Origin of the sequence: Rhizobium sp. NPDC090279 (assembly GCF_044769665.1) — a bacterium.
In the GTDB taxonomy this organism is placed as follows: Bacteria; Pseudomonadota; Alphaproteobacteria; order Rhizobiales; family Rhizobiaceae; genus Rhizobium.
In genome coordinates this window covers 113426-341448 of sequence record NZ_JBIVYI010000001.1, presented here as the reverse complement: position 1 = coordinate 341448, position 228023 = coordinate 113426, and the positions used below count along the sequence as shown (strand labels likewise).

Annotated in this window: 209 protein-coding genes, 3 pseudogenes and 2 riboswitches (1 of these 214 cut by a window edge); of the genes and pseudogenes, 136 read left to right on the top strand and 76 right to left on the bottom strand. The window is 60.6% G+C overall.

Translation table 11 applies throughout. The features are described 5' to 3' along the window. From ACIQWP_RS01600 to ACIQWP_RS01590, 3 genes are all read left to right on the top strand, one after another. Positions 1-652 carry the 3' portion of a carbohydrate ABC transporter permease gene (locus ACIQWP_RS01600; protein ID WP_402781322.1) on the top strand. 203 nt of this gene lie to the left of the window's left edge, so only the last 652 of its 855 coding nucleotides appear in the window; its start codon lies off the left edge, out of view; the stop codon is at positions 650-652. A 30-nt stretch (positions 653-682) separates the two neighbouring features. Next, positions 683-1750 (top strand): ABC transporter ATP-binding protein, encoded by a 1068-nt coding sequence (locus ACIQWP_RS01595; protein WP_402781319.1) that lies wholly within the window; start codon positions 683-685, stop codon positions 1748-1750. Between the two features lie 139 nt (positions 1751-1889). Continuing rightward, positions 1890-2582 (top strand): class I SAM-dependent methyltransferase, encoded by a 693-nt coding sequence (locus tag ACIQWP_RS01590; protein ID WP_402781316.1) that lies wholly within the window; start codon positions 1890-1892, stop codon positions 2580-2582. Here ACIQWP_RS01590 and ACIQWP_RS01585 read toward each other — a convergent pair. The 8 genes from ACIQWP_RS01585 to ACIQWP_RS01550 form a co-directional block, all read right to left on the bottom strand. Then, positions 2563-3360: an ABC transporter ATP-binding protein gene (locus ACIQWP_RS01585; protein ID WP_402781312.1), complete on the bottom strand. Its 798-nt coding sequence runs from the start codon at positions 3358-3360 to the stop codon at positions 2563-2565. The two genes, ACIQWP_RS01590 and ACIQWP_RS01585, sit on opposite strands and share 20 nt — an antisense overlap. Positions 3361-3367: 7 nt before the next feature. Then, positions 3368-4360 carry a FecCD family ABC transporter permease gene (locus ACIQWP_RS01580; protein ID WP_402782700.1) on the bottom strand — a complete coding sequence of 331 codons (993 nt, stop codon included), beginning with the start codon at positions 4358-4360 and terminating at the stop codon, positions 3368-3370. A 38-nt stretch (positions 4361-4398) separates the two neighbouring features. Continuing rightward, positions 4399-5403 (bottom strand): FecCD family ABC transporter permease, encoded by a 1005-nt coding sequence (locus ACIQWP_RS01575; protein ID WP_402781309.1) that lies wholly within the window; start codon positions 5401-5403, stop codon positions 4399-4401. 21 nt (positions 5404-5424) lie between these two features. Next, positions 5425-6393, bottom strand: coding sequence for an ABC transporter substrate-binding protein (locus ACIQWP_RS01570; RefSeq protein ID WP_402781306.1), 969 nt, complete (start codon positions 6391-6393; stop codon positions 5425-5427). Positions 6394-6485: 92 nt separating this feature from the next. Further along, positions 6486-7769, bottom strand: coding sequence for an ABC transporter permease (locus tag ACIQWP_RS01565; RefSeq protein WP_402781303.1), 1284 nt, complete (start codon positions 7767-7769; stop codon positions 6486-6488). Beyond that, positions 7766-8452, bottom strand: coding sequence for an ABC transporter ATP-binding protein (locus ACIQWP_RS01560; protein ID WP_402781300.1), 687 nt, complete (start codon positions 8450-8452; stop codon positions 7766-7768). The genes ACIQWP_RS01565 and ACIQWP_RS01560 overlap by 4 nt, the downstream gene beginning before the upstream one ends. A 5-nt stretch (positions 8453-8457) precedes the next feature. Then, on the bottom strand, positions 8458-8922 hold the full coding sequence (locus ACIQWP_RS01555) for a hypothetical protein (RefSeq protein ID WP_402781297.1): 465 nt from the start codon (positions 8920-8922) through the stop codon (positions 8458-8460). A 77-nt stretch (positions 8923-8999) separates the two neighbouring features. After that, a complete protein-coding gene (locus ACIQWP_RS01550; RefSeq protein ID WP_402781294.1) occupies positions 9000-10754 on the bottom strand; it encodes an alkaline phosphatase in 1755 nt (584 codons plus the stop codon). A 325-nt stretch (positions 10755-11079) separates the two neighbouring features. Between ACIQWP_RS01550 and ACIQWP_RS01545 the strand changes: the two genes are divergently transcribed. The 9 genes from ACIQWP_RS01545 (at position 11080) to ACIQWP_RS01505 (ending at position 18890) form a co-directional block, all read left to right on the top strand. After that, complete coding sequence (locus ACIQWP_RS01545) at positions 11080-11574, top strand: Lrp/AsnC family transcriptional regulator (RefSeq protein WP_402781291.1); 495 nt, start codon at positions 11080-11082, stop codon at positions 11572-11574. 175 nt (positions 11575-11749) lie between these two features. Beyond that, on the top strand, positions 11750-12466 hold the full coding sequence (locus ACIQWP_RS01540; RefSeq protein WP_402781288.1) for an SAM-dependent methyltransferase: 717 nt from the start codon (positions 11750-11752) through the stop codon (positions 12464-12466). 173 nt (positions 12467-12639) lie between these two features. After that, complete coding sequence (locus ACIQWP_RS01535; protein ID WP_402781285.1) at positions 12640-13623, top strand: TerC family protein; 984 nt, start codon at positions 12640-12642, stop codon at positions 13621-13623. 72 nt (positions 13624-13695) lie between these two features. Beyond that, complete coding sequence (locus ACIQWP_RS01530; protein ID WP_402781282.1) at positions 13696-14007, top strand: hypothetical protein; 312 nt, start codon at positions 13696-13698, stop codon at positions 14005-14007. Positions 14008-14055: 48 nt separating this feature from the next. After that, the gene (locus tag ACIQWP_RS01525) at positions 14056-14685 is read left to right on the top strand and encodes an exopolysaccharide biosynthesis protein (RefSeq protein ID WP_402781279.1); all 630 of its coding nucleotides are present in this window, start codon (positions 14056-14058) and stop codon (positions 14683-14685) included. A 179-nt stretch (positions 14686-14864) separates the two neighbouring features. Continuing rightward, positions 14865-15581 (top strand): hypothetical protein, encoded by a 717-nt coding sequence (locus ACIQWP_RS01520; protein ID WP_402781276.1) that lies wholly within the window; start codon positions 14865-14867, stop codon positions 15579-15581. A 102-nt stretch (positions 15582-15683) separates the two neighbouring features. Then, a complete protein-coding gene (locus ACIQWP_RS01515) occupies positions 15684-17012 on the top strand; it encodes a flagellar hook protein FlgE (RefSeq protein WP_402781273.1) in 1329 nt (442 codons plus the stop codon). A gap of 150 nt (positions 17013-17162) precedes the next feature. After that, positions 17163-17582 (top strand): GFA family protein, encoded by a 420-nt coding sequence (locus ACIQWP_RS01510; RefSeq protein ID WP_402781270.1) that lies wholly within the window; start codon positions 17163-17165, stop codon positions 17580-17582. Positions 17583-17882: 300 nt separating this feature from the next. Continuing rightward, positions 17883-18890 (top strand): hypothetical protein, encoded by a 1008-nt coding sequence (locus tag ACIQWP_RS01505; RefSeq protein WP_402781267.1) that lies wholly within the window; start codon positions 17883-17885, stop codon positions 18888-18890. A gap of 497 nt (positions 18891-19387) precedes the next feature. Here ACIQWP_RS01505 and repC read toward each other — a convergent pair whose 3' ends face one another. The 4 genes from repC to ACIQWP_RS01485 all read right to left on the bottom strand — a co-directional run bounded on the left by repC (position 19388) and on the right by ACIQWP_RS01485 (position 24062). Continuing rightward, complete coding sequence (gene repC / locus ACIQWP_RS01500; protein WP_402781264.1) at positions 19388-20701, bottom strand: plasmid replication protein RepC; 1314 nt, start codon at positions 20699-20701, stop codon at positions 19388-19390. A gap of 156 nt (positions 20702-20857) precedes the next feature. Then, on the bottom strand, positions 20858-21859 hold the full coding sequence (gene repB / locus ACIQWP_RS01495; protein WP_402781261.1) for a plasmid partitioning protein RepB: 1002 nt from the start codon (positions 21857-21859) through the stop codon (positions 20858-20860). Positions 21860-21863: 4 nt separating this feature from the next. Beyond that, positions 21864-23057: a plasmid partitioning protein RepA gene (gene repA, locus ACIQWP_RS01490; protein ID WP_402781258.1), complete on the bottom strand. Its 1194-nt coding sequence runs from the start codon at positions 23055-23057 to the stop codon at positions 21864-21866. Between the two features lie 528 nt (positions 23058-23585). Next, positions 23586-24062 (bottom strand): ProQ/FINO family protein, encoded by a 477-nt coding sequence (locus tag ACIQWP_RS01485; RefSeq protein WP_402781255.1) that lies wholly within the window; start codon positions 24060-24062, stop codon positions 23586-23588. Between the two features lie 825 nt (positions 24063-24887). Here ACIQWP_RS01485 and ACIQWP_RS01480 point away from each other — a divergent pair. Together ACIQWP_RS01480 and ACIQWP_RS01475 are read left to right on the top strand one after the other, a co-directional pair. Beyond that, a complete protein-coding gene (locus ACIQWP_RS01480) occupies positions 24888-25424 on the top strand; it encodes a hypothetical protein (RefSeq protein WP_402781252.1) in 537 nt (178 codons plus the stop codon). A 401-nt stretch (positions 25425-25825) separates the two neighbouring features. Beyond that, positions 25826-26041, top strand: a complete 216-nt coding sequence (locus ACIQWP_RS01475; protein WP_402782742.1) for a hypothetical protein — start codon at positions 25826-25828, stop codon at positions 26039-26041. Here ACIQWP_RS01475 and ACIQWP_RS01470 read toward each other — a convergent pair. From ACIQWP_RS01470 to ACIQWP_RS01450, 5 genes and pseudogenes are all read right to left on the bottom strand, one after another. Then, positions 26011-26183, bottom strand: a pseudogene (locus ACIQWP_RS01470) (IS6 family transposase); the annotation flags it as partial. The gene ACIQWP_RS01475 and the pseudogene ACIQWP_RS01470 overlap by 31 nt on opposite strands. A gap of 429 nt (positions 26184-26612) precedes the next feature. Next, complete coding sequence (locus ACIQWP_RS01465; RefSeq protein ID WP_402781249.1) at positions 26613-27299, bottom strand: DUF4405 domain-containing protein; 687 nt, start codon at positions 27297-27299, stop codon at positions 26613-26615. 4 nt (positions 27300-27303) lie between these two features. Next, a complete protein-coding gene (locus tag ACIQWP_RS01460; protein ID WP_402781246.1) occupies positions 27304-27789 on the bottom strand; it encodes a cytochrome P460 family protein in 486 nt (161 codons plus the stop codon). 86 nt (positions 27790-27875) lie between these two features. After that, the gene (locus ACIQWP_RS01455) at positions 27876-28937 is read right to left on the bottom strand and encodes an alpha/beta hydrolase (RefSeq protein ID WP_402782698.1); all 1062 of its coding nucleotides are present in this window, start codon (positions 28935-28937) and stop codon (positions 27876-27878) included. A 321-nt stretch (positions 28938-29258) separates the two neighbouring features. Next, positions 29259-30152 carry a LysR family transcriptional regulator gene (locus ACIQWP_RS01450; protein WP_402781243.1) on the bottom strand — a complete coding sequence of 298 codons (894 nt, stop codon included), beginning with the start codon at positions 30150-30152 and terminating at the stop codon, positions 29259-29261. Between the two features lie 208 nt (positions 30153-30360). Between ACIQWP_RS01450 and ACIQWP_RS01445 the strand changes: the two genes are divergently transcribed. Continuing rightward, positions 30361-31101, top strand: coding sequence for an SDR family oxidoreductase (locus ACIQWP_RS01445; RefSeq protein WP_402781240.1), 741 nt, complete (start codon positions 30361-30363; stop codon positions 31099-31101). Positions 31102-31239: 138 nt separating this feature from the next. After that, positions 31240-32442, top strand: coding sequence for a carboxymuconolactone decarboxylase family protein (locus ACIQWP_RS01440; protein WP_402781237.1), 1203 nt, complete (start codon positions 31240-31242; stop codon positions 32440-32442). Between the two features lie 22 nt (positions 32443-32464). On the opposite strand, the pseudogene ACIQWP_RS01435 reads toward ACIQWP_RS01440, so the two are convergent. Continuing rightward, positions 32465-33046, bottom strand: a pseudogene (locus ACIQWP_RS01435) (glycine betaine ABC transporter substrate-binding protein); the annotation flags it as partial. A 17-nt stretch (positions 33047-33063) separates the two neighbouring features. Beyond that, positions 33064-33519, bottom strand: a complete 456-nt coding sequence (locus ACIQWP_RS01430; RefSeq protein ID WP_402781234.1) for a hypothetical protein — start codon at positions 33517-33519, stop codon at positions 33064-33066. Positions 33520-33832: 313 nt separating this feature from the next. On the opposite strand from ACIQWP_RS01430, the gene ACIQWP_RS01425 reads away from it, so the two are divergent. The 9 genes from ACIQWP_RS01425 to ACIQWP_RS01385 all read left to right on the top strand — a co-directional run bounded on the left by ACIQWP_RS01425 (position 33833) and on the right by ACIQWP_RS01385 (position 43033). Further along, on the top strand, positions 33833-34576 hold the full coding sequence (locus tag ACIQWP_RS01425; RefSeq protein WP_402782696.1) for a response regulator: 744 nt from the start codon (positions 33833-33835) through the stop codon (positions 34574-34576). Positions 34577-34698: 122 nt separating this feature from the next. Beyond that, on the top strand, positions 34699-35910 hold the full coding sequence (locus ACIQWP_RS01420) for an ATP-binding protein (RefSeq protein ID WP_402781231.1): 1212 nt from the start codon (positions 34699-34701) through the stop codon (positions 35908-35910). A 70-nt stretch (positions 35911-35980) separates the two neighbouring features. Further along, positions 35981-36631: a DUF3313 domain-containing protein gene (locus ACIQWP_RS01415; RefSeq protein ID WP_402781228.1), complete on the top strand. Its 651-nt coding sequence runs from the start codon at positions 35981-35983 to the stop codon at positions 36629-36631. A 253-nt stretch (positions 36632-36884) separates the two neighbouring features. Next, entirely contained in the window at positions 36885-37310 is a 426-nt protein-coding gene (locus ACIQWP_RS01410; protein ID WP_402781225.1) for a DoxX family protein, read from the top strand. A gap of 233 nt (positions 37311-37543) precedes the next feature. Further along, the gene (locus tag ACIQWP_RS01405; protein WP_402781222.1) at positions 37544-37996 is read left to right on the top strand and encodes a DUF4946 domain-containing protein; all 453 of its coding nucleotides are present in this window, start codon (positions 37544-37546) and stop codon (positions 37994-37996) included. A 542-nt stretch (positions 37997-38538) separates the two neighbouring features. Further along, the gene (locus tag ACIQWP_RS01400) at positions 38539-39417 is read left to right on the top strand and encodes a GGDEF domain-containing protein (protein ID WP_402781219.1); all 879 of its coding nucleotides are present in this window, start codon (positions 38539-38541) and stop codon (positions 39415-39417) included. Between the two features lie 380 nt (positions 39418-39797). Beyond that, complete coding sequence (locus ACIQWP_RS01395) at positions 39798-41159, top strand: chloride channel protein (protein ID WP_402781216.1); 1362 nt, start codon at positions 39798-39800, stop codon at positions 41157-41159. Between the two features lie 85 nt (positions 41160-41244). Further along, complete coding sequence (locus tag ACIQWP_RS01390; protein WP_402781213.1) at positions 41245-41946, top strand: GntR family transcriptional regulator; 702 nt, start codon at positions 41245-41247, stop codon at positions 41944-41946. Between the two features lie 124 nt (positions 41947-42070). Beyond that, on the top strand, positions 42071-43033 hold the full coding sequence (locus tag ACIQWP_RS01385) for a dihydrodipicolinate synthase family protein (RefSeq protein WP_402781210.1): 963 nt from the start codon (positions 42071-42073) through the stop codon (positions 43031-43033). A gap of 95 nt (positions 43034-43128) precedes the next feature. Here ACIQWP_RS01385 and ACIQWP_RS01380 read toward each other — a convergent pair whose 3' ends face one another. Then, complete coding sequence (locus tag ACIQWP_RS01380; protein ID WP_402781207.1) at positions 43129-44166, bottom strand: Ldh family oxidoreductase; 1038 nt, start codon at positions 44164-44166, stop codon at positions 43129-43131. 366 nt (positions 44167-44532) lie between these two features. On the opposite strand from ACIQWP_RS01380, the gene ACIQWP_RS01375 reads away from it, so the two are divergent. The 6 genes from ACIQWP_RS01375 to ACIQWP_RS01350 all read left to right on the top strand — a co-directional run bounded on the left by ACIQWP_RS01375 (position 44533) and on the right by ACIQWP_RS01350 (position 50456). Beyond that, positions 44533-45339 carry a transporter substrate-binding domain-containing protein gene (locus ACIQWP_RS01375; RefSeq protein WP_402781204.1) on the top strand — a complete coding sequence of 269 codons (807 nt, stop codon included), beginning with the start codon at positions 44533-44535 and terminating at the stop codon, positions 45337-45339. Between the two features lie 69 nt (positions 45340-45408). After that, positions 45409-46074, top strand: a complete 666-nt coding sequence (locus tag ACIQWP_RS01370) for an amino acid ABC transporter permease (RefSeq protein WP_402781201.1) — start codon at positions 45409-45411, stop codon at positions 46072-46074. Positions 46075-46085: 11 nt separating this feature from the next. Then, positions 46086-46739: an amino acid ABC transporter permease gene (locus ACIQWP_RS01365; protein ID WP_402781198.1), complete on the top strand. Its 654-nt coding sequence runs from the start codon at positions 46086-46088 to the stop codon at positions 46737-46739. Beyond that, positions 46732-47454: an amino acid ABC transporter ATP-binding protein gene (locus ACIQWP_RS01360; RefSeq protein ID WP_402781195.1), complete on the top strand. Its 723-nt coding sequence runs from the start codon at positions 46732-46734 to the stop codon at positions 47452-47454. The genes ACIQWP_RS01365 and ACIQWP_RS01360 overlap by 8 nt, the downstream gene beginning before the upstream one ends. Further along, complete coding sequence (locus ACIQWP_RS01355) at positions 47454-48695, top strand: NAD(P)/FAD-dependent oxidoreductase (protein WP_402781192.1); 1242 nt, start codon at positions 47454-47456, stop codon at positions 48693-48695. Before ACIQWP_RS01360 ends, ACIQWP_RS01355 begins: the two co-directional genes overlap by 1 nt. 72 nt (positions 48696-48767) lie before the next feature. Next, a complete protein-coding gene (locus tag ACIQWP_RS01350; RefSeq protein WP_402781189.1) occupies positions 48768-50456 on the top strand; it encodes an aconitase X in 1689 nt (562 codons plus the stop codon). Between the two features lie 96 nt (positions 50457-50552). Here ACIQWP_RS01350 and ACIQWP_RS01345 read toward each other — a convergent pair whose 3' ends face one another. Continuing rightward, positions 50553-51581, bottom strand: a complete 1029-nt coding sequence (locus ACIQWP_RS01345) for a proline racemase family protein (RefSeq protein ID WP_402781187.1) — start codon at positions 51579-51581, stop codon at positions 50553-50555. A gap of 238 nt (positions 51582-51819) precedes the next feature. Between ACIQWP_RS01345 and ACIQWP_RS01340 the strand changes: the two genes are divergently transcribed. Next, positions 51820-52494 (top strand): GntR family transcriptional regulator, encoded by a 675-nt coding sequence (locus ACIQWP_RS01340; RefSeq protein ID WP_402781184.1) that lies wholly within the window; start codon positions 51820-51822, stop codon positions 52492-52494. A 37-nt stretch (positions 52495-52531) separates the two neighbouring features. Here ACIQWP_RS01340 and ACIQWP_RS01335 read toward each other — a convergent pair whose 3' ends face one another. From ACIQWP_RS01335 to ACIQWP_RS01315, 5 genes are all read right to left on the bottom strand, one after another. Continuing rightward, a complete protein-coding gene (locus ACIQWP_RS01335; RefSeq protein WP_402781181.1) occupies positions 52532-53293 on the bottom strand; it encodes an SDR family NAD(P)-dependent oxidoreductase in 762 nt (253 codons plus the stop codon). Positions 53294-53306: 13 nt separating this feature from the next. After that, entirely contained in the window at positions 53307-54119 is an 813-nt protein-coding gene (locus ACIQWP_RS01330; protein WP_402781178.1) for an ABC transporter permease, read from the bottom strand. Next, a complete protein-coding gene (locus ACIQWP_RS01325; RefSeq protein WP_402781175.1) occupies positions 54119-54985 on the bottom strand; it encodes an ABC transporter permease in 867 nt (288 codons plus the stop codon). Before ACIQWP_RS01325 ends, ACIQWP_RS01330 begins: the two co-directional genes overlap by 1 nt. Before the next feature lie 84 nt (positions 54986-55069). Further along, entirely contained in the window at positions 55070-56233 is a 1164-nt protein-coding gene (locus tag ACIQWP_RS01320) for a PotD/PotF family extracellular solute-binding protein (RefSeq protein WP_402781172.1), read from the bottom strand. 20 nt (positions 56234-56253) lie between these two features. Continuing rightward, positions 56254-57345 carry an ABC transporter ATP-binding protein gene (locus ACIQWP_RS01315; protein WP_402781169.1) on the bottom strand — a complete coding sequence of 364 codons (1092 nt, stop codon included), beginning with the start codon at positions 57343-57345 and terminating at the stop codon, positions 56254-56256. Positions 57346-57532: 187 nt separating this feature from the next. On the opposite strand from ACIQWP_RS01315, the gene ACIQWP_RS01310 reads away from it, so the two are divergent. After that, the gene (locus ACIQWP_RS01310) at positions 57533-58345 is read left to right on the top strand and encodes a LuxR C-terminal-related transcriptional regulator (protein ID WP_402781166.1); all 813 of its coding nucleotides are present in this window, start codon (positions 57533-57535) and stop codon (positions 58343-58345) included. Positions 58346-58357: 12 nt separating this feature from the next. Here the strand turns inward: ACIQWP_RS01310 and ACIQWP_RS01305 are convergent, their stop codons facing one another. Together ACIQWP_RS01305 and ACIQWP_RS01300 are read right to left on the bottom strand one after the other, a co-directional pair. Beyond that, entirely contained in the window at positions 58358-58642 is a 285-nt protein-coding gene (locus tag ACIQWP_RS01305; protein WP_402781163.1) for a hypothetical protein, read from the bottom strand. After that, on the bottom strand, positions 58642-59439 hold the full coding sequence (locus ACIQWP_RS01300) for a DUF899 domain-containing protein (protein WP_402781160.1): 798 nt from the start codon (positions 59437-59439) through the stop codon (positions 58642-58644). The genes ACIQWP_RS01305 and ACIQWP_RS01300 overlap by 1 nt, the downstream gene beginning before the upstream one ends. 119 nt (positions 59440-59558) lie before the next feature. Here ACIQWP_RS01300 and ACIQWP_RS01295 point away from each other — a divergent pair, with 119 nt between their 5' ends. The 4 genes from ACIQWP_RS01295 to ACIQWP_RS01280 all read left to right on the top strand — a co-directional run bounded on the left by ACIQWP_RS01295 (position 59559) and on the right by ACIQWP_RS01280 (position 62689). Then, positions 59559-60779 (top strand): helix-turn-helix domain-containing protein, encoded by a 1221-nt coding sequence (locus tag ACIQWP_RS01295; RefSeq protein WP_402781157.1) that lies wholly within the window; start codon positions 59559-59561, stop codon positions 60777-60779. A 48-nt stretch (positions 60780-60827) separates the two neighbouring features. Continuing rightward, complete coding sequence (locus ACIQWP_RS01290; RefSeq protein ID WP_402781154.1) at positions 60828-61460, top strand: glutamine cyclotransferase; 633 nt, start codon at positions 60828-60830, stop codon at positions 61458-61460. Positions 61461-61608: 148 nt separating this feature from the next. Then, positions 61609-62202, top strand: a complete 594-nt coding sequence (locus ACIQWP_RS01285) for a nucleotidyltransferase domain-containing protein (protein WP_402781151.1) — start codon at positions 61609-61611, stop codon at positions 62200-62202. A 205-nt stretch (positions 62203-62407) separates the two neighbouring features. Beyond that, entirely contained in the window at positions 62408-62689 is a 282-nt protein-coding gene (locus tag ACIQWP_RS01280) for a hypothetical protein (RefSeq protein WP_402781148.1), read from the top strand. Between the two features lie 52 nt (positions 62690-62741). Here ACIQWP_RS01280 and ACIQWP_RS01275 read toward each other — a convergent pair whose 3' ends face one another. From ACIQWP_RS01275 to ACIQWP_RS01265, 3 genes are all read right to left on the bottom strand, one after another. After that, positions 62742-63989, bottom strand: a complete 1248-nt coding sequence (locus tag ACIQWP_RS01275) for an oxalate decarboxylase family bicupin (RefSeq protein WP_402781145.1) — start codon at positions 63987-63989, stop codon at positions 62742-62744. Between the two features lie 543 nt (positions 63990-64532). Beyond that, positions 64533-64901 (bottom strand): response regulator transcription factor, encoded by a 369-nt coding sequence (locus tag ACIQWP_RS01270; protein ID WP_402781142.1) that lies wholly within the window; start codon positions 64899-64901, stop codon positions 64533-64535. 363 nt (positions 64902-65264) lie between these two features. Continuing rightward, a complete protein-coding gene (locus tag ACIQWP_RS01265) occupies positions 65265-66590 on the bottom strand; it encodes an MFS transporter (protein WP_402781139.1) in 1326 nt (441 codons plus the stop codon). Between the two features lie 401 nt (positions 66591-66991). On the opposite strand from ACIQWP_RS01265, the gene ACIQWP_RS01260 reads away from it, so the two are divergent. Both ACIQWP_RS01260 and ACIQWP_RS01255 read left to right on the top strand, forming a co-directional pair. Beyond that, positions 66992-68698 (top strand): sensor histidine kinase, encoded by a 1707-nt coding sequence (locus ACIQWP_RS01260; protein ID WP_402781136.1) that lies wholly within the window; start codon positions 66992-66994, stop codon positions 68696-68698. Next, positions 68695-69999 (top strand): sigma-54-dependent transcriptional regulator, encoded by a 1305-nt coding sequence (locus tag ACIQWP_RS01255; protein WP_402781133.1) that lies wholly within the window; start codon positions 68695-68697, stop codon positions 69997-69999. Before ACIQWP_RS01260 ends, ACIQWP_RS01255 begins: the two co-directional genes overlap by 4 nt. 118 nt (positions 70000-70117) lie before the next feature. Here the strand turns inward: ACIQWP_RS01255 and ACIQWP_RS01250 are convergent, their stop codons facing one another. The 3 genes from ACIQWP_RS01250 to ACIQWP_RS01240 all read right to left on the bottom strand — a co-directional run bounded on the left by ACIQWP_RS01250 (position 70118) and on the right by ACIQWP_RS01240 (position 73978). After that, positions 70118-70507: a hypothetical protein gene (locus ACIQWP_RS01250; RefSeq protein ID WP_402782694.1), complete on the bottom strand. Its 390-nt coding sequence runs from the start codon at positions 70505-70507 to the stop codon at positions 70118-70120. Positions 70508-71165: 658 nt separating this feature from the next. Further along, positions 71166-72761 carry a DHA2 family efflux MFS transporter permease subunit gene (locus ACIQWP_RS01245; protein ID WP_402781130.1) on the bottom strand — a complete coding sequence of 532 codons (1596 nt, stop codon included), beginning with the start codon at positions 72759-72761 and terminating at the stop codon, positions 71166-71168. A gap of 17 nt (positions 72762-72778) precedes the next feature. After that, entirely contained in the window at positions 72779-73978 is a 1200-nt protein-coding gene (locus ACIQWP_RS01240) for an HlyD family secretion protein (RefSeq protein WP_402781127.1), read from the bottom strand. A 123-nt stretch (positions 73979-74101) separates the two neighbouring features. Between ACIQWP_RS01240 and ACIQWP_RS01235 the strand changes: the two genes are divergently transcribed. Continuing rightward, complete coding sequence (locus ACIQWP_RS01235) at positions 74102-74752, top strand: TetR/AcrR family transcriptional regulator (RefSeq protein ID WP_402781124.1); 651 nt, start codon at positions 74102-74104, stop codon at positions 74750-74752. 111 nt (positions 74753-74863) lie between these two features. Here ACIQWP_RS01235 and copC read toward each other — a convergent pair whose 3' ends face one another. From copC to ACIQWP_RS01210, 5 genes are all read right to left on the bottom strand, one after another. After that, positions 74864-75232, bottom strand: coding sequence for a copper homeostasis periplasmic binding protein CopC (copC, locus tag ACIQWP_RS01230; protein WP_402781121.1), 369 nt, complete (start codon positions 75230-75232; stop codon positions 74864-74866). 136 nt (positions 75233-75368) lie between these two features. Next, the gene (locus ACIQWP_RS01225) at positions 75369-75965 is read right to left on the bottom strand and encodes an SCO family protein (protein ID WP_402781115.1); all 597 of its coding nucleotides are present in this window, start codon (positions 75963-75965) and stop codon (positions 75369-75371) included. Beyond that, on the bottom strand, positions 75955-76434 hold the full coding sequence (locus tag ACIQWP_RS01220; protein WP_402781112.1) for a copper chaperone PCu(A)C: 480 nt from the start codon (positions 76432-76434) through the stop codon (positions 75955-75957). Before ACIQWP_RS01220 ends, ACIQWP_RS01225 begins: the two co-directional genes overlap by 11 nt. A 61-nt stretch (positions 76435-76495) precedes the next feature. Further along, entirely contained in the window at positions 76496-77869 is a 1374-nt protein-coding gene (locus ACIQWP_RS01215) for a PepSY-associated TM helix domain-containing protein (protein ID WP_402781109.1), read from the bottom strand. Positions 77870-78096: 227 nt separating this feature from the next. Further along, on the bottom strand, positions 78097-78501 hold the full coding sequence (locus ACIQWP_RS01210) for a hypothetical protein (protein ID WP_402781106.1): 405 nt from the start codon (positions 78499-78501) through the stop codon (positions 78097-78099). A gap of 598 nt (positions 78502-79099) precedes the next feature. Here ACIQWP_RS01210 and ACIQWP_RS01205 point away from each other — a divergent pair. The 6 genes from ACIQWP_RS01205 to metE all read left to right on the top strand — a co-directional run bounded on the left by ACIQWP_RS01205 (position 79100) and on the right by metE (position 87026). Then, positions 79100-80194, top strand: coding sequence for a GGDEF domain-containing protein (locus tag ACIQWP_RS01205; protein ID WP_402781103.1), 1095 nt, complete (start codon positions 79100-79102; stop codon positions 80192-80194). A gap of 80 nt (positions 80195-80274) precedes the next feature. After that, positions 80275-80530: riboswitch (cobalamin riboswitch) on the top strand. Between the two features lie 163 nt (positions 80531-80693). Then, the gene (locus tag ACIQWP_RS01200; RefSeq protein ID WP_402781100.1) at positions 80694-81710 is read left to right on the top strand and encodes an ABC transporter substrate-binding protein; all 1017 of its coding nucleotides are present in this window, start codon (positions 80694-80696) and stop codon (positions 81708-81710) included. Between the two features lie 4 nt (positions 81711-81714). Further along, complete coding sequence (locus tag ACIQWP_RS01195) at positions 81715-82752, top strand: FecCD family ABC transporter permease (protein ID WP_402781097.1); 1038 nt, start codon at positions 81715-81717, stop codon at positions 82750-82752. After that, positions 82749-83513 (top strand): ABC transporter ATP-binding protein, encoded by a 765-nt coding sequence (locus ACIQWP_RS01190; RefSeq protein WP_402781094.1) that lies wholly within the window; start codon positions 82749-82751, stop codon positions 83511-83513. Before ACIQWP_RS01195 ends, ACIQWP_RS01190 begins: the two co-directional genes overlap by 4 nt. A gap of 4 nt (positions 83514-83517) precedes the next feature. Continuing rightward, entirely contained in the window at positions 83518-84297 is a 780-nt protein-coding gene (locus ACIQWP_RS01185; RefSeq protein WP_402782692.1) for a class I SAM-dependent methyltransferase, read from the top strand. 54 nt (positions 84298-84351) lie between these two features. Beyond that, positions 84352-84567, top strand: a riboswitch (cobalamin riboswitch). A gap of 92 nt (positions 84568-84659) precedes the next feature. Continuing rightward, positions 84660-87026: a 5-methyltetrahydropteroyltriglutamate--homocysteine S-methyltransferase gene (gene metE, locus ACIQWP_RS01180; RefSeq protein WP_402781091.1), complete on the top strand. Its 2367-nt coding sequence runs from the start codon at positions 84660-84662 to the stop codon at positions 87024-87026. A gap of 63 nt (positions 87027-87089) precedes the next feature. Here metE and ACIQWP_RS01175 read toward each other — a convergent pair whose 3' ends face one another. Next, positions 87090-87992: a LysR family transcriptional regulator gene (locus ACIQWP_RS01175; RefSeq protein WP_402781088.1), complete on the bottom strand. Its 903-nt coding sequence runs from the start codon at positions 87990-87992 to the stop codon at positions 87090-87092. Positions 87993-88169: 177 nt separating this feature from the next. Here ACIQWP_RS01175 and ACIQWP_RS01170 point away from each other — a divergent pair, with 177 nt between their 5' ends. Together ACIQWP_RS01170 and ACIQWP_RS01165 are read left to right on the top strand one after the other, a co-directional pair. Continuing rightward, positions 88170-88895, top strand: a complete 726-nt coding sequence (locus tag ACIQWP_RS01170) for an SDR family NAD(P)-dependent oxidoreductase (RefSeq protein ID WP_402781085.1) — start codon at positions 88170-88172, stop codon at positions 88893-88895. After that, positions 88889-89377 (top strand): RidA family protein, encoded by a 489-nt coding sequence (locus tag ACIQWP_RS01165; protein ID WP_402781082.1) that lies wholly within the window; start codon positions 88889-88891, stop codon positions 89375-89377. Before ACIQWP_RS01170 ends, ACIQWP_RS01165 begins: the two co-directional genes overlap by 7 nt. 54 nt (positions 89378-89431) lie before the next feature. On the opposite strand, the gene ACIQWP_RS01160 is transcribed toward ACIQWP_RS01165, so the two are convergent. The 4 genes from ACIQWP_RS01160 to ACIQWP_RS01145 are packed head-to-tail and all read right to left on the bottom strand — an operon-like array spanning position 89432 to position 94487. Further along, complete coding sequence (locus ACIQWP_RS01160) at positions 89432-90553, bottom strand: ABC transporter permease (RefSeq protein WP_402781079.1); 1122 nt, start codon at positions 90551-90553, stop codon at positions 89432-89434. Between the two features lie 2 nt (positions 90554-90555). Then, positions 90556-91707: an ABC transporter permease gene (locus ACIQWP_RS01155; protein ID WP_402781076.1), complete on the bottom strand. Its 1152-nt coding sequence runs from the start codon at positions 91705-91707 to the stop codon at positions 90556-90558. Next, on the bottom strand, positions 91704-93464 hold the full coding sequence (locus tag ACIQWP_RS01150; RefSeq protein WP_402781073.1) for an ATP-binding cassette domain-containing protein: 1761 nt from the start codon (positions 93462-93464) through the stop codon (positions 91704-91706). Before ACIQWP_RS01150 ends, ACIQWP_RS01155 begins: the two co-directional genes overlap by 4 nt. Before the next feature lie 12 nt (positions 93465-93476). Then, a complete protein-coding gene (locus ACIQWP_RS01145) occupies positions 93477-94487 on the bottom strand; it encodes an efflux RND transporter periplasmic adaptor subunit (protein WP_402781070.1) in 1011 nt (336 codons plus the stop codon). Between the two features lie 132 nt (positions 94488-94619). On the opposite strand from ACIQWP_RS01145, the gene ACIQWP_RS01140 reads away from it, so the two are divergent. Then, on the top strand, positions 94620-95318 hold the full coding sequence (locus tag ACIQWP_RS01140) for a TetR/AcrR family transcriptional regulator (protein ID WP_402781067.1): 699 nt from the start codon (positions 94620-94622) through the stop codon (positions 95316-95318). Positions 95319-95350: 32 nt separating this feature from the next. Here the strand turns inward: ACIQWP_RS01140 and ACIQWP_RS01135 are convergent, their stop codons facing one another. Continuing rightward, complete coding sequence (locus ACIQWP_RS01135; protein ID WP_402781064.1) at positions 95351-96685, bottom strand: DUF882 domain-containing protein; 1335 nt, start codon at positions 96683-96685, stop codon at positions 95351-95353. Between the two features lie 436 nt (positions 96686-97121). Here ACIQWP_RS01135 and ACIQWP_RS01130 point away from each other — a divergent pair, with 436 nt between their 5' ends. The 10 genes from ACIQWP_RS01130 (at position 97122) to ACIQWP_RS01085 (ending at position 110379) form a co-directional block, all read left to right on the top strand. Further along, positions 97122-99689, top strand: a complete 2568-nt coding sequence (locus ACIQWP_RS01130; RefSeq protein WP_402781061.1) for a LuxR C-terminal-related transcriptional regulator — start codon at positions 97122-97124, stop codon at positions 99687-99689. 98 nt (positions 99690-99787) lie between these two features. Beyond that, on the top strand, positions 99788-101482 hold the full coding sequence (locus ACIQWP_RS01125) for a hydantoinase B/oxoprolinase family protein (protein WP_402781058.1): 1695 nt from the start codon (positions 99788-99790) through the stop codon (positions 101480-101482). Then, complete coding sequence (locus tag ACIQWP_RS01120; RefSeq protein ID WP_402781055.1) at positions 101479-103542, top strand: hydantoinase/oxoprolinase family protein; 2064 nt, start codon at positions 101479-101481, stop codon at positions 103540-103542. Before ACIQWP_RS01125 ends, ACIQWP_RS01120 begins: the two co-directional genes overlap by 4 nt. Before the next feature lies 1 nt (position 103543). After that, entirely contained in the window at positions 103544-104641 is a 1098-nt protein-coding gene (locus tag ACIQWP_RS01115; protein WP_402781052.1) for an ABC transporter ATP-binding protein, read from the top strand. A 52-nt stretch (positions 104642-104693) separates the two neighbouring features. Then, positions 104694-105866: a PotD/PotF family extracellular solute-binding protein gene (locus ACIQWP_RS01110; protein ID WP_402781049.1), complete on the top strand. Its 1173-nt coding sequence runs from the start codon at positions 104694-104696 to the stop codon at positions 105864-105866. A gap of 92 nt (positions 105867-105958) precedes the next feature. After that, positions 105959-106813, top strand: coding sequence for an ABC transporter permease (locus tag ACIQWP_RS01105; RefSeq protein ID WP_402781046.1), 855 nt, complete (start codon positions 105959-105961; stop codon positions 106811-106813). Beyond that, positions 106810-107610, top strand: a complete 801-nt coding sequence (locus tag ACIQWP_RS01100; protein WP_402781043.1) for an ABC transporter permease — start codon at positions 106810-106812, stop codon at positions 107608-107610. Before ACIQWP_RS01105 ends, ACIQWP_RS01100 begins: the two co-directional genes overlap by 4 nt. Positions 107611-107683: 73 nt before the next feature. After that, complete coding sequence (locus ACIQWP_RS01095) at positions 107684-107893, top strand: hypothetical protein (RefSeq protein ID WP_402781040.1); 210 nt, start codon at positions 107684-107686, stop codon at positions 107891-107893. A gap of 327 nt (positions 107894-108220) precedes the next feature. Further along, a complete protein-coding gene (locus tag ACIQWP_RS01090) occupies positions 108221-108643 on the top strand; it encodes a TadE/TadG family type IV pilus assembly protein (protein WP_402781037.1) in 423 nt (140 codons plus the stop codon). Continuing rightward, a complete protein-coding gene (locus ACIQWP_RS01085) occupies positions 108643-110379 on the top strand; it encodes a pilus assembly protein TadG-related protein (protein ID WP_402781034.1) in 1737 nt (578 codons plus the stop codon). Before ACIQWP_RS01090 ends, ACIQWP_RS01085 begins: the two co-directional genes overlap by 1 nt. Before the next feature lie 20 nt (positions 110380-110399). Here the strand turns inward: ACIQWP_RS01085 and ACIQWP_RS01080 are convergent, their stop codons facing one another. Further along, a complete protein-coding gene (locus ACIQWP_RS01080) occupies positions 110400-111308 on the bottom strand; it encodes a LysR family transcriptional regulator (RefSeq protein ID WP_402781031.1) in 909 nt (302 codons plus the stop codon). A 259-nt stretch (positions 111309-111567) separates the two neighbouring features. Here ACIQWP_RS01080 and ACIQWP_RS01075 point away from each other — a divergent pair, with 259 nt between their 5' ends. Genes ACIQWP_RS01075 through ACIQWP_RS01055 form a run of 5 tightly spaced genes read left to right on the top strand, consistent with a single transcriptional unit; the run spans position 111568 to position 115821 of the window. After that, positions 111568-112374 carry a 5-oxoprolinase subunit PxpA gene (locus tag ACIQWP_RS01075; protein ID WP_402781028.1) on the top strand — a complete coding sequence of 269 codons (807 nt, stop codon included), beginning with the start codon at positions 111568-111570 and terminating at the stop codon, positions 112372-112374. Beyond that, positions 112361-112603 (top strand): acetyl-CoA carboxylase, encoded by a 243-nt coding sequence (locus tag ACIQWP_RS01070; protein WP_402781025.1) that lies wholly within the window; start codon positions 112361-112363, stop codon positions 112601-112603. The genes ACIQWP_RS01075 and ACIQWP_RS01070 overlap by 14 nt, the downstream gene beginning before the upstream one ends. After that, on the top strand, positions 112600-113985 hold the full coding sequence (locus ACIQWP_RS01065; protein ID WP_402781022.1) for an acetyl-CoA carboxylase biotin carboxylase subunit: 1386 nt from the start codon (positions 112600-112602) through the stop codon (positions 113983-113985). Before ACIQWP_RS01070 ends, ACIQWP_RS01065 begins: the two co-directional genes overlap by 4 nt. Then, positions 113985-114860, top strand: coding sequence for an allophanate hydrolase subunit 1 (locus tag ACIQWP_RS01060; protein WP_402781019.1), 876 nt, complete (start codon positions 113985-113987; stop codon positions 114858-114860). The genes ACIQWP_RS01065 and ACIQWP_RS01060 overlap by 1 nt, the downstream gene beginning before the upstream one ends. After that, on the top strand, positions 114850-115821 hold the full coding sequence (locus tag ACIQWP_RS01055; protein WP_402781016.1) for a biotin-dependent carboxyltransferase family protein: 972 nt from the start codon (positions 114850-114852) through the stop codon (positions 115819-115821). The genes ACIQWP_RS01060 and ACIQWP_RS01055 overlap by 11 nt, the downstream gene beginning before the upstream one ends. A 75-nt stretch (positions 115822-115896) precedes the next feature. Here the strand turns inward: ACIQWP_RS01055 and ACIQWP_RS01050 are convergent, their stop codons facing one another. After that, positions 115897-116907 (bottom strand): GntR family transcriptional regulator, encoded by a 1011-nt coding sequence (locus ACIQWP_RS01050; protein WP_402781014.1) that lies wholly within the window; start codon positions 116905-116907, stop codon positions 115897-115899. A gap of 540 nt (positions 116908-117447) precedes the next feature. Here ACIQWP_RS01050 and ACIQWP_RS01045 point away from each other — a divergent pair. From ACIQWP_RS01045 to ACIQWP_RS00990, 12 genes are all read left to right on the top strand, one after another. After that, a complete protein-coding gene (locus tag ACIQWP_RS01045) occupies positions 117448-118521 on the top strand; it encodes an ABC transporter ATP-binding protein (RefSeq protein WP_402781011.1) in 1074 nt (357 codons plus the stop codon). 48 nt (positions 118522-118569) lie between these two features. Continuing rightward, complete coding sequence (locus tag ACIQWP_RS01040; RefSeq protein ID WP_402781008.1) at positions 118570-119469, top strand: ABC transporter permease; 900 nt, start codon at positions 118570-118572, stop codon at positions 119467-119469. 2 nt (positions 119470-119471) lie between these two features. Beyond that, the gene (locus ACIQWP_RS01035) at positions 119472-120317 is read left to right on the top strand and encodes an ABC transporter permease (RefSeq protein WP_402781005.1); all 846 of its coding nucleotides are present in this window, start codon (positions 119472-119474) and stop codon (positions 120315-120317) included. Beyond that, a complete protein-coding gene (locus ACIQWP_RS01030; protein ID WP_402782690.1) occupies positions 120317-121057 on the top strand; it encodes an SDR family NAD(P)-dependent oxidoreductase in 741 nt (246 codons plus the stop codon). The genes ACIQWP_RS01035 and ACIQWP_RS01030 overlap by 1 nt, the downstream gene beginning before the upstream one ends. A 13-nt stretch (positions 121058-121070) precedes the next feature. After that, complete coding sequence (locus ACIQWP_RS01025; RefSeq protein WP_402781002.1) at positions 121071-121838, top strand: SDR family NAD(P)-dependent oxidoreductase; 768 nt, start codon at positions 121071-121073, stop codon at positions 121836-121838. A 90-nt stretch (positions 121839-121928) separates the two neighbouring features. Beyond that, a complete protein-coding gene (locus ACIQWP_RS01020) occupies positions 121929-123161 on the top strand; it encodes a PotD/PotF family extracellular solute-binding protein (RefSeq protein ID WP_402780999.1) in 1233 nt (410 codons plus the stop codon). 84 nt (positions 123162-123245) lie between these two features. Continuing rightward, positions 123246-124349 (top strand): ABC transporter ATP-binding protein, encoded by a 1104-nt coding sequence (locus ACIQWP_RS01015; protein ID WP_402780996.1) that lies wholly within the window; start codon positions 123246-123248, stop codon positions 124347-124349. Between the two features lie 32 nt (positions 124350-124381). Further along, positions 124382-125263: a polysaccharide deacetylase gene (locus ACIQWP_RS01010; RefSeq protein WP_402780993.1), complete on the top strand. Its 882-nt coding sequence runs from the start codon at positions 124382-124384 to the stop codon at positions 125261-125263. A 48-nt stretch (positions 125264-125311) separates the two neighbouring features. Beyond that, positions 125312-125644, top strand: coding sequence for a hypothetical protein (locus tag ACIQWP_RS01005; protein WP_402780990.1), 333 nt, complete (start codon positions 125312-125314; stop codon positions 125642-125644). Beyond that, positions 125634-126698, top strand: coding sequence for a CobW family GTP-binding protein (locus ACIQWP_RS01000; RefSeq protein ID WP_402780987.1), 1065 nt, complete (start codon positions 125634-125636; stop codon positions 126696-126698). Before ACIQWP_RS01005 ends, ACIQWP_RS01000 begins: the two co-directional genes overlap by 11 nt. A 16-nt stretch (positions 126699-126714) precedes the next feature. Beyond that, entirely contained in the window at positions 126715-127953 is a 1239-nt protein-coding gene (locus ACIQWP_RS00995; RefSeq protein WP_402780984.1) for a PotD/PotF family extracellular solute-binding protein, read from the top strand. After that, a complete protein-coding gene (locus ACIQWP_RS00990) occupies positions 127950-129314 on the top strand; it encodes an amidase (protein WP_402780981.1) in 1365 nt (454 codons plus the stop codon). The genes ACIQWP_RS00995 and ACIQWP_RS00990 overlap by 4 nt, the downstream gene beginning before the upstream one ends. Positions 129315-129392: 78 nt before the next feature. Here ACIQWP_RS00990 and ACIQWP_RS00985 read toward each other — a convergent pair whose 3' ends face one another. Beyond that, positions 129393-130718, bottom strand: coding sequence for an MFS transporter (locus tag ACIQWP_RS00985; RefSeq protein ID WP_402780978.1), 1326 nt, complete (start codon positions 130716-130718; stop codon positions 129393-129395). Between the two features lie 372 nt (positions 130719-131090). Then, the gene (locus ACIQWP_RS00980) at positions 131091-131591 is read right to left on the bottom strand and encodes a MarR family winged helix-turn-helix transcriptional regulator (protein ID WP_402780975.1); all 501 of its coding nucleotides are present in this window, start codon (positions 131589-131591) and stop codon (positions 131091-131093) included. A gap of 84 nt (positions 131592-131675) precedes the next feature. Here ACIQWP_RS00980 and ACIQWP_RS00975 point away from each other — a divergent pair, with 84 nt between their 5' ends. Genes ACIQWP_RS00975 through ACIQWP_RS00955 form a run of 5 tightly spaced genes read left to right on the top strand, consistent with a single transcriptional unit; the run spans position 131676 to position 136720 of the window. Continuing rightward, the gene (locus ACIQWP_RS00975) at positions 131676-132656 is read left to right on the top strand and encodes an ABC transporter substrate-binding protein (protein ID WP_402780972.1); all 981 of its coding nucleotides are present in this window, start codon (positions 131676-131678) and stop codon (positions 132654-132656) included. Positions 132657-132708: 52 nt separating this feature from the next. After that, positions 132709-133509, top strand: a complete 801-nt coding sequence (locus ACIQWP_RS00970; RefSeq protein ID WP_402780969.1) for an ABC transporter ATP-binding protein — start codon at positions 132709-132711, stop codon at positions 133507-133509. Positions 133510-133511: 2 nt separating this feature from the next. Then, a complete protein-coding gene (locus tag ACIQWP_RS00965) occupies positions 133512-134291 on the top strand; it encodes an ABC transporter permease (RefSeq protein WP_402782688.1) in 780 nt (259 codons plus the stop codon). After that, positions 134288-135061 (top strand): ABC transporter permease, encoded by a 774-nt coding sequence (locus tag ACIQWP_RS00960; RefSeq protein ID WP_402780966.1) that lies wholly within the window; start codon positions 134288-134290, stop codon positions 135059-135061. The genes ACIQWP_RS00965 and ACIQWP_RS00960 overlap by 4 nt, the downstream gene beginning before the upstream one ends. Positions 135062-135064: 3 nt before the next feature. Beyond that, on the top strand, positions 135065-136720 hold the full coding sequence (locus ACIQWP_RS00955; RefSeq protein WP_402780963.1) for an alkaline phosphatase family protein: 1656 nt from the start codon (positions 135065-135067) through the stop codon (positions 136718-136720). A gap of 51 nt (positions 136721-136771) precedes the next feature. Here the strand turns inward: ACIQWP_RS00955 and ACIQWP_RS00950 are convergent, their stop codons facing one another. Genes ACIQWP_RS00950 through ACIQWP_RS00940 form a run of 3 tightly spaced genes read right to left on the bottom strand, consistent with a single transcriptional unit; the run spans position 136772 to position 141274 of the window. Beyond that, positions 136772-137962 carry an aromatic amino acid transaminase gene (locus ACIQWP_RS00950; RefSeq protein ID WP_402780960.1) on the bottom strand — a complete coding sequence of 397 codons (1191 nt, stop codon included), beginning with the start codon at positions 137960-137962 and terminating at the stop codon, positions 136772-136774. Positions 137963-137978: 16 nt separating this feature from the next. Next, positions 137979-139193: a dihydrolipoamide acetyltransferase family protein gene (locus tag ACIQWP_RS00945; protein ID WP_402780957.1), complete on the bottom strand. Its 1215-nt coding sequence runs from the start codon at positions 139191-139193 to the stop codon at positions 137979-137981. Between the two features lie 2 nt (positions 139194-139195). After that, entirely contained in the window at positions 139196-141274 is a 2079-nt protein-coding gene (locus ACIQWP_RS00940) for a transketolase C-terminal domain-containing protein (protein ID WP_402780954.1), read from the bottom strand. 119 nt (positions 141275-141393) lie between these two features. Here ACIQWP_RS00940 and ACIQWP_RS00935 point away from each other — a divergent pair, with 119 nt between their 5' ends. The 11 genes from ACIQWP_RS00935 to ACIQWP_RS00885 all read left to right on the top strand — a co-directional run bounded on the left by ACIQWP_RS00935 (position 141394) and on the right by ACIQWP_RS00885 (position 150935). Continuing rightward, positions 141394-141873, top strand: coding sequence for an Lrp/AsnC family transcriptional regulator (locus ACIQWP_RS00935; RefSeq protein WP_402780951.1), 480 nt, complete (start codon positions 141394-141396; stop codon positions 141871-141873). 85 nt (positions 141874-141958) lie between these two features. Further along, positions 141959-142849: a phenylacetic acid degradation operon negative regulatory protein PaaX gene (gene paaX / locus ACIQWP_RS00930; RefSeq protein WP_402780948.1), complete on the top strand. Its 891-nt coding sequence runs from the start codon at positions 141959-141961 to the stop codon at positions 142847-142849. Positions 142850-143146: 297 nt separating this feature from the next. Next, a complete protein-coding gene (gene paaA, locus ACIQWP_RS00925) occupies positions 143147-144154 on the top strand; it encodes a 1,2-phenylacetyl-CoA epoxidase subunit PaaA (RefSeq protein ID WP_402780945.1) in 1008 nt (335 codons plus the stop codon). 30 nt (positions 144155-144184) lie between these two features. Then, positions 144185-144469 (top strand): 1,2-phenylacetyl-CoA epoxidase subunit PaaB, encoded by a 285-nt coding sequence (gene paaB / locus ACIQWP_RS00920; RefSeq protein WP_069061017.1) that lies wholly within the window; start codon positions 144185-144187, stop codon positions 144467-144469. Further along, entirely contained in the window at positions 144469-145251 is a 783-nt protein-coding gene (gene paaC / locus ACIQWP_RS00915; RefSeq protein ID WP_402780942.1) for a 1,2-phenylacetyl-CoA epoxidase subunit PaaC, read from the top strand. Before paaB ends, paaC begins: the two co-directional genes overlap by 1 nt. Before the next feature lie 9 nt (positions 145252-145260). Next, positions 145261-145785, top strand: coding sequence for a 1,2-phenylacetyl-CoA epoxidase subunit PaaD (paaD, locus tag ACIQWP_RS00910; protein WP_402780939.1), 525 nt, complete (start codon positions 145261-145263; stop codon positions 145783-145785). Positions 145786-145810: 25 nt separating this feature from the next. Beyond that, positions 145811-146887 (top strand): 1,2-phenylacetyl-CoA epoxidase subunit PaaE, encoded by a 1077-nt coding sequence (gene paaE, locus ACIQWP_RS00905; protein WP_402780936.1) that lies wholly within the window; start codon positions 145811-145813, stop codon positions 146885-146887. 29 nt (positions 146888-146916) lie between these two features. Continuing rightward, positions 146917-147672 carry a Phenylacetic acid catabolic protein gene (locus ACIQWP_RS00900; RefSeq protein WP_402780933.1) on the top strand — a complete coding sequence of 252 codons (756 nt, stop codon included), beginning with the start codon at positions 146917-146919 and terminating at the stop codon, positions 147670-147672. A 67-nt stretch (positions 147673-147739) separates the two neighbouring features. Continuing rightward, positions 147740-149797, top strand: a complete 2058-nt coding sequence (gene paaZ, locus ACIQWP_RS00895; RefSeq protein WP_402780930.1) for a phenylacetic acid degradation bifunctional protein PaaZ — start codon at positions 147740-147742, stop codon at positions 149795-149797. A gap of 4 nt (positions 149798-149801) precedes the next feature. After that, a complete protein-coding gene (locus tag ACIQWP_RS00890) occupies positions 149802-150320 on the top strand; it encodes an acyl-CoA thioesterase (protein ID WP_402780927.1) in 519 nt (172 codons plus the stop codon). Next, positions 150321-150935 carry a phenylacetic acid degradation protein PaaY gene (locus ACIQWP_RS00885; protein ID WP_402780924.1) on the top strand — a complete coding sequence of 205 codons (615 nt, stop codon included), beginning with the start codon at positions 150321-150323 and terminating at the stop codon, positions 150933-150935. A 20-nt stretch (positions 150936-150955) separates the two neighbouring features. Here the strand turns inward: ACIQWP_RS00885 and ACIQWP_RS00880 are convergent, their stop codons facing one another. The 4 genes from ACIQWP_RS00880 to paaG all read right to left on the bottom strand — a co-directional run bounded on the left by ACIQWP_RS00880 (position 150956) and on the right by paaG (position 154238). After that, the gene (locus ACIQWP_RS00880; protein ID WP_402780921.1) at positions 150956-151552 is read right to left on the bottom strand and encodes a TetR/AcrR family transcriptional regulator; all 597 of its coding nucleotides are present in this window, start codon (positions 151550-151552) and stop codon (positions 150956-150958) included. 102 nt (positions 151553-151654) lie between these two features. Further along, entirely contained in the window at positions 151655-152965 is a 1311-nt protein-coding gene (gene paaK, locus ACIQWP_RS00875; RefSeq protein WP_402780918.1) for a phenylacetate--CoA ligase PaaK, read from the bottom strand. A gap of 44 nt (positions 152966-153009) precedes the next feature. Next, complete coding sequence (paaI, locus tag ACIQWP_RS00870; RefSeq protein WP_402780915.1) at positions 153010-153453, bottom strand: hydroxyphenylacetyl-CoA thioesterase PaaI; 444 nt, start codon at positions 153451-153453, stop codon at positions 153010-153012. Continuing rightward, the gene (paaG, locus tag ACIQWP_RS00865; protein WP_402780912.1) at positions 153450-154238 is read right to left on the bottom strand and encodes a 2-(1,2-epoxy-1,2-dihydrophenyl)acetyl-CoA isomerase PaaG; all 789 of its coding nucleotides are present in this window, start codon (positions 154236-154238) and stop codon (positions 153450-153452) included. Before paaG ends, paaI begins: the two co-directional genes overlap by 4 nt. A gap of 98 nt (positions 154239-154336) precedes the next feature. Between paaG and paaN the strand changes: the two are divergent. The 3 genes and pseudogenes from paaN to ACIQWP_RS00850 all read left to right on the top strand — a co-directional run bounded on the left by paaN (position 154337) and on the right by ACIQWP_RS00850 (position 158933). Then, positions 154337-155996, top strand: a pseudogene (paaN, locus tag ACIQWP_RS00860) (phenylacetic acid degradation protein PaaN). Between the two features lie 49 nt (positions 155997-156045). Further along, on the top strand, positions 156046-158097 hold the full coding sequence (locus ACIQWP_RS00855; RefSeq protein ID WP_402780908.1) for a 3-hydroxyacyl-CoA dehydrogenase NAD-binding domain-containing protein: 2052 nt from the start codon (positions 156046-156048) through the stop codon (positions 158095-158097). Between the two features lie 176 nt (positions 158098-158273). Further along, complete coding sequence (locus tag ACIQWP_RS00850; RefSeq protein WP_402780905.1) at positions 158274-158933, top strand: acyl-homoserine-lactone synthase; 660 nt, start codon at positions 158274-158276, stop codon at positions 158931-158933. On the opposite strand, the gene ACIQWP_RS00845 is transcribed toward ACIQWP_RS00850, so the two are convergent. Further along, positions 158923-159624 (bottom strand): LuxR family transcriptional regulator, encoded by a 702-nt coding sequence (locus tag ACIQWP_RS00845; protein ID WP_402780902.1) that lies wholly within the window; start codon positions 159622-159624, stop codon positions 158923-158925. The genes ACIQWP_RS00850 and ACIQWP_RS00845 overlap by 11 nt on opposite strands. 753 nt (positions 159625-160377) lie before the next feature. Between ACIQWP_RS00845 and ACIQWP_RS00840 the strand changes: the two genes are divergently transcribed. The 14 genes from ACIQWP_RS00840 (at position 160378) to ACIQWP_RS00775 (ending at position 172852) form a co-directional block, all read left to right on the top strand. Next, the gene (locus ACIQWP_RS00840; RefSeq protein ID WP_402780899.1) at positions 160378-160821 is read left to right on the top strand and encodes a hypothetical protein; all 444 of its coding nucleotides are present in this window, start codon (positions 160378-160380) and stop codon (positions 160819-160821) included. Continuing rightward, positions 160818-161246, top strand: coding sequence for a hypothetical protein (locus tag ACIQWP_RS00835; RefSeq protein WP_402780896.1), 429 nt, complete (start codon positions 160818-160820; stop codon positions 161244-161246). The genes ACIQWP_RS00840 and ACIQWP_RS00835 overlap by 4 nt, the downstream gene beginning before the upstream one ends. A 16-nt stretch (positions 161247-161262) precedes the next feature. Further along, complete coding sequence (locus ACIQWP_RS00830) at positions 161263-161862, top strand: TetR/AcrR family transcriptional regulator (protein ID WP_402780893.1); 600 nt, start codon at positions 161263-161265, stop codon at positions 161860-161862. 353 nt (positions 161863-162215) lie between these two features. Continuing rightward, on the top strand, positions 162216-163247 hold the full coding sequence (locus ACIQWP_RS00825) for a 2-aminoethylphosphonate ABC transporter substrate-binding protein (protein WP_402780891.1): 1032 nt from the start codon (positions 162216-162218) through the stop codon (positions 163245-163247). Beyond that, the gene (locus ACIQWP_RS00820; protein WP_402780888.1) at positions 163247-164389 is read left to right on the top strand and encodes an ABC transporter ATP-binding protein; all 1143 of its coding nucleotides are present in this window, start codon (positions 163247-163249) and stop codon (positions 164387-164389) included. Before ACIQWP_RS00825 ends, ACIQWP_RS00820 begins: the two co-directional genes overlap by 1 nt. Continuing rightward, positions 164382-165251 carry a 2-aminoethylphosphonate ABC transporter permease subunit gene (locus ACIQWP_RS00815; protein WP_402780885.1) on the top strand — a complete coding sequence of 290 codons (870 nt, stop codon included), beginning with the start codon at positions 164382-164384 and terminating at the stop codon, positions 165249-165251. The genes ACIQWP_RS00820 and ACIQWP_RS00815 overlap by 8 nt, the downstream gene beginning before the upstream one ends. Then, positions 165235-166032, top strand: a complete 798-nt coding sequence (locus tag ACIQWP_RS00810) for an ABC transporter permease subunit (protein ID WP_402780882.1) — start codon at positions 165235-165237, stop codon at positions 166030-166032. The genes ACIQWP_RS00815 and ACIQWP_RS00810 overlap by 17 nt, the downstream gene beginning before the upstream one ends. Positions 166033-166137: 105 nt before the next feature. Beyond that, complete coding sequence (locus ACIQWP_RS00805; protein ID WP_402780879.1) at positions 166138-167040, top strand: LysR family transcriptional regulator; 903 nt, start codon at positions 166138-166140, stop codon at positions 167038-167040. Between the two features lie 124 nt (positions 167041-167164). Further along, positions 167165-168310 (top strand): TIGR03364 family FAD-dependent oxidoreductase, encoded by a 1146-nt coding sequence (locus ACIQWP_RS00800; RefSeq protein ID WP_402780876.1) that lies wholly within the window; start codon positions 167165-167167, stop codon positions 168308-168310. A 5-nt stretch (positions 168311-168315) separates the two neighbouring features. After that, positions 168316-169119: a phosphonoacetaldehyde hydrolase gene (gene phnX, locus ACIQWP_RS00795; protein WP_402780873.1), complete on the top strand. Its 804-nt coding sequence runs from the start codon at positions 168316-168318 to the stop codon at positions 169117-169119. Positions 169120-169287: 168 nt separating this feature from the next. Then, the gene (locus tag ACIQWP_RS00790; RefSeq protein ID WP_402780870.1) at positions 169288-169758 is read left to right on the top strand and encodes an MEKHLA domain-containing protein; all 471 of its coding nucleotides are present in this window, start codon (positions 169288-169290) and stop codon (positions 169756-169758) included. A 162-nt stretch (positions 169759-169920) separates the two neighbouring features. Further along, positions 169921-170865, top strand: a complete 945-nt coding sequence (locus ACIQWP_RS00785) for a LysR family transcriptional regulator (protein WP_402780867.1) — start codon at positions 169921-169923, stop codon at positions 170863-170865. Positions 170866-171083: 218 nt separating this feature from the next. Beyond that, a complete protein-coding gene (locus tag ACIQWP_RS00780; RefSeq protein ID WP_402780864.1) occupies positions 171084-172286 on the top strand; it encodes an NAD-dependent formate dehydrogenase in 1203 nt (400 codons plus the stop codon). Positions 172287-172351: 65 nt separating this feature from the next. Beyond that, complete coding sequence (locus ACIQWP_RS00775) at positions 172352-172852, top strand: HPP family protein (RefSeq protein WP_402780861.1); 501 nt, start codon at positions 172352-172354, stop codon at positions 172850-172852. 101 nt (positions 172853-172953) lie between these two features. Here the strand turns inward: ACIQWP_RS00775 and ACIQWP_RS00770 are convergent, their stop codons facing one another. Next, positions 172954-174372, bottom strand: a complete 1419-nt coding sequence (locus ACIQWP_RS00770; RefSeq protein ID WP_402780858.1) for an O-antigen ligase family protein — start codon at positions 174370-174372, stop codon at positions 172954-172956. 185 nt (positions 174373-174557) lie between these two features. On the opposite strand from ACIQWP_RS00770, the gene ACIQWP_RS00765 reads away from it, so the two are divergent. The 5 genes from ACIQWP_RS00765 (at position 174558) to ACIQWP_RS00745 (ending at position 180171) form a co-directional block, all read left to right on the top strand. After that, positions 174558-174947: a hypothetical protein gene (locus ACIQWP_RS00765; protein WP_402782686.1), complete on the top strand. Its 390-nt coding sequence runs from the start codon at positions 174558-174560 to the stop codon at positions 174945-174947. A gap of 38 nt (positions 174948-174985) precedes the next feature. Continuing rightward, a complete protein-coding gene (locus ACIQWP_RS00760) occupies positions 174986-175783 on the top strand; it encodes a hypothetical protein (RefSeq protein ID WP_402780855.1) in 798 nt (265 codons plus the stop codon). A 199-nt stretch (positions 175784-175982) separates the two neighbouring features. Then, a complete protein-coding gene (locus tag ACIQWP_RS00755) occupies positions 175983-176588 on the top strand; it encodes a dual specificity protein phosphatase family protein (protein ID WP_402782684.1) in 606 nt (201 codons plus the stop codon). A 196-nt stretch (positions 176589-176784) separates the two neighbouring features. Then, complete coding sequence (locus ACIQWP_RS00750) at positions 176785-178746, top strand: glycosyltransferase family 39 protein (protein ID WP_402780852.1); 1962 nt, start codon at positions 176785-176787, stop codon at positions 178744-178746. A gap of 303 nt (positions 178747-179049) precedes the next feature. Continuing rightward, entirely contained in the window at positions 179050-180171 is a 1122-nt protein-coding gene (locus ACIQWP_RS00745) for a glycosyltransferase family 2 protein (protein ID WP_402780849.1), read from the top strand. Between the two features lie 117 nt (positions 180172-180288). Here the strand turns inward: ACIQWP_RS00745 and ACIQWP_RS00740 are convergent, their stop codons facing one another. The 10 genes from ACIQWP_RS00740 to ACIQWP_RS00695 form a co-directional block, all read right to left on the bottom strand. Continuing rightward, positions 180289-181629, bottom strand: a complete 1341-nt coding sequence (locus tag ACIQWP_RS00740) for an ATP-binding protein (protein WP_402780846.1) — start codon at positions 181627-181629, stop codon at positions 180289-180291. Positions 181630-181633: 4 nt separating this feature from the next. Next, a complete protein-coding gene (locus ACIQWP_RS00735) occupies positions 181634-182311 on the bottom strand; it encodes a winged helix-turn-helix domain-containing protein (RefSeq protein ID WP_402780843.1) in 678 nt (225 codons plus the stop codon). Positions 182312-182482: 171 nt separating this feature from the next. Beyond that, positions 182483-182848, bottom strand: a complete 366-nt coding sequence (locus ACIQWP_RS00730; protein WP_402780840.1) for a chemotaxis protein CheW — start codon at positions 182846-182848, stop codon at positions 182483-182485. A 242-nt stretch (positions 182849-183090) separates the two neighbouring features. After that, a complete protein-coding gene (locus tag ACIQWP_RS00725) occupies positions 183091-183912 on the bottom strand; it encodes a sterol desaturase family protein (protein ID WP_402780837.1) in 822 nt (273 codons plus the stop codon). A 159-nt stretch (positions 183913-184071) separates the two neighbouring features. Continuing rightward, a complete protein-coding gene (locus ACIQWP_RS00720; protein ID WP_402780834.1) occupies positions 184072-185274 on the bottom strand; it encodes an ABC transporter permease in 1203 nt (400 codons plus the stop codon). A 5-nt stretch (positions 185275-185279) separates the two neighbouring features. Further along, entirely contained in the window at positions 185280-186422 is a 1143-nt protein-coding gene (locus ACIQWP_RS00715) for an ABC transporter permease (protein ID WP_402780831.1), read from the bottom strand. Further along, the gene (locus ACIQWP_RS00710) at positions 186422-187117 is read right to left on the bottom strand and encodes an ABC transporter ATP-binding protein (RefSeq protein WP_402780828.1); all 696 of its coding nucleotides are present in this window, start codon (positions 187115-187117) and stop codon (positions 186422-186424) included. Before ACIQWP_RS00710 ends, ACIQWP_RS00715 begins: the two co-directional genes overlap by 1 nt. Further along, complete coding sequence (locus ACIQWP_RS00705) at positions 187114-188241, bottom strand: efflux RND transporter periplasmic adaptor subunit (RefSeq protein ID WP_402780825.1); 1128 nt, start codon at positions 188239-188241, stop codon at positions 187114-187116. Before ACIQWP_RS00705 ends, ACIQWP_RS00710 begins: the two co-directional genes overlap by 4 nt. 96 nt (positions 188242-188337) lie before the next feature. Next, a complete protein-coding gene (locus ACIQWP_RS00700) occupies positions 188338-189357 on the bottom strand; it encodes a helix-turn-helix domain-containing protein (RefSeq protein ID WP_402780822.1) in 1020 nt (339 codons plus the stop codon). A 168-nt stretch (positions 189358-189525) separates the two neighbouring features. Beyond that, a complete protein-coding gene (locus ACIQWP_RS00695; protein WP_402780819.1) occupies positions 189526-190515 on the bottom strand; it encodes a D-2-hydroxyacid dehydrogenase family protein in 990 nt (329 codons plus the stop codon). Between the two features lie 283 nt (positions 190516-190798). Here ACIQWP_RS00695 and ACIQWP_RS00690 point away from each other — a divergent pair, with 283 nt between their 5' ends. The 11 genes from ACIQWP_RS00690 to ACIQWP_RS00640 all read left to right on the top strand — a co-directional run bounded on the left by ACIQWP_RS00690 (position 190799) and on the right by ACIQWP_RS00640 (position 209720). After that, positions 190799-191749: a hypothetical protein gene (locus tag ACIQWP_RS00690; RefSeq protein WP_402780816.1), complete on the top strand. Its 951-nt coding sequence runs from the start codon at positions 190799-190801 to the stop codon at positions 191747-191749. Between the two features lie 290 nt (positions 191750-192039). After that, entirely contained in the window at positions 192040-193863 is a 1824-nt protein-coding gene (locus ACIQWP_RS00685) for a ShlB/FhaC/HecB family hemolysin secretion/activation protein (protein WP_402780813.1), read from the top strand. A 10-nt stretch (positions 193864-193873) separates the two neighbouring features. Beyond that, the gene (locus ACIQWP_RS00680) at positions 193874-202729 is read left to right on the top strand and encodes a YDG domain-containing protein (RefSeq protein ID WP_402780811.1); all 8856 of its coding nucleotides are present in this window, start codon (positions 193874-193876) and stop codon (positions 202727-202729) included. 52 nt (positions 202730-202781) lie between these two features. Further along, positions 202782-203315: an invasion associated locus B family protein gene (locus tag ACIQWP_RS00675; protein WP_402780808.1), complete on the top strand. Its 534-nt coding sequence runs from the start codon at positions 202782-202784 to the stop codon at positions 203313-203315. 126 nt (positions 203316-203441) lie between these two features. Next, entirely contained in the window at positions 203442-203936 is a 495-nt protein-coding gene (locus tag ACIQWP_RS00670; protein ID WP_402780805.1) for an invasion associated locus B family protein, read from the top strand. A 445-nt stretch (positions 203937-204381) separates the two neighbouring features. Beyond that, positions 204382-205152 carry a hydratase gene (locus ACIQWP_RS00665; RefSeq protein ID WP_402780802.1) on the top strand — a complete coding sequence of 257 codons (771 nt, stop codon included), beginning with the start codon at positions 204382-204384 and terminating at the stop codon, positions 205150-205152. Between the two features lie 186 nt (positions 205153-205338). Continuing rightward, positions 205339-205578 carry a hypothetical protein gene (locus ACIQWP_RS00660; protein WP_402780799.1) on the top strand — a complete coding sequence of 80 codons (240 nt, stop codon included), beginning with the start codon at positions 205339-205341 and terminating at the stop codon, positions 205576-205578. A gap of 185 nt (positions 205579-205763) precedes the next feature. Next, positions 205764-206660 carry a glyoxalase gene (locus tag ACIQWP_RS00655; protein WP_402782682.1) on the top strand — a complete coding sequence of 299 codons (897 nt, stop codon included), beginning with the start codon at positions 205764-205766 and terminating at the stop codon, positions 206658-206660. A 219-nt stretch (positions 206661-206879) separates the two neighbouring features. Further along, positions 206880-207215 carry a helix-turn-helix domain-containing protein gene (locus ACIQWP_RS00650; RefSeq protein ID WP_402780796.1) on the top strand — a complete coding sequence of 112 codons (336 nt, stop codon included), beginning with the start codon at positions 206880-206882 and terminating at the stop codon, positions 207213-207215. Positions 207216-207387: 172 nt separating this feature from the next. Continuing rightward, the gene (locus ACIQWP_RS00645; RefSeq protein WP_402780793.1) at positions 207388-208728 is read left to right on the top strand and encodes a class I SAM-dependent methyltransferase; all 1341 of its coding nucleotides are present in this window, start codon (positions 207388-207390) and stop codon (positions 208726-208728) included. Positions 208729-208958: 230 nt separating this feature from the next. After that, the gene (locus ACIQWP_RS00640; protein ID WP_402780790.1) at positions 208959-209720 is read left to right on the top strand and encodes a sugar phosphate isomerase/epimerase family protein; all 762 of its coding nucleotides are present in this window, start codon (positions 208959-208961) and stop codon (positions 209718-209720) included. A 36-nt stretch (positions 209721-209756) separates the two neighbouring features. Here the strand turns inward: ACIQWP_RS00640 and benD are convergent, their stop codons facing one another. From benD to ACIQWP_RS00605, 7 genes are all read right to left on the bottom strand, one after another. Then, on the bottom strand, positions 209757-210542 hold the full coding sequence (gene benD / locus ACIQWP_RS00635) for a benzoate diol dehydrogenase BenD (protein ID WP_402780787.1): 786 nt from the start codon (positions 210540-210542) through the stop codon (positions 209757-209759). Continuing rightward, the gene (gene benC / locus ACIQWP_RS00630; RefSeq protein WP_402780784.1) at positions 210539-211564 is read right to left on the bottom strand and encodes a benzoate 1,2-dioxygenase electron transfer component BenC; all 1026 of its coding nucleotides are present in this window, start codon (positions 211562-211564) and stop codon (positions 210539-210541) included. The genes benD and benC overlap by 4 nt, the downstream gene beginning before the upstream one ends. Positions 211565-211606: 42 nt before the next feature. Continuing rightward, positions 211607-212095, bottom strand: a complete 489-nt coding sequence (benB, locus tag ACIQWP_RS00625; RefSeq protein WP_402780781.1) for a benzoate 1,2-dioxygenase small subunit — start codon at positions 212093-212095, stop codon at positions 211607-211609. Continuing rightward, a complete protein-coding gene (locus tag ACIQWP_RS00620; protein WP_402780778.1) occupies positions 212092-213450 on the bottom strand; it encodes a Rieske 2Fe-2S domain-containing protein in 1359 nt (452 codons plus the stop codon). Before ACIQWP_RS00620 ends, benB begins: the two co-directional genes overlap by 4 nt. Positions 213451-213544: 94 nt before the next feature. Beyond that, the gene (gene catA, locus ACIQWP_RS00615; protein ID WP_402780775.1) at positions 213545-214483 is read right to left on the bottom strand and encodes a catechol 1,2-dioxygenase; all 939 of its coding nucleotides are present in this window, start codon (positions 214481-214483) and stop codon (positions 213545-213547) included. A gap of 84 nt (positions 214484-214567) precedes the next feature. After that, complete coding sequence (gene catC, locus ACIQWP_RS00610) at positions 214568-214858, bottom strand: muconolactone Delta-isomerase (RefSeq protein WP_402780772.1); 291 nt, start codon at positions 214856-214858, stop codon at positions 214568-214570. A 12-nt stretch (positions 214859-214870) separates the two neighbouring features. Further along, the gene (locus ACIQWP_RS00605; RefSeq protein ID WP_402780769.1) at positions 214871-216052 is read right to left on the bottom strand and encodes a muconate/chloromuconate family cycloisomerase; all 1182 of its coding nucleotides are present in this window, start codon (positions 216050-216052) and stop codon (positions 214871-214873) included. A 166-nt stretch (positions 216053-216218) separates the two neighbouring features. On the opposite strand from ACIQWP_RS00605, the gene ACIQWP_RS00600 reads away from it, so the two are divergent. Both ACIQWP_RS00600 and ACIQWP_RS00595 read left to right on the top strand, forming a co-directional pair. After that, positions 216219-217160 (top strand): LysR substrate-binding domain-containing protein, encoded by a 942-nt coding sequence (locus tag ACIQWP_RS00600; protein ID WP_402780766.1) that lies wholly within the window; start codon positions 216219-216221, stop codon positions 217158-217160. Positions 217161-217447: 287 nt separating this feature from the next. Further along, positions 217448-218221 carry a L,D-transpeptidase gene (locus ACIQWP_RS00595; RefSeq protein WP_402780763.1) on the top strand — a complete coding sequence of 258 codons (774 nt, stop codon included), beginning with the start codon at positions 217448-217450 and terminating at the stop codon, positions 218219-218221. A 79-nt stretch (positions 218222-218300) separates the two neighbouring features. Here ACIQWP_RS00595 and ACIQWP_RS00590 read toward each other — a convergent pair whose 3' ends face one another. Further along, on the bottom strand, positions 218301-219197 hold the full coding sequence (locus tag ACIQWP_RS00590; RefSeq protein WP_402780760.1) for a sugar phosphate isomerase/epimerase family protein: 897 nt from the start codon (positions 219195-219197) through the stop codon (positions 218301-218303). Positions 219198-219374: 177 nt separating this feature from the next. On the opposite strand from ACIQWP_RS00590, the gene ACIQWP_RS00585 reads away from it, so the two are divergent. The 9 genes from ACIQWP_RS00585 to ACIQWP_RS00545 all read left to right on the top strand — a co-directional run bounded on the left by ACIQWP_RS00585 (position 219375) and on the right by ACIQWP_RS00545 (position 227926). Further along, positions 219375-220445, top strand: a complete 1071-nt coding sequence (locus tag ACIQWP_RS00585) for a LacI family DNA-binding transcriptional regulator (RefSeq protein ID WP_402780757.1) — start codon at positions 219375-219377, stop codon at positions 220443-220445. Beyond that, entirely contained in the window at positions 220409-221416 is a 1008-nt protein-coding gene (locus ACIQWP_RS00580; RefSeq protein ID WP_402780754.1) for a substrate-binding domain-containing protein, read from the top strand. The genes ACIQWP_RS00585 and ACIQWP_RS00580 overlap by 37 nt, the downstream gene beginning before the upstream one ends. A 174-nt stretch (positions 221417-221590) precedes the next feature. Beyond that, complete coding sequence (locus ACIQWP_RS00575; RefSeq protein WP_402780751.1) at positions 221591-223084, top strand: sugar ABC transporter ATP-binding protein; 1494 nt, start codon at positions 221591-221593, stop codon at positions 223082-223084. Continuing rightward, entirely contained in the window at positions 223077-224111 is a 1035-nt protein-coding gene (locus ACIQWP_RS00570) for an ABC transporter permease (protein WP_402780748.1), read from the top strand. The genes ACIQWP_RS00575 and ACIQWP_RS00570 overlap by 8 nt, the downstream gene beginning before the upstream one ends. After that, positions 224104-225162, top strand: a complete 1059-nt coding sequence (locus tag ACIQWP_RS00565; RefSeq protein WP_402780745.1) for an ABC transporter permease — start codon at positions 224104-224106, stop codon at positions 225160-225162. The genes ACIQWP_RS00570 and ACIQWP_RS00565 overlap by 8 nt, the downstream gene beginning before the upstream one ends. Beyond that, entirely contained in the window at positions 225159-226538 is a 1380-nt protein-coding gene (locus tag ACIQWP_RS00560) for an FGGY-family carbohydrate kinase (protein ID WP_402780742.1), read from the top strand. Before ACIQWP_RS00565 ends, ACIQWP_RS00560 begins: the two co-directional genes overlap by 4 nt. Positions 226539-226578: 40 nt before the next feature. Next, positions 226579-227232 (top strand): class II aldolase/adducin family protein, encoded by a 654-nt coding sequence (locus ACIQWP_RS00555; RefSeq protein ID WP_402782679.1) that lies wholly within the window; start codon positions 226579-226581, stop codon positions 227230-227232. A gap of 87 nt (positions 227233-227319) precedes the next feature. Beyond that, positions 227320-227595, top strand: coding sequence for a type II toxin-antitoxin system ParD family antitoxin (locus tag ACIQWP_RS00550; RefSeq protein ID WP_402780739.1), 276 nt, complete (start codon positions 227320-227322; stop codon positions 227593-227595). After that, positions 227582-227926 carry a type II toxin-antitoxin system RelE/ParE family toxin gene (locus ACIQWP_RS00545; RefSeq protein ID WP_402780736.1) on the top strand — a complete coding sequence of 115 codons (345 nt, stop codon included), beginning with the start codon at positions 227582-227584 and terminating at the stop codon, positions 227924-227926. Before ACIQWP_RS00550 ends, ACIQWP_RS00545 begins: the two co-directional genes overlap by 14 nt. The last annotated feature ends 97 nt before the right edge of the window (positions 227927-228023 follow it).

The window sequence follows — 228023 nt, the reverse complement described above, 5'->3', positions numbered from 1 at the left end:
CTGGACCCAGCTGCCCTTTGGTCGCTTCTTCCTGAACAGCGCCATCATCGCCATTTGCGTCACAGCGATCACCGTCGTCGTCTCCTGCCTGTCCGGCTATGCCTTCGCCCGGCTGAAGTTCCGAGGACGCGAAACGCTGTTGCTCGGCTATATTGGCACGCTGATGGTGCCGCCGCTGATGCTGATCATTCCGCTGTTTCTGATCGTCAACAAGCTCGGTCTGGTCAACACCTTCCCCGGCGTGATCCTGCCGATCTCCTTCGGCACCTTCGGCGCGTTCCTGATGCGGCAGTTTTTCCTCTCCATCCCGATGGAGCTTGAGGAGGCAGCATGGATCGACGGCGCGTCGCGTCTGCGCATCCTCGTCAGCATCATCGTGCCGCTGTCCATGCCGGCGATCGGGCTTCTGTCGCTCTTCACCTTCATCGGGCAGTGGAACAATTTCCTCTGGCCGCTGATCGTGATGACCGGCGCCGACAATGCCACGCTACCCGTCGGCCTCACCATGTTCCAGACGCAGCAGGGCACGCAGTGGAACTACCTGATGGCCGGCGCCACCCTTTCCATGCTTCCAGGCATCTTCCTTGCGATCATCCTGCAGAAGCTCATCTACAACAGCATCGCCCTCAACGCGGGCATGGGCGGGCGCTGAAGCGTCGCCCGACACCTTAGGAGCAAATCAATGGCGAAACTGACCATTCGCAACGCCATCAAACGCTACGGCGCGCTCGAAGTGTTGCATGGCGTCTCCGTCGCCGCACAGGACGGCGAGTTCATGGTGCTTGTTGGACCTTCGGGCTGCGGAAAATCCACCTTGCTGCGCATGATCGCCGGGCTGGAAGGTATCAGCAACGGCGAGATCGAAATCGGCGACCGCATCGTCAACGATCTCGAACCCAACGAGCGCGATATCGCCATGGTGTTCCAGTCCTATGCGCTCTATCCGCACATGACCGTGCGCGACAACATGGCCTTTTCGCTGAAGCTCGCGCGCCGCAGCAGGCAGGAGATCGAGCAGAAAGTAAACGATGCAGCCGCGATCCTCGATCTCGCCGCCCTCCTCGATCGCTATCCCCGGCAATTGTCCGGCGGACAACGCCAGCGTGTGGCGATGGGCCGCGCCATCGTCCGCAACCCGGCGGTTTTCCTGTTCGACGAGCCGCTGTCCAACCTCGACGCAAAGCTGCGCGTTCAGATGCGCACTGAGATCAAGACGCTGCACCAGCGGCTCGGCACCACCATGGTCTATGTCACCCATGACCAGATGGAAGCCATGACCATGGCCGACCGTATCGTCGTCATGCGTGGCGGCCATATCGAACAAATCGGCTCGCCGCTCGAAATCTACGATGCACCGGCCAACAGCTTCGTCGCCGGCTTCATCGGATCGCCGTCGATGAACTTCATAGATGGCACAGTCGCCGACCGGAACGGGAGCTTGGGGCTGCAGGACGCCGAAAATCTGCATTGGCCGCTGCCGGAAAGCGCCCGCCGCTATCTCGGCCGATCTCTCCAGCTTGGTATCCGTCCGGAACACATCGCCGTCGATGCCGCTGGCGTGCAGGCCAAAGTCATCATCATCGAGCCGACTGGCTCGGACACGCATCTGCAATTGCAGGCCGGCGCTCAATCCATCGTGGCCGCCGTCAGGGACCGACCTTCGGTGTCTCCCGGCCAGCCGATCCAGCTCAGGATCGATCCGGCGAAGGCACATCTGTTCGATCCATCGAACGGCCAGCGCCTGCATTGACTATAGGACCTTCATTCTCCGGTCTGCTGCAGCGGATAAAATCTTCTGTCTGCAGCGCTTTTGGGTTTCAAAACCTAGCCATGAGCCGAAGTCCGGCCTAAAGACAGGGCACGTTTTGAATAGCCTGGAGAGAAAGCCGATGAGCCAAGAAGGTCAGAAGACGATCGCCACCTGGTATGTCGACCCTGATGCCGAGGACAGAATGTCAGACGGCCATGCGCCGATCTGGAGACATCTGATCGACCTCATCGTCGAGCGCGATCTGTCCGCCAAGAGCGTCGTCGACTTCGGCTGCAATCAGGGCGGCCTGCTGCGGCATCTCTATGCCATCAGGCCGTTCCGTAAGGCTCTCGGCATCGACATCGCCGAACAGTCGATCGCCAAGGCCGAAGCCTTCAAGGGCAACCTGCCGGTCCAGCATGCCGTCGGCGGCACGCTCGACGGCTGGGTCGAGGAGTTCGATCTCGCAATCAGCCACGAGGTCATATACCTCGTCGAGGATATCCATGTGCACGCAGCGGATATCTGGAAGGCATTAAGGCCCGGCGGCGTCTATTATGCCGTCACCGGCTGCCATACGGACAACCCGCTTTGGCCGAAATGGCGCGATCTCGTCGCCAAGCGCACCAATACCGTCGTCCAGGATCGCTCGATTTCCGATTACGGCCGCGCCTTTGCCAAGGCAGGCTTCGCGGTCTCCGGCCGCAAGCTGGAATATGACGGCTTCATCCCGTTCGTCGAGGATGGCTGGACGCCTGACTTTGCCGATGCGCTCGACTACTACACGCAGACGAAAATCGTCTTCCGGCTCGTCAAACCCCTGGCTGGCTAAGCCGCGTCAGCTCGACATCGAAATGCGGCGGCGCGTCCGGGCTGACCTGGACAAACCGCCCCTTCACCCGGAAGGTCTTTTCGATCAGGCCGCTTTCGGCGAGTGCTTTCGGCTCGCCGTCGAAGCGCAGCTCGCCTTTTTCCAGCAGCGAGATGCGGTCGCTGACGGCGATCGCCTGATTGATATCGTGGATCGCCATGATGATGGTGACGCCCCTCTCGCGGCTGAGCCGATGGACGAGGTCCAGCACCTCGACCTGATAGCCTATATCGAGAAACGAGGTCGGCTCATCGAGCAGCAATATGCCGGCTTCCTGCGCAAGGGCGGCGGATATCCATGCCCGCTGCCGCTCGCCGCCGGAAAGTTCCTGCAGGGTGCGGTCGGCAAGGCTCGAAAGTCCCGTGCTTTCCAGCGCCCATTCGATCGCCTCTTCATCCTTATGATCATAGCTGCGGAAAAGCCCGACATGCGCGAAGCGACCCTGCCGCACCAGCTGCGCAATGGTCATCTCATCCGGCGCCGACGGCTGCTGCGGCAGGAAGGCGAGCTTCCTGGCGATCGCTCGTCGCGACATGGTTGCGACCGGGACATCCTCGATCGTTACCTGACCTTCGGCTGGAGCAATCAGGCCGGCAAGCGCCTGCAAAGCCGTGCTCTTGCCCGATCCGTTCGGGCCGATCAGCGCCCGGATTTCGCCTTGCCTCATGGAGAGCTTGAAGCCGTCGAGCGCCTTGCGACGACCGTAGAAGACAGAGAGTTGCGAACAGGACAGCGGCATGGCGATCTCAGGGGATTTTTCTTAGGAGGACGAGCAGCACGGGCACGCCGACAATGGCGGTGACGACCCCGATCGGCACTTCTTCCGCCTGCCCGGCGAGGCGGCCGATCAGATCGCCCAGCGTCACGAAGATGGCACCGAGGACAACTGTTAGAGGCAGAACCAGCGGGAAGTGCCGGCCGGCGAGGAAGCGGGCCAGATGCGGAACGACGAGCCCGACGAAGACGATCGGACCGACTGCACCGACCGCACTTGCCGCAAGAGCGCAGGAAACCAGCAGCACGGCGGAAAACTGCCGGCGATAGGCAAGCCCGAACGAGCGGGCGACCTGCGCATCGAATTGCAGCATGACCAAGGGCCGATAAATCAGCGGCAGGACGAGCAGGCCCGCGACCGTGAACGGCAGGAGGAAGAGCGCATGATCCCAGGTGCGCGCGTAGAGGCTTCCCGAAAGCCATTCGAGAATGATCTCGATGCGCGCCGATCCCCAGCCGGCGATCAGGCCGACAGCGAGCGCGTGCAGGACCGCGCCGACCGCAACGCCGCAGAGCGTGATCCGCAGCGGGCTGAGCTCAAGCCGGAAGGCAAGCATGTAGATGATGCCGCCGGCGATCATTCCGCCCGCAAGGCCCGCGACGGGTAGCCAGGCGATCGGCAGCTCCGCCACCGTGTTTTCGCCGGGATTGAAGATATAGACCGTGAAGAGCAGGAACAGCGTGACGGTCAGCGTCGCACCCTGCGAAACCCCCATCAGGGAGGGATCGGCAAGCGGGTTTCGCGTGATCGTCTGCAAGAGCAGGCCGGCGACGCCGAACTGGATGCCGGCAAGGATACCGGTGACGATGCGCGGCAGCCGGATATCGAGAATGATCGACTGCGCCTCGGGCGAACCCTTGCCGCCGACAACGGCGAGTACATCGGCCGTCGGCAGATCGACAACGCCGAGGAATGTCGCAGCAACCAGCGAAAGAACCGCGATGCCGATGACGATCGGCAACATGCCCCTTCGCGGCAGATGAGGAATGGGGGCGTCCACAGTCATAGGCCCTGCCCCCTAAATTGCAGGCGGCCGCGTTGGATGAGGTAAATAAAGACCGGCCCGCCGATCAATGCCGTGATGATGCCGACGGGAAGCTCCTTCGGAATGGCGACCGTGCGGGCGATGAGATCGGCAACGGTCACGATCAGCGCCCCGATGGCGGCAGAAAGCGCGATCTCCCATGCCGCGCCGAGCGGCTTCAGCAGGCGGGCGATATGCGGCGCCGCCAGCCCGACGAAGGCGACCGGCCCCGCAACGGGAGCGATACCGGCAACGGGACAGACCCCGAGCACAAGCAACACGGGCTTCCAGAGATTGAGCTGGACGCCCATGCCGGCGGCGGCGTGATCGCTGAGCGCGAACATACCGATAACGCGATGGAGCGCCAACGCGCCCGCAACCCCAACGATGACCCAAGGAAGCATATAGGTGAGATGCGACCAGGAGCGCCCTTGAAAGCCGCCTGAGAGCCAGAACAGAAGGGAGGTCGCTTGCGGCCCGGTCAGCAGCAGCACGTAGATCGTGATTGCGCCGAGAAACAGTGAGACGCTGACACCGCCGAGCGCTAGATGCAGTGGCCGCCCCTGCCCGCCTTTCGAGACCCAGAAGGTAACGGCCGCAGCCGTCAGGCCGCCCGCAAGACCGACGAAGGGATAGTAGGCGGATGAGAGCCAGGGCAGGAAGACAAAACAGCAGACGATCGGCGTGACCGCGCCGGCGGTGACGCCGGTAATTCCGGGGTCGGCGAGCGGATTTCGCGTCAATGTCTGCAGGAGATAGCCGGAGACGGCAAGTCCGGCGCCGGCAACGGCTGCAGCAAGGCTTCGTGGCAGGCGCAGCGTCCAGACAAGGATGGAGTTTACCTTGCCGTCCGGCTCAAGGAGGGCGCGGCCGGCGTCCGCAATCGTCAAGACCTTCGCGCCGGGCAGCAGGCCGGCTAGGACTACCAGCATGGTCACGGCAACAAGGAGTGCGATCACCGCCAGTGATCTGCGCGCATCCATTGTGGCCACGGCCCGAAGCATTTACTTCTGAATGTCGGCTGGAATGATCTTCGCGGCTTCCGCCCTCACATCGACGGCCGGAAAAGCATCTGGGTAGAGATAATGCGCGGCTTCACGCAACACGATCTCGCGGGCGATCGGACCGTTGGTCTCGACCCACTGGTCGCCGACATAGAAAACCCTCTTGTTCTTGACTGCGGTCAGTTCCTGCCAGATCGGGTTGTTCTCATGTGGACGATCCGGGCCGGAGTCGTAGATGAACAGGACTTCGGGGTCTTTCTCCAGCATGGTCTCTAGGCTCAAATCGATGCCGAAGGGGCCGCCGGGTGTTTTTGGTCCGGCAATATTGTCACCGCCGATGGCGGCAACAATCGAGGCTGAGGTGTTTTCCGTATGAAAGGCGAAGGGCGTCTCGCCGCCCCACATGATCGCAAAACGAGGATGTGCATTCTTTGGCGCCTTGGCGGCGATCTCATCAAGGTGCTTGTGGAAGTCGGCGTTGAGTTGCAGGCCACGCTCGGGCTTGCCGAGAATCTTCGAGAATTCCGCGATTTCCTTATCGCTCTCGGTCAAGAGCTCCATGTTGTAGGCAAGATAGGGCGCGATCTTCTCAAGCTGCGGCGCGTTGCCGACCGTATAACGGCGGATCGCGACGATGAGATCGGGCTTGGCCTGCGACAGCAGTTCGAGATTGGGCTTGGCGCGCTGGCCGATCTGCGCCATCTGCGAGGTCAAGCCGAGGAGAAAGTCCGGCTGCCGGCCCGCCGTCATATAGGTGCTCGCGACCGGCTTGATGCCAAGAGCAAGCGCGACGTCATCGGCAAAATAGGAGATCGCGGCAATCCGCTTCGGCTGTACAGGCACCTCGACCTTGACGCCACGGTCATCCGTCACCGAGACGGTTTTCGCGTCCTCCGCCGCGGCAGTACCGGCAACCAGCAAGGCGAGCAGGCCGAACATCGACGCGAGTTTACCTACATTGTTCGCCATCACGAGATCCTCCGTCAGATGCGCGAGATGGCTTTAGTCAATAAAGAAGAGTTTTGCAATCCAGTTTCGGTTCGACTTTTACGGGTACCGCGTCAGGCGCGAAGCGCCGCGGCCGGACTGGAACGCAGGGCGCTGATCGCCGGAACGATGGAGATGATCGCCGCGACGGCTGCAAAGCCTCCGACGAGCCATAGATCCCCGATAGTAAAGCCGACAGGCAGGCGCACCGCCGTCGACGCGGCAAGCCGCGCGGAGATCGTCAGCGCCGCCAGATAGCCGAACGCAATGCCGAGCGCGATGCCGGCGGCAAACAGAATGAAGAGCTCGCCCCAGACAAGCGCAACGATCGAGCGGACCGGCGTGCCGAGCGCCCGCAATGCACCGATCTGCCTACGCCTGGAGCCGACATGCATGATCGTCACCAGCGCGATCGCGGCGATCACGATCGCCTGCGTTCCCAGCGCAATCGCCAGCAGGAGACTGCGGACATCGCCGAGCGTAGCGTAGAGTCTGGTCAGCACCTCCGCCGGAAAGACGCCGAGCGTCGTACCTGTGCGGTATTCCTGGCGCAAGCGATAGGCATCGGCAATCGTTTTCGGCTTGACGAGTACGGCCGGAACGCCGGGCGTCTGCGCGTCGAAATGTTCATCGATCGGGGCATCCGCATCGACGTGGCCATGCTCGTGTTCATGGTCTTCTTGATGATCCGGTTCCGGACTGCCTGCGCCATGCGCACCGGCCTCGTCGCCATCATGGTCGTGATGGTCTTCGCCATGCATACCGTGCAACTGCCAGACGGCGCGGATCGGCACCAGGATCGCGCGATCCCAAGCCGTGCCCGTCGGCGCCATGCGACCACTGACCTTGTAGGCAATGGTCGTGTGAGTTTCGCCACCGGTTTCGGCCGTGCCGTGCATCGGCTTGATTTCCGCGCCCGCCGACAAGGCGACATCGGAACCGACCACCGCTTCGCCGAGGCGCGCAAACATGGCGCCCTGCGACAGCGACGGCGAGAGGGAGGAGATCAGCCCGGTCGTCGTGCCGACAATCGGGTGCCCATAGGCGGAATCGCCGAAGCCGACGGGGGCGGCCAGTTCAACGCGCGGATCGCTGGTAAGGCGGGCAAGGACGGCACCGTCCATCAACGGCAGCGGCGCCGGCTGCAGGAAGACGGCTGAAAGCGCCAACTGGGTTTCGCTGCCGGCAGCGCCAACAAGCAGATCGAATTTTTCGGCGGCGCGCGCACTGCCGAGGCGAACAGCGCGCTCCTGCAACGTAACCGTCACGCTCAAGGCAACCGACAGGGCAATCAGCACCGCGACGGCAAGCGCCCCGCTCCAGAAACGCCTGAGGTCGGCAAGGATGAAAGTGATCATTGCGCGGCAACCTCTTGGCTGTCTTCTTCGATGCGTCCGCTCGCCAGATTGATGCGGCGGCCAAGCCGCTCCGCAAGCGCGATATCATGTGTCACAACAACGAGCGTCGTCCCTTCTTCTGCTGCCAGCTGCAGCAGAAGTTCCGCAACCTCATTGCCCGCCTGACGATCGAGGCTAGCAGTCGGTTCGTCGGCGACGACGACGCCGGGACGAGACAGCAACGCTCGGGCAACGGCGACGCGCTGCATCTCGCCGCGCGACAGGGTCTCGATTTTCTGCTGCGGGCGCGCAATGCCGGTCACGGATAACAGGTGGAGCGCGCGTTCCCGCTCGTCGGGCGTGAGACGTCGCGTCAGTTTGACAGGAAGTATGACGTTCTCGAAGGCGGACAGACCGGGAAAGAGGTGGAAATCCTGCATGACAAGGCCGATGTTGCGCGCCCGAAAGGCATCACGCCGGCCGGAGGAAAGATGGGTAATTTCGGTGCCGCTCCAGGAGATGCTGCCGCGCGTCACCTTCTCAAGGCCGGTAACGGCGTTGACGAAGGTGCTCTTGCCGGAACCGGATGCACCGGTGATCGCAAGACTGCCACCCGCCGGCAGATGAAAGCGCTCAATGGCGAGCACGGGCTGAGCCAAGCCCGGAAACTGCATTTCAAGACTGGAAACATCAAGAGCGAGCATAGCGATCAGACAGTCCTGAACGACGCGTCCCGAAGACGCAATTGGCTGATGAAACCGGTTTCAGGGTCTGTCCACGAGCCGAACTCCAGCACGCCCCGCGCCGTGATGGGCGCATTGAACTGCACGAAGGTCTGCTTGCCGGAGAGATAGACAACCATGATATTGTCGGGCCAGTCCGCATCGGAAGAGCAGAAGGGGCAAAGCGACATCGGGATCTCAGTCAGAACGAAGAAGGCGGCCTCCGCCTTCAACGGCGGTGCCATGAAGCCGTTGATGGCGACATCCTTGCCGTTCAACTGTTTCACCTTGTCGGAAAATTCGAGACCGAGCGGGCCGAAGCTCTTGTAGAGTTCGCCGAAGCCGAGTTTTTCGGCGGCGTTCGCCCGCATCGCGATACCCATGATCGGCATGGCCGCGGCAGCGGCCAGAAAGCTCCGGCGATTGATTGTGGCGATCTTGTTCTTCGACATCGCATACCCCCATAAGAGATGGAGAAAGACAGGCGGCTTTGATACTGCCTGTCCATGTTCACAGGGCTTGTGACGACTTACATCTTTTCGGCGCCGAGCGCGAAGGTGTCGGCCAGCACACGGTAGACGTCGCTCTGTTCCATGTAACCGCGGAAGCCTTCGGCACCGGGGCCTGCCGCCTGCAGCACGATGTCGTCTACGGCGTGAACGCCGCTGTCTTCGTCCTTCGGAAGGTTGCCCTGTACGAAGACGGCGCCGGGCACGTCCTTATAGGCTTCGTTGGCTACATATTCCTTCTTCTCGTTCTGGATCGCCGGAACGAAAGGACCATCGAGCTTCGGACGGAAGGTCTCGTAGTGGTCAGGACCGTTGTTAGCGGCTATGAACAGGCGGCGGGAAACGTCGACGCGATCCGGATAGCCATCGCCATCCTTGTCCTCGTAGTTCGGGAAGCCGGCGGCCGCATAGGTGCCGACCTTCTCGCGCATTTCTGTGCCCGGCTTGTTGTCGTCAACCGTGCCGATGATCGAAACGCCATGCGTATGGTCACCGGTGACGACGATCAGCGTGTCCGGGTTCTTGGCCTGGAATTCGCGGGCAACGGCAACGGCCTTGTCGAACTCGATCGTGTCGACCAGAGCGCGATCCCAATCCAGCGGATGGCTCATCTTGTCGATCGATGCGGCCTCGACCATCAGGAAGAAGCCTTCCGGGTTCTTGGCGAGCTTGTCGAGCGCTACCTTGGTCATGTCGACCAGGCCCGGCTGGTTCGGGAATTTTTCGACGGTGCCTTTCTTGAGGAATTCGCGATCGAGCGTGACGTCGAGATTACCGGTGTGGAAGAGGCCGAGTAGCTTGTCCTGGTTCGAGCCGGCGGCTGCCGCCAGTTCGTTCTTGTCGGTGGCAACAGCGTAACCGGCATCCTTGAAGAGTGTGATGTAGTCCTTGTCATCCTTGCGCTTCGAGCCGGGCACGCTCTTGGCCAGGAAGTAGGCCGAGCCGCCGCCGAGCAGGACATCCGGCTTGACGTCGTACATCATGCCGACGATGTCGGCCTTGTCCGCACGCTTGCGCGTATGGGAGACCAGTGCGGCCGGCGTCGCATCCTCGACTTCGGAGGTGGTCACGATGCCGAGAGACTTCTTGCCGGTGCGGCGAAGCGCCTCGCCGATCGTTTCGACCTTCGGATCGTCGAGGCTCGCCGGCGTGCGGTCGGCATAGACGCCGAGTGCGTTCACGGCGGACTTGTGACCGGTCATGTAGGCCGACATAGTATTGGCGCTATCGGTCGCGATGGCAGAGGTCGAGGACGTGCCGATGAAAGCGACTGGCGGAATATCGTCCATGGCGAGGCGGCCATTGGCTTTGCCTTCCGTCATACCCTTGGACATGATGCGGGCGCCGGTGCGATGAGCAACGGAAAGGCCATCGCCGAGCAGGAAGATGATGTTCTTGGCCTTCGGCGTAGCCGACGTGGCGTAAACGTCCCAGTTGACCGACTTTTTCTCGTCGCCGGCCGAAACCTCGACCTTGTACTGGCCGGCCTTCGCGAGCTTGACGCCGCGCAGGATCAGAGCAGATCCGAGAACCTTGTCCTCGGCACCCTTTTCCTCGGCGACGAAATCAGCGGCCTTGCCGAAAACCGCGTCATAGCTTTCGCCGTTGACCGTGACCTTCACGTCTTCCGGCTTTACGACCTTGCTGAACTCCACCTTGAAATCGAAAGGCGAGCCCGCGAGCACCGTTGCCCGGTCCAGCGGATAGACGGTTGCAGCATTGGCGGCCCCACCCAATACGGTTGCCGACACCATAGAAAGAAGAAGTTTACGCATTTTATACCCCCTGCGTTGGTTGCTTCCCTCTCCCCACTTATAAAAGCCAGATGACAATCACGTAAAAAGGAGTCAACTTTCTGCAACCGTGAATTCAGAAGCGACAATCAATAAGGAAGCCTGATTGTATGTGCGACATCTAAAAAGGTGGCGCGAACACGGGTGGCGGCACGATCTTTTTCCGTTTCATTATGCCGAAGGGCGTCAAACGTCGCCGAACTCGATCGCGCAAGATATGGCCGGAAACTCCGTTAGCCAACTTGTAATTCTCATGAGAAATGGCAAGCTTGTACAAGCTTCGTGAGGATTTTGAGAGTTTTGCGCAATGGATGAACAGCTCGACAAATTGGATCTGCGACTGCTGGAGGAGCTCCAGAAGGACGGCAGATTGACGAACAACGAGCTCGGCGAGCGCATCGCGCTGTCTCCGTCGCAGTGCTCGCGCCGACGCACGAGGCTGGAGGCGGAAGGCTATATTCGCAGCTACCAGGCCAATCTCGACCGGCAGAAGCTGGGGCTGGACATGCTGGTGGTCATTTCCGTGACGCTTGCCACCCACAACAGGGACAATGCCCGCCGGTTTTCGCAGCTCATCAATGGTCTGCCGGAGGTGCTGGAAGCCTATGCGCTGACGGGCGAAATGGATTACCACCTGAAGGTAGCAACCCGCGGGCTCGCGGGCCTTTCGAGATTCGTCAACGACGTGCTGCTGCCGCACGAATCTGTACAGCATGTGAAGACGTCGATCGTGCTTGACACGCTCAAGACCTTCGAGGGATTTCCCGTACCGACTTCACACAGCTGGCACGGCGACCGGTAAACGGCTGCCTCGCCCGGTTCCAGATCTCCCAAAGGCCCGGTTCGGGTGGCTGCCGACGATAAAGCTGTGATTAGCGCAGTCCATCAAGGACAGAGGGCGGGTGAAGCACTTACTTTGCGGCTATGCTCGCTTCCGACAATTCGGAAGAGTATATCTCCAGCGAGGACGGGTTTGCATGACATATGTGGACGTACAGGCGCGGCACCTCGAAGGTTTTGTCGAGACACTTCTAAAGTGTAATCATCTCTATCACCCGAACAGCGACTCCATTGCTTTGCTCAATGCTGTCAATAGCCGGCGACAGATCGAGATATTCGATTATGGTCGCTCGGCCGATGCTTTCACCCGCGCGTTCGGAATGCGAAATTCTCTGAAGTGCCTGCGAGCGCTTTCCAGCCTCGGAGGGACTATCCACCAATATGAAAGGGTGTGCGATCTCGGCTGCGGCTCCGGCGCTTTCAGTCTCGCCTTTGCCTATCTGGCCGACAATCCCGATCTCGAGCTTCGAGGCCTGGACGCCTCGGAAAGTCAGCTTCTGCTGAGCCGGGAACTCATGTCGACTGCCGGACTTCCCGGGCGCTTTGCCTTCGAACGACGAAACCTGCCGGCGCAGATCGGCTATCTCCCCGATCTGACCATTGCCTCCTACTGGTTTTGTGAAAACGACTACGTGATTACCAATCCCGCATTGTTTGATCTCATGGTCGGCCGCGAGATGCTGATCGTCGACTATGAAAAGATCATCGAGCGCATTGCTATTTGCCTTCCAAGAGGATTCCGCATCTTGGCGCGAAACAGCGCCCTTGTCGAAATCCCCGTCGCACTTACCAATTTCGTCGCCCAGGAATGGGCAAGCGTCTACAGCATTCACATCAGCCGGACGGCAGATTAGACGGGCGCGCAAAATTGCCGCTCTTTCGCAAAGTGGTCGCGGGCCCCTTGAAACACAAACTGTCGCTTCCCAGCTATAGGCCAACCCGCTGGTCCGGGCCCCTCTGGTGAGAGCCGTCGGCGTTCTCGCGATGTCGGACCTTTCCGACACCGCGCCGACAGAGGTTTTCCGTCATGGAAACGTCTTTGCTCTTCGTCGAGTGGCTGGGAAAGCCGCTCTGGATGTGGGCGAGCTTCCTTGCGCTCGTCATTGCCATCCTCTCCTTCGATCTTGGCGTCCTGCATAAGGAAAACAAGGAAATCGGCGTCGGCGAGAGCATCAAGCTCTCCGTGCTCTATATCACGCTCGGTCTCGCCTTCGGCGGCTGGGTATGGTGGTATCTCGGCGCCGATTCCGGCCTTGCCTATATGACGGGCTTCGTCGTCGAAAAGACGCTGGCCCTCGACAATGTCTTCGTCATCGCCCTTATCTTCGCCTTCTTCGCCGTACCTCGCCTCTATCAGCACCGCGTGCTGTTCTGGGGCATTCTCGGCGTCATCGTGCTGCGCGCGATCATGATCGGCGTCGGCGCGACGCTGGTGGCCGAATTCTCCTGGCTTCTCTACGTCTTCGCGGCCTTCCTCATCATCACCGGCATCAAGATGCTGGTCGTGAAGGATACGGAACCGGACGTGTCGAAAAATCCGCTCGTCCGCTTCATGCGCAGCCGTTTCAACGTCACCGATCACCATCACGGCGAGCGCTTCTTCGTCAAGCAGCCGCATCCGCGGAACGGCAAGATGGTCTGGTTCATCACGCCGCTCTTCATGGCGCTCGTGCTGATCGAAGTGGCCGACGTGATCTTTGCCGTGGATTCGGTTCCCGCGATCTTCGCGATCACGACCGACCCGTTCATCGTCTACACGTCGAATATCTTCGCGATCCTGGGTCTGCGTGCCCTCTACTTTGCGCTGGCGGCGATGATTCACCGCTTCCAGTATCTGAAGCCGGCTCTCGCCATCGTGCTCGTCTTCATCGGTTCGAAGATCTTCGTCGCCGATATGCTCGGCCTGGAAAAATTCCCGGCTGCCCTCTCGCTGGGCATCACCTTCGCCATCATCGCAAGCGGCGTCGGCTGGAGCCTGCTGAAAACCCGCGACAAGGCCGAAAGCGCCTGACGCCGTGAGGTGCCCGCACTTTGTGGGCACCTCCCTCCCCCGCTTCAAACAGATTTCCGACAAGGTACAAATATGATCTCCAATCTCCTCGCAGCCCTTTTTGCAACCTTCGCCCTTGGTCCGCTTCAAGCCGAGATCGAGCGGCATGCCGTTGCTGCCGGCCAGCCGGTCGAGACCGTCAGGCAGTCGCAGGCATGTCTTTCGTCAGAGGTCCCGGCGCTGGCGAAACGCGCATCGGAAGACACGTTCTGGACGATCTCCACCGTCATCGGCCTGTCGACCGGCTGGAGCAGCCCCGCCGACCTGCTCGACAAGAGCAATCCGGCCTGCGCAACCGTCATCAAGCTCATCCAAGGAAAGGGCGAAGGTGCCGATGAAGCCTGAAGCTCTATCCAGGCAGACCGGTTCAGCAGCCGTGTCCGGTGAAATCGGATGACGCAACAGACAGCCGGCTCGGCTCGGCAAAATGACAGGGCATCCGCTCGCCTGCACGATCTCGCCAAGTTGGCCCATGAACAGGGCGGCATTTCCATCGGCGAGGTGCTCTCAGGCCTCGGGCATACCAGCATGGCCTTTACCATCCTCTTTCTCGCACTGCCCGCCCTGATCCCGATACCCGGACCATTCGGCGTCGTGTTCGGCAGTGCGCTCGCCCTGGTGGCGGTGCAGATCGCGGTGGGCCGCCGGTCGATATGGCTGCCGGCCTTTCTCAGCGGGCGCAGGCTTTCGCCCTCCGTCGTGGAACTCATCGTGCGTTACAGCGCGCCGATCCTCGCGAGGATCGAAGCCATCGTTCGCCCGGGCCGCCTGGCAATTTTCACCGGCGGCACCATGCAATGGCTTTTGTCCTTTCCGATCTTCCTGCTGGCGGTGGCCATTGTCCTGCCGATCCCGCTCGGCAACTATATGCCGGTCTTTGCTCTGGTTGCGATCTCGGTCGCCTTGATGGCAAGAGACGGATTGCTGATCCTGGCGGCGCTGTTCTTCTCCGCGCTGGCTTTCGTCGCGACGGCCGGTCTCATTCAGGTGGCCTTTGCCGGTTTGAATGCAATCGGCGCGTGAGCGCGCCATGGGATAAGGAGGCGCGCTGTGATTTCGCTTTGCGGCCAGTTGCCGCGCCTGCCCGCAAGAGCATTTCAGGCCTTGCCAACGACGGCAGGCCTGCCATCTATGCCCAAGGCGCACCGGCAAGCCATAAGGTTTCGGCTCGTAAAATCAGTCCGCGCGGAGGATTCCATCGCATGCCATCAAAGTCCCCGTCTTTCGTCCGCATGATCGCCCTCGGCAGTTCAGTCGCCATTGCGCTCGGCGCGCAGACGACGATGGCGCAGGAGATGTCGGCTGCCTCTCAGTGGCCCGATACGCCGACGTCGCGTCTCGAGGCGCTCGCGATCCTGCAGACCTTGAATGCCGATCTCCTCAGCAATGCCAGCGCCACGCTGACGCTCGACCGCTGGTGCGCCGCGCACAGGCTGGCGCCGGAAGGCGCGAAGATCGTTGCCCAGCGCGTACGCGGTCAGGACAAGCCGGCCGATGCTTCCATCCGGAAACTGCTGGCGGTCGGGCCTGACGAACCCGTCGCCTATCGCCGTGTTCGCCTCGCCTGCGGCGATCGCATCCTGTCGGAGGCGGATAACTGGTACGTGCCGGCAAAGCTCACAACCGAGATGAACACGGCGCTCGATACCAGCGATGTCGCCTTCGGCCGCGCCGTTCAGGCCTTGAATTTCACTCGCACGAACCTCTCGGCAAAACTGCTTTGGTCCCCTCTCCCGCAAGGATGGGAAACAGGCGCCGCTCTGCCGCCATCCGGAAGCGAGCCTCTCACGCTGCCTTCGTTTCTCCTCGAACATCATGCCGTGCTGAAACTGCCCGATGGCACACCCTTCAGCGCATTGATCGAAAGCTATACAAGCCGCGTGCTGGACTTTCCGGCCCCGTATCTGCCTTCGCAATAGGTAGTACGAAAAGCTTTTCTCGACTTCGCGACACAGGAAAAAACCAGCTTCACACAAGTCACCCTCGCTATCGTACCGACATCAGCAACGTGCGAGGAACCAATGAGCATCTTTGGTAGCATGAAAACGGCAGTTTCCGGCATGAACGCGCAGGCAAATAAGCTTAGCACGGTGTCGGACAACATCGCGAACGTCAACACAACGGGTTACAAGTCGGCGAGCACCAGCTTTTCGTCGTTGATCCTGCCTTCGGGCGGCGGCAACTACAATTCCGGCAGCGTCGAGACGAATGTCAGCTATTCGGTGACGCAGCAGGGCGACGCCATCTCCACCAACTCGGGCACCGACCTGTCGATCCGTGGCGCCGGCTTCTTCGTCGTGCAGGCCGCCGATGGTTCGACGGTTCTGACGCGCGCCGGCGATTTCACTCCGGATGCCAACGGCAATCTCGTCAATTCCGCCGGCTATACGCTGATGGGTTATTCCTACGCATCGGGTGCTCCCGCCGTCGTCGTCAACGGCTTTGACGGCCTCGTGCCGATCAATGTCAACCAGAGTGGCCTTGCCAACTCACCCTCGACGTCGGGCAGCTTTACCGGCAACCTGAATTCGGCTGCGACAGTTGCGACTAGCGGGCTGCCAAGCACCGCCTACACGGGCACGGGTGGCACGGGTGCGGCAGCTACGACCGATACCCAGAAGAGCTCGGTCGTAGCCTACGACAAGCTCGGCAACACCGTCATGTATGATATCTATTATACTAAGACGGCTGATGCCAAGCCTGCTGATAACACCACCACCCCAGTGACCCCCGCGACGTCAGGCACATGGGAAGTCGCTGTATACCGCAATGCCGATGCGAACACGTCCGGCAGCGGCTCATCCTTCCCGTATTCGTCCGCCCCTGTTGCCACCAGCACGCTGACATTCGATACAAGCGGGAATATGGCAAGCGGTGGCAACTTTACCATCACCGACCCAACGACGGCCGGCTCGATCACGATGGATCTGACCAAGATGACCCAGAAAGCATCGGCTTTCGCCTCCACTGGCTCGACCAATGGACAGGCGGCAGCCGCGGTCACAGGCGTCACCATCGACAAGAACGGCGTCGTCTACGCCAACTATGAGAAAGGCGATCCGAAGGCGATCTATCAGATCCCGTTGGCGACCGTTGCAAGCCCGGACAAGCTGACACTTATGAGCGGCAACGTCTATCAGGCCAATGCCGATTCCGGCGTGACCATCACGAGCTTCGCCAACAGCAACGGCCTCGGCTACATCCAGTCGAACTCGCTCGAAGCCTCGAACGTCGACCTCGCCGGTCAGCTCACTGACATGATCCAGGCGCAGAAGAGCTACACCGCCAACTCCAAGGTCTTCCAGACAGGTTCCGACCTCCTGGACGTTCTGGTCAATCTGCAGCGCTAAGTTTCGCTTCGATCTATCACAAGGGCCCTTCGGGGCCCTTTTCTGTTTCCAGGGCCGCAACGGGGACAAAGCGCCATTTGCAGACATGACCTCGAGTCAATACATTCGTTCCAAGAGCTTCCCAGACAGATTTCAGCAAAGGATAGTTTCATGGCGCGACTTCATACCGGAGGATGCCGGTGCGGCGCGATTAGGTTCGAGGCTTCGTCAGAGCCGTTCTACACCAGCTACTGCCATTGCGGCGATTGCCGCAGAGCATCCGGCGCGCCGGTTGCGGCATTCGTGGGCTTCCTGACGCAGGACGTGAATTTTCAGGGCACTGAGGGGACGACTTGCGGTCAGTATCCCGTCAAGCGAAGCTTTTGCCCAACCTGCGGAGCGCCGATTGCCTACAGGGACGCCCGCATCGACCATCAGATATTCCTGACGCTGGGCGCGATGGATCATCCGGAATTCTACGCGCCAGTTATCCATGCCTATGTGAGCGAGCAACTGCCGTTCTTTCATTTGGAAGACGGCTTGCCCCGCTCGCAGAAACACACCGCACCGCGACCCGATGACGCGACATAGGCGCATGCAGGGTTTTCTCCGCGCCCTGATTGCCTGAAGTCCGCCATATTTGCGCCGTGATCGCTGAGGAATGCTGACGTGAAACGCGGGTGGAAAAAATCGGCGGTAGACGAACAATGATCCGTGGCTGCCAGGATTTCCCGCCCCTGTTAGGGTCTCGTTCAGCAAAGCAGCGCACTACTATGATTTCTGGATCTGAGTGCAAGGCAGCCGGGCTTGTGGGGCAGGCAGGTTGTCGACGTCGCTTCTGCCGGTAGCGGCGCGTGCGGACCTGGAACATTTGATAGGAGAACTAATTCCGTGCGGTTGAGATATGCCCTTCGAAGCGTCACCCAGATGCTCAGCCTTTGCTCCCTCGCCCTCGTTATTCCCGCAACATCGCAATCCCTGGCAGCGGCACGGCAGCCGGATATTCCGGCCTGGCTCGGAGCCTATGTCGGTACCGGTGATGGGCAGATTGCCCAGCCGATCCTGCAAAGAGCCCGCGCGCTCTACATGCGAAAAGTGAGCGAAGGCACGGTGAGGAATCCCTGCTATTTCGCCATGGACGCGACCCGCCCGAACACCCCGAATGATGGTTCGTCGGCGGGACGCTTCTATATTGTCTGCGAGGCGACGCAGACGTTTCGCGTCGTTTCATCGGGCCACGGCAGCGGCCGCGATCTCAAAGGCGTTGTCGATTTCGGCAATGGGCGCATGTGCGCCAAGAACTTCGGCAACGCGATGGACTCGAACCTGACGACGGGCGGCTCCTACGTGACGGAAGAGACGAAGACCACCTTCAAGGGATACTACCATCTCTCCCAGACCAAGGAGACCGCCTACCTTCGCACGTTCCTGCAGTTCGACGGTGAGGGCGAGACCGCCAATGCGCGGCAACGGGCGATCGGCGGACATGCCGCTGCCAAGGTTGCCGGCATATGCATGAAGAAGGACCCGCAGAGCCCCTATGCCAACCGCGATGGATATGTTCCGCTCGGAAAGCTGGTGGAATATGCCGGCGGCCGCAGTGACGGCTGCACAAGCTGGTCCGCCTCGGACGCCAATCAGATCATCTCCATGGTGAAGGATAATCCGACAACGCTCTACATCTATCCGGAGTCCTCGGACATCAAGGCGATCGCCAAAACTGTCGCAGCCGGACGCGCTCCGGCCCAATCCGGATTGTATTGGAACGACTCCTGCCTGAAGGAGATCGGGACACCTAAATTCTGGCCGAAGGAAACTCTCGAGCCCATCATCGTCCAATATAAGAAGGACCATCCGGCACCGCCTGCGCGGCCGATACCGATCTGCGACCAGCAGTGACAGGGCTGAGTGCCAAACCCGGGAATTAGGTAAGCAGCGGTCAAGATCGTCGCTGCGCCTGTTTATGCTGGCTGCGGATACGTTTCTCTTACCGCTGGCGGCAGAGCGGCCGTTCTCTATTCCTGCCTGTGGATACAACAGCACTAGTCTGAGAGCTCAGACGCGAAAACATATGGACATTTGCCGGCAAAAACGGCATAAAAACCTGGTATCGGCGGGTGGCAAGAGCCCTTACCATTGTTCATTTGGTCGCTCAGGCTGAATTTAACGCACTCTCTAGTCGATTGATTTCATTAAAATAAAATCCCAATCAGAAGCTATCTCTCTTTTTGCTGCCGTCAGCTCTGCATGAGGTCGCGCGCTACCATTCGCGAGAACGAAAACTATCGTCGACGCGCCTAGGCGACCTTCAACAAGTCTGCCAATCGTTCAGCGCCGCGGATTGAGGGCGGACGCGGAACTGGATATCAAATTATTCGCATTGATAATGGAACCAGCTAGGCCACCTTTCGCGCTGTTGTGGTGGTGTTTGCCCGCAGGAGGCTCATGAGCATGGGTCCGATCGCAAACTCGCCCTTTTTCGTTCGGCGCGTTAGATTGCGAAGATAGCCGCCGGCAGAATTGATGTGTGGAGCGCGCTGGAGGATGCAGGCGACCACGGTGGCGGCATTTTCCGTTCCCATGATCCCACAGGCCTCCTGATAGGCGCCTGGGCTGATATCAAGCATTGATCTAACGATGATCGAGGCGGAGAGCAGGTCACGCCAGTTGCTGACCCTGCCTGCTGGTCCATAGGCCGAAATATCAGGGCAAGCGCGCAGAACGAGATCCAACGGGAAGGATTTCAGTTCCGCCTGAACTTCCCTGGCCATCGCGGAGCTTGGGCTGGTGGATGAGAAGGATGCCGGTCCAGGGCTTTTGGGAGATATTATCGCTTCGACACCTGCTGGAGTGGTCCGAGGTACAGTCGCATCGTCAGATGATGTTTTCTGCTGTTCTGCCCCGGTTTCAGATTCAATTTGAGATTCGGAGTCTGAATTCTGTATGTGCCGCTCATTTTGATAGGGATTGCCGCTTAGTTTCGAGACTTTTACATGTGTTTCCAATCGGTTGATGATCTCGTTATGCAGGCGGCTGAGCTTGTCCAGGAGCGTTTCAAGCTCAGTCGCGCTGGGAGACCGCTGGACACCATCGATCAGCGCGCGGAAACCGATATAAACGGTTTCCCAGGGGCCTTGGACTGCTTCGGCAAGCGCAGTTTCGATCAGCTTGGCGATATCGCGTCTGTGCAGGCTGATGCGCTCGCGTAGGCTCTGGACGTGGAGGCGCTCAGCAGCGATATGGGCGGCGAGATGTTCGATCTCCTCCGCTCGCGCAAGAAGAGGCGCCAAGGAGAAGCCATAGGCCTCACTGAGGTCCCCTGCCCTGCTTCGGCGGACATAACGCTTGCCGTTGGGGCTATCCCTGCGCACCAGAAGACCGGCAGCGATCAACGCGGCCAGATGGCGGCGAATGGTCTGCTCGGCCATCCCATGGGCGCGCAAGGACAATTGCGCGTTCGAGGGAAATACGATCAGGTTGGCATCATCCGATAGCTCGCTCTTCGGATAGAAGCTCAGGAGCGCATTGAGAACTGCAAGGGCACGATCCGTCACGCCGAGAAGAGGCTTGGCTTCGCAGAGCGCACGATAGATTTTCCATTTGTCGACGGATCTGATGGGCTTGTCATGTTCAGCTCGTCTCTGAGCCATCAACATGGCAAGCGTCATCGACCGCCGCCCAAAAGGCGTCGTCACATATTCGGCTTCCATTTTTCTTTCACCTACGTTGTGGCAAAAGAAATCTGCTCACCAAAACGGCGTCAAAGACTCTTGACTGTGATTCGGGGAAATGCGATTCTCGATTTGCTTAAGATCAGAGAAGGGCTTCCACGACGACGTCGTTTGGGGGCCTTTTTCTTTTGCTGGTTACGTTTCCTTTCCTTGATTAAACTCGTTGAAGAGAGATTGCAGTCTCTCTTGCACGAACTCGTCGAAACCGGGCGCAGCCTTGCTGTCGAAAACAAAAGTGGCGCGCGCCGGCGTTCGCTTAAGGGTCACCGGAATTCCGGTTATGGATGAGGCGGCAGCGGCAGGTTTTGCGGATGCCGGCTTGCCTATTGCCAGAATGAGAGCACGCTGAAAGCGTTCATCGCTCGGCATCGTCCGGTAGTTGTCCGCGGACAACTCGGCGATGATCGGTTCGGGCGCCGCACTCTCAAGACGCTCTCCCAGTTCCAGCCAGCGCCTGCGGCCGATTTCGGGAGCTGGACCGATGGCGCTGATGAGGGGTAGAGGCACCTGCCTCGTGACGATCAACATCTTGGAGAGCGCCGCCTTATCCACGCCAAGTGCTGCCATGATGATATCGCGACCGAAGCCGCGCTGCTCGAGACGCAATCCAAACAAGGCCCGTTCGATATAGGACAGATTGGTGCGCGCGCTGTTTTCCTGACCCTGGCTGACCACCAGCTGGTCGTCCGTGAGCTGACGCACCACGGCCCGCACCTTGATGCCAAGTTCCTTTGTCGCTGCCAAACGGCGATGGCCGTAGGCAACCTGGAAACGCCCCTTGGACTCCGGATGCGGGCGTACGAGGATCGGGACCTGCTGGCCGTGTTCACGTATCTGTTCGACGAGCTGGCCGAGTTCGACCGGATCTATTTCAAGACGGTCAGTGACAAAGGACCCATCGACGAGATCGGGATCGATGTCGACGACGGTTTGCCCTTCGGCGAGCTGCCGTTCGAGGTCGCTGGCGCGCTCCATCTTCTCCGTGATGTTGCCGAGCGTCCTTGTAATGCCGCCCACGGGACCTGCGCCTCGCGCCTGCGGCAGGAAGCCGGCGATCGGACGATTGTCCTTTGTTGCGGGCGCATCTGTACGCGCCGTGCTCGGCGCCGAGATTTCAAGGAGATTTTTGCGCGCCATCTATCTATTTCCTTCCCCAGGTCAGGCGGAGATGCGTCTCGATCTCGCTGTTGACGAGATTGAGCGAATCCAGAGCGCGGTCGTAGGTGCCCCTGGTGAACTGGGCACGGTCGACCTCGTAAAGGGTTTGCTTGGTCACACCGGCATCGGCTACGGCCGTTGATTTGACCATGGCATTCTGCAGCATGCGATTGCCGAAGATTGCCCGCATGAAGCCGGTCATCTGGCTTTGCGGCCCGTCGTTGGGCTCGAAACGTGTAACGAGATAGCGCATCCAGTCGTAGCTGGTACGCCCACCCGCATTCTCGACCACGGACATGAGTTCGCTCGTCATGGTGAGAAACTGCGACATCGACATGACGTCAAGCATCTGCGGATGAACGGTAATGAGGATCGACGTTGCGGCGCAGAGCGCCGACATCGTCAGGAAGCCGAGCTGCGGCGGGCAGTCGATGACAACGACATCGTAGAAGCTCTCGATCTCGGTCAGCACCTCGCCAATGCGCGCAAAGAACATCGTTTCGGCGCGGCCGGCCGCCATTGCGCGCGGGGTCTCGTGCTCGAACTCCATGAGTTCGAGATTCCCGGGGATCAGATGCAGGTTCGGCGTGTAGGTCGAACGAACGATATCGGCAATTGGCCGCGGTGCTTCATAGCGAATGGCGCCATAGAGCGTTTCGTTTTCGCCGACATCGAGTTCGGGCTGATGGCCGAAGAGAGCAGACAAGGAAGCCTGCGGATCGAGATCGATGGCGAGCACGCGATAGCCCCTCAGCGCCAGATATTGCGCGAGGTGGGCAGCGGTGGTGGTCTTGCCCGAGCCGCCCTTGAAATTCATGACGGAGACGATCTGGAGTTTCTCGGACCCTCTGCGCCAGGGCACATATTTGGGTGTGCCGTTGCGTTCGTCGAGAACCTTGCGGATGCGGTCCATGTCTTCGGCGGCGTAAAGCCGGCGACCGTTGGAAAGAGGGTCCGGCCCATGGCCTTCGGCCGCGATCTGGCGAAGATAGCCCTCGCCTATGCCGATGAAGGCAGCAGCTTCGGCCGGTGAAAACATCCGCATTGTTTTCTGTGACTGAGGCGGGAAGATCTTTGCCTGATGTTGCTGGAGCTGATAAGACAATTCCTGCGCATCTGTCGCCAGAAGCGTTGGAAGGTGCTCTTGATCTTCTTGTAGCACAAGACTCGGCTGCATGGTTGTTTTTCCCGATTAACTGCGCAATTGTGACGGAATGCTACTGAACTACGCAGTTACAATATGCTCCGATTCGTGTCCGTTTTACAAATGCTTAGATAAAAGGCAGTTTTTGGCGCGTTTTTGTGCGTCAACAGGTTCTGGCTGTGCTTGATCGAGCATCACTTTACTATCGCGACGATTTACTTCAGGCCGACTTGAGCAGTGATTCGCAAGGGTGAGATTCCAGCCCTGGGCAGAGTAGTCCGCGGACAACACGCGCCGCGAAGTGACACGAGAGGGATGATCGCATCATGAGGCTGTTGCGCCGCGAATGGACGTGGGCTGGCCTGTAGTCCGCGGACTACAGGAATATGTTGCGAACATTCCCTGTCGATATTCGGAACCGGGGCGCATTCGTCCTTGGCAAGGATAACGGTCGATCAGGGGCAGGGTGTGGCCGGCAATTGCCTTTGGCCGGATTGTCGCAATTTCATGGCAATGGGCATGCGAAGCGGCGAGGCTGCCGAAAGATGCGCCTCTGGCGCATCAGCGGGCGGCGCGATCGGAGCGTCTGCCGAGGAGGGAGGCTCGGATGAGTTCTGCTTTGTTCAATGCCGGCGGCGGGGTCGGCTCTTCGCGTTGAACGGTCGCCTTGGCCTGCGTCTGGCGCAGCGTGATCAGGCGCTGCTGTGCGGCAAGCCTATCTTCGTCTGAGAGAGGTTCGACTGGATTGCCGGCGAGATCATGCCGCATCGAGCCGGGTTGGGCGCAGGCGTGGTAGTATCGCTTGGAATGGAGAAACGCGCTCGTGGAGCGACGAAGCGACATGACCGGCACGTCAGGCTTCAGGAGCGGGCGGATCTCATTCCAGAGACCAAGTGCAAAAGGACGGATCGGGTCGCCGGCCTTGGCGGGCAGGATGTCGATGGGGCGAAGTAAGAGCGTGTTGATCGCAGCCGCCTTCTTGACATCGAGCTCGGTTGCCACGATCGGCTCGCGATTGGTCGTCCGGGGTTCTTCCATGAAATCGTTCCTCTGCGTGCAATTCCATTACGGATTGATTGTGAAGTGATTTTGACGGGATGGCAAAGAAATCCGCCCCTGCTCATTCGCCCTCACGCCAAGCCGACGTTCATATATGAGGTGGCGCATCCTGCAGCAAGTTTTGGTTAACGAGATTTTCATGGTTGGGCGGATAGCTTTCGCACGGCCGCGAGAGGTAAAGTGTACGCGGCGCATCTTCCCTCAATCTCCAGTTCGTAGCAAGCTGCCGGCGAAAATGTCGCAGGGCTTGAGCCTCGCCTGTACCGATTGTCCGCGGTCGATGTCGGTAGCCATTCGCAGTCGGCATCGCTGATCCGGCGTTGCCGTATCAGCCGCATCCGCCATCCGTCGAGCTGGGAAGACCTGTTCCCGATCGAACGATGCCGGAGGTGGAGCGGGGAAAGTCATGGCACGCTCTCGGCAGTCGGACCGAGGCTGGTCGCTTCAAAGCTGTCGAAGGGCAGGGGCCGCAGCGGCAAGGTTCGTTCAGGCCGGATCTATCCGCGGGGCTATAGGAAGGAACCATCGGGTCAGAGAGGGCGACACGCCCCACTCTCCATTTATGCCGTCAAGCAAAGCCGCGACCGCCTGGCGCACCGAGACGAGGCGGCTCGATATAAAGGGAGGGCATCTCGGTAGGTTGGAGCAAGTTCCGCGGCGCGCGATACGCTCTTTCGTCGTGATGAAAAATCTGGAGACAACTGTCATCGGCGGCTTGGCTAGCGGCGGCCGTGGCGATACATACAGCGGCATGGTCGAGAGAATCCAAATTCGAATGGCTCATTTTCATCTGGAGAAATATCAGTGAATATAGCTGCATCCTTGTCACTGGGCGTCGTTGTTTCGCTCACGCTCGGCTCGAACGCATTGGCTTTCGACAACTCGTCCTTCTTCGATGCTGCACTTTGCAAGCCGCCCTATTCGACCGCCACTGCGACAGAGATGTATGACGAGGCCGAAAAGCTCGCGAAGGCGGATACTTCGCTCATGACGGCCGCTGTTTATAAAATGTCCGCGGACTTCGGCAGACAAGGTTTCAAGACGCGTGAAATCGTCTTCGCCGGCACGAGCTTCGGCATCCTGGTCGAGGGCCTGCGGGCCGATGATCTGGCCAAGACCTATCACCTGACGTCGGATGGCCTTGGCAATCTCTTCGGCACCGCGACAAAGTCGTATGGACGCGCCTTGTCCAAGGGCGAGCAGCCTGCGGCCGAGATGGGAGTGGTGTCCGTGGTAGCCCGCGAATCTGCGGCCTTTCCGGGTAAGACACTACTGGCCTGCGAGTTCGTCTCGCATGAAGACCTCGAAGCCATGAAGAGCCTGCAATCGCTGCCGAAGTAACGCGCTCGCGCGCAACGTTGTTCTTTCTGCGGTGATTGGGAAGCACGCGGCGTGCGCACCTGCTGCAGAAGGGGAGGCCAGGGGCCTCGCTCTCTGCCCTGGGACGACTGCCAGGCCAATATTCTACATTCCTAACCTCGGTATCATCCGAGGCTGATCGCGGATATAGCTATGGGTGGCGGAAGCAAAGTGCCGGATAGCTTCGACTAGACGAAGCGTTAACCATGATCTCAAGCTATTGCGGAACCCGCTGTTTGACCTCCTCGGGTCGTAACAGGGGTAACGGGGGCTGATCTGGAGGCAGTGCTGAAGCGCTGGGCAATTGTGCCGTCGATGCTCCTCTATCATAATCGGCTGCGGAGCATAAGGCGCCAATGAGACCGGAAACGCGAAGCGGCACAGTGCACGAGATCGACTTCGAGGGGCTCGACGAAGCTGCGCTTATGGCGCCGCACGAACGGATCGTCGAGCGGCTGCATTTTCTGCATCAGCAAAGAACGACGGCTGCTCTCCAAGAGAGTAAAATCGGCAGCGAGGTGACCGTCGAAAGCCCAGATGGAAGAACAATCAGAGGCAAAGCCCGTTCGAATTTCTCCGTCCACCGTCGGACGGTCTGATGTGAAACGATTACACCGCGAGCAGCCAACATGTCCTCGACCATCTGCAGGCTAAGAGGAAAACGGAAATGAAGCCAGACAGCGTAGGCAATGATCTCGGCAGAAAGCGATGGTGGCGATAGAGCGGGTCACGATCGATCATGGCCCGTCATCTCATATCGAATCCACGCTTCGTTGAGTTGACTGCCTTCGAGACCATTGACCATTAAAGCGCCATTAGAGAGCAGTCTGCTCATTGTTAATTCCTCAGCGGCGCCCGTTTCTGGCGGGAATTTGCGCTGTTGCCTCGATCATCGTTGGGGAATTTGAGGCGGAAGGGCTTTATAACAAACAGGGTCGCCATTTCAGCTCCCTTCAAGAGCAGCCGACCATGATCCCACTGTGAACTTATTCGGAAAGCCAGGCCCGCTTCGTCCTACAAGGCAGCTCTTACGATTGGCGAACCGTAAGCCCGAATGCGGGCACGACGGCGAACTGCTCTTGCCGCGCCAGTTCACAAGACCGCCTTCCGATCGTATGGACTCGCTTTTCCTTGATGAGATTGAGCTAGCGCACTGATAGTCATCCGCCATCAGGTTGCGGAAAGTGTCTTTGTTATCCGCTGCAGCAGCTGAACCCCGGAATGGGTAAGACAGATGTTGAGCCCGACAATGGCTGCCAAACGCGTGAAGAACCCGACGGTGGATGCGTTGAAGTCCCAAAAGTCCATCGTGATCCGCATCAGCAGCTTGTCTGTGACGCCGAGGTCAATCCAGCTCTTTATGCCGTAAATGACAAGTGCCAACGCCAGCACCCTCAGAACCAGTGTACGGGTCGGGCTGCCGGGATTGATCCCGAACAGGCGCCTGATAGCGAGCATAACCACGGACCAGCGAAAGCCGATGTGAAGGGAGACAATCACCAGTAGCCAATAGGCCGCGGCGATATGGATCTGCTTCGCGGTGAACCCACCATTGATAGGCAGGAAATCGAACACCAAGCGTGAGATCATCACGCTGGTGACGAAGAGGGTCACGACAGCGGCAATCAGGACCATGTTGAGGATGATGTAGGTCACTGCTTTGGTCTGGCGCGGTGTCTGGGAGAAGGCTGCCCACCAGTGGCGATTGAAGACGTTATGTATTGCGATCAGCAGAAACAGACCCGTTCCAGCGAGCTCATGCACCGTGTTGCCCAGCCAGTAATAGGCAAGTGCCAGCAGGAGCAGGCTGGTGGCGGTAACGTCGATTGCCAGGCGCAGAAGGAAGACGCGGTTCATGACGTCAGTTTACCGGCATGCCGTTGAATGCCTGAATCTCGCCGTGAGTGAACAGAAAATCGCTGTCGCTAGCGCCTTGATGACAGGACTGGCAGCGATTGGTGTTCTCCGCCATATTGACCGAACGATCGGCCCAGAACCACTGGAACTGCCAGTCTCCTGTGCGCCGGCTTTCGTCGTAGTCGGTACCCCAGTTCGCACCTTTTTCCATGACGAAATAGCGGTAAAGTTTACCGTCGCGGTAGTCGATCAATACGAACTGACTGCCGTTCGGGATGGGCTTGCCGGCCTTGATCAGATCGATGACGCTCTGTGTGGTCTTGATGTGGGTGACGGAGTTGCCGCGCTCACGGCCGGTATAGTGAACCAGGTTATCGAGATTGTCGGGAAACCTCACCCGGTTGGTTTCGGCCTCAACCTGAAAGGCTAGGATCGTGACAGCGCAGATTATCACGGCGGCAAGCACCGTGCGTGAAAGAAAGGATTTCATCGCATAGTCCTAAAGAAGAAGCTGTTGGATTGCTGAAGCGGGGAGGGGCAAGGCCGATTGCTGATCGGCCTTCCGGCTCGCTGATTTTATCCGCGCGTGTCTTCAAGCGTCCGCCTGTAGAAGGGCGTGAGCTTGCTCATAGCGGCGTTCACATATTCAGGGACCCAATAGGTCTCGATGTGCGTGGCGCCATCGATCTTGAACAATTCTTTGTCGCTAGTACCCGTTGCCTTGGCGAAGGCGTCCTCGGTCATGTAGAGGCTGTCGGCCTTGCTGCCGGCGATCATCAGCAGCGGTTTGTTGATGAGTTCAATCTGGTCCGTGGCATCGAAGCGCATCAGGTCCAGCAGGCTGCTCAGCGTGTAGCGCGCGGAGGAGCCCGGGTGCGCATTGGTCCTTTGGTAATATTCGGCGCCCTGGCGGTACATTTCGAACGGCAGCTTGGCGATCTGCTCATCGGTGAGCGGAGTGTCGTTGGCGTAGATAATCTTGCCGCTGGCCTCCTGGGCGCGTGCGTCGGAAGCCTGCTGCAGGCGTTCCTGAATGCTGCTCAGCTGTGAATCCTCAAAACCGTTGCGGCGTACCCGACCGGAATTGAACATGCTCAAGGTAGCAATAGCCTGAAAGCGCTTGCCGGTCTTGGCGGCCGCCAGCGAATATCCGCCGCCGCCGCAGATGCCCAGCAATCCGAGGCGAGACGCATCAACGCCGGCATAGTGGGTGATATAATCAGCCATTCCGCTGATGTCTTCGATGCGGTTGGCCGGCTTGTCGACGTTTCGGGGTTCGCCACCGCTGGCACCCTGGTAGGCGGCATCCGCCGCAATAGTCAAATAGCCTTGCTCGGCCAGACGTTGTGCGTAAAGTCCGGCGGTCTGTTCCTTGACGCCACCGTTCGGGTGGGCCACGACGATTGCGGGATAGGACTGGCCTGGATCGTAGCCGGGCGGTGTGTAGACGTTTGCCGCGATTTCCAAGCCGTTCAGCATATACTTGACGGGATGGATGTTGACTTTGCCTGCTACATTCTCGGTGATGGCGCCGTCATAGGTAAGAGTGAACGGATTTTTCCGATAGTCGGCTGCGCCGACTTCGCCGGCGGCCAGGGCGACAACTGCCGCGAGGGCGAGAGGCTTGAGTTTGGTGATATTCAACTCGGTGCTCCTTGCTTGTTCATTTGCTCGTCGGACCGCGCGTCATCTCGTCAGAAGTCACAGTGATACGGCTCCAGACCGGCGGCGGCTTTGACTTCGACGGGGTTGTTGTCCTTGGGAGGGAGGACCAGCCGACATCCGGAAGTGTAGGCTGATGCAGACTTAGCCATTAGTGAGCTGAATGCGATAGGGTTTATACTTTTGAATCACGAATGTCCCGCAGGCAGGGCTTTATCGATCAATTACAAAGAGATGGAAGAACAGCACGTCCCATAAGAGGCCTGTTCACACCGATATAAACTAAAGGTGATGGAATTAACTGCGATAACGCAGTGCATCGATCAGGAGCGAGAATGCCGGTGAGGCTAAGCGTCTGCTCGGATAGTAAAGATGATATCCAGGAAATGGCGGCGACCAGTCCTCGAGCACGGGCACGAGCCTTCCTTCACGGATCAACGGCAGCAAGTAATCGTCCGGCAAGCACGCCAGGCCCAAGCCGTCCAGCGCCGCATCAATGATCATCGGGACGTCGTTGCAGATGAACTGGCCCTCCACACGCACATTCAACGGCTTTCCGTCTTTTTCGAACTCCCAGACATATAGACCGCCAACGGTCGTCAGCCTCAGATTAATGCAGCGGTGCTGCGTCAGCTCGTGGGGTGTTATTGGCTTCGGGTGCCGTACGAAATAGCCCGGAGAGGCGACGACGAGCATTCGCATTTCCGGTCCGATCTTGAGTGCGATCATATCCTTTTCAATATGCTCGCCGAGCCGAACCCCGGCGTCGAAACGCTCGTTCACGAGATCGGCAAACCGGTTGTCGACGGAGATCTCGATGTTGATATCGGGGTAGGATTGCATCAGTCGCTTGACGGCGGGCATGAGAATGCTGTCTGCCGCATGCCGGATCGAAGTGATGCGGATCGTACCCCCCGGCGCGTGACGCATGGCGCCAAGCGCGTCCAGCCGGTTGCGGATATCGTTGAAGGCGGGTCTGAGCGTTTCGACCAGTTGCTCTCCGGCTTCGGTCGGGACGACGGTTCGCGTGGTACGCGTCAGGAGGCGAATCCCCATGCGGTCCTCCAGCCGGCGCACGGAATGGCTAAGCGACGATTGCGACGTGCCAATGAGCGCGGCTGCCCGCGTAAAGCTACGCTCTTCCGCTACCGTCAGAAAAGCCACCAGATCGCCCAGTTCGTCCCGTCTCATTCATGAATTTCCAGTATAGGTGTTTTCAGATCTTAGCATCTGGTCGAGCCAATCAGCCAGTAGTATTTTTTTCTCAGTGTCAAGCACTCCTCGGTGAGGAACGATCCCGTGCGAGCGAAGCCCCCGGGCCGCACACCATGCAGACGTTGTCAGGCCCGTAACGCTAGGTTCGTGCGCAAGCGCAGCCTCCAAGTTAATGGATAGGAAAATGGCTCAGAATATCAAAGACAAAGTCGTCGTCATCGCCGGCGCCAGCAGCGGTCTCGGCGCCGAGACGGCACGCCAGCTCGTCAAGGAAGGCGCGCGCGTCGTGCTCGGCGCGCGGCGTATCGACCGGCTCAAGGAACTTGCCGCGGAGCTGTCGCTCAGTGACGAGGCTGTTTTCCAGGTCGATGTCACCGACCGCAACCAGGTAAAGGCGTTCGTCAATCATGCGGTCGCCGTTCGCGGACGGATTGATGTGCTACTCAACAACGCCGGCCTTATGCCGCATTCCCCGCTTGAACGACTTAAGATTGACGACTGGGAACGCATGATCGACGTCAATCTCAAGGGCGTGCTTTTCGGCATCGCCGCCGCCCTGCCGCACATGCAGAACCAGAAGAGCGGCCATATTATCAATACGTCGTCTGTCGCGGGCCACCAGGTGCGTCCGGGCGGTGTGGTCTATTCCGCCACCAAGCACGCCGTCCGCGTCATCTCGGAAGGTCTGCGCCAGGAGGTAAAACCTTACAATATCCGCAGCACGATCATTTCGCCGGGCGCCGTCAAAACGGAACTTGCCGATCACATCAGCGAGCCTGATATCGCCAAGGGCATCAAGGATTTCTACGAAAACTATGCCGTTCCTGCCGACAGCTTTGCCCGCTGCGTGATGTTCGCGATCAGCCAGCCGGAGGATGTAGATATCAACGAGATCCTGTTCCGCCCCACGGCGCAGCAGCTCTGATGGAACGGTGCCGGCACCCGTAAGCCGGCCCTTTCATGAATGGAAAACATAGGTCTTTTCGGTTTGAGGAGCCTAATCCAGTGACAGGTCTTTGCCTATCTCGGTTCCACCGTCATCGTGCCAATCAGGAGAACCATTGTGAAGAATCTTGCCGCCAGCATCGCCATTTCGGCCTTCGCAACAACCGGCGCTGAAGCCCAGCAGAACCCGCGCGTGGCGCCGCCGGCCGTCTATGAGGTGGCGCCGGGTCTCGGCCATTTCACCGATGATGTCCTGTTCGGAGAATTCTGGAAGCGCAACGATCTGACCCCGCGCGACCGCAGCCTGGTGACGATCTCGGTACTGATTTCGACGGGCAAGGGGCATGTGCTCGTCAACCATGTGAAGCGCGCCCTGGAGAACGGTGTCAAACCTGAGGAGATCGGGGAAGTCATCACGCATCTGGCCTTTTATTCCGGATGGCCCAATGCCATGTCGGCGGTGGCCGAAGTGAAAAAGGCTTTTGACGAGCTTAAGATTGCACCCGTTGCAGACAGTGAGGCGGAGCGCATTCAGTTGGACCCAGCTGGCGAAACGGCTCGCAGCGCCTCCGTTGATGCCAACGTAGCACCGATTGCCCCGGCGCTTGCCGATCTCACCAACCGCGTGCTGTTTGATGATCTCTGGCAGAGGCCGAACCTGTCGGCCCGGGACCGGAGCCTGGTGACAATGGCGGCACTGGTCGCGATGGGCCAGCCTGATCAACTGGTGTTTCACGCGAACCGCGCCCTGGACAATGGCCTCACACCTGCGGAGGCGGCTGAGGCCGTTACCCATGTCGGATTTTATGCGGGCTGGCCTCGGGCCATGTCGGCAGTCGCGCCCCTGAAAGCCGTCCTGGAATCCCGTCAGGCCTCGGCCGGCACAGCATCCGGCAACAGCGACATCAAGATCGTCCGGCGCGGCAGCCAGCCCGTGACTGGGCCGATGGAGCGCTTTACCGGCAAAGTGCAGGTATCGGGCGCCTACAAGGGCGAAGGTGCCGCACGCATCGGCGGCGCGACGGTTTCCTTTGAGGCGGGTGCTCACACCGCCTGGCACACACATCCTCTGGGCCAGACGCTCTTCGTTGTTTCCGGCCGCGGTTGGGTTCAGAAGGAAGGCGGCCCGGTCGAGGTCATGGAGCCCGGCGATGTCGTCTGGATTCCGCCGATGGTCAAACACTGGCATGGTGCTTCGTCCGCTGAGGCGATGGTTCATTTTGCGGTATCCGAAGCCCTTGACGGCAGCACGGTGACCTGGATGGAGAAGGTCTCGCCCGAAACCTATAAGAGAGGTGAGGAAGCCGCGATCCGCCCCTGATGGGATCTCAAGACCAGGGCATGGTCGGCGCCCAGTAGTATCCCAGCCAGCCGGTCTTCTTTTCGAACGCATTGGCGATCGAGCCTTCCATTCCGGCGGCGGACCCGGTTTCGACCAGATCGAAGCCCTTTTCCTTCGCGCCGAGCGCCCTGTAGAGATTGCTGGTGACGATTTCACAATTCCACCCCGAAGGACAGTTCATGATGCCGCCGTGCGAGGGGTTCTCGGGGGCGGGAAACAGTTCGGGATGCTTCAGCGCCTCCTGCACGGTGGTCATTTCTGGATGAGCATCGGCGATGAACTTGGGAATCCACCAGCCTTCGACGCCGCCGTCGCTCAGGATCGGGGCGAGTTCAATGAGGCGGCCTTCCTTGACCGCTGCGTCCAGCGGAGCACGAACCGCATTGATCCAAAGTTCCGGAGCCACATCCGGCTCGGCCTTCTCGTTCATCGATGTGAAGGTAGGCATCGTATCGCCGGTGACAAGCGACACGTGGCAGCCGTAGCCGTTTTCCAGGATGATCTTGTCCACGTGGGCGGCAACGCCTGCCGATCCCCAGTTCATTTCGGCAATGGAGACGTTGCCGCCTAGAGGGTAATGAATTCCGGGTTATCCGGCATTCATTTAGCAACCGTATGACGTTGACGCTTTCGCATCACGGTGCCCATAAAATGAGCCACGAAGCCGATGAACGGCGATATCGTGGAGGATGTCGCCGATTTTGGAACGTGTGCGCTAGTCCGCGTGGATTGAGGGCTTGAAGTCAGGGCGGTGACTCGCCTGATGAACGACTTGGCGTCAAACCTCTTTGGGGTGTCATCTCGCCGATGATCGACCGCAAGATCAAAAAAGACCTCGATGTTGACGACGGGGATTGTCTGGATGTGCCGAACGAGATCGATGTTGGGGCGCGTGGTGACCGCCAGCACATAATCACAGGAGCACATTGCTGCATGCAATTGGGAGAGGGTCTGCACGGACGTTGCTTGATATCCGCTCTGCCTCAAATTGGCGGCAACGAACTCGGCGGCTACCGCCGGCAGAAAGACGATGGTCTTGAGTGGGGCGTGTGGCATTGCTGCTCTCCATGTGCATGACATGGCGACCACTACCACATGGCTCCATGGCACGGTGTTCAGTCTTGTTGAGATTTATGACGAGGCATATTCCCTTATCTCGTGACTCCGGTCGCGGAGATAATTCGCAACAAAACGCAACATCTTCGAACATAGTATTGCAGTTCATCCTGATATCAGTGCCTCTCTCCGAGAGAAGAGCTCACGCCAGATGTTGAATTACGACCCGCTTTTATTGAAGCGCTCCAGCCGTTATATCGAGAGAGACTGCCTCGGCTTCGACGATTTTCGCGGAGGAGGTGAGAATAGTGGCATGGCTTCGGAGGATGAGACCTTGGAAACGAAAGCTCATATGCTCGTGGTCGAAGACGACCAGGAGATCGCAAGGATGCTGCTGGAGCTTGTCAGGGAGAATGGCTTCGATGCGACTGCGGTCAACAGCGGAAGCGAAATGGATCGAGCCCTTTCCGGCAGGACGTTCGATCTCGTCATCCTCGACGCCATGCTGCCGGGAGAAGATGGGTTCAGCATTTGTAGAAGACTTCGGGCATCGAGCCGGACGCCTATCCTGATGCTCACCGCATTGAGGGAAGATATCGACCGTATCATCGGACTTGAGCTTGGTGCGGACGACTACGTGACGAAGCCGTTCAATCCCCGTGAATTGATAGCTCGGTTGAAGGCACTGTTGCGCAGAGCTTCATACATGCCCGAGCAGGCCGATGGCGACGATCTTTCGAAGGTGACATTTGCCGGTTGGGTCGTTGACCCTAAGAGCAGGCAAGTCACCGATCCGGATGGGGCTGAGGTCTCAATGACGACGGCCGAATTCGATCTGCTGGTGGCGTTATGCAAGAATCCCAACAAGATACTGAGCCGGGAACAGCTCCTTTCGATGACACATGCAGGGGCCGCGGGACCGGTGGAGAGAAGTGTAGACGCACATGTCAGCCGCCTTCGACAAAAGATCGAGCCCAGTCTCAAGGACCCAACATTGATCAAGACTGTCCGCCTCGGCGGCTACATGTTCGCCGTCAAAGTGGAACCGTTGCCGTGAACAGATTTCTAGCAGCCTCGATCCAGACGCAGATCGCGATCCTGACCATCGCGCTTGCAATAACGGTTACCCTCGTTTCGGGTGTGATCGAGGCATTCATACCGGGGCGATATGAAAGGGCGATGGATATCGGTGTTCTCGCCGGACGCATCCAGACTATTACGGAGGCTTTCGAAGCAGCGCGGACGGCCGCAGCTCGGGATGACGTCCTCGCAGAGGCGGGAAACTCCGGGCTGCAAGTGCAGCAAGCCGCACCTGGGCAGCCCGTCGAGGCTGCGGTATCCCGGCGCGATATTCCGTCTGCCATTCGAGGTTTGCTGAGTATCGACCCGTTTCACAACCCAGCGACCATCTTTCAAACCGGCGGCTCCGCGACGCTTCCAGTTTCGGTCGGCGAACATGGTTTTCTTTTATTCCGCATGCCCCCATCCCTTGCCGAGCAGGGGATATTCTCGGCGATTGTAACGGGCCTCGGCCTGATACTCATTCCGGCTGTCATCCTCGCATTCATCTGCGCGTGGATGATCGGTAGGCCACTCGTCCGGTTTGCGGCAGCGGCAGAGCGCGTCAGCATGGACGACGGTCTCGACGAGCCTTTCAGGGCGGAGGGCGCCGCTGAAATCAGAAGCCTCGCCGCGTCCCTCAACACCATGCGGCGGCGAGTGCTCGATCTGGCGGGGCAGAGGACGAGGATGCTAACATCGATCAGCCACGATCTGAGGACGCCCCTGACGCGGTTGCGAATGCGAACGGAGCGGTGCGAACCGCAAGAGCTTCGCGACCAGATGCTCAAGGATATAGAGATGCTGGCATCCATGATCGATGACAGCCTCGCCTACCTCAGCAACACGTTAGAAGCCAGGCGAAAGGTGGAGCTGTCGAGCCTTCTTCAGACCCTGACTGACGACTTCGCCGACACAGGCGCCAATGTCACCTTCAACGGCCCGAGACGATTGACGTACGAGTGCAAGCCGAGGTCGATTTCTCGCGCGGTTTCCAATCTGATTGACAATGCCTCGCGCGTTGCAACCAAGATCGATGTCACCCTCGCTACCGAGGCGGATGGAACAGTTGTCATTACGGTCGCGGATGATGGTCCAGGTTTGAGCGATCAGCTGAAAGGCCAGGTCCTGGAGCCCTTTTTCAAGGCCGACGAGTCTCGTCCTTTGGTCAAAGGGAGTGGCTTCGGGCTTGGATTGCCCATCGCACACGGAATTATCACCATTGGGCACGGCGGCACGTTCGAGCTGCTCGACCGAAGTACTGGAGGACTGGCTGTGATCATGAGATTGCCCGGCGTTCCGACCGACAAGTTGACGACAACATTTATGTAAAAATCAGAACACAACGCAACAATTCGACGTTCTAGTGAACACTCCGGATCAATTCATTTTCGGAGCCTCTATGAAATACGCCGCCAACCTCGCCGTTCTCGCACTCACCACAGCTATCGCAGGGTGTTCGACGGCCGACCCCGTAGTTTATCAGGGACTGGCATCAGCCGCGCAATTGCGGCCGGACCCCTCGGATGTGACGGGCCGAGCGCCTTATAGTTACAAGACGGCGGCGGATTGGAAGCAGTACAGCAAGGTGCTGATGGAGCTGGTGGTATATGCAGGCTCGGACAATCAATTCGACAAGATGCCCGACGCCGATCGGAAGGAACTCGCAAATTACATGCATGACAGCTTCCTTCAGAAGCTAAAACAGCGTTTTGCATTGGCGAAGCAAGTTGGCCCCGGTACCCTTCGTGTCCGCATTACGTTGGCCGGGGCAAAGGCGACGAATGCACTGATGGGGCCGGCATCACACCTCGATATCGCGGGCGGCGTCTATAACACCATCCAGGCAGCGCGCGACAAGCAAGGTTCCATGACCGGCTCCGTCTCGTATGCGGTCGAAGTATACGATGCCTCTGCCGGTCGCCTCTTGCTCTCCTACGTTGCCAAGCAATACCCTAGTGCCTTGAATGTGGGAGCCAGCTTCGGGGCTCTACAAGCATCCCGTATTGCCATCGACAAAGGGGCTGATGACCTGTTGACGCGCCTGCGGTAGACCCCTTTGTAGATGTGCTTCCGGACCATCTTCGTATAAGTGGGCATTTCAGCTGCCGCCGTCATCTCATATCGAAATCCACGCTTCGTTAAGTTGACGTTGCCGGACGTAAGCCTCCGACCTTTGGAAGAGCGCTTTCGGCTACTCGCTTCCCGTTGCAGGCGATCGGCAAATAATTTCCCATCCTCCTTGTCGGAATCATCTTCGGTTGGTCGTCCTTGGAGCATCAACCGCTTCAACCTGGAGAGATATCATGGAAAACGCTCAATCAGTTTGGCAGACCGCCGCCATTCTCATCGCTCGCCTGATCTTCGCCGCCGTCTTTGTGATGGCCGTCTCATTCAAGTTTATGGATATGGGCGCGACCGCCGGCTACATTGCCGCTGCCGGCTTCCCGTTTCCATTGTTCTTGGCTTGGTGCGCCGCGATCCTGGAGGTGCTGCTGGTCATTGCCTTCCTGACCGGTGCTTTGTTCGTGCCGGCGGCGCTCGCTGCAGCCGTTTACGTCATTTTCCTCGCATTCTCATTCCATGGTCCGGCGCGTTGGGCCAGCAACCAAGCCGAATTTGGCTTCTTCATCGATCACTTCACCTTCGTAGCGGGATTGTTCTTCGCCGCCGTACATGGGCCTGGCAGTGCGCTTGCCGTAAAGTGGGCGCCCTGGTCGGACAGGATATGATGCAGCTTCATCATGATCTGAGGTCTGCCGTATCATTCCCCTTTCAACGGCGCATGGGTAACGCGCCGTGACAGCAGCCGGGAGCGATAGACAATAAACATCGGTATCGGCTACGATCGACGCTAAGCCTCGCCCGTTGGCTTTCTCCAGATTGAGCATTGAATTGAAGACGATGTCGGTGCGCGCCCTTTCCACAATGATGATCATGGCGCTCCCGCCGCTGTTGCGATCGCTTGGCCGCAAGGATGGGAACTGCGGGACTCTCCGGTACCCAAATCAAACTCGGGGAAACGTTTGATGGATCGAACCAGTTGGCGGTGAAGGTCGGCAAACAGGGTCAAATCCTTGCCGTGTTGAACCTCATCGTGCTTGCAATCAAACAGGGTGACAGGCCGACGCTGGAAACCCAGACGGCATCAATGGTCAACAACACGCGTGCAGCCTATGGGACGAAAGGAATGACGTCGTCGTGTAGAGAGCCCGAAGAAACGGTGCTCGGCGGTTTCCTGGCCCGACAGGTGCTGTGCATGGCGCTGAAGGATAATGCCGATATCCTGCAACAGCTGTTGATCGCTACGGTCGGCCGACACACGGCGCAGGCGTTAAGCTTTACCGTGTCGCCCACGAATTTCGCAACATATAAGCCGGATTTCGCAGCGACCCGCGACAGTCTGCGCATCGATTGAGATTCCCGTTGTCCGCACTTGGCAGTGCTCGGTAGACATCTTTCGGAGACAAGCTCGCTCGGCTCCGTCGTTGCTACGGCGCGCCAATGGGTATGCTCTGTACAGCAATCGCGACTGCTATAGGTCGTCGTTCTCGCCAAAAATTTAGCGCAGAGCCCGCGTTTTCAAGATCTTTGACGGTCGAGTTCGCAAATTCTTTAAATGGTTCGGAGTATTGCAGCCAGTATGCTTTCTGGTGGCTTTGGTAGTGTTCGATGATCAATGAATTAGATATGCCGACGGTGCTCTTTCTTCAAAAGACGTCCTATATCGCCGGTGCCGTGACCTTGGGTTATTTGAAATATAGCTCGAATGAAAGCCGTGGCGTGGGTTTGCTTGCTTCGAGCTTCGTAATTCTCGCGACGGCATCGACATTAGCCGGATATGCTGAGACCCACCCCGCGCTTTACGGACTTCTCAGCCTGATAAATCTCGTGTGTGCCGTGCTTGGATACTCGTTGCTCGGCTCATCTTTTATGGTGATCAGCGACCCCGGCAGAAAGGTGACGCCTGCTCTTGTGTTGCTGCCTGCAATGCTGACCTTGCTTGTCGGAATTCTCACGCCATTTCATCTGAACAATACATACCGCGCGGCAACGTTCAATTTGCTCGCCTGCGTGACACTTGCGGCGGCGGCAGTCATCGTATTCAAGGACGCCTTTCGAGAACCGTTGCCGATCCGAAAATTCGTCGGCGCAATATTGTTCGCCTGCAGCCTTCTATCCCTGATAATGGCGTTCGAGTTCTCGTTCCACGCATTCGTCCTTCTCGATGTGGCGAGCGGCTTCTTCCTGATGATCCTCTCGAAATTCGTGCTGGCGCTGTCGATCGTCATTTTCATAAGCGAACGGCAGCAGGTCAAACTCAGGCAAACAGCCGAACGCGACGGGCTGACCGGTCTCTATAACCGGCGATTCTTCAACGAGAATGTCTCGAGGCTGCTCCGAGATGGAGATGCCATTCTTTATCTCGATATCGATCACTTCAAGCATCTGAATGACCGATGGGGCCACGCGGCGGGAGATGAAGTTCTGGTTGCCGTTTCGCGAGCGGTAGAGGCGATACTGCCAGCGCCGGCCATATTTGCGCGGCAGGGCGGGGAGGAGTTCATTGTGTTCCTTCCCGTGAAGGCAGGAGACCCGCTTGCCCAGGCCGAGCGCATTCGGAAAGCCGTTCAGCGGACAAGGTATCCGGGTCTCGGAGCCGATGTGGCCGTGACGACAAGTATCGGCATTTCGAGGGCAAGCCCGGAATGCGGATCGCTGTCCGAGCTTTGCCGCGAGGCGGATCGAGCGCTCTATCTGGCGAAGGCCGCCGGACGAAATCGGGTCTGCGCCGCCGGGGCCGACTTCGCCGCCGAAAATTATGTTCGCTCCGCCTAATTCCCGGACGATTTTCCAGGTCGTGCGGGCTGAAGGCGCGGCTGGTACGGAGGCTACTGCTTACCCTAAACCTTGGTCTAGCTTGATAAGAACCTGAGCGTTTGCCAATGTTCCGCCAAGGTTGTGATGCGAAACATTCTCTGCGCCATCGATCTGGTTGAATTCTGGGGTGATGACCGATGCCTTTCGGGTGCCTGTCAGATCGCCAATTCTCGGTTGCCCGGCTTGAAACGCTTTCCGCTGCAAACAAAAATGGGGTTTGCCGCCGGGAGGTTTTCGATCTTTTGCATCTTCGAGAGACGCATGTACATCATGGTTGTAGCGACGAAGGTCGACCGGATACCGGCCGATCTCGCGCCGTTTGGGTAGGTCCGGAATAAATGGTCAACGATATATCTGCATCCAATGTAGCTCCCGATGTCGGTGCGTCATCGGCTTCGTTCAATGTTGCTGCTTCCGAAGACTTCAATGTTTTTTGGCGATTTCCGCTCGCCGTCCTGTTCGTCGGCGTTTTCGCCGGCTTATCGGGGATGTTGCTGGCGCTACTCCTGCATGTCCTGCAGCATGTCGCCTTCGGGTATAGTTTGGATGTCATCATCGGCCATGTAAGCTTTCTGGAAGGCGTCGAGGCATCCTCTTCTGTAAGACGGGTCGCGGTGCTTCTGGCTTGCGGTGCGATTGCTGGCGTCGGATGGTGGGCGGTCTATACGTTCGGTCGTCCTTTGGTCTCCATCCGCAAGGCTGTCGCCAACCCGGATGCGCCCATGCCTGTTGTTGCAACGACCGGGCATGCGCTGTTGCAAATCATAACGGTGGCGCTCGGGTCGCCACTAGGGCGGGAGGTGGCTCCCAGGGAGATCGGCGCGCTCATTGCCGGATTGCTGGGAAGAACGCTGGGGCTTTCGCGCGACGAGCTTCAGATCCTCATCGCCTGCGGTGCCGGGGCCGGCCTTGCTGCCGTCTATAATGTGCCGTTCGCCGGTGCGCTCTTCACCCTGGAAGTGCTGCTCGTGACCTTCAAACCGAAAGCGGCGATTGCGGCTCTCTTCACCTCGGCAATATCGTCCTATGTCGCATGGATCGGCCTGGGCGACGAGTCGCAGTATGTCTTGCCGCCTTTGGATATGGGCTTTTCCCTTGTCATCTGGGCCGCAATCGGCGGACCGGTTTTCGGTTGCGCCGGCTTTTATTACCGGCGGCTCGCCGCCTGGGCTCGTGAAAATGCCCCGCGCGCATCGGTCAAGATCATCCCTTACAGCATTGCCGCATTCGGTCTTATCGGGCTTGCATCGATCGGCCTTCCGCAATTGCTGGGGAATGGCAGGGGTCCGATTCAACTCGGACTGAACGGCAATGTCACGATCGGCCTTGCGATGGTGCTGCTCCTTTTGAAGTTGATCGCCACGACGCTAAGCCTGAGGGCTGGCGCCGAGGGCGGCCTGCTCACGCCCGGAATGACGATAGGAGCCCTGCTTGCGATCATCCTCGGTGGAATCTGGAACGCTTTCGGCCTGCCGCCCATTGTGGTGGGAGCATCCGCGCTGATCGGCGCAGGGGCATTTCTCGCGGTGTCGATGAGCATGCCTCTCACAGCCATTGCATTGGCTTTCGAGTTCACCGGAGCAAATCGCGACTTTTATATTCCGATACTGGTTGCCGTATCGCTCGCGGTGGCCGGCGCAAAGCTGCTCGAAAATGCCGAACTTGCAAGGACGATCCGGCGCAAAGCTGCAATCGGGTGACGACGGGAGGCAAGTCCGGGAAGCGCCGTTGATTTAGCTGGCCTGCCCCTTTATTTCTCACGCTGAAAGAAGAGGTCAGCTAGCCATGGATAATGAAACGAGCCTCCGAAACGAGCGCAAGCGCGGCTCCGGCGTGAAGGTGGTCTATGATATCTTGCGGGATGAGATTCTGGACCTGGAATTGCCGCCGGGCAGCCCCATCGACGAGGTGCAGCTTTCCGAACGCTTCGGCATGTCGCGCACTCCGATCCGCGAGGCGCTGGTGCGGCTTGCCGGCGAGGGGCTGATCGCTACGCTGCCCAACCGCTCGACCATGGTGTCGCAGATCGACTTCCTCAACATGCACAGCTACTTCGATGCGCTGGTCCTCATGTATCGCGTCACGACGCAACTTGCGGCGAAATATCACCGTCCGGAGGATCTCGAGGGCGTGCGGGCGCTGCAGGCGGACTTCGCCGAGGCTGTCGAGGCGCAGGATGCGCTTGCCATGATCTCCACCAACGCCGCCCTGCATCTTGCGATCGCCGAGGCTGGTCGCAATCCCTATTTCACCAGCCTCTTTTCGCGGCTGTTGAACGAGGGTCGGCGTTTGCTGCGGCTGTATTATCAATCCTACAATGATCGGCTGCCGCGCCGCTTCGTCGAGGAGCATGATGAAATCATTGCCGCCATCAAGGCGCGCGATATGGAACTTGCCGAGCGTCTGGCGCGCGAACATGCCGAGCAAATCGTCGCCCAGATCCAGAAATTGCTGGTGCGCGGGGACCGGCTCGAAGTTGGTCTTTAGTTTGCATATTTCTTGTCGACAAGATAAATACAAGAGTATATCAATGCTGCAAAGACGGTGAGGCGTGGCGGCGGATGCGGCTGGGCTGGTTGCCGATCCACCCCCGATCCAAGAGGATAGACAGATGACTGCAAGTATTTTCTCCGGCGTGATCCCCGCTTTGATGACGCCCTGCAAGGCCGATCGCAGCCCCGATTTCGATGCGCTTGTGCGCAAGGGCAAGCAATTGATCGCCGAGGGGATGTCGGCCGTGGTCTATTGCGGCTCGATGGGTGACTGGCCGCTGCTTAGCGATGCCCAGCGCATGGAAGGCGTGGAGCGGCTGGCCAAGGCGGGCGTTCCCGTCATCGTCGGCACTGGCGCCGTCAATACGGCATCGGCCGTTGCCCACGCGGCGCATGCGCAGAAGGTTGGCGCCAAGGGTCTGATGGTCATTCCGCGCGTGCTGTCACGCGGTTCGGTGATCGCTGCCCAGAAGGCGCATTTCAAGGCGATCCTGTCGGCAGCGCCCGATCTTCCGGCGGTCATCTACAACAGCCCTTATTATGGTTTCGCGACGCGCGCCGATTTGTTCTTCGCGCTGCGCGCCGAGCACGCCAATCTCGTCGGCTTCAAGGAATTCGGCGGCCCGGCCGATATGCGCTATGCCGCCGAAAACATCACCAGTCGCGACGATGACGTGTCGCTGATGATCGGCGTCGATACGGCGGTGTTCCATGGCTTCGTCAATTGCGGCGCGACGGGTGCCATCACTGGCATCGGCAACGTTCTGCCCAAGGAAGTCATCCATCTCTGCAATCTCGCCCGGGCGGCCGCTGCCGGCGACGTCGATGCGCGCCAGCGCGCGCTCGAACTGGAAAGCGCACTCGCCGTCCTCTCCTCCTTCGACGAAGGTCCGGATCTGGTTCTCTTCTTCAAGCACATGATGGTGCTGAAGGGAGACAAGGAATACTCGCTCCACTTCAACGAGAGCGACGCCTTGAACGACAGTCAGCGCGGCTATGTCGAGGCGCAGTTCAAGCTGTTCAACAGCTGGTATGTCGAGTGGAGCAAGCTTCCCGGCGCGGTTGAAAAGTACCAGGCCTAAGCTGCTGCAATAGCATAAGCCCACAATGCGAGAGGCCCCGAAAGGGGCCTCCTTTTATTATCTTATGTCAACATTCACTTACATGTCGGTGTCGTTCAAGCCACGACGTCGAGGCCGTGTTGCTGCAGGTGGTCGAGCTGACGGATTTCTTCTGCGGTCAGCGGGATACCATCCTTTTCCGCACGAGCGCGGGCGGCGAAGCGACGCTGCGAGGGGAGGCGGGCGCCCTGGCCGGCGATCGCTTCGAAAAGCGCTTCGGCGCGGGCAAGCGGATTTCCAGGCCGGCCGGCCGCGAAAGCCTCCGGCGAGAAGGCAACGATGAGTTCGCCGTGCCGTGGGGCAAACGCCGTCGAGCCGAGATAGTCGAGCGCTTCGCGGCTAGTGAAATCGCCGATCATGACGCCGGCCAGAAGCTCGATCATCGTGCCGATGGCCGAACCCTTGTGACCTCCGAACGGCAGCATCGCGCCGGCGAGCGCCGCTTCCGGGTCCGTGGTCGGCTGACCGTCGGCATCGATCGCCCAACCTTCCGGCAGCTGTTTGCCAGCGCGGCGATGCAGTTCGATCTCGCCGCGCGCGGCAACGGAAGTGGCAAAGTCGAAAACATAAGGCGGATTGTCGAGGCGCGGCCAGCCGAAGGCGAAGGGGTTCGTGCCGAGGAGAGGCGCGGTGCCGCCGGCCGGGGCTACCGTGGAGTAGCTCGGGCACATGGCAAAGGCGGCAAGACCTCGATCCGTCAGGGCCTCAACCTCCGGCCAGAGGGCGGCAAAATGCGTGCAGTCGTTGATGGCAAGCGCGGCGATGCCGAAACGGCGCGCTCGCTCGGCAAGCGCGGACACGCCGAGTTCGAAGGCGGCATTGGAGAAGCCGCTCTTGGCGTCCACCCGGACGATGGCGGAATCGTCCTGTTCCTCCAGCACTGGCACGGCATCCGGCCGCGCCTTGCCGGCCTTGACCGCGCGCAATACGCCTTCGATGCGGTAGATGCCGTGGGATTTGCAGGCGTCGCGCTCGCCGGCGACGATGACCCGGGCGATCGCGGCGGCCTGCTGCTCATTCAAGCCGGCTTTCGAAAGGATCGCCATGACGCGGCCTTGTAACGCGTCTGGTGTCAGGGTGGTCACGTCGCTCATCTGAATTCTCTCCCGTTATTTCGCTTTGCTAGCATCATAGATACGAAAATTAAAAATACAAAAAGTATACAAAAAATCGACATGAGAACAAGCGCTACCCTTGGGCATTTCAGCGCCTCGGTTACCCAAAGGGAAGACCACTGCTTTCACACTCCACTGAAATCGTATTCTCGGCCATTCGTCGATAAAGCCAAACCTTCGTTTTCGCTTCCGTTCCGAGATCGAAAACGCAAAGCCCGCTGCGTTCTCCGGCATTTCTGAATTCTTTTTGTATACTACATGTATTTTCAATTTGATTTGCGTCGGCAAAAAGCGTTTATTGGCCACGGCCGCGAATGGCCGACCAAACTGGGAGAACAAATTCTAATGAAAAAAACGGTCATCGCATTCGGCCTTCTGGCCGCTGTTACAGTCATCACGCCGGCCAAGGCCGACAAGCTTGATGACATCATTTCTTCGGGAACGCTCCGTTGCGCCGTCGTGCTCGATTTCCCGCCCATGGGCTCGCGCGACGCCAACAACAATCCGATTGGCTTCGATGTCGACTATTGCAACGATCTGGCGAAGGCGCTCGGCGTCACGGCCGAGATCGTCGAAACGCCGTTCCCCGAGCGCATTCCGGCCCTGATGTCCGGCCGCGTCGATGTTGGCGTCGCCTCGACGTCGGATACGCTTGAGCGCGCCAAGACCGTCGGCATGACCGTTCCCTATTTCGCCTTCGAAATGGCAGTTACCTCCAACGACAAGTCGGGCATCAAGTCCTTCGAGGACATGAAGGGCAAGACCGTCGGTGCGACCGCCGGCACCTTCGAGGCAATCGCGCTCGAAAAGCAGGTCAAGGAATGGGGCACCGGCGAATTCCGCCCGTATCAGACGCAGGCCGACGTCTTCCTGGCGCTGAGCCAGGGCCAGCTCGACGCGACCGTCTCCACCTCGACCGTTGCCCAGGCCACCGTGAAGTCGGGCAAATTCCCCGGCATCTCCGTCGTCGGCAAGGCGCCGTTCCAGACGGACTATGTTTCTCTCTTCACCAATCGCGAAGAGTACGGCCTCATCAATTATCTCAACCTGTTCATCAATCAGCAGGTCCGCACCGGCCGTTACGCCGAGCTCTATGAGAAGTGGGTCGGCGGCGCGCTGCCGTCCCTGACTGTCAATAGCGTCTATCGCTAATCGGATCGCTCTCAACGACGGCGTGGCCATCATGGCCGCGCCGTTCGACCTTCCGAAAGGTGGACGTTCATGTTCAGCTACACCTTCCACTGGAACCAGGCCTTCAAGGTATTGCCGCAGCTGCTTGACGGCGCGGTGGTCACCCTGCAGATCGCGATCCTATCGATGGCGCTCGGCCTTGCCTGCGCGATCGCGCTGACGCTCTTCAGGCTTTCCGGCAGCCGGCTGCTCTCCGGCATTGCTTCGGCCTGGGTGGAAGTCGCCCGCAATACGCCGGCGCTCTTCCAGATTTACATGGCCCATTTCGGGCTCGGCAATTTCGGCATTCACCTCAGCCCGTATACGGCTCTGCTTGTTGGTATCGCCTTCAACAATGCCGGATACCTTGCCGAGAATTTCCGTGGCGCGCTCAAGGCTATTCCCGATACGCAGACGCGTGCCGGCCGCTCGCTCGGCATGACGCCGCTGCAGGCCTTCCGGCTGATCGTTTTGCCGCAAATGTTGCGCATCGCCTTCCTGCCCATCACCAACCAGATGGTCTGGGCGATCCTCATGACGTCGCTCGGCGTGACCGTCGGCATGAACACCGACCTTGCCGGCGTGACGCAGGAATTGAACGCGCGCTCGTTCCGCACCTTCGAATTCTTCGCCCTGGCCGCGGTGATCTACTACCTGATCGCCAAGCTCGTCACGCTCGTCGCCCGGCTCGCCGCCTGGCGCATGTTCCGCTACTAAGGGGGTGAGAGATGTTTGATACCGCACTCACCTTGAATGACCTCCTGTTCCTCGCCAAGGGCGCTGGAATGACGCTACTGGTCACGGGCGTATCCGTCCTCGCTGGCACGATCCTCGGCATCGTCTTTGGGGTTCTCCGCGTCCAGGCTGGTCCCATCTGGTCCGCGCCATTGACCTTCCTGCTCGACATATTCCGCTCGGTGCCGCTGCTCATCCAGCTGGTTCTCGGCAATGCGCTGCAGGCGATCATGAAGCTCGGCTGGCCGCCGTTCACCACCTCCTGCGTGGTGCTGTCGCTCTATACGGCTGCCTATTGCACTGAAATCGTGCGCGGCGGCATTGCCGCCGTCCCGCCCAATACCCGCCGCGCCGCTCGCTCGCTTGGCATGAGCTGGCGGCAGGACATGTGCTACATCGTGGCGCCGCTCGCCACGCGTGTCGCGCTTCCCTCCTGGATCGGTCTTTCGCTTGGGGTCATGAAGGATTCCGCCCTGGTCCTATGGCTTGGGCTGATCGAGCTCTTGCGCGCCTCGCAGGTCCTCGTGACCCGCCTGCACGAGCCGCTGCTCATCCTGACGATCTGCGGCGTCATCTACTTCATCATCAGCTTCCCGATCGCCCGCCTTGGCGGTTATCTCGAAAAACGGTGGTCCCCCAATGATTGAGATCGAAAATGTCCGCAAGTCCTTCGGCCCGCTCGAAGTGCTGAAGGGGATCGACCTTACCGTCAACAAGGGCGAGGTCGTCACCATCATCGGCGGCTCCGGCTCCGGCAAGTCGACGCTCCTGACCTGCATCAACGGTCTGGAGCCCATCGATTCCGGCCGCATCCGTATCGACGGCACGGAAGTCCACGCGAAATCGACGGACCTCAACAAACTTCGCCGCAAGGTCGGCATCGTCTTCCAGCAATGGAATGCGTTCCCGCATCTGACCGTGCTCGAAAACGTCATGCTGGCGCCGCGCAAAGTGCTTGGCATCAGCCGGCAGCAGGCGGAGGAGATGGCGGTCAAGCAGCTCACTCATGTCGGTCTTGCCGAGAAGCTTTCCATTTATCCGACGCGTCTGTCGGGCGGTCAGCAGCAGCGCATGGCGATTGCAAGAGCGCTTGCCATGTCGCCTGAATATATGCTGTTTGACGAGGTGACATCGGCGCTCGATCCCATGCTGGTCGGCGAGGTGCTGGATACGCTGAAGATGCTGGCGGAGGAGGGGATGACCATGATCTGCGTGACGCATGAGATGGCGTTTGCCCGCGATGTCTCGGATCGCGTCGCCTACTTCCATCAGGGCGTCATGACCGAGATCGGCAAGCCGGAGCAGATTTTCGGCGCGCCGCAGCATCCCGAAACACAGAAATTTCTCGCGAGCGTGCGTTGATGGCGAGACCGGACGTTATCGTCATCGGGGCTGGAGTTGTCGGCCTTTCCGCCGCGATCGCGGCCCAGTCCCGTGGTTTGAGCGTCATGGTCGTCGACCGCGAGGGGCCGGCCGCCGGCGCTTCGGCCGGCAATGCCGGCGCCTTCGCCTTCACGGATATCCTGCCGCTTGCGTCTCCCGGCATTTTGAAAAAGGCGCCGAAATGGCTTCTCGATCCGCTTGGGCCGCTGTCGGTGCCGCCGGCCTATGCGCTGCAGATCGCGCCCTGGATGCTCCGGTTCTGGCGAGCCTGCCAGCCGTCGCGTGTTGCGGCTGCAACGGCGGCGCAAACGAAGCTGATGGATCTATCTAAAGCGGAGCTTGAACCCTTCCTTGCCGCGACGGACACGCTCTCGATGCTGCGCAAGGAGGGCAACCTCCAGGTCTATGAAAGCGAAGCGGAATTTCGCGGCTCCCTGTCCGGCTGGGAAGTACGCCGCAATCACGGCATCGACTTCCAGCATCTGAAAGCCGACGAGATGGCGGCGATCCAGCCCGGGCTGGCATCCCGCTTCACACTCGGCACGTTTACGCCTGGGTGGTATTCCATTGCCGATCCCAAGCTTTATACGCTGGCGCTGGCCGAGCATTTCCGCAGCCGTGGCGGCGCTATCGAGACATCGGAGATTTCGGCTCTCCGAGCGATCTCTGCTGGAGTCGAGGTAATTGCGACGGATGGAAAGCTACGTTCGGCCGGCAAGATCGTTCTGGCTGCTGGCGCCTTCTCGCACCGGATCGCCACGACGCTCGGCGAGCACATCCCGCTTGAAACGGAACGCGGGTACAACACCACGCTTCCGGCCGACGCCTTCGATCTGCGCACGCAGATAACCTTCGGTGGCCACGGCTTCGTCGTCAGCAAGCTTTCGACCGGCATTCGTGTTGGCGGTGCGGTGGAGCTGGGCGGGCTGACGCTTCCGGCGAACTTTCGCCGCTCCGAGGCCATGCTGCAGAAGGCCCGGACCTTTCTGACCGGTCTCAAGCCGGAGGGCGGCGTGCAATGGATGGGTTTTCGGCCGTCGCTGCCCGACAGCCTGCCCGCCATCGGCCGCGCCAAGGCAACATCGGATGTCATCTATGCCTTCGGCCACGGCCATCTCGGCTTGACCCAGTCCGCAGGTACGGCGCGTCTCGTCGCCGATCTGTTGACGGGGCGCGTGTCGGCAATCGATCTCGCGCCATTCTCGCCGCAACGCTTCTGACGCAAACAGGTACGCTTATGCAGGCTCCCGCATCGGCGCTCACGACCTTCTCGCATATGGATCTATGGTGACATGAACGACATAGCATCGGCCCGCAGCATCATGGGCGGCACGGCAGAAGGCCGTGTCGTCGCCACGCAGGAAGCACTCAGCTTCTGGGGCGGGGTCGATCCCGCCACCGGCAAGGTCATCGATATCCATCATCCCTTGCATGGCGAATGTCTGACCGGTGCCGTGCTGATGATGCCGTCGAGCCGCGGCTCCTGCACCGGCTCCGGCGTGCTGCTTGATATGGCGCTGACCGGCCGCGCACCGGCGGCGCTAGTCTTTTGCGAGCCCGAAGATGTGCTGACGCTCGGTGCACTTGTCGCCGCGGAAATGTTTGATCAGCAATTGCCAGTCGTGCGGCTCCAGCCGGATATTTTTGCTCGACTGTCGCAGGCAAAAACCATCCGGATCGAAACCGCTGCCATCGTGGCGGACGGCGAGGCGATCCCTCTTCTGCCGCCGGCCACCTCGGCTCTCTCGCTGACGGACACCGACCGTGCGATGCTTGAGGGCTGCGAAGGCGTCGCGGTCGCCCAGGCCATGCGGATATTGACTGCCATGGCCGCACAACAGGGTGCGGTCTCCCTGATCGACGTGACGCAAGCACATATCGACGGATGTATCTATGCAAGCCCGGCTAACCTGACTTTCGCGGAAAAAATGGCGGATCTCGCCGGCCGCGTGCGCGTTCCCACAACCATGAACGCCATTTCCGTCGATCGCGCCAACTGGCGGTCGCAGGGCGTGCCGGAGGATTTCGGCGATCCGGCCGCGCGGCTGGCGGATGCCTATGTGCGCATGGGCTGTCGTCCGACTTTCACCTGTTCGCCCTATCTGCTCGATAGCGCGCCGGGCGCCGGCGAGGCCATCGGCTGGGCCGAGTCCAATGCCGTCATTTTCGCCAATACCGTGCTTGGCGCACGCACCGCCAAGCACCCGGATTTCCTCGACCTCTGCATCGCGCTGACCGGTCGCGCGCCGCTCTCCGGTGTCTATCTGGATGAAAATCGCAAGGCGGTGCGTATCCTCGACGTGGAATTGCCAGAGGATCGCGACGATGCTTTCTGGCCGCTGATCGGCTATCTCGCCGGCAAGGCTTCCCCGGATCGCATTCCGTTGCTGCGCGGCCTTGCCGCCGGAAATCCGTCGCGCGACGACTTGAAGGCGCTTTGCGCCGCCTTCGGGACAACGTCTGCTGCGCCCATGCTGCATGTGGACGGCGTGACGCCGGAGGCCGTCGACGCGATCCATCCGACTGCCGATCGCCTCACCATCACCCGCGCCGACATGGCTGCCGCCTGGACGATGCTGAACGAGGGGCCGGAAGCCATCGAGCTTGTCGCTATCGGAAGCCCTCATGCTTCGCTCGCCGAATGTCGCGCACTCGCCGACGCTTTTGCCAGCCGGCGCCGTCTGCCTGGGGTGATGGTCATCGTGACTGCGGGACGTGACGTCATCGCCAAGGCCGGGGAGGACGGGACACTGGAGCGGCTGCGTGACAGCGGCGTGCAGGTATTGCCCGATCTTTGCTGGTGCTCGATCTCGGAGCCGGTCTTTCCGCCCTGCACCCGGGCGGTCATGACTAATTCGGGCAAATACGCGCATTACGGGCCAGGGCTCAGCGGCCGCGCCGTGCGTTTTGGCAGCCTTGCCGATTGTGTGGAGGCGGCTGTCGCAGGGCGCGTGGCTGCGGGTCTTCCGAGCTGGCTTTGAGGAGGTGAGCGCTGGACGATCCGGCGCGAAAGACGTCTTCACTCAGATGCGCAGAAGGCATTCCGGTAAATGCCTTCTGCATTTGTCTTCCCCCGTTCAGAGATCCATCGGCCAGGTGTCTGACAGTCTGTAACCAGCAGGGAAGGGATCGTCCGGATCGACCATCAGCTGATGCGTGCCGACGATCCAGGCACGACCGGAGATGATCGGGCTGATCGCCGATTTGCCGTTAAGATCGACGGCGCTGTCGATGCTGCAATGGAATTCCGTGTCAATGAGAGAGGTCCCGACGAAACGATCGCTGATCTTCATCTGACCCTTTGCATGAAGAACGGCCATGCGCGCCGAGCAGCCCGTACCTGTCGGAGAGCGGTCGATCTTGCCGGGGCGAATGGCGACAGCATTCTTTCCCCACAAAACGCCATCCTTCATTTGGACTGGATCGGTAATCTGGCAAAAGGAGATGTGGTTCCAGTCATTGACGGGATGGCTAAAGCCGAGCTGCTCATTGGCCGCTTCGGTGATTTTCACGCCGAGGCGGGCTATTTCGCGCGCCTGATCGGGCTGAAGGCTCACACCAAGCGAAGCCGCGTCCACGAGCACGAAACTGTCTCCACCATAGGCGGTATCCACAGTGATTGTGCCGATGCCCTCGACTTCGAGCTTCGCGTCGAGCTTGTCGGCAAAGGAGGGGACATTGCGCACATGGATACGCTCGGCCTTGCCGTTGCGGCATTCGGCCTTCACCTCGATGAGACCGCCCGGCGCTTCCAGCACCATGCGCGTGATCGGCTCCTGCATCGGGATGATACCGGTGTCGAGCAGAACGGTGGAAACGCAGATCGAGTTCGATCCGGACATGGGCGGCGTATCGGCCGGCTCCATGATGATCCAGGCCATCTGCGCTTCGGGGTTCTTCGGCGGAACCAGCAAGTTGACGTGTCGGAAGACGCCGCCGCGCGGCTCGTTGAGAACGAAATTCCGCAAGGTTTCGTCCTGGGCGATCCAGCGCGACTGTTCCCAGACCGTCGCGCCGGGGGGAGGGGCAACGCCGCCGACGATGACATCGCCGACCTCTCCCTCTGCGTGGCAACTGACGACATGAACGACTTTCGATGTGCGCATTTCTGTTTCGGTCCTTCGGATTTTTAGGCAGTAAATGGTCAATCCTGGCCGAGCGGGCTTGTCGCCATTAGCTCAAGATCGTATACGTTATCCTATGATTTCAGATAACGTATACGATCTTGAGTGGCCGTCAAGCTTCATGGCCACCTTGCGCCGCGTAAGAAGATCAAGATATTGAGGAGATAGCGCGGCTCCGACTTTCGATCAGCTTTTGCCGTTTCCGGGGAATAACGACTGAATGCCTCTCAATGTCGAAGAGATACCCAATCTGGGAAAGGCGCCGAGCACATCCGACGTGATCCTGAAATTCATCCGGAGTTCCATTGCGGACGGCTCCCTCAAGGAAGGTGAGCCCATTCGTCAGGACGATGTCGCGCGCCTCTTCAACGTCAGCAAGATCCCGGTCCGCGAGGCACTGAAGCGTCTCGAGGCCGAAGGGCTGGTGGAATTCCACCGCAACAGGGGCGCGATCGTCACCAGCGTTTCGGAGCCGGAGATCGCGCAGATCTTCGAGGTGCGCGCCATTCTGGAATCGAACGCGCTCAGACTGTCCATGCCCTTCATGACGGATAAGACCTTCGAGAAGGCTCAAGGCTATTGTGACGCCTTTGCCAGGGAGGTCGATGTCGCGCGCTGGTCGGAGCTGAACTGGCAGTTTCACAGCTGCCTCTATGAAGACGCACAGAGACCCTATCTCGTCAGCACCATCCGTTCGGTCAACGACCGGCTCGAACGCTATTTGCGGGTGCAGCTCACTTTGTCGCACGGCAAGGAAACGGCAGATCGCGAGCATCGCGAATTACTGACCATCTGCAAAACGGGCGACGTGGAAAAGGCCACCGCATTTTTGACCGATCACATTATGCAGGCCTGTCAGTCGCTATTGCATCACCTGCCCGCCAAGCGACGCTGACGACCGGCGGTTGTCCCGTTTTCAACCGCGCAATAGGCTAGACGACCGTTTCGCCGCCATCGACGACGAGGATCTGTCCCGTCATGTAGGAGGAGCGGTCGGAAACGAGGAAGAGGATCGGTTCGGCAATTTCCGAGACGTCGGCCCAGCGTCCGAGCGGCACCTTCTCGGCGATATAGCCTTCGATGGCGCTGCGTCCGCCCATCTGCGCGATGAAGGGTGCGTTGAAGGGCGTATCGACCCAGCCCGGGCAGAGCGCGTTAACGCGGATACCGAAGCGGGCATAGTCGCCCGCCATCTGCCGGGTCATGGCGATCACGGCGTGCTTGGACGTGGTATAGGCGATCATCTCGCGGTCATAAAGGACACCCGACGACGACGAGGTATTGAGGATGACACCTTTGCCGGCCTTCTTCATGATCGGCATGACGAAGCGGGATGCCATGAAATGCGCCCGGACATTCAGGTTCCAGGACGTGTCGAAACCGGAAACCGCGACCTCTTCCAGATTGCCCGCCACCTGCGAGCCTGCATGATTGTGCAGGATGTCGATGCGGCCGTGACTTGCAACAATCGCTGTTATGCCGGCTTCGAGGGCCTGATCGTCCATGACGTCGACAACGAGGCTTTCGGCATTATTGCCTGCCTCGGCAATCTGGCTCACGGTCTCCTCGGCATTCGCCAAATCGATGTCCGCGACGATCACGTGCGCGCCTTCGCGCGCCATGATCAGCGCGCCGGCGCGGCCGATGCCGGAGCCGGCTCCGGTGACGATTGCGACCCGATCCTTGAGTATCATGTTTTTTCCCTGGTCAGTTTGTCGTTGTCTTTTCGCGCATCAGGAAACGCGCGATGAGAATGAGGCAGAGCGAGGCGATCAGCACCATCGTCGCGATCGCATTGATCTCCGGCGTCACGCCACGGCGGATGGAGGCGAAGACGTAGATCGGCAGCGTCGTGTTCGATCCAGCGACGAAGAAAGCGATGATGAAATCGTCGAAGGAGAAGGTGAAGGCGAGCAGGAAGCCGGCAAGGATCGACGGCATGATCTGCGGCAGGACGATCTGCCGGAAGGTCGTCAGTGGAGTCGCGTAGAGATCGCTGGATGCCTCGACGATATCGCGTCCGAGGCTGGCGATGCGCGCCTTCACGATCATGGTCACCAGTGCCATGGTGAAAAGACCGTGTGCGGCGATGATCGAGCCGTAGCCGAGCGCGAATTTCGGCGGCTGGTCGCCCGGCCACACCGCCGCGATCAGCGGATTGATGACGCCGAAAACTTCGACCAGCGCCACCAGCGTCGCAATGCCGATGACGACGCCCGGCACGACGATCGCGGCGGCAAAGAGCCCATCGAAGATGGCTCGGCTGCGAGCGCCGAGCCTCTCCATGCCGATCGCCGCCATCGTGCCGAAGATTGCGGCGAGTGCTGCGCTGGTGAACGCGATGATGAGACTGTTTTGCAGCGCTTCCATCAGGAAGGTGTTGGACAGTGCCCGCCCGTACCACTGCGTCGAAAAGCCGGTGAACTCGCTCGCATTGCGGCCCGCATTGAAGGAGAACAGCACGACGAGCGCGATCGGCGTATAAAGGAACAGATAGACGAAGGTAACGAGCGCGCGCATCAGACGAGATCCACCTGGCGGGTGCCGGCGACGCGCCAGGCGATGCGCATCGCGACCAGCAGGATGATGACGACCACGGCAACCAGCGTCACGGCGATGGCCGATCCGAACGGCCAGTTGCGTGATTGCAGGAAGAGGTCGACGAGCGCATTGCCGATGAAGAACACCTTGCCGCCGCCGAGGAGCTGCGGAATGAGGTATTCGCCGAGCAGCAGGATCGTCACCAGGGCGACGCCGGTCATCACACCCGGCAGGGACAGCGGCAGCGTGATGCCGAAAAAGGTCGAAATGGGCTTGGCACCGAGGTCGGCGGATGCCTCCAGCAGCCGGCGGTCGAGCTTTTCGAGGCTGACATAGATCGGCATGATCATCAGCGGCAGGTAGCCGTAGACGATGCCGAGCAGCACGGCGCCCGGCGTATTGATGAGCCTGACATTCTCGATCCCGAAGAATTCGAGCAGATGCGGAATGCCGCGCGCGCCGAGCAGGTACATCCAGGCATAGGTGCGCACGAGCAGGCTGGTCCAGAAGGGAACGACGACAAGCGACACGAGCAGCAGGCGGCGCTGCGGGCTCGCCTTGACCGCCAGATAATAGGCGACCGGATAGGCGACGAGCAGGCACGCCGCCGCGCCGATCGGCGCCAGGATCAGCGTATTGACGAAGGCTGTCGCCCGCGCGCCGAGATTGGCGAATTGCTCAAAGGTGAACGCCGCCTGATATCCGCCTTCCGGCGCACGCTCACCGAAGGCAAAGACGATGATGGCGACGAAGGGCAGCACCAGGAAGACGAACAGCCAGATACTGGCCGGGCCGACAAGCGCTGCGGTGACGAGGCGCCGTTTGGTGGCAGAGGTGAAAGGCATCAAGAGGTTCTTATCCACCGGTTCGGAACGCGAGGCCGGCCCCTCGCCGCCAGCACGGCGGGGACCGGAGTTGAAGGAGGGCGATCAGGCCGATTTGAAACGCGCCATCAGTTCCGCACGGCTGGGATCTGTAAGCGTGACGGCGGCGCCGAATTCGAGCGGCGTCAGCGCAGCCTCATCCGGATAGACGATCTTGTTCGTTGTGATCTCCTTCGGCAGCAGCGCGATGACGCGGCTGTCGGTGGTCGGCGCACCGTTGGCGATATGTTCCTTCACCGCATTCTTCGGGTCCATGAGATAGTTGAGCAGGGCGTAGCCGGCCGCCTTGTTCGGCGCGTCCTTCGGGATCGCGTAGTAGTCGGTCCAGATCTCGCCGCCATCCTTGCCGAGCACATAGGCAAGCTCCGGCATGTCGCGGTTCAGCTGCGCGCCGTCATTGGTCCAGCACATGGTCATCCAGGCATCGGTCGAACGCATGGACGGCTGATAGTCGGAATTGATGGCGAAGAGATGCGGCTTGACCTTGATCAGCAGCTCCTCGGCCTTGGCAAGCTCTTCCGGCTTGATCGAGTTGAAGTCGTAGCCGAGGGAAACCAGCGCGCTGCCGATCGTCGTCAGCTGATAGTCGTGCACCATGGCGCGGCCATCGGCCTCGGTCTGGGCGATCTCGAAGAAATCCTTCCAGCTCGCAAGCTTTGTCTTGATCTTCTTGGTGTTGACGGAAAAGCCCGTCGTGCCCCAGTTCTTCGGCACGGCGTAGGTCTTGCCTTCGATCTGGCCTTCCTTGGTAAAACGTGGGCTTTCCGTCGCCTGGCTGAAGTTGGGGATCTTCGAAAGATCGAGTTCCTCGATCAGGCCGAGCTTGTGGTAGGTCGAGATCGTGTAGTTGGTCGGCACGTAGAGCGACCAGCCGGAGGCGCCGGCCTGCAGCTTGGCGAGCATTTCCTCGTTCGAGCCGAAGACGTTGACTTCGACGGCGACGCCGGTTGCCGCCTTGAAGTTCTCAAAGGTCTGGGGATCGTGATAGTTCGGCCAGGTTGCGATCGACATCTGCGTGCCGAGTTCGCCCGCGGCATAGGCTGGCGTGGAAAGCGCGCCCGGAAAGCGCGACAGAACCGCCGTCGCAAGGCCGAGGCCGGTGATGCCGAGGAAGTGGCGACGGCTGACGGAGCCGCGCTTCAGGCGCATGAATTCGTCCATGAAGCTTTCGGCAGAAATGGGGAGGTCGTCCTTATGATCCTTGCTCATGATGCTGTTCCCTTTTTGGCTTATGCATTCGATGCTTGAAAGACATGTAAGGCTGTGGGGTCGAAACCGAGAAAGACCTCTTCGCCCGGACCCACGAGATCGCTTTCGTTCATGCTGCGGCGATCCGAGGTGATGAGGAAATCGCCCAATCCGGGGACTGTGACCGCGTATTCGGCGGACGAGCCCAGGAAGATACGGTGGGTCACCGTGCCCTTGAAGGACATGCCGGCTGCGGTCATGTCGCGGCTGAGCTGGATCGCCTCAGGGCGCAATGCCGCAATCGCTGCTCCCGGTGCAAGACGCTTGCCGGCGGAAAGCGCCGAGCCGTCCGCAAGGCGCAGCGTTTCGCCATCGGCTTCCATCGTCGCCTCGATGCGGTTCGTCTTGCCGACGAAATCGGCGACGAAGAGATCGGCGGGGCGGTCGTAGACTTCCTGAGGGGTGCCAAGCTGGCGGATACGGCCGGCGCTCATGACGCAGACGATATCGGCCATCGACAGCGCCTCTTCTTGATCATGCGTGACGAGAACGAAGGTGATGCCAAGCTCGCGCTGCAGCGTCTGCAGCTCGATCTGCATGGCCGAGCGCAGCTTCTTGTCGAGGGCCGCCAGCGGCTCGTCGAGCAGGAGCACGGAAGGGCGGTTTACGATGGCGCGCGCCAGCGCCACGCGCTGCTGCTGGCCGCCGGACATTTCATGAATGCGGCGCTTGGCAAAGCCGCCGAGGCGCACCATCTCGAGCGCCTCGGCGACACGCCTGTCGATCTCGGCACCACTGATCTTCGGGCGCATCTGCTTCAGCCCGTAGGCGACGTTCTGCGCGACGTCGAAGTGCGGAAACAGCGCATAATGCTGGAACACCATGTTGACCGGCCGCCGGTAGGCCGGCACGCCGTTCATCTCGCGCCCGTCGATCAGCACGGTGCCTTCGCTCGGCTGTTCGAAACCGCCGATCATGCGCAGGCACGTCGTCTTGCCGCAGCCGGAAGGGCCGAGAAGCGCCAGGAATGCGCCCTTGGGCACATTGAGGTTGATGTCCGTTACGGCGGTCACGGCGCCATAGTTCTTCGTGACCGAACGGAATTCGATGTCGTTCGTTGAAGCGGATGCCACGTCTGTTCCCTGCGGTTGGTCGGCAGTCTTTGATCTGCCTTATTGCCACCGTCGTTAAGGAAAGAGTAAGCCTGAGCTTCTTGCGAGGTATATACCCCGAAAGAGGTATTTCAGCACAGAATGCTTCGTGGAAGGTATATATAGGGGCTGCACTGAATTGTGCAGGGCGGCAAAGGGAACCCGTCATATGAGCACCGACCTTGAAGGGCTTTTCGCGGCCTTCAACGCCACGATCGGCAGATCGACGATGGCGGATCTGGAGTTCGGAGAGACCTTCCGTCAGATGATGGCGGCGCTGGTTCGCTTCGACTATGTCGTCGTCTTCGCCTATCGCGGCAAGGAACGGCCGATCGATCTCTACAGTACCTTCGACCGCGAGGAGCATATCGTCTTCGTCACGCTCTATCAGGCCGGCCCCTATCTGCTCGATCCCTTCTACCACACGGCGCGCGAGCGCCGCGAGGGCGTGCTCAGGATGCGGGAGCTGGCGCCGGATCGCTTCTTTTCCAGCGAGTATTACCGGACCTACTATGTCCAGACCGGGCTTGCCGAGGAGATAGGCTTCTTCGTCAATGCCGACGATGACGTCACAATCGTCCTGTCATTGATGCGGCGCGAAAAGACTGGCGTTTTCCCGCCGGCGGAATTCATGACGCTCAAGAAGGTCGAGCCTCTCGTCGCAAACATGGTGAGACATTATTGGTCCGGACTTGCTTTGCGCTTCGACGCGCAACTGGCTGCCGGCGGCAGGAGCCGGCGCAGGCAGGGTCAGAACGAGACTGTCCCGCCAGCCGAAGCCGTCTGGCGGGACCTTAATCTGACAAGCCGTGAGACGGCTATTGTCGAACTTGTGTTGCAGGGGCATTCGTCGGAATCGATCGGCCTGAAGCTCAATATCTCGACGGGCACGGTGAAGGTCCACCGGCGCAACGTCTATCGCAAGCTTGGCATTTCCTCCCAGACTCAGCTGCTGTCGCTCTATCTCAAGAACCTAGCCTAGCGTTGCCGAGATCTAGCCCGACATACGAGCACCGCTTGCCTCTCTTGCAAGAAGTCTGAGCCATGGCCCGCAATGGAAGAGGCTCATGAGCAGATACATCGGCACCATTCCGCTCAACATCGAACTGTCTTGCGCGGAGCAGATCATATCGCCGGTTGCCCCATAGGCAGTCAGCACCGTCATCAGAGCGAAGCTTGGCGCTGCTGCCAGTGCCAGGAAGCGGCCGGCGATGACGGGCAGGGCCGGGACGGCCGTTTGCCCGCCCGCCCTCTCACCGATTTCGGATGTGCTGGACATCAGCTTGCTCCGTAGCGATCGTGGTGCCTCCACCACACGCCGGTCTCGTTGCGGCCGAGCGGCGCGCGGTCGAGCCACTGGTACATGCCCCAGAGCCCGTCGAGTCCGCGGGCGTAGGACGAATAGGTATGATAGATTTCGCCGTCCTGCATTGCGAAGGCGCTGACGCCGGGCCGGTCGCGCGTGTAGGTTGCGACGTCGGTTCCGGTCATCGATGCGATCTGTGACACCGGACCTTCGCTGCCGCGCAGTTCCCATTGCTGAACGGTCTTGCCGGCCAGCGGCTCGGGCATGGGCGGCTCGCGCCGGTAGTTGTATTCGATGCTGCCGTCGCGTTGCTCTTCCGGGGTGAACCAGACATTGAAATCATGGTTGAAATCGCTGTTTGCCGAAGAGGCCCAGTCGAAGGTCCAGCCCATCCGCCGCTTGAATTCCTGCAGTTTCATCAGGGGTGCCCGAGAAATCACCGAAAAGGCGACATCGTGATTTTCAAGATGGACGGCGATGCCGTTGAAGCCATCCGCGATCGACGAGCAGGAAGGGCAGCCGGCGGTATAGTCCGGCCCGAACATGAAGTGATAGACGAGAAGCTGCGAGCGACCCTTGAAGAGCCCCGAGAGCGGAACCACGCCCGTCTCGGTCTCAAGCCTATAGTCCTTTTCCACCTTCACCCAGGGCAATTCCTGGCGGCTGGCGGCAATCTCGTCGCTGCGGCGTGTCAGCTCCTTTTCTTGTTCCAGCAGGGAAAGCCGTGCCGAAAGCCACTCTTTGCGTGTTCCTGTTCTATGCATCGTCATGGTTGATCTCCTCTTGTCTGCGAGGTCTGTCCTGTCGGCGCTGCGTCTTGCCTGCCGATGTGCAATAACTTACGGCTGGAGGCCCAAGGGGTGGGAGTTACAAGTGTGACGGGATTTCGATGGACTCGCTGATCGTCGCGGCTGCCCAGGCGCTTGCCGCTGGCGATGTGCTGGGGGCGCTGAAGCGCGTGGCGCTGCGCGACGATGCGCCGGCACTGGCGCTGCGCGGCATTGCGATGGCCCAGCTGGGTGATCTCGTTCGCGCCAAGGCGCTGTTGAAGGGTGCTGCGCGCGCCTTTGGTCCGCGCGAGGCTGTCGCTCGCGCCCGCTGCGTCGTGGCCGAGGCCGAGATCGCCCTTGTCTCGCGCGATCTCGGCTGGCCGGAAAGGGCGCTGGAGACGGCGCGCATCGCTCTCGAAAAACATGGGGACCGCATCAATGCCGGCCATGCCCGCAATCTGCAGATACGCCGCCTGCTGCTGATCGGTCATCTGGATGAGGCCGAGCGGCTGCTGGCGAAACTTGATCCATCGCCGCTGCCGCCTGCGGCAAGGGCAAGCCATGAACTGGCGGTCGCCGGCATTGCCATCCGCCGCCTGCGCATCGAGCCGGCGCGCGCCGCTCTGGCGCGTGCGGCGGAGGCGGCCGGCAAGGCCGGTATCCCTGCGCTTGCAATCGAGGTGCGTGATGCGGCGCGCGTTCTCGATGAGCCGGCCGCGCGTCTGGTCGCGCGGGGGAGCGAAAAGCCGCTGTCGCTCGATGAGGTCGAGGCTCTGCTGTCGTCCGGAGTATTGGTCGTCGACGCCTGCCGCAATGTCGTGCGCAGCGGCGGTGAAACCGTATCGCTTGCGAGTCGACCCGTGCTCTTCGCTCTGGTACGTGCGCTCGCCGAGGCGGCGCCCGCCGACGCGCCGCGTGCGCTGCTGCTTCATCGCGCATTTCGCGCCCGCCACGCCGATGAATCCCACAGGGCGCGGCTGAGGGTCGAGATCGGGCGGCTTCGCGCCGCGCTGGAACCGCTTGCCGAGATCAGCGCGACGCCGGAAGGTTTTGCGCTGACGCCGCGGGGGAAGCGTGATGTCGTCGTGCTGGCGCCGCCCGTCGAGGTCGAGAATGCCCCGCTGCTTGCCTTGCTCTCGGATGGAGAATCCTGGTCGAGTTCGGCATTATCGATTGCGCTCTCGACAAGCCCGCGTACGGTGCAGCGCGCGCTCGACGCGCTTGCTGCGGTCGGAATGGTGCAAAGCGTCGGCAACGGCCGGGCGTGCCGCTGGATGATGCCGCCCGTCGTCGGCTTCCCGACAACATTGTTACTCCCCGGACCGCTGCCGAGCGACTAGGCTTTCGCATCATCGACAACAAACCAATCCCGATCGGAGGATGGATCTATGAAAAAGTCCCAAGCGGAAATCATTCGCGAATACGGTCCCTTCGACAATGCGCCGCGGGTGAACGGCGTCACCTTCGACGGACAGCATGTCTGGTTCGCCTCCGGCGAAAAACTGCATGCTCTCAACCCCGAGAGCGGCGAGCAGGTGCGCACGATCGATGTCGCCTCTCATGCCGGCACGGCTTTCGATGGCCGTTACCTCTATCAGATCGCCGAGGATCAGATTCACAAGGTCGACCCCGGAACCGGCAAGATAGTCTCCACCATTCCTGCGCCGGGTAATGGCGGCGATTCAGGCCTCGCCTGGAGCGACGGCAGCCTGTGGGTGGGGCAGCATCGCGGCCGCAAGATCTACGAGATCGACCCCGAGACCGGCGCCATCCGGCGTACCATCGAATCCAACCGCATCGTCACTGGCGTCACATGGGTCGACGGGGAATTGTGGCACGGCACCTGGGAGGGCGACGAAAGCGAGGTGCGACGCGTCGACCCGGTTACGGGCGAGGTGCTGGAGCGGCTCGAAATGCCCGAGGGCACCGGCGTTTCCGGCCTTGAATCCGACGGCAAGGACCGCTTCTACGCCGGTGGTGGCGGCAGCGGCAAAGTGCGGGCGATCCGTCGTCCGCGCTGAGCGGCTTGCAACGAGCGGTGTGCCGTCCGCGACCGGTAGATCGGGCTCCGCTGCGAAGTTTTCCGCCCATCGGTCGAAGGAAGCCGTTTCGCAGAAGCGGCCGACCGTCTATGGGGAAGGGGTTGTTACCCGATAGGCGGTTTGTCCGATGAAACCTCTCCCCGAAGACGCCTGGAATGCCTGGCAGCCGGCCGATCTGATGAAACGACTTGGCTTGGACATTCACTGGTATGTCGTCGGCGGATGGGCGCTGGACCTTTGGCATGGCCGGCAGACCCGAGATCATGAGGATCTGGAATTTTCCGTGCTGCAGGAGGATGTCGATCGCGCCCGTTCGCTGCTCGGAGAACTCGTATTCTTTTCGGTCGCTGACGGCCATGTCGAACATCTTCCGTCGTCGGTGCCGCCGGCTGAGCACGTGGCGCAGCTTTGGGGCGCCGATCCGAAGGAGGGGTGCTGGCGCGTCGATATGATGCCGGAACGTGGCACTGCCGCGACCTGGGTCTATAAGCGCGACCCGTCGCTCACCGTTCCGCGCGGCGATCTCATTCGCAGGACCGCCGAAGGCCTTCCCTTTCTTGCGCCCGCCGCAATCCTTCTTTTCAAGGCGAAGCACCGGCGGGAAAAGGACGAGCGGGATTTCGATCTCGCCCTGCCCAGGCTTGCGGCTGCGGAAAGAGCCGACTTACGTGGATGGCTCTCGAGGCTTCATCCTGATCATGACTGGATAGCACGGCTTTAGAATCTGCGAGCGCCGAAATCGCGATATCGTGGAGGGTGACCGGCGACATCGATGCCATGCGTCTCCGGCATGGAAGCCATGCCTTGCCGGTTCGGGTTTTCATTGCCATATTTCACTTACCAATCGCATTTCAATCATTTCCAAGCTGCGAGCTGCGCCGGTCCCGACTGATGTCGTGGATATTCGCGCGCGCCAAGGAGAAGCCATGAATGAGATCACGAAAAGTCTTGGTGAAATGAATCTGCAAGAGCGTGCCGACCTAATGGCAGCTGTCGCGGATGTACTGCAGGCCGCCGCCGAAGAGGCGGAGGAGAACGGCGATGCGCTGGCCGTCACCAACTCCCTGTTCCTGGCATGCAATCTTCGCGGCTGTTCGTCCGGTCTCGGCCCGAATGATTTGAAGGTCGCCGAGCTTCTGCTGGAGCAGGGCATCACGTTCATTCATCTCTTGAACGGACGCAGGAAAAATGGGGCGCTGGTTCACTAGCCACGCGACAGAAAGTCTACCGCAGCGCGTGATGGCGCTGCGGCATCTAAGTTTAACGAGGCATGATTCCCGGCTGGTCCGCCGGGAACTTGGCGATGTCGGCAAGGCTGACATTGAGATGCTGCGCGACGAGCGCGGGCGGCGTGTGGGCCAGCCAATCCGACAGGCTTATTTCCTGATAGTCGGCCACCTTGAAGACGGCAACGAATTGCAGGTCCGTCTTGCCGGTATTCTCGATCACGTGCCCCTGGCTCTTTTTCACATAGCCGACATCACCCGGCCGGAAATCGGCGGTCTGGCTGCGCGGACCGGCATCGAAGACCGTCATGCGCCCTTCGCCCTTGATCCAGTATTGCCATTCATCGGCGTTCGGGTGCCAATGCATCTCGCGCACGGCGCCGGGCTTGATCGTTTCGAGAGCAGCGGCGATCGTCGTGGAGACTTTGAAGGTGTTGCTGTCGGCGAGTTGGATGATGCCGGAGGCGTTCTGCTTCAACGGTGCCGTTGCGCCCAGCTTGAACGTGAAGGGGTAGGGCGGCAAACCGCCCGAGGCAACGGCTTCTTGGTCCGCCGAAAGCGGGCCGGGTTCCTTGCCCTGGAAGATCCAGAGATCCTGCAGAGGGATGTTCTTGAAGGCTTCTTGCGGGAGGCCGAAATTCTTCGCAAGCACTTCTGGCGGCGTATGCGCGAACCAGTCGGTCACCAGCAGCGTATTGTATTCGGATTGGTCGCCCTGGTCGAAGACGATCACGAATTCGCAGCCATCGGGACCGAGACCCTGCAGCGAGTGCGGGAGACCGGCGGGAAAATACCAGAGATCGCCCACGCCCACATCCTGCACGTACGCGCGTCCCTGGGGATCGAGAACGGTGATGCGGCAGCTTCCATTCGTCATGATCGCCCATTCGGCGGCGCGATGCCAGTGCAGCTCGCGAACGCCACCCGGGCCGAGACGCATATTGACGCCCGAGACGGCCTCAGAGATGGCGAAATCGGATTTGGTGAGCTGACGCGCCCAACCGCCGTTCTGAATGCGCTTGGCAGCGTTGTTGAAGGACCCCCAGAACAGCTGCATATCGCCAATGTCGGTGGCCGGTGGGCTCTCGAACGAAGGGAATTGTTCGTAAAGCGCCGGGTTCTTCGGGCCAGGATCGGAGAGGCCGGCCGGGTTGGCGTTAATGGCGCCTTCGGCAGGCTGGTCGGGGTTGCCGAAGGTGGCCGCTTGAGCTGCACCCGTCGCAAGTGCCGCGCCTCCCATGGCTCCAAGGGCCAGAACTGAGCGTCTCGATAGAGAATCCATTGCTATCACTCCTTTGACGTGGATGGATTTATGCCGCTGGAGCCTGTGCGCCGGCGATCACATGTCGGGACCGACAGGTGAAGTCGCCCCGTTTCCTGGGGCGCCGATGGGCAACGGCAAAAGGCGATGTCACAATCCGGTCGACAGGTCGTTGCTCAACAACCGTCGGAGAGCCAAATGGCCGGCAGGACTTTGCGATACCTGCCGACAAGGCGGCGTCGCGAGGATGACGTCCCTCACGGACGTTATCCTCGATCCCTCCCAAGATGGAGGGCTCCATGTAGAAGCCGGACATCGTACGCTCCCATCGCCGAATGTGACAATTGAAGGCTACAACTGAAGCAACAGGTGCACAGCTATACGTAGGTCTAGGCTGCTTTCGCGAAAGGTATGTGCTCGCGTTGCGAAGCAGCCATTCCTCTTGCCGGCGGAGCGTGCGAACGTGCTCGCCGCCGGGCGTCCGGCAGGTTTGATGATCGTATGGACGATGATCGGTGGGCAGAAGGCCCCGAGATCAACGGCAGAGGCGTGGCGCTTCAACGGTCAGTGACCGAGTGCCGACTCCAGATAACCGATCAGCTTTTCGATATCGACTGGCTTGCCCAAGAAGGCGAAGGCCCCCCCGCTCATTGCCTTCCTGCGTGTCCGTTCATCCCTGTGGGACGTTATGAAGATTACCGGCGGGCGTTTCGAATGCTTATTGAGCTCGGCCTGAAGTTCGATCCCGCTAAGACCCGGCATCTTCACATCGATCAGCATGCAGTCGATCGTCGATGCCTGCCCAAATGCCAGGAATTCCTCTGCCGACGCGAACAGACGGCACTCGTAGCCGCAAGACTTGACGAGATCGTCCATCGCCTCACGAATGGCGTCATCGTCATCGACGATGGCTATGGTGGGAACGGGGGGCAACAATGCTACCTTTTCTAGTGGCCTTTCAATGCTTGGTAAGCTTTTATGCGCCTAAGCTTGGTCCAAGGGTATCATACTAAGATACAGGTTTAGCACGCGTCTGGTCGCCTTTTGTGTTCCGGACAACACGAACCGACGAATACATTTCCATAGTTCACATGAGTTTGTCGCATCATCGTCTTATCCGATCTTGCCAATACAGCGTTTGTATCGGGTCTGTTTGCCGAGACGTCGGCTCCGCATGGGATGGTAGAGACGATCATACGGTCTGCAACGGATAGACGGCGGGAACATCATCGATGTCCCGCCGCTCGTATTCAGTCTGGCTTGTCTTGGGAGAATTCTCCCGTTGCACAGATTATCTCAATCTTCCTGGATGGCGCTGTTTCTGGCTGTGTCGCGCATGAAGAGATAGACGATGAGCGAGATGCCGATCATTGCTGTCACATACCAGTAGAAGCCCTGTTCCCAGCCGCTGCTCTTGAATTTCAGCGCTACGAATTCGGCCGTGCCGCCGAATAGCGTGTTGGCGAGGGCATAAGGCAATGCGACGCCGAGGGCGCGGATATGAGCGGGAAACAGCTCCGCCTTCACGACCGCATTGATCGACGTGTAGCCGGTGACGATAACAAGCGCGCCCATGACCAGCAGCCCCGCGATGAGTGGGTCCCTTGTGGTTTCGAGCGCCGAGAAGATCGGATAGGTGAACAGCACGCCGCAGATGCCGAAGCCGATCATCAGCGGCTTGCGGCCGATCTTGTCGGAAAGCCCGCCTGCAATCGGCTGCAGGAGCATGAAGATGAACAGCGTGATTGCGTTTATCTCGCTCGACGTCTCCCGGCTGAATCCAGACGTGTTGACCAGGAATTTCTGCATGTAGATCGAATAGGCGTAGAAGGCGAGTGTGCCGCCGGCCGTCAGCAGCATGACCAGTGCCGTTTCCCTCGGGTGCCGGGTGATGAGCATCCAGAAGCCGGACTTCTGTGCGTCGCTTGCGCGCACATTCTTGAAGCTCTCGGTTTCGGCAAGGCCGCGACGCAGCCAGAAGACCACGACCGCAAGCGCTGCTCCCATAAAGAAAGGAATGCGCCATCCCCAGGCGTTCAGCGCTTCCGTCGTCATCACGGCCTGCAACAGGATCAGCAGGGCGATGGCAAGCAGCTGGCCGGAAATCAGCGTGACGTACTGAAACGACGAAAAGAAGCCGCGCCGCTCTCGGCCGGCCATTTCGGAGAGGTAGGTCGCCGAAGCGCCGTATTCGCCGCCAACGGACAGGCCCTGCATCAGACGGGCGAGGACCAAAAGTGCCGGTGCCGCGACACCGATGGTTTCATATCCCGGTGTCAGCGCGATAATCAGCGAGCCGGCGCACATCAGCGTCACCGAAAGGGCGAGACCGGCTTTCCGGCCCTTGCGGTCGGCATAGAGCCCCATGATCCAGGCTCCGATCGGCCGCATGACGAAACCCACGGCAAAGACCGCCGCCGAATTCAACAGCTGCGCCGTCTGGTCGCCGGCAGGGAAAAAATGTGGAGCAAAATAGAGCGCGAATGCGGCATAGACATACCAGTCGAACCATTCGACCAGATTGCCGGTGGAACCGCCGATGATCGATTTGAGACGCTTGCGCCGCTCGGCCGCTTCCGCCATTGCCGTCGTCGTGATGGGATCTTGTACTGTCTTCAGCATTATGCCTCTCCTCCCGTTTCTGCTTCTGATCGCCGCGGCGCAGCGAAAGGCGCTGCGGACGACGGGTTCGCCGGGAGAGGCCGTATGCGTGCGGGTTGCCGCCGCCGGTCTCTTCGAGACCATATCGGCTATGCCGGATATCCGGCCGGCAACCAGCCTTTTCTGCGTATCGAGGACCACTCTCCCAGTGGCTGCATTGATACGCATGGAAGGCGCGAGGGACGAGATCTAAGGATCTGTCGGGATACGATATTGATATAGTTCAATTTTCTTGCGATCGCATGTCGATCTTCGGAGCGGTGCGCGCAAGATTCTGCATGGCTATTTCAAAGCTTGTGCAATATCCTGCACAGATGAGTGGATTGGGCCTCAGGCGAATTGTACTTTTGGCGGCGGCTGGTTTGGCCGTCGCCGTTGGCATTTGGTACGCGGCGCTCTCGTTTTCGCGTCAGGATGCGCTTGGGCGGCTGGGCGGCGAGGCGGAAGGGCTTGCGGTCCAGCATAGCCGTTTGCTCGACAGCGAGCTTTCGCGTTTCCGGCTCCTGCCGATCGTGCTTGGCGAATATCGCGATCTTGGCGAGGCACTTGCAAGCCCGACGGCGGATGCGGCCCGCCGGCTTGATGAAAAGCTTGGCTTCCTGGCCCATGAAACCGGCGCCTACATCATCTACCTGGTCGATCAAAAGGGACTTGTCATCTCCGCGTCGAATGCGGGGACCGAAGACAGTTTCGTTGGCAAGAATTTCAGCTTCCGCCCCTATTTTTCCGAGGCGCTGAAAGACGGGACGGCGGAATATTATGGCGCCGGAGCCATCAGCGGCCGGCCGGGCCTGTTTCTGGCCCGCAGGGTCGGCGCTGCCGCGGCTCCAGCGGGGGTCGTGGTCGTCAAGTTCGAATTCGATGCGGTGTCGCGGATCTGGGCGAACGATCCCGGCGAAACGCTTGTCGTCGATGAGCACCAGATCATCCTCGCCGCATCCGATCCGTCTCAGGTGCTGACAGCGCTTGCGCCGCTGTCGCCCGAAGATCGGGCCGGCATCGTTGCAAGCGGCCAATATCGCGACGCGGCGCTGGGGCCGGGAAACTATCGGGCCGAGGACGCCGGCCGCATACGCGGTCCGCGACAGCAGATCATGATTGCGGCGGAGCAGCCGGTGGCCGGCACGCGTTTGCGCCTCCTGCATCTTCTCGACACCCGCACGGCATTGCAGGACGCGCGGGTGGAGGCCTGGCTCCTGGCCCTGCCCGCGATCCTGGCATTGGCGGTCATCGTAGCGGCGATCTGGTGGCGAATGACCCGGGCAGCGAGAGCTGCGGCCGACCGGCGCGCGCTTGAGGAGGCCGTCGCCGCGCGCACGGCCGAGCTGCGCGCCGAGATGGCCGAACGCACGCGCGCCGAAGATCGGTATCGCGACGCCCGCGAGGAGCTTGCCCAGGCCAACCGTCTCGCCTCCGTCGGTTCGATCACGGCGGGGTTGATGCATGAAATCAACCAGCCGGTCGCCACCATCCGGACCCTCGCCGAGAATGCCCGCCACCATCTCGCAGCCAATCGCCTCGATCGTGTCGGCGCCAATCTGGACGCGGCGGTCGAGGTGACGGCGCGCATCGGCACGATTACGCAGGAGATGCGGCGGTTCTCACGCCGGGGGCGACAGGCGGCCGGATCGGAGCCGCTCGATGCTATGATTGCCGGTGCCTTGCTGTTGGTCGGGAATCGCTTTCACAAGGCGGGCGTGCGGCTGGATCTTCCGGCAAAGGGCCAGCCGCATGTGCTTGCCGAACGGGTGCGGCTGGAGCAGGTTATCGTCAATCTGCTGCAGAACGCTATCGATGCGGTCGCGGAAATCGCCGATCCGCATGTCGCCCTGCTCATCGACGCCGAGGGAAGAGACATCGTGCGGCTGACCGTCGCCGACAACGGCCCCGGTATCGATCCTGCACTGGCCAAGGAAATATTCCGGCCCTTCATGACCGGCAAGCCAGACGGGCTCGGTCTTGGGCTCGGGATCGCGCAGGACATCATGAACGATCTCGGCGGATCGTTGACAACAGGCCCTTCGCCGCTCGGTGGCGCGGCTTTCATAATCACGATGAGGCGGGCATGACCCTACAAGCGCCGGAGAAAGTCCTCCTGGTCGAGGACGATGGTCCTTTTAATGCCGCACTCAGCGATTCCTTCGCCATAGCGGGTTTCGACGTGGAAACCCATGGCGACGGGCAGTCGGCGCTGGCAAGTCTTGCGACCGCATTGCCAGGCGTGATCGTCAGCGACATCCGCCTGCCGCGCATCGACGGACACGATCTGCTGGAAGCCGTGCTGGCGCGCGACCCGGACTTGCCCGTCATCCTGATGACCGGCCACGGCGATATCGCCATGGCGGTCGGCGCACTGAAACAGGGTGCCTATGATTTCATCGCCAAGCCCTTTGCCACCGATCATCTGATCGCATCGGTGCGCCGGGCGCTGGAGACGCGTCGGCTGGTGCTGGAGAACCGCCGTTTGCGGCAGGCCGCCGCGGAGGCTGAGGATGCGTCGCCGCTTCTTGGCCAGACTGCGGTCATGGCGCGCTTGCGCGAAACGATCCGCCAGGTCGCAAGCGCCGATGTGGATGTTCTCGTCGAAGGAGAAACGGGCACCGGCAAGGAGCTCGTGGCCCGTCTTATTCATCGCTGGAGCAGGCGACGTGCCCGCGGCTTCGTCGCGGTCGATTGTGCAGCCCTGCCGGATGCGATCGCCGATGAGACGCTGTTTGGAAACCGCGTCCGGCGCGGACGCATTGCCGAGGCGGATCGCGGCACGCTGTTTTTCGACGAGATCGACAGCATGTCGCCCATGCTGCAGGGGCGGCTTCTGCGTGTCGTCGAGGAACGCGAGCTACCCTCGGCAACAGGCGAGCCGGTCCCGGTCGATCTCCGTATTGTCGCGGCCACCAAGAGCGATCTGCACGGCGCGGTCGTCAAGGGCCGTTTTCGCGCCGATCTGCTCTATCGGCTGGAAACCGTAAGAATCCGCATTCCGCCCTTGCGGGAGCGACGGGCTGACATCGGCCTGTTGTTCAGCGCCTTTCTCGACGAGGCCGCGCGCTCGCACGGCGTGCCGCGTCCACACATCGATGCCGCGATGGAGGCACGGTTTTTGACGGATGATTGGCCGGGCAATGTCCGCGAGCTGCGCAACTATGCAACGCAGGCAGCGCTTGGCCTCGCCTCTGCCCGCAACGCGCCTCTCCTGGAACTTGGCCTCTCCGATCAGATGGATCAGTTCGAGGTGAATATTCTGAAGGCCACGCTGGAACGCTTCGAAGGGGATATAGGCGAGGTCGCACAGGCGCTCAAACTGCCGCGCCGCAGCCTCTACGCCCGTCTGCAGCGTCACGGCATCAATCCGTCAACCTATCGCAAGTGAGATGGCTCGCATACCGAGAGCCAAGGGAGCTAGATGAATAGGGTTCATCCGCTCAACTTCTGATCCGGTTTCGTCATTCGTTGCCGTGCGTGACAGCGTGGAGGCGCGTCCAGACAAACTACGAGGGCGGCAAATCGAGGCCGTTCGGCAGTGAGATCCAGATGACGGTTTGCGCCTCTGCGGAATGTCGTGACAGATGGCCCTTGCCGTGCGTGTCCTGCACTAACACGAAGCTACCCGCCGGAATGTGGCGCACCTCTCCATCGCTTGTCTCGTATTCGACCGAACCATCCAGCCTGACCGTCAGCACCGGCTCCGGGACGGTATGCCAGGCAACCTCGCGCATGCCGGCTGGGATGTGGGTGAGGCGGACGCGGGACGCCTGATAACTGGCCGAAACCTCGAACGGCGCGGCATCGGGATGCACCGACCCTTTCGTGGTCGGCAGTTCGACTTCATCGAAATGCGATTCGCCATCCGGGGTGGCATAGATGCGTAGACACTTCACTGTCGCGGGCTCCTTGTGGTTCTGCATGCCGAAGCGAAGCATGCCTACCATGAAGGAAGCGGGGTAACATCATGGATCTGGTGCGAGAATCCGGTGCGGATCGTCAGCGGAACCTCGCAGTTCGAACTGTAGAATCCAGAATCCCAGTTGTAATGTAGCTCAGCATAAAGGATTCATGTGACGTATAAATTCGATTAACTATGCGTTAATCATAATTAATGCTGTGTGATAATAGAGGATAATTAATACATCTCAAGATATTGAAGCTTGTCTGCATGATGCAGCAATTAAATTAGAGAGCTATGATATGCTTGATTTACCTAAATTGATGCAGCTATTACTATTTGCGGCCGTTATATTGTTATTTTTCCGCTGGGTGGTCGAGGACATGAACAGGTAGCCGCCTTGAGCGCCTGAAGATCCCAGCATCGCAGCAATTTGCTTCTTCGGCTCACTGTTTTCCTATCGTCCGGCGAGGATGGCGCGTGGCTTCGGCTCGTGCATGGCGCAAGCTGATCGTGGTGATCTGCTATCGCCTTTCTGTCTCGGGCGGCAGGCCTAAGGGGAACTGAATAACGGCGCCCGGGAGTTTCCGGACGCCATTGAGGCACATTGCTCTTGCAGATCGCGGTACGGCTTGCGCGTGAACCCGCATGGTTCAGTGGGCGCCTGCGCCGCCGCCGGTTTGTGGGCGCTTGGTGAACAGCATGGTGATCGCGGCAATGGCGAGCACGACGCCGATGACGGCGAAGGTGTCGCTGAAGCCCATGATCAGCGCCTGTCTCTTGATGATCTGGCCGAGAGCGATAACCGCTTTTTGCTGGGCGACCTGATGGTCCGAGACGCCGTGCGACAGGAAGTAACCAGTCATCTGGTCGATCCGCTCGCGCACCTCATCGCGGGCAAGGGTCACGGATTGGCCGATGATGTTGGAGTGAAACTGCTCGCGCTTCGTCAGGATGGTCCCAAGCGAGGCTGTGCCCACCGCGCCGCCGAGATTGCGCAGCATGTTCGTCAGGCCCGAGGCGGCGGCCGCGTCCGCTGGAGCAATCCCGGCTGTCGTGATCGCGGTGACGGGCGTGATGACGAAAGCCTGGCCGATTGCACGGACGATGTTCGGGATAAAGAACTGGTCTCCGGCATTATCGGCCGAAAGCGTGACGTTCATGAAACAGCTGAGCGCAAAGACCGCGATGCCGAAGAAAGCGAGCCAGCGCACGTCCACCCGCTTCATCATCAGCGGCACCAGCGGGATCAGCAGCAGCTGCGGCAAGCCCGTCCAGGCAAGGACGTTGCCGATCTGCTCGGCGTTGTACTTTTGCACCTGGCCCAGATATTGCGGCAGGATATAGACTGTCCCGAACAGCGCGACGCCGACGAGGATGTTCGCAAGCACGCCGAGCCCGAAGTTTCGCTGTTTCAGCAGCTGCAATTTCACCAGCGGCTTCGAAACTTTGAGCTCGATCACGATGAAGAGGGTTAGGAATACGGCTGCGATGATGCTGAGCCTGATGATGAAGGGCGAGGAGAACCAGTCGTCCTTGTTGCCTTCTTCCAGCACCGTCTGCAGCGCCGACAGACCGATCGCCATCGTCACGATGCCGGCCCAGTCGCCTTCGCGCAGCAGTTTCAGCTGCATCGGCTGCTTGTCCAGCGTCAGCGCCAACGCCACCACCATGACGGCACTCGGCACGGCATTGATGAAGAAGATCGTCTGCCAGCCATAGTTTTCAGTCAGGTAACCGCCGATCGTCGGGCCGATGGCCGGCGCGAAAGTGACCGACAGCGCAAAGAGCGCCAACCCAAGAGGCTGCTGCGGCTTCGGAAGCTTCGTCAGCACCATGGTGAAGGCCATCGGAATCAGCACGCCGCCGGCAAATCCCTGCAGGCCGCGCAAGACGATCATCGTCCCGAGATCGTGTGCGAAGGCGCAGGACAGGGAAAACAGCGGAAACAACACCGAGTTCACCAGTATGTAGCGGCGAAACGAAAAGACGCCGCTGAGATAGGCGGTGAGCGGAATGACGACGATCTCGCCGATCAGATAGGAGGTCGAGATCCAGGCGCCATTGTCCACTCCAGTTCCAATGCCTCCCTCGATATCGAGGAGGGACGCATTGGTGATCTGGATGTTCAGGATCGCCATGAACGCGCCGATCATGCCGGCCATGACCGCGATCCACTCTCTTGTCGATGCGCGCGGCTGTGCCGCAGCGGCCGGCATCGGACGGCCATCGATTGTAATCGTCGACATTGTGGGGGCTCCCGCCGTCAGTTCTGCTGCGCGGCGTCTGCTTTGGTGTTGATGCTCGGCTCGACGGACATTCCGGGGCGCAGTTCGCCGCCGTTCATGGTCTGCGGGTCTAGCGCTATTCTTACCGGAATTCGCTGAACGACCTTGGTGAAGTTGCCGGTCGCGTTATCGGGCGGCAGGAGCGCGAATTCCTGGCCGCTCGCGGGCGCAAGGCTGTCGACGCGACCATGGAAGACCTTGCCCGGGAACATGTCGACTTCGATATCCACCGGTTGACCGGGATGGACGTCCGTCAGCTGCGTTTCCTTGTAGTTGGCGACGACATAGGCCTGATCGGTCGGCACGAGCGACATCAGCTGCGTTCCGGCCTGAACATATTGGCCGATACGCAGCGTGCGGTTGCCGACGGTGCCGTCGACGGGGGCGACGATCGTGGCATAGGAGAGGTTGAGCTCGGCCTGGTGCTGGACCGCCTGGTTTTTCTGCAGGGCGGCGGTTGCCTGCGAGATCTGCGCTTTCAGGAGCGAGACCTGTTTGACGGCGCCTTCCAGCGTCGCGGTATCCCTGACGATCGAAGCCTGGGCTGCGGCGATCTGGGATGCCGCCTGTTGCGCCGTCTGCACGGCTGCATAGCCGTTGGAGGCGAGGCTCGCATAACGCTTGTTGTTCTGTTCGGCGAAGGTCTCGTTTGCCTTGTCGACGTCCAGCGTCGCGCGGGCTGCGGCAATCGTCGATTGCTGAATATCCAGCGAGGCCTGGTCGGCCTCTATCGTTGCCTGCGCGGCGGCGACGTCAGCCCTGGCCTGGTCGAGCGCCGCGCGGAAATCGCGGTCGTCGATGCGGGCAAGCGGCTGGCCGGCCTTCACGGTCTCATTATCCTTCACAAGGACTTCCGCGAGATAACCCGAGATCTTCGGGGCGATCGAACTATTGTCGGCCTGCACATAGGCGTCGTCAGTCGACACCTGGAAGCGGCCGTTTTGCCAATAATCATGTCCGTAATAGCCCGCGGCGGCAATGATGACGATCGCACCGACGCCATACATCAGGCGGCGAGGCGTCCTGCTGCGACCAGTCGTGGCACCGATGCCGGCGTGGCCCTGGGGCGCTTCCGGACGGGCTTCGGAGACCGCGCCTTCCTTGACTTTCAACTCGACATCTTCCTGCGCTTCAGCGGAAGCGTCTTCGGATGTCACGACATGCAGATTCTTAGCCATATGCTTGCTCCTGACAGAAGGTCGCTGCCGGGCAGGGGTAGCGGCCAAGTTTTATTTGGAAACTTGATATTTTCCAAAATAGGCGCTATATAATCCAAGTCAACTAGATTTTGGAAAATAACTATGGTCCTAAATCAAACAACCGTGAAACGGCCCCGAGGCCGACCGCAGGTTCGCGGTGACGACGAGACCAGGGCGCTCGTGCTTTCGTCGGCACGAAAGCGGTTTCTCGACACGGGTTACGCATCGGCATGCGTCAACGATATCGCGCAGGATGCGGGGGTATCGACCAAAACCGTCTATCGACTGTTTGAAGGCAAGGGCGAGATCTTCAATGCCGTGGTTACCGATCGCATTGCTCGTTTCAGCGTGGAAGTGGACCAGGGGCTGCTCAAGCATCCGGACCTGCATCATCAGCTCGAGCAAATCCTGATTGCCTACGGCCGTCTGGCGCTGGACCCAGAAACGATCGCGATCAATCGCCTTGCGGTGGCCGAGGCCGATCGCTTTCCCGAAATCGCGGCGTCGTTCTATCAGCGGGCAATTGTCGCCACGACCACCGTCTTCGAAACGTGGCTGCGCAGCCAGCGCGACAAGGGGGCAATCACCATTGCCGATATCTCCCGCGCTGCTGGCTTCCTCAGGGGAATGATGACCATGGAGCCGCAGCGGGCCGTCATGCTGGGCCAGCGACAGGCGCCTGATGACGAGGAAATCAGAATTCGCGCGACGGAGTGCGCAGCAATCTTCCTGAAAGGCTGCATTTCCAGCTAGCCCTGAGCCTGCGACCATCCGACGGCACACGCCGCGTCAAGCCGGCGCTTGGGACCAGCCTGCAGCTAGGGGGAAAGCCGCCCGCGCGATCGCGGGCAGCTTCCGGGTCGGTCAAGGCGAAACGGTGAAACTATAGGTTCCGTTGGTCTTGTGGCCGTCCGTGGAGAGTGCATGCCATTCGACCGTGTATTTGCCGGCGGACAGCTTGTCGGTCACGGGTACCATCAACGTGGTGTCCTTGTTCATCAGCATGCCTTTGCCGGTCTTGACGGCCGCCTTGTCGGGTCCCGTCACCTTGATGCCGCTGAATTTCAGATTGAGACCTTCCGAGAAGGTCAGGTCGAGTTCCGATGGTGCGGTCTTGACCGTGCCGTCGGCCGCCGGGACTGCCGACTTTAGATGAGCATGCGCGATGGCTTGACCGGCAAAGGCGAGGCTGATTGCGCCGGCAGCGAGGAGCAATTTCTTGATAGGGGGCATTTTGATTTCCTTATCATGTTGACGACCAGCAGCAAGGCTGCGGATCGGGTGATGGCGATCGCTCGATCGCCCATATCCGTTGGCGGCTGAGCCGGACGGAATTCTCATTTTCCGATGGTGCTCGGGCGCCACGGAATTAGTTCTGCTGCAGCAGATTTCGGATCTTCTGCAGTGCGACATCGTCATTTTCCTGATAGGCGATCGTGCCGCTGAGATTGCCGCCGGCATCGACCAGCAGCACGGATGCGGTGTGATCCATGGTGTATCCGCCGTCCGGACTAGGCACCTTCTTGGCATAGATGCGCCAGCCCTTGATGGCCTTTCGCATCTCGCCGGGATCGCCCGTGATACCGGTGATCCGGTCGGTGAAATTGCCCGTATAGCTGTGCATGATCGCGGGCGTGTCGCGCTCCGGATCGACGCTGAAGAAATAGGCCTTCAGTCTGTCGGCCTGCGGTCCGAGCGTCTTGAACCAGCCCGCCATATCGTAGAGCGTGGTTGGGCAGACATCGGGGCAATGCGTGTAGCCGAAGTAGACAAGCGAGGGGTGGCCCGACAGGGCCTTTTCGGTGATGGGCTGACCGCGATCGTCCGTCAGTGTGAAGGCTGCACCGAAGCTGCCGGCTGCCCGGACCTGCGGCGTCATGAGGAATGTTGCGTAGCCGATAACGCCGGCGCCGACGACAAGCGTCAGGGCGACGGCCATCGTGATGAACCGCTGCCTATTTGACATGGAGTGTCTCTCCTTTCGCCGCAATCGATCCGACCGGGAAATCGACTTCGATCGATCCGGCCTTTTCGAACTTGAGCGTTGCCCTCACCGTCTGGCCCTGAAGGAAGGGCTCGGCGACTTTCAGGAACATCACATGATAGCCGCCAGGCTTGAGCTCGACGGTCTTGCCGGCCGGTATCGGCAGGCCGTCGGAAAGCTCGCGCATGATCATCACGTCATTGTCCATCTTCATCTCGTGAATCTGGACTGTCGCGGCGCGTGGCGAGCTTGCCGCGATCAGCCGGTCGTCGGTGTCGCCGGTATTGGTGATGGTCACATAGCCGCCACCGACGGGAGCGCCAGGCACCATGGCGCGGACATAGGGAGCGGAAATGGTGAGGTTGCCGACCTTGACGTCGTCGGCAAGGGCGATGGAGGACAGCAGGGACGCCAGCCCGAAGGCGGCAAGAGCAAAAGCGCGTTTTAACACGATCGATATCCTTGATCCGGAAAAAGGGGGCGGGCAGAACCATCGGCTCCGCCCGATCTCGTCAGGAAAAGAAGCGCCGGAGCGGCGGCACGAAACGAACCACGAGCTGATCGAGGAGCAGCATCACGACGATCGCTGCTCCCGTCAGCGGGAAGGCCGCGCCGAAGACGATGGCGATGAGCCAGAGGCCGATATAGACGGACTTTTGCGGCGGCATCGGCGGCACGCCGAGGCGGCCGGCAGGCCGTCGCTTCCACCACATGGTTGCAGCCGAGACGCAGCAAAGGACGATCGCCAGACAAGCAGCCAGCATCAGCAGCTGGTTGAAGAGGCCCCATTCCTGTCCCTGATGGACATTGATGCCCCATTCGATCGCCTTGCCGAGCGCCGGATACTGATCGTAGGAAATGTCGACGAGCGGCCTGCCGGAATATTGGTCGATATGAACGGTGCGTTCCTTGCCGAGATCGCCGAAATAGTGGCTTGCGGTATAGACGCCAGTTTCATCCCCTGGGATCGCAAGGTCGGAACCGGCGATCATGCCAAGCCCATGGATGATGTCGACGGCCCTGTTCAGATCGATCGGCCTTGCCGATTGCGCCGCCGCGATATCGGACAGCGGAACGGGTGCGTTTTCGACGACCCAGCCGGCGCGGCTGACGACATCCTGCGTGACCTTCGTCGATTTCGGCACGTCGTCCCAGACCGCCGCCGGTGTGCCGAGATTATTCGCGGTCAGCCAGGCATTGACGTTGGCGCCCCAGTAGCCGGACCAGGGCATGCCGCTGAAGGCCAGGAAGAAGATGAGGATGCCGGCAAGCGCTCCCGTCACGGCATGCAGGTCACGCCAGAAGACGCGCCGCGATGGATTGCCGCGAACGGTGAGTATGCCGCCGGTCTGCTGGCGCGGCCACCATAGATAGATGCCGGTGACCACGAGGACGAGGGCAAAGCCGGCGACGATCTCGATGAGGCGATTGGTCCATTTGCCGAAATATTCGAGACTGTGGATGCGCTTGACGACCCAGCCGAATTCGTCTTTCGCGTCGACCGAGCCCAAGATGCCGCCGTCATAGGGATTGACGTAGACGATGGTCGATCGGCCGTCCTTGGACAGCGTCACCCAGGCCGAGCGGTCTGCGGCCGATGCCTCGTGATAGGAGGTTGCGCGTGCGCCGGGAAAGGCTGCGAGCGCCGCATCGGCAATCTGCTGCGGCTGCAGCATCGTGCCGGCCTCGGCGACGATATGGCGGTGCGTATAGAAGGTATCGGCAATCTGATCCTTGAACAGGTAGAGCGATCCGGTGATCGCCAGATTGAGCATGAAAGGAATGACGAGAAGACCGGCGAAAAAATGCCAGCGCCAGATCGCGCGATAGAGCGATATATTATGGGTTGCTGCGACTGCGGGCTCCGCAGCGGTTAAGGCAGACATGAAAATCCTCCGAAGATCGGTGGGCAGCCGCAAGCGGACGATCCGGGGAGAGCGGCGATGGCTCGCCGTTTGTCGTGAGCTTCTTCACATGACCAGCCGGACCACTCGGCCCGCCTCGTTCGGTAAAGTTCAGCTGGGAACACCCATCTTCGGATCTTACGACCCGAGGGTCGCGCATGACGGCAGCCGTTGACGGCGGGCGTCACAGCGAAAGCTGCAACGCCGGTTCAGCCAACGATGTCGAGGATGGGGGGCGCTCTTGGGCCGGTATTCGGTGGATAAAGCTGTCGATGGAAAGCTTCCGACCTCGCGACGACGACCTCTCCGCGCGGGGAGGCGAGGCGCTCGCAAATCTCGGTAGGAGGTGTGGGCAGAACCGCAGCCGACGCGATCCGGCAGGCCTCACATCCGGGCGCATAGGCCTTTCCATGCACCTTGCCGTCGGCATCTTTGTAGGTGATGCAGAGGATCGGCAGGGACCCATCCGGCAGCCGGTATTGGGCAAGCTCTATGGGAGATATGTCATCCGCTGTCGCAACGACTGGCTGATGGGCGAAGCCGACAAGCAACAGCGCCACGGCGCAGACGATGCGCGCGCTCCACTGCCATGTTCGCGAAATTGTCTTCCGCATTCTTGTCCCCACCACCGCATCCGCGGATAAGGCTGCAGTCATAGGGCAGGCCCATTGCGAGCGCAATGCGTCAATTCGTGCCGAGCCGAAGTTTGCGGAGGTGGGTGTCTACCAAGCGGCTCTGTCTTCCAGGGCACGCCGCCGACGCTGGGGAATGGCAAATTGGCGAACAGCCCTTGATCGCTCCACAACGGACGCCAAATAGCGTTGATCATTCGGATCTGTAGATTGCGCTCGGCGGAAAGGCGATCATGAGCAGCTTTGGTAACTCGCCTCCCGCCCTGTACCGGCGATCTCTCGATGCGTCGGCTTTCATCATTCGTTTCCTTCGATGGCCTATGATCCCTGAAGGACACATGGCTCCATCTGGCCTGGATTACAGGTTCCGGACCCAGCGATACTGAGACACATTGCTTTAGAAGTTCGATTGTGACGATGATCTTCAATCCCCGTTCCCGCTTGGACGATATTGCCACACCGCCCATCAGCGAGAGGCTTGGTAAACCATTTTGCGGAGATCGCGTGGTATCCCGCAGCGACTTCGATTATGCCGACGAAGGTCATTCGTTGCGGCTCGTTGCGAGGACTGGGAATGCCAATGGAAATTGAAACACATTTGGTCTCGCTGATACGCGTCCTCGGCCAGGTGGCAATCATTGTCTATGCCTATTCCTGGGTCATCCGTATCGTCGAGCGCGGCGCTTTGAAATCGGTCGCCGTCGGTCTGTTGTTCGGGCTGGTCGGCATCCTGTCGATGGGCGATCCGATTCAGTGGATGCCCGGCGTCATTCAGGACGGCCGCTCGATCCTCCTTGTTCTCACGCCGATCTATGGCGGCCTGCTGGGAACCATTGTCGCTGCGGCGATGATGGCCCTGTTTCGGTTTATGGTCGGCGGCATGGGCGCGGTGGGCGGTATTGCCGGCATCGTGATCGTCGCGACCGCGGGCTATGCGCTCAGCCTTTTACCGCGGCAATGGACGGGCACGGGGTGGAGACGCTCGGCCCTGTTCGGTCTGGCGACCTGCTCTTCGCTCGTGGTTCTCTTCTTTCTGCCGTGGGCGGTTGCGCACGCGCTTCTCCTCTCGGCGACGCTTCCGGTAACGATCGTCAATATCCTTGGCGTCATGTTGCTGTCGGACCTGCTGCAGCGGGAACAATATCGCATCGGCATCCAGCGCGCGCTGGAGAATGAAGCGAGCCTCGACCCGTTGACAAGGCTTCCCAACCGTCGCGTGTTGCAGCGTGAAGGCGATCGGTGCAGCAAGGAAGCGGGCGTGCGGCGCATCCCCTTTTCGATCATCATGCTCGATATCGATCATTTCAAGAAGATCAACGACAGCTGGGGCCATTCCTTCGGCGACACCGTTCTGGCGCGGGTGGCGGATGTGATCCGGCAAACGGTGCGCAAGACCGATATCGCCGCTCGTTATGGCGGCGAAGAGATCGTCGTCCTGCTGCCGAACACGGATATGAGGGCGGCCGCTGCCGTCGCGGAGAAAATTCGCAGGGACATCGAGGGCACAACCTTGATGTTCGATCAGGACGCCGTCCATGTCACCGTCAGCATCGGTATTGCCTGCTCGCTCGAACCGACCACGGATTTCAAACATGTGCTGGAGGCTGCCGACAAGGCGCTCTATCGGGCAAAGGCGGGCGGAAGAAACCGCGTGGAACTGGCAGAGGCTGCTTAGGCAGCCATGTGGCCTCCGGCGATAAGTATGTGCTCGCGCCTTTTTGCCCTTCATGCGTCCTTGACGGAAAGGGGTACTCCGGAATAACTGGACGCGACGGTTCCCCAAGGAAGACTCCGCGGGGATTAATAGGGAACACGGTGAGGACGACCCAAAAGGGACCTAGACCGTGGCTGCCCCCGCAACTGTAAGCGGAGTGCCGATCATCCGGGGGCGACCATTTGCCGGTTCGCTCCCGAGGCTTTGAGCCATGCCACTGCAGCGAAGCTTGCGGGAAGGCAGATGATTGTCAGATATTCGCAAGCCAGGAGACCTGCCGTCGATCACGATCCAATCAGCCGGGCGGGGATGCCCGGAAGGGACAGACAATGATTGACCTGCGCCTTCGATATTATCCGACCTCTATCGGCCTTGATTGGGATCTTCGCAACCGGCGGCGGCCTTTATCAGCGCGATTGCGCTGACACCGCCCAGTTTCCCTATCCTATAGAGATCTTTCATGCGCCATTTTTTGACGACCATTACATTTGCACTGGGGCTGGCCGGCTTTGCCACCTCCGGCTTGGCCGCTACCCAATATCCCCTCACCATCAATAATTGCGGCCAGAAGGTCACGTTCCAGAAGGCTCCGGCGAAGATCGTTTCGATCGGGCAGGGCATGACCGAAATCCTGCTGTCGCTCGGCCTGGCCGACAAGATCGCCGGAACGGCCGTTTGGGTCGGCCCGGTATTGCCGCAATATGCCGAAGCCAATGCGAAGATCCCGCGGCTTGCCGATAATGATCCAAGCTTCGAATCCGTTGTCGGCAAGGAGCCGGATGTCGTCGCCGCCGAATTCGAGTGGCATGTCGGCCCGCAGGGCTCCGTCGGCAAGCGCGAGCAGTTTTCCGAGCTTGGCATCAACACCTATATCGCGCCGACGGACTGTGTCGCCAAGGTCAACACCGATGGCGGCGACGGGGTGCGCAAGGAACTGTTCTCGATGGACCTGGTCTACCAGGAGGTCCATGAACTCGCTGAGATCTTCGACGTCAGCGACCGCGGCGATGCCTTGATCGCAGACCTGAAGAAACGCGAAGCGGATGCGGTTGCCTCGATATCAGGCGCAAAGTCCAAGGACCTGCCGATCGTCTTCTGGTTTTCCAGCAAGGAAGTCAGCGGCGATGCTTTCATCGCCGGCAAGAACAGCGCACCGGCCTATATTCTGAAGACGATCGGAGCCAAGAATGTCGTGACGACGGAAGAGGAATGGCCGCTCGTCGGGTGGGAGACGATCGCTCAGGCCAATCCGGCCGTGATCGTCATCGCCACGATGGACCGCCGCCGCTATGCCGCTGACGATCCGAAGGTCAAGGTCGATTTCCTTGAAAAAGACCCGGTCACCAGCCAGCTCGATGCCGTCAAGAACAAGCATTTCGTCATGATGGATGCGCAGTCGATGAACCCGACCATCCGCACCATCGACGGCATCGAAATCCTGGCCAAGGGCATCAAGTCCTTCGGCCTGGCGCAGTAACGATATGCGCCTCGTTGCAGAACGACGGTCATGGTGGGCACTTTTAGCGCTTGGCATGGCGGCGGTCGTCCTTCTCGCCTTCATGATCAGTCTCGCCGTATCGATCGGCGAGATTTCGATCCCGCTGTCGACGACCGCCAAGGCGATCGCGAACCGGATGTTCGGAACGAGTTTCGAACTGAGCCGGATTCACCAGGGTATCGTCTGGGATTATCGACTGAGCCGGGCGCTTGTCGCCGCCAGCACGGGTGCGTCGCTGGCGCTGAGCGGCGTGATCTTGCAGGCCCTGTTGCGCAATCCGCTGGCCGAGCCCTATGTGCTCGGCATCTCGGCCGGCGCCTCGACCGGCGCGGTCTGCATCATGATCCTCGGACTTGGCTACGGCATTCTGGGGCTTTCCGGCGGCGCCTTCCTCGGCGCGGTCGTCGCCTTCCTGCTTGTCGGTCTGCTTGCGGCTGGCGTCGGCGGCACGAGCGAGCGCATCATTCTCTGCGGCGTCGCCGGCTCGCAGCTTTTCAACGCGCTCACCTCCTACATCGTCACCACCTCGGCCAACGCCGAACAGGCAAGGGGCGTCATGTTCTGGCTGCTCGGCTCGTTGAGCGGCGTGCGCTGGCCGGATGTCTATCTTTCAGGGCCGGTCGCCATTGTCGGCTTTGCCATTTGCATGGCACATGTCCGCGTGCTCGACGCCTTCATCTTCGGCACGGACGCGGCTGCCTCGCTTGGCATTGCGGTCAGACGCGCGCAGATCGTTCTGCTCGGGGTGACGGCGTTCATGACGGCAGCGGTCGTCAGCATCGTCGGTTCCATCGGCTTTGTCGGATTGGTCATCCCGCACGCCGCCCGTTTCGCGGTGGGGCCGAGCCATGATCGGCTGCTGCCGGCTGCGGCCCTGGCCGGCGCCATCTTCATGGTCGGCGCCGATATCGTTTCGCGGGTCATCATCCCCCAGCAGATTCTGCCGATCGGTGTGGTTACTGCCCTTTTCGGGGCTCCGGCCTTTGCCATCATTCTCTATCGCGCCCGGAGGACGGCATGAGCATCGCTGTGGATACGGTGACCTTCGCGGCCGGCAATACTCTGATCGTCAACGGTGTCAGCCTGGCGGTGGAAAAGGGCAAGGTCCTTGGCCTTCTCGGGCCGAACGGTTCCGGGAAATCCAGCCTGCTGCGGCTGATCTGCCGGTTGAGGAAGGTCAGAAGCGGCGTCATCCGGCTTGGCGGCAGCGATATCACCTCCATCTCGCGTGGCGATATCGCTCGCCGCATCGCGCTTGTCGAACAGCAGGCGACGACCGATACCCAGGTGACCGTGATGGATGTCGTGCGTCTCGGCCGCACGCCGCATCGCGGTCCGCTGTCAGCCTGGAGCGCTCACGACGATACGGCGGTTTCGGATGCGCTTGCGCGCGTCGGCATGCAGGGTCGTGCCGGGCAGCTGTGGCAGACCCTTTCCGGTGGCGAGCGGCAGCGCGTCCATATCGCGAGAGCTCTTGCCCAGACCCCGAGCGAACTGCTGCTCGATGAGCCGACGAACCATCTCGATATCCAGCATCAGCTCGATATTCTCGGCCTGGTCTCCAAGCTCGATGTGACCTCGATCGTCGCGCTGCACGATCTCAATCTGGCAGCGATGTTCTGCGACAGCCTTGCCGTGTTGCAGAAGGGCGAGGTTGTCGCGGCCGGGCCGCCGGAAGAGGTATTGACGCAGGAATTGATCGAGCGGGTTTTCGGCGTGCGTGCGCATGTGCAGAAGTCCTCGGTCCATGGCCGCTGCAATATTCAATACATGGCGGGCTGAACCCATGGATGGCGCCAATTTCGATCTCAAGGAAGAGATCCGGGATTATTGGTCGAAGCGCTCCGAGACCTTTGATCTCGCATTCGGCCATAAAATTGCGCCCGGGCCGGAGGCTGACGCCTGGCAGGAGCCGATCCGCGCCGCGCTTGGCCCTCGGCCGAAGCGCGTGCTGGAACTTGCCTGCGGAACAGGGGAGGTAACGCGCCTGATCCACGATCTCGGCCATGAGGTGACTGCACTGGATTTCTCCGAGGCGATGCTTGCCGTCGCACGTAGGAAGCACGCGGGCAAGCCGCGCCTCCGGTTCTTGTTCGCCGATGCCGAACAGACGATGGAGCCGGATGAGACCTATGATGCCATCGTCTGCCGTCATCTGGTCTGGACGCTGACGCGGCCGGAGGAAACTCTCAAGGAATGGTTTCGGCTGCTGAAGCCCGGCGGGCGCCTGGTGATCTTCGATGGCGATTGGGCAAAGCCGAAGCCGGGCGGCCAGATCGCGACACGGTTGATCGCGCTGATCGACCGTTTGATTGGCGCAGACAAGAACTATGACGGAGCTCTCAGCAGCCGCCACGCGCGCATCATGGAAGCGCTGCCTTTCGGCGCCGGATTGCGCGCGGATGCGCTGGCCCCGCTTCTAAAGGCTGCCGGCTTTGCCGACATTCAGTTGCAATCGCATGCGCCCATCGCGAAAGCGCAGCGGAAGAATGCGAATTTGAGAAACAAGCTGCGGACCTTCGTCTATCGCCGCTTCATCCTCGTCTGCTCGCGCTTATTGACCTAATCAAATAAACATATAAAGATTTGTTTATATCTATTGACTTTGCCGCGCCATTGGTGAGAATTCACCCGTCATGGTTCTCTGGGATGGTTTGACCGTCTCAGGGCTAAGAGGGAATACGGTGCGCCGACATGTCGGCTATGCCGGAGCTGCCCCCGCAACTGTAAGCGGCGAGCCACTGTCCATAATGTCACTGAGGCGATGAGCCTTGGGAAGACGGACAGAGGCGCCGACCCGCAAGCCAGGAGACCTGCCAGGACAAAATAACGTCCACGGGCGGGGTGTCCCGGTGGTTGCTGCGACGGTCTTGAAGGACCGTTTTCGCACGCGTCCGCTTTACCCATGCCCCCACAAACCAATGGGGTATGACAGTGTCACAGAACAGCATTCCAGTTGCATCGCTCGGCTTTCCAAGGATCGGCCGCCACCGCGAACTCAAGTTCGCGCTCGAAGGCTTTTGGTCCGGAAAAATCCCTGAAAACGAGCTCATCGAAACGGCCAGGAGGCTCCGGGCCGAAAACTGGTCGCTCCAGCGCGACAAGGGGATCACGCGCATCCCTTCCAACGACTTCTCCTTCTATGATCACGTGCTCGATACGGCCGTGATGGTCGGCGCGGTTCCGTCCGTCTACGGCTGGAAGGGCGGGGATGTCTCGCTGTCGGCCTATTTCGCCATGGCGCGCGGCAGCCAGGGCGACGGCCACGCCGATTGCGGCCATGTGCATCAAGGCCACGGCGTCCCGGCGCTTGAGATGACCAAGTGGTTCGACACGAACTATCACTACATGGTGCCGGAAGTCTCCGAGGATCAGGAATTCAGCCTGACGTCGCAGAAGCCGGTCGACCATTTCCTGGAGGCAAAGGCGCTCGGCATCCACACGCGTCCGATCATCCTCGGTCCCGTCACCTTCCTAAAGCTCGCCAAGGCTCGCCCGGCAACCTTCAAGCCGCTGGACCTGCTGGCGAAACTCCTTCCTGTTTACGCGGAATTGCTGCGTCGTCTCGCCGCTGCCGGCGCCGATTGGGTTGAGATCGATGAGCCGATCGCCGTCCTCGATTTGACCGAGGGCGAGCGTCATGCCTTCTCCGTTGCCTATAAGGTGCTGACGAAGGCCGTGCCGGGCCTGAAGATCATGCTAGCGACCTATTTCGGCGGTCTTTCGGGCAATCTTGCCGCCGTTGCCGACCTGCCGGTCGCCGGTCTGCATGTCGATCTGGTCCGGGCTCCGGAGCAGCTCGACGATGTTTCGAAAGCCGTCCGCAAGGGGCAGGTCCTGTCGCTTGGCGTCATTGATGGGCGCAATATCTGGAGGGCGGATCTTGCCTCGATCATCAACCGACTGCAGCCGATCGTCACTGCCCGCGGTATCGAGGGCGTCGAAGTGGCGCCGTCGTGCTCGCTGCTGCATGTTCCGATCGATCTCGAGCTTGAGACGGCTCTCGATGCCGATCTGACGAGCTGGCTGGCATTCGCTACCCAGAAGCTTTCCGAGCTTTCGGTGCTGGGTCGTGGCCTTGCCGAAGGAAAAGCTGCTGTATCGGCCGAGGTCGAGGCAGCATCGAAGGCTATCGCCGCCCGCGCCGCTTCTCCGAAGGTCACCGATCCGCTGGTGCAGGGCCGCATCGCGGGCATCGATGCCGGCATGAAACGGCGTAACAGCGCCTTTGCGGAGCGTCGTGCGCTTCAGGCCGGTGCCATCCGGCTGCCGCTCTTCCCCACGACGACGATCGGCTCCTTCCCGCAGACGCCGGAGGTCCGCAAGGCCCGCTCGGCCCATGCCAAGGGCACGCTGAGCTATGTCGATTACGAGGCCTTCCTGCGCAAGGAAACGGAGGCGACCATCCGCTGGCAGGAGGAAATCGGCCTCGACGTGCTTGTGCACGGCGAATTCGAGCGTAACGACATGGTGCAGTATTTCGGCGAGCAGCTTTCCGGCTTCGCCTTCACCCAGCACGCCTGGGTGCAGAGCTACGGCTCGCGCTACGTTCGTCCGCCGATCATCTTCGGTGATGTTTTCAGGCCGAATCCGATGACCGTTCGCTGGTGGGATTATTCCCAGTCGCTGACGCAAAAGCCGGTAAAGGGCATGCTGACGGGGCCGGTCACGATCCTCAACTGGTCCTTCGTTCGCGACGATCTCCCGCGCGGCGAAACGTGCCGGCAGATTGCCTTGGCGATCCGCGACGAGGTCGTCGATCTGGAGAAGGCAGGTGCGAAAATGATCCAGATCGATGAAGCGGCTCTTCGCGAGGGTCTGCCGCTGCGTCACAAGGACCGAAAGGCCTATCTGGAGTGGGCGGTCGAATGCTTCCGCCTTTGCTCCAGCGGTGTTGCGGACGAAACCCAGGTCCATACGCATATGTGCTACTCGGAGTTCAACGATATCATCGTCGCCATCGCCGCGATGGATGCCGATGTCATCTCCATCGAGACATCGAGATCGAAGATGGAGCTGCTCGATGCCTTCCGGAACTTCAAATATCCGAACGAGATCGGCCCCGGCGTCTACGACATCCATTCGCCGCGCATTCCCGAGGTCAGGGAGATGACTGATCTCCTGTCGCTGGCGCGCAAGCGCCTTCAGGACGAGCAGTTGTGGGTCAATCCCGATTGCGGACTGAAGACCCGCAAGTGGGAGGAAGTGAAGCCGGCGCTTATCAACATGGTGGAGGCTGCCCGCAGCCTGCGGCAGCTGCATACAAAGGCCGAAGGCCAGGCTGCGGTCGCCTAGATCGCCGCCTGTTGATATCTCGAAGCCGGCTCGAGGGGCCGGCTTCCCCCTTTCCGTTTGGCGTTAGCGAAGCGGTATCCAAAGAGGGGATTTCCAGGCCTTCAGCGCATCGAGGAAGACCTGCAGCTTCAAGGGAATGAAGCGCCGCGTCTGATAGACTGCGTGCAGAAAGATTTCAGGCGAGGTCCACTCGGGCAGAAGGCGAACGAGTTCGCCGCGTTCGATGCGCTCATCGCAGTAGTTCGAAGATAGCAGGCCTATGCCGTGCCCCTTGTAGGTGAATGCGCTCACGGACTGGAAGTCGCGGCTCGAGAGCGGCCCTGAAACCTGGACTTTCGCCGATTTGCGGCCGCTGACCAGATGCCATTCGGCTTCGTTGTTGCGGCTATTCATCAGGATGCATTGGTGCTCGCTGAGATCCTCGGGTTTGACGGGCAGGGGCCGGCCGCGAAGATAGTCTGGTGTCGCCACGACGTAACGCACGCTCTTGCCGATGCGCTGCGCGATGATGGTCGAATCCCGCAATTCACCGAAGCGGATGGCGAGATCGACATTCTCGGCAATCAGGTCGAGAAACGTATTGGTGATGAAGAGATCGATCCGGATGAGCGGATAGGTTTTCAGAAAATCGGATATGAAATCGTAGAACGGCTCTTGGCTCAGGACCACGGGAGCCGATATCCGGAGAAGCCCTTCCGGCTTTCTCTGTGTGTCAACGAGCACTCGCTCGGCATCATGGAGATGGCTGAGCGGTTCGCTGCACTGGTTGAAATAGGCGCGTCCCTGCGCCGTAAGATTCAATTTGCGCGTCGTGCGCTGCAGCAACGTGACGCCCAATTGCTCTTCCAACGCGGTTACCCTTCGGCTCACGGTGGAAACCGGCATGCCGAGAGCGCGAGCGGCGCGACTGAAGCTCTCGAACTGCGCCACCTTCACAAAAATCGCGATATCGTTCAGATCCGTCATGTCATGATTTTTGCATAGATGAAAAATTGATTCCAGATATTTCCATCTAATCGCATAAAGATGAAGTGGGCATATTCCTTTCACGAGAGCAAGCCAAACGCCTCATCCACTCTCGATCACGCAGCCATTCAAAGCGGCGCGCGACGATGAGGTCGCTTCGTGCAAAGGAGAATGACAATGCAAGCAGGAAAAACGGTACTGATAACAGGCGCCTCGCAGGGCATCGGCGCGGCAATTGCCAATAGCTTCCTCGACCGCGGCTATAATGTAGTCGCAACCTCGCGACGCGTCAGCCAGACCGGCGAGATCAAGGCGTCCGAAAGGCTGGTTCGTGTTGATGGTGACATAGCCGAGCCTGCCACGGCTGAGCGCGTCGTCGAAGCCGCTCTCGCTCGCTTCGGAACGATCGATGCGCTCGTCAACAATGCCGGCATCTTCTTCACCAAGCCGTTCGTCGACTATACGGCCGAGGATTACCGTCGGCTCGCCTCCACCAACTTGGAGGGCTTCATCCATCTGACGCAGCTCGCCGTACGCCAGATGCTGAAGCAGAAGACCGGCGGCAGCATTGTCAGCATCACGACGCCTCTGGTCGATCATCCGATCGCGGGTATCAACGCCTCCGTTGCGATGGCCACGAAGGGCGGCATCGAGGCGCTGTCGAAGAACATCGCCCTCGAATATGCGAAAGACGGTATCCGCGTGAATACGGTTGCGCCCGGCGTGGTCGACACGCCGCTGCACAAGGACAATCCCAAGGATTTCCTCAAGACTTTGTCGCCGATGCCGGGCATTTCCGCTGCGCAGGAAATCGCCGACGCGGTGCTCTTTCTGACCGAGGCCCCGCGCATAACCGGGGAGGTGCTCAACGTCGACGGCGGCGCGCATCTGGGCAAATGGTAGGCGCGGTCGCAGCGCTCGCCGCTGGCGCAGAACAGCGGCTTATGGATCTTGGCGTGGTACTGCCTCCGCCTCCGACACCCTTCGGTGCCTATGTCGAGGCGGTGCGGATCGGAAAGCTCTTGTTCCTGAGCGGCATGCTGCCGGTCATCGATCGCAGGCCGCAATATGTTGGCTGTCTCGGTGGCGAACTCTCCGTAGAGGATGGATACAAGGCAGCCGAGCTTGCCACTCTCAGCGCATTGTCGGCAATCAAGGAGCATCTCGGTTCGCTCGACAAAGTGATCGCGGTTGCCAAGCTCGGTGTCTACATCGCGACGCAAGGCGATTTTCGCGAGCATCCGAGGGTCGCCGACGGAGCCTCCGAACTGCTCCTCAAGGTCTTCGGCCCCCAGCTATTGTCGGGTCGCGTGGTCCTTGGCGTCGCCAGCCTGCCGCTCGGCCTACCGGTTGAAATCGAGCTCGTGCTCGAAGTTGCAGATTGAGAAGCGTCGCCCCGGTCGAACAGGGTTCGGATCGGGGCGCTGCAACGAATACGCCTAGTTCAAGCGATGGCGGAACATCCAGGCCGCAATCGGCATCGTCGCGGCGGCGATGGCGACGAGGGCCAGCATATCCGGAAGCAGCGTATCGAGGCCCGCACCTTCAAGATAGACGCCGCGGGTGATGTTGATCGCATATTTCAGCGGATTGATCATCGTCGCATATTGGAGAATTTCCGGCATGTTGTCGGTCGGCGACATCAGGCCGGAGAGCAGCATGAACGGCATGAGGAAGACGAAGCAGAGGATCATTGCCTGCTGCATGTTGGCGGCAATGGACGACAGGAACAGTCCGAAGCCGATCGCCGCGGCGAGGAAGAGGCTCAGCCCGAGATAGAGCGTCAGGAACGAGCCGGCAAACGGGATGCGGAACCAGAACAGGGCCACCAGCAGGATCGTCGATGCCTGGGTGATGCCGACGATCATCGAGGGGACGGCCTTGCCGATCATGATCTCGGTCGGCGTGAACGGTGCCACAAGCAGCTGGTCGAAGGTTCCCTCCTCGCGTTCGCGGGCGACGGACATGGCGGTCAGCATCATCGTCATCAGCATTGTGATCGTCCCGATGAGTGAGGGCACCATGCTCCACCGCGTTTCCAGCTGCGGATTGTACCAGGCGCGGGTCGTGACCTGCACGGCGCTGCCGGAACTGCCCTTCTGCGCGAGCCAGTCGGCGGTGAAATCGCCGACGATCGTGTTGGCATAGCCTTGCGCGATGCCGCTCGTGTTGGAATTTCTGCCATCGGCGATGACCTGCACGGTGCCGACAGCCCCCGCTTCCAGCTGCCTTTCGAAATCATGCTCGATGACGATGATCAGCACGGCCTGCTTGGTGTCGAGCAGCCTGATGGCCTGGCCCGTCTGCGTCAGCGTCGCTACCCTCTCGAAGATGCCCGATCCCTCGAGCTTCGCGACCAAGTTCCTCGACGAGGTCGTCCTGTCCTGGTCGACGAGCGCATAGGGCACGGTGTTGAGGTCGTACGTGGCGGCGTAGCCGAAGATCAGGCACTGAAGGATCGGTGGGACGACGAGGCTTGCCCGACTTCTCGGGTCCTTCAGGATGACGAGGAGCTCCTTGCGGATCAGGGTCAGGATGCGCAGAAAGGATGCGATCAACATGGCTAGGCGATCCTCTTGCGGGTCATTCGCACGGCAAGCGCCAGAAGTGCCGCGGCCATGCCGGCGAGCACGGCGGCATTGGGCAGGATGACGCTCCAGATGTTGCCCGCGAGAAACAGGGTTTGCAGGAGCGTGACGAAATACCGGCCCGGGAAGATGTAGGTGATGATCTGTACGGCCAAGGGCATGCTCCTTGGATCGAACATGAAGCCCGAAAGCATCATGGCCGGCAGGAAGGTGACGAGAACGGTCACCTGGCTTGCGATGAACTGGCTCTTGGTGATCGAGGATATGGCAAGGCCAAGTCCGAGAGCGACCAGAAGGTAGAGCATGGAGACGACGGTAAGGATCAGCAGCGATCCGCGCAGCGGCACGCCGAAGAGCAGCCGGCTGCCGACGACGCAGAGCGCGAGCCCGGCGAGCCCCAACAGAAAATAGGGAACCGTTTTGCCGAGCAGGATTTCGCTCGAGCGCACCGGTGTCACGAACAGTGCCTCGAAGGTACCGCGCTCCCATTCGCGTGCCATGACGAGGGCGGTCAGAAGCGCGCCGATCAGCGTCATAACGAGGACGACGAGGCCGGGGACGAGAAAATAGCTGCTGTCATTGGCTTCGTTGAACCAGAGCCGGGATTGGATCGTCACGCTGCTGCCGGCGGGCGTCGCTCCGCGGGAGGCTTCCTTGGCGGCCCAGACGCCGACCGCGGCTTCGGCATAGCTTAGCGAAATGCGGGCGGTGTTGGCATCGCTGCCATTGACGACCACCTGCACCTCGCCGTTTCCCTGAGCGATCTTGCGCGCGAAATCGGAGGGAATCCGCAGGATCGCCCTGGCCTTGGATGACAGGAGCATCTTCTCGGCTTCGGCCATCGTCTTGACGGGCTTCGGAGAGAAATAGCTGGAGAGCTCGAAGGCCGATGCCAGTCCGCGCGCCTCGGCGGAATTTTCCTCCATCACGATCGCAACGGGAACGTTCTTGACGTCGAGATTGATGCCATACCCGAACAGGATCAGCAGCGCCACGGGCATGACGATGCCGATGGCGATGCTGCTCGGGTCGCGCAGGAGCTGCCAGGTCTCCTTGCGGATGAGGGCGCGGATGCGGCGCAAGGCTGCGCGAAACCCTTGGCCGGGTCCGTTGACGGATTGGTTCATGCCGCCTTCTCCATTTGTCTGCGCCGTTCCTTCTCGACAATCGTGATGAAGGCCTCCTCCATCGTCGCAGCCGCCTCGTCATCGGCGCCCGCATGGGCGCGGATTTCCACCGGCGTTCCTTCGGCCAGGTTCTTGCCGGCATCGAGGATGATGATCCGGTCGCAATATTCGGCCTCTTCCATGAAATGCGTCGTTACGATGATGGTCACGCCCTGTTCGGACAGAGCGGTGATCCGGCCCCAGAATTGTCGTCTTGCCAGTGGATCGGCGCCGCTCGTGGCTTCGTCGAGAAAGAGAATATCCGGCTCGTGCAGCAGGGCGGCGGCGAGCGCCAGTCGCTGCTTGAAGCCGCCTGGGAGCTGCCCGCTCGGCAGCCTTGAAAACTGGTCGAGCTCGAACTGCTTCTTCAAGGCGGTGATCCTGTCCTTGCGGCGGTTGCTGCGCAGTCCATAGGCGCTTGCGAAGAACTCCAGATTCTCGTCGACGCTCAGCTGGCCATAGAGCGAAAACTTCTGCGCGACATAGCCGAGTCGCTCTCGCGCCTTCGCTCCTGCCGTCAACAGATCCGAGCCCGCGACCATCAATGTGCCGCTGCTTGCGGGAAGCAGGCCGCAAAGCATCCGGAAGGTCGTGCTTTTTCCCGCCCCGTTCGGGCCGAGCAGGCCATAGACTTCGCCCCTGCGGACACTGAAGCTGACATGGTCGACGGCGGTGAAATCCCCGAAGGTGCGAACGAGGTCTCGAACTTGCACAACCGTTTCGTCGCCATAGCGATTGTCCGACGCAGCGCCTTCATGACCTTTGCGCTCGGCATCTCCGGCAACGGCATCGAACAGCATCATGAAGGCATCTTCGAAGCGTGGCGCCACGCTTTCCGTCTCAAGCTTCGTGCCGTCCAGCCGCAGCGGCTCATCCTTCTGACCCGGCTTGCGCACGATCCGCACGCGCCCGGCCTCCGGCACGGCATCGACAACACCGGGCAGCGCGAAAAGACGCGCCTGCAGGGACCGCGCCGGCATGTGCTCGGGAGTGCCGACCATGAAGCAGCAACCTGTAGCCTTTGCCGTAATCTCGGCGGGCGGGCCTTGATCGAGAATCTTGCCCGCATGCATGAGCACGGCGTGCTCGCAGCGTTCCGCCTCGTCGAGGTACGACGTCGCCACGATCACCGAGAGCCCGTCCTCCTTGACGAGCTTGAAGACGATGTCCCAAAGCTCGCGCCGCGACAGCGGGTCGACGCCGACCGTAGGCTCGTCGAGGAGCAACAGTTCGGGTGCGCGCACCAGTGTACAGGCAAGGCCGAGTTTCTGCTTCATACCGCCAGACAATTTTCCCGCCGGCCGTTCCTTGAACCGGCCGAGCTGCGTCATTTCGAAGAGGCGCGGATAGACCTCGTCGCGCTGGGATTGCGTGACGCCATGCAGATCGGCGTAAAGATCGAGGTTCTCCTGAACGCTCAGGTCTTCGTAAAGACCGAACTTCTGCGGCATGTAGCCGATCCGATCCTGGACATGCTGCGGCTCTTTGGCGATATCGACGCCGATCACCTGCAAACTGCCGCCATCCGGTGCGATGAGGCCGCATGCCAGCCGCAACAATGTCGTCTTGCCGGCGCCATCCGGGCCGACGAGCGCAGTCAGCGCTCCCTTGCGAACATCGAGCGAGATATCGGCAAGCGCCTCTACCGTTTCACCTGTTTCCCGGCGAAAGGTCTTGCGTACATTCCTTGCTATCACCGAGGGATCGCCGGTGCTCATGGCATCCTCGCTTTACTGCTGCTGCGTAGTTGCGGGCGCCGCCTGCGTGCCTGAAAGCGGCCGGACGGTTGCCGGCATGCCCAGCCGCAGCATATTGTCCGGGTCATCGACGAAAACCCTGACCTCGTAGACGAGGCTCGTGCGCAATTCCTCCGTCTGCACCGATTTCGGCGTGAACTCGGCAATGGAGGAAATGAAGCCGATCCACCCTTGAATCGCATGCCCCGGCAGCGAATCCACGGTGACAGTGGCCTTCATGCCCGGCCGGAGCATTCCGAGCTGGGTTTCCGAGACATAGGCACGCACCCATTTCGGGCTGAGCGTCGCAAGCGAGAAGGCAGCCCGCGTGGGGGAAGCCATTTCGCCGGGCTCGATCAGCCTGGATTGCACGATCGCGTCGACGGGAGCCCTCAATTCGGCGTCGGCAAGCTGCTGGTGGAGAAGCGCGACATTGGCTTCAGCCGCATGCAGCTGCGCTTCCGCCTCCTGAATGTCCTCGATGCGGGAGCCGACAACGAGCAGATCGAGCGCCTTCTGGTTTGCAACGACCTTGGCGTCGGCGACGGCCGCGGCCGAACGAGCTTCGTCGAGGGCTTGCTGGCTGACCGCGGCCTTGGGGGCAAGCGCATTCTGGCGCTCGAACTGGGCCCGGGCGTTGACGGATTCCGCCTTGGCGGATTCGACATTGGCGCGAGACTGGGCGATTTCCTCGGGGCGGCTGCCGTTCCTGAGGCGGGCGAGATTGGCGCGTTGGCTTGCCGCCTGCGCCTCGGCTTGGGCGACCTGCGGCTGGAGCCGGCTCGTATCCAGCCTGGCGACGATCTGGCCTTTCTTGACTTGCGTGCCTTCTTCGACAAGGACTTCGGCCACACGTTCGCTGCCGTTGAAGGCAAGGGTGAGTTGCCTGAAATCGATATTTCCATAGAGAACGAGCTCGTTCGAGCCGCTATCCCTATGAAGATACCACCAGGCGCCACCCGCTGCGGCGATCAAGAGGATCAAAATGACGATGACGCGCTGCATGCTTGATTTGGACTCCAAAGAACTGCCGGCTTTGATGAAACGAGTTGTGATCGAGATCGATCCGGCGATGATTATAGCACTTGTCAAATTCAAATTTCAAATTAATATTTAAACTAATGGAAGGCAGAAGAAATGGCCAGAGGCAACAGACGAACGGCGCGATCCCGGGATCGGCAGGACGGCGCTGCCACGCGGACGAGCCTGCTTGAGGCAGGCGGCGCCGTTTTCGCCGAATTCGGCTTCGACCGCGCGACCGCTAAGGAAATCGCCTTGCGCGCGGGGACGAATGCCGCGGCGGTCAACTACCATTTCGGTGGCATCGAGGCCTTGTACGAAGACGTCCTCGCCGAGGCGCATCATCGCCTGATGAGCTATGAAGTGCTTGCCCGCACGGCCGCTGCGGACATCGATCCAAAGGAGAAATTGAGGCGTTTCATCGGGCTTCTGGTCAAGGTCGTTCGGACCGGAAACGAGAATTCGTGGCCGGCCAAGGTGATCGTCCGCGAACTGATCGCGCCGACGCCGCATATCGACAAGCTTCGCCGTGAGGAGATCGAGCCCAAGAGAGCTTTGCTGTTCGGCGTCATCGCCCAGATCATCGGCGTGACGCCTGATCATCCACTGGTCGCTCAGGCCGCACTTTCGACGATGGCACCATGTTTCATGCTTCTGGTGGCCGAAAAACGCGTATCCGAGATCATTCCGGCGCTTGGGCGGGAAACGACCACGGATGAGGAGCTGGCGGATCGGCTGGCTCGCTTTACCCTCGGCGGCATCGCCCAGCTGTCGTTGTCGCTGCAGACAGCGAGGCCAACGGAGCAATCGAACTGATCCCTCGCACACCCCGGAACCAGGCGGTTGTTTCAGCCCTCGAAGCCGAACCGCTCGACATCGAAATCGTCACCGTCATAGTCGGTGGCGGCACCGGCCTGGGCCTCTGCCATGTCGTCGTGCATGGGAATGGGCGCGCTGACGAGGCTCGGAAGCGTCATGTTGACAGCCGTGCCCGGCGGCTGCAAGGCCCAGGCGACGATGGCCCCGGTCGACATGGCTCCGACGCCGCCAGATACCTCCAGCGCAGCCGAAGTCGGCAGATCCGCCATCGGCTGCATCTTCGCCATGGTGCTGGCGTTCGCATTCGTCGCATGGTCCGCAACGACCAGCTTGCCGGCATCGTTTCGTCCCACCACTAGGCTCGCCAGGGCAGCAGGAGCCGGCCTTTCCGGAGCCACCGTCGGTATGACGGCGATGTTGCTGGTCGGCCGCCATGCCGGCAGCGGCACGGCATAGGCCGCCAGGTCGGCGAAGGGTTGAGCCTTGTTTTCTTCAGCCACGCGTTTGCCGAGCTGAGCCTCCAACCCGTTTATGGCTCGGCTCCTGGGCGTCGGCAGCATGCTGGTCATAAGGCTGCTGTCGGGCACACCGCTGCGCGATGCAGCCGCTGATCCGGCATCATCATCGTCGTCATCGACGGCCGCGATCCTGCTTGCCAGCTGGGAAGGGCGCTTTTTGGATTGCGCGATTGCCACCTGATAGCCGGGCAGCGGTCTGCCATCGGCCGGCACATGCAGCGTCTGTCCATTCGGGAAAAGCCGCGCCAGCTCCTGGCGCGACATTCTCGGCCATGCACGGACGTTGCCGACATCCAGATGCACGAAGGGGGAACCCGAGTTGGGATAAAAGCCCACGCCGCCGATTTGCATCTGCATGGCAATCGCGCGCAGGCTCGCAAGTTTCACGCCAGGGATGTAGAAATCCATCGCCTTGCCGAGCGTATGCTGGCTGTGCTTTGCAACGCCGGAACTGCGCGAGCGGTTGCGCAGCATACTGTTGGTCGAAGGAGAGCGGTAGGCCGAGACGACGTGAATTGAGTCCCGTGCACCGCTGCGGCGGTAGACCTCCCAGACGAGATCGAGCAGTTCCGGATCGATCTTGGTCGGCTCGTTCTTTCGCCAGTCGCGCAGGAAACGGTTTATCTGGGCAAGGCCTCTCGGATCATATCTGCCGCCACGCTTGAAGACGATGGTCGCCCTTTCTCCGGTGTGGGTGAAGAAGAGCTTGAGTGCCCGATCCTCGGCGGCAGCGGAGCTGGCAAAGGCGCCGAGCGCCAGCATCGCGATCAGCATCACGCGGCAAGCAACGAATGAGAAAGTCGCGGCGAAAGCTGTCGCCGGAATGGAAAAGATCACGTGTTGCACGGATACGACTTTCGCCCTTGCTAATAGAAACAGAAATCAGAGGCGCCGCGCCCGCGGCATCGCTATACCCTCCAATTATGGTCAACAAATCCCTAACGGACCGTTTATAGCTGGAAACGGCAAAATTTTGTCCGTCGAAGCGTGTTTATCGACCGCTGGAGCCGGCTCTTCATCTTACCGAGCCCATTTCCGAGAGTTTCAGCTGAATCGTTGCAATTTCGCGAGGCATCAACCACCGCCTGTAAGGCGCATCTTCCGAACATTGACAAAAAACCGGCTTTGCAAACGTTTTCGTGCGGGTTGCAAACTGCCTTCCAAGACAGCATCATCCCGCCCCATGAGTGGACAGAATCGATTTGCTCCCCCATCGACCGGGCAGCAAACAATCAAACGAAGCGACCTGTTGCGGCAGCTCCGGCGTGTCGGGCTGCGCCGTTTGACGACTATTGTTGCACCCGCCGGCTACGGCAAGACCTCTCTTGCCGTCCAATGGTACGAGCTGTTGAAGGAGGATGGCGTCAAGCTCTGCTGGGTATCGCTCGATGCCGAACATACCAACCAGGAAGCCTTCCTGCTGGCCCTGATCGATGCGCTGCAGCCGCTGCTGAACGAGGACGGCGCGGACGCCGGCAACCTGCCTGCGGCAGCACTGCTATCCGTGTTGGCGACGCGTCTGCGCAAGATCGAAGGGCCGCTTGTCGTCTTTCTCGACGACTATCATTTCGCCCAGACGGATGCGACCGAGGCGCTGATGGCGAAGATCCTCGCCGACCTCTCGCTCGAACACATCAAGCTGGTGCTTGTCAGCCGCAGCCCGCCGCGCTTTCCGCTCTCGGCACTGCGGCTGCGTGGCGAGTTCAAGCAATTCGGTGTTGCCGAACTCGGTTTTACCGATGCCGAAGCGGGAGAGCTTTTCGCGGGTAAGGGCGCGCATCTGACAGAGGAGCAGGTCGGTTCTTTCAATCGCCGGACCGAGGGCTGGGCGGTCGCGCTGCAGATGGTGAGCCTGCTGGTGTCCGAAACCGAGGAAAGCGATAGGATTCTCGCCTCCTTCGATGGCGGTGGCGCGGATATGGGCTCTTATTTGTCGGAGCAGGTGTTCGAGCATCTTCCCGAGGATATCGGCCAGTTTCTCATCGACACAGCCGCTCTGCCGGCATTCAACCATTCGCTGCTCGAGGCGGTGCTGGAAAGCAGGGAGCGTGCCGACCTCTGCGAAAGGCTCGCCGAATACGCGCTTCCGGTGACGTTGCTTGCCGGCCCCGGCAACTGGATGCGGTTTCACCCCGTCTTCAACGAGTTCCTCAAGAAGACCGCCAGTCGCAGAGGCGTCGATGCCAATCTCGCGCTCAATCGCGCGGCGCTCTGGTTCGAAGCGCAGGGCGACGTAGACCGCGCGGTCCACCACGCGCTTTCGGCTGGCGATGCGAATCTTGCGGCGCGCATCGTCGAAACCGCTGGCGGCTGGCGGCGTGTCTATGCCACCACCCGCGGCGGCGCAACGCTCTTTCAGGCCCTGAGTGGACGCGCCTCGGAAATCGATCTGGTCCGCTTTCCGCTGGCGACCCTGGGGCTTTCGATCTTCAATGCCAAGGCGGCGCAGCTTGCCGCTGCCAATCACTACCTCGTCATCGCCGAGCGGGCCGCGGCTGTCGACGCGAGCTTGGCAAAGGACCTGCGTGTCGTGCGCATCCTTCTGGCGCTTTATACCGATCACTGGGCGACTGCGGCCGATCTTTCAGCGCTTGAAGATGATTTGCGGCAACCGGATGGGATGGAGCTCATTCACCGGGCGCTGGCGCTCAACATGCTTTCCTACAATTTCCTGATCCGCAGTGAGCTCGACCGGGCACTGCATTATGGGCATCTGGCCATTCGCGCCTTTCGCGACGGCGGCGCCGATTTTGGCGCCATGCACCTTTACACCCATATCGGCCAGGCATTCTTTCTCTCCGGTGATTGTGCGAGCGCGCTGTCGGCCTATGAGGAGCTGAGCTGCGAAGCACAGACCAATATCGGCCCCGGCAGCGATCTCGATGCTGTCGGCCAGGTGTTGAAGGCCGAGGTTCTGTCGATGCGCGGCGAGGCGGAGACCGCGGCGGAAATACTTAGATGGGCGCTGCCGCATCTCGAGCTTCACGATACCTGGTTCGATCTTCTGGCCGCCGGCTTCATGGCCGAGCAACGGGTCCTGCGGATGCGCGAGGATTTGCTTGCCGGCCATGCGGCCATGGATCGTATTCGCGCCGTAGCCCGCCGCCGTGGTTTCGACCGGCTCACCCGTCTGATTGACGGCGAGCGCGCCATGCTGCTCATGGCATCGGGCGATCTCGATCAGGCAATTCGGCATGCCGAGGCCAATGGCTTCGGCATGCAGGCAATCGTTTCGGATCGCGCCAATACGCTCTCCATCCATCTGCGCGGAGCGACGCCGGCGATCTTCTGGACACGCGCCTATCTGGCCCTTGGCGAGAAGGCCAAGGCGCGCGAGGTTTTCGACCAGTTCAGGACACGTCAGGCGCAGCGTCCGCACGTTCCGCGCCTGATCGAGCTTGCTCTGATCGAAATAGGAATACTGTTGGCCGAAGGCCGCGCGGATCTCGCCGCCGCGCGGCTTTCGGATCTCGTGTTAACGACCCCCCTCGATGACTACCGGGCGCTGCTTTATCTCGATCAATCCACAGGGCTCGGAGAGCTTCGCGCTCTCGCCAATCATCCAACAGTTGCGAGCGTCACTCGAAAGCGTCTCCAGTCTCTGCTCGTGGGCGGAGAGGAGACGCAGCAGCCAGCCGCCGATGATGGCGGATATGCCTTTACCGGCAGGGAGCGCATGGTGCTGGAATTGCTGAGCTCTGGGCTTTCCAACAAGGAAATCGGCCGGATGCTGGCGCTGTCCGACAATACGATCAAGTTTCATCTGCGTAATATCTTTGCCAAGCTCAATGTCTCGACCCGGACCGCTGCCGTGACGGCGGCGCGTCAAAAGGGTGTGCTCGATCGATAACCTACCCGAACGGGTGGGTTTTGCTATGGGTGCCCACCCATCGGGAAGGCTATCGACGGACGAAAAAACACCTAATCTGCACTCGTGCGAATATAATAATGAGGGGTAGATTCGTGATCGTCGTCGACCCGGTGACGCAGGAGATTATCGAGGGCAAGCTGGCAGCCACCGTCGACGAGATGGGCGTGGTCATGGCCAGGACCTCGATGAGCCCCGTGATCTATGAGGTGCTCGATTTCGCCTGTGGTCTCCTCACCCGTGACGGTGAGCTGGTGGCGCAGATGAACGGCATCACCTTGTTCACCGGCACCTTCGGGACACAGGTCAAATCGCTGATCGCACTTTACGGCGACGATCTGCAGGATGGGGATATCCTGCTGACGAATGACCCTTATTCCGGCGGAACGCATGCCTGCGATTTTGCTATCGTCAAGCCGATCTTCTTCGATGGCCGGATACAGGCCTATGCCATCAATGTTGCTCATTATCTCGATGTCGGCGGCTCGGTTCCGGGCTCGCTTGCGCCCAATGCCATCTCGGTCTTCCAGGAAGGGCTGAGGCTGCCGGGTGTGAAAGTGGTGCGCAGCGATCGCTTCTCCGGCGAAATCCTTCGCATCATCCGCGAGAATGTCCGTATTCCCGAAGTCGCGATCGGCGATCTCACGGCACAGGTTGCGACCGTCCGCGTTGCCGCCCGGCGCATGGGCGAGCTTGCGCGCAAATATGGCACCGATATCGTCGAAGCCGCGTTCGATCACCTGCTGTCGGTCAGCGAGAAGCAGGCGCGAGCCGCCATCGCCGCATTGCCCGACGGGACCTATGAGGCGGAGGATATCATCGACGGTGATGGCGTCACCACCGACCCCATCAAGGTCAAGGTGGCTGTGACGATTGCCGGAGACCGCCTGACGGCGGATTTCACCGGTTGCCCGCCGGCGGTCGCGGGCCCGATCAATTGCGCGGCAGGTGCGCTGCAATCGGCCGTGCGCACTATCTTCAAGGCGCTGGTCGCGCCGCAGGCACCGTCCAACGAGGGCTGGTTCCGGCCGCTTGCCGTCATCGCGCCGAAGGGCTCGGTTTTCACCGCCGAGAAGCCTTCTCCAACGGGCTGGTACTATGAGGGTTCGGTGCATGCCTCCGAACTTGTCTGGAAAGCTCTTGCCAAGCTGATGCCCGAGCGTTTTTCCGCCGGTTCCTATACCAGCCTCTGCGTCGTCTATATCGCCGGCAAGGATGCGGCGGGGCAACCGTTCATCCATATCGAGCCGCAGCATGGTGGCTGGGGCGCCAGCAAGGATGGCGACGGTGCAAATGCGCTGATCGCGCTCACCGATGGCGATACCTACAACTACTCCGTCGAGGTCATTGAAGCGCGCTTTCCTTTGCTTGTGCGGCGCTACGGGCTCAACGTCGAAGGGGGATCTGGCGCCGGGCGCCGTCGCGGAGGTTTCGGCGTCATTCGCGATTATGAAATCCTTGGAGATGGCGCTTCGGCCTACTGCAGCTTCGGCCGAACCGACACACCTCCCTGGGGGATCGAAGGCGGCAAACCCGGCAGCATCAATCTCCTGCAGGTGGAAGAGAACGGCGGCGCTATCGGCAATTTCGGCCGCGAGCCGCATATCGGCCTGAACTGTGGCGATCTCGTGCGGATCATCACTGGCGGCGGCGGCGGCTGGGGCGACCCGCGTGCTCGCGAGCGGGAACAGGTCCGCCGCGATGTCGAGGACGGCTACATCACCAGCGAGATGGCGCGCAACCTGTATGGATATGAAGAGGGGATGGCGCGATGATCAGACTGGCGACGGATGTAGGCGGTACCTTTACCGACCTCGTCGGTTATGATGAGCGCACGGGCGAGATTTTTACCGCCAAGAGCCTGACGACGGTTCATGATCAGTCCGAAGGTGTACTTGCGGCGATCGAGCTCGCTGAGAAGAAGGATGGGCTTTCGACCCGCGATGTGATCTTTTTCGCTCATGGCGGAACGACCGTCATCAACGCGATCACCGAACGTAAGGGCGTTCGCACGGCACTCGTGACTACCGCCGGCTTTCGCGACGTGCTGGAAATCGGCCGCGGCAATCGCCCGGATCTCTACAATCTTCAGTTCAAAAGCCCCGAACCCTTCGTGCCGCGCAGCTTGCGTTTCGAGGTGCGCGAGCGTCTGGATGCCAAGGGCCGGGTGCTGACGCCGATCGAGCTTGGCGATATCGAGCCGATCATCCGCGAGTGCCGCGCGCGCAAGGTGGAGGCGGTGGCCATCATCTTCCTGCACAGCTACGTCAATCCCGCGCATGAAATCGCCTGCGCGAAGGCGATCGCCGAAGCGCTGCCGGATGTCACGGTTTGCGCCAGCCATGAGGTTTCCCGTCAATGGCGGGAATATGAGCGCTCCAATACGGCCGTGCTCAACGCCTATGTCCAGCCGATCATCAAACGCTACTTCGCGCGGCTTGAAAGCGCGCTGACCGAGCGCGACCTCACCTGCCCCTATTATGCCATGCAGTCGAACGGCGGCATCTCCACCTTCGATCAGGCGCAGATGAGCCCTCTGACATTGGTCGAATCCGGACCGGCCGGCGGCGTGGCGGGTGCTGCGCGCATCGGCACGGTGCTTGGCGAATCGGAAGTGCTGTCGCTCGATGTCGGCGGCACGACGGCGAAATGCTCCTTGATCCATGACAGCCGCCCGACGCTCGATAGCGAGTACAAGCTCGAGCATACCCGCATCGCTCCCGGCTATCCGGTGCAGGTGCCGGTGGTCGATATCGTCGAAATCGGCGCCGGCGGCGGCTCCATCGCCCGCATTGACGAGCGCGGCGCGCTTTGTGTCGGCCCGGAAAGCGCGGGCTCGACACCGGGGCCTGCCTGCTACGGGCGCGGCGGTGACAAGCCCACCCTTTCCGACGCCTTGCTGACGCTCGGCATTTTCGATCCGGCAAGCTTTGCCGGCGGCCAGATGCAGCTCGACAAATCCAAGGCGGCTGCCGCAATTGCGACGGTCGCCGAGCCGATGGGGCTGTCGGTCGAGGATGCGGCTCTCGCCATCGTCGAGATCGCGCATGCGTCGATGATCAATGCGCTGAAGCTGGTCACAGTCCAGCGTGGGCACGATCCGCGCGATGCCGCTTTCGTCATTTCCGGAGGAGCGGGGCCTGCGCTTGCCGCGCGTCTTGGGCGCGACCTCGGCGTCAAGATGACTGTGGTACCACCGCATCCCGGCATTTTTTCGGCCTGGGGAATGCTGGCGGCAGAGCCGCGGGCCGATTTCCGCAGCACGTGGTTCTCGCCGCTCGGACCGGAAGCCGTTAGCAGTCTCAAGCGCCGTTTTGACGAGCTGAAGCGCGATGCGGTTAAATATTTCTCCAAGGGTGACGCGGCCGAGATACGCTATGTCTGCCGCGTCGAAGCGCGTTATCGCGGACAGGAGCACGGCGTCTTCGCCCTCTTCGAAATGGAGGATGATGCCGGGAGCTTTGCTGAACGCTTCCACGCCGCCCATGAGCGTGCCTATACGTTCCGCCTGTCCGGTTCACCGATCGAGATCACGATGATCCATCTGGAGGCGGTGCTCCACGGTCCGGTCATCGCCATCCCGAAACTCGACGGTGGCAGCCGTTCGCTCGAGACGGCCTTCAAGGGGCATCGAGAAGTCTATTTCGGCGGGACGACAGGTTGGGTGTCCTGCCCCGTTTACGAGCGCGCACGACTGCCGTCTTCGGAAAAGATTGCCGGCCCTCTGGTCATCGAGGAAGCGACCGCGACCTCGTTGATGGTTGCCGGGCAGGAGCTTGAGGTGAGCGAGGAGGGCTTGCTGCTCATCCGCGAAGCCGTAGGGGGAAGCGTCTAGTATGGCGATAGCGATCGGCCTCGACCATATCGTTAGAAACTACGGGCCGACGCGCGCCGTCGACGACGTGACGCTCGATATCAGGGCGGGGGAGTTTTTTACGCTGCTCGGCTCGTCCGGCTGCGGCAAGAGTTCGCTATTGAAATTGATCGGCGGTTTCGACAAGCCCAGCTCGGGTCGCGTCCTCTTCGACGGAAAGGACATGGCTGATGTTCCGGCCAATCGCCGGCCGGTCAATACCGTCTTCCAGTCGCTCGGGCTGTTTCCGCATATGAATGTCGCCCAGAATGTCGGCTATGGGCTGAAGTTGCGCGGGCTTTCCGGTGCGGCGCTCAAGACCAAGGTCGATGGCGCATTGGAGCTGGTCGAGCTTTCCGGCTTTGCGGATCGCGACGTCAATCTTCTTTCGGGCGGCCAGCGTCAGCGCGTCGCGCTGGCTCGCGCGCTCGTCATGGAGCCGGGCATCCTTTTGCTCGATGAACCTCTGACCGGACTTGACGAGCGGCTGCGGCAGCAGATGCGCGACGAGTTCGGGCGACTTCACAAGCGCACCGGCGCGACCTTCATTCTCGTCACCCACAATCAGGACGAGGCACTCAGCCTTTCCGATCGCATGGCTGTGATGCACAAGGGGCGGATCGAGCAGACCGACGTTCCCTCGCGCTTCTTTGAGGCTCCGGCCAATGCCTTCGTTGCCCGCTTCGTCGGCATCGATACACTTCTGAAGCCCGAAGGCATTTCGATTGCTGGCGACAAGGCTCTCGTCACGATTGCCGGGCAGCGCTTCGGCGCGAGTTTCTCCGGAGCGGCGCCACCTTCCGACGCCCTCGTCGCAATCCGCCCGGACCGAATTGAGCTTATCCCGGCTACCGAAGAAGCGGCCGAAATAATTGAACTTAAGGTTGTCGAAAGCATCTATCGCGGATTGAGCCATGACGTTACGCTCGCTTTCGCCGACAGCCAGCGCGTGGTGTTAACGACTAGCGCGGACGCAACTCCGCCCTCGCCGGGCGAAAGCGTGCGCGTCTGTCTGAAGCCGGGCGCTGCGCTCCTGATCGATCGTTCCGGAATACCGGCTCTGGCTGGAGGCGATGAGTAAGTAGAACCCGAATAGCTGACACAAGCGAAAAATGAGGGAAGGGAATGACACGATGACCAAAAGCAATAATCTCGTCTCCTCCGCCTTGAGGAGTAACATGCAGCGCCGCGACATGCTGAAGCTCATGGGTGCGGGTGCGGCCGCCCTCTCCTTTGGTGGGCTTTCTGCCACACGTGCCATGGCCGACGACGCAACGGTTGCATTCTGGGGCACCGCCACGCTCGACATCGGCGACAAATGGCAGGAATTTACCCGCCAGAGTGGCGTTTCGCCCGAATTCACAGACAACGGCAACGACGTCGGTCCAGTGGTTGCACGTCTTGCCGCCGGTAATGCCAACGATCTCTTCGATGTCGGCGGCTTTCAGGGCGGCGCCGAGCGCGAGCTTGCCAAGCAGGGACTGATCTCTCCGTGGGACGTCTCCAAGATCCCGAATTTCGCCGGCATCTGGCAATGGGCCAAGGATATCCCGACCTTGACCTATGAGGGCAAGCAGTACGGCATTCCAACCGTCGTCAATGCCGACTCCATCATCTACCGCCCCGACAAGCTCGGCAAGGTCGACAGCTATGGCGTCATCTTCGATCCGAAGCTGAAAGGTCGGGTCGCCATGGAAGATGCGTGGATCAACAGCGCCATCTTCACCGCCATCTATCTCAAGGAAGCCGAGAACAAGCCGATCAAGGAGCCGGGCAACCTGACGGAATCCGAACTGGGTCTCGTCATGGAATTCCTGATCAAGCACAAGAAGGATGGCCAGTTCCGCACCTTCTGGAACGGCTGGGAACAGGGCGTGCAGCTGGTGGCGAATGAGGAAGTCGACGCCATGACCGGCTGGGAGCCGATCGTCTATGAAGGGCGCAAGCGCGGTCTTCAGGTGGAATATGCAGCTCCCGTCGAAGGCTACGAAGGCTGGGGCAACAACACGGTGCTGCTCAAGGGTGCCACGGAGCGCGGCAAGGCCGATGTCGCCCACAAATTCGTCGATGCACTGCTGGCCGGCCTCTACGGTTGCGAGCTCGGCAAGGCGCGCGGCTATCTCGTGCCGACCGACAACAACCTCGCCTACGCCAAGGCTCATCCGGATGAATACAAGGCCGACGATGTCGCCAAGCTCGCCGACCATGTGAAGGCCAAGTTCTCCGGAAAGGTCTATTGGCAGAATTGCCGCCCGGACAATTTCCAACTCTACGAGGAGTGGTGGCAGAAGCTGCGCAACGCCTGATGTGACGCGATGGACCGGGGCTGGCGCATCTGTCGAAGGACAGGCCGGCCCCGAGCCGATGGGATCAACGCCGAGAGAAGGAGGATTAGACCATGAAGACACCGGTTCTACTGCTGGCTGCTCCGCTTGCGGCGATCCTCGTGCTTGGCCTCGCGCCGCTCGTTCTCGTCGTGGTCTGGAGCTTCTGTGCCTGGGACTCCGCCACCTACTGGATCAAGCCGGAGTTCAGCCTCGCCGCCTATGGCGCCATTCTGGAGGCCGGGCGCTGGAGCGTATTCCTGTCCACCCTCGGCAAAGCGTTCCTGACATCAGCTATTTGCCTCGTCATCGCCTATCCCACCGCCTATGCGATGTATTTTCTTGCCGGGCGCACCCTGTCGGTCGTGCTCGCCGCTCTTCTTACGATCCCGTTTTTCACGTCCTATCTCATTCGCTCCTTCTCCTGGCGGCTGCTGCTGGGCCGCACCGGCGTCATCAACACGCTTCTCCAGCAGGCCGGCATCACGGATGCGCCGCTCGACTGGCTGCTGTTCAGCGATTTCGCCGTCATCGTCGGGCTCGTCGCCTCCTACCTGCCGTTCGCAACCTTCCCCATTCTGCTTTCGATGCGCCGTGTCGATTCGATCGCGCTTGCCGCTTCGCGCGACCTCGGCGCCGGTTTCTGGACGATGGTGCGCACCGTGTTGCTGCCGCTGACCTACTCCGGCGTCTTTGCCGGGTTCCTGTTCGTCTTCGTCATGGTGGCCGGCTCCTCGACCGAAGTGCAGATGCTCGGCGGCGCCGGCGCCTCGATCGTCTCCGTGATGATCAACGACGTCATGCGCGTCGCCAATTTCCCGCTCGCCTTTGCGATTTCGACACTCATGCTCGTCATCGTCTTCGGACTGGTGCTGATCGGGGATGCCGTATTCGGCCTCTCCTCGCTGTTCGAGGAGCGAGGCCAATGATCGTCAGGGAAGGAACGACCCCGCGCGTCATCATCTGGACGTTGACCATCTTCGGCCTCATCGTGATCTATGCGCCGCCGCTCTATCTGCTCGGCGTCTCCTTCAACCCGGCGCTGCAGCCGGGGTTGCCGCATTTTTCCGATATTACCCTGAAATGGTATCTGGCGCTGGGCTCGGAAACTGCGCTCGTCGCCGCGCTCGGCCAGTCGATCGTCATTGCGCTTGCGACGGCTGTCATCGCGACCCTGCTGTCGCTCGGTGCGGCGCTGGCGCATCGCGAGCTTCGCCGCGGGCGCAGCCTGTGGTTCCTCACCGTGCTTTTGCCGATGTTCGTGCCTGGGGTCATCCAGGGGTTGGCGCTTTCGACCGTGATCAGCCGCGCCGGCGTCAAGGCCTCGGCCCTGACCGTCATTGCCGGCCATCTGCTATGGGCGATGCCCTTCGCCTTCATTGTTATTCTGACGAGCTTTGCTGCGGTCAAGCGGACCTATCTGATGGCGGCGGACGATCTTGGCGCCGGCCGCTTCCGGCAGTTCTTCGATATTACCCTGCCATTGATCCGGCCAGGCCTCGTCAGCGCCTTCATCTTTTCGTTCCTGCTGTCGCTCAACGAGTTTACGCGCGCCTTCTATCTGGCCGGCCGCCAAAACACGTTGCCGGTGGTGCTGTTCGGCAAGATGAATTCCGGCGCCTCGCCGACGATCTATGCGATGTCGGGCGCAATCTTTCTTGTTTCCAGCGTTTGCGTGGTGGCTGTGGCACTGCGTTCGCTGCTCATGCAACGCCGAGTGGGGTGATCGATATGCAAATAGGACTGACCAGTCGCAAGTTCTGCCCGCCCTTGGACCTCCATCAACGGGAGTATAGAGGATGAAACAAGAGTCGAAACTGATGGCGCTGATCCGCGCGGGAAAGAGGCAGGAGGCGCTTGATATGGTCGAGCGGCTGAAGGTGGCGACGCAATCGCCGCCGACGTCTATCAAGGTAGATCGGACAGGCGCCGTTACCTATTACAAAGGAAACCGCCGGTTCGTGAGAAACATCCAGGGCGGTTGGGATCTCATGCCGAAGAAAAAGTAGCTGGTCGAGATGCGGATCTTGGTATTGTGCCGGGCGGCGCTGCGGAGCTTGATGTGAGCGGGGAAGCGCGGAGGTATTTCCGCCGATTTCGATAGAAGATCGCGGTGAAGGAAAGCGTGAAAGCAGGGTTTCGTCAGGGGCCTATACCTCGAAGGTATCGAGACGGACATTACTCAATGCAACGGCAATTTCATCAAGTATTCAATATCTTTAAGATGTAATCATATTAGAAAATACCTTATTTAGAAATATAAAATTAACGTCCGCAGCCTAAGGTCTCCTCGATCGCCATCACGTAGATGAAGGTCGACTGAAGGAGACAGGACCATGTATCGTGTTTCTCATTTTAACAGGGATAAAGAGGGGGCCGCAGCCGTCGAGTTCGCGCTCATCGCGCCGCTTTTCTTCCTTCTGTTGCTAACGCTGGTTGCTTTCGCCATCTATCTCACCGCGGCGCATTCGCTGCAGCAATTGACGGCCGATGCCGCCCGCACGGCGGTCGCTGGGTTATCGGCAGACGAGCGAAGCCAGCTGGTTCAGAGCTTCGTGACCAATTCGACGATCAATGATGCTTTCATCGACAAGAACAAGTTGACGGTGACCGTCGCCACCGACCCGACGAATGCCAATCAGTTCACGGTTAGCGCCAGCTACGATGCGTCGGCTCTGCCGATCTGGAACCTCTATACGTTCGCGATGCCGGACCAAACCATCCGCCGGTACTCGACGATTCGCCTGGGAGGTCTCTGATGGATCGGCTTCTCGGTCGGCTCGCTTCTTTGCGAGACAGGCGAGGAAACGTCGCCGTCACGACTGCACTTGTCTCGCCTTTAATCCTTTATTGCCTTGGCCTCGGCATCGATTACGGCATGATGACGCTGCAGCAACGACACCTGCAGCAATTGAGCGACATTGGCGCAATCTCGGCCGCTTCCGATATTGCAAATGCTCCAACTGCTCTTTTGAACAATCTCCAGAGCAACGGCACGACGGCTGCGGTTGCCTCCGGCAGCAACTATATGACAAGCAGCGGGCTGGTCACCGCGGCTGCGGCCAATTCCGGTCAATATGAGACTTTGGCCAATCTGGTGCTCGGCACGTATACGGCGGACACATCGATCCCGCTCGCAAACCGCTTTTCTTCGACGGGAACCGCGCCAAACGATTCCGTCAAGGTCACGCTGAGCCAAAAAGCCGTGATGCCCTTCGCTTCTGCCTTTGCCACGCCGCCGACCCTGAGTGCGACAGGCACGGCATCCAGCGAGCGTCTGGCTGCCTTTTCAGTCGGATCGCGGCTCTTGAGCCTCAATGGCGGTGTTTTGAACCAGCTCCTCAGCACATTGCTGGGAACACAGATCTCCCTGAAGGTCGCCGACTATCAGTCGCTCGTCAGCGCAAACGTCAATCTTTTGAGCTACCTCAATCTCCTGGCGACGGATCTGAAGTTGACAGGCATAAGCTATAACCAGCTTCTGGCGACCGACGTCACCTATGACAAGATTCTCGGCGCCCTTGGCAAATCGACCAACCTTTCGAGTAGCGTCGTCACCCTTATCAACAATCTGGGCAAGACGCTCGGCACCACGAAGGTGACCGTCAAGCTGCAGGATATTGTCAACCTCGGTCCACTCGGTACCAATCCGGTCGGCACCACTCCTAATCTGACCGCCAATATCAGTGTGCTGGATCTGATCTCGGCGACGGCGATGGCTGCCAACCAGCAGAAGCAGATCGCTCTCGATCTCGGAGCCCAGCTGCCAGGTGTCGCGACGGCGAAGCTGACGCTCGCGATCGGAGAAATGTCCCAGCAGACCCCCGCCCTTGCCGTGGGTGCGCCGGGCACGATCGTTCGCACGCCGCAAGTTCGCGCCGCGCTCGAAATCGCCGTCACCGGCCTGTCGCTGATTGCGGGGCTGAAGCTCAGAGTGCCTCTCTATATCGAGCTTGCTCCTGCCGAGGCCAAGCTTGCCTCGATCACCTGTGTCGGCGGCTCCATGCCGAACGCCGTCGTGGGGATAGATGCCGTGCCCGGTGTTGCAGAAATAGCGCTTGGCGATGTCAATACATCCGCCTTCGTAAACTTCGGCTCCGAGCCACGGGTCACGCCGGCCGCGATCATCGATTCCCTTCTTCTGAAAGTGATCGCCGGCGCGCAGGTCGATATTGCCAACATGAGCCCGACGCGATTGACCTTTCAGCCTCCCGAGATCTCGGCAGGCACGATCAAGACGGTTTCAACCAACACCGTCCTGACCTCGACCATCTCGTCGCTTCTGAAAAACGCCACCATCACCATTCAATTGCTCATCTTGACCATCGGAACGCCGACGGGGGTGCTTTCAGCCATTGCCGACACTTTGGCGATCGTGACCGCTCCCCTCGACCAGGTCCTTTACAACCTGCTCGGCCTTCTTGGCATCGGTATCGGGCAAGCTGACGTAACCGTGACCGACGCGCGATGCACGCAGCCTGTTCTGGTGCAGTGAGGTTGAGGGGGGCTATCAAGTCAGGAATTGGTGCCGGGCAGGCTGTAGGCCTGCTGGAAATAGCGCCGGAAGGCGAGCATCGGCTGACTGAACTCGATATTGGCTCGCCAGGCCAACCCGACATCCATGGGCGGAACGGGGTCCTGGATGTTCACGGTCTCGATCCGCCTGCCTTCAAGTGACCAGGGACGATGCACCATGTCTGACAGGATGGCGACGCCGAGGCCGTTTGCCACCATCGATCTGACGGCTTCGATGGAACTGGTCCGCAAAAGCACCTTCGGCTGATAAGGGCTTCGGCTCCAGTATCGCAGCGAAGAGTGAGCCGCTTCGTCGACCGTCAGCATGATGTATGGCTCTTCGGCAATTTCACGCAGACCTATGCCGTCGCGCCGTTGCAGGTCGTGGCCGGCCGGAAGCCAGAGGCGCCTCACCGAACTCAGGAGCGTTTCGGTCGTCAGCATCGGGTTGAGAATGTTCGATGTCAGCAGTACCGAGATGTCGTAGCGATTGGTCAGAAGGCCTTCTTCGATCGACTCGCGGTTGACCTCGTAGAGCTGGATTTTCAGTTTCGGATAGAGGCGGCGGATGCGCTCGACGTGCAGCGGCAGGAAATAACCGATGACGGTGTAGGTCGCGGCAACGACAAGCTCTCCCTCGATATCGCTGCTGACGAGATTGAGATGGGTCGCTTCATCAACCTTCGCGAGAATCTCATAGGCGTGTGACAGGAATTGCCGGCCAGCCGTGGTCAGGTCCATACCCTGCGGCGTACGATTGAACAGCGACACGCCGACCGTCAGTTCGAGATCCTTGATCGCCGCTGTCACGGCGGATTGCGAGATCGACAGGCTGACGGCCGCATGTGAAATCTGTCCGTATTCCGCCGTTGCAACGAAGTAGCGAAGCTGCCGCAGGCTCAGGCTCATGAAGTTCTTCCTATCTCTTTATCCAAAAACAGCTGCGATGAATCAGATTTCATGGATCTAAATCGAGCTTATTTTCGATGTATCCTTGCGCAGTTCTTTTATGATATTGATATTTCTAGATATTTTTTGACGCAATTTTAAGCGCTTATATCAATTTATCAGATATTAAGCCTTTGAAAATTGTATTTTTCAAAGGCCTTCTTTGCCTTTAGCGTTTTCGTATCGGTCCTGAGCGGGACGAAAGTGCGAGGGAAGGCATTTGAAGGAAGCGGTCGATATTAATTGCGACATGGGGGAAGCTTTCGGCCGTTGGCGGATCGGCGACGCGCATGACGAGGAACTTATCTCGCTCATCAGTTCGGCCAATATCGCCACAGGCTTTCACGCCGGCGATCCCAATCTCATGGATGAAACCGTGCGGATGGCTGCTGCTCATGGTGTCGGTGTTGGCGCTCATCCCGGCTATAACGATCTCCAGGGTTTCGGGCGGCGCAAGATCAACGGCACAAGCCGCGAGATCGTCAACGATCTGATCTACCAGGTCGGTGCGCTGCGGGAGTTTGCCAGACGCTACGGCGTGCCTGTGCAGCATGTGAAGCCGCATGGCGCCCTCTACATGGAGCTCGCAGCGAACGCCGATCTCTCACAGATCTTCATACAATATATGCGCACCGTGGCGCCGAACATGTTCGTCTTCTGCATGGATGGCTCCGCCACCTGCCTTGCGGCTGAAGAGGCCGGCCAGCCCGTCGTCCGCGAATTCTATGCCGACCGCGACTATGGCGATACGGGCTGGATCGTCTTTACCAGGGACGCCGGCCGCCCCGATCCCAAGGCAATTGCCCGCAAGGTCGTGAGAGCCTGCACCGAGGGTGTCGTGCGTACCGTCAACGGCGCGGATATTCCGATCGCGTTCGATTCCATCTGCTTTCATTCCGATACTTTGGGCGCGCTCGATATCGTGCGCCACATGCGCGAGGCCCTCATTGCCGAGGGTATAAGAATTGTGCCCGTTTCACAGATTTTGAACAGCGACGCAGCGCGGAGGTCCCATGAGCAAGCTTGAGATCAGATCACCCCTTCCGGGAACTTTCTATAGGGCGTCCTCTCCGGACACGCCGCCCTTCAAGGCTGACGGCGATGCCGTTGCCGCAAGCGACACGATCGGTCTCATCGAGGTTATGAAAACCTTTCAGCAGGTTCCCGCCGGTCTCGATGGCAAGAACATCACCTTTCTCGTCGACAATGAAGAGCCCGTCATGGCCGGCCAGATCATCGCGGAGGTGGACCCATGACGATTCGTTCGGTTCTGGTCGCCAATCGCGGTGAAATCGCCGTCAGGATCATAAAGGCTGCCAAGGCGCTCGGCATTCGCACGGTGCAGGTTCATAGTGCGGCGGATGCTGAGATGCTCGCGGTGAAACTGGCCGACGAGGCGATCAACATCGGCTCGCCTGCTCCGAAGAAGTCTTACCTGAACATTGAAGCCGTCGTTTCGGCAGCGCGTGCGGCGGGTGTGGATGCCATTCACCCGGGATATGGCTTTCTGTCTGAAAACGGCGATTTTGCCGATGCCGTCGAAGCGGCGGGCATGATCTTCATCGGGCCGAGCGGCAAAGCCATCCGACTGCTCGGTGACAAGGTGGCGGCGCGCGCGATTGCGGCACGTGCTGGCGTGCCCACAGTGCCGGGAAGCGACGGTCGCCTTGCCGATATCGGTGCAGCCGAGGCGATTGCCGAACGCATCGGTTTTCCGATCATGATCAAGGCCGCCGCCGGCGGTGGCGGACGTGGCATCCGCATCGTTCAGTCGCTGGCCGAACTCAGGGAGCAATTTCCGCTCGCTTCGGCAGAGGCGGCAGCTGCTTTCGGCGACGGCGGCCTTTATATGGAGAAGGTCATCACCCGCGCCCGCCACATCGAGGTGCAGATCTTTGGCGATGGACAGAATTTCGTGCATTGCTTCGAGCGCGAATGCTCGCTGCAGCGGCGGCGCCAGAAGGTGTGGGAGGAAGCGCAGGCCTTCCTGCTGCCCGAGGATGTCCGGCAGCGCCTTTGCTCCAGTGCGGTGGCCCTTGCGGCGGAGGTCGGCTATCGCGGCGCGGGGACGGTCGAATATCTCTATGACGAGGACAACACGCAGTTCTATTTCATTGAGGTCAATACGCGGATTCAGGTCGAGCATCCGGTGACTGAGATGATTACCGGGATCGATCTGGTGCAGGAGATGTTCAAGGTAGCAGGTGGTGCTCGCCTATCGCTGTCGCAGTCCGATATTCGGGTGCGCGGTCATGCCATCGAGTGCCGAATCAATGCCGAGGACCCGGCCAGGGGCTTTCTGCCGGCGCCCGGCACCGTGACAAGGCTGTCGGTTCCCGAAGGCGAGGGCATCCGTTTCGACACGATGCTCTACGCCGGTTATACCGTGCCGCCCTTCTACGATTCCTTGCTCGGCAAGCTGATCGTCTGGGCCGAGGATCGCAATGCCTGCCTCGACAGGCTCGCTGCCGCCCTTTCCAATCTGACGATCGAGGGATTGCCGACGACGATCCCTCTGCATCTTGCGCTCGCTCGTGACCCATCGGTGCGCAAGGGCGCATTCCACACGCGTTTTCTCGAATCCTGGCTGGAGACCGATTTTGCCGCGGTTGACGGCATAGCTGCGGAGGTTGCCTGATGCCAGCTCGCTTTACGTTTGGAGGTGATGAACATCTCTTCGTCGAATGCAGCGACGAGATGTCCCTCGAAGCCTTCTTCAAGAGCCTGTCGATGGCAAAAGGGGTGCGTGAAAGCGCCATCAGGGGCGTCACCGAAATCTGCCCTGCTAATGCGTCCTTCCAGATCAAGTTCGATCCGGATCTGATCAAGCCGGATGATCTCTTGCGCGAAGTCAAGGCAATCGAGGGCGTGGCCGAGAAGGCGGAGCCGGTTATCATCACCCGCATCGTCGAAATACCGGTCTTCTACAATGATCCATGGACGCATGAGACGCTGATGCGCTTCCGTGAGCGGCATCAGGAGCCGACTGGCACCGATCTCGACTATGCCGCCAGGATCAATGGTTATGGAGCTGTCGAGGATTTCATCTCGGCCCATTCAGGGTCGCCGTGGTTCGTCTCCATGGTCGGCTTCGTCGCCGGTCTGCCCTTCATGTACCAGATGGTGGAGCGGCAGCGGCAGATCGAGGTGCCGAAATATCTACGCCCGCGAACCGATACGCCGCGGCTGACTGTGGGACATGGCGGCTGCTTCGGCTGCATCTATTCGGTGCGCGGGGCAGGTGGCTATCAGATGTTCGGCATCACGCCGATGCCGATCTTCGACCCCACGCAATCGACGAGCTATCTGCGCGACTTCATGGTGTTCTTCCGCCCCGGCGATATCGTGAAATTCCGGCCGATCGATCGCGACGGCTACGACCAGGCAGTCGAGGATGTCGACAAGGGTCGCTTCGCTCCACCGATCCGCGAGGTCAGTTTCGACCTCCGGCAATACCAGGCCGATATCGACGGATACAACGCCAAGCTGGAGGGCGTGCTATATGGCCATTAAGGTTCTTCATCACGGCCTTTCCACCACCATTCAGGATCTCGGGCGGCCCGGCTACTTTCATCTCGGCATTCCCGTCGGCGGCGCCATGGATCGATACGCCATGCGCGCGGCAAATCTTCTTGTTGGCAATGACGAGGGTGCTGCCGGGCTTGAGGCCGTCTTCATGGGACCCAAGCTCGAATTTCTCGACGATGCGCTGATTGCGGTCACCGGCGCCGATATGCCGGTCAGAATCGATGGCGAGCTGCAGCCGGGATGGACCGCGCTGAAGGTCAAGGCAGGGCAGATCGTAAGCTTCGACTTTCTGAAGTCCGGCGCGCGGATCTGCATTGCGGTATCGGGTGGCATCGACGTTCCCGAAGCTTTGGGCAGCCGGTCGACCTATGCGATCGGCGCCCTCGGTGGTCTCAACGGCAGGGCGATCGCTGCCGGAGATAAGCTTCCCGTCGGTTCCGGCTCAATGGCAGGCGTCGGTCGCTCGGTTGCAGAAGAGCTCCGCCGCAAGCCCGGCACGCCGGCTGAGCTCAGGGTCTTGCCGGGGCTTTATTGGGATCGGTTGACCGAGGAGACGAAGAGCAACTTCTTTGCCGACCAGTGGAAGGTGGCACCGGAAGCCGATCGCATGGGTTACCGCTTCCGCGGCGGGCGCAAGCTCGAATTTGTCGGGCGCAAGCAGCCCTTCGGCGCGGGCTCGGACCCCTCCAATATCGTCGACAGTTGCTATCCTTATGGTTCGATCCAGGTGCCGGGCGGAACGGAGCCGATCATCCTGCATCGCGATGCCGTATCTGGCGGCGGCTATTTCATGCTGGGAACGGTGATCTCCGCCGACATGGATCTGATCGGGCAATTGCAGCCGCATACGCCGACGCAGTTCGTTGAGGTCACGATGGATCAGGCGCTGGCGGCGCGCGCGGACCGGCAGGCCTTGCTTGCGCGGCTTCGCGCAGCTCTGGCTTAGAGGGTCAAACGGATGGTCGCGCTCCCAATCCCCTCTTTCCGCGATGGATGGAATATGGACGGGATCGACCGTGCCTCACTCGAGAACGCGGGTCAGATAGGCGGCCGTGACGCCGGGGCCGGGGATGATGGCGACGATCTTCATCTGCGCGATCGTGCGGTCGACGGAGGCTTCGAGATGGTTCTCCATCATCGCCGCCGCCGCCTTCACGGCGCCCCGCAGCAGCAATTCGGTGATCAGGCGGAGTTCCGTGATGATGGCGGGGTCGCCGGGCAGGCCGAGCCGCCGCAGCAATCGCTCCGTCGCCGTTACCGGCAGCAGGTTGTTGCGGATGGATTCCCTCAGTCGCTCGTTCGGCGTCGCGAGGACACAGATCTCGATGAAATCCGCATGAATCATCTCCAGCGCCGCAAGATGATCGGCCGGTTCGCGCCGCTCGAGATCGGAGAGCCGCAGAAACAGCTCGCCCAGCCGCTCGCGGTCGACCTTGCCGGCACCGGCAACCAGCGCCTGCGGTTCCAGCATGCCGCGCAGGCCATAGTGATCCTTGATCATCTGCGCCGTGAGTGGACCGGCGATCCAGTGGGACGACTGGTTCTTGCGTACCAGGCCGCGTTCGCGCAAGCGGGTCAGCACATCACGGACAACGGTACGACTGACGTTGAAGTGGCCGGCAAGTTCGATCTCGATGATGCGGTATTGGCCGAAGACGACGCAGCCGGCGACGTCAGCCTCGACGGTGTTGTAGATGCGCTCCCAGGAGGCGCGGCTCTGCAAGGCCTCGTCGGCGTGGCGCGGAATGGTCAGGCCGAACGTCTTGATATCGGTGCGGTTCGGTTCGATGCCCCGACCGGCAGGGCCGACGAGATAGCCGCGTCCGTTGAAGCGATGCACCAAGCCTTCGCTTTCCAGCGTCTGCAGCGCTCTCTGCACGGGCGCGCGCGAAATCTGCAGGATATCGGCGATCGGCCCTTCGAGCAGCACCACGCCCGGCGGCAGCGTGTTGTCCTCGATATTGCCGCGCAGAACATCCTCGGCGATCTCGTAGCGCTTTTGCGCATTGGGGCGCGCACGGTCTTCGGTCATCTGATGCAATGGACCCACGTCGTTCTGATGCCTCACTCTTACGCGTTTTGCAGCGCTAACATAGCGCAAAAATAAATGACTATTGAATACAAAATATGTTTTTGATCCGCAATTTTGAATGATGGCACTGCGTTGCTCGCCAGTGATTGTGGTCGCGAAGCGTGCTCTTTGCGGAATGGCCTTTGACAGCAAGCGCCGCAACGTCGCTTGCTGCGGGCGCTTTTCTGTCGAATTTGTGTGGCGACTGCATTTTCTGTCCGCCCCCTACTTTTTCGTTAGGTGCTATTTGTCGATTTAAAGATCCGGCCTTCGAAAAAGTCTATTGAATACAAAAATCATTTATGTAATGCTCTCATCATCAAGGCGCTCGTCAGAAGCGCTGCAGGTGGAACTCTTTGAAACGCCAAGGAACATCTCTTTGACGCGCATGTGATCTTGCGCGAACGCAGACCGACGTCTGGTGTCCGGATCGATGCGATTCCGGCGATGACGATGCTTTGCCTGAAGGATGGTCCTTGCCTTGAAACTGGTGGGAAATCGGTGTCGACCGTTCTTCAGCTCAGCCAAGTCACCAAGTCCTATGGCGCGTCCGCCGCACTGGACAGGGTGGATTTCTCGTTGCCCGACAACGCCTATATCTCGCTGCTCGGGCCAAGCGGCTCTGGCAAGACGACGCTCTTGCGCGTCATTGCCGGCTTCGAGGAGCCGGATGCCGGTTCGATCCTCTTTCACGGCAAGCGGCTCGATGGCGTGGAGCCGCATGATCGCGGCATCGGCTTCGTCTTTCAGAACTTCGCTCTGTTCCCGCATCTGTCCGTCGCCGAAAACGTCGCCTTCGGCCTGCGCAATCGCAAGGTCGATCCCGTGACGGATGCGCGCGTCCTGGCCAAGCGGGTTCAGGACATGCTGGCACTGGTCGGCCTGACGGGCTTTGATGATCGCGCCGTTACGCAGATTTCTGGTGGCCAGCGCCAGCGCGTCGCCCTGGCGCGTACGCTGGTGACGGAGCCGAAGATGGTGCTGCTGGATGAGCCGCTCGGCGCGTTGGACGCCAACCTGCGCGGCCGCATGCGCAACGAGCTCAAGATCATCCGCGAGCGCTGCGGCGTGACCTTCCTGCATGTCACGGGCAGTGAATCCGAGGCTCTGGCGATGGGGGATCTGGTGCTGGTTCTCGATCGCGGCCGCATCGCGCAGGCCGCCGCTTCCGATGTGGTCTACAATCGTCCAGCGACCGCTGCGGTCGCCCGCTTCCTCAATTGCTACAATCTCTTTGCCGGCGATGTCGTCGAAGATACCTTCGTCGGCCCCGCTGGCCGCTTTCCGCTGAATGGGTCGCGCCGGAAGGCGCCGCAGCCGGCCTACGCAATCCGCTACGATCGCGTTTCGATCCGTCTTCGTGGTGCGGCACTCTCGGATGACGAAGTGGGTATCGAGGCCGATTTCATCGCAAGCGAGTATTCCGGCGCGGCGGTCAATTCCTTCTTTGCGCTCGATGGCGGCCACGTCTTCGAGGTCGAATCTCACCTTAGTCATGCCCGCCCGCCGTCCTTTGTCGAAAGAGATCGGTATGCCCTCGTCTGGAAGAAGGAGGACGCTCTTGTCTTCGGTTGATGTGAGCCCCGCGAAACCCTTCCCCGGCCCCTTCAAGGAGAGCGAGAAATGACCATGGTTGCGACAAGCGAGGAAGCCGCGCAGGAAAGTCCGACTACGCGCCGGAAATCGAACAAGACGCTCTGGCTTTTGGCGCCGGGCATGATCTGGATGCTCGCCTTCCTGGTCCTGCCGATCCTGATGATGGTCTATGTTTCCTTCTGGACCCAGACGACCTTCAAGATCGAGCCGACGCTGACCTTGCAGAGCTGGATCACCTTTCTGACCAGCGCCACCTATCTCGGCGCGCTGTGGACGACGATCCGCATCTGGCTGCTGGTGCTGGTATCGACGCTCGTCGTCGGTTATCCGGCCGCGCTCTTCGTCGGGCTCCTCATCAAGAACAAGACGCTGCAGACCGTGCTGCTCGTCCTCTGTGTCATCCCTTTCTGGACGTCGTTTCTGATCCGGGTCCTCGCCTGGCGGCCGATGCTCGGCACAGAAGGCGCGATCAACATGATCCTGATGAAGCTCGGCATCGTGCAGCACCCCATAGAAGTGCTGCTGTTTTCGGAGTTGTCGGTGATCATCGGCATGACGCAGATCTATTGCGTCTTCATGGTCGGGCCGATCGCCTTCATGATGGGTCGGATCGACGCCTCCGTCATCGAGGCCGCGCAAGACCTTGGTGCGGGCTTCTGGCGCATCTTCCGCACCATCATCCTGCCGCTGTCCATGCCCGGCGTGGTGGTCGGCGCGATCTTCGTCTCCGTGATGGTTCTCGGCGAATTCGCAACGGCAGCCGCGCTGTCTGGCCGCAAGGTCAATCTGCTCGGCAATATCATCGTTACCCAGGTCGGCTCGCTCAAATGGGCTTTCGCGGCGGTCGCCGGCGTCATCCTGACCATCGTCATGGGCGCGGTCATTGCCGCCCTGCTCAAGGTCGTCGACCTCAGAAAGGAGCTTTGATCATGAACGCTGGCGGCATCAAGCTCGGCCTGGGTGTTTATACGGCCCTTTTTCTCGTCTTCCTTTACGGACCGCTGGCGGTCCTTGCGATCCTGTCGTTCCAGACGGGGCCGGAAGGCGGCCCGCAATTCCCGATCATCGAATGGTCGACCTATTGGTATCAGCATCTCTTCGGCCTGACGCCGCCTTCGCGCATCGCTCCCCTGCCGATCGATCAGGCGTTGATCCGGTCGCTGGCGTTGGCGCTGATGACCATGATCGTTTCGACCGTGCTCGGCGTCATGTCTGCCCAGGCATTCCGCCGCAAATTCCGCGGCTCAGGCGTCGTCTTCTACCTGATCGTCCTCGGCATGATGGTGCCGGGCGTGCTGGTTGGTCTCGGCATGGCGCTCGTCGCCAACGCTTTCGGCATCGATCGACACTGGTGGAGCACGGCCTTCGTCCTGCATGTGGTCTATACGTTCCCCTTCGCCTTCCTGGTGATGCTGGCGATCTTCAACCGGTTCGATCCGAGCATGGAGGAGGCGTCCTGGTCGCTCGGCGTCACCCCGGCGCGCACCTTCCGCAAGGTTACCTTCCCGCTGATCTTCCCCGGCGTTCTCTCGGCCATGCTCTTTGCCTTCACGCTTTCCTATGACGAATTCTCGCGGACGCTATTTGCTTCCGGCCGCGAGCTGACGCTGCCGCTTGCGATCTACGGCACCTTCTCCGTCGAGGTTCACCCGAACGTCTTTGCCTTCGGCGTGCTCACAACGCTCTTCTCCTTCGCGCTCCTCGGCACCTACGCGATCCTGATGGGGATGTCGGTGCGCCGCGCCAAGCGCATCCGCATTCAGGAGGACGCATGATGGCGAACAGGCTTTCCGCAATCGTGACCGGCGCGGGCTCCGGCATTGGTCGGGCTATCGCATTCCGGCTCGCGGCCGACGGTTACGCGGTTCTGGTCAACGATCTCTCGGGTGATCGGGCTCAGTCCGTCGCATCGGAGATACTCAGGGCGAACGGTGCGGCGATCGCGATTGCCGGCGATGTCGCCAAGCCTGAGGACGTGGCTGCGATCCATGCCGCAGCCAAGGCCTCGCACGGCGACGTCGCCCTCCTCGTCAACAATGCCGGCATCGCCCACCAGGCGGCTTTCGAGGATCTCGATCTTGCGGATTTCGACCGGATGTTTGCAGTGCATGTCCGTGGCACTTTCCTGATGACCAAGGCCGTCATGCCTTCGATGCTTGCGCGTGGCGAGGGCGTGATCGTCAATGTCGCCTCGCAGCTCGGACAGATCGGCGGCATCGAGCTCGTCCATTACTCCGGCGCCAAGGCGGCGATCATCGGCATGACCAAGGCGCTTGCGCGCGAGGTTTCGAACCGAGGCGTGCGGGTCAATGCCGTCGCGCCGGGGCCGATCAACACGCCGCTGGTGCAGGGGCTTTCCGAGGAATGGCGCGAGCGCAAGAAACGCGAGCTGCCGCTCGGGCGCTTCGGTGAGCCGGAGGAAGTGGCCGCGACCGTGGCCTTCCTGGCGTCACCTGCCGCGAGCCTTTTCGTCGGCCAGACGCTTGGTCCCAATTCCGGCGACGTGATGCTCTGAAGAGGAGAAGCATATGAACAGTCAAGAAAAGCGCGTTGTCATCGTCACGGGGGCCGGCATCGGCATTGGCCGGGCGGCAGCGAAAGCATTTGCCGCGCTCGGCGACCATGTCGTCGTCACCGATATCCTTGAAAGCGAGGGCGAGAGCGCCGTTCGCGATATTTTGGTCGCCGGCGGTTCGGCTGAATTTCGTCTCTATGATGTGCGCTCCACAGATGCCGCCAACCGGCTTGTCGCAGATGTCGAGGCGCGCTTCGGCAAGATCGACATCATTGTCGCGAATGCCGGCATCGCCCATCGCACGCCGCTCGACAAGCTCAGCGACGACAAATGGGATCTGACCATGGATGTCGATCTGAAGGGCATTTTCCGGCTGGTGCGTGCCGCTGCGCCAGGGATGCGGGCTCGAAAATCCGGAAGCATCATCGCCCTCTCCTCGATCATGGGCGTCGCCTACGGATGGGACGAGCATGTCCATTATTCGGCCGCCAAATCCGGTGTCGTCGGGTTGGTTCGCGGGCTCGCGGTCGAGCTGGCAAGGGATGGCATCAGGGTCAACGGCATCGCCCCCGGCTATATCCGCACCGCCCAGCTTCTTTCGGAAGAGAATTCGCTTGGTCCCGCCGGTGCGGAGAAGGCGGCGGAATTCATCCCGATGGGCCGGCTCGGCGAGCCGGAGGATATCGCCGATGTGATCTCATTCCTGGCGTCGAAGGGCGCGAGATACATGACCGGCCAGGTTCTGGTCGTGGATGGTGGCCTCCTCGTGGGGCGGTACTGATCGGCAGCGGCCAGATGGCCGCGCGATGCAAGCAATGAAGCAGGCCCGGCAAGGGCACAGGGAACAGCAATCAGCACTGGAGAACACAAGATGTCCAAAATGGAATTGAACAGGCGCTCTCTATTGAAACATTCCGCCGGCGTCATGGCGCTGGCGATCGGGGGCGGCACGCCGTTCCTGTCGTCGCGAGCGGCGTACGCACAGGCAAGCGGTCTTGCCAAGCAACAGCTGCGCACGATCGGGCTTTCGGTCACCGTGCAGGAGCGGATCCTTGATGATTTCCGCAAGGTAAGCGGTGTCGGGCAGACGTCCGGCACGGCGGCGACTTTCCCGGACGCGCAGACCAAGATCCTCTCCGGCTCCAAGGACTATGATTGCTGGGAAATCATCGCCGAGCGCCTGCCATCGATCGTCATGACCAACAATGTCGAGCCGATCCCGGCCGCCTCCCTGAAAAACTGGGCCAATATCCGCGATACCTTCACGACGCCTTCAGACAAGTGGGACCCGAAGCAGCAGATCGTCGGGCAGATCTGGGCCGATGACGCCAAGACGACGCTGAACATGGTGCCGGCGGTCTACAACTACGACTCCATAGGCTACAATCCCGATGTCCTGTCGGCCGAGGAAGCCAATACATGGGCAGCGATCTTCGATCCGAAGTTCAAGGGAAAGTCCGGGCTTAATACCGATCCGCTGATCGCCTTCGGTCAAGCCATCATGGCGATGAACACGCTCGGGCTCTCAAACGTCAAGAATCCGGCCAATCCGACGACATCAGAAATCGACGAGGCTGCGAAGTTCCTCGTGTCGAAAAAGAAGGGCGGGCAGTTCCGCGCACTTTGGGGCGATTTCGGCGAGCTGGTCAACCTGATGGCATCGGGCGAGATGGTTGTCTGCGACGCCTGGCAACCGGCGGTCATGGCCGTCAAGGCGCAGGGCAAGGCGTGCAAATATGCCGTGCCGAAGGAAGGCTATCGCGGCTGGGCGATCGGACCTTCGATGATCGCTGGCACGTCCAACAAGGAAGCCGTGATCGCCTATGCCGACTACTGGCTGTCCGGCGAGCCCGGTATCACCGTGTCCGAACAGGGTTACTACTCGCCCTCGACCAATATCCAGAAGGTCATGGCGCCGGACAAATATGCCTTTTGGTATGAAGGCAAGCCGTGGGTCGGCGCTGCCGAGCGCGGCATCAAGGAAGGCGACCTGCGTGATGGCGGCTCGCTGGCGGAGCGTGCGAAGAACGTCGCCTACTGGCACCAGTGGCCGGATGAATACGACCATCTCGTCCAGAAGTGGGATGAATTCCTCAATGCTTAGTCCGGCGGCGCAGGCTTCGGCCATCCGTCTCTCGCACTGCGGGGAGGCCAACCCGGCCTCTCTGTCCACGACCGGAGATCGCTCATGATTTATGACCTGGAACTCATCAATGCCGGCAAGGTTTATGACAACGGCACGCCTGCCGTCATCGACTTCAATCTGGCGATCGAAAAGGGAGAATTCATCGCTTTCCTCGGCCCGTCGGGCTGCGGCAAGACGACGACGCTGCGCATGATCGCCGGCTTCGAAAGCATTTCCTCCGGCGACATGATGATCAAGGGCGTGCGCATGAACGACGTGCGGCCGCAGAAGCGGCCGACATCGATGATCTTCCAGAACTATGCCCTGTTTCCGCACATGACGGTGCGGCGGAATGTCGGATATGGCCTGGAGGTCAAGGGTATGGCGAAGGCCGAGCAGGATGCGCGGGTCGACCGTATCCTGGCCACCCTCGGGCTGGAGGATATCGCCGAACGAAAGCCGGACAAGCTTTCCGGCGGCCAGCGCCAGCGCATAGCGCTTGCGCGCGGGCTGGTGGTCGAACCGGATGTGTTGCTTCTCGACGAACCTTTGGGAGCCCTCGACGCCAATCTGCGCAAGGCGATCCAGAACGAGCTCAAACTGCTGCAGAAGAGGCTCGGCGTCACCTTCGTCTTTGTCACCCACGCCCAGTCGGAAGCGCTGGCGCTCTCTGACCGGATCGTCGTGATGAACCAGGGCCGGGTGGAGCAGATCAGCCCGCCACATCAGCTCTATACGCGCCCCAACACACCCTTCGTCGCGCAGTTCATTGGCCGCAACACCATCTTCGAGGGCGAGGTTGCCGGTGCGCAAGCCGACAGCACGCTCGTTTCGACGTCGTTCGGTTTGCTGTCGGGCTGTGCCAATGGCGGCCTTTCCAGCAAGGTCAACATCGTCATTCCCTCGGAGGCGATCGAGGTTCACGTTGCGGAGACCTCGGCACGAGACAGCCTCGCGGGCGCTTTCGGCGGCAATGTTGTCGGCGCCCGCGTCGATCGTTTCGATGTCGTCGGCCACATCTCGCAGATCGGTGTCAGTCTGCCCGATGGCCGCGGGCTCGCGCTCGAAGCGCACATCGACAAATACCGGCCCGACCTTTTTCCCGTTGGCGCCGACGTCATGCTTACCTGGAACCCGGCCGACGCGACCGTCATTCCAGCTCACTGACAATCAAAAACCTGATCGAAGGAGGTCATCCCATGGCAAAAGAAATCCTGTGCAGTTTCGGTGTCGACGTCGATGCCGTTGCCGGCTGGCTCGGCTCCTATGGCGGCGAGGATTCGCCTGACGACATCTCGCGTGGCCTTTTTGCCGGCGAAGTCGGCAGCCCGCGGCTGGTGAAGCTGTTCGAACGCTTCGGCATCAAGACGACATGGTTCATTCCCGGCCACTCCATAGAGACTTTCCCGGAGCAGATGCAGGCGGTGGCCGATGCCGGCCATGAGATTGGTATTCACGGCTACAGCCACGAAAACCCGATCGCCATGACACGCGAGCAGGAAACGGAAATCCTCGACAAGTGCATCGAGCTGGTCACCAAGCTTTCCGGCAAGCGCCCGACCGGCTATGTCGCGCCCTGGTGGGAATTCTCCAATGTCACCAACGAGCTGCTTCTGGAGCGCGGCATCAAGTACGATCATTCGTTGATGCATAGAGACTTCACGCCCTATTATGTGCGCGTCGGCGACAGCTGGACGAAGATCGACTATTCGCGCAAGCCGTCTGAATGGATGGTGCCGTTGAGGCGCGGCCAGGAAACCGATCTGATCGAAATTCCGGCATCGTGGTATCTCGACGACCTGCCGCCGATGATGTTCATCAAGAAATCTCCGAACAGCCACGGCTTCGTCAATCCGCATGACATCGAGCAGATGTGGCGCGACCAGTTCGACTGGGTCTATCGCGAGATGGACTATGCCGTCTTCCCGATCACCATCCATCCGGACGTGGCCGGCCGACCGCAGGTGCTGATGATGCTGGAGCGGCTCTATGCGCACATGATCAAGCATCCCGGCGTGAAGTTCGTGACCATGAACGAGATCGCCGACGATTTTGCCGCCCGCTTCCCGCGCGGCAAATAGCCGGCTAGTCTCGACAGAACGAAGCCGTTTTCGGAAGGAATGACCATCATGTGCTCACTGTGCGGTGTTCTCGGTGGCAATGAGCATTGGACCGATGCGGCAGCCCGGCCGGGCGTCTTCACGCGCAATCACGCCAGCGTCGACCGGCGCCGCGAGCGTGCCGAGCGCGTGCGCGCTGCCAACGGGATGCTCTCGGGCTTCGGCCTCGTCCTCACCGACTGGCAGGGCGCATCCTTCGTGCTGTCGACGCGGACGGGCAGCAGCGAGATCATCGAGGATCTCGGGCATCTCTGGCCGGCGGCCGAAAGGCTCGTCGGCCGGCCCTGCGATCCTCTTGACGCTACTTTCATCGCAAGGATGGAGGCGCGGCATGCCGATTGAAACCAGTGGTTTTCTGCCTATCAATCTGCTGACGGGCTTCCTCGGTTCCGGCAAGACGACGTTGCTGAAGCGCATCCTCGCAGATCCGGCCTTTGCCGATACGGCTGTGCTTATCAACGAGTTCGGCGAGATCGGGCTTGACCACGATCTTGTCGAAAGCGTCGACGGCGAGATGGTGCTGCTGCGTTCCGGATGCGTCTGCTGCACGGTGCGCGGCGAGCTAGCAGCAGCACTCAAGGAGCTCTACTCCCGCCGCGAGCGCGGCCTGTTGCCGCCATTCCGGCGCGTCATCATCGAAAGCACGGGTCTTGCCGATCCGTTTCCGGTTCTGTCGACGATCAAGGCCGACCCGGTGCTCCGGCATCACTTCTGCGCCGGCAACGTGATCACGACGGTCGATGCGGTGAATGGGCTGCGCCAGCTCGACACCTACATTGAATCCAACAGGCAGGCGGCGGTTGCGGACCGGTTGATCGTGACCAAGACCGACCTTAACGCGGGCTGCGATGGACAGGCGCTTCAGACTCGTCTTCGCACACTCAATCCCGATGCCCCGATCCTGATGGCGACCGATCCGGATCTCGATCTCTCCTCGCTGGTCGCCGTTCAAAACAGCGTCTCGCCCAGCAGCGGCCTATCGCAGAGCGGCTTCTACTGCGAGGAGCCGGTGCAGCTCGTCTCATCGGACGGCGCGCCGCATCAGGCGACCATCTCCTCGATTTCGCTCTGCATCGACAGGCCCGTTGACTGGACGGCTTTCGGCCTCTGGCTGACCATGCTGCTCAATCGGCATGGGGAGCGCGTGCTGCGGGTGAAGGGCATACTCAATCTCAGCGGCGAGGAGCGCCCCGTCGCCGTTCACGGCGTCCAGCATCTGGTTCACACGCCGGTGCATATGGATGGCTGGCCTTCGGAGGACCGTACCTCGCGCCTGGTTTTCATTCTCGACGGGCTCGACGGCGACCTCTTGAAACGCTCCTTCGAAGCCTTCACACTGGCGCGCATGTCACAGATGCCGCCAGCTACATCTTGCCCGATCGCCGCGGCGCGATGAGACAATCGGTATCCATATGAACAAGCATCAATCTGTCGCAAGAAGCTTGGCCGCACCCGCCCTGCATATGGCTGGCCGGCCACGTCTGCGCATTCTCGGCACGGCGATCTCGCTGCTGGAGGAGCTGCGCCTACGGGCACAGGACGATCTCGGCATCGACGTGACATTCGACAACAACGACTTCCTGACGACGCAATACAAGGCGGCGCGCGAGCCGGAAACCTACGATATCTACGATCAATGCTTCCACAATCTCGATATCGTCTGGCACTGGCGCGCGATCCAGCCCGTCGATACCAAGCGCATTGTCCTCTGGGATGAGGTCAACGATCTGACGAAGACAGGCCATATCGGCCCCAATCCCCGAATGGGGCTAGGCGACGTGCCGGCCCGCAAACTCTTCGTTCAGCCCAATCTCGCTCTCGGCGACACGCCTTCGCGGTTCATCTCGATGCTGCCGACCACGCATAATTTCGACAGTTTCGCCTATCGGACCGATCAGGCGCCGAATGGCGTCGGTATGCATTCCTGGGGTGCGCTTTTCGACGAGCGCTGGGCTGGCAGGGTGGCGCTGGTGGATGAACCCGCCATCGGCATCTTCGATGCGGCGCTGGCGGCACAGGCCGCTGGCCTCATGTCGTTCGACGATATCGGCAACATGTCCATCCAGGAGATCGACCAGTTGATCGATCTGCTGGAGGAGCGCAAGAAGGCCGGCTTCTTTCGCGATTTCTGGAAAACCGCCGAGGATGCCGCGCGGCTGATGATCGCCGGCGAGACCAGCGTCCAGAGCATGTGGTCACCTGGCATCGGCATCCTGAATTCCAGGGGCGCTCCGGTCGAGCAGGCGGTTCCCGCGGAAGGCTACCGCGCCTGGCATGGCGGTCTGTGCCTTTCAAAACACTTGAGCGGTCGCCTGCTCGATGTCGCCTACGACTATCTGAACTGGTGGATATCGGGTTGGCCGGGCGCGGTGGTCGCACGGCAGGGCTATTATATTTCGACGCCACAACGCTCTCGCCAGTTCATGTCGCAGGCCGAATGGGACTATTGGTACGAAGGTGCCACAGCTGCCGAAGACCTGCCCGGCCCGGATGGGCAGATGCGGATCAGAAAGGGCACGGCGCGCAGCGGCGGGTCCTATTGGCAGCGTGCCAATTGCATCGCCGTCTGGAATACGACAATGGATGAGCACAACTATCTGGTTCGCCGTTGGATGCAGCTTGTCGGCGGCAGAGGAGAGCAGGGCTTATGACACAGACACATCTCGGCAAATCGATCGCGCAACTCTCGGTCTTGATCCAGTCCGGCAACCTCGATCCCATCGCGCTGACCGAGGAGAGCCTGGATGCGATCCGGACCCATAAGGATCAGGCGATCTTCACGCGGTTGTTGGAAACGCGCGCGAAAGAAGAGGCGGCGGCCTCGTCGAAGCGGCTGCGCGAGGGGCGCTCGCGCGGGCTGCTCGACGGCATTCCCGTCGCCTGGAAGGATCTCTTTGCCATTGCCGGCCTGCCGACGACGGCCGGATCGATCGTGCTTGCGGATGCCGAGCCCGCGCGGGAAGATGCCGATGTCGTCAAGGCGTTGAAGGCCGCAGGCATGGTCGCCGTTGGCCGAGTCAATATGAGCGAGTTCGCCTTTTCCGGTCTCGGCCTCAACCCGCATTACGGCACGCCGCTCAATCCGCTTTCTTTGGATGTTGCGCGCATTCCGGGCGGCTCGTCTTCCGGGTCCGCCGTCGCCGTTGCGGCAGGTCTCGTGGCTGTTTCGATCGGCACGGATACCGGCGGCTCCGTGCGCATCCCGGCTGCTTTCAATGGCCTTGTCGGCTATAAGGCAAGCCGTGGCCGCTACGGCATGGGCGGCGTCTTTCCTTTGTCGACCAGCCTCGATTCTCTCGGTCCCTTGTGTCGCAGCGTCCAGGACGCCATCTGGATCGATGCCGCGATGCGCGGACGTTTTGCTCCCGGGGTGGAGCGCGCCGAACCTGCCGGGCTTTCCATTGTGGTGCCGACGAATGTCGTCATGGACAATGCCGAGGATGGTGTCGTTGCGGCTTTCGAGGCGACGCTTGCGCGACTGAGTGCGGCCGGTGTCAAAATACGGCGGGCGGCCTTTCCGGCTTTCGAGAGGCTCTTTCAGGTGATGGCCGAGTATGGACCGCTCGTAACCGCCGAGGCCTTCGTGTTGCACCACCGCCGCCTGGCCGGACCGGAGGCCGAAGCCATGGACCGGCGTGTCGTGGCGCGGACGCGCCTCGGCGCCAAGACAACCTTGGTCGGTTACCTGGAAACGCTCAAAGTGCGGGAGCAGCTGGTCAAGGAGGCTGCCGGAATGCTCGGAGCGAATGAATTCATCGCCTATCCGACGGTCGCCCATGTCGCGCCGGCGCTTGCGCCGCTGGAGGCCGACGACGAACTGTTCGTGAAGATCAACGGCAGGACGCTGCGCAATACGTCGATCGGCAATTTCCTCGACTGGTGCGGCGTATCCCTGCCTTCCGGCGCGGGTGAAGCCGGCATGCCGGTCGGCTTCCTGCTGTCGGCTCCGAAGAACCACGACGAACGGTTGCTGGGGGCCGCGCTGGCGCTGGAAGAGGTCGTCGCCGGCTAGACGTTGCGCAGCGGATTTGCCGCATCGTGTTGATCCTCGCCCCGCGGATAGTGGGCGAGGATCGAAAGCTCTCTTCCCTCAACGTGTGCGGCTGCTACCAGCTGCCGGCTCGGCATCGACGATCCAGCGGCGGTGGGAGCCGAGCGCAATCAACAGCACCACGGACAGAAAGCAGCAGCCGGCGAGGATGTAGAAGCCGATATCGCCATTGCCTGTTGCGGCATCGACATAGGCCTTGATCTGCGGCGAGGCGAAGCTGCCGAGATTGCCGAGCGAGACGATGAAGGCAATGCCGCTCGCCGCGCCGACGCCTCCGAGATAACGGGTCGGCAGGCTCCAGAAGACTGGCTGCGAAGAGGCGAGCCCCGGGACCGCGATGCAGGCGGCGATCACTATGACCCAGGGGTTCATGGTCAGGCCGATCATTCCAAGAGCGATGGTGCCGGCCGTCAGCATGGCGATGCAGACGATGCGATGGTTATCGTGCTTGTCGGCATAGACGGTGAAGAAGCGCGTCGCGAAGAGCGCGCAAAGCCATGGCAGGCCAAGAAGGACGCCGACCCAGGTGTTGACGCCGCCGCCCAAGGCCTGCGCCAAGCGCGCCGGCAGGTAGAAGGTGATCGGCCCGACGCCGATCTGGATGAAGAGATAGATGCCTATGAAGGCAAGGACGCGCCAATCCCTAAGCACGCCGAAGACGGAGTGTTTCACCTCGGAAAGCTTGCTGCGCTCTTCCGCCTCGATGACAGCGTTCAGCGCGTTCTTCTCCTCCGCCGTCAGCCATTTCGCCTCGTTAGGACGGCTTGTCAGGAAGAAAAGAGCGAGGATGCCGACGACGGTTGCCGCCAGGCCCTCGACCGCGAACATCCATTGCCAGTTGGTGAGGCCGAGGACGTCGTGATGGGTGAGCAGCCAGCCGGAAAGCGGTGCGCCGATCACCAGCGACAAGGGGATGCCGAGATAGAAGAGGCCGGTGGCCCGCGCCCGCTGCTTGGCGGGGAACCAATAGGTCAGGTAGAGCAGCACGCCCGGATAGAAGCCGGCCTCGCAGACGCCGAGCATGAAACGGACGATATAATAGCTTGTCGGGGTATGCGCAAAGACCATGCAGGCCGAGACGATGCCCCAGGTAATCATGATCCGGCTCAGCCAGAGGCGAGCGCCGACGCGCTGCATGATCAGGTTGCTCGGGACTTCGAAGGTGGCGTAGCCCAAATAGAGAATGCCGGCGCCGAAGGCATAGGCCGCGTCCGAAATGCCGGTATCGGCCTGATAGGCCACCTTGGCGAAGCCGACATTGGATCGGTCGAGAAAATTCAGGATCAGCATCAAGCCCAGGAAGGGCAGAAGGCGAATGGTCGCCTTGCGCACGGCGCTCTGCAGCGCCGGGTTGTCGTCTGTCATATTCACTCCTCCCAAAAGCAGAGGCCTTGCAGCGAGACCGTCGCGCGCAAGGCATGCCTTCATGCTCGAACCGAATCTTGATCCGGCCATTATCGTGGCGACCGCCGAAATACGGTCACCTGTTTGCATATACGCAGATTATATTCATGTATGAAAAGGTCAATAGGCGCAAACTGCGAGAACACAGCCGCTGCCGTGCGCCACTTTCTCCGTCACGACAGATCGTCGGGCCGGCGGCGCAGGAAGGTGAAGTTGAGTGTTGAGGCGTGTTGATCCCCGCGAAAGTGGTCGCGAGGGGCCGGCCATCCCATGCCGCCCAGCACGCTGCGAAAACATCGCTCAGCCGCTCTTGCGGACTGACGTAGGCTTTTGTCAGACGCGTCCTATTGCGTCCAGTAACTTGTCGAGCAACGACATTAGCTGCTGCCGTTCGGCCTCGTTGAAGTCCGTGAACAGATCCTGGTTCAGACGCCACGCAAAGACCATGACGTCGCGGTGCAGGGCCTCGCCTTTCTCGGTCAGCATCAGTTCGATAACACGCTGATCCTCGGCACTTGCCTTCTTGGCGAGCAGGTCGCGCTTGACCAGGCCGCTGACGTAGCGGCTGAGCTGCCCCTCATCCTGCTGCGTCGCCCGGGCGAGGGAGCGGAGCGAGGGGCGGCCGAGATAGCGGATGGTCGCCAGCGTCCGCCATTCCCCCAATGTTATCCCGTACTCGTCGATCAATACCGTCTGCGCATGCCGATCGTTCAGTCGCACGAAATAGGCAAGCCGGTAGGAAAACAGGTCGCGTATGTCGCGCGGCTCTGCCCAGGGCGACGGAGTCGGGCCTAAATTTTCCAGAGAAATGGATTCGATTTTTTTGTTTGACATTGTCAAGCAACTACCACACACTTTGCTCAATAACCAGACTGTTGGGCGAATGCGTATCGCAAACAAGAATCAAGGGGAACCTCCATGTATATACTTAACATGTTCACTAAAACGCGAAAATTATTCGCGGTCACAACACTTGCCGTTGCGGTCGCAGGCAGCGCTGCCCAAGCAGAAAACATCAAGCTTCGCTTTGCCTATCTGCTGGCTGATTCCATGCTGCCGATCATAGCGGCGCAGAAGGCTGGCGCCTACGAAAAGGCCGGTATCGATCTCGAGCTGACCGAGGTCCAGAGTGGCCCAGCCGTCGTCGCGGCCATCGCTTCGGGCGAGGCGGATATCGGCTATGCCGCCCCCATTCCGCCGATCAATGCACGCCTCAACGGCGTCAACGTCAAGATGATCCTGGCGCTCGCCCATGAAGTCGATCCAGATACGAAATTCATCTGGCTGGTCGCCTCCAAGGCCTCCGGCATCACCAAGCTGAACGATATCAAGGGCAAGAAGATCTCCTTCAATGCCAATGGCGGTCTCTGCGAGCTTGCCTGGCGTGACCATCTGATGAAGGCCGGGCTTTCCTTCGACGACATCTCGCCGGTCGTGCTGCCCTTTCCGCAGCAGGAAGCCGCGCTTGAGCAAGGCAGCATCGATGCCGCCTGCACGGTCAATCCCTTCTACTCGTCTATCACCGTGAACAAGGCGATCGGCCCGTCGGTGATTGCCAAAGGCATGCTGGCCGACGAGAAAGAGCCCGTCCTTAACGACGTAATCTTCGCGACCGACGATTATCTCGCTGCCAATCGCGAGGCGCTGAAGAAATTCGCCGCGGTTACCGATCAAGCCTACAAGGATCTGCTTTCCGACCGTGCCAAGGAAGAGGCGGCAGCCGTCGAATTCCTCGGCCTCACGCCCGAAGCCGCCAAGACCTTCATCCTGCCGACCATCGAGCAGGCGATGAAGATCGATAGGGCTGATGTTCAGACGCTGCTCGACGCCATGCACAAGACCGGCATGCTGTCCGACGCTGTCAAGGCCGACGATATGGTTGACAATCTGGCAAATTGAACGAGCCAGGGCTGGCGCCTCGGCCGGCCCTTTTCATTCGGGAGGGATGAAAATGGATGTGATGCTGGATGCCAATGGGCTCGCAAAAGCCTATGGATCGGGCGCCGGCGCGCTCAAAATTCTCGACGGGATCAGCTTTTCCGTCAGGAAGGGAGAGTTCGTCTCGATCGTCGGTCCGTCGGGTTGCGGCAAGACGACCCTGCTGATGACGCTGGCCGGATTGCAGAGGCCGGACAGTGGTTCGGTCGGCTTCAAGGGCAAGGTTCTGAATGGTCCGTCCACCGGCATTGCCGTCGTCTTTCAGGACTACTCGCGTTCGCTCTTTCCGTGGAAATCCAATCTCGAAAACGTGGTGTTCGGCATGGTCCGCAACACGACGCTTGGCAGGGCGGAGAGGCTGGCGCGCGGGCGCGAGCTGCTATCGGCTGTTGGGCTTGACGGCTTCGCGGATCGCTTTCCCTGGCAGCTTTCCGGCGGCATGCAGCAGCGCGTGGCGATCGCAAGAGGGCTCGCCTCGCAGAGCGAATTGTTGCTGTTGGACGAGCCTTTGGCCGCCGTCGACGCGCAGACGCGCGCCGATATGCAGAACCTGCTGCTCGATCTTGCCGAGCGCTTCCAGCAGACCTGCATTCTCGTTACGCATGATGTCGAGGAGGCCGTCTACATGGCCGATCGCGTTGTCGTGCTCACCCGGCGACCGACGAGGGTGGACCATGACATCGTCGTCGGCCTCGGCAAGAAGCGCGATCAGATCACCACGCGCGAAGATCCCCGTTTCCTGGAAATTCGCCATGACGTGATGGCGGCGATCCGCCGCTTCCGCGCGCAGGCGCCGGTTTCGGAGATCGCTTGACCATGGGTTTCGAATACTGGCTGCTGCGGTTTCGGGCGCTCGTCTCTTTCCTGCTGATCGTGGCGATCTGGCAGATGGTGGCGATGCTGGAGCTGGTGCCGAGCAAATATTTCCCGCCCATCACGGCGATCGCGGCCGGTTTCTGGTCGATGTTGATGTCGGGCGAACTCCTGGCCGGCGACGGGCTGACATTGATGCGCGCCATCATCGGCGTCATCGGCGCCTCAATGATTGGCGTCGGCCTGGCGCTGCTTGCCGAGATTTCGCCAACCTTCCGCGCCGGCTTCCGGCCGATTGCAGCACTCGTACAGCCGATCCCGCCGGCAGCGCTTGTGCCGATGGCGGTATTCATGCTTGGCCTGGGTTTCAAGCTCTATGCCTTCGTCATTATCCTGGTGACGATCTGGCCGCCTTATCTCAATGGAGCGGCGGCCCTTTCGGCTGTCAGCGACGTGCAGGTGCAGACCGGCAAGATGCTCGGTCTCTCCGATCGTGAAATCCTCTTCCAGATCAAGCTGCCCGCCGCGTGGCCGGAAATCTTTTCCGGCATTCGCTATGCCGCGACCATCAGCCTGATCGCCGTCGTGGTGGCGGAAATGCTTGCCGGCCATGACGGGCTCGGCTTCATGCTGATCCGCAAGGCCTTCGCGACCCGCATTCCGGAAGTCTACGCGTTGATGTTCGTCTGCGCCTTCAACGGCGTTGTCATGAACTGGTTGGTCAATCTCGCGCGCTGGCGGATCACCGGCTGGCACATGCGCATGACGGAGCGATTTGCATGAAGACGCTCGACAGACACATCGCCTGGAATGCGTTCGTGTTGCCGATCCTGATTTTGCTCGTCTGGCAGGGGCTGGCAATTCGCGCGCACACACCGCTCTTTCCGGGTCCATGGCAGATCATGCTCTCCATCGGCAGGCTCTACCCGCAGATCGTCGGGCAGCTTGGCCATACGCTCCTGCGTGCCTTTATCGGCTTTCTCGTTGCGGCGGCGCTGATGGTGCCGCTCGGCATCCTTCTCGGGCGGCTGAAGCTGCTCGGCCAGGTCCTCGAGCCGGCGATCGACATGCTGGCAACGCTGCCGCCGCCGGCCGTGGTGCCGATCGTGATGCTGTTTGCCGGCACGGGTGACGGGGCAAAGATCGTCATCATCTGTTACGCCGCCGCGGTGCCGCTGCTGATGAATACCTTTGAGGCATCGAAAACGGTGCATCCCGCGGCCAATCTCGTTGCGCGAGCTTTGCATCTGACGCGCCTGGAGGCGATGTGGCACATCGATTTGCCGGCTGCCCTGCCGATGATCGCCACGGGTGTCCGGCTCGCCGTCTCCTCGGCGCTGTTGGTCAGCGTCACCTCTGAAATGTTGCTCGCGACCAATGGTATCGGCGTCTTCATCCAGCGGCAGCAGGAGAATTTCCAGATCGCAGGCGGCCTTGCCGGCATCGCCTTCATCTCGCTTGCGGGTCTCATCATCAACAGCCTCGTCTTCCAGTTCGAGAAGCGCTGGCTGTTCTGGCACTACCGAAATCTCGACACGAACAGCAAGGGTTGATCCGTGACCAAGAAAAAGAACGTCCTCTTCATCATGTGCGACCAGCTGCGCTATGACTATCTGTCCTGCGCGGGGCATCCGGCGCTGAAGACGCCGAACATCGATAGCCTCGCTGCTCGCGGCGTGCGCTTCACCAATTGCTATGTGCAATCCACCGTCTGCGGCCCCTCGCGCATGAGCGCCTATACCGGCCGCTACGTGCGCTCGCACGGCTCGACGCAGAACGGCATTCCCCTTCGCGTCGGCGAGCCGACATTGGGTGATCACCTGCGCGAGATCGATGTGCGCTGCGCATTGATTGGCAAGACGCATATGGTGGCGGACCAGGAGGGCATGGACAGGCTCGGCATCGATCCGAATTCGATCATCGGCGTGCATGTCGCCCAATGCGGCTTCGAACCCTATGAGCGTGACGACGGGCTGCATCCCTCGAGCAATTACGATGCCGATCCCGTCTACGACACCTATCTTCGCGACCATGGCTTCGACGCCGAAAACCCTTGGGAACATTGGGCCAATTCCGGCGAGGGAGAGGACGGCGAGAATTTCAACGGCTGGCTGCTCGCCCATGCCGACAAGGCGGCGCGCATCCCGGAGGAGCATTCCGAAACGCCCTATATGACCCGCCGCGCCATGCGCTTCATCGAGGAGGCGGAGGGCAAAGGGCAGAGCTGGTGCGCCCACCTCTCCTATATCAAGCCGCATTGGCCCTATATCGTGCCGGCGCCTTATCACGACATGTATTCGGCAAAGGATGTGAAGCCACCGGTGCGCACAGTATCCGAACGTGATGATCCTCATCCGGTCCTGGCCGCCTATCAGCGCGAACGCTATTCGGTCAATTTCTCGCGCGACGAGGTTCGCGAGACAGTGATCCCGGCCTATATGGGCCTCATCAAGCAGATCGACGATCAGATGGGCGTCCTCTTCAAGTTTCTGGAGGAGCGCGGCCTGTTCGAAAACACGATGATCGTCTTCACGTCGGATCATGGCGACTATCTCGGCGATCATTGGCTCGGCGAGAAGTACATGTTCCACGATGTCTCGGTGAAGGTGCCGATGATCGTCTATGACCCTTCGCCGGCAGCGGATGCGACGCGCGGCGCGGTAATGGATCATCTCGTCGAGATGATCGACATGGCACCGACCTTTCTCGATTATCTGGGCGGCGGGGCCAAGCCGCATGTGCTGGAAGGCCGCTCGGTGCTGCCATTGTTACGCGGCGAAAAATCTTCCTCGTGGCGTCGCTTCGCCGTCAGCGAATATGATTATTCCGGCGAGCGTGCGCGTCTGGCGCTCGATCTGCCCATTGGCGATTGCCGGCTATTCATGGTCACAGATGGCCGCCACAAGCTCGTCGCCGGACCGGGCGTCGCGCCGATCCTGTTCGATCTGATTGCGGACCCAAACGAGCTTGTCGATCTCGGCCGCGATCCTGGCAAAGCGGACGCCGTTCATGGGCTGCAAGCCGCGCTAGAGCGCTGGTTGCAGACGCCTGCCAATCGCATCACGGCATCGGACGCCTGGGTGACTTCGGCCGATGAAAAATTCCCGCATTTCGACCCACTGATCGAGCACGGTGTCCTGATCGGCTATTGGGACGAGGACGAGCTTGCCGAACAGCATGCCGCAAGGAAGCGGTGGCTGGCATCGCGCTGATCGTCGAGCGGTGGGGCGATCACACGATCGCCCCACCGTTCCGGCGTCCAATCATGCCAGATAGGGGCCGATCCGTTCGGCGACGGACGCGACGTCCTCGACCCGCATTCCCGCCACGTTGATCCTGCCGGAATCCGGCATATAGATGCCGTGTTCGGCCCGGAGCTGACGGACATTTTCCGGAGGGATAGGGAGAAGGGAGAACATGCCTTCCTGCGAAGCGATGTTGGCGAGCTCGGGATGGAATTGACCAAAGGCTTTCGCGGCAGCTCCGCGGATTTCGGCGATGCGGATGCGCATCTCCCTCAGCTCATCAACCCAGACCTGGCGCCGTGACGGGTTCTGGAGGATCGCCGCAACGATCGCCGCTCCGTGTGCCGGCGGCATGGAGTAGCTCGTGCGGGCGTGGCTTGCCAGATTGCCGACACCCTTGTTCAACGACGCCTGCTGGTCTCCGAACAGATAGACCGCGCCTGTGCGTTCCCTGTAGAGAGAGAAGGATTTGGAGCAGGAGACAGCGACCATGGCCTCGCCGACCGTTTCGATGACACCAATCATGCCGGCTGCGTCTTCGATGGGGCCGCGCCCGAGGCCCTGATAGGCGTTGTCGAAGAGCGGCAGCAAACCATTGCTTGCAATGATCGCGGCAATATCGCGCCAGTTCTGCTGCGATAGTCCGGCACCAGTCGGGTTATGGCAGCTCGTTTGCAACAGCACAGCGTCGCCGGGGGCCGCGTCCTGCAGGGTCGTCAGCATCTCGTCGATGAGGACGGCCTGTTTGTCGATGTCGAAGAAGCGATAGGTTCCGACCTGAAGGCCGACGGCGGCAAAGATCGCCTGATGATTGACCCATGTCGGCGTGCCGATCCAGATCTTCCGCCGGTTGTCGAGGGCAAGCAGTTCTGCAGCCAGGCGCAGGGCGCCGGTGCCGCCCGGCGTCTGAATTCCGGCAAGCAGCCTGCCGCCATGGCGCTCCCCGAAGACTTCGAGAGCCAATGCCCGCAGAAAGGCGGGATCGCCTTCCGGGCCGATATAGGATTTGGATTCCTGCGTTTCCCAGAGATAGTGCTCGGCCGCCTTGACGGCTCTCATGACCGGCGTGCGGCCCGTCTCATCTCGATAGACGCCAACCCCAAGATCGATCTTTCCCGATCGCGGATCGGCCGCGAATTTGGCAATCAGTTCCAGCAGCGGATCTGGCTTCTGCTCCGTAAGACTATCGAAAAACGCAGGCGTGTTCATTGCTCCTCCCTTGCATTCATTGAGGCCAGCTCTGCAGAATCCGTACGAATTCTGTCAGCCAGGCATTCGTTTGATGCCCGTCCAGGGAACGATGGTCAATCGTCAGGGATACATAGGCCATCGGACGGATTTGGATCGTATCGACCCCATCAACCTCCCGCACCACAACGCGCTTCTCCAGCTTGCCGATGCCGAGGATCGCCGATTGCGGCTGGTTGATGATGATGGGGGACGCGAGCAGCGAGCCTGAAACCCCATGATTGGAGATCGTGAATGTCCCGCCCTTCAGTTCGTCGGCCTTGAGCGCATTGGATCGCGCCCTGTTTGTCAGATCCTGGAGCCGGGCAGCGATTGTCTCAAGGGAGAGATTCTGCGCCTGCCGGATGGCCGGAGCGACCAGGCCCTTGTCGCCCAGTGCGATCCCGACGCCAATGCTGACGTCTTCGAATATCTCGAGGCCATCGTCATGCCACTGGCTGTTCACCTCCGGCACGGCCTGCATGGCGGCAACGGACGCCGCCACGAAGTAGGCGGTGTAGGACAGGTTTACGCCTTCGGCTTTCAGACGGTCCTTGTGGCCTTCGCGATGGCGCATGATCGCCGTGAAATCCGCCTCGAAGACGGCGGTGACTTGCGGTGCCGTCGCCAGCGATTGGGTCATGTGCCTTGCGATCGAAAGCCGCATGGCGGAATGGGGCACGATCCGGGATTTGCCGTCGGTCGGCGCTACCGGGAAAGGCTGCTCGGTCGCCGCCGGCTGCGATTGGGGAGCGGGTGGCCGAGATCTGCTGGCTTCCAGCGCGTGATCCATATCGGCGCGCGTGACCCGCCCGCCCATGCCGCTGCCTTTCAGGGCGGCGGGATCGATCCCGTGTTCCTCGGCCGCCTTGCGGACGGCAGGCGAATAATAACTGGAGGCTGTTGTCGCAGGCAGGAGCGGCTGCATCTGCGAAGGGGACGCCGTGGCCGCTTCTGCTGCGACGCCGATTGTTTCCACCCTCATTCGCCCAAGGATCGCTCCGGGTGCCGCATCATCGCCATCCTCCATGGCGATTTCGCTCAGGATGCCATCGCAAGGCGCAGCTATCTCCTGGGTAACCTTGTCGGTTTCCAGTTCGACCAGCGCATCGCCTTCCCGAACGCGATCGCCGATCTGCTTCAGCCAGTTGCGGACGACCGCCTTCGTGCCTTCCTGCTCGATCGGTGCCGTGATCTCGACGGTATTCGTCATTCCTAGAACTCCAGGATTTCGGCAATGCGCTTGGCGATCCGTTCTGTAGACGGTACGGCCCAGTCGAGAAGGACAGGGTTATGCGGGCTTGGAATATCGGGCATCGTCAGGCGGGAGACCGGGGCATCGAGATTCATGAATGCCTTGTCTGCAATGACGGCGGCAATCTCGGCGCCAAATCCCGCGGCCCCGAGATCCTCGTGAACGATCAGGCAGCGGTGCGTCTTGGCAACCGACGCAAGCACGGCCTCGTGATCCCAGGGCATCAGCGTACGGAGATCGATGATGTCGGCGGAGATGCCCTCGGCTGCTTCCTCGCAGCGATGCACCATGGCGCCCCAGGTGACGATGGTGATGTCGTCGCCGGTCCGCGTCAGCTTCGCCTTACCGAAGGGCAGTGCAAAATCGTCGCCAGGGTAAGAGCGGCGTGCCCATGCGTGATCGAGCATGGCCCTGTGTTCGAAGAAGATGACGGGGTCGTTGCCGCGGATCGACGTGCGCAGCAGGCCGACGGCATCCTCGGCATTCGAGGGAACCGCGACCTTCCAGCCGGGCTGGTGGACGAAGGCCACCTCATTGGTCTGGCTGTGCCAGGGATCGCCGCATTTGAAGAAGCCGCCCGGCATGCGGACAACGACCGGAGCCGCGAAGCGATTGTTGGTGCGCCAACGGATGGTGCCGCAATCGTTCAGCTGTTCGGTTGCCGGCTCCGCATACTTCCGGAACTGGATTTCGGGAACAGGAACGAGCCCGGCGAGCGCCATGCCGACCGCTCGGCCGATGATCCCCTCTTCGGATAGGGACGTATCGAAAACCCGATCGGTGCCGAATTTCTCCTGCATGCCGAGGGTCACCGCATGCACGCCGCCCTTGGGGCCGATATCCTCGCCGAACATGACCACGCGCTCGTTGATCGCCATCTCGTGTTCGAGTGTCCTGCGGATGGCGGTGACCATGTTGATGCGCGGGCCCGATGTCTCCGGCTCATCGGTCGTTACCGGGGACGCATAACCGGAGGGATGCTGGCCGCCCATGGTCTGCATGTCGCCATCGAAGAACACGTGGCGGGTCACGGAGGAGGGATTGGCAACAGGCCTGTCTTCGGCCGCTGCGCGGGCGCTTTCGGCCATCTCGCGCGCTTCGCTTTCGCAGGCGTTCCATTCCTCCATCGTCATCAAAGCGGGAATGAGAAAATCCTTCAGGCGCGGCAGGGGATCGCGCTCCCACTCCCGCCTCACCGTTTCCTCGCTCTTGTAGGTCTGCGTGTCCTGGAAGCTGTGGCCTTCCAGGCGCGGAACCGTCAACCGCAAGAGAGCGGGTTTGCGTTCATCCCGGACGAACGAGACCGCATCCTGAACAAGGTGTGCGGCCTCGGCCGGATCGCTGCCGTCGCCATCGAAGATTGCGAGGTTTTTCCAGCTTGCGAGATTGGCCGCAATATTCCCGCCCGGGGTCTGCACCGTCGAGGGCACGGAAATGCCGAAGCCGTTGTCCTCGATGTAGAACAGCATCGGCAGTGCTTGTGTCGTCGCGGCTGTCAGTGCTGCCCAGAAGCCATTCGAGGCGACGGAGCCATCGCCGCCGAGCACGACGCCGATATCCCTCGCATACTCCGTGCGCCCCAATGTGTTGGCGTAGTATTTCATCGCCTGCGCCCAGCCGGCCGTGGGCGTGTATTGCGCTCCGACGCCGCCGCACATGGGCAGGGCCGAGGCGCCCGAGCGGTTCGGATAATTGAAGACGACGCCGATATCCCGGCCGTCGGAATAGCCGCCGGCGCGGCCCATGGCGGAGCCTAGCGCATCGGCCGGGTCGACGCCGAGCGAGAGCAGCAGCGGCCGCGAGCGATAATAGCCGCAGGTGGCGTCGTGCAGGCCCGTCAGCTGCGTTCCCAGAAGGATTTGCGCCATGTCATGGCCGCGCGCGGAAAACTGATAGAGAACCTTCTTTTCCGGAACGAGACGCTTCTCCTCCATCTCGTCGAGGGCTCTGGAGAGATGGACGAGATAGGCCACTCTGCGCCAGTCGATGCGATCGTCGGGCAAGTTCCGCTCGTGGTTTCTTACGGCTAGCTGGGCCATGCGTTTCTCCTCCATATGGCCACACGATTCTAATTCAGAACACCCGCAGTATTCCTTTCAATTTTGTAGGTCTTGCCATAGAATTTGAAATATTCGTTTCATAAGTGATGGATTCTTGAATGGAAGATTTTGATCTCGATCACGTTGACCGAGTGATCCTTCGAGTGCTGCAGGAAGAGGCGGACATAAGCCAGGCGGCGCTTGCCGAAAAGGTCGGCGCGTCACCCGCTTCGTGCTGGAGAAGAATAAAGGCGCTGGAGAGCACGGGCGTGCTGGGCAAGACAGTTCGCCTCGTCGATCCCGACAAGATCGGCAAGGGTCTCAATGTTTTCTGCCAGGTCAAGATGAAGACCCACGATCCCGCGACCCGCCGCGACTTCGAACAATTCATAGCGAGCTATCGCGAGGTGCTCGAATGCTATTCCATGTCGGGTGAGTGGGATTATCTCATCCGCGCCGTTGTCGCCGACGTCCGGGAATATGAAGGGCTTTTGATGCGCGGTATCCTGACGCACGAAGCCGTATTGAGTTCATCGTCGCACTTCTCGCTGAAATGCGTCAAATACACGACGGCGCTGCCGACGAATGTCACACGATAGAAGCCTCCAGCTGCGCTCGCCTTGAACATTGCAAGCATCTCACGCTAATAAGCCCCAACGATTGCAGATGCGGAGCAGGGCTGGATTGTCGGCTGATAACGTCAAACTCGAAGATGATTTGAACGCAGCGGTCACGGCGCTCCTCGTCGACCTGCCCATCAAGGCTGCGAGTTTCATCGTCACGATTTATGGCGATGTCGTCGAGCCACGTGGCGGTGTCGTCTGGATCGGCAACCTCATCGAGACATGCAAAAGCGTAGGCATTACCGAAACGCTGGTGCGGACCGCGGTGTCTCGATTGGTCACGGCCGGTCAGCTTGCGGGAGAGCGGGAAGGGCGCCGCAGCTACTACAGGCTGACGGACGCGGCCCAGGCGGAATTCGCAGAGGCCGCCAGCCTCTTCTACGGGCCGGAGCCTGTTGTCCGCTGGCAGTTTATCCTGATCAACGGACCCGCTCCGGAGGAAATCATGCAAGGCCTCGAGCGGGATGGCTTTGCCAGGCTCGGCCCGCGTCTCGCGATGGGAACGCATCCGGCGCCGCCTTTGCCGGGACGTGTCGTCGTCTTCGACGCCCAGCTTGCGACTGAGAACGGCGCCCTGAGAGAGTTTGCGGAGGAGGCCTGGAACCTGACGCGTTTCGCCGACGCCTATAGCGAATTTACCGTGCGATTCGGCTCATTTTCGCAGCAGGTTGGAGATTGTGTGGCTCTATCGCCCTTCGATTGCCTGATTGCGCGGCTGCTGCTCGTCCACCAATATCGCTTGATCATGCTGCGCGAACCGCATCTTCCCAAGTCTGCCCTGCCGGCCAATTGGCCGGGCGAAGAGGCGCGGCGGCTGTTTGCCGATCTCTATTCGCTGCTGTCGAAGAGGGCCGACAGCTATGTTGGCCGCCGTTTCGTCAATGAGACTGGCAAGCTTCAGGAGGCTACGCCGGCGAGCCAAAATCGGCTCGATCGCCTCAAGTCTCGCTAAAAGATCAATCCGGTCAGTGACATAGCGTCGCGGTTGTTTCGCGGTAATCTCCTGTCATTTCAAATGTCACAGAAAATTCAGAAAATTCATTTGAATTGTGACATATCGCGTGCTAATACAGTGACCGTTCGGTCGATTAATTCTTGATCGCCGAATGGAGGTTTCGTGGAGGAGAACGTGAAACAGGCCTATAGTGGTGGTGTGGTTGTGCTTCAGCTTGGCTGAAGGCGACAAGGCAACCATAGGCCTGCGATCATTCTCGAGCGCGTCGGAAGCGCGAAGACGGAGGAAAGATCAATGTATGCACAGATGGTGAAAACCGACGGCACCCGCATCCGTTCCCTCGACGAGATGGACCCTCAGGAGCGCGCCTTTCAGGAGCGCGTTGATGCCGGCCAGAAGATCGAGCCGAAGGAATGGATGCCGGAAGGCTATCGCAAGACGCTGATCCGTCAGATCAGCCAGCACGCCCATTCCGAAATCGTCGGCCAGCTTCCCGAGGGCAACTGGATTAGCCGTGCCCCGACGCTGGAGCGCAAGGCGATCCTGCTTGCCAAGGTGCAGGACGAAGCCGGCCACGGCCTCTATCTCTACTGTGCCGCCGAGACGCTCGGCATCAGCCGCGACGAGATGTATGAGCAGCTGCATTCCGGCAAGGCCAAATATTCCTCGATCTTCAACTATCCGACGCTCACTTGGGCCGATATCGGCGCGATCGGCTGGCTGGTCGATGGTGCGGCGATCATGAACCAGGTGCCGCTGCAGCGCTGTTCCTACGGCCCCTATTCGCGGGCCATGATCCGCATCTGCAAGGAAGAAAGCTTCCATCAGCGCCAGGGCTTCGATGTCCTCATGAAGATGGCGAGGAAGGGCACGCCGGCGCAGAAGGCCATGGTGCAGGATGCGCTGAACCGGTGGTGGTGGCCGTCGCTGATGATGTTCGGCCCTTCCGACGACGCCTCCGTGCATTCGGCCCAGTCGATGGCTTGGAAGATCAAGCAGAATTCCAACGACGAGCTGCGCCAGAAATTCGTCGACCAGACCGTGCCGCAGGCCGAATATCTCGGCCTGACCGTCCCCGATCCCGCGCTGAAATGGAACGAGGAAAAGGGCGGCTACGATTTCGGCGAGCCGGACTGGGAAGAGTTCTTCAACGTGATCGCCGGCAACGGCCCCTGCAATGCGGAACGTCTCAATGCCCGCAAGCAGGCCTGGGACGATGGTGCTTGGTTCCGCGACGGCCTGACGGCCCATGCCGAGAAGATGGCCGAGCGCCGCGCCGCCGCAAAGATCGCCGCCGAATAGGACGGCCGGAAAATTCAGGGAGTGAGAAACATGTCGAGCGAATGGCCGCTTTGGGAAGTCTTCATCCGGGGTCAGCACGGCCTTAACCATCGCCATGTCGGCAGCCTGCATGCACCCGATGCCGAGATGGCGATCAACAATGCGCGTGATGTCTATACGCGCCGCAACGAAGGCGTCAGCATCTGGGTCGTGCGCTCGTCCGAGATCACCGCCAGCGCGCCTTCCGAAAAAGGTCCTCTGTTCGATCCGTCCAATTCGAAGGTCTATCGTCACCCGACCTTCTTCGACATTCCGGATGAAGTGGGGCACATGTGATGGCGACGGCGACCCTTGAGCCGGCGGTCGAGCAGGCCGCTCTCGTCGAATTCCTCCTGCGCATCGGCGACAACACGCTGATCCTCGGCCATCGCGTTTCCGAATGGTGCGGCCGCGGGCCGGCGCTGGAGGAGGACATCGCGCTTGCCAACACGGCTCTCGACCTCATCGGCCAGACGCAGCTCTGGCTCGGTCTGGCGGGCGAGGTGGAAGGCAAGGGCCGCTCGGCGGATAATCTTGCCTATCTGCGCGATGGTTTCGAGTTCCGCAACATCCTGCTCGTCGAGCGCCCCAACGGCGATTTCGGTAAGACGCTGATGCGGCAATTCCTCTTTGACGCCTGGCACTATCTGTTGCTGAAGGCTTTGAAGGGCTCGAGCGACCGGCGCATCGCCGAGATTGCGGAAAAGGCTTTCAAGGAAGTTTCCTATCACCTCGATCGCAGCAGCGATCTCATTATCCGCCTCGGCGACGGCACGGCCGAAAGCCATCGCCGCATGCAGGAGGCGCTCGACGATCTCTGGGCCTTCACGGGCGAAATGTTCATCGGTGATGCGTCCGATACAGCGCTGGCACAGGCCGGCATAATCCCGGAACCGCAAAGCCTCAAATCCGGCTGGGACGAGATCGTCTCTGATACGCTCACGGAAGCGACGCTCAAGCGTCCGGCGGATGGCTACATGCACAAGGGCGGTCTGCGCGGCGTTCACACGGAGCATCTTGGCTATATCCTCACGGAGCTGCAGTTCCTGCAGCGCGCCTATCCGGGCGCGACCTGGTAGGAGGCGGCAATGGCGACCGCGCTTCATCCTTCGGTCGACGAGGTCTGGCATTGGTTGTCCGAGGTGCCGGACCCGGAAATCCCGGTGATTTCGCTGACCGATCTCGGCATCATCCGCGATGTCGGCTGGCAGGAAGATACGCTTGTCGTCACGGTAACGCCGACCTATTCGGGCTGTCCCGCAACGACCGTGATCAATCTCGATATCGAGCGGGCACTGGCCGAAAAAGGTCTCGACCGGGTTCGTCTTGAGCGCCGGCTGTCGCCTGCCTGGACGACGGATTGGATCAGCGCGGAGGGCCGCGAGAAGCTGCGCGCCTACGGCATCGTGCCGCCGATCGACGGCACGGCTGCAGACGGCGTTTTGATGAAACGCATCGACCGGCTTGCCGGCCGCTCGAACCTCACCATCGCCTGCCCGCGCTGCGGATCGGCAGCTACGGAAAAGATCAGTCAGTTCGGTTCGACGCCCTGCAAGGCGAGCTATCGCTGCACCGACTGTCTGGAACCGTTCGACTATTTCAAGTGCATTTGACCCCATCAGGACAAGGCCCGTATTCATGGCACGTTTTCATTCCCTGACCGTCACCGATGTTCGCCGCGAGACGCGTGATGCGGTCGTCGTCACGCTTGCGCCATCCGACGAGGACCGGGCCGTCTTCGATTTCACGCAGGGCCAGTATCTGACCTTTCGCCGCCAGTTCGATGATGAGGAGCTGCGCCGCTCCTATTCGATCTGCGCCGGCAAGGATGAGGGCGTGCTGAAGGTCGGCATCAAGCGCGTGGATGGCGGCTGCTTCTCGACCTGGATCAATGAGAACCTCAAAGCTGGCGACACGCTGGAAGCCATGCCGCCGATGGGCGCCTTCTTCACCGCGATCGAGCCTGACGTCGCAAGGCACTATCTCGGCTTTGCCGGCGGCAGCGGCATCACGCCGGTTCTCTCGATCATCAAGACGGTGCTGGCGCGCGAACCGCGCTCGGTCTTCACGCTGGTTTACGCCAACAGGCAGATCAGTTCGATCATGTTTCGCGAAGAGCTTGATGATCTCAAGAACCTCTATCTCGGCCGCTTGTCCGTGCTGCATGTTCTCGAAAGCGAGGCGCAGGAGATCGATCTTTTCACGGGGCGGATCGATGCGGATAAATGCAAGGCGCTCTTCAGAAGCTGGATCGATCTGAAGTCGGTCGCGACAGCCTTCATCTGCGGTCCTGAGCCGATGATGCTGGCAATCGCCGCAGCGCTCCGAGAGCACGGGATGCGCGACGACCAGATCAAGTTCGAACTCTTCGCCTCTTCGCAGCCGGGCCGTGCCCGCCGCAAGGTAGAGAGTGCAGCCGCAGCCGATCATGGCACGAGCTGCGAGGCGACCGTAACGCTCGATGGCGCAACGCGCGTCTTCAAGTTTCCCAAGCATGGCCAGTGCCTGCTCGACGCCGCGCTCGAAAATGCGATGGATGTGCCCTACGCCTGCAAGGCCGGGGTCTGCTCGACCTGTCGCGCCAAGGTGCTGGAAGGCGAGGTCGAGATGGAGGTCAATCACGCGCTCGAGGATTACGAAGTGCGCCAGGGCTATGTGCTGACCTGTCAGTGCTATCCGCTCACGGATCGCATCGTCGTCAGCTACGACCAGTAAGCGCGTCCGCATCGAAGGGAGGAATAAAGATGTCCGAGACGATGCCGATCGAGCAATATCTGGAGGAGGGCGGCGTGCTGTCTTCGCCCGACAACGTACCTGCCCGCTATCGCGGCGAATTGCTGCGGCTGATGGCGAGCTTCGTCGATAGCGAACTGGCCGGCTCCGCCGGTTTTGCCGATATCATCAACGATGCACCCGGCATTCAGGAGCGCATTTCCGCGGCGCGGATCGTGCTGGAAAAGACCGACCATGCCGGCCAGGTGCTGAAGATCATGGAGACTTTCGGGGTCGATGGCGGCCGCTATGCCGTCCATCATCCCTGGGCCGTACGGCTCTCTCGCGAGGCCGATATCGGCGCCGTCAGGCAGGGTGGCGACATGCGGCTTTCTGTCTTCCACTATCCGCTTGAAGGCTGGGTGGATGCTGTCGTCATGAATGTACTGATGGGCGCTGCCAGCGTCGTGCAGCTGAAAGAGCTCGCACGTGTCTCCTACCAGCCACTTGCCGAAGTCTTCCGAGCCATCCTGCCGCGCGAAAAGCGGCATGCGGAACTAGGCGTCGCGGGCCTTGCCCGCGTCGTTGCCGGGGATGAGGGGCGGGCGAAGGCGCTAGCTTCGGCCGCCTATTGGTATCCCCGCGTTGCCGCAAGCTTCGGCCATGCCGGCTCCACCCGCTTCGAAACATTGTCGCGCTTCGGCCTTCGCCATACGCCCAACGAAACCCTGCTTGCCGACTGGCGGGCCGATGTCGATGCGCAGCTGTCTGCGCTCGGATTGAATTGAGCAATTCGGGGAAAGCGCTTGGCCTTTCCGTTCGGGTTGCCGGACAAGATGAAGGAAGGAAATTCGAATGAACATCATGGCAAACCGGCCACGTCGGCTTGAAAGCTACGTCGGCGGCGCGTGGGTCGCCGGCGCCAAGGAGGGCGTGCCGCTGCTCGATGCTTCGACCGGCGTGCCCGTCGCGTTTATCGATTCCTCCGGCATCGATTTCAAGCAGACCTTGGCATATGGCCGCGACAAGGGTGGCCCGGCGCTGAGGCGCATGTCCTTCCATGAGCGCGCTGCGATGCTAAAGGCGCTCGGTCAGGCGCTGCTTGAGAGAAAGGATGAATTCTATGCGCTCTCGACGGCGACCGGTGCGACGCGCCCTGATAGCTGGGTCGATATCGAAGGCGGCATCGGAACCCTGCTGTCCTACGCATCCAAGGGCAGGAGGGAGCTGCCGAATGCGCGTGTGCTGCTCGATGGCGATGTGGAGCAGCTGTCGAAGGATCAGAGCTTTTCCGCACAGCATATTTTGAGCCCGCTGCAAGGCGTCGCGGTTCATATCAACGCTTTCAACTTCCCTTGCTGGGGCATGCTGGAAAAGGTCGCGCCGACCTTGCTGGCCGGCGTCCCCGCCATCGTCAAGCCGGCAAGCCAGACGGCTTATCTTACCGAACTCATGGTTCGCCGCATCATCGAGACCGGCCTGCTGCCGGAAGGTGCGCTGCAGCTTGTTTGCGGCTCCGTCGGCGATCTTCTGGACCATGTCGAAGGTCAGGACGTCGTGACCTTCACCGGGTCTGCGGCCACCGGCCAGCGTCTGAAGACACACAAGGCGATCATCGAAAATTCCGTGCGCTTCACCATGGAGGCCGACAGCCTCAATGCGGCCGTCCTCGGTCTCGATGCGGCGCCCGGCACGGAGGAATTCGACCTCTTCGTCAAGGAAGTCGCCCGCGAGATGACGGTCAAAGCCGGTCAGAAATGCACGGCCATCCGCCGGGTCATCGCGCCCCGGGCCTATAGCGAAGCGCTGATCGAAGCTTTGAACGATCGCCTCGGCAAGATGGCGATCGGCAATCCTACCGATGAGACGGTTCGCATGGGGCCGCTTGCAAGCCTCGACCAGCGCGAAGAAGTGCGGGCGCGCATTCGAGACCTTGCCACCGAGGCGGAGATCGTTGGCGGCGATCCGGATAATCCGCGCGTCGTGTCCGGCGATGCAAGCGCCGGCGCCTTTCTCAATCCTGTGCTGCTCTATTGCGACAAGCCCGGCTCGGCACGTGCCGTTCACGATGTAGAAGCCTTCGGCCCGGTCAGCACCGTCATGCCCTATGATACGGCGGAGGAGGCGGTCGATCTGGCGCGTCGCGGCAAGGGCAGCCTCGTGGCATCCGTCTTCACCAACGATCTGCAATTCGCCGAGGAGGTCGTTCTCGGTCTTGCGCCGTTCCATGGCCGCGTGATGATCGGCAACCGCGCCAGTGCCAAGAGCTCCACGGGCCATGGCTCGCCTCTGCCAGGCCTGGTTCACGGTGGCCCCGGCCGTGCCGGCGGCGGCGAGGAACTCGGCGGTATTCGCGGCGTGAAGCATTATATGCAACGCACCGCCGTGCAGGGCACTCCACGCCTTCTCTCAGCAGTGACGGGTCGCTGGATGGACGGCGCGGATGCCCGTACCGACAGCGAGCATCCGTTCCGCAAGTCGCTCGCCGAACTCAAGATCGGCGACCAGCTCATCACCGCCACCCGCACTGTCACACTCGACGATATCGAGCATTTTGCCAGTTTTACCGGTGACACGTTCTATGCCCATATGGACGAGGAGGCGGCCAAGGCCAATCCATTCTTCGACGGCCGCGTGGCGCATGGCTATCTCATCGTCTCGTTCGCCGCTGGCCTTTTCGTCGATCCGGCTCCGGGTCCGGTTCTAGCAAACTACGGTGTCGACAATCTGCGCTTCCTGACACCGGTCAATCCGGGTGATACGCTTCAGGTGCAGTTGACCTGCAAGGAGATCAATCCCCGCATCAATGCCGAGCATGGCGAGGTGCGCTGGGATTGCAGGGTAACGAACCAGCTGGATGCCGTCGTCGCGCAATATGACGTCCTGACGATGGTGGCGAAAACGAGAGAGTGAGTTGATGACGACGATCGAGCAAGACCCGCATCGCCTGGAAATGACCGTGCTGATGACGCCCGACATGGCGAATTTCAGCGGCAAGGTGCATGGCGGTGCCCTTCTGAACCTGCTCGATCGTGTCGCCTTCTCCTGCGCGTCGCGTTATTCCAAGCAATATGCGGTGACGCTGTCGGTCGATCAGGTGCTGTTCAAGGAGCCGATCAATGTCGGCGAACTCGTTACCTTCCGCGCGTCGATCAACGATACCGGCCGTACCTCCATGGAAGTCGGCATCCGGGTCGAGGCGGAGGATATTCGTTCCGGCCAGCGCCGCCACACCAATTCCTGTTATTTCACCATGGTTGCCGTCGACGAGGCCGGCCGCCCCGTCCGCGTGCCGGAGCTGGTGCCGGCAACGCCGGTCGATGTCAGGCGGCACAAGGCCGCCCAGCTTCGCCGCACCTTGCGTCGCGAATTTGCGCAGCGGCTGGAATCCGTGGCGGAGACCGGACATGATGTCGAGGGAATGGGAGCCGACTGAATGGCGCAAATCTATTCCTATGACGGTGTGATCCCGGTCATCGACCCCGCAGCCTTCGTGCATCCGGCGGCAACCGTCATCGGCGACGTCATCATCGGCCCGGCCTGCTATGTCGGGCCGGGTGCCGTGCTGCGTGGCGATTTCGGACGCATCGTGCTCGAGCGCGGCTCCAATGTGCAGGAGACCTGCGTCGTGCACAGCTTTCCGAATCTAGAAGTCACCATCGGGGAAGCGGGGCACATCGGCCATGGTGCGGTGCTACATGGCTGCCGCATCGGCGCCAATGCCATGGTCGGCATGAATGCCGTCATCATGGACGAGGCCGTAGTTGGCGAGAATGCTATCGTGGCCGCGATGGCATTCGTCAAGGCCGGCGCCGAAATCCCGGCAAACAGCCTTGCGGTCGGCTCGCCAGCGCGTGTCGTGCGCGACTTGACGCCGGAAGAGATCGCCTGGAAGCGCCAGGGCACCGCCATCTATCAGCGCCTGGCGCTCGAGGCGAAGGAAAAGCTGGTAGCCGTCGAGCCCCTGACTGCGCCCGAGCCGGATCGCCGCCGCATCCGCGCACCGGAATACGATCCCCTTATTCTCGAAAGAATGAAGCTCGGCAACTGACCGGCTGCGTCACCCGCGCCTCAGCGCACGGCCTTGACGCCTTCAAGGATGAGGGTGGTGGCGATGTCGGCATATTCGTCGCGCGAGATCGGCCCATTGGGCCGAAACCACATATAGACCCAGTTCATCATGCCGAAGAGCGACATGGTGACGGGCATCAGCAACGGCTTGTCCTTGTTGAGATCCGGGTTGAGGTCCTCGATGACGCCGGAGAAGCGTTTGACGATCCGCCGCTCGATCGTCCGCAGCTCGGAAAGCTGCTCTTGCGACAGGGCATGCGTGCCGTTGAGCTGAACCTGGTGCTCGTTATCGGCGCCTTCATAGTTTTTCAACACGGCTTTCACGAGCAGGCGCAGCCGTTCCTGCGGCGCCACGTCGGTACGATCAGTGGCGGCAATCGCGCTTTCCAGCTCCATCAAGTGCGTTTGCACTATGTCGAAGATCAGCGCATCGCGGCCGGGATAGTAGTGATAGAGCAAGGCTTTCGAGACATTGCTGTGCGAAGCGATCATCGACATGGAGGCCTTCTCCATGCCCATCTCGGCGAATACCGCTGCTGCGCTCGCCAAAATACCACGCTGCTTTTCTTCGAAGTCAACTGCGCGTGTGCGTGCCATGTGGTCCTGCTCTGCTCATTCCCGTCGATCGTGGCTGCCTGGTGCGGCCAGTCTCCCTATATACCGTCAAATCCTTGCCAGGCTATCCTGCTGAATGGCCAATCATTCCTTTGGGCGGTTGTCTACGACGCGCTTTGCCTTGCCCTCGGAGCGAGCGACACCACCTGGCGGATGCACGGCGATCTTCGTCGTGACCCCGACCACGCTCTTGATATGGTGGGTAAGTTCCTTTGCCGAAACGCCGCGCGCGGTTTCGTCGGCCGCCTCCAGTGTGCATTCGACATGAACGGTCATGCTGTCCATCCGGCCGAAGCGCGTCAGCTCGATCTGGAAGTGCGGCGCGAGCCCGCGGCATTTCAGGATCTGTTCCTCGATCTGGGTCGGGAAGACGTTCACGCCGCGCAGGATCATCATGTCGTCGGATCGGCCGGTCACCTTTTCCATCCGGCGCATGGCGCGCGCCGTGCCCGGCAGCAGCCGCGTCAGGTCTCGCGTGCGGTAGCGGATGATCGGCAGGCCTTCCTTGGTCAGCGTGGTGAAGACCAGCTCGCCGAGCTCGCCGTCCGGCAACACCGCACCCGTCACCGGATCGATGACCTCAGGATAAAAATGATCTTCCCAGATATGTAGCCCGTCCTTGCTCTCGACGCATTCATTGGCGACGCCCGGCCCCATGACCTCGGACAGGCCATAGATATCGACGGCGTGCATGTCGAAGGAATGCTCGATTTCCTCGCGCATGGCATTGGTCCATGGCTCGGCCCCGAAAATGCCGACGGCGAGCGAGCTTTCGCGCGGATCGAGGCCCTGACGGCGGAATTCGTCGAGGATCGAAAGCATGTAGGAGGGGGTAACCATGATGATGCGTGGCTTGAAATCCTGCATCAGCGTGACCTGCCGCTCCGTCATGCCGCCGGAGATCGGCACGACGGTGCATCCGAGCTTTTCAGCACCGTAATGGGCGCCGAGGCCGCCGGTGAAAAGTCCATAGCCATAAGCGACATGCACCAGATCGCCAGCGCGCCCGCCGGCGGCGCGGATCGAGCGCGCGACGACGGTCGCCCACGTGTCGATATCCTTGGCTGTGTAGCCGACGACGGTCGGCTTGCCTGTGGTGCCGGAGGAGGCGTGGATGCGGGCAAGCTTTTCGCGCGGGACAGCGAACATGCCGAAGGGATAGGTGTCGCGCAGGTCCTTCTTCGTGGTGAAGGGGAATTTGGCGAGGTCCGATAATGTCTTGAGGTCGGAGGGATGCACGCCCGCTTCATCGAAGCGCTGTCGATAGAAGGGCGAATTCCCATAGGCATGCGTGAGCGACCACTTCATGCGCTCGAGCTGCAGCGCGGAAATCTCGTCGCGAGAGGCTGTCTCGATCGCTTCAAGTTCTCCGGCGCGCGGGGAAAGGTTTTCCATGAATGTCTCCTCCAAGAATGCGAAATGCTAGCTGTATGTGAAACCTAATCCGGCAGAAGCGTACCCTTGACCGTTCGCGAGTGGCCGCGGAACTCCGCGATCTGCTCGCCCTCCTGATTGGTAATCGCGATGTCGTAGATGCCGCCTCGTCCGCGACGCGATACTTCCCGTGCCGTTGCGGTCAGCCGGTCGCCCTTGAAGGCCGGCGCGATGTAGGTCACCGAACAGTGCTGTCCGACTGTGCGCTGGTTGTAGGTGTTGCAGGCGAATGCGAAGGCCGAGTCGGCCAGCGTGAACATATAGCCGCCGTGGCAGTTGCCATGACCGTTCGTCATCGTCTCGGCAACTGTCATCGAGATTGTCGCCTCGCCGGGTGCCACGGAGAGTAGCTCCATGCCGAGATGGCGGCTGGCATTGTCTTCGTCCCACATGGCTTTTGCGCAGGCTTCCGCAAGTGCCTGCGGAGAAAGGTTTTCGGCTATGCTCATCGTCCCTTGAACTCCGGCTTGCGCTTTTCGAGGAAGGCGGTGACACCCTCGGCATAGTCGGCGCTGCGGCCGGCCTCGCGCTGCAGGTCGCGTTCGAGATCGAGCTGCTCGTCGAGCGAGTTGGTTGCTGCCGCCTGAATGGCGCGCTTCGTCAGGCCGAGCCCCTTGGTCGGGCCGGCAGCAAGCCGGACGGCAAGCGTTGTTGCCTCATCCATCAGCTTGTCATCGTCTATCGCGCGCCAGATCAAGCCCCAGCTGGCCGCCGTTTCCGCATCCAGAGGTTCTGCTGTCAGCGCCAGCGCCTTGGCGCGCGCCTCGCCGATGAGCCGCGGCAGGTTCCAGGTGCCGCCGGAATCCGGCACGAGGCCGATTTTCGCGAAGGCCTGGATGAATCGGGCTGAGCGGGCGGCAAGCGTGATGTCGCAGGCAAAGGCGATATTGGCGCCGGCGCCGGCGGCCACGCCGTTGACCGCGCAGACGATAGGTTTTTCCAGGCTGCGGATGAGGCGCAGCAGCGGGTTGTAGAAGGTCTCGATCGTATGCCCGAGATCAGGCGCGCCCTTGCGCGGATCGCGATCGCCGAGATCCTGACCGGCCGAGAAGCCGCGGCCGGCGCCGGTCAAAAGGACCGCGCGGACATCGCTATCCTTGTGCGCGCGTTCGAAACCGGCGCGCAATGCAAGATGCATTTCCTCGTTGAAGGAATTGAGTTTGTCTGGTCGATTGAGCGTGAGGCTCAAGACGCCATCGGCAAGTGCCGACAGAATGGTGCCGGAATCGGACATGTATCCTCCCTGTCACCTTTCCCGCTGGTGACGATAAAAAAGTCTTGCATAAACCGACCGGTCAGTCAATTATAAAACAACGACCGGGAGGAATGAAGATGACAGCACTTTTCGAGCGCCATCGTCCAACGCTGCAAGCCGCTCTGGAAGCGGCGGCCAAGCGCGATTATTGGTCCGCCTATTCTGAAACTCCAAGCGGTAAGATCTATGGCGAAACGGCTAAGGATGACGGTCTTGCCGCCTATGAGGCGCGTTGCGGCAAGCTCTTCGTCATGCCTGGCCACCCATCGCAGCATACGGTCGGCGCGGAAGTCTCGCCTTTTGGCCCTTCGCTCGGCATCAGCTACCCCGCTGCGTCCGTCGATACGCTTGTTTCGGCCTCCCAAGCCGCTGCCGGGCGGTGGGCATCAGCGCCCATAGAAGTGCGGATTGGCATCTGCCTGGAAATCCTTGCCCGCCTCAATGCGCGCAGCTTCGAGATGGCGAATGCCGTCATGCATACGACGGGGCAGGGCTTCGCCATGGCATTTCAGGCCGGCGGTCCGCATGCGCAGGATCGCGGCCTTGAAGCGGTCGCCTATGCCTATGCCGAAATTACCCGCACGCCAGCCAAGGCGATCTGGACGAAGCCGCAAGGCAGGAGTGAACCGATCATCCTGGAAAAGCACTGGCGCATCGTGCCGCGCGGGATTTCACTTGTGATCGGTTGCAATACCTTTCCCACCTGGAACAGCTATCCGGGTTTGTTCGCCAGCCTTGCGACCGGTAATAGCGTCATCGTCAAGCCGCATCCGGCGGCAATCCTGCCGCTTGCCATCACGGTCGAGATCGCCAGACAGGTGCTGGCCGAGCAAGGCTTCGATGCCAATGCGGTCCTGCTTGCCGCCGATGCGACCGGTTCCGAGATCACCAAGGAGCTCGTCCGCCATCCGGCTGTCGCCATCATCGACTACACGGGTTCCTATAGCTTCGGCGCCTGGGTGCGCGCCAATGCCGGCGACGCCGACGTCTACACCGAAGAGGCCGGCGTCAATTCGATCGTCATCGGCGCCACCGACAATTTTGCCGGCATGTGCGGCAATATCGCCTTTTCGCTGTCGCTTTATAGCGGCCAGATGTGTACCGCACCGCAGGATATTTTCGTGCCTCGCTCGGGTATCGAAACGGATGAAGGCCGCAAGAGCTTCGATGACGTCGCCGCCGGCATCGCCGCTGCCGTCGACGACTTGCTTTCCGATCCGGCTCGCGCCGCTGGCGTTTGCGGCGCGATCGCCAATCCGGCCTCGCTCGACCGTGTGGCCAAGGCGCGCGCTTGGCCGCATCGTCCGCGATTCCGCGCCGATTGCGGGACAGAGTGAGGCACGCACGGCGACGCCACTTATCATCGCAGTCGATGCTGTTGATGAGCAAGTCTATGGCGAGGAACGCTTCGGACCCATAGTGTTTGTCGTGGCGGTGAACGATGTCGCTGACGGAGTGAGCCGGGCAGCCGAACTCGCCGAAAGAAAGGGCGCGATCACGGCAGCGCTCTACGACACCGACGAGACGAGCCTCCTGACCGCCGTGGATCGCTTCGCGGTGGCGGGTGTCAATCTCTCGGTCAATCTGACCGGTGGCATCTACGTGAACCAAAGCGCCGCCTTCAGCGATTTCCACGTGACCGGCGCAAACCCGGCGGGTAATGCGAGCCTGACGGATGCGGCCTTCGTCGCCAACCGCTTTCGCATCGTTATGTGGCGCCGCCCCGTCGCGGCGTGAACCCGCTGCCTGATTGCGAACGACATCGCCCATTGAGGACCGTGAGATCATGACCGTCACCATCACGCAAGAAGGCGCAATCGCCGTCGTTACCGTCGACAATCCGCCCGTCAACGCCCTTTCGCAGGCATTGGTCGAGGCCGTTTCCACGATCGATGCCGATGAGCGCGTGAGGGCCGTCGTCCTCATCTGTGCCGGACGCACCTTCATCGCCGGGGCTGATGTCGGTGAATTCGGCAAGCCGCCTGTTCCTCCGCATCTTCCCGATGTCGTCGCGAGCATCGAGGGTGCAGCCAAGCCCTGGGTAGCGGCAATCCACGGCAGCGCGCTCGGCGGTGGTCTCGAAGTGGCACTCGGTTGCGCCTATCGCGTAGCCGTTGCGTCGGCGAGCCTCGGCCTGCCGGAGGTGAAGCTCGGTATCATTCCCGGCGCCGGCGGCACGGTTCGCCTGCCAAGGTTGATCGGCGCCTCGGCTGCCGTCGATCTGGTGATGAATGGCAGCCCGATCGATGCGCGGAAGGCAGAGGTTCTCGGTCTCGTCGATACCGTGGTCGAGGGTGATCTGCTGCAGGCCGGCATCACGTTTGCGCGCGAAGTCGCTGACAAGCCGAGACCGCAGCCGATCTCCGAGCGCAGCGTTCCGTCTATCGAGGATGGTTTCTGGGAGCGCGTGGAAAAGACCGTCGCCGCCAAGGCAAAACGGGAGATTGCGCCGCTTCGCGCGCTTGCTTGCATTCGCCGCGCAAGTGAGACGGATCTTGCGCGTGCGATGGCCTTCGAGCGCGAGACGTTTCTCGAGCTGCGCGGCTCGGCACAAGCGGCTGCACTGCGTCATGTCTTCTTCGCCGAGCGGGCCGCACCTCGACCGCCGGAACTTGCCGGTGCAACGCCGCGCAATATTCGTTCCGCTGCCGTTGTCGGCGGCGGCACTATGGGCGCCGGCATCGCCGCCGCTCTCAGGGATGCCGGCCTGCCGGTCGTTCTTGCCGAGCGTGATGCAGCAGCCGTCGAGCGGGGACTTGCCAATATTCGCCAGATATTCGATGGCTCCGTAAAGCGGGGCCGCATCTCGCCCGAGACCGTAGCCGAACGGATGGCTGGCGTTGTCGGCACTGAAGACTATGGTTTGCTCGCTGATACGGATCTCGTCATAGAGACGGTTTTCGAGGATCTCGCCGTCAAGCGCGCCGTCTTCGCCAGATTAGCGGAGGTCTGCCGCGCGGATGCGGTGCTGGCAACGAACACATCCTATCTCGATCCGGAGGAGATCAGCCAGGGGCTTGTGCAGCCGGAGCGCTTTCTCGGATTGCATTTCTTCAGCCCCGCCCATGTCATGAAGCTTCTGGAGATCGTGCCGTCGAGGCAGACGGCGCCGGATGTGCTGGCGGCAGGCTTTGCGCTTGCCCGTCTGCTCGGGAAAATCCCGGTGCGCGCCGGCATCTGCGATGGCTTTATCGGCAACCGCATCCTGAAGGTGATGCGGGCGCAGGCGGAACGGTTGCTGCTCTCCGGCGCCACGCCCACCGCCGTCGATGCCGCCATGCGTGCCTTCGGCCTGCCGATGGGGCCTTTCGAGGTGCAGGATCTCGGCGGGCTCGATATCGCTGCTTTCCAGCGCAAGGCCGCGCGTGAGCGCGGCGAGACGCCATTTGCGCCCGTCGCCGATCGGCTTTGCGCCATGGGGCGCTTCGGCCAGAAATCGAACGGCGGCTGGTATGACTATCAGCCCGGTGAGCGCACAGCGCAGCCGTCCGATATCGTTACCTCCGTCATTGCTGAAGAGGCGGCGGGGCGTCCGCGGACGACCTGGGACGAGGCGTCGATTGCCGATGCCATCATTCTGCCGATGGTGAACGAGGCGACGCTGATCCTCGACGAAGGCATTGCCGTCCGCGCCGCCGATATCGACCTCGTCAAGATCCATGGATATGGCTTCCCGCGCTGGCGCGGTGGCCCGATGCATTATGCGCAAGCGCGCGGCCTTGCCGACGTCGTCGCCGTTCTGGACCGGCTTTCGGCATCGGGCCTTGCCAATCCGCCTTGTGCGGCCCTGCGTCGCGCGGCGGACGATGGCGGCTTCAAGTCGCTCGAAGGGCGATAGTCAACCGAAATTCCGCAAGCTCCTGTAGGCCTATGAGAGAGGGCTTCGGGAGATTTTTGCTCTGCTCCGTGTTCCTCGATTCTAACAGGCGGAGGAGGGCACGCAATCTGGTGGAATCGATATATTGAAGCATGGCTCCAAGATGTTTTGTTAAGGCAAAATTTGGAGAAGCTCTCATGCTACAGATATTGACACGACGAGACCGCACTACGGCGTCCTCGTATTTCACTCAGATGTTCCGCGCTCGCGCGCTCGTCTTCCGGGATCGAATGGGGTGGGACGTTACCGTCGAAGGTGGTTTGGAAATCGACCGCTTCGATGACGAGCACGATCCCATCTACCTGGCCGTGAAGGAAGAAGACGACGAGCTTACAGGCTCGCTGCGGCTGCTGCCGACGACGAGCGAGACGATGCTTTCGAGCGAATTCCAGCATTTTTTCAACGAGGATCTCGATATTTGCAGCCCTTCGATCTGGGAGTGCACTCGATTTTGCGTGCATCCTCCGGTTCAAGACGGACGCGCCTCGTCGCAAACAGCCGCCGTCGAGCTCCTTTCCGGCCTTTGCCGTCTGAGCTTGAAGTCAGGCATTGAGCACATCATGGGCGTTTATGATGCGTCTATGATGGGGGTCTACCGTAAGATCGGATGGACGCCGACGCCGCTCGCCCGCTCGCGGCCGGAGATCGGCAACCTCTATGTCGGTCTTTGGGAGGTGAGCGAGGAATCCGATCAGCGGCTCGAGCAGCGGCTGAAAACAATGCGCGGCAAGGATGACAAGGCACCCACCTTGCAATTCGCATCGTCGCTGCCCGGCAATATTCAGTTCAGCTTTTGATAAGCTCGAGCGAGATCGCTTTCGCAATGGCCTGATTTGTGGTGCTGACATGAAGCTTGCGGCGGCTGGAGCTGAGATACAGGCGCACGGCGCTTTCGGAAATTCCGAGAATGGATGTGATCTGCTTCGGAAGCAGGCCTCGCGCCAGCAACCCGAGGCACTCGGTCTCCCGCTTCGAAAGCCGGCGCGCGACGCCCTGTTCTCGTAGCCCGGACACGATCAACGACTGTTCGTGGAGATAATAGGCGATCACCTGCAGGTCGCCTATTATGCTGTTTCGCAATTGCTCCCAGTCCCCGCTATTCAGATTTGAGGTAACGGTAAACAGCGATCGTTCGCCATGGGGCCCTCGAACGACCAAGGTCAGGCCATAGCGCCCGACATCAAAGGTTTCGGCTTCGCGGAAGAACGAGACGCTTTGCGGCGACTTCAGGTCGAGAGACGACCAGTCGAAGGGTAGAAACCCGTTGCGTCCGGCTTGAACAACGGGATCAATCGCGAAGTAATCGTGAGCGATATATGTCTCCACCCATTCCGGCGGGTAGGTCAGCAACAGAAGCGGGTTTTGCTGCGGCAGCGCGGCGATCTGCGTCACATGAAAGACCGCGTTTGCCAGACCGTACAAAGAGCAGAATTTGAATAAAAACTGGCGCAATTCATCGGTGTCATTCGCCTGAGCTATCTCAGACAAGCAATGAGATTGGCGTGATCCTGTCAACATAGACTCACCATAGAATCCGAGGTGAAAGTGGTGCTTGAGCCACGAACAGCACGATTGCGATCGCTTTTGATCCTAAAGACTGTTCCTGGGCGCTCCGGCTGCACGCACCACTATTCAGAAGCCAACTTTTCGAGGGCATGATTAGCATTGTAAGATTGTCGAAAACATAGTCACTGCCAATCACACAAGGGTTGTGTTGATGCATCCTTTGATACACGCAGAGGATACAGGCTCACTATCCCTCATGTGTGCCTATATGCGGCAGAGACATGCCGTGGCAACCTCTAAGCGAGCGGGCAGAGATCTGCGATCTATAATGACGACGATTGTTCCAGAAGGCTTTTCCTGGGGTGATCTCCACCCTCGAAAGCGTCCTGCCATGGGCGTGCCGTCCCATTGAGACCGAGCCCGTGTCGCACGTCTACGCCATCCCTGCAGATAGCTGACCCGATTCCAGCGAACGGTCGAGCACTCTGCGGTGTGGCAAAGATTATCGCCTGAGGCTGCGGCGATCATGTTGGCCAGAAGTTCGGCCAAGGGCGGGACCGACGACATCAAGCTCGATTGCAATGCGCTCTTTACAAGTGACCGACGGTCAGTCATAAACCGAATGGTCATTGTCGAAGTTTGGAGACATCCGAATGGCCGCTCGTATTGATGGGTCGGAAACGGCAGTGCGAGGCGGTGCCATTTCTGCCTTATCGCATCGGAGGATAACCAATCATGATCCGGCATGACCTCACCCACTGGCCGCTCGTGCTTTCCGCCGCTCGCGGTGCGATGTCGCTCGACGAGCAGCTGGCCTTCTTCTCGGACTGGAACGCCTGGCTTGATCGCGGCGAATCCTTTTCGACATTGCGTGTCTTTACGGATGCCGATGCGCTCAAGCGGCCGGAGGGCGGCGCAAAGGAGGCAAAGGTATGGCTTCAGGCCAATGGCGAGCGTATCAGGCAGCTCGTCATCGGCATGGCAACCGTGGTGCCGTCTGAAGCTCTTGAGGACATGAGCCGTATGAACGCCGAGAAGTTGTTCGGGGTTCCCGCGCAAATGTTCGATGATGTGAACGAGGCAGCGATGTGGCTTGCTTCCCTTGAGGCAACACAGGGAAGGCCGTTGGACGTCGGGAGGGCGCTGCGCGGCTTGACGGCTTTGCGCGGGCTGTCATGAGCGCGCATATGCAGATGTTGCCGGAGTGCGACGAGACGCATTGGCCACTGGCCATATTGGTCGCGGAAACGGCGCTCGATGCGGACGGCGTGCGCGCGGGTCTGGATACCGTCGAGCGCTGGCTGAGGCGCGAACAGCCCTTTGCCCTCCTCGTGGTTGCTGCTTGCGAAATCGCGTTTCAGAGCGATGCGGCCATGCTGTCGATGATGACGCAGCGCATCGATCTCGTTCGTGCCGCGCTTCATCGATCGCTTCTCGGGATCGCCGTCGTCGCCCCCGCTTCGACTGTCGATGCCGCACGGCGAAGTCTGGCTCGTCTTCCACTTGATATGCCGCTAGAAGTGTTCGAGACGGGCTCGCTTGCGGTAAGGTGGCTGTGCGCATCCGCCCTCTCTCCGGCGGGTCTCGTCGTCGACAGCCTATGAATAGCGAGGAGAACCCGTGACCGCTACAGACCGTCAGCGTCCGCGTACCAAGCCGCCGGAAGTGCGCCGCGAGGAATTGATGGACGCCGCACAGCGACTGTTTCTGGAGAAGGGTTTCGGCGCGACCAGTGTTGCGGAGATCGTCGATGCCGCGGATGTCGCCAAGGGCACCTTCTACCTCTATTTCCAGACCAAGGATGATGTCCTGGCCGCCTTGAAGGTCCGCTTCGTCGAGCGCTTTTGCGAAACGATCGAGATTGCGACAACCGCCGCCGCCTCCCGCGACTGGATGGAGAGGCTTGATGTCTGGATGCAAGCCTGTGTCGTTGCCTATCTCGATGATGTCACGCTCCACGACCTGGTTTTCCAACAGTTTCACCCCGCCAAGCGCAGCATGAAGCGTGCCAATCCCATCGTCAGCCGCCTTGCGTCTTTTCTGCTCGAAGGCCACGCCGCCGGCGCGTTCTCGTTCGCCGATGCCCGGCTGACGGCCGTCATGCTGTTCAACGCCATGCACGGTGCCGTGGATGAGTGTCTGGCCGACGGCCCTGAAGTCGATCGGCAGAAGCTGATTTCAGCGGTCACGAATTTCTGTCGGCGCGCTGTCAACTCGTAAGCCGAAAGAGTAGGCGGCGTCATGAAGGCGTTTGCTTCGGCCTCGGACGACGGTGAAGTCATGGCTGATCCGGCCGCTCGATCACCTCTCTCGTGAAATAGCGCCTATCGGGACTCCATCGTGACGGGCGCGCTCCGGTTGGCATCGGCTGCAATCATCGAAGTCCCGTCCGACGATGAGGAGTGGTCCCACATCCAACCATTTGAAGAAATAAGGTTTCCTTATCAAAATTATAGGCAATACCTATTGTCATATAAATGAAATAGTTTTTAGCTATGAATTTGTTCGCGCCGTTCCATATTAGCCCGCCTCCGATGCTGGCTGGGGTCAGGTCATTGAGCAAAGGAAAGATCATGAAAACGAAATCCATTTTTGTGCTTGCGGGCCTGCTGGCCTCTGTTGCCATGCCTGCCATGGCCGCCGACAATGTTGTCACCATCTACAGCGCCGACGGCCTTCATGACGGCACGCCGAGCTGGTATGGCAACGAGTTCGACGCCTTCACCAAGGCGACCGGCATCAAGGTTCAGTATGTCGAGGCAGGTTCGAGCGGCGTCGTCGACCGGCTGTCGAAGGAAAAGTCCAACACGCAGGCCGACGTTCTCGTCACGCTGCCGCCCTTCGTGCAGAAGGCTGCAAGCGAGGGCTTGCTTGAAGCCTATGCGCCCAAGGGCGCCGACAAGATCGAAGCGCGTGACAAGGACCCGAAGGGCTTCTACGTCGCCATGATCAACAACTATCCGAACTTCATCTACAACAGCTCGGTATTGAAGACGCCGCCAGCGACCTACCAGGACCTGCTCGACTCCAAGTTCAAGCAGAAGATCCAGTATTCCACGCCCGGTCAGGCCGGTGACGGCACCGCCCTGATGCTGCAGGCGTTCCACGCCTTCGGCGGCAAGGATGCCGGCCTCGATTATCTCAAGAAGCTGCAGGTCAACAATCTCGGCCCGTCCGCCTCGACCGGCAAGCTCACCGCGCTCGTGAACAAGGGCGAGCTTTACGTCGCCAATGGCGATCTGCAGATGAACCTCGCGCAGCAGGCCGACAATCCGAACATCAAGATCTTCTTCCCCGCCGGCCCGGATGGCAAGAAGACGGCCTTCCCGCTGCCCTATTACGTCGCTCTCGTCTCCAGCGCGCCGCACTCGGAAAACGGCAAGAAGCTGATCGACTTCCTGTTGAGCGAAGATGCCCAGAAGGATGTCAGCTCCGTCGCTCAGGGCCTGCCTGTTCGTACCGACGTTCATCCGACGGATGAAAACTTCAAGAAGCTGCATGCCATCATGGAAGGCATCGAAATCTGGACGCCGGATTGGAACAAGGTGCTTGCCGACCTGAAGCAGGACGTCGACGCCTACGGCAAGGCGATCGCGAGCAACTGATGGCGATGGCGAACACCAAGCCATCCGAGAGCGGGCGGCCGACGGAAACGTCGGCCGCGTCAGCCAAGCGGATCGCCTTCGAGAATGTGTCCGTTGCCTATAACGGGCTGACCGTTCTCGATTCGCTGAACCTGACCGTCAATCCGGGCGAGATCGTCGCCCTGATCGGCCCGTCCGGATCGGGAAAGACGACGGCGCTGCGCGCCGTGGCCGGTTTCGTTCGCCCGTCGGGCGGTCGCATCGTGATCGGCGACCGCGACGTCACCAATCTCGCGCCCTATGACCGCGATATCGGCATGGTGGTGCAGAACTACGCGCTCTTTCCGCACATGCGGGTCGAGGAAAATGTCGCCTTCGGGCTGCGGGCTCGCCGCACGCCGGAAGAGATCATTCGTGCCCGCGTCCCCGAAGCGCTTTCCATGGTCGGCATGGCGACCTATGCCAAGCGCTATCCGCGCGAGCTTTCCGGCGGTCAGCAGCAGCGCGTTGCGATCGCCCGGGCCATCGCCATCCGTCCGCAGGTACTGCTGCTCGACGAGCCGCTATCGGCGCTCGATGCGCAGATCCGTCGTTCGATGGTCGATGAGCTCGCCAGGCTGCATCGCGAACTGCCGTCCCTGACCGTGCTCTATGTCACCCACGACCAATCCGAGGCGCTGACGCTTGCCAACCATATCGGCATCATGCGCGACGGAAAGCTCAGGGCTTTCGGCGATGCCCAGTCGCTGTTTCGCTATCCACCGAACCGCTTCTCCGCGGAATTTCTCGGCCGAGCCAATCTCCTCGAGGTCAAGGGCGTGCAGCCACTTGACGATCAACGGGCGCAGGTGAGCTTCGGGGATCAGGTGCTGGTCGCGCGCAACCATCATCGTCTGCCGATGGGGAGCGATTGCCTGTTGTGCGCCAGGCCGCATGATTTCCGCCTCGATGCGCCCGAAGGCGATAGCAATCGGTTGACCGGCATTGTGCGCAGCGTGCAATGGCAGGGCGACACTCATAATGTCACCCTCGATATAGCCGGGCAGGAAGTCCGTATGTCCTCGGCGCCGATGAGCATCCCGCCCGTGCCCGGCGCGATGCTGACGCTTCATTTCAACCCGGCCGATGTGACCCTGGTGCCGGAGGATGGCCGTCATGGCTGACGTTGCCGTCGGAATGATAGACCGGAAACCACGCTGGGATCGCCTCTGGACTGTACCGCCGCTGCTCATCCTGGCGATATTGTTCTTCTATCCGCTGGGGCTGATCGCCCGACAGTCGCTCGGCGATCCGGGCACGCTGTCGTTGGCGGCATTTGCAGAGGTGCTGTCGTCCCGCGAGTTCCATGACGGGCTTCAGCACACCATCGTCATCGCGCTTGGCTCGACGGCGGGATGCCTCGTGCTCGGCTTCATCTTTTCGCTCGTGATCGCCTTCGTGCCTTTTCCCGGGGCAAAGTTCTGCGGGCGGTTGATCGATACCTTCATCGCCCTGCCGACCTTCCTGGTGACGCTCGCCTTCACCTTCATTTACGGCTCTGCCGGTCTCCTCAACGAAGGCCTGATGCGGCTGATGCAGGTGGATCTGCCACCGGTCGACTTCCTCTATTCGCAATGGGGCGTCATCCTGGCGGAAACGACCGTCTATACGCCTTTCGTCATGCGGCCGCTGCTTGCGACATTCTCGCAGATCGATCAGGCGCAGATCGAGGTTGCGAGCAGCCTTGGGGCCAAGCCCTGGCGCATCGTGCGGCAGGTTATCCTGCCGGCCGCAATGCCGGCCTTGATCGCCGGCGGCAGTCTCTGTTTGCTGCTGACGGTCAACGAATTCGGCATCGTGCTGTTCATCGGCGCCAAGGGTGTGATCACTTTGCCCGTGCTCATCTACGCCAAGGCGATCCAGGAGTTCGATTACACCACGGCCTGCGTCATCGCTGTCGTCAATGTCGTGCTGTCGCTCGGTCTTTACAGTCTCTATCGGGCCGTCATCGCCCATTTCGGAGGCAATCGTGCTGATATGGTCTAAGTCCGGCCGGCTTCTGGTCTGGGCATTTGTCGTGCCGCTCTTTGCCATCGTCTATGGCCTGCCGATCGCGGTCATCGCGCTCGCAAGCATAAGCGGCCAGTGGAATGATATCCTGCCGAGCAAGCTGACATTGATGCACTACGCCAATGCCTTTCGCAGCGACTCCTTCGACAGTCTGAAGGCAAGCATCATCACCGGAGCGATCGCCAGCGTCGCGGCACTCGTCAGCGGCACCTGGGCCGCATTGGCCCTGCGCAAGATGAAGCCCTTGCGCAAGCGCGCGCTCGATCTGATCTTCTTCGTTCCGAGCGCGGTCCCATCCGTCTCCATCGGATTGGGTCTGCTGGTCGCCTTCAGCCAGCCGCCGCTGTTGCTGAACGGGACGCGGATGATCGTGCTGATCGCGCATTTCGTGCTCATCTCCGCCTTCACCTACGGCAATGTCTCGGCCGGCCTTGCGCGTCTGCCGATTGAATGCGAGCAGATCGCCGAGAGCCTAGGCGCGCGTCCGTTCTACCGACTGCGCCGCGTGACGCTGCCGTTGCTGATGCCTTATCTCGTTGCGGCCTTCAGCCTCAGCTTTGCAATGTCGATGGGCGAACTGGGTGCGACTGTCATGGTCTATCCTCCGGGCTGGGTCACCTTGCCCGTCAATATTTTCGCGCTTTCCGACCGCGGAGCCATCTTTGATGCCGCAACATTGACGATGATCCTCGGGGTGGCGACGCTGATCGTGCTGTGGGGGTTGTCGCGGCTTTCCAACAGGTCTGTCCTGCGCTGACGTCATGTATCGGAAAGCTTCGAACCGAAAGCCAGTTGCCTCGTCGGGATGCGCGACTTATTGAAACGGGCAGCTGTGCGATTTCTGAAGGTGGGGCTGTCCGGAATGCCGTCTGTAACGCTTGCGCAAATGAAAGCCGTCGAAGCACTGGCGCGCACGGGGAAATTTTCCCGTGCCGCCGAGGACCTGGGTATCAGCCAGCCCTCGGTTTCGACGCAGATCCAGTCGTTCGAGGAATTGTGCCGCACCCGCGTCTTCATTCGCGATGGCCACAATGTCAGCGTCGCGCCCTCGGCAGTCGATCTGATCGCCAAGATCCGGATCACGCTGAAATGCCTGAGCGAGGTCGACCGCGCGATCACCGATACGACGTCGTTGAACACAGGTACGATTTCGATCGGCTTCAGCGCGCATCGCCTGATCATGCCGATCCTGACAGCCTTCGTCCGGGAATATCCATCCCTGCGGCTGACGACGCGGGGCGGGCCCTCGCTCGATCTTGCCGATGCCGTGCTGCGCGGCGAGCTTGATGTTGCGGCCATCTCGCAGGTCGCGCCTGACAGCCGTTTCTCGTCGCTGAGACTGCATGAATCCCGCGTCGCGATCTATGGCCGCAAGGGTGACCCGATGCTGGCGAAAGGTCGGCTGACGCTCGCCGATCTCGATGGGCGCGACATGGTGCTCTGGAACAAGGCGTCCGGTACGCGCACGCTGCTGGAAGATGCCGCCGGCAAGCAGGGCGTCCGGCTGAAGCCGGTGCTCGAAGTGGCAACGCTCGATGTCGCCTATGCCGCAGCAGCGGCCGGCATAGGGCTGGCGATCTCCATCGAAGGCGAGGTTCCGCCTGACGATCATATCGAGGTCGTGCCATTGGTCGAGCCGGAATTGGCGATCAGTCACTACCTCGTCACTTTGCCGGAATGCCGCGACCACGCCGCCATCCAGGCCTTTTTCAATGTAGCGAAAGAGCATGCGCTCGAAGTCGACGGCGGGCTGCCTTCAACTTGAATCCAAAATTATAGGTAAATCATATAATTTTTGAGAATTTATAATTCTGTCATATAATTTTGCTAGTGTTTGCCTTATAGACTGGCGGCCAAGGTTCGAGGCTGGTCGAGGAAAGGAAGAGGCGATGGCGAAAGCGTATGATCTTGCGGTTGTTGGTGCGGGCATTGTCGGCATCGGCGTGGCGCTGGCTGCTGCGCGTCAGGGCAAGAAAGTCGTCGTCATCGAGCGCAACGCCAGGGCGGTCGGTGCCTCGATCCGCAATTTCGGCTTCGTCACCATCAGCGGGCAGAAGGCGGGAGCCCATTGGCAGCGGGCCATGCGCGCCCGTGACGTCTGGGCCGAGATCGTCGATGAGGCTGATATCGCGATCATCCATCATGGGCTAGTGATGCCGGCTCGGCGTCCCGAGGCTGGTGTCGTGGCGGAGGCCTTTCTGAAGACGCCGATGGGTGAAAAGTGCCGCCTGATGACGAAGGCGGAGGCAAGCGATCTCGTGCCGAGCCTGCGTCTGGATGGCGTCGAGACCGTGCTCTACAGCCCGCACGAGCTGCGGGTCGAATCCTCCGAAGCGCTGCCGAAGCTCGCCGCCTGGCTCGAGGCGCGGCACAAGGTCGATTTTCGCTGGAACACCGCGGTTCGCGCCATCGACGGCACGCGGATCGAGACCAGCCACGGCACCATCGAGGCGGACGCTGTCGTCGTCTGCCCCGGCGACGATTTCTCGACGCTCTTCCCCGACGTCATCGCCAAGCATCCCCTCACGATCTGCACATTGCAGATGCTGCGGGTCGCGCCTGCCCAGCCGAGCCGGTTCGGAGCCGCCGTCATGTCGGATATGAGCCTTGCCCGTTACGAAGGCTTTGCCGATCTGCCGGAGGCACAAGCACTCAAGAGGCGGCTTGATGTGGAAGAGGCCGAAAGCCGCGCGGCTGGTATTCATCTGATCGCCGTCCAGTCGGCCGACGGTTCGCTCGTCGTTGGCGACAGTCACGTCTATGGCAATGCGCAGCAGCCGTTCGCCAGCGAGCGCTTCGACCGGCTGATCCTCGACGAGTTCGATCGCGTGTTCGACCTTCCGGGCCGCACCGTCGTCAATCGTTGGATCGGCACCTACGCCTCATCGAAGGAGCGCACCGTGCTGGTAGAGCGGCCCGCCGATCACGTCCGCCTCGTCATGGTGACGGGCGGAACGGGCGCATCGACCGGCTTCGCTCTCGGCGAACAGGTCATCGACGACCTCTATGCTTCAACATCTCGGACTTGGGAGTGAAACCAGTGAACCAATTAAGAGCCGTTGTCTTCGATTGGGCGGGGACGGTCATCGATTTCGGGTCCTTCGCGCCGATGGGCGTATTCGTCGAAGCCTTCAACCGCTTCGGCATCGAGGTCACTATTGCCGAGGCGCGTGAGCCGATGGGCCGGCCAAAGTGGGACCATATCGACGCCATGTTGAAGCAGCCGCGCATTCGCGAGCTTTGGACGGCTCGTCACGGCAAGGCGCCGACGGCAGCCGATGTCGACGCGATCTACGAGGTTTTCGTGCCGATGAACGAGGAGGTGGTGCATAAATTCGCCGATCTCGTACCCGGTACCACCGAAGTTGTTGGATCGCTCCGTCAGCGCGGAATGAAGATCGGCTCGACGACGGGTTATACCCGCTCGATCATGGAGCGTGTCCTGCCGCTTGCCAAGGCACAGGGTTATGAGGTCGATAATCTCGTCTGCGCTGGCGATCTGCCGCATGGCCGCCCGACGCCGATGAACATGTACAAATGCTTCCTCGATCTCGAGGTCTGGCCGGCGCATGCCGTGGTCAAGGTCGATGATACCGGCGTCGGCATCGACGAAGGTGTTGCCGCCGGCTGCTGGACGGTCGGCGTTGCTTTGAGCGGCAACGAGGCAGGGCTGACCGCACAGGAGATCGCCGTCATGGCGCCGGACGAACTTGTCAAGGTGCGCGAGCGTGCAGCCGGCGTGCTGAAGACGCAAGGCGCACATTACATCATCGATACGGTCGCCGATCTGCTGCCCGTCATCGACGACATCGAGCGTCGCCTGGCGGCCGGCGAGCGGCCGTAATTTGGTTGGTGTCCAGTGCTTCCGTCATTCGCCTGCCCCGGAAACTGTGGCTTCCCGGGCAGGTTGATGATAGGTATTCGCGTCTTCCCGCTCGCCCTGCTTTTGATCTCGACCGCAATTTGCTAGGTATCGCTCCCGTCGATGCCCAGAATGGCGGGAAGAGAAGAGATGACTGATAGACCCGAAAGCAATGCCGTCGATTTATCGGCTGACGAAGCCTTCTTTGAGCTTCTGACCGGTAGTTTTCATCGCATTGTCGGCGCTCCTCTCGTCAATCCGGAGGCGGGGCCGGATTGGCTCTACAACGAAGCGCCCTTCGTGGTCGTCGCCCACAACAGGGATGCCGATCCGCGTTTCGTCTACGCCAACAAGGCCGCCCAGGATTGTTTCGAATATCCATGGGGCGAATTCATAACGCTGCCCTCGCGACTTTCGGCGGAGCTTCCTGACCGTGCGGAGCGCCAGCGACTGCTGGACGCGGTAACGCGCAACGGTTTCATCTCCGATTATCGAGGCCTGAGAATTGCAAAATCCGGCCGGCGTTTCTGGATCGAGGACGGCATTGTCTGGCAGCTCGTGGATCTTGACGGGAATTTGCGCGGGCAGGCGGCAACATTTTCCAGATGGAAGGATGCATAGCGGCAAGACAGGAACGAGCGGTTCTTCGCTGTCTTCTCGCGGCTGACGGAGCGGATATCCGGCATTCAGGCGGCTTTTCCGCGGCTTGCACTCCGGAAAAGTGCTTGATCCATAGAGCGTTATATTTCAAGAAATATAACGCTCTATGGATTGGAGATAACCGTGCTGATCAGACATCTTTCCTTCTTCGTGACGCTGGCGGAGGAGAAGCATTTCGCAAGGGCCGCTGAGCTCTGCCATGTGACGCAGCCGACCTTGTCGGCAGCAATTCGCAAGCTTGAGGATGATCTCCGCGTCACGCTCATTGCGCGCGGAAATCGCTACATAGGTCTTACCTCGGAGGGCGAGCGCGTTCTCGAATGGGGCCGGCAGATCCTGTTCGATTACGAGAGCCTGCAGGGGGACATTGCCGGAACGAAAAAAGGACTGCTGGGCACGCTGCGGCTCGGCGTTGTTCCGGCGGCCATGCCCTCGGTCTCCTTCCTCTCCGAGCGTTTCGCAGCGGCGCATCCGGAGGCAACGATCGAAATCAAGTCGATGACCTCGCGTGCGATCCAGCATGGGCTCGATGCCTTCGAAATCGACGGTGGTCTCACCTATCTGGAAAACGAGCCGCTGGAGCATGTGCAGCGGCTGCCGCTCTATCATGAGAGATATGTCTTCGTCTGCCGATCCGACCACCCGCTTGCAGGCCGCCGCCGGCTCACCTGGGCGGAGGCTGCAGTCCAGCCGCTATGCCTGCTGAGCGAGGACATGCAGAACCGCCGCATCCTCAATGGCATTGCGGCTTCGGCCGGTTTGCGGATCACGCCCTCCGTGGTCAGCAATTCCTTTCTGGCCGTCTGCTCGCATATTCGCAATGGTCTTTGGAGCAGCATCGTGCCGCATACGTTCTTCTATATCCTCGGCGACAGGACCGACCTCGTTTCCATCGAGCTCATCGATCCGCAGCACCGGCAGGCTCTGGGATTGGTCACCTCCGATCGCTCACCGCAGTCGCCGATGACGAGAGCCTTGGTAAAGTCCTTGCAGGGGGCCAATTTCGACGACGATTTCGAGCGTCAGATGACTGTGGCGCTGCCATCGACATCCTCTATCATGCGGTAGAAAGCATTCATTTGCCGCCGGCCCGCTCGTGTGGAACCATCGTCGGCGTTGAAACGAGGTTCCGATTGCACGGAACACGGCTTTAGGAAACACCGGCGACTGCCCACCGTCAACGCAAGCTGACGGCGGCAATTTCTGACAGAACCGATATCTGGGACCGGCGCGTGCTGTCACGCGTTTCCGGGGTGTTTCCTGCTGCCGCAGCTGAGGAAACGAACATGGCAAAAGTAGTTTGCGTTCTTTACGACGATCCCATCGACGGCTATCCCAAATCCTATGCGCGTGACGATCTGCCGAGGATCGACCACTATCCGGGCGGCCAAACGCTGCCGACGCCGAAGGCCACCGACTTTGAGCCGGGTACACTTCTCGGCAGCGTTTCCGGCGAGCTGGGTCTGCGCAAATATCTCGAGGAAAACGGCCACACCCTCGTCGTAACTTCCGACAAGGACGGTCCGGATTCTGTTCTGGAAAAAGAGCTCGCCGATGCGGATGTCGTCATCTCGCAGCCTTTCTGGCCCGCCTATCTGACGGCGGAGCGCATCGCCAAGGCAAAGAAGCTGAAGCTGGCGCTGACTGCCGGCATCGGCTCGGACCATGTCGATCTGCAAGCCGCCATCGATCGCGGCGTTACGGTCGCCGAAGTCACCTATTGCAACTCGATCAGCGTCGCCGAGCATGTCGTCATGATGATCCTCGGCCTCGTGCGCAACTATATCCCCTCCTATCAATGGGTGGTGAAGGGCGGCTGGAACATCGCCGATTGCGTTGCACGCTCCTATGACGTCGAGGGTATGCACGTCGGCACGGTCGCTGCGGGCCGTATCGGGCTTGCCGTCTTGAAGCGGCTGAAGCCATTCGACATGCATCTCCACTATACCGATCGCCATCGCCTGCCAGAATCGGTCGAAAAGGAGCTTGGCCTCACATGGCATGCGACGCGCGAGGAAATGTACGAGGTCTGCGACGTCGTCACGCTTAATTGCCCGCTCCATCCGGAGACCGAGCACATGATCAACGACACGACGCTGAAGCACTTCAAGCGCGGCGCCTATCTGGTCAACACCGCGCGCGGCAAGCTGTGCGACCGCGACGCGATTGCTCGCGCCCTCGAAGGCGGCCAGCTCGCCGGCTACGCCGGGGACGTCTGGTTTCCGCAGCCGGCGCCGAAGGATCATCCCTGGCGGACGATGCCGCATCACGGCATGACGCCACACATCTCCGGCACCTCGCTTTCGGCTCAGGCCCGCTATGCCGCCGGCACGCGCGAGATCCTCGAATGCTTCTTCGAAGGGCGCCCGATCCGCGATGAATATCTGATCGTCGATGGCGGCAAGCTTGCCGGAACGGGCGCGCATTCCTATAGCGCCGGCAATGCCACGGGCGGTTCCGAAGAGGCCGCCAAATTCAAGCGCGGCTGATGTCAACGGAGAGTGCGGCCGCCTGCGCCGCACTCCTTCTCCATTTCGATCAATCGAGACCAATCATGACCGAGATCAATAGCCCATCAGTGGGGAGCTGGAATGTCCGTATCGGCCGCCGGATATGGCCGGCGACGGTCTCGGGTCTTGGCGGCTTTCTGGTAATCTACGTTCTCGCGCAGCTCAGCCAGACGTTGGGCGTGCTTCTTCTTGTGGCACCGTTCGGTGCAAGTTGCGTGCTGGTTTTCGCTTTGCCGCAGAGCCCGCTTGCCCAGCCGAAAAATGTCATTGGCGGCCATCTGATCTCCGCCTTCATAGGAATAGCGGTATATGGGCTGCTGGGCGCCCATCCCTTGTCGTTTGCACTTGCCGTCGGCCTCGCCATCGCGGCCATGCAGGTGACCGGAACGCTGCATCCGCCTGCAGGGGCCGACCCGATCGTCGTTCTCGCCACGGGCGCCTCGTGGTCGTTTCTGGTCATGCCCATGCTTGCCGGGACGCTTCTGATCGTCGCCGCGGCCTATTGCTTTCATCGCTTCATTTCACACCGATCCTATCCCGGCTGAGAATGGAACTTGGCAACGCCGCGGTATCTGGCTCCCGGCACCGCTGAACGGGCGGGGAACTCGCCGAAGCTCGTCTCGCTGGCATTGCAGCTAGGTGAGCCTCAGGCAAAGCGCTGCAGCGGCGGCGTTTCCGGCTGGAAGCGCATATGTCTGTCATTCGACGATGGACACGCATTCGGCTCTCCTGTGCGAAATGGATGCGTGCCGGCGCCGGTGCGGAGTTTCAGCTGGCATGCCAGGGCAAAGGCAGCCGTCAGGATAGACAGGCTCTCTCCACTGACGAGCCGGTTGTTCGAGTTGCTGAGGATGGTCAGGCTGAAGAAGAACAGTATCAGGAAATAGGCAAACATGGCTTGCTTCGGGATGACGCGCATGGATGCCGCGCGCCAGACGCTGCCGCAAAAGCTTGCCAGCATCGCGGTGAAGACTACGGCGCCGAAGAGGCCGTGGCGAATGAGGATTTCAAGATAGCCGTTATGCATGAAGGTGTAGCCGACATTGGAATAGTGGGTGTGCGGCCAGCGTGTGAGCCACTCGCTGCCCCAGCCGAAGAATGGCGCGGCGGAGAACAGCTCCCAGGCATTTGCCCAGAGCTGAAGTCGTGCGCTCATGGCAATCGGCGTGCTATCGCTTGTGATTGACCGTGAGATGGCTTGCCCGACCGGCTCGGTGGTTTCGGCATCCTTGAACATGGCAACGGTTGCGGCGATCGTTGGCCCGGCCGTGCGGTCAATATTGTCCCTGGCGGCATAGACGCCGCTGGCAAGGAGGACGAAAGAAGCGAGAAGGACGGCGATTGCCGACCTTGGCTTGAGGCTACGCAGTATCAGAAATGCGAGTATGGGCAAAACAGGTAGGAGCGAAAGCCAAACTCCTTTTGACTTCGATCCATAAATCCCGAGCAGGCAAAGCACACAGATCAACGGCGACAGCACCGAAGCGTAAAGCCGCATCGTGCGGCTGACGGACGCCTCGGTAAGGTAATAGAGCAGCCATAATGCCGCGCCGATAAAGATCATGCCGCAGCAGACCGCACCATGAATTTGATTGTGCTGGATCAGGGGAATGACGGTCCTACCTTCCGCGATCGCGGCGATGGGTGTTTGCCAGAGAAGGATGAGAAGGGCAGAGCCGAAATAGACGGCGATGAGCTTTTCGATATCAGACCAAACCAGGAAGAGACCGTACGCCAAGGGTGGAAAGATCAGGGGCATCAGGAACAGCACATCGCGGTCGCCGACTGGATGGTCGCTTTGAAGTGCGAATTGCAGGGTAAACCGCAAGAACGCATAGAACCCCCACGCAAGACAAAGCCAGCCACGCCAATCGATTGATGGCCTTGGCGAGGACCGTGCGTAAAAAACGAGGGAAATCACCAGGAGAGGCACCCCAGCATAGCGATAGGCGTAACTCTCGATCAGGGAAGCCGACATGATGACGAGCCAGAGCCCGCCTACGATAAACGCCCAATACCGGTCTGACATGGAGGTCGCGCCGGGGAGCCGCGCCTGGTCGATCATTGTCTTGCCTCCTCGGAGAAAACGATCTTCAGCGGCACGCCGATCTCTCCATTGGCTTCCGTTGCGCCGCCGCACGGTGCCTTGTTAGCGCATGATCTTGAATTGACGCTGAATTCCGCCGTGTGTCCGAAAAGGCTTCCAAGTCTTCGTATTGGCGATCTCATTCTGATGCCGGTTTGACAAAGATGCTGCCGCCAAAGCCGTGGCAACTTTACGAAACTGTAAGCTGTCGGACAGGTGAGGGCGAGAATTGGAGTCTAGCTGTGACTGCGCTCTCGGCTGAGGGCCTCTCACAATCGTCGACCAACAGGACACATCCGATGAAGAATCTCATTTTGGCAATCACCGTGATTGCAGGCGGGCTTTATGCGGCAAATGCTGCCCAGGCGGCAAATGTGCCGTGCGAAGAACTGCTGAAGCAATTGCGAGCCGCGGAAGCAACCGCCAAGCCCAGCGATGCCGACAAGGCAAAAATCTCCGATCTCGAATCGAAGGGAATCGAGCGCTGCAACGCCGACGATGACAAGCGCGCCGACGAATTCTTCAATCAGGCCCTGAAGATTCTCGGCAAGTGAGGATCGGTACGCGGTCCATCCATGAAGAGGAGGAAGCAATGCCTTCATCAGCACAATCCACTCCACCGGCACTCAACCGGGTTCCCGACGTCACGGTCGACTTTTGGATCATCAAGCTTCTGGCCGTCACCATGGGCGAGACCGCGGCCGATTATCTCGCAGTCAATCTCGGCCTCGGCCTGTCCATGACATCGGTGATCATGTGCGCGCTGCTGGCGGTCGCTTTGATCCTGCAGTTTGCACAGAAGCGCTACGTCCCGTGGGCCTATTGGCTCGCCGTGGTCATGATCAGCGTCGTCGGTACTTTGGTGAGCGATAATCTTGTCGATAATTTCGGGGTGGCGCTTCAAACGACGACGATTGCTTTCGGCATTGCGCTCGCCATCACTTTTGCCAGCTGGTATGCAAGCGAGAAGACCCTGTCGATCCACACGATCTTCACGACTGAGCGCGAAGTCTTCTACTGGCTGGCGATCCTCTTTACCTTTGCCCTCGGCACGTCGTCAGGTGATCTCGTGGCCGAGCAATTCAGCCTCGGCTATTTGGCGACGGGCTTTATTTTCGGCGGCATCATCGCGCTGATTGCCATGGGGTATTACCTTTTCAAGCTGAACGGCATCCTTGCCTTTTGGCTTGCCTACATCTTTACCCGGCCACTTGGCGCGTCCTTTGGAGATCTGCTTTCCCAACCTCGGGAATATGGGGGATTGGGGTTTGGAACGACGGCCACCAGCCTTATCTTTCTCGCTGCGATCGTCTTCATCGTTATCTATATGACGATGAGCCGCCGCCAGGCCAAGCACGATGTCCCGGCTCTCGATGTCGATTCACCGTGATGCGAGACCGGGTTGCGGAAGAGGCACTGGTCTCGGCTCGCGATCGTCGAGACCATATGCGCCCGCTACGGCCTGTCGCAATGGTTCCCTTCGTAGTTGGCGGCAAACATTTCCCCAGATGCGGCAGCTCTTGTTCAGGCGCATGTCAGGCTTTTCCGGCATGTCATTGAACCATCACGGAAGGAATGACCGAAGAGCAATGACTGTATTTCGCAAAATGGTCTTCGCTGCGCTTGGTATTATCGGATTTATCGGCGCGAGTTGCGGAGCCTATGCTGGTTTTCTTCAGATCACCGGTAACTTCCATTCGGTGATCGATGGTCAATTCTATCGCTCGGCGCAGCCAACGTCGGAAGATCTTGCCTCCTATGTGCGGACACACGGAATAAAGACGGTCATCAATCTGCGTGGAAAGCACCCGGGCTCCGCTTGGTATGACAACGAAGTCAAGTCTGCTCAGGAGCTCGGCTTGACCCACATCGACTTTAGCATGTCTGCGTCGAAAGCGGTCTCCGCCAACAAGGCCGAACGGTTGGTCGAACTGATGGCGTCGGCGCCCAAGCCCATCCTTATCCATTGCCTTTCGGGTTCGGATCGCAGCGGCTTGGCCGCAGCGCTTTATGTCAGAAAGATTGCCGGTCTCGACGAGGCCAGCGCCAGAAGCCAGCTATCGTTCTATTATGGGCATATCGGTATCCCTATGGTTTCGGCTGCCTACGCCATGGATAGAAGCTGGGAAGATATCGAGGCTCAGGATAGAAATCGGGCACAGGCCGATCTCGTTAACGGCTCCATCGTGCGGTAGCGACAACGACTCGCGTGGCCATTGTCAGCTACCGGGCTCGGTGGTCCCGCCGGGCATGGCCGTCATCCCGTAACCGCGTCGGAAAAGAAAGAAGGCGAGTTTCGGCTGTTGCTCGTCGCGTGGCATTGATGGCCTTGAGGCCTCTGATGCGCGCCGGAACACAAATAATCAGCGAAAATTGAGATCGGATAATACCGTGCAACAGCTCCAGGCACTTCAAGCCACACATATACGCGGCTTCATGCGGCTTTCTGCCTTGGCCGCGATCTGTGCGCTTGTGGATCTGTTGCTATTCATGGTGTTGACCCAGATCGGCGTCGACCCGATGAAGGCGCATGTTCTAAGCTTCATCAGCAGCGGGTTCCTCTCTGGTATTTATATTGTTACCCGGGCTTCTGACTGGATCGATATCCCCACAAATGATCTCTCTCGCTCGCAACAGCTGGCTATCTTCTTAACTCTTCGGATTTTAACGCTCGGTCTGAGAGGCGGAATTGTCTTTGCCACACTTACCGGCTTTAATCTTCCTGTCCCCGTTGTTGGTATATTTGCCGCGTGCGCAACTGCTGCCATGAACCTGTTGGGAGATCGGCTTTTCGTATGGCCGGTCATATCTCTCGAAAAGAGATGGCAATTGGCGGCGGTTGGCGCAATTGTCTATCTTCTCGCGCTTCGCCTCGTGTTTCTCGGCTTTTCCGACCTCGTACCTGAAGAGACTTACTATTGGAATTATGCACAGCATCTCGATATCGGCTATCTTGATCACCCGCCGATGGTTGCCTGGCTAATCTGGGCAGGAACTGCCCTGTTCGGCGACAATGCTTTCGGTGTTCGTGTCGGAGCCTATCTCTGCTGGTTGCTGACGGCGGCTTTCTCCTTTGGCCTTGCGCGGAACCTTTTTGACAAAACGACGGCGATGGCTTGCGTTCTGCTGGTCAGCGTGGTGCCGTTTTACTTTTCAACCGGCTTTCTCATGATGCCCGACGCGCCGCTGACCGCGGCCTGGGCCGCCACGCTTTACTTTTTGGAGCGGGCGCTCTTCGGCGAGAAACCTTCCGCCTGGTACGGCGCGGGCCTGTCGCTGGGAATGGGGCTGTTGTCGAAATATACGATCGTGCTGCTGGGACCGCCTGCGCTGCTATTGGTGCTGATCGACCCAAAATCCCGGCATTGGCTCGGTCGAAAGGAACCCTATTTGGGCGCCGCACTTTCGCTCCTGTTATTTTCTCCCGTCATCTACTGGAATGCGACGCATGAATGGATGTCCTTTGCATTTCAGGGGTCGAGGCGCGTCGGCGAAGCATTTCAGTTCACGCTGCCATCCTTGATCGTCAGCGTCGTCGTTCTTCTGACGCCCACAGGCCTTGTTGCAGCCGCCGCGAGCCTGATGGCAAACTTCACTTCAGTCCGATCGCGGGAGGCCGGGCGCAAGGCGCTTTTCATAACCCTGTCCACATTGATCCCGCTTGGCGTCTTTGTCGCCTTCAGCCTTTTCCATGAGAACAAGCCGAACTGGACCGGGCCTCTGTGGCTCGCGATCCTGCCCTCGATCGCCTTCGTGCTGGTGGGAGCAGCCGGGGCGGAACCATTTTGGGGTCGTCGATTGAGGCGAGCGTGGATACCGACGATCGGGATCGCAATGGTGGTCTATGCGCTGCTGTTTCACTACGTAGTGCTGGGCTTCCCCGGCATTGGCTACATTCACAACATACGCACGTTGCCGGTGGCATGGAGCGAGTTTGGCGAAGCGGTCGGCGCCGTTGAGGCCGAGGTCGAAAAGAGCAGCGCGGCTCCGGTCGTGCTGATCGGTACGGACAAATACTTCCTGGCAAGCGAGATGGCTTTTTATGCACGGCAGGCACAGAGCCCTCGATCCAGATCGGTCGGGCAGAGCGCTGTCGGCGGCAACAGCCTGATGTACGATGTCTGGTATCCGGCAAAAACGCTGCGGGGAAATACGGCCGTGCTCGTATCCTTGAAACGGGGCGAGCTTCAGCAGGAGGACATAGCCGGCTACTTCCTGCGCCTGGGCGATATTCAGGAACGGGTGGTGCGAAAAAATGGCGCCGTCGTCGGAAGCTTCTACTATCGCGTTGGCTATGGTCTCGGCGGTTGCGAAGGCGACGTGGCGACATGTGCCCCACCATCACGGAGCTAAGGATTCCGTTTGCCGGCGATCTTTCTCACGCATGGGTCAAGGCAAAATTCGACGCGAATTCAGAGTATTGTCAGGTGCTTGTGAGATAGTTGCGAGATCGAAGTCGCTTCAGGCGTCATGGCGAGCCAACGAGCGACGGGGAGCCGTGGAATGACCATTGATCGACGATCCGCCGATGTGGGCCGTCATGCCAAGCCGGGACTTTCCGCGAATTCGTCGAGAGAACTCGACCTTCCGCTCATGGAATATTAGACGCCTATGACCTCATCTGATTTAGTTCCCTTCGGCGCATGGTCCGGGGATATGACAATCACAAAAGCCGGAATTGCACAGCAGGAAAGTGTCGAGCTTTCCGTGGTCATACCGACTTTCAACGAACGAGAAAACATCGTCCCCTTGGTGGAGCGCCTTCGAGCTGCGCTTGCCGGTATCGCATGGGAGGTGATTTTCGTTGACGACGATTCGAACGACAAGACGGTCGATGTTGTCAGGCACCTTTCTCTCGATGATCGCCGTATCCGCGCGATAAGACGGGTTCATCGGCGGGGGCTGGCCGGTGCATGTCTCGAAGGCATTCTTTCCACATCGGCGCCGATCGTTGCAGTGATGGATGCCGACCTGCAGCATGACGAGACACGGCTGACGGCCATGCTGGCCATGATGCGAAGCAGTCGGATCGATCTCGTGGTCGCAACGAGATATGGTGAAGAAGGCTCGTCGGGCGAGGGGTTCAATCGCATTCGGCAAGCCGGGAGCCAGATGGCCATCGGCATGGCGCAGCGCCTCTTGAAGGTCGATACGTCAGATCCGATGAGCGGCTTCTTCATGGTCAAACGCGCGTTGATCGACGAACTTGCCCCCAAGCTCTCACAGCAAGGCTTCAAGATCCTGCTTGATGTCATCGCGTCATCGCCGACGCCCTTGAAAATAGGGGAAATTTCCTACGTGTTTCGCCCAAGAATTCACGGTGAAAGCAAACTGGATGCGTCGGTCGTCCTTGAATATCTCGGGCTGCTCGTCGCGAAATGGTCCGGCGATCTTATTTCGCCGCGCATGGTGTTATTCGGTCTCGTCGGTCTCAGCGGTGTGATCGTCCATCTGACCGCACTGCGACTGCTGCTGCTGGCGGGGTTTGCGTTTCCGGCAAGCCAGGCAGCCGCAATGCTGACTGCAGTCGTATCGAACTACACGCTCAACAACTCACTCACATATCGCGATCGTCGCCGCCATGGCGCGCGGTTCCTGACGGGCCTGGTCTTGTTTTCAGCATTCTGCAGCGTCGGTGTCGTCGCGGGAACCGGTGTGTCATCGCTCTTTTACACCCGGGAACCTCAATGGTGGCTTGCGGGCCTGGCGGGAGCTGTCATTGGTGCAGGTTGGAACTATATTACCAGCTCTATGATTACCTGGCGGCGGTCGGGCTGACTTATCGATTGCGGGTGTTCGGCCCCGTTCCATATCTTTGATCGGGCTTGCGTATTTTGAGCTAGCGCCAAAGAAGGCAGCGAGATTTTCCTATGTCGTCTTGGTCGATCGACCGGATCAGATTCGCGGGAAATACAATGCGACCTGCAGTCCCGGCCTGTTGTCGTCCAGCGTGACGCGAGCTGCGTGAAGATCAGCGATTGCCTTGACAAGGCTGAGACCCAATCCGTTGCCCGGTGTCGTTCGGCTTTTGTCTAGCCGGTAAAGACGCCTGAAGACGAGTTCGCGCTCCGCTTCCGGTATGCCCGGGCCGCTGTCGGACACGCAAGCGCGGTAGACATGCGCGTCATCCGCAAGCGACATGATAATCGTGGTGCCGGCAGGGCAATGCGTGATTGCGTTTTCCACGAGGTTCACGAAGAGCTGGGTGAGTAGTTCCCGATCGCCATTGATCATGCACGGACCAGCGACCAGCGGCGCCAATGTCAGCGTCTGCATGCTATCTTCGGCGACCCCGGTGTAAATCTCCGCGACCGAGGCCATGATCTCCCAAAGATTGATCGTCTTGAAACGCGTTTTTCGAGCTCCGGCTTCGATTTGCGAAATCCGAAGCAGCGCCTCGAATGTGGCGTTTATTCCGGCAATCTCATCCCTGGCATCGAGCATGAGGTCTTCGACGTCGCGGGCTTCGTCCAGTCGCTGAAGCGACTGCTCTATTGTCAAGCCCAGGCGATTGAGCGGCGTCTTCAGATCGTGGGCGATATCCGCGCTAACCTGCCGCATTCCCTCCACCAGGCCTGAAAGGCGGGCGAGAGCCTCGTTCATGTGGGTCGAGACAACATCGATATCGTCTCCGTTTCCGCGGATCGGTATCCGCCGGGCGAGATTTCCTGCCGAGACCTCGATCATGGTTCGTTCGATGGCGTCGAGCCGCCGCTGCGTGCGGCTTGCAAGCAGCGTTCCGCCAAACACCATCGCCGCCACGATGATGATGGAGGCCCAGGAGAAGCTCATCAGCGCGATCTGTTCGATACGATCTATCTCGCGATAGCTCTGGCCGACGACCAGGCTGTTGCCGCCGACGCTGCCGGCCATGACCCTGATCGGATCTCCCTCCTTCAACCCCAGGAGTGCCGTGGGTATGGTCGAAAGTCCTGGCTCGATGCGGGCGGCATGGACATTGCCCGCCAGCTTTTCTCCCTTGGAATCGAGGAGGAGAAAGACCTGATCCTCTGGAGGCTTCAGGGCAGAATAGGTGGATACGGCCGCCACGAGATCTTCGAGGTCGTTCGAGGAGAAAGTCGATGCAACGACCGAATAGGTGTCTTGTATCGAGACGTCGAGCGATCGCGCGAGTTCGCGTTTCATCAGGCCATAGGCGACTAATCCGGCAATCAGAAAGGCCAGAATGAAGAACAGCCCGAATGAAAGCGCCAGCCGAAAAGGTGTGCTGCGCAACAGCCTACCGCGGTGCATGAATGCAGTACCCGGTATTTCGGACCGTATGAAGAAGCGCCACCTCGAACGGCCTGTCGATCTTGGCGCGCAACCTGCTGATGTGGGTTTCCACGACACTTGTCTTCGGATCGAAGTGAAAGTCCCACACACGCTCCAGGAGCATGGTTCGCGTCAGCACGCGGCCTTCGCCACGCATGAGAACTTCCAGTAGCGTGAATTCACGGGGTTGGAGATCGATCGAAATTCCGCGTCTATGGACCTGGCGCTTGGCGATATCCAGCTCCAGGTCCGCGACTTTGAGGACGGTTTTCTGGTCCTGAACCGGCGGTCGGCGCGCCAGCGCGTTTACTCGCGCAATCAGCTCGGAAAATGCGAAGGGCTTCGTCAGATAGTCGTCGCCGCCGGCCTCAAGCCCTTCGACCCTGTCGTCGACACCGCTTATCGAGGTGAGAAATAGGGCCGGCGTCTTGATCTTTGCCGCCCTTGCGGCCTTGACCAGCGAGAGCCCATCCAGGCCAGGGATCATTCGATCGATGACGAGAACGTCATATGCTTCCCTGGTTATCTGAAAGAGCGCATCGGTGCCGTCTCTGATGGTTTCGCAGCTGTGTCCGGCCTCATTTAACCCACGCGCAATATACTCCGCGGTTTTCGAATCGTCTTCCACCAGAAGAATCTTCATGACCTGTCAGGGCCCCACTACCCAAAAGATTACTTCCCAGATTTGCCTTGGAAAATTTTCAGCCACCTGAACAGCATATTACAAATTGGTAAGATCCGCAGCGCGAGGCCGCCGATTTCCATTACGCAATCGAGGGCAAGGCCGCCTTCTCGTGGCATCGGGAAGGCGATGTCACGCGACCGCGCGGTCCCGGCCAAAAATATCGAGCTGCGAAAGGCGGATGGCTTCGCTCGCCGCCGACGTGCTGCCGATGAATTCATCGATCAGAAATGCAACGTAGCCGCCAGCCATCTTGATGATTGCGATCTCGCAGCTCTTTGAGGGCGTGTTGCCCATCTTTGTCGCCAGATCGTAGACCGGCACCAACTCGCCGCGATATGACGTGTGACCCAGAGCGCGGCGTGCGTCGTCGTTATTGCTGAGCGGCCGCCAATTGTCGGCCCGCGCGACGATCGTCCCGTCAATGAACGTGCATAAGGTGTCGTGTACGCGTACGGCCATCGCTGCGCGGCGGCGAAGAAAAGCTGACAGAGGCATGGAGCACTTCGTCCCCTTCGAGGGGCTCCCCGTTCAAAAGTGCAGCTGTCTGAAGCGAAGCCCTACCAAGGCTGCCTTGGCACCGTCATGGTGCCGCCGAACTCTTTTCGGCCAGACATACCGATAGTAGAGCTGTGATCTTGATGACCGCTTTTAGGTTTAGCTAAAATTCTAACGAAGCCGGATCTTTTTGGCTGATATCGGGGTGGAAGTATTGAGAGGCCGGCTGAATGATCGACGCCCTAGCCATGCTTGTCGCGCCGAAAGGGTCGGACGAGAAATTCGGTCAAGTTCTGTGGCTCGCGAATATTGGGCAGGCCGACATCGGGCCATTCCGTGGCCTTCGGATAATAGGCAGTCCCGAACAGAATGTCCCAGATCGCGGAGCCGCTGCCGAAATTCCTGTTGAAGTGCTGCTGCTCGGTCGAATGGTGAATGCGGTGAAAGCGATTGTCGGGAAAAACGTAGCGGACCCAACCCAGATTGAGGCGTGTCGAGCTATGCTCGAAATAACCTTGCCAGCGAACGAAGAACACCCAGATCCAGGGAACGTAATCCTGCTTGAAGTCGAAGAGCAGGGAGACGGGGATGATCAGGAACGGAATTCTGAAGATCTCTTCGCTGAAATGATGGTTGCTGTTGAAGGCACTCATCTCCTCCAGCGAATGATGCTCGGCATGGAAGCGCCAGAAGAACCTGCTACTATGCTGCAGCCTGTGAAACCAATAGTAGAAGAACTCGCTGACCTGCAGAACGAGGAAGGAAGCAGCTATGGCACCCAGCAGGTGCAGCGGCCACGCATCTGAAAACGTCGAGAGGAATGTCAGGTCGATCTGGAACAATGGCTTGATGCCGATATCGGCCCAAAGCCAGTAGAAGAGCGTCAGGCTAGCCTTGGTTATGAGGATGTTCGTCACGCAGAAGACGGCGCCGCGAAGCTTCGATATGTAGCTATAACGAGACTTCGGGAAGAAGATCTCCGCAGCGAGCAACAGGATCGCGACGGGAAGGATGCGATCAGTATACTCCTCCATGAAATCCAGCAATTGAAGCAAATTTTCCATTGTCAATTTGCTATCCACGGAGCAACGGAGGGGCCGATGCCCTTCCTTTATCGAAGGATGACTGGTGCTTCAACTTGATGATTAAAAACTGGTTAAAGGCAGGGGCCGCCGAGCGCGCATGGCGGTCCGGTGACAACCATGCGGTGCCGGGCGATCAATCTATCCACGGGCTCTCAAGGCGGCGATCAGTGGCAGCCGGCTCGCGGCCAGTGCCGGAAGTGCGCCGCCGAAAAGCCCGATTGCGAGGCCGAGCAGACCGCCGGTCAGCATGACGTCGAAGCTCACGGTGAGTTGAAAAGCCATGCTGGTATCATTCGCCCCGATGGTGCTGGCGCGCCAGCCGTCGAAGACGAGCCGCGATGCCAATACGCCGATGCCCGCTCCGGCTGCGGCCAACAGAGCCGCCTCGAACCACGTCGCCAGAAAGGCGGACAGACGGCTGAAGCCGAGCGCTCGCACGGTCGCAATCTCGACGGTTCTGTCCGAAATGGAGCTCATCATCGTATTGAGTGCGCCGGCCGTTGCTCCCACAGCCATCAGCAGCGCGATCGGCCATCCGAACAGGCGGATGAGATCGGCTGTGCGGCCCGCCTGTCCCGCATAAAGCCCGGTCTCGGACACGGCTGTCAGCGGCGTTTCCGCAATCGTCGCCAGCACGGCGTTCAATCTGCCGAGGGACGATGGATCGGTGAGCCGCAATCGCAGGCTTTGTACCTCTCCCTGTCGGTCGAAGGCGGCACGGACCGCGTCGATGTCGCCCCAGATTTCCGACTCGAATGCGCTGCCGTTGGCGGTAAAATGCCCGACCACGGTCCAGTCGACGGTGCCTAACCGCACCTTGGCGCCGATGTCGAAGCCGGGATAGTCGCGGACGATGCCTGTGCCGACCACAATCTCTCTGGCACCGGGCGCAAACGATCTTCCGTCCGAAAGGGTGATACCGTCCCGGATCGAGAGGCCGCTTGCATCCATGCCGCGCAGGGCAAGGGTTCTTGGGGCTCCATCCCCTGCGCGGGAGACATTGACCGGGATCACCAGCTCGCGGGACGCGAGAAGGCCCCCGGCCGCATCGCGAAGGACGCCGGTGTCGCCGCTGGCGGCCTTGAGACTGCGGATCGCATCGGCGGGAATATCGGAGCCGGTCTCCTGGTTCGTGCCGCCGCCAAGCACGACGGCGACGAGCGGGAAGCCGGCGCCCTTCAAGGCCCTCTCGAAACCATCCGCCATTGCAAGGAAGCCTATAAGGACCATGACGACAAGCGATACCGATAGCGCCATGGAGAGCGAGATCGCGAGGCGCCGTTTCATGCTGCCGAGCGCGGTTCTCGTCGCAACCATTATCTGCCTGATTTGAGTGGACATGTCGGTCATCTCGTTCGCAAAGCTTTCATGATGGGGGTTCGCATGGCGTTGACGGCCGGCAGGATGCCGGTCGCAAGGCCAAGAGCGAAGGCGATGGCTGTTGCATAGGCCAGCACGGTTGGCGAAAAGACGAGCCCGAGCGCTGGGCCGGCAAGCATCGTCGCTATCTTCGCCAGCGCCAGCCCGACGGCACCGCCGGCGATGAAAATCAGCAAAGTCTCGCCGAGAACCAGGACCATGATCCTCATGCGCGAGATGCCGAGCGTTTTCAGCATGGCGATCTCGAACGTCCGTTCGCGTACGGCAAAGACCATGGTGTTGACGACGATCATCAGCAGCGTGACGAAGGCGGCACCCGTGACCAGATCGACGATAAGGCCGATATCGGCATACTGGCGCAGGAAGGCTTCGAGAAACTGCTTTTCTGATTGCGTGCGCGTGGCTGCGGCGGAGTTGGCGAACAGCGCATCGATGCGGGCGGCCAACGTTGCCGGCGAAACGCCTTCGCGTGGCCGGACGATGAACGCATCGGCCGTGTCTTTATCCCTGGCGCGCGCGGCGTTGACGTAATCGTAACGGGCGATGGTGAAGTAGGTGTCGGTGCTGGCGCTTTCGCCCTCGAATATCCCGGCGATCTCGAAACGCCAGTCGCGGCTGCCATCCAGCTTCGCTATCTGGAAAGCGGTGACGGTGATGTGCTCGCCAACCGACCAACCTTCGGCTTCGGCCAGCGCCCGCCCGACCAGCACCCTGTCGCGACCCTGATCGATCCCCCGGAGCAGATCGGAAGTAAGGCCGAGCTCCTCGCCGTTCGTTTCCATCAGCAGTGCCGGATCGACGGCACTGATGGGGACCACATTCTTTTCGACATCGACGAAGCCGCGCAGGCGCGTCATGTAGCCCACCGCAGCGACATCAGGATCGGCCGCGATGCGAGCGCGATGCGCCATCGGCAATACCTGCCCGCGCCCGCTCGCGCTCATGACACCGAGGATATTGTCGCTGGCGGCCGACACGCCCTGCGAGCCGGCAAGGAAGCTGGCTGTCAGCCCATAGATGAGAAAGGCAACGGCAATGCAGACGACAAGGAGAACCGTTCTCACCGGTTTTCGCCAGGCATTCTTTCGGGCAAGGTCGAGGAACGTCATCAGCCTGCTGTCCCCGCTTCGATGAATTGCCCCTTGTCGAGATGCAGCGTCCGTCTGGCCGAGCCCGCGGCTCGCGGATCATGGGTCACCATGACAATGGTCTTTCCGAGTTCGCGGTTGAGGAAGGACAGAATGCGCAGCGCATCGTCTGCGGACGCCCGGTCGAGATCGCCGGTCGGCTCGTCGCAGAGCAGCAGATCGGGATCGGAGACAATGGCGCGGGCGATGCCGACGCGTTGCTGCTGTCCACCGGACATGGACGAGGGATATTGCTTTTCCCGTCCGGCGAGCCCGACGAGGTCGAGAACCTTGCCGACCCGTTCACGCCGCTCTCTTCTGGTCAGAGGTTTCAGCAGCAACGGCAGCTCGACATTTTCAGCCGCCGTCAGCATCGGCAGCAGATTGTAGAATTGGAAGACGATGCCGATATGGTGCGCCCGCCACGCGGAGAGGGCGGACTCGCCCATCCAGTCGAGGCGATGGTCGCCAATGCCGAGACTGCCGGCATCCGGCCGGTCGATGCCGGCCAGCATGTTGAGGAGCGTCGATTTCCCCGATCCGGACGGCCCCATGATCGCGACGAAATCGCCTTGCGGAATGGCGAGGTCCAGGCCCGAGAAGATCGGGATATCCTCCTTGCCGATATGATAGGCCTTCCGCACCTCCTTGAGGTCGATATAGGCGGCATGGGTCATGGCTTGCTGTCTCCGTTCTGGCTGATCTTGTCTGCAAGGGGGATGCGGATGCGCGCGGCCATGTTCGGCCGGATGCCGTCCGGCGGGTCGACGAGGGAGAGGCGGACCGTGATCGTGCCCTTTTCGATGGAGGCTACGGGCGCGAGCTGCATCACTTCGGTTGCAAAGGCGCGATCCGGAAATGCGTCGAGCACGGCCTCGCCCCGCAAGCCCGGTTTGAGAGATGCGACATTGGTCTCCGCGACATCGGCATCGATTGCCATGCTTGTCGTGTCGGTGATGACAAGCAGGCTCTGGTTTTCGCGCACGCTGTCGGTGCGAGCAAGGACGCTGTCGCCGACATGGGCGTTGAGCCGCGTCACCGTGCCAGCGAAGGGTGCGCGGATCGTCAGTTCCGTCACGGGTTCTTCGGCGGAGCGGATGCCAAGTTCGGCTGTCGCGAGATCCTGTCGGGCCTGCGCCACCGCATTGGATGCGCGGGCAAACGCCGTTCTCGATTCCTCCAATTGCTGCCGTGAGGCCGCATCGCGGCTGGCGAGGCTTTCGAGGCGGTCCAGCGACGCCCGCGCCTGCGCTAGATCGATGTTGCGGGCCGCAAGTGCCAGACCGGCTGTGGATCTGACGGCTTTGGCCTTTTCGAGCGCGATATGGGCGACGGCGTCATCGAGCGTGACCAAGACCTGGCCCGCTTCAACATGATCGCCCAATTCGACCGCGACGCCGGTGATCCTGGCTTCGTATTTGGAAAACACTGTCGTCGTGCGTGGCGCTACGACCGTCCCGGCGCCGGTTATCTCACGGGTTGCTGGAATCTGCCCGACGGGGGCAACTCGCCTGCGATCCCTTTCATTCGCCTGGTCAGCCGCTCGGGAGGCTTCCGTCGCGCGCTGCTCGTTCCGCAGATCTTGCCTCACGGGGATCGGTGTTTCCCACGGATGGAACATGCCGGGCCGATAGATGGCGATGGTCAGGCTGACGGCAGCTGCAAGTACTGCCAGGGTCAGGGGAAGGAGGGCGCGCCGCGCTGGCTTGTGCGGCGGGCCCTGTGTCGTCTGCTCCCGCTCAAGCGAAAGGGAGGTGAGCGTTGCGGCAAGTCTGTGGTCGTGATCGGTGATGGTGCTCATACCTGAGAGCATCACCGTTCAAGCGGGATGGAGAGACCTCAAACATGTTCCGGGTCGTGCTCGATCGCGATTCAGTCAGCCTTGATGTGGCGGACGTCAGCTGGAGGGACTGAGCGACCTTTCGCGCCACTCAAGCGGCGTCGTATCCGTGACGCGCCGAAACTCGCGATTGAAGTTCGACTTCGTCTGAAAGCCGACATCGAACATGATTTCCGTCACCGGCTTCTCGGTTTCTGCCAGCAGCGAGCAGGCCTCCGCGATCCGGTATTCGTTGACATATTGCGAGACGTTCTTGCCGGTCGCCCGGTTGATGGCGGCGGAAATCTGCCGGGCGGGGATCGCAAGCTTGCGCGCCAGCCGGTCAAGATTGAGATCGACATCGCGATAGGCATGCCGGTCTTTCATCAATGTTTGCACGGCGGCAAGCGTCTGCTGGTCCTGAAGGAATTCAGGCGGGCGGACAATCTCCGCCTTGTCGGCGGGCGCATGGCTGTGGCTGGCAGCGGCAGCAGCAATGGCAAGGATGGCGAGCGCCGCGAGATTTCCGAAGGTAATGATCTTCAACGCATATTCACCACCGGCCCAGGCAAAGTCCAGCCAGATGAAGGTATCCACCGCCGCCGATAAGAGAAGAGCGCCGGCGGCAAAGAGGATGGCCCTGTAGGTCGGGTCGGCGTTTTCGAATGGCGCGAGGCGAAGCGCGTCCGTGCCCGTCCGCATGAGCAGCAGGATTGCTGCGGCATAGCCGACATCGGTAAGGACGATGGCGATATCGATCGCGTCGCGCCACATCGCGATCAGCACGACAATGAGCCCGGCCGGAAGAGCGTGCAGGCAAATCTGCTGAATTGTGGAAAGGGAGCTTTTGCGCGCCAGCCTGGAAACGCCGAGATAGGCAAGCGGCGGAACCACAGCTGCCGCGACCGGCATGACATACATGACAGGCTGAATGGCGTAACCCCATCGCAATCCCGAAAGTGTGGCCTGCAATGCAGCCAGAAGAATGAGAGCTTGAAAGGGAAAATTGGGCGACGCCCCATCGTCGCGCGCTTTGACGGCGACAAAGAGAACGACGAGCAAGATGGCGACGACGAAGGGAAGCGGAATGAAAAGCATTGATCGGTTCGGTAAGGATTGGCCTTTGTATCTCCAGCCGATCATGCCCAAAGATAAGTCGCGCCGCGACCTCAATCACGTTTGAGGTCGTCAAAATTCTGGGGAGCGAGCCGACCGAAGCCACGCTGATCAATGCCAGCAGGTATCGACGGCCTCGGACACGAGCGTCTAACGATTTGATATGTCCGGCAATACGCTCGGATTGACGACGTTGATCGGATGCCCTGCAGCGAAGGACGCGATCTGGTCGAAGATGTCGCTGAACTGAAGATCATATTCTTCTCGAGTGACATAGCCTATATGCGGCGTGCAGATCACGTTCGGCATTTCCAGGAAGGGATGCTTGCCCTCCGCAAGCGGTTCGACCTCGTAGACATCGACGGCGGCGTAGCCCGGCCTGCCCGAGCGCAAGGCCGCCTCAAGCGCGCCCGGCGCGATCAACCCCGCGCGGCTGGTGTTGATGAGCGTTGCGGAGGGCTTCATCAAGGCGAGATCGGCGGCCGTGACTAAGTTGCGCGTCGCCGGTACCAGGCGCATGTGCAGTGTGAGGAAGTCGCTCTCGCGAAACAGGGCTTCCTTGTCCGGGGCGGTCGCATATCCCTCGGCCGCCGCCTGCGCACGCGAGGCTTCGCGCGACCAGACTAGCACGTTCATGCCGAAGGCCGTTGCGTAGCCGGCCATGGCTCTGCTGATGCGCCCATATCCGTAGATGCCGAGCGTCTTGCCGCGCAGCGTCGTTCCGACGCCGATCTGCCAGCCGCCGCCGCTCTTCATCGATGCCATCTGTTGCGGAATGGCGCGTGCGGAGGCCAGCATGAGGGCAAAGGTCAGCTCCGCCGCTGCATAGGAAGGCGTGTCCGCATGCTGATTGGAAGAAACGACGATGCCGTGCTCGGTACAGGCATCAATATCGATATGCGGATAGACGCTGCGCTGGCTGATCAGTTTCAATTTGGGCAAACGTTCGATCAGCGGACGCCGGATCGCGGTGCGTTCCCGGAAGAGGACGAGGGCTTCGGTTTCCCGGAGCCGTTCCACAAGGGCATCCGTGTCCTGCAGATGGTCATTGTAAACCGTAACGTCGTGGCCTTCCAGCTTGGCAAAGCAGGGTAGCCCTCGCAGCGTATCATGCCAATCATCCAAAATCGCAACGCGCATCGCTCAGCACCGCCAACCCATGATTCGAAGATATGCGATACCGTACCCCCTTCGCCTCTACGCTCCAAACCCCTTGAGGCCCCTTTCCGGGTGCGACGCGCTGGGCCTAACGGGGGCGAGCCGACTTGGATGCGTTCAAAAATGGACGCAGACGACACATTGAACCATCGGTAGCTTTCTTCGCTGGCCGTGGGGCAGCGCGAACTGGTGGACCGGTCTTATCCGTCAATTCCGTCAGGCGGCTGATACGGCGAAATCGATCCCTGTCTCAAGAGCGCTGTTGATGTGCAGGCTGTGTAATCTCTCAATTGCCGTGTCCCCCTTCGCCATCCACGGCGACGGGACTGCCCCGCGGCGCGATGTGGATCGCCTGATTGCGACGGAGATGTTTCCGCATGCGTTGCAGCAGCTGGCGTATAGTTTCATCGCGGTTCATGAAGCCTCACCGATACTTGCGGAGTTGCTTGCCACGCAGCAGCGCTGGCTGCTCTACCAGGCGGCTCTCGCCCATCACTTCTGGTCCGTTCATACCGGCGGACCCAAGCTCACACGGCTTACCCTTGTCCACCTCGCCCTTCAAAATGGCCTTTCGAGCCGGAATACGGCCAACAGTTTCTTCGCCGAAGCCCTGCGGCGCGATATCATCAGCCCAATCGGCGCGCCACATGACGACGATACGGGCGAGGTGGTGCCGTCATCTGCGGCACTCTCGCTATTGCCTAATTGGTATCAGGTGCATTTCGAGGTTCTCGATCGCCTTCTTGGCGGCGATCGAAGGGATTGGTTCCTGGGTGCACCGGAGCATTTGTTGACTTTCGTCCAGCCCCATTTCGCCTATGCCCTTCTGTCGAGCCCGGACATTCGCGCGCCCGGGCCGCTCTACACCATATTTACCTGGGCCGACGCGGGCGGCTTGCTGATGGATCGGCTCATTGCCGGGATCGATCCCGATTCGGTGGGGGAGCAGGATCGACACCTGACCGACATCAGTGCCGTCACTCACCTGGCGCGAGCCTCCGGGTTGTCGCGCGCCCATACGAGCCGCAAGCTGTCGGCGGCGGAGGTGATCGGCGGCATCGGCTGGAGCGGCCGAAGAGGCCGTTCGGCGCTATGGGTTTCGCGCGGTTTCTATGAGGAATATGCCATGGCGCAGGCGCTCAAGTTGCTCATCCTCAATCATGTCTCCTCAAGAGTTCGCGCATTATTGGGCTCATCGCCCGGCACCATCCTGTGAGAGCTGAACTCACGTGAGACGACTCTCATAGATTGCAGAATAAAGCCCCCATGAATCTATGGGTATTGGATTTTCACCGCTTTCAAAAATGGACGCAGACAGAGGGACCGATTCTCCCTAGCGTCATCCTCGATCGGGCTCGCGGGCGAATGCACGATCCCTTGAACATGGGGGCGAATGCCAACGCGGCTGTGTGTCGAGGGGCGACGACGATTGGTCTGGCGTGGCGGCGCCGACCGATTCGTCGGGCAGATGAGTGCGAGACAGGGGTCGGAAGGGGATTGGGTATCGTGCCTGAAAAGACATCGGGACTATGTGCGCTACATGCTATGCTTTGGGCGGGGACGACGGCCGTGTTGCTGTCGGCGGCTGTCGGTACAGCCTTTGCTCTAACCGCATCGCAGGTGACGCCGCAAAGTTTCGAGCCGCAATTGCAGAAGCAGAGCAGCGGCATCGTCATTCCGGAAGCATCCGGTCCGGTCGCGCCCAAGGGTGCGGAGAAGCTCACGGTGCGCCTGAAGGCCGTCAAGGTCGAGGGTGGGCTGCCTGGCTTTGCCGAGGATGAGGCGCGTATCACCAAGGGCCTTTCCGGCAAACAGGTGACGGCTGCGGCGCTGTTCGAAGCGGCCGGTCAGCTGGAGCGGGCTTATGCGGCCGGAGGATATGGGCTGGTGCGCGTGGTTCTGCCGGCCCAGCGTCTGACGGACGGCGCGGTCCTGCGCATCGTCGTCATCGACGGCTTCGTCGAAAACATCGATACCTCGCATCTTCCGGGCAATATTCGCGATCGCATAGCCAAAATGCTGGCGCCGCTGGTCGGCGAAAAGGGTCTCACCAACGACGAGATCGAGCGGCGGCTGCTTTTGGCCGGCGACCTGCCCGGCACAATATTGCGCTCGACCTTGTCGCGCGGGACAAAGCCCGGCGGCAGCGTACTGACGATCGAGGCGCGCTACAAGCCGGTCACTGGCTTCATCTCCGGCGACAACAATTCCACCGATGCGCTCGGTCACTACAACACCGGCATCGGCGTCGATTTCAATTCCGTGCTCGGTCTCGGCGAACTCATCTATCTCAGGGCCTCCGGTGCGCCGCGCTTCGGCGGCGGCGAGGGCTATTTCACCGGCTCGCCGCGCAATCGGTCGCTGGCCGGCGCCGTCACCTTTCCGATCGGTATCGACGGATTGACGCTGAACCTCGAGGCGACGGCGGCGCGCACGACACCGGAGACCGGCGCATCCGGCCTGCAGTTTATGTCGGACTTCACCCGCTATTCGGCGCGGCTTGCCTATCCGCTGATCCGCTCGCGCGAACTGACGCTCAATCTCAACGGCGGCTTCGATGCGCAGGACGAGGAGCTGGAGCTGCTGAACGGTGGTGGCGTGACGCTATCGAAGGACCGGCTGCGCATCCTGCGCACCGGCGCCGATCTTTCCTGGTATGTCTCCGGCGATGCCCTGGTCAGTGCGAGCATGACCGGCTCCTTCGGCATCAACGGGCTTGGCGCGCGCGATGCGGCCGACGCTGCCGCCAGTGGCACACCGCTGTCGCGCCAGGGCGCGGATGCCGATTTCCAGAAGCTGGAAGTCACCCTCGGTTATCGCCAGCCGGTTGCCGAGCATCTGACCTTCGATCTGAGGGCGAGGGCACAGACCTCCTTCGGTCAGCCGCTGCTTAATTCCGAGCAGATCGGCATCGTCTCGTCGGCCGGCCTGTCGAGTTTCCCGACCGGCGCCATGCAGGGGGATTCCGGTTTCGTGCTGCGGGCCGAAGCGCAATTCCCGTTTGCGTCCAGCTTCGCGTTGCCCTTCGGCTGGCCGGAGTTTCCGGCACAGCAGGGCACGAACCTGCCGGATGGGACGACCACGGCAGGGGCGGTGGTGATCTCGCCTTACGTCTTCGGCGCCTATGGCGGCGTCAAGCTTTACGATCCGACGGCGCTTGAGAACGGTTTCTCGCGTGGCGCCGCCTATGGCGTCGGCCTGCGGCTGGCGGCAGCCGAGCAGGCAAGCTTCAACAGCACCAACGTCAATCTCGAATATGGCCGTACCGATCGCTTCGGCGACGGCGATGACGACAGCCGCTTCACCGTCTCGGCGGCATTTCAGTTTTAGGGTGATGGCAATGACCAGACAGATGGCACGCAAGATCTCCAGCAACAGACCGCTTTCGCACAGGACCCGGCTTGCGGCGCTGTTGACGACGACGGCGCTTGTGAGCACGACGGCATTGGCACAGTCGCTGCCGACGGGCGGTCAGGTGGCGGCCGGCAGTGCGACCATCGGCTCGCCATCGGCAGGCGCCTTGACCATCAACCAGACGAGCGGCAGCGCCGTCGTCAACTGGCAGAGCTTTGATGTCGGCAAGGGCAACCGCGTCACCTTCGTCCAGCCCGATGCGAATGCCGCCATCCTCAATCGTGTGACCGGCCAGACAAGCTCGACCATTGCCGGCCAGATCAACGCCAATGGCCAGGTCTATCTGATCAATCCGAACGGCATTGCCATTACCAATTCGGGCACGGTGAAGACAGGCGCCTTCGTCGCCTCGACGCTCGGCATCTCCGACGACGATTTCATGGCCGGCAAGCGGACCTTCACCGGCAATGGCGCTTCGGCGCCGGTAACGAACGCCGGTACGATCACCATCAACCGCGGCGGCTACATGGCGCTGATCGGCGGCACGGTCGCCAATTCCGGTGTCATCACCGTGCCGATGGGCAAGGCGGCCCTCGGCTCCGGCGAACAGGCGACGCTCGATCTGTCGGGCGACGGTTTCCTGCAGGTGGCGGTGCCGACCAAGGCTGGCGGCAATCAGGCGCTGGTTGAGAATAGCGGCAAGATCTCCGCCAGGGGCGGCACCGTGCAGCTGACGGCGGCTGCGGCCAAGGACATGGCGCGTCAGGCGGTCAACATGTCCGGCACGATCGAGGCGAAGGGTGTCTCGGGCAGAAGCGGCGACATCGTGCTGTCGGGCGGCGATGGCGAGGTTGCTGTCACCGGCAAGGTCGATGCCAGCAGCAAGCACGGCAGCGGCGGCAAGGTTCAGGTGACGGGACGCAAGATCACGCTGGCGAATGCAAAGATCAATGCCTCTGGCAAGACCGGTGGCGGCACGGTCAATATCGGCGGCGAGCGCCAGGGCAAGGGCACGCTGCAGCGGGCCGAGACGCTCACAGTCGATGCCAACGCGGTTATCAATGCCGATGCCATCGCCACGGGTAATGGCGGCAATGTCGTCCTATGGTCTGATGATCTCACCCGTTTTGCCGGCACGATCACGGCCAAGGGTGGAGCGCTCTCGGGCAATGGCGGCGAGGTCGAGGTTTCCGGCAAGGCGCGGCTCTCCTATACCGGCCTTACCGATCTTTCCGCCGCCCACGGTTCCTTCGGCAACCTGCTGCTCGATCCCTACAATGTGACGATCTCGACGGCGACCGACAGCAACTCCTCCGGCTTCACGGCAAGCGGCAATGACAGCGTCATCAATGTCACCACGCTGACCAATGCGCTGGCGACGGCGAATGTCCTGGTGACCACAGGATCGTCGTCGGATGCGGCCAATCCGCAGGCCGGCACCATCACGGTGGCCGCGCCGATCAACTGGAGCGCGCTCACCACACTGACGCTTGCGGCGGCCTCGGACATCAACATCAACAGCGCGATCACCGCGAATGGCGGCCTGATCGTTTCGTCCGGAGGCAATATCTCGGCGCCGGCGGCGGTCAATGTCGGCGCCTTCGTGCTGGCTTCGGGCAGCTGGGTGCAGAGCGCCGCCACGCTTCCCTCCTTCTCGGCCAAGGACTTCCGCATCACCGACGGCACCTCCTTCCTGCGCGTGACGGGCGGCGATGGCACGAACGTCACGCCTTACACGGTCGCGGATATCTATGGCCTGCAGGGCATCGGCTCGTCCAATGCCTATCTTTCTGCCAATTGGACATTGGCCAACGATATCGACGCCTCCGGCACGGCGATCTGGAATAACGGCAGCGGGTTCAACCCCATCGGCAACAGCAGCGTCGCCTTCACCGGTGTTCTCGGCGGCGATGGTCATATCATCACGGGCCTGACCATAAACAGGCCGAGCACCAACCGTATCGGCCTGTTCGGGGTCATTGGCCAAGGCGGCGGGGTCTCCCGTCTCGGCTTGGTCAACGCCAACGTTTCGGGCCAAACGATAGTCGGCGGTCTCGTTGGCTCGAACAGCGGCGGGGTCAATCAATCCTATGTCACCGGCAGGGTTTCGGGTGCATCGAGCCAGATCGGCGGCCTTGCGGGTTACAATCAAGGTGCGATCAACCTATCGTACTCTACTGCTGTCGTCTCGGGATACGCGAATGTCGGCGGCCTTCTGGGCATGAACTTCGGGACGATGAATCAGGTCTATGCGACCGGCGCCGTCTCAGGGATGAGCCAGACCGGCGGCCTCGTCGGCAACAACGCCGGTACCATTGCGGCATCGTATTTCGACACGGAAACGACCGGGAAATCCTCTGGTGATGGTGGCGGCAACAACGTCGGGATCACCGGTCTGACCACAGCGCAAGCGCGCAGCGCGTCGAGCTATTCGGGCTGGGATTTCACCAACGATTGGTACCAATCTGGTGATCTGCGCCCGATCGGTCGCTGGGAAGCGGCAGCGCCGGACGCTAACGGCGTCGTTGCCATCTTCAACCTGCACCAGCTTGCGCTGATGGGCGCGAACCTTGCCGGCAACTATAGGCTCGCGAGCGATATCGACGCTAGCGCGACGTCCGGCACCAACGCTTCCGATATCTGGTCGACAGGTGGCTGGGTGCCCGTCGGCGGCTACGGCGCTGTCTTCACCGGCAACCTCGACGGCCAGGGCCACACGATTACTGGTCTGACGGTCAATCGAGGGGCCAATTATCTCGGGCTGTTCGGTTACTCGTCGGGGACCGTTCAAAATATCGGGCTGATCAGCGAGTTTGTTAATGGCTACTCCTACGCCGGAGGATTGGTTGGATACAATACCGGCACGATCAACAAAGCTTATACGACTGGCACGGTCAACGGCAGTCAGGATGTTGGCGGACTGGCTGGATACAATTCCGGTTCGATCAGCAACAGCTACGCGACCACTACAGTCTCCGGCGGCTATGAAGTCGGTGGACTGGTCGGTTACAATCACGGATCGATCAGCAATAGCTATGCCACCGGCGCAATCTACGGCTCAGGTTCGGATGCCGGCGGCCTGGCCGGCTTCAATGATCGCACCATCAAGTTTGCCTATGCCACAGGCTCCGTAAGCGGCAACACATATGTTGGCGGACTGGTGGGCTATAATGACTCCGGAAGCTCCATCGACAATGCCTACGCCAGCGGCGCGGTTAGCGGCAGTGTAGTGGTCGGCGGCCTGGTGGGCCGAAATTTCTATAGCACCATCACCAACAGCTTCTGGGATGTCTCCACGACGGGGCGATCCAGCGGTTACGGTCAATCCTTTTCCGGCACATTCTCGGCAACTGGCCTCACTACCGCGCAGATGCGCGATTCGGCCAACCAGGCCACGAACTATGCTGGCTGGGATTTTACCAACATCTGGTATCAGGCGCGCGACATGCGGCCGATCCTGCGCTCGGAGGCAGCAACCGCCGATGCGAACGGTGTCGTCACCATCACGAACCTTCACCAGCTTGCGTTGATCGGCGCGAATCTCTCGGCCAATTACAAGCTCGGCGCGGATATCGATGCCAGCGAGACATCCGGCACCAACGCCTCCGGCATTTGGTCGACCGGCGGCTGGGTACCGCTTGGGAACATCAATACGATGTTCGGCGGAAGCTTCAACGGCAACAACCACACCATCAGCGCCCTCACGGTGACTGGCTACGACCAGGTTGGTTTGTTTGGAGTCTCGACAGGGTGGATCGGCAATGTAGGGCTCGTCGGCGGATCGGTCGCGGGCGTCCGCAGCGACGTCGGCGCGCTGGCCGGCTGGAACTATGGTTCGATCAGCAATTCCTATAGCAGCGCTACCGTCTCCGGCCTGTATGACGTTGGCGGGCTGGTCGCCATGAACTTCGGTTCGATCAGCAACTCATACGCGACCGGTGCCGTCAGCGGCAGCAACGCTTTTATAGGTGGGCTGGTAGGCTACAACTCCGGCTCGATCGTCAATGCCTATGCCACCGGTGACGTCAGCGGCGGCGCTGTCGCTACGGGCGGACTGGCGGGCAGCAACTCGGATCGGGGGGGCACGATCAGCGGCTCCTATGCGACCGGTACCGTCAGCGGCGGCAGTCGCGCGGGTGGATTGGCGGGCGACAACGGCGGTACGATCATCAACAGCTATGCCAGCGGCGCTGTCAGTGGTTCCGACACTGTGGGCGGGCTCGTGGGTGGAAACTATGTCGGGGCTACGATCAACAATGCCTATGCCATCGGCGCCGTCAGTGGCTCCGATACTGTGGGTGGGCTCGTCGGCAACAACTACGCCGGTGCTACGATCGGCAACAGCTACGCGATTGGCACGGTCAGCGCCGGCGGCGGGCTGACCGGCCAGAACGACGGAACCGTCACGGCTTCGTTCTGGGACACGGCGACGACCGGGCAGGTCTCCGGCACCAACGGCGGCGCCTCAAGCGGCATGACTGGCCTGACGACGGCTCAGATGGTCGATCCTTTCACCTACATCAATGCCGGTTGGGATTTTGTCGGCATCTGGGGCAAATCGACGAGCGGCGCGAATGGCGGCTATATGATGCTGCGCTCGCTCAGCACCGGGCTCTATGATGACTATGTCTCGATAGGCAGTGGCACCCGCACCTATGGTGACGCGAATTCTACGATCACCGGCGCGACGCTTTCGGGCGTCGGGACAAGCAATGTCTCGCTGGCCTGGGGCAGCGCGATTATAGGCACGACCAATGCCGGAACCAATAATTACTCGGACGCCAATATCGTCTCGGTGACGGAGAACGGTTTCCGCACGGCCTATGTCGATTATAGCGGTGCACTGACGATTTCGCAGCGCGTGCTGAGCCTTACGGGCGGCCGTGTCTATGATGGCACCACCGGTATCTCAGCCGGCAATCTGACACTCGGCAATCTCGTCAATGGCGAGACCCTGACGCTTTCAGGCACAGGCTCCATGACCGACAAGAATGTCGGCAGCGGCAAGACGCTTTCGCTCGGCTCGTTGTTGCTCGGCGACGACACCGGTCTGGCCTCGAACTACACGCTGATTGGCGGCGCCGGCACTGTCGATATCGCCAAAGCGACCATCTCCTCGATCACCGGCATTACCGCCGGCAACAAGATTTATGATGGCAATACGAGCGTGACATTAAACACGTCGGGTGCGGGCTTCACCGGTATGATCTCCGGCGACGCCCTGACGGTTGCAACCTCGGCCGGCGCCTTCTCCGACAAGAATGCGGCGACCGGCAAGACGGTTGGCATCAGCGCGCTCTCGCTCGGCGGCGCGGATGCGGGCAACTATGAGCTTGCATCCAACAGCGCGACGACCACGGCGGATATCGCCAGGGCGACGATCTCTGCGATTACCGGCATCGCCGCCGACAACAAGACCTATGACGGCACGACGGCGGTGACGTTGAACACGTCGGGTGCTGGCTTCACCGGCCTGATCTCCGGCGACGCTCTGACGGTCGCGACCTCGGCCGGCGCCTTCTCCGACAAGAATGCGGCGACCGGCAAGACGGTTGATATCTCCGGTCTGTCGCTCGGTGGTACGGATGTCGGTAACTATACGCTGGCCTCCGACATGGCGACAACCACGGCTGATATCGCCAGGGCAACGATCTCTGGCATTACCGGCATCACCGCCGGCAACAAGACCTATGACGGTACGACGGCTGCAACGCTGAACACCTCGGGCGCCGGCTTTACCGGCCTGATCGGGAACGATGTCCTAACGGTGGCAACCGCCAACGGCGCCTTCTCCGACAAGAATGCCGGCACCGGCAAGACGGTTGGCATCACCGGGCTCTCGCTCGGCGGCGCGGATGCGGGCAACTACACACTCGCCTCCACCATCGCGGCGACGACGGCGGACATTGCCAAGGCCTATGTGTTCTTCGGTGGCATCAGCGCCAGCAACAAGGTCTATGACGGCACGACGACGGCAACCGTCAATATCTCCACCGTACCGGTCATCAGCACCGATGACATGCATGTGGCCTATACGAGCGCCAACTTCTCCGACAAGAATGCCGGCAGCTTCAAGACTGTCAGCGTCAATGGCCTCTATCTGACGGGTGCGGATGCCGGCAACTACCAGCTTGCCATCACCGACAGCCAAGCCTACGCGAGCATCTCCCGCGCCAGCATCACCTCGATCGACGGCATCACTGCCAGCGGCAAGACCTATGATGGGAGCACGACAGCGGCGCTGAACACGTCGGGTGCCGTCTTCAACGGCATGATCGCCGGTGACAGTCTGACAGTCGCGAGCGTGCTTGGCGCCTTCTCCGACCAAAATGCCGGCACGGGCAAGACCGTCAATATCTCCGGCCTGACGCTTGGCGGCGCAGACGCGCTGAACTATTGGCTGAACACGAATACGGCCACAGCGCTTGCCGATATCGGCCAGCGAGTGATCAACCTTTCTGGCAGCCGCGTCTATAACGGTTCGACGGATCTCGATGCCTCGATCTTCATCCTGTCGAACCTCGCCGGCGGCGAGACATTAACATTGTCTGGCACCGGCACGATGGCCGACAAGAATGCCGGCAACGGCAAGGGCATGACACTCGGTTCACTCGCATTGGGCGACGATACCGGCCTTGCCTCGAACTACACGCTGATCGGCGGCGCCGACACGGCAGATATCGCCAGGGCGACGATCTCGGCCATCGCTGGCATTACGGCCTCGGGCAAGACCTATGACGGCACGACGGCGGTGACGTTGAACACGTCGGGCGCGGGCTTCACGGGCATGGTCGCCGGTGACGCCCTGACCCTCGGCAGCGGCTTCAGCGGCGCCTTCGCCGACAAGAATGCCGGCACCGGCAAGACGGTTGATATCTCCGGTCTCTCGCTTTCGGGCGCGGATGTCGGCAATTATACGCTCGCCTCTGATACGGCGACGACCACGGCCGATATTGCCCGACGTGCGCTCATCATCACCGCCAATGCCGCCAGCCGCTCCTATGGCGATGCCAATCCGGCACTCTCCTACACGGTCGGCGGAGGCGGCCTCGTTAATGGCGACAATTTGACCGGCACTCTCGCGACCTTGGCCACCACCGCCTCCGGCGTGGGCAGCTATGCGATCGGCCAGGGTTCCCTTGCTGCTTCCAGCAATTACAGTCTGACCTTCAATGGCAGCTATTTGAGCGTGACGCCGCGTGCGATCACGGTCATGGCCAACAATGCCAGCCGCGCTTATGGCGATGCCAATCCGGCACTCTCCTACACGGTCGGCGGAGACGGCCTCGTTAATGGCGACAATTTGACCGGCACTCTCGCGACCTTGGCCACCACCGCGTCCGGCGTGGGCAGCTATGCGATCGGCCAGGGTTCCCTTGCTGCTTCCGGCAACTACAGCCTGACCTTCAATGGCAGCTATTTGAGCGTGACGCCGCGTGCGATCACGGTCATGGCCAACAATGCCAGCCGCTCCTATGGCGATGCCAATTCGGCACTCTCCTATACGATCGGCGGGAGCGGCCTCGTCAACGGCGACTTGCTCTCCGGTTCGCTTGCGACCGGCGCAGCGACCACGTCGAATGTCGGCGCGTACGCCATCGGTCAGGGAACGCTTGCGGCCTCCGGCAACTATGCTTTGAGCTTCACCGCCGGAGATCTGACGATCAACCAGCGGGCGATCACCGTTGCCGCCAGCAATACCAGCCGCATCTATGGCGATATCAATCCGGTATTCGCCTATATGATCGGCGGAGCCGGCCTCGTCAATGGCGATACGTTGACCGGCACCCTCTCAAGCGCGGCCACGGTCACTTCCGGCATTGGCAGTTACGCCATCGGCCAGGGTACGCTTGCCACCTCCAGCAACTATGTCCTGACCTTCGCCGGCGCTGATCTGAGCGTCACGCCGCGGGCGATCGCGGTCGCGGCCAACAATGCCAGCCGCGCCTATGGCGACGTCAACCCGGTTCTGACCTACTCAGTCTCGGGCCTGGTCAATGGCGATACGCTGGCCGGCGATCTGGCAACGACGGCCAGCCAGAGGTCCGGTATCGGCGCCTACGCCATAGGCCTCGGAACGGTCGGTAACGCCAACTATGCCATTCAATACGCGGGCGCGAACCTGACCGTGACGCCACGGGCAATCATGGTCACTGCCAGCAATGCCAGCCGCCTCTATGGCGACACCAATCCGGCATTCGCCTATACGATCGGCGGAGCCGGCCTCGTCAATGGCGATACGTTGACCGGCGCTCTCTCAAGCTCGGCCACGGTCACTTCAGGCATTGGCAGCTACGCCATCGGCCAGGGAACGCTTGCGGCCTCCGGCAACTATGCCCTGACCTTCGCTGGCGCCGATCTGAGTGTCACGCCGCGGGCGATCACGGTTGCGGCCAACAATGCAAGCCGCATGATGGGCATGGTCAATCCGCTCTTTACCTACACGATAGGCGGGGCGGGCCTTGTCAACAACGATAGGCTATCGGGTGCTCTGGCGACGACGGCTGAGCGCAACTCACCCATCGGCAGCTACATGATCGGACAAGGCTCGCTTGCCGCCTCCGCCAATTATCAGCTGAGCTTCACCGATGGCGTGCTCACGGTGACGGCTGGGCCCAGCTCGACAGCGGAATTGGCGAGCGTGATTACCCCGTCCTCTTATGCCGCCGGCAGCAAGCCGCCGCTGCCGTCGGTTCAAGATACGCCGACTCCCTCCACGTTTGCCGACAGCGGCACGGGCGATAACTCGCCGCAACCCTTCCTTTCCGATCCTCGCTTTGATGACACAGTCGTCTGCCTGACCGCCGGCGCGAACTGCATCGTTCAATCCGCTCAGCCTTAACCCAGCGCGCGACAGACTGTTTGCTTGCCTAGACAACAAGGACATATTTGCAATGACCGCATTTCGACCCTTTATCCTAACTGGCATGCTGCTGGCGGCCTCGGCGTTCGCGGCTCATGCCGCAGCGGCGGCCCCGCTGCCCGGCGGCGCCAGTTCGCTGGTCGAGACCTATGACGACTGGAGTGTGGTGTGTCAGATGCAGACCAATGCCGCGGCCTGTGTCGTGCGGCAGGTCCAGACTAATAATCAGACCAACCAGACCGTGTTGACAGCCGAAATCGGCAAAGCCGCCGACGGAAAGTATCAGGGCGTGTTGCTGCTGCCGCTCGGGCTCGCGCTTGCGCAGGGCGCGCAGCTGAAGATCGACGACACGTCCGTCGGCGCGCCGCTCGCGTTTTCGACCTGCGTGCCGCAAGGTTGCCTCGCGCCGCTCGCCTTCGAGACGGATGCAGTCACCAAGCTTAGAAGCGGCAAGACGCTCAACGTGACCGTCTCCGCCGCCAATCCCCTGAAGCCGTTGACCTTTGCAGTTTCGCTCAAGGGTTTCTCCGGCGCTCTCAACCGGGTCGCGGAGCTGACCAAATAGGAAGCGGGTCGTTTCATGCAAACGGCACGTGCCATGCTGTCACTCAAGGCCAATCCGCCGCGTCCGGCGATGTATCCACTACCGGCTCCGGGTCGTCATGGAGCCAGACTGAACGAAAGTATTGTGATGACTGATCAGATGATCTCCGACAAGCCGACCCGACTGCCGGGTGGAGCCGATGCGTTGCGCGAAGTCCATGGCGACTGGCTCGTCCTGGGGTCGATCCAGGCCAATGAAAGTTCGGCGCAGAAATCCTGCGTCATCGTCCAGGAGCAGATCCATACCGAGACGCGCCAGAGGCTGCTGCTGATCGAACTGCGCCCCGATGCGGGGCGAGTGACGGGGACGCTGGTCCTGCCATTCGGGCTGTTGTTCCAGAAGGGCGTCGTCCTGCAGGTGGACGAAGGTAGTCGCGCTCCCGCCGTCCCCTTTCGCACGGCGCTGCCGGTCGGCTGTTTCGTCGATCTGGAGATCGATGCGCTGCGCCTGGCGTTGCTGAAGACCGGCAAGATGCTGCAGATCCATGCGATCGCGGCCGATACCGGGCAGATCGTGACGTTCCCCGTCTCCCTGAACGGCTTTTCGAGCGCCCTTGCGCGCGCCGAGACGATCATCAGGTAGAGCGTGCATTCGGAGCACTGGCCGGGATGGTCTGGCTCCGCAAGACGACCCGGCAGAAGCCGCCTGCGCATGCTGATTGTGGCTTGCGCAGACGGATTGCTCACAAGGCCGCGTGCTAGAAATCCTGAGCGGACCCTGGCGTCATAGCCAGCAGGAAGACTTGACGCGCCGCGGCCGGTGGGCTGTCCAAGTGGCTCTGTCGGCATTGAAATCACAGCGACCGCGGCTCAATGCTCCCGGGCCGCGGATCTATTGTGCTGGCCGATCTCAGCTAGAGCCACTGTTCATGGCACGCGGAAACGACTGTATTCGGCGCATCGTCGTCCGAGGAGAAAAAGCGATCACTATGAGATTTTAATTTCTTCGTGCGCCACGCCGAATGGAATGGCTATGCGTGTCGAGCCATCTTCGCCTGATAGCCAGCGGTCAGGATTGGAGCGCGAAGATGTATTTCGAACTGAAGGATACCACGGCGGATATTCTGGCGAACTGTCGCCGGCGCGAAGAGCTGTGTGATCTTCCGCTCGACCTGATTGCCTCGGAGCGCGAGGCGTACGAGATCCAGGCAACGGCACAGGATACCCTTGGTTTCGAGCGCAAGGGCTATGCGATTGTTGGCACGAGTGAGGCGTCGCGCCACATGTTCGGTCTCAACGGGCCGATCTATTCCGAAATCCCCGCCTTCGCCCTGCAAAGGAAGGCTGAGAATTTCCGCCTGCCGCCGGGAACCATTGGCGCCCAGTGCGAACTTGTCTTCACGATGCTGAGATCGTTTCCGGACGAGGGCGAGCAGATCACCCCTGAAAGCGTGGCCGACGCCGTCATGAGCTGCCGACCTGCAATCGGCATCGTCGGGCGCAGGACCCGGCAGGCCTTTGCCGGCGCCAATGCGGCGATTGCGGATTTCGGGCTGCACGTTGCGACACTCTGCGGCGATCACGTTGGAAACATCGAGGTTGGCGATCTAGCTGAGATTGATGTTACGGCATTTCTGTTTCAACAGACCGTGCTTTCCGGCAATTCGTCGTCGATCATGGGCAATCCGCTTAATGCGGTTGCGTGGCTTGCCGCGGCGCTTGCGGCCAACGGCAGGCAGCTCGAGCCGAGCGATGTCGTGGCGACGGGTTCCTGCACCACGATCCTTCAGGTCTGCGCTGGCCAGCATCTGGCAGCAGACTTCGGGCCGCTCGGCCAGGTCGAATGCATATTCAATTGAAATGGATCGAAAGTTGAAAGGACGGACAATGCGGCCGCAGCGAAAGCCATTCGTGGTCGAGATCAAGAAGAGCAGGCGACCCCGACCCAAATCCTCTCCCGCGTCGGCGAGCCGTGAGGCACTGGGCACGCAGAAAGGCGTGGGAGCGAGCGCGGGACTGACCTTGCAGCGCGAGGATCGAGGCTGATGGTCAGTCGGAACATCCCTCACGAATATTTCCTGCTCTCGGCAACAAGGGAGGAAGGCCCTGTCGTCGGCTATGTCAACGATAAACCGATTTCGAGTGCTGTCGTCGATAGAAACGGCAGCCGCTACCATTTCGTCGGCATCGCCGTCCGGGATCGCCAGGGCAGGCTCGATGTCCTGTCGCTCAAGCGGGGGGAATGGATCGTCGCGCCGGACCTGATCTATGAGGAAGCGGCCTAGCGCCGAATATGTCTGATCGGAGCTTCGGCGCAGGGCGCGCCGAGCCGCCAAAACCTGTCGGGGCGACCGACGCGCGTCGCGGCAATCAACTCCTTTTCCCACATCTCAGTCTCTTCAACGACTTCTTTCTGGTGGTTTGGCCCGATCTCGATCAGGATGCGCCGAGAATAACGGAGGCCCAATACATGCCATCTCGCCATGCCTGCACGATCGGACTGTTGACTGCTCTTGCCCTGGCGCCCGCCGCCACGGCACTGGCCCGCGCCTCCCAGCCGCAGCTTGGCGTCGGCGCGCAATATGATACGTCCCACGTCTATATCGATGTGGGCAAGGTGGATGCTTTCGCCAGCAGCTTCCTCGGCACGTTCGGCGGCACCAGCACGAAGCAGGTGGTCGTCACCGTGACACCGACGCCGAGCAGCACCACGTCGCAGCTGCTGCAGACCCCGGTCGGAACCGTCTCGCTCTTCGGCTTCAAGACGCCGATCCCCTATCCCTTCGGCGCGGAGCGAACCGGCTATCTCGTCACCGACATGGATCAGGCGGTTGCCTCGGCCCGGACCGCCGGCGCAGCTGTCGTCGTCGATATCTTCCCCGATCCGATCGGCCGTGACGCGGTCGTTCAATGGCCGGGCGGCGTCAACATGCAGCTCTATTGGCATACGGCCAAGCCGAATTACGCGGCCTTGGAAACCGTGCCGGAGAACCGTGTCTATGTGTCTCCGGATGCCGCGGACAAGTTCGTCAAGTCCTTCCTCGCCTTTTCGAAGGGCAAGGTCGTTTCCGACGACAAGAAGGCCCCCGGCATCGAGATCGGCCGTCCCAAGGACACGTTTTGGCGCATCCGCATCGAGTCGGTCTACGGCAAGATGACCGTGCTTGCCACGGACGGGCACCTGCCATTCCCCTATGGCCATGAAACGACGGGCTATGAGGTTCCGGACGTTGCGGCGACGCTTGTCAAGGCAAAGGCCAATGGCGCGACCGTTCTGGTCGACCCCTATTCCTCCGACAAGCGTCAGGCGGCGATAGTCGAGTTTCCCGGTGGCTATGTCGCCGAAATTCATGCAGCAGCGAAGTAGACGCTATCGCGCTCCCGGATCGCAGAAGGCCAGGTCTCAGGCGATCATATAGCCGCCATGACAGCGTCGCCTTAACGTGCGTACGGCACAGAATGGTCGGGAGGGCCCGGCAGGCATCGATCTCGCCTTGAAACCGGTGGGGGACGATCACGGTCGCCAGGCGTCTTCTCGTCTTCTTGAAGCGTCCGGGGGACATCGCAGTTCAGCGTCCATCTCGCCGTGCAGATTGCGGCCGAGGGACGCATCCAGGCGATCCAGCATTGGGTACTTGACCATCTGCCCCTCGATCTTACACTTCAGGCACCTGCATCGCGCGCGGCCATGAGCGTTCATAATTTCTCCCGGGTTTGCCAGCAGGAAACCGGCATTGCGCCGGCAGATTTCGTTGAGATGGCCCGTGTTGATTCCGCCCGCAGGGTGCTGGAAGAGGCCGAAACGCCGTTGCAAAGGGTGGCCGCAGGCTGCGGCTTTGCCAACCTCGATACGATGCGACGGGCCTTCCTGCGGCGCATCGGCACGGGGCCAAGTGAATACCGCGAGCGGTTCCGACGGTGACGATGCAGCCGCCTCGGGCATTGTCACGCTAACGCAACCTTGATGTCGCAAATGATCTGGATATTTTACCAGATTAAGTAGTACGCTTGCGATACCAATACCGGTACGGGATTATTCCCTGTCCTCGGGCTAGGGGATTACCCGTCAAGGAAACGATAAACAGGTAGTTGTCATGTTCCTAGAAGCAGCTCTGTCACGCTTGATCAAAATCGGAACGCTCACGGTGATTTTTCCCGATGGTTCCACGCGCGATTTCGGTACGGGATCGGAACCACGCGCCACGATGAAAATAAAGACCGCCCGCGCAAAGCGCCGCTTGCTCCTCAATCCGGCGCTGGCGCTGGGGGAGGGCTATATGGACGGCGAAGTCGAGCCGGCCTCCGGCGATCTCTTTGAGATGGTGGACTTGCTCGTCCTCAACATGATGGAAGGCGGGAGCCATCCTTTCGAAAAGCTAATGGAAAGGGTCCGCTGGCTACGCCGAAATCTCGATCAGCTGAACTTCGCGGGACGTTCGAAGCGCAATGTCGCACATCACTACGATCTCGACGCGCGGCTCTATTCGCTGATGCTGGATGACGACAGGCAGTATTCCTGCGCCTATTTCCCCGTCGGCGACGAGACGCTCGAAGAAGCACAGCTCAAGAAGAAGCGGCATATCGCATCGAAACTGATGCTCGATCGCCCGGGCCTCGAGGTTCTGGACATCGGTTGCGGATGGGGCGGCATGGCGCTCTATCTTGCCAAGGAATTCGGCGCGCGGGTCACGGGCCTCACCCTTTCTGAAGAGCAGTTGCTGGCCGCAAGAGCCCGTGCGAAGGACGCCGGCCTCGATCATATGGTGACGTTCGAGCTGCTGGATTATCGCTCCTGGACGCGTCCCGTCGACCGCATCGTCTCGGTCGGCATGTTCGAGCATGTCGGCATCAACCACTACAAGACCTTCTTCGACAAGATCCGTTCCGTGCTCAAGGAGGATGGCGTGGCACTCATCCACGCAATCGGCCGGGCCGACGGACCGGGAAGCACCAACCCGTGGATTGCGAAATACATCTTTCCCGGCGGCTATTCGCCGGCCGCGTCCGAAGTTCTATCCGTGGTTGAGAAGTCCGGTCTCTGGACGACGGATATCGAGATCCTGCGCCTCCACTATGCCAAGACGCTTGAGCAGTGGCGGGATCGCTTCATGAAGAACAGAGACACCCTGGCAAAGCTTTACGATGAGCGGTTTTGTCGGATGTTTGAATTCTATCTGATCGGCTCCGAACTCGCCTTCCGCCGCATGGGGCACATGAACTGGCAATTGCAGCTGACGAAGAACGTCGATGCCCTACCGCTGGCACGCGACTACATGGTCGATATAGAGCGCGCGCGGGCTGCTATTGCCGAGCAGGGGAAGGTGGAACCGATCGAGGCCGCGAGTGCGCGGGCAAGACGGGACTTTGCCGTGCATGAAGAGAGCAAAGCTCGCCAACAAAACCAATCCGGTGCAAGTCCTTCAAGAAATCTGTGAGGCCAGCTTCTGAGAGCACGTCCGGTGCCGCGCATGGTCGACATGTGATCGGCACCGGGAATTCATGGCATCGGCATCGGCAGCGATTGCCGGCCGGTGGCGAGCCGTGACTTCGTCGCAACCGGCATTACGGTTGGGCGGCGGATTTACTGACCGAGCACAAGGCCGTGCTGTGCAGCCGAAGGCTGCCGGCGCACCATCCATAGTCGTCGCATGACCGAGGTTCAACCATGTCCCGCTACTCCATTTCCTTCCAGCTCTATTCTTCCCGGCTCTTTCCGCCGATCGAAGCTCATCTCGACTACCTTGCGGCGGTCGGCTACGACGCCGTGGAACTCTGGCTGCCTGCCTATGAGACCACGACCGCGGAATTCCGCAAGCGGATGGACGATGCCGGTCTGCGCTGCTCGGGCATTCACATGCCGCTTGCTGGATTGATCAGCGAGCCGAAGAAGTTTTTCGACTACGCCCATGCGCTCGGAACCAGGATCTTGATCCCGCCCTATATTCCGGCCGCGGAGAGAAGCGCGACCGCCGACGGTTGGCGGCGCGTCGGTGAAAGTCTCGGCAAAGGCGCTGAAGCTGCCGGGAAGGAGGGGCTGAAGGTCGCTTGGCACAATCACGATTTCGAATATCACCGATTGGAAGACCGCAGCCGTCCGATCGATCTTCTGTTCGAAGCGGCCGGACCTGGCGTCGATTTCGAGATCGATATTGGATGGGTCACCCGCGGTTGGGCCGATCCGGCACAGGAGCTTCGCAGATACGCCGATCGGATCACCACGATCCAGCTCAAGGACACCGCGCCTGCCGGAACCACAGTCGACGAGGGCTGGGTACCGACCGGCGACGGTATCATAGACTGGAAATCGCTCTATCCGCTCTTCGACAAGACACGCGCGGACGTCCTTGTCGTGGAGCACGACAATCCCAGCGATTGGAAGGCCCTTGCGAAGCGCTCTGTCGACTACATCAAGGCGCTGATCGCGTGATTGGCGTTCGACGGCTGCGCGGTCCTGACCGCCGAGTCAGCCGAGATCGCCGCCGGCGACGGGCAGCACGCTGCCGGTGATATAGGATGCTTCATCCGAAGCCAGGAACAGGATCGGAGCCACCTGCTCCTCGATGGTCGCGTAGCGTTTCATGAAGCTCGAGTCCGTCACCTGCTGCGCGACTTCGGCCATCCAGCCCTTCTCGGCGGCATTATCTCCGGCGGCATTGCGTGGAATCCGTCGCGGCGGCGCATCCGTGCCGCCGGGTGCGGTGGCGACTACGCGAATGTTCCGGTCGGCAAGTTCCATCGCCAGCGATTGCGTGATGGCGTTGACGCCTCCCTTGGCGGCGGAATAGGGCATGCGGTGAATGCCGCGCGTCGCATTTGACGATACGTTCACGATGGCACCGCCGCCGCGCGCGAATAGATGCGGGATGACAGCATGGCAGCAATAAAGCGTCGGCATCAGCGAACGGCGGATTTCCGCATCGATCTGCTGCGGTTCAAATTCGGCGTAGGGCCGCATGCGGATCGCGCCCCCGACATTGTTGATCAGGATATCGATGTGGCCGAAGATCTCGGCCGCAAATTGCATGGCGGCCCCAGCACCTTCGTAGGTCTCGAGATCGGCATTGAAGGCCGCAGCTTTACCATCCACTGCAGCGGCAATCTCGGCGACGAATTCAGCACGATCGACAAACAGCACCGTCCCGCCTTCCTCGGCCGCGCGCGTCGCCACGGCCCGGCCGATGCCTTGTGCGGCGCCGGTGACGACGATCACCTTGCCCGAGAAGCGGTCTGGGAAATGGAAGCCGCTCATGCGGCCTCCTTCGCCGCGACATTGGGCGTGAACCTTTCGTAGTGGAAACTATGGGGCGTCATGCCGCTGTCGTCAAAATATTTGCGGACCGCATCGACCATCGGCGGTGGACCGCACAGATAGACGTCGACATCGCCGCCGTGAAGCAATTCGGTCGGCATATGCTGTGTGACCCAACCCTTGTGCGGATGGCTTGACGCTTCTTCGGCGACGACCGTGGCGTAGGTAAAGTTTGGCAGTCGCTGCGTGTAATCTTCGATCTGCTCGACAAGAACGAGATCCAGATCCCGGGTCACGCCATAGATCAGATGAATCTGTTGTTGCGAATTCTCGCGCGCCAGCACTTCCAGCATCGAGAGAAATGGGGCGAGACCCGTTCCGCCCGCGAGCATGAGCACAGGGCGCTTGATGTCGCGAAGATAAAAACTGCCCATGGGCCCGGTGATTTCCAGCCTCTCGCCGGTTTGCGCTCTGGCGAGCCAGCCGCTCATCACCCCGCCGGGAATCTTCTTGATCAGGAAGCCGATGCGACGCTCGCCGGGAGCGCTGCTGAAGGAGTAGGAGCGATACTGACCGCTGCCGGGTACGTCGATATTGACATATTGCCCTGGCAGGAACACGGGAGCGCCGGCATCGACCTCCAGCTCGAGCACGATGGCGGCATCCTTGTGCGGCATGACTTGCGCTACTGTCGCGACGAACTTTTGCTGCCCGGTCTTGCACGTCGTGGATGTCGTCGGAACCGCGATGACGCAGTCGGAGGACGGTTTCATCTGGCAGGTGAGAACGAGCCCTTGTCCCGCTTCATCGGCGGTCAATGCGTCGTCGATGTAATCGTCGCCGAGATCGTAGCTGCCGCTTTCGGCGCGACATTTGCAGGTGCCGCATACGCCGTCGGAACAATCCATCGGCAGATTGATCTTGTTGCGGAAAGCGGCGTCGAGAACCTTTTCGCCTTCCTTGCATTCGACGAAGCGGGTGACGCCGTCCTCGAAGTTCAAGGCGATGTTGTAGCTGGTCATGGAATCCTCCTCGTCCGTTCCGGTGCCGTCAGGCGATGCCTGTCAGATGTGATAGACGTCGATGACCTGGCGGATGTAGTCGTTCTTCAGCACGATCTTTTTGGCTGAGATCAGCAATTGATCGCCGTTGTTGCGCAGGGTGACGAACATGGTTCCGAAGAACTGGTCCGTGACCTTGTAGCGGTGGTTCAGCGTGTGGAAATTGTAGCGAATGTCGACTTCCGCATCGCGGCGCGCCAGCAATTCGACGTTGTTGACGTTGTGGCTGGTGCGCGGCTCGGGCGTCGATGCGCCGGAGCGTTCGGTCTTGATGCGGAACACCCGGTCTTCCAGGCCGTCGCGACTTGGATAGAAGATCAGGGATATCTGGCTGTGCGGATCTTCGGTCAGCTGATCGTCATCGTCCCAGGCCGGCATCCAGTATTCGACATCGGGCGCGTAGCAGGTCAGCCATTCGTCCCATTCGCGGTCGTCGAGCAGACGTGCCTCGCGATAGAGGAAGGCGCAGATTTCGTCGTAGGAAACGCTCATGGAAGAACTCCTTCCCTTTCGGCAGCGAGCGCTTGCCGCATCACCTTCGCCCAATATTCATGCTGGCGGACGAACAGGCCCTCGTCTTCGCTGCGCTCGCCTGACAGCAGTGGCTCCAGGCCCATCTTTCTGGCATTCGCATCCGGGCCGTCGATCCAGAGGGGCGCGCCGCGCGACAGGTCGTTCCAGAGCGCCGCCGTTCCGGCATAGCCGGCCTGACAGGCGCGGAATTCTTCCAGATCATCGGCGGTGCCCATCCCTGAGACGTTGAAGAAATCCTCATACTGCCGGATGCGGAGTGTGCGGTCCGCCTCGCTTTCGCCTTTCGGCGCGAAGCAGAAGATGCTGATTTCAGTCTTGTCGACGCTGATCGGACGGGTCACGCGGATCTGCGTGCTGAACTGATCCATCAGGAACACGTTCGGGTAGAGGCAGAGATTGCGGGTCTGGTTGATGATGAAATCCGCCTTGTCGGCGCCGACCCGGGCCTCGATTTCGTCGCGGCGATTGTAGACCGGCCTGACTTCCGGGTTCATCGCCCGGGTCCACAACAGGATGTGGCCGTTTTCGAAACCGTAGACGCCGGCGATGGATTTGCTCCAGCCATTGGCGTCGACCGCCTTCGTGCCTTCTTCGTTGCGCCGGCCCATGGTGGCGGCGTAGTTCCAATGAACGGAGCTGACGTGATAGCCGTCGCAGCCGTTTTCCATCTGCAATTTCCAGTTTCCGTCATAGATGTAGGACGAGTTGCCGCGCAGCACTTCCAGCCCCTCGGGGGCCTGGTCGACGATCTGGTCGATGATGACCTTGGCTGCGCCGAGATAGTCCTCGAGCGAAGCGACGTCTTCGTTCAGGCTGCCGAACAGAAAGCCGCGATAGCTCTGGAAACGCGGAACGCGCTTGAGATCGTGCGAACCGTTCTTTGCAAATTGCTCGGGATATTGTGTCGTCTTCTCGTCCTTGACCTTGAGCAGTTTTCCCGTGTTGGAAAAAGTCCAGCCGTGGAAGGGACAGGTGAAGCTGCCCTTGTTGCCGTGCTTGCGCCGGCAGAGCGTGGCGCCGCGGTGGGCGCAGGCATTGATGACCGCGTGCAATTCGCCCGATTTGTCGCGGGTGATGACCACGGGCTGGCGGCCGATATAGGTCGTGTAATAATCGTTGTTATCAGGAATCTGGCTTTCGTGAGCCAGGTAGACCCAGTTGCTCTCGAAGATATGCTTCATTTCGAGTTCGAACAGGTCTTCATTGGTGAAGATGTCGCGGCGGCAACGGAATATACCGGCTTCCTTGTCATCCTCAACCGCCGTCGCCAGCAGATGATCGAGATCCCGGGCCTTATCTATGATCGCAGACATGATGTCTCTCCCGCTCGCGGCGCATCGGCGCAGCACAGCAACAAAGTCGATGATGAAGAAGGGCGGCGGCCCTTTAGGCCACCGCGTCAATCGGTCAGGCGGCCGCGCGCTTGCGCTGCTCGTTGACCTGGTTGTCGACGCCATTGACGAGGGCGGTCAGACGGAAATCGAATTCGATCTCCGCAAACGGACCGCTCAGATCGTTGGTCCTGATGCTGGCCTCGTCGCTCCGCTCGGTCACCGCCGGAACCAGGCCGTCCCGGGTCGCATAGGCGAAATCGTCGTTCACGAGCGGGTCGCCGGCGATATTGATCTGCGTCGTCAGCTTGCGATGGTTGTCGGCGCTGATGAAGAAATGGATATGCGCCGGACGCTGGCCGTGGCGGCCAAGCGCCGACAGCAGTTTTTCGGTCGGGCTGCCCGGGGGCACGCCGTAGCCATGCGGCACGATACTCCGGAACCTGTAACAGCCGTCGGCGTCGGCGATGATCGTGCGGCGCATGTTGAACGGCGCCTGTTTGCCGGTGGGGTCGAAATGGGAATAGAAACCGCGGGTATCACAGTGCCAGACTTCGACGCTCGCGCCGGGTAGCGGTTTGCCATCGGCCCCGTAGACGGTGCCGTGCATGATGAGCGTATGGCCATTGGCATCGGTGCCGTCGTCCAGGCGGGCAAAGCCGTGCGATACCGGCGCGCCGGCCACATAGAGCGGCCCCTCGATGGTGCGCGGCGTTTCGTTCCTGATGCCGAGCGCATCGTCGATGGCGTCGAGGCGTTCGTCGAGAAAATGGTCGAGCCCGAGGCCGGGCGAGATGAGGCCTGCCTGGCCGGCGGCGCCAAGCTCGTTCACCCAGGCAATCGCGGTCCAGTATTCGTCAGGGGTGATGTCGAGATCGTCGATCGCCTTGAACAAGTCGGACATCAGCCGGTGAATAACCTGCTTGACGCGCGGATTGCCGCTGTCGTTGGTCAGGCCGCTCAGAACATTCAGGAAATCCTGCACGTCCGGCCTGTCAAAAATCCTCACACTCATATCGTACTCCTCCTCTTGTCAGGTCGTTGCGAATGCCGCTTCGAAGACCCGGCCCGTGGCAGGGTCCTCTCCCGTGCCGTCGCCTCAGGTGTCGTCGTCGCGGATCGACGACGGATGCCGCAGGAGCGGCGTGACTTTGATGGTCATGAATTTGAACAGCGGCAGTCCCATCAGGATCGCATGCAGCTCTTCATTGTCCTTCACATCGAAAATGCTGTAGTTCGCGTATTCGCCGGCAATCCTCCAGATATGCCGCCATTTCCCGCTGTGCTGCAGCTCCTGCGAATAGGCCTTCTCCCTGGCGATGATTTCGCCCGCTTCCGCCGGCGGCAGGTCCCTCGGGATGTTGACGTCCATTCGCACATGAAAAAGCATGATCTCAATCCTCTACCCGACGACGCTGACCGTCTTGCGCGATCCGTTGCGCTGGAAGAATTTCACCCGGTCCTCGTCCAGAGCGATGCCGAGGCCCGGTCCATCGGGAATAGTCAGCTCGAAATCGCTGTAATCCAGCGGGGTCGCCAGAATTTCCTCGGTCAGCAGAAGTGGGCCGAAGAGTTCCGTTCCCCATTGCAGGTTGGCGAAGGTGGAAAAGGCATGGGCGGAAGCGGCGGTGCCGATGGCGCCTTCAAGCATCGTGCCGCCGTAAAGTTCGATCCCGGCTGCATCGGCGATCGCCGCGACGCGCTGTGCATTGAAAAGGCCGCCGCTCTGCTCGATCTTGATGGCGAAGACATCCGCGCCGCTGATTTTTGCAAGTTCGAAGGCCGTCTCCGGACCCTGCAGGGACTCATCGGCCATCAAGGCGATGGGGAAGCGACGGACCAGCCGTGTCAATGCGGCAGCCGAGGCGACGGGTTGCTCCACGAGTTCACAGCCCGCATCGGCGAGAGCCGCCATGCCGTAGGCCGCTTCGGTTTTGCTCCAAGCCATGTTGACGTCGACGCGAACCCTACCGCGGTCGCCGAGTGCGCGCTTGATCGCGGCGACATGCGCGATGTCCTCGCGCGGTGTTCTGGCGCCGATCTTCAGTTTAAAGATCCTATGGCGGCGAAGGTCCAGCATCTTCTCGGCTTCGGCGATATCGGTCGCAGTATCGCCCGAGGCGAGCGTCCATGCGACCGGCAACCGGCTGCGCATCCGCCCTCCCAATACTTCGCTGACGGGCAGGCCGAGCCGCTTGCCGTGGGCATCGAGCAACGCCGTCTCGACGGCGGATTTGGCAAAGCGGTTTTCCTTGATCCTCTTGCCGATGTACGCCATCAGCAGCTGGACGCGGGTGGCATCCTGCCCGATCATCGCCGGCTGGAAATAGGTATCTATAGCGAGCTTCATGCCCTCCGGGCTTTCTGCGCCATAGGAGAGCCCGCCGATCGTCGTTCCCTCGCCGATGCCGACGATGCCGTCGCTGCAGTAGATTTTGACCAGCATCAGGCTCTGACCGTTCATCGTTGCGACGGAAAGTTTGTGCGGCCGGATGGTCGGCAGGTCGATCAGCAAAGTTTCCACCCGGTCGATGACGGGGGAGATCGTTGCGTTCGGCGCAAGGGGTGTGAAGGTCGTGTTCATGCCTGGACTCTGCGCCGGAGAGGCGGTAGGCGTCCAACACCATTTGCATCTTAAATGATACCTTTATGGTATGATGTGAAGAAAAATGGTAATATATAGGTACTTACTGCATTGCAACATATCCAGTGCGGATGTTGGGTGCATGTCTGCCAGTGGGATTTGCAGAATGGATCTTCGTCAACTTCGCTATTTCGTGGCCGTCGCCCAGGAACGCAATTTCACGCGCGCGGCAGAATTGCTGCATATAGCACAGCCGCCGCTGAGCCGGCAGATCCAGCTTCTGGAGGAGGAGCTGGGGGTCTCGCTGCTCATTCGCAAAAGCCGTCCAGTGCGTCTGACCGATGCCGGTCGATTGTTCTTTGAGCAGGCATTGCAGGTCCTCGGCCGCGTCGAGCAGATGCGGGATGCGACGCGGCGCATCGGCCTCAATCAGAACAGTGTCTTTTCCATCGGCTTCGTCGCCTCCACGCTCTATGGCGGCCTTCCTTCGCTGGTCCGCAAGATGCGCCGGCACGCGCCCGAACTGGATATCCAGCTGCTGGAACTGTTGTCGGTCCAGCAGATCCCGGCGCTCAAGGAGGGGCGCATAGACGTTGGCTTCGGCCGATTGCGTCATAGCGATCCCAATGTGGTCGGCACCGTCCTGCGCGAAGAGCGCCTCGTGGCAGCGGTGCCCATGGGGACAGCACTTGCAAGGGATTCCGCGCCCTTGCCGGTGAAGGGCCTCCACGCTCAAAAGCTGATCGTCTATCCGAAGGAGCCGCGGCCGAGTTACGCCGATCAGGTGCTGGGGCTGTTGCAGAGCCACGACGTCCGCCCGGCGGAGGTGCATGAGGTGCGGGAAATCCAGGCGGCTCTCGGGCTGGTGGCCGCCGATGCTGGCGTGTGCGTGATCCCTTCGTCCGCGCGACAGATGCGGTCCGACGTGCATTATCGGCTGATCGAGGAAGAGGCGATGACCTCGCCGGTGATCCTCAATCATCGCGTCGGCGACAATTCCGTCTATATCGATCTCATCAAACGGCTCATCCAGGAAATGTATGCGGAAAATCCGCCATGGTTGGATATGGAGCATAACGTCTTGCCCGGCCGAACCTTCGGCGACTAGCCGGTACATATCGTGTCGGTGCGGCGAACAGGCATCGCAGTCCATGCGAGAACGTTCGAACCTCGAGACAGCCAAAAACGGTCGCCACACCAGCGGAAATGCAAATCCCTGTGGCTTCTAGCCCACACTCGTCGATTGAGTTTGCATGGTCATGATATCGGCGAACTTGCCATTATAGGTGCCGACTGGCTATGAGGTCATCACCACTTAATGATTAGACATGTCGCCTTCCTTGGCCTCATCGGTCGAAGATGCGACATCAATGTGCGAGGCTTGTTAGGACAGGAATGCGCCCAACCAAGAATGAAAAGACTCTCTCCCGGCGAGCTTTCATGCTCGGGTCCCTCTCTGCGACCGCAGCGCTTGCGGGCTGTGCCACCACGGCCCCGGTTCCCACTCCCATTGCAGCTCCGGCTCGCGTGCCGCCTGTCGTTCCCGTTGCGTCTGAACCCCAGAGCGTCATCACGCCCGATCCCGATCCCGAGCTTGAGGCGCGCTATGCGTCCGTGGTCGATGCCGGCCATGTCATTCCCGCGGTGCCTTATAGAAAGCTGGACCCGAAATTCTACCGTCAGCGCGTCCCCGATCCGACCGGCGAGCCGCCCGGCACGGTTGTCGTGGATACGGTTTCGAGATTTCTCTACGTCGTGGAACGCGGTGGTACCGCCATGCGCTACGGCGTCGGCATCGGCCGGGACGGTTTCGCATGGCAGGGCGAGGGGGTCATCCATTGGCGGCAGCATTGGCCACGCTGGAAGCCGCCGAACGATATGATTGCCCGCAAGCCGGAGCTTGCGAAATACTCCGTGGCCAATGGCGGCATGGACCCGGGCATCAAGAACCCGCTGGGTGCCCGCGCGCTCTATATCTTCCAGAACGGCAAGGACACGCTCTATCGCCTTCATGGCTCGCCAGAGTGGTATTCGATTGGCAAGGCAACCTCGTCTGGCTGCGTCCGCCTGGTCAATCAGGACGTCATCGACCTCTACGAGCGCATTCCCTATCACGCGCGCATCGTCGTTCATCAGACCCCTCTGCAGAGCAAAGCGGTTTCCGCCTGATGAGTAGCTCCCTTGAAAAAGGGAGCTACTGCTTCGGCGCGACGGAATGAATGCCGCATGCGCTTCTAGGGCGTGCGCATTACGGCAGGAGGCTGCGCTGCTGACTTTGACGCTGCGCCTCCTGAGCAGCCTTGAGCTGCGCCTTCGTGTACATCAGCGCATGTTCGGCAAGGTCGCGGCCATCGTCCCAGAGGTTGCGCCAGATGCCGAGAATACCTTCGAGCGGCTGGCCGACGACGCGCGATGAGAAAGATTCGAAGGTGATCGGTCCCTGATAGCCGGAGCGCACGAGAGCCCGGAAGACGCCGGCAAGATCGATGGTGCCCGAGCCCATATAGCCGCGATGGGAATCGCCGGTGTGGAAATATCCGAGGTAGTCGCCGGTTTCGAGAATGGCGGCCTGAATATCGGATTCCTCGATGTTCATGTGATAGACGTCGAGATGCACCTTGACGTTCGGCATGCCGATGCGCTTGCACATTTCCACGGCCTGAGCGGCGGTGTTGAGCACGTTGGATTCATAGCGGTTGACCACCTCGAGGACGAGCGTGATGTTGCTTTTCGCCGCCGTCTCGGCCACTTGGCGCAGGATATCCACCGATTGCGCAACGCCGGCAGCGGTTGTCGGCTGCGTATATTTGCCGAAGGCGGAGTGCAGGATGCCGCCGATATATTCGCCGCCGCAATCGCGGCAGACGGCGATCGCCTGTTCCAGCTTCTCCTTGCCGCGGCGACCCTTCTCCTTGTCGCCACTTGAGATGTCGGTTTCGAAATCGAGACCGAGCGAGAAGTTGATGCCGATGCCGTTCTTCTCCAACTGACGGCGCGTGAATTCCGGATCGATCAGGCTCGGGTCCAACGCCGGCGCCTCGATGAAATCATAGCCAACCTCGGCGCTGCTTGCGATTGCGCGGGCGCATTCGTCGCGGCTCCAGCCGGCTTCCCAGACCAGCGCGTGAACTCCCAGCTTATTCATGATCGTCCTCCCGGTTTCGTGGATGCAAAACAATTGCTGCAATGCGAAAGACGTGAATCGTTTTATACTTGAAAGCGCTCACGTTGACACCGCATCTATACAGGTATAGCTTACAATAAAACGTTTCACCAGAATTTTCATAGTATCAATCGGAGATTGTTGATGGGGGAGGGTAAGATGTCGAAATCGCGAACTCCCTCCATCAAGATGGTGGCCGACAGGGCTGGCGTTTCGGTGGCAACCGTTTCGAATGTCCTCAATGGCAAGCCCACGGTCTCTCCGGATTTCGCCAGGCGCGTGAATGATGCGGTGCGCGAGCTTGGCTATGTCGTCGATCTCGGTGCGTCGCGGCTGCGTTCGCGCAAGGCGCAGCTTGCCGGTGTCGTTGTCCCTGATCTCACCAATCCGATGTTCGCCGCCTTCGTCTCGACACTGGAGCATCTGGCGCGTCTCGACGATTACGATCTGGTGGTCGTCTCCGCGCGCAATAATGCCGAAGAGGAGGCCGACCGGCTGCGCAAGATGCGCGCCTGGCGTCCGGCCGGCCTGATCGTCATCCCTTGCGACGGTGCGTTTGCCGAGCGGCTGCCGAATGGTTTCTTTGCTCCGGTCGTCCTTGCCGACCGCATACCCGACGCGGCCGGCTTCGATCTGATCGCGGTCGACAATGGTCCGGCTGCCGGCGCGATTGCCGCCCATCTCGATGAACAGGGCTATCGTGATTGCGTGGTCCTCGGCAGCAGCCTTTCGATCACCAATGTGCGCGAGCGCTGGGAGGGCGTGCGGGCCGCCGTCAAGCACATGCATGTCGAAATGCTGGAGATAGGTATCGATGATGCCAATGGCGCGCAGCGTCTGGAAGAGCGTCTGCGCCGCCGCCCGTTGCCGGGCGCGCTGTTTTCGCTCGATCACGGCACGACGCTCCTGACCTATCGCACTATGGCGGAGATCGGACTTTCCGTGCCCGGCGATCTCGCCTTTGCAAGCTTCGATGACATGGAGTGGATGCGGCTGGTGGCGCCCGGCATCACGGCGGTGCGTCAGCCCATCGAGGAAATGGCCGAACAGGCCTGGGCGCTGCTGTTGCGGCGCATGACCGGCTCTGCCGGAAAACCGGTTACGCGGCGTCTGCGCTGCGCCATCGAGATCCGCGGTTCGACGCCGCGGAGCCCGCTTGAGGAGGCGGGTCATCTGAAACTGGGAGGAGAAAAATGGAAGTTACAAGACGAACCCTACTCGCCGGAATAGGCGGAGCCGTCGTCGCCGGCACTCTTGGCGGCACGATCGGCGTCGCGCAGGCGGCCGAGCCGCAGGTCGGCGTCGTGGTCAAGATCGGCGGCATTCCATGGTTCAATGCCATGGAGGTCGGCATCAAGAAGGCGGCGCCGGAATACAAGACGAATGCCTGGATGGTCGGTCCGACGCAGGCGGATGCCGCCCAGCAGGTGCGCGCCATCGAAGATCTGATCGCCCGTAAGGTCGCCGTCATCGGCATCGTGCCGAATGATTCGGCAGCTCTCGATCCCGTCCTTGGTCGGGCGCGCGCTGCGGGCATCAAGGTGCTGGCCCATGAGGGCCCGAACCAGAAGGAAGCCGATTGGGACTTCGAGCTGACCACGATCGAAGGCTATGGACAGGCGCATATGGACCTGCTCGCCAAGCAGATGGGCGAAGAAGGCAAATATATCGTCTACGTCGGCTCGCTGACGGTGCCGCTGCACAATGCGTGGGCCGATGCGGCGATCGCCTATCAGAAGCAGAAATATCCGAAGATGGAAATGCTCGGCGATCGCTTCGGCGTGGCCGAGAGCCTGGATGACAGTATCAAGACCACGCAGGACCAGCTGCGTGCCCATCCGGATCTGAAAGGCATCCTGACATTCGGATCGCAAGGCCCGATCGGCGCGGCCCGTGTACTCGACGATCGCGAAAAGGCAAAGTCGATCGCACTGGTCGGCGGCTTCTCGCCGGGGCAGGGCGTCAAATACGTCAAGTCCGGCACGATCCGCGGCGGCTTCATCTGGAATCCGATGACGGCGGGCGAAATCTTCGTCCAGCTCGCCTCCCTGCTGGCGGCCGGCAAGGAGCCGACCGACAACATGGAGCTGACCGGCGTCGGCAAGGTGCGCGTCTATCCGGACAAGAAGCTCATTCAGGCCCAGAAGCTCGAGTCGCTCGATAAGGAAAATATCGACCGGCTGGTTGCTCTCGGCCTTTAGAGCACTTCCAGAAAAAGTGCGTAGCGGTTTTTCGTCCGGAATGCGGACGGAACCTAGAGGATAGAGCTTTCCGCGATTCGGAGAAAAGCGGAAAAGTTCTGGCTGTTCCTCCCGAGGGCCGGCGGCAGGCTTGAATGCCGCCGCCGGCCGACCCAACACTATCGGAGCGGATCGATGAGCGATGCTATTCCATTTCTTCGTTTGACCGGGCTGTCCAAACGGTTCGGCGGCGTGCGCGCATTGGAAGAGATCGATTGGGATGTGCGATCCGGGGAGATCCATTGCCTCGTCGGCGAAAACGGCTGCGGCAAGTCGACCCTCATCAAGACCGTGGCCGGCGTGCATCCGCCCTCGGCTGGTATCATCGAGATCGAGGGCAAGCCGGTTCTCCCGCTTGATCCCGCCCGCGCCAAGGCTCTGGGAGTTCAGGTGATCTTTCAGGACCTGTCCCTGTTTCCCAATCTATCCGTTGCCGAAAACATCGCCATCGACAGCCATCTCGACCGGCTGGTGAAACCGGTCAACTGGAAGCAGATGCGCGGGAAGGCAAGCGCCGTGCTCGCAAGGCTCGGCTTTGCCCTCGATCTCGATCTCATCGTTTCCGATCTTTCCGTGGCCGAGCGCCAGATTGTCGCGATCGCACGCGGTCTGGCAGCCGAGGCACGCCTGATCTTCATGGACGAGCCGACGGCGTCGCTGACGCGCGCGGAAGTCGATCGTCTTTTGGGGATCGTCGGACGGCTCAAGGCCGATGGCATTGCCGTCGTCTTCGTCTCTCACAGGCTTGACGAAGTCGTCGAGATCGCCGAGCGGGTCACGGTGATGCGCGATGGCCGCAAGGTCGGCACCTGGCCCGCCGATCAAATAAACGAGAAGAAGATCGCGCATCTGATGACGGGGCTCGATATCGATCACGCGATCGTCGCGCGCGACATGGGTGGGGCCGAACCCGTTCTCGAAGTCCACGGCCTGTCGCGCCGCGGCGAGTTTGCCGACATCGATTTCACCCTGCATCGCGGCGAAGTGCTTGGAATTTCCGGCTTGCTGGGATCGGGCCGCACCGAACTGGCCCTGACGCTGTTCGGCATGCATCGTGCCGAGCAAGGAAGCATCCGCCTGGAGGGACGCCAGCTTGTACTCCGCTCCAATCGCGATGCCGTGCGCGCCGGCATTGCCTACGTCTCCGAGGATCGCCTGAGCCTCGGCGTCATCCTGCAGCAGTCGATCGGCGACAATATCATGCTTGCCGTCATGAAAGGCATGGCAAATCGCCTGGGGCTTATTCCCGGCAAGACGCGCGGGCAGCTTGCCGACGATTGGATCAAGCGGCTCGCCATCAAAGTCCCCTCGGCCGATCGCGCCGTACAGACGCTTTCGGGCGGCAATCAGCAGCGTGTCGTGCTGGCGAAATGGCTCGCGACACGGCCCAAGGTTCTGATTCTCGATTCCCCGACCGTCGGTGTCGACATCAAGAACAAGCAGGGCATCTACGACGTGGTGGCCGATCTGGCGCGGCAGGGCGTCGCCATCATTCTCATCTCCGACGAAGTCTCGGAGCTGTTTGCCACCTGCGACCGCATCCTGCACATGCGCGCCGGCCGCCTCATCGGCGAAGCGGTGCCGGGCGAAGTCAGCGAGGCCAATATGAAGGAGCGCATCTATGCGTGAGCACAGCCAAACGGCCGGATCGTCATTTGTCGCACAGTTGAAACGGCGTCCCGAAACCTGGCTTCTGGCCGTCATCGCCGCGGTTGTCATTGTCTTTTCCCTGACGGCGCGAGATTTTCTGACGCTCGCCAATATCATCGACCTGCTTGAAACCTACTCGGTGCAGGCGATCATGGCGATGGGCCTCTTCGTCGTGCTGGTTTCCGGGGGCATCGACATATCCTTCGCGGCGACGGCTTCCGTGGCGCAATATTGCGCGGCGCTGCTCGCAACGCAGCTCGGCTTTCCCGCGCCCGCCGTCATCGTCTGTGGCCTCGTGATCGGCGTCGGGCTCGGCTGCCTCAATGCGCTGCTGGTTCATTATGTGCGCATCACCTCGATCATCGCCACGATCGCCATGATGAGCGTCAGCTTCTCGCTGCTCATGTATTTCTCGGGCGGAAAATCGATCTACACACTGCCGGACTGGTGGACCAACCGCATCGTCTTCTGGCGCATGGAGATGGCATCGGGCGATATCGTTCGCGTGACGCTGCCGATCGTCACCATGGTGGTGGTGACCCTGTTCACCTGGGCGTGGATGACGCGCTCTTCCGTCGGACGCCAGCTCTATGCGATGGGCGGCAATGCGGAGGCGGCGAGACGCATCGGCATGAATATCGGCCGGCTGCAATTCGTCGCCTATGGCTATCTCGGGCTAATGGCGGCGATTGCCGGCCTGCTGCAGGCGCATCGCGTCGGTGAGAGCGTGCCAAATGCCATGTATAATACCGAACTTGCGGTTCTTTCCGCCGCGGTTCTCGGTGGTGCCAGCCTGACCGGCGGCATCGGCACAGTGCCAGGCGTGCTGCTCGGCATCGTACTTCTGGCAGTGCTTCAGAACGGGCTCAACCTGCTCGGCGTCTCCTCCTATTTCTTCCAGATCGTCATCGGCGTCACCATTCTGGTCTCGACCTCGATCACCGTGATCAGCTCGCGGCCGGGCCGTCGCCATCGCATCATCGCGGGAGCGTCGTCCAATGGCTGAGCCGCCGCTTCTCTATAACCTCAACAGCAGCCTTGCAGACCTGGTGACGCGCGTGCGGACGGGTATTCCTGGAGCGCATGCCGGTCTTGTCGTTCTGCTGATCCTTCTGGTTGCCGGCTTCTCCCTCTTCATTCCGAATTTTGCTTCGCTCGGTACGCTGCAATCCTTCATGTACCAGTTGCCGCTGCTCGGCCTTCTGTCTCTGGCGATGATGGCGCCGCTGATAACAGGTGGGCTCAACCTGGCGATCATCGCCACGACGAACCAGTGCGCGCTACTGATGGCTTTCATCATGCAGAGCCTGATCACGCCCGATAGCGGCACCGGGACAGCAGTTGCCGTGATAGTTCTGGCGCTCGTTGCCGGCCTCGCGCTGTGTCTGTTCATCGGTCTTATTACCGGCGCGCTCATCGCCTATACCGGCGTCCACCCGATCCTCATCACGCTCGGCACGAAATCGCTGGTCGACGGCATCAGCATCTATCTGACCCGCGGCATGGCACTATCAGGCATACCGGACGGCTTTGCCCGCATCGGCACGACGACCGTTGCCGGCGTGCCAATGATCTTCCTGCTGCTGATCGTGGTCGCCGTCATCGTCAGCCTCGTATTGCGGCGCACCGCCTTCGGTGTCGCCTGCGCCATGATCGGCTCCAATATCGAGGCCGCGCGCTATTCGGCGATCGACACGCGAAGGGTGTTGGTCGGCGTCTACGTCATGTCGAGCCTGATCTGCTTCTTTTCCGCCTTGGTCATGCTGGCGACATTCAACTCGGCCAGCGCGGATTATGCTCAATCCTATCTGCTGGTGACGATCCTTGCGGCGGTCCTTGGCGGCGTCGATCCCTTCGGCGGCTTCGGTACCGCCGGCGGTCTGATGCTGGCGCTGGCGATCCTGCAGGTCATCTCCTCGGGCTTCAACCAGTTCGGCCTCAGCAACTACCTGACGGTAGCGATATGGGGCGGCATTCTCATCTTCGTCGCTGCGGCACAGACGGCACGACCCTACCTGATGTGGCTGCTGCCAACGCGTTTCTTCGGTCCAAAATGAGTATCGTTGCGGTTTTCGACATCGGCAAGACGAATGTGAAGCTGTCGGCGGCAAGCGATGACGGCCATGTGCTGGAAACGCTGTCGACGCCGAATACCGTCAAGGACGGGCCGCCTTATCGTCATCATGACCTTGCCGAGCTGGAGGCCTGGCTGATCGATAGCCTGGCGGCATTGGGCAAGCGGCATGACATAGGCGCCATCGTCACCTGCGCGCATGGTTCCGGCGGCGTGCTGGTCGATGGGCAGGGTGCCGCCTTGCCGATGATCGACTACGAACAGCCGATCCCCGCCGATGTCGATGCGTGTTACAAGGCAGCCGTCGGCCCCTATCGCGAGAGGGCTAGCGCCATCATGCTGGGCGCGGCCCATCTCGCGCGGCAGATGCTGTGGCAGGAAATGTATTGGCCCGAGACGTTCGCGGCCGCCCACGCCTATCTCGCCACCCCGCAATATTGGGCTTTTCGCCTGTCGGGCGTGCTGGCAAGCGAAGTGACGAGCCTGGCGGCACAGTCGCATCTGTGGGCATCGGCCGACGGTCGGCCGGCCGCGCTTGTCGCAAGCCGCGGCTGGCAGCGCCTCATGCCGCCGATGCGGCACGCATGGGAAACGCTTGGGCCTTTGAAGCCCGAGCTTGCCGAACGCATCGGCCTGAAGACGACGACGCGCGTCCTTTGTGGTGTGCATGACTCCTCGGCCAATTTATACCGCTATCAGGCTGCCGATCTCGCCGATTTTACCGTCGTCTCGACAGGCACCTGGATCGTTGCGCTGACCGATCGCAACGGCATCGATTTCAGCGTCGAACGGCCAGGCCACTCCTGCAATGCCGATGTTTTCGGCAACCCGACGCCTGGCATGCTGACCATGGGAGGCCGGGAATTCTCCACGGTCGCCGCAAGGATTTCCGGTCCGGCCTCGTTGGGGGCACTTCGGATGATCGTTGCTTCGGGCACCTTCGCACTGCCGACATTCGGTTCGGATGACGGGCTCTTTCCCGGCACTGCGCGCCGCGGCCGCCTCGAAGGCCCGCTTGCGGAGGAGGAAGGCGTCCGGTTCACGCTCGCCGTGCTCTATTCGGCGCTTCTGACCGTCGCCTGCATCCGCGATCTCCCGCCTGCGGGAACAGTGGTGCTGGACGGCAACTTTGTCGTCGATCCCATCTATGGCGCCATCGTTGCGGCCTTGCTGCCTGACAGACGCGTCCTCGTCAGTCGCAGCACCACCGGAACGGCGACGGGCGCCGCCATGCTGGCGGCTCATGAAAGCCGCGCTTCGCCCGTAGCCCTGGTGGCCGAAGCACCCGACATCTCCGACTTTCCCGAACTTTCATCCTATCAGCAACGCTGGCACGCCCTGATCAAGACAATGGAGTAATATCGTGACGACTTACAACGACAATGCCCTGCGCGAGGAAATGGTAACGATCTGCCGCCGGATGAACGCTTCCGGCATTAACCAGGGGACGGCTGGCAACATGTCGGTGCGGAACCCCAAGGGATTTCTGGTCACGCCAACCTCTCTGCCTTACGACATGATGCAACCGCAGGATCTGGTGCAGATGTATTTCGATGGCGGCTACGAGGGTGAGCGCCGGCCATCATCGGAATGGCGGTTCCATCGCGATATTCTGGCGTCCCGGCAGGACATCGATTGTGTGCTCCATTGCCATTCGGTCTATGCAACCACGCTTGCCGTGCATCACAAGACCATTCCGAGCTTTCACTATATGACCGGTGTGGCGGGCGGTACGACGATCCGCTGCGCACCGTACGCTACCTTCGGCACGCAGGCCCTTTCGGATGCCGCGATCGACGCTCTGCAGGACAGGCTTGCCTGCCTGCTCGGACAACATGGGCAAATCTCGCTCGGAAAGACGCCGGCTGCGGCCCTCGCCCTCGCTATCGAGGTTGAAACCCTGTCGCGTCTTTATGTTCAGGCGCTGACGCTTGGCGAACCGCCCATCCTCGATGACGAAGAGATGGAGCGCGTCATCAGGCAGATGAAAAACATGAGCTATGGACAAGCGCCGGATCTGGATGGCGTCAATGATGTGGCAAAACGCCGGTAGTCATTCCCACCGCATGGATGGTCTCTGCGCGATGTCTTGACACGTATGCGACTGAGTAGCATTTTAGTGCGTGAAGGAGATTGCCCAATGAGCGTCAAGTCGTCGATATCGTTGACCGATCAGCAGGATGCGTTTGCCCGTTCACTCGTCGATACGGGGCGCTATTCCAGCTTGAGTTCGGTTCTCCAGCAAGGCCTGGAATTGCTGCGCCAGAAAACGGAAGCGGAAGCGGCCGAGACGGAAGGCTTGCGCAGGCTCATCCAGCGCCGCGTCGATGGGCCGAAGATCCCGGCATCGGACATGGAAGAGCGGATCGAAAGCATGATCGAGCGCAAGCGGCGAGCTCTTCGTGTGGAGCCTTGAATATTCGAAGGACGCGGACCTCGATTTCGAGTTGATCTTCGATCATCTGTTTGCGGCCTATCTCGATCTCGGGGATGCGCCGGAGGATGCTCTGGAACGTGCGGCCAGCCGCATCCGCGAGCTCCGCCTGGCAATCGATCGATTGGTCGAGACGCCCTATATTGGAACATTGCGGCCGGACATCCATCCCGGCCTCCGTTTCCTGCGGCGGGACAACGCAGCCGTCTGGTTTCTGCCGATCGAGGAGCGCCGGACGATTCTCGTTGCGGCGATTTTCTTTGGCGGTCAGGATCACATCAGGCGGATGCTGGCGCGCTTGTTGCAAGGGTGAGGCGCCAATTGCCGACCCACATGCGATTTCCTGTTCGAGGCTGCGCCTCCTTTTCCTTGATCGTGACCCGTTGATGCCGCCCCTGGTGCCGTCTCGG

What these genes read in the sequence shown, in the direction of transcription:
- ACIQWP_RS01205 (WP_402781103.1), top strand. Translation starts at nt 79,100, where the DNA reads ATGGAAATTGAAACACATTTGGTCTCGCTGATACGCGTCCTCGGCCAG.
- ACIQWP_RS00985 (WP_402780978.1), bottom strand. Translation starts at nt 130,718, where the DNA reads ATGACAGACGACAACCCGGCGCTGCAGAGCGCCGTGCGCAAGGCGACC.
- ACIQWP_RS00765 (WP_402782686.1), top strand. Translation starts at nt 174,558, where the DNA reads ATGCTGCCGCCAAAGCCGTGGCAACTTTACGAAACTGTAAGCTGTCGG.
- ACIQWP_RS00735 (WP_402780843.1), bottom strand. Translation starts at nt 182,311, where the DNA reads ATGAAGATTCTTCTGGTGGAAGACGATTCGAAAACCGCGGAGTATATT.
- ACIQWP_RS00720 (WP_402780834.1), bottom strand. Translation starts at nt 185,274, where the DNA reads ATGTCCACTCAAATCAGGCAGATAATGGTTGCGACGAGAACCGCGCTC.
- ACIQWP_RS00880 (WP_402780921.1), bottom strand. Translation starts at nt 151,552, where the DNA reads ATGGCACGCACACGCGCAGTTGACTTCGAAGAAAAGCAGCGTGGTATT.
- ACIQWP_RS01285 (WP_402781151.1), top strand. Translation starts at nt 61,609, where the DNA reads ATGAAACCTCTCCCCGAAGACGCCTGGAATGCCTGGCAGCCGGCCGAT.
- ACIQWP_RS01035 (WP_402781005.1), top strand. Translation starts at nt 119,472, where the DNA reads ATGAACGCTGGCGGCATCAAGCTCGGCCTGGGTGTTTATACGGCCCTT.
- ACIQWP_RS01380 (WP_402781207.1), bottom strand. Translation starts at nt 44,166, where the DNA reads ATGAGCGACGTGACCACCCTGACACCAGACGCGTTACAAGGCCGCGTC.
- ACIQWP_RS01360 (WP_402781195.1), top strand. Translation starts at nt 46,732, where the DNA reads ATGATTGAGATCGAAAATGTCCGCAAGTCCTTCGGCCCGCTCGAAGTG.
- ACIQWP_RS01585 (WP_402781312.1), bottom strand. Translation starts at nt 3,360, where the DNA reads ATGCCGCTGTCCTGTTCGCAACTCTCTGTCTTCTACGGTCGTCGCAAG.
- ACIQWP_RS01415 (WP_402781228.1), top strand. Translation starts at nt 35,981, where the DNA reads ATGAAATACGCCGCCAACCTCGCCGTTCTCGCACTCACCACAGCTATC.
- ACIQWP_RS00775 (WP_402780861.1), top strand. Translation starts at nt 172,352, where the DNA reads ATGACCGAGATCAATAGCCCATCAGTGGGGAGCTGGAATGTCCGTATC.
- ACIQWP_RS01445 (WP_402781240.1), top strand. Translation starts at nt 30,361, where the DNA reads ATGGCTCAGAATATCAAAGACAAAGTCGTCGTCATCGCCGGCGCCAGC.
- ACIQWP_RS00675 (WP_402780808.1), top strand. Translation starts at nt 202,782, where the DNA reads ATGACCGCATTTCGACCCTTTATCCTAACTGGCATGCTGCTGGCGGCC.
- catA (WP_402780775.1), bottom strand. Translation starts at nt 214,483, where the DNA reads ATGAGTGTGAGGATTTTTGACAGGCCGGACGTGCAGGATTTCCTGAAT.
- ACIQWP_RS00825 (WP_402780891.1), top strand. Translation starts at nt 162,216, where the DNA reads ATGAAAACGAAATCCATTTTTGTGCTTGCGGGCCTGCTGGCCTCTGTT.
- ACIQWP_RS00705 (WP_402780825.1), bottom strand. Translation starts at nt 188,241, where the DNA reads ATGAGCACCATCACCGATCACGACCACAGACTTGCCGCAACGCTCACC.
- ACIQWP_RS00995 (WP_402780984.1), top strand. Translation starts at nt 126,715, where the DNA reads ATGAACAAGCATCAATCTGTCGCAAGAAGCTTGGCCGCACCCGCCCTG.
- ACIQWP_RS00700 (WP_402780822.1), bottom strand. Translation starts at nt 189,357, where the DNA reads ATGCTTTTCATTCCGCTTCCCTTCGTCGTCGCCATCTTGCTCGTCGTT.
- ACIQWP_RS01170 (WP_402781085.1), top strand. Translation starts at nt 88,170, where the DNA reads ATGCAAGCAGGAAAAACGGTACTGATAACAGGCGCCTCGCAGGGCATC.
- ACIQWP_RS01375 (WP_402781204.1), top strand. Translation starts at nt 44,533, where the DNA reads ATGAAAAAAACGGTCATCGCATTCGGCCTTCTGGCCGCTGTTACAGTC.
- ACIQWP_RS00835 (WP_402780896.1), top strand. Translation starts at nt 160,818, where the DNA reads ATGAGCGCGCATATGCAGATGTTGCCGGAGTGCGACGAGACGCATTGG.
- ACIQWP_RS01350 (WP_402781189.1), top strand. Translation starts at nt 48,768, where the DNA reads ATGAACGACATAGCATCGGCCCGCAGCATCATGGGCGGCACGGCAGAA.
- ACIQWP_RS00565 (WP_402780745.1), top strand. Translation starts at nt 224,104, where the DNA reads ATGGCTGAGCCGCCGCTTCTCTATAACCTCAACAGCAGCCTTGCAGAC.
- ACIQWP_RS01140 (WP_402781067.1), top strand. Translation starts at nt 94,620, where the DNA reads ATGGCCAGAGGCAACAGACGAACGGCGCGATCCCGGGATCGGCAGGAC.
- catC (WP_402780772.1), bottom strand. Translation starts at nt 214,858, where the DNA reads ATGCTTTTTCATGTGCGAATGGACGTCAACATCCCGAGGGACCTGCCG.
- ACIQWP_RS00820 (WP_402780888.1), top strand. Translation starts at nt 163,247, where the DNA reads ATGGCGATGGCGAACACCAAGCCATCCGAGAGCGGGCGGCCGACGGAA.
- ACIQWP_RS01290 (WP_402781154.1), top strand. Translation starts at nt 60,828, where the DNA reads ATGAAAAAGTCCCAAGCGGAAATCATTCGCGAATACGGTCCCTTCGAC.
- ACIQWP_RS01025 (WP_402781002.1), top strand. Translation starts at nt 121,071, where the DNA reads ATGAACAGTCAAGAAAAGCGCGTTGTCATCGTCACGGGGGCCGGCATC.
- ACIQWP_RS01590 (WP_402781316.1), top strand. Translation starts at nt 1,890, where the DNA reads ATGAGCCAAGAAGGTCAGAAGACGATCGCCACCTGGTATGTCGACCCT.
- ACIQWP_RS01410 (WP_402781225.1), top strand. Translation starts at nt 36,885, where the DNA reads ATGGAAAACGCTCAATCAGTTTGGCAGACCGCCGCCATTCTCATCGCT.
- ACIQWP_RS01275 (WP_402781145.1), bottom strand. Translation starts at nt 63,989, where the DNA reads ATGGATTCTCTATCGAGACGCTCAGTTCTGGCCCTTGGAGCCATGGGA.
- ACIQWP_RS01185 (WP_402782692.1), top strand. Translation starts at nt 83,518, where the DNA reads ATGGATGGCGCCAATTTCGATCTCAAGGAAGAGATCCGGGATTATTGG.
- ACIQWP_RS01365 (WP_402781198.1), top strand. Translation starts at nt 46,086, where the DNA reads ATGTTTGATACCGCACTCACCTTGAATGACCTCCTGTTCCTCGCCAAG.
- paaC (WP_402780942.1), top strand. Translation starts at nt 144,469, where the DNA reads ATGGCGACGGCGACCCTTGAGCCGGCGGTCGAGCAGGCCGCTCTCGTC.
- ACIQWP_RS01595 (WP_402781319.1), top strand. Translation starts at nt 683, where the DNA reads ATGGCGAAACTGACCATTCGCAACGCCATCAAACGCTACGGCGCGCTC.
- ACIQWP_RS00945 (WP_402780957.1), bottom strand. Translation starts at nt 139,193, where the DNA reads ATGACGAATACCGTCGAGATCACGGCACCGATCGAGCAGGAAGGCACG.
- ACIQWP_RS01240 (WP_402781127.1), bottom strand. Translation starts at nt 73,978, where the DNA reads ATGGCTAAGAATCTGCATGTCGTGACATCCGAAGACGCTTCCGCTGAA.
- ACIQWP_RS00970 (WP_402780969.1), top strand. Translation starts at nt 132,709, where the DNA reads ATGGATGTGATGCTGGATGCCAATGGGCTCGCAAAAGCCTATGGATCG.
- ACIQWP_RS01320 (WP_402781172.1), bottom strand. Translation starts at nt 56,233, where the DNA reads ATGAGCAAGGATCATAAGGACGACCTCCCCATTTCTGCCGAAAGCTTC.
- ACIQWP_RS00790 (WP_402780870.1), top strand. Translation starts at nt 169,288, where the DNA reads ATGACTGATAGACCCGAAAGCAATGCCGTCGATTTATCGGCTGACGAA.
- ACIQWP_RS00595 (WP_402780763.1), top strand. Translation starts at nt 217,448, where the DNA reads ATGCGCCCAACCAAGAATGAAAAGACTCTCTCCCGGCGAGCTTTCATG.
- paaE (WP_402780936.1), top strand. Translation starts at nt 145,811, where the DNA reads ATGGCACGTTTTCATTCCCTGACCGTCACCGATGTTCGCCGCGAGACG.
- ACIQWP_RS00690 (WP_402780816.1), top strand. Translation starts at nt 190,799, where the DNA reads ATGTGCAGGCTGTGTAATCTCTCAATTGCCGTGTCCCCCTTCGCCATC.
- benD (WP_402780787.1), bottom strand. Translation starts at nt 210,542, where the DNA reads ATGAGCGGCTTCCATTTCCCAGACCGCTTCTCGGGCAAGGTGATCGTC.
- ACIQWP_RS00670 (WP_402780805.1), top strand. Translation starts at nt 203,442, where the DNA reads ATGACTGATCAGATGATCTCCGACAAGCCGACCCGACTGCCGGGTGGA.
- ACIQWP_RS01515 (WP_402781273.1), top strand. Translation starts at nt 15,684, where the DNA reads ATGAGCATCTTTGGTAGCATGAAAACGGCAGTTTCCGGCATGAACGCG.
- ACIQWP_RS01575 (WP_402781309.1), bottom strand. Translation starts at nt 5,403, where the DNA reads ATGGATGCGCGCAGATCACTGGCGGTGATCGCACTCCTTGTTGCCGTG.
- ACIQWP_RS01020 (WP_402780999.1), top strand. Translation starts at nt 121,929, where the DNA reads ATGTCCAAAATGGAATTGAACAGGCGCTCTCTATTGAAACATTCCGCC.
- ACIQWP_RS01345 (WP_402781187.1), bottom strand. Translation starts at nt 51,581, where the DNA reads ATGCGCACATCGAAAGTCGTTCATGTCGTCAGTTGCCACGCAGAGGGA.
- ACIQWP_RS01325 (WP_402781175.1), bottom strand. Translation starts at nt 54,985, where the DNA reads ATGCCTTTCACCTCTGCCACCAAACGGCGCCTCGTCACCGCAGCGCTT.
- ACIQWP_RS00655 (WP_402782682.1), top strand. Translation starts at nt 205,764, where the DNA reads ATGCCATCTCGCCATGCCTGCACGATCGGACTGTTGACTGCTCTTGCC.
- ACIQWP_RS01050 (WP_402781014.1), bottom strand. Translation starts at nt 116,907, where the DNA reads ATGACCGAAGACCGTGCGCGCCCCAATGCGCAAAAGCGCTACGAGATC.
- ACIQWP_RS01385 (WP_402781210.1), top strand. Translation starts at nt 42,071, where the DNA reads ATGACTGCAAGTATTTTCTCCGGCGTGATCCCCGCTTTGATGACGCCC.
- ACIQWP_RS01040 (WP_402781008.1), top strand. Translation starts at nt 118,570, where the DNA reads ATGACCATGGTTGCGACAAGCGAGGAAGCCGCGCAGGAAAGTCCGACT.
- ACIQWP_RS01155 (WP_402781076.1), bottom strand. Translation starts at nt 91,707, where the DNA reads ATGAACCAATCCGTCAACGGACCCGGCCAAGGGTTTCGCGCAGCCTTG.
- ACIQWP_RS01120 (WP_402781055.1), top strand. Translation starts at nt 101,479, where the DNA reads ATGATCAGACTGGCGACGGATGTAGGCGGTACCTTTACCGACCTCGTC.
- ACIQWP_RS01550 (WP_402781294.1), bottom strand. Translation starts at nt 10,754, where the DNA reads ATGCGTAAACTTCTTCTTTCTATGGTGTCGGCAACCGTATTGGGTGGG.
- ACIQWP_RS00745 (WP_402780849.1), top strand. Translation starts at nt 179,050, where the DNA reads ATGACAATCACAAAAGCCGGAATTGCACAGCAGGAAAGTGTCGAGCTT.
- ACIQWP_RS00585 (WP_402780757.1), top strand. Translation starts at nt 219,375, where the DNA reads ATGTCGAAATCGCGAACTCCCTCCATCAAGATGGTGGCCGACAGGGCT.
- ACIQWP_RS01165 (WP_402781082.1), top strand. Translation starts at nt 88,889, where the DNA reads ATGGTAGGCGCGGTCGCAGCGCTCGCCGCTGGCGCAGAACAGCGGCTT.
- ACIQWP_RS00640 (WP_402780790.1), top strand. Translation starts at nt 208,959, where the DNA reads ATGTCCCGCTACTCCATTTCCTTCCAGCTCTATTCTTCCCGGCTCTTT.
- copC (WP_402781121.1), bottom strand. Translation starts at nt 75,232, where the DNA reads ATGCCCCCTATCAAGAAATTGCTCCTCGCTGCCGGCGCAATCAGCCTC.
- paaD (WP_402780939.1), top strand. Translation starts at nt 145,261, where the DNA reads ATGGCGACCGCGCTTCATCCTTCGGTCGACGAGGTCTGGCATTGGTTG.
- ACIQWP_RS00560 (WP_402780742.1), top strand. Translation starts at nt 225,159, where the DNA reads ATGAGTATCGTTGCGGTTTTCGACATCGGCAAGACGAATGTGAAGCTG.
- ACIQWP_RS01065 (WP_402781022.1), top strand. Translation starts at nt 112,600, where the DNA reads ATGACGATTCGTTCGGTTCTGGTCGCCAATCGCGGTGAAATCGCCGTC.
- ACIQWP_RS01545 (WP_402781291.1), top strand. Translation starts at nt 11,080, where the DNA reads ATGGATGAACAGCTCGACAAATTGGATCTGCGACTGCTGGAGGAGCTC.
- ACIQWP_RS01425 (WP_402782696.1), top strand. Translation starts at nt 33,833, where the DNA reads ATGGCTTCGGAGGATGAGACCTTGGAAACGAAAGCTCATATGCTCGTG.
- ACIQWP_RS00770 (WP_402780858.1), bottom strand. Translation starts at nt 174,372, where the DNA reads ATGATCGACCAGGCGCGGCTCCCCGGCGCGACCTCCATGTCAGACCGG.
- metE (WP_402781091.1), top strand. Translation starts at nt 84,660, where the DNA reads ATGACAGTGTCACAGAACAGCATTCCAGTTGCATCGCTCGGCTTTCCA.
- ACIQWP_RS00725 (WP_402780837.1), bottom strand. Translation starts at nt 183,912, where the DNA reads ATGGAAAATTTGCTTCAATTGCTGGATTTCATGGAGGAGTATACTGAT.
- ACIQWP_RS00600 (WP_402780766.1), top strand. Translation starts at nt 216,219, where the DNA reads ATGGATCTTCGTCAACTTCGCTATTTCGTGGCCGTCGCCCAGGAACGC.
- ACIQWP_RS01245 (WP_402781130.1), bottom strand. Translation starts at nt 72,761, where the DNA reads ATGTCGACGATTACAATCGATGGCCGTCCGATGCCGGCCGCTGCGGCA.
- ACIQWP_RS00900 (WP_402780933.1), top strand. Translation starts at nt 146,917, where the DNA reads ATGTCCGAGACGATGCCGATCGAGCAATATCTGGAGGAGGGCGGCGTG.
- paaZ (WP_402780930.1), top strand. Translation starts at nt 147,740, where the DNA reads ATGAACATCATGGCAAACCGGCCACGTCGGCTTGAAAGCTACGTCGGC.
- ACIQWP_RS00620 (WP_402780778.1), bottom strand. Translation starts at nt 213,450, where the DNA reads ATGTCTGCGATCATAGATAAGGCCCGGGATCTCGATCATCTGCTGGCG.
- ACIQWP_RS00730 (WP_402780840.1), bottom strand. Translation starts at nt 182,848, where the DNA reads ATGCCTCTGTCAGCTTTTCTTCGCCGCCGCGCAGCGATGGCCGTACGC.
- ACIQWP_RS00990 (WP_402780981.1), top strand. Translation starts at nt 127,950, where the DNA reads ATGACACAGACACATCTCGGCAAATCGATCGCGCAACTCTCGGTCTTG.
- ACIQWP_RS01525 (WP_402781279.1), top strand. Translation starts at nt 14,056, where the DNA reads ATGACGCAACAGACAGCCGGCTCGGCTCGGCAAAATGACAGGGCATCC.
- ACIQWP_RS00710 (WP_402780828.1), bottom strand. Translation starts at nt 187,117, where the DNA reads ATGACCCATGCCGCCTATATCGACCTCAAGGAGGTGCGGAAGGCCTAT.
- ACIQWP_RS00645 (WP_402780793.1), top strand. Translation starts at nt 207,388, where the DNA reads ATGTTCCTAGAAGCAGCTCTGTCACGCTTGATCAAAATCGGAACGCTC.
- ACIQWP_RS01340 (WP_402781184.1), top strand. Translation starts at nt 51,820, where the DNA reads ATGCCTCTCAATGTCGAAGAGATACCCAATCTGGGAAAGGCGCCGAGC.
- ACIQWP_RS01150 (WP_402781073.1), bottom strand. Translation starts at nt 93,464, where the DNA reads ATGAGCACCGGCGATCCCTCGGTGATAGCAAGGAATGTACGCAAGACC.
- ACIQWP_RS00960 (WP_402780966.1), top strand. Translation starts at nt 134,288, where the DNA reads ATGAAGACGCTCGACAGACACATCGCCTGGAATGCGTTCGTGTTGCCG.
- ACIQWP_RS01175 (WP_402781088.1), bottom strand. Translation starts at nt 87,992, where the DNA reads ATGACGGATCTGAACGATATCGCGATTTTTGTGAAGGTGGCGCAGTTC.
- ACIQWP_RS01520 (WP_402781276.1), top strand. Translation starts at nt 14,865, where the DNA reads ATGCCATCAAAGTCCCCGTCTTTCGTCCGCATGATCGCCCTCGGCAGT.
- ACIQWP_RS00940 (WP_402780954.1), bottom strand. Translation starts at nt 141,274, where the DNA reads ATGGCCCAGCTAGCCGTAAGAAACCACGAGCGGAACTTGCCCGACGAT.
- paaK (WP_402780918.1), bottom strand. Translation starts at nt 152,965, where the DNA reads ATGGAAAACCTTTCCCCGCGCGCCGGAGAACTTGAAGCGATCGAGACA.
- ACIQWP_RS01085 (WP_402781034.1), top strand. Translation starts at nt 108,643, where the DNA reads ATGGATCGGCTTCTCGGTCGGCTCGCTTCTTTGCGAGACAGGCGAGGA.
- ACIQWP_RS01200 (WP_402781100.1), top strand. Translation starts at nt 80,694, where the DNA reads ATGCGCCATTTTTTGACGACCATTACATTTGCACTGGGGCTGGCCGGC.
- ACIQWP_RS01295 (WP_402781157.1), top strand. Translation starts at nt 59,559, where the DNA reads ATGGACTCGCTGATCGTCGCGGCTGCCCAGGCGCTTGCCGCTGGCGAT.
- ACIQWP_RS00660 (WP_402780799.1), top strand. Translation starts at nt 205,339, where the DNA reads ATGGTCAGTCGGAACATCCCTCACGAATATTTCCTGCTCTCGGCAACA.
- ACIQWP_RS01005 (WP_402780990.1), top strand. Translation starts at nt 125,312, where the DNA reads ATGTGCTCACTGTGCGGTGTTCTCGGTGGCAATGAGCATTGGACCGAT.
- ACIQWP_RS01190 (WP_402781094.1), top strand. Translation starts at nt 82,749, where the DNA reads ATGAGCATCGCTGTGGATACGGTGACCTTCGCGGCCGGCAATACTCTG.
- ACIQWP_RS01160 (WP_402781079.1), bottom strand. Translation starts at nt 90,553, where the DNA reads ATGTTGATCGCATCCTTTCTGCGCATCCTGACCCTGATCCGCAAGGAG.
- ACIQWP_RS00855 (WP_402780908.1), top strand. Translation starts at nt 156,046, where the DNA reads ATGACCGTCACCATCACGCAAGAAGGCGCAATCGCCGTCGTTACCGTC.
- ACIQWP_RS01265 (WP_402781139.1), bottom strand. Translation starts at nt 66,590, where the DNA reads ATGCTGAAGACAGTACAAGATCCCATCACGACGACGGCAATGGCGGAA.
- ACIQWP_RS01555 (WP_402781297.1), bottom strand. Translation starts at nt 8,922, where the DNA reads ATGTCGAAGAACAAGATCGCCACAATCAATCGCCGGAGCTTTCTGGCC.
- ACIQWP_RS00950 (WP_402780960.1), bottom strand. Translation starts at nt 137,962, where the DNA reads ATGAACACGCCTGCGTTTTTCGATAGTCTTACGGAGCAGAAGCCAGAT.
- ACIQWP_RS01420 (WP_402781231.1), top strand. Translation starts at nt 34,699, where the DNA reads ATGGATATCGGTGTTCTCGCCGGACGCATCCAGACTATTACGGAGGCT.
- benB (WP_402780781.1), bottom strand. Translation starts at nt 212,095, where the DNA reads ATGAGCGTTTCCTACGACGAAATCTGCGCCTTCCTCTATCGCGAGGCA.
- ACIQWP_RS00935 (WP_402780951.1), top strand. Translation starts at nt 141,394, where the DNA reads ATGGAAGATTTTGATCTCGATCACGTTGACCGAGTGATCCTTCGAGTG.
- ACIQWP_RS00965 (WP_402782688.1), top strand. Translation starts at nt 133,512, where the DNA reads ATGGGTTTCGAATACTGGCTGCTGCGGTTTCGGGCGCTCGTCTCTTTC.
- ACIQWP_RS01055 (WP_402781016.1), top strand. Translation starts at nt 114,850, where the DNA reads ATGGCCATTAAGGTTCTTCATCACGGCCTTTCCACCACCATTCAGGAT.
- ACIQWP_RS01510 (WP_402781270.1), top strand. Translation starts at nt 17,163, where the DNA reads ATGGCGCGACTTCATACCGGAGGATGCCGGTGCGGCGCGATTAGGTTC.
- ACIQWP_RS01210 (WP_402781106.1), bottom strand. Translation starts at nt 78,501, where the DNA reads ATGCGGAAGACAATTTCGCGAACATGGCAGTGGAGCGCGCGCATCGTC.
- ACIQWP_RS01310 (WP_402781166.1), top strand. Translation starts at nt 57,533, where the DNA reads ATGAGCACCGACCTTGAAGGGCTTTTCGCGGCCTTCAACGCCACGATC.
- ACIQWP_RS01570 (WP_402781306.1), bottom strand. Translation starts at nt 6,393, where the DNA reads ATGGCGAACAATGTAGGTAAACTCGCGTCGATGTTCGGCCTGCTCGCC.
- ACIQWP_RS00975 (WP_402780972.1), top strand. Translation starts at nt 131,676, where the DNA reads ATGTATATACTTAACATGTTCACTAAAACGCGAAAATTATTCGCGGTC.
- ACIQWP_RS00680 (WP_402780811.1), top strand. Translation starts at nt 193,874, where the DNA reads ATGACCAGACAGATGGCACGCAAGATCTCCAGCAACAGACCGCTTTCG.
- paaA (WP_402780945.1), top strand. Translation starts at nt 143,147, where the DNA reads ATGTATGCACAGATGGTGAAAACCGACGGCACCCGCATCCGTTCCCTC.
- ACIQWP_RS01580 (WP_402782700.1), bottom strand. Translation starts at nt 4,360, where the DNA reads ATGTTGCCGATCGTCATCGGCATCGCGGTTCTTTCGCTGGTTGCTGCG.
- ACIQWP_RS01390 (WP_402781213.1), top strand. Translation starts at nt 41,245, where the DNA reads ATGGATAATGAAACGAGCCTCCGAAACGAGCGCAAGCGCGGCTCCGGC.
- ACIQWP_RS01070 (WP_402781025.1), top strand. Translation starts at nt 112,361, where the DNA reads ATGAGCAAGCTTGAGATCAGATCACCCCTTCCGGGAACTTTCTATAGG.
- ACIQWP_RS01450 (WP_402781243.1), bottom strand. Translation starts at nt 30,152, where the DNA reads ATGAGACGGGACGAACTGGGCGATCTGGTGGCTTTTCTGACGGTAGCG.
- ACIQWP_RS01530 (WP_402781282.1), top strand. Translation starts at nt 13,696, where the DNA reads ATGATCTCCAATCTCCTCGCAGCCCTTTTTGCAACCTTCGCCCTTGGT.
- ACIQWP_RS00555 (WP_402782679.1), top strand. Translation starts at nt 226,579, where the DNA reads ATGGTAACGATCTGCCGCCGGATGAACGCTTCCGGCATTAACCAGGGG.
- repA (WP_402781258.1), bottom strand. Translation starts at nt 23,057, where the DNA reads ATGCAGCCGAGTCTTGTGCTACAAGAAGATCAAGAGCACCTTCCAACG.
- ACIQWP_RS00760 (WP_402780855.1), top strand. Translation starts at nt 174,986, where the DNA reads ATGCCTTCATCAGCACAATCCACTCCACCGGCACTCAACCGGGTTCCC.
- ACIQWP_RS01300 (WP_402781160.1), bottom strand. Translation starts at nt 59,439, where the DNA reads ATGACGATGCATAGAACAGGAACACGCAAAGAGTGGCTTTCGGCACGG.
- ACIQWP_RS01305 (WP_402781163.1), bottom strand. Translation starts at nt 58,642, where the DNA reads ATGTCCAGCACATCCGAAATCGGTGAGAGGGCGGGCGGGCAAACGGCC.
- ACIQWP_RS01370 (WP_402781201.1), top strand. Translation starts at nt 45,409, where the DNA reads ATGTTCAGCTACACCTTCCACTGGAACCAGGCCTTCAAGGTATTGCCG.
- ACIQWP_RS01540 (WP_402781288.1), top strand. Translation starts at nt 11,750, where the DNA reads ATGACATATGTGGACGTACAGGCGCGGCACCTCGAAGGTTTTGTCGAG.
- ACIQWP_RS01460 (WP_402781246.1), bottom strand. Translation starts at nt 27,789, where the DNA reads ATGAAATCCTTTCTTTCACGCACGGTGCTTGCCGCCGTGATAATCTGC.
- ACIQWP_RS01000 (WP_402780987.1), top strand. Translation starts at nt 125,634, where the DNA reads ATGCCGATTGAAACCAGTGGTTTTCTGCCTATCAATCTGCTGACGGGC.
- ACIQWP_RS01090 (WP_402781037.1), top strand. Translation starts at nt 108,221, where the DNA reads ATGTATCGTGTTTCTCATTTTAACAGGGATAAAGAGGGGGCCGCAGCC.
- ACIQWP_RS01195 (WP_402781097.1), top strand. Translation starts at nt 81,715, where the DNA reads ATGCGCCTCGTTGCAGAACGACGGTCATGGTGGGCACTTTTAGCGCTT.
- ACIQWP_RS01145 (WP_402781070.1), bottom strand. Translation starts at nt 94,487, where the DNA reads ATGCAGCGCGTCATCGTCATTTTGATCCTCTTGATCGCCGCAGCGGGT.
- ACIQWP_RS01535 (WP_402781285.1), top strand. Translation starts at nt 12,640, where the DNA reads ATGGAAACGTCTTTGCTCTTCGTCGAGTGGCTGGGAAAGCCGCTCTGG.
- repB (WP_402781261.1), bottom strand. Translation starts at nt 21,859, where the DNA reads ATGGCGCGCAAAAATCTCCTTGAAATCTCGGCGCCGAGCACGGCGCGT.
- paaB (WP_069061017.1), top strand. Translation starts at nt 144,185, where the DNA reads ATGTCGAGCGAATGGCCGCTTTGGGAAGTCTTCATCCGGGGTCAGCAC.
- ACIQWP_RS00885 (WP_402780924.1), top strand. Translation starts at nt 150,321, where the DNA reads ATGGCGCAAATCTATTCCTATGACGGTGTGATCCCGGTCATCGACCCC.
- ACIQWP_RS00805 (WP_402780879.1), top strand. Translation starts at nt 166,138, where the DNA reads ATGCCGTCTGTAACGCTTGCGCAAATGAAAGCCGTCGAAGCACTGGCG.
- ACIQWP_RS01095 (WP_402781040.1), top strand. Translation starts at nt 107,684, where the DNA reads ATGAAACAAGAGTCGAAACTGATGGCGCTGATCCGCGCGGGAAAGAGG.
- ACIQWP_RS01015 (WP_402780996.1), top strand. Translation starts at nt 123,246, where the DNA reads ATGATTTATGACCTGGAACTCATCAATGCCGGCAAGGTTTATGACAAC.
- ACIQWP_RS00605 (WP_402780769.1), bottom strand. Translation starts at nt 216,052, where the DNA reads ATGAACACGACCTTCACACCCCTTGCGCCGAACGCAACGATCTCCCCC.
- ACIQWP_RS01030 (WP_402782690.1), top strand. Translation starts at nt 120,317, where the DNA reads ATGGCGAACAGGCTTTCCGCAATCGTGACCGGCGCGGGCTCCGGCATT.
- ACIQWP_RS01060 (WP_402781019.1), top strand. Translation starts at nt 113,985, where the DNA reads ATGCCAGCTCGCTTTACGTTTGGAGGTGATGAACATCTCTTCGTCGAA.
- ACIQWP_RS01280 (WP_402781148.1), top strand. Translation starts at nt 62,408, where the DNA reads ATGAATGAGATCACGAAAAGTCTTGGTGAAATGAATCTGCAAGAGCGT.
- paaI (WP_402780915.1), bottom strand. Translation starts at nt 153,453, where the DNA reads ATGAGCATAGCCGAAAACCTTTCTCCGCAGGCACTTGCGGAAGCCTGC.
- ACIQWP_RS01125 (WP_402781058.1), top strand. Translation starts at nt 99,788, where the DNA reads ATGAGGGGTAGATTCGTGATCGTCGTCGACCCGGTGACGCAGGAGATT.
- ACIQWP_RS01255 (WP_402781133.1), top strand. Translation starts at nt 68,695, where the DNA reads ATGACCCTACAAGCGCCGGAGAAAGTCCTCCTGGTCGAGGACGATGGT.
- repC (WP_402781264.1), bottom strand. Translation starts at nt 20,701, where the DNA reads ATGGAAGCCGAATATGTGACGACGCCTTTTGGGCGGCGGTCGATGACG.
- ACIQWP_RS01330 (WP_402781178.1), bottom strand. Translation starts at nt 54,119, where the DNA reads ATGCGCGCGCTCGTTACCTTCGTCTATCTGTTCCTTTATACGCCGATC.
- ACIQWP_RS00980 (WP_402780975.1), bottom strand. Translation starts at nt 131,591, where the DNA reads ATGTCAAACAAAAAAATCGAATCCATTTCTCTGGAAAATTTAGGCCCG.
- ACIQWP_RS01565 (WP_402781303.1), bottom strand. Translation starts at nt 7,769, where the DNA reads ATGATCACTTTCATCCTTGCCGACCTCAGGCGTTTCTGGAGCGGGGCG.
- ACIQWP_RS01485 (WP_402781255.1), bottom strand. Translation starts at nt 24,062, where the DNA reads ATGGAAGAACCCCGGACGACCAATCGCGAGCCGATCGTGGCAACCGAG.
- ACIQWP_RS00550 (WP_402780739.1), top strand. Translation starts at nt 227,320, where the DNA reads ATGAGCGTCAAGTCGTCGATATCGTTGACCGATCAGCAGGATGCGTTT.
- ACIQWP_RS01215 (WP_402781109.1), bottom strand. Translation starts at nt 77,869, where the DNA reads ATGTCTGCCTTAACCGCTGCGGAGCCCGCAGTCGCAGCAACCCATAAT.
- ACIQWP_RS00695 (WP_402780819.1), bottom strand. Translation starts at nt 190,515, where the DNA reads ATGCGCGTTGCGATTTTGGATGATTGGCATGATACGCTGCGAGGGCTA.
- ACIQWP_RS00665 (WP_402780802.1), top strand. Translation starts at nt 204,382, where the DNA reads ATGTATTTCGAACTGAAGGATACCACGGCGGATATTCTGGCGAACTGT.
- ACIQWP_RS01080 (WP_402781031.1), bottom strand. Translation starts at nt 111,308, where the DNA reads ATGAGCCTGAGCCTGCGGCAGCTTCGCTACTTCGTTGCAACGGCGGAA.
- ACIQWP_RS01560 (WP_402781300.1), bottom strand. Translation starts at nt 8,452, where the DNA reads ATGCTCGCTCTTGATGTTTCCAGTCTTGAAATGCAGTTTCCGGGCTTG.
- ACIQWP_RS01355 (WP_402781192.1), top strand. Translation starts at nt 47,454, where the DNA reads ATGGCGAGACCGGACGTTATCGTCATCGGGGCTGGAGTTGTCGGCCTT.
- benC (WP_402780784.1), bottom strand. Translation starts at nt 211,564, where the DNA reads ATGACCAGCTACAACATCGCCTTGAACTTCGAGGACGGCGTCACCCGC.
- ACIQWP_RS01430 (WP_402781234.1), bottom strand. Translation starts at nt 33,519, where the DNA reads ATGCCACACGCCCCACTCAAGACCATCGTCTTTCTGCCGGCGGTAGCC.
- ACIQWP_RS01225 (WP_402781115.1), bottom strand. Translation starts at nt 75,965, where the DNA reads ATGTCAAATAGGCAGCGGTTCATCACGATGGCCGTCGCCCTGACGCTT.
- ACIQWP_RS00575 (WP_402780751.1), top strand. Translation starts at nt 221,591, where the DNA reads ATGAGCGATGCTATTCCATTTCTTCGTTTGACCGGGCTGTCCAAACGG.
- ACIQWP_RS01105 (WP_402781046.1), top strand. Translation starts at nt 105,959, where the DNA reads ATGAAGACACCGGTTCTACTGCTGGCTGCTCCGCTTGCGGCGATCCTC.
- ACIQWP_RS01110 (WP_402781049.1), top strand. Translation starts at nt 104,694, where the DNA reads ATGACCAAAAGCAATAATCTCGTCTCCTCCGCCTTGAGGAGTAACATG.
- ACIQWP_RS00590 (WP_402780760.1), bottom strand. Translation starts at nt 219,197, where the DNA reads ATGAATAAGCTGGGAGTTCACGCGCTGGTCTGGGAAGCCGGCTGGAGC.
- ACIQWP_RS00815 (WP_402780885.1), top strand. Translation starts at nt 164,382, where the DNA reads ATGGCTGACGTTGCCGTCGGAATGATAGACCGGAAACCACGCTGGGAT.
- ACIQWP_RS01100 (WP_402781043.1), top strand. Translation starts at nt 106,810, where the DNA reads ATGATCGTCAGGGAAGGAACGACCCCGCGCGTCATCATCTGGACGTTG.
- ACIQWP_RS00850 (WP_402780905.1), top strand. Translation starts at nt 158,274, where the DNA reads ATGCTACAGATATTGACACGACGAGACCGCACTACGGCGTCCTCGTAT.
- ACIQWP_RS01335 (WP_402781181.1), bottom strand. Translation starts at nt 53,293, where the DNA reads ATGATACTCAAGGATCGGGTCGCAATCGTCACCGGAGCCGGCTCCGGC.
- ACIQWP_RS00840 (WP_402780899.1), top strand. Translation starts at nt 160,378, where the DNA reads ATGATCCGGCATGACCTCACCCACTGGCCGCTCGTGCTTTCCGCCGCT.
- ACIQWP_RS01010 (WP_402780993.1), top strand. Translation starts at nt 124,382, where the DNA reads ATGGCAAAAGAAATCCTGTGCAGTTTCGGTGTCGACGTCGATGCCGTT.
- ACIQWP_RS01395 (WP_402781216.1), top strand. Translation starts at nt 39,798, where the DNA reads ATGGTCAACGATATATCTGCATCCAATGTAGCTCCCGATGTCGGTGCG.
- ACIQWP_RS00890 (WP_402780927.1), top strand. Translation starts at nt 149,802, where the DNA reads ATGACGACGATCGAGCAAGACCCGCATCGCCTGGAAATGACCGTGCTG.
- paaG (WP_402780912.1), bottom strand. Translation starts at nt 154,238, where the DNA reads ATGTCCGATTCCGGCACCATTCTGTCGGCACTTGCCGATGGCGTCTTG.
- ACIQWP_RS00780 (WP_402780864.1), top strand. Translation starts at nt 171,084, where the DNA reads ATGGCAAAAGTAGTTTGCGTTCTTTACGACGATCCCATCGACGGCTAT.
- ACIQWP_RS00755 (WP_402782684.1), top strand. Translation starts at nt 175,983, where the DNA reads ATGACTGTATTTCGCAAAATGGTCTTCGCTGCGCTTGGTATTATCGGA.
- ACIQWP_RS00570 (WP_402780748.1), top strand. Translation starts at nt 223,077, where the DNA reads ATGCGTGAGCACAGCCAAACGGCCGGATCGTCATTTGTCGCACAGTTG.
- ACIQWP_RS01115 (WP_402781052.1), top strand. Translation starts at nt 103,544, where the DNA reads ATGGCGATAGCGATCGGCCTCGACCATATCGTTAGAAACTACGGGCCG.
- ACIQWP_RS01235 (WP_402781124.1), top strand. Translation starts at nt 74,102, where the DNA reads ATGGTCCTAAATCAAACAACCGTGAAACGGCCCCGAGGCCGACCGCAG.
- ACIQWP_RS01465 (WP_402781249.1), bottom strand. Translation starts at nt 27,299, where the DNA reads ATGAACCGCGTCTTCCTTCTGCGCCTGGCAATCGACGTTACCGCCACC.
- ACIQWP_RS00800 (WP_402780876.1), top strand. Translation starts at nt 167,165, where the DNA reads ATGGCGAAAGCGTATGATCTTGCGGTTGTTGGTGCGGGCATTGTCGGC.
- ACIQWP_RS00715 (WP_402780831.1), bottom strand. Translation starts at nt 186,422, where the DNA reads ATGACGTTCCTCGACCTTGCCCGAAAGAATGCCTGGCGAAAACCGGTG.
- ACIQWP_RS00580 (WP_402780754.1), top strand. Translation starts at nt 220,409, where the DNA reads ATGGAAGTTACAAGACGAACCCTACTCGCCGGAATAGGCGGAGCCGTC.